This is a genomic window from Flavobacterium zepuense, from assembly GCF_007097145.1.
GTDB lineage: Bacteria > Bacteroidota > Bacteroidia > Flavobacteriales > Flavobacteriaceae > Flavobacterium > Flavobacterium zepuense.
The window spans coordinates 1-202,606 of sequence record NZ_VJVZ01000011.1 but is presented as its reverse complement, the minus strand read 5'-3'; the positions used below and the strand labels follow the sequence as shown (position 1 = coordinate 202,606).

General features: G+C 42.3%; 177 protein-coding genes, 2 tRNA genes and 1 pseudogene. 95 read left to right on the top strand and 85 right to left on the bottom strand.

Annotated features, from left to right (window positions below):
* From FMM05_RS16610 to FMM05_RS16580, 7 genes are all read left to right on the top strand, one after another.
* The coding region (locus tag FMM05_RS16610; protein WP_143374537.1) for a type IX secretion system membrane protein PorP/SprF at positions 1-270 on the top strand (270 nt) is incomplete at its 5' end.
* A 27-nt stretch (positions 271-297) separates the two neighbouring features.
* Positions 298-2,166, top strand: a complete 1,869-nt coding sequence (locus FMM05_RS16605) for an OmpA family protein (RefSeq protein ID WP_143374536.1) — start codon at positions 298-300, stop codon at positions 2,164-2,166.
* Between the two features lie 141 nt (positions 2,167-2,307).
* Positions 2,308-3,183 (top strand): cupin-like domain-containing protein, encoded by an 876-nt coding sequence (locus FMM05_RS16600; protein WP_143374535.1) that lies wholly within the window; start codon positions 2,308-2,310, stop codon positions 3,181-3,183.
* A 118-nt stretch (positions 3,184-3,301) separates the two neighbouring features.
* Entirely contained in the window at positions 3,302-3,784 is a 483-nt protein-coding gene (locus FMM05_RS16595; RefSeq protein ID WP_143374534.1) for a regulatory protein RecX, read from the top strand.
* A 71-nt stretch (positions 3,785-3,855) separates the two neighbouring features.
* Positions 3,856-5,691 (top strand): tetratricopeptide repeat protein, encoded by a 1,836-nt coding sequence (locus FMM05_RS16590; RefSeq protein ID WP_143374533.1) that lies wholly within the window; start codon positions 3,856-3,858, stop codon positions 5,689-5,691.
* An 8-nt stretch (positions 5,692-5,699) separates the two neighbouring features.
* Positions 5,700-7,508 (top strand): tetratricopeptide repeat protein, encoded by a 1,809-nt coding sequence (locus FMM05_RS16585; RefSeq protein ID WP_143374532.1) that lies wholly within the window; start codon positions 5,700-5,702, stop codon positions 7,506-7,508.
* Between the two features lie 521 nt (positions 7,509-8,029).
* Positions 8,030-12,826 (top strand): Ig-like domain-containing protein, encoded by a 4,797-nt coding sequence (locus FMM05_RS16580; RefSeq protein WP_143374531.1) that lies wholly within the window; start codon positions 8,030-8,032, stop codon positions 12,824-12,826.
* Between the two features lie 364 nt (positions 12,827-13,190).
* On the opposite strand, the gene FMM05_RS16575 is transcribed toward FMM05_RS16580, so the two are convergent.
* The 3 genes from FMM05_RS16575 to bioD form a co-directional block, all read right to left on the bottom strand.
* The gene (locus FMM05_RS16575) at positions 13,191-14,348 is read right to left on the bottom strand and encodes a beta-ketoacyl synthase N-terminal-like domain-containing protein (protein ID WP_143374530.1); all 1,158 of its coding nucleotides are present in this window, start codon (positions 14,346-14,348) and stop codon (positions 13,191-13,193) included.
* A gap of 95 nt (positions 14,349-14,443) precedes the next feature.
* Positions 14,444-15,763, bottom strand: coding sequence for an adenosylmethionine--8-amino-7-oxononanoate transaminase (bioA, locus tag FMM05_RS16570; protein WP_394345155.1), 1,320 nt, complete (start codon positions 15,761-15,763; stop codon positions 14,444-14,446).
* A 2-nt stretch (positions 15,764-15,765) separates the two neighbouring features.
* A complete protein-coding gene (bioD, locus tag FMM05_RS16565; RefSeq protein ID WP_143374529.1) occupies positions 15,766-16,398 on the bottom strand; it encodes a dethiobiotin synthase in 633 nt (210 codons plus the stop codon).
* A 251-nt stretch (positions 16,399-16,649) separates the two neighbouring features.
* Between bioD and FMM05_RS16560 the strand changes: the two genes are divergently transcribed.
* Positions 16,650-17,807, top strand: a complete 1,158-nt coding sequence (locus tag FMM05_RS16560) for an AI-2E family transporter (protein ID WP_143374528.1) — start codon at positions 16,650-16,652, stop codon at positions 17,805-17,807.
* On the opposite strand, the gene FMM05_RS16555 is transcribed toward FMM05_RS16560, so the two are convergent.
* Positions 17,788-18,942 carry an aminotransferase class I/II-fold pyridoxal phosphate-dependent enzyme gene (locus FMM05_RS16555; protein WP_143374527.1) on the bottom strand — a complete coding sequence of 385 codons (1,155 nt, stop codon included), beginning with the start codon at positions 18,940-18,942 and terminating at the stop codon, positions 17,788-17,790. The genes FMM05_RS16560 and FMM05_RS16555 overlap by 20 nt on opposite strands.
* A gap of 117 nt (positions 18,943-19,059) precedes the next feature.
* Here FMM05_RS16555 and FMM05_RS16550 point away from each other — a divergent pair, with 117 nt between their 5' ends.
* The 5 genes from FMM05_RS16550 to FMM05_RS16530 are packed head-to-tail and all read left to right on the top strand — an operon-like array spanning position 19,060 to position 21,233.
* Positions 19,060-19,518, top strand: a complete 459-nt coding sequence (locus FMM05_RS16550; RefSeq protein WP_143374526.1) for a DUF2975 domain-containing protein — start codon at positions 19,060-19,062, stop codon at positions 19,516-19,518.
* 3 nt (positions 19,519-19,521) lie between these two features.
* On the top strand, positions 19,522-19,971 hold the full coding sequence (locus FMM05_RS16545) for a DUF2975 domain-containing protein (RefSeq protein ID WP_143374525.1): 450 nt from the start codon (positions 19,522-19,524) through the stop codon (positions 19,969-19,971).
* A gap of 2 nt (positions 19,972-19,973) precedes the next feature.
* Entirely contained in the window at positions 19,974-20,477 is a 504-nt protein-coding gene (locus FMM05_RS16540; protein WP_143374524.1) for a DUF2975 domain-containing protein, read from the top strand.
* Between the two features lie 3 nt (positions 20,478-20,480).
* Positions 20,481-21,014 carry a DUF2975 domain-containing protein gene (locus FMM05_RS16535; protein ID WP_143374523.1) on the top strand — a complete coding sequence of 178 codons (534 nt, stop codon included), beginning with the start codon at positions 20,481-20,483 and terminating at the stop codon, positions 21,012-21,014.
* A 3-nt stretch (positions 21,015-21,017) separates the two neighbouring features.
* Entirely contained in the window at positions 21,018-21,233 is a 216-nt protein-coding gene (locus tag FMM05_RS16530; protein ID WP_143374522.1) for a helix-turn-helix domain-containing protein, read from the top strand.
* Here FMM05_RS16530 and FMM05_RS16525 read toward each other — a convergent pair.
* Entirely contained in the window at positions 21,202-21,780 is a 579-nt protein-coding gene (locus FMM05_RS16525; protein ID WP_143374521.1) for a hypothetical protein, read from the bottom strand. The genes FMM05_RS16530 and FMM05_RS16525 overlap by 32 nt on opposite strands.
* A 318-nt stretch (positions 21,781-22,098) precedes the next feature.
* Between FMM05_RS16525 and FMM05_RS16520 the strand changes: the two genes are divergently transcribed.
* A complete protein-coding gene (locus FMM05_RS16520) occupies positions 22,099-22,512 on the top strand; it encodes a hypothetical protein (protein WP_143374520.1) in 414 nt (137 codons plus the stop codon).
* Positions 22,513-22,517: 5 nt separating this feature from the next.
* On the opposite strand, the gene FMM05_RS16515 is transcribed toward FMM05_RS16520, so the two are convergent.
* The 10 genes from FMM05_RS16515 to FMM05_RS16470 form a co-directional block, all read right to left on the bottom strand.
* Positions 22,518-23,117: a hypothetical protein gene (locus tag FMM05_RS16515; protein WP_143374519.1), complete on the bottom strand. Its 600-nt coding sequence runs from the start codon at positions 23,115-23,117 to the stop codon at positions 22,518-22,520.
* A 145-nt stretch (positions 23,118-23,262) separates the two neighbouring features.
* Positions 23,263-23,550: a F0F1 ATP synthase subunit epsilon gene (locus FMM05_RS16510; protein WP_143374518.1), complete on the bottom strand. Its 288-nt coding sequence runs from the start codon at positions 23,548-23,550 to the stop codon at positions 23,263-23,265.
* An 80-nt stretch (positions 23,551-23,630) separates the two neighbouring features.
* Positions 23,631-25,142 (bottom strand): F0F1 ATP synthase subunit beta, encoded by a 1,512-nt coding sequence (atpD, locus tag FMM05_RS16505; protein WP_143374517.1) that lies wholly within the window; start codon positions 25,140-25,142, stop codon positions 23,631-23,633.
* 222 nt (positions 25,143-25,364) lie between these two features.
* On the bottom strand, positions 25,365-25,826 hold the full coding sequence (locus FMM05_RS16500; RefSeq protein WP_143374516.1) for a hypothetical protein: 462 nt from the start codon (positions 25,824-25,826) through the stop codon (positions 25,365-25,367).
* Positions 25,827-25,875: 49 nt separating this feature from the next.
* A complete protein-coding gene (locus FMM05_RS16495; protein ID WP_143374515.1) occupies positions 25,876-26,175 on the bottom strand; it encodes a helix-turn-helix domain-containing protein in 300 nt (99 codons plus the stop codon).
* 2 nt (positions 26,176-26,177) lie between these two features.
* Complete coding sequence (locus FMM05_RS16490; RefSeq protein WP_143374514.1) at positions 26,178-26,510, bottom strand: type II toxin-antitoxin system RelE/ParE family toxin; 333 nt, start codon at positions 26,508-26,510, stop codon at positions 26,178-26,180.
* 94 nt (positions 26,511-26,604) lie between these two features.
* Positions 26,605-27,381: a M90 family metallopeptidase gene (locus FMM05_RS16485; protein WP_143374512.1), complete on the bottom strand. Its 777-nt coding sequence runs from the start codon at positions 27,379-27,381 to the stop codon at positions 26,605-26,607.
* A 136-nt stretch (positions 27,382-27,517) separates the two neighbouring features.
* Positions 27,518-29,365, bottom strand: coding sequence for a glutamine--fructose-6-phosphate transaminase (isomerizing) (gene glmS / locus FMM05_RS16480; protein ID WP_143374510.1), 1,848 nt, complete (start codon positions 29,363-29,365; stop codon positions 27,518-27,520).
* A 9-nt stretch (positions 29,366-29,374) separates the two neighbouring features.
* Complete coding sequence (locus tag FMM05_RS16475; RefSeq protein ID WP_185965614.1) at positions 29,375-30,973, bottom strand: DUF4270 domain-containing protein; 1,599 nt, start codon at positions 30,971-30,973, stop codon at positions 29,375-29,377.
* A 78-nt stretch (positions 30,974-31,051) separates the two neighbouring features.
* Entirely contained in the window at positions 31,052-31,858 is an 807-nt protein-coding gene (locus tag FMM05_RS16470; protein WP_143374506.1) for a glycogen/starch synthase, read from the bottom strand.
* A gap of 105 nt (positions 31,859-31,963) precedes the next feature.
* Here FMM05_RS16470 and panC point away from each other — a divergent pair, with 105 nt between their 5' ends.
* The 8 genes from panC to FMM05_RS16430 all read left to right on the top strand — a co-directional run bounded on the left by panC (position 31,964) and on the right by FMM05_RS16430 (position 42,272).
* Complete coding sequence (gene panC / locus FMM05_RS16465) at positions 31,964-32,809, top strand: pantoate--beta-alanine ligase (RefSeq protein ID WP_143374504.1); 846 nt, start codon at positions 31,964-31,966, stop codon at positions 32,807-32,809.
* 13 nt (positions 32,810-32,822) lie between these two features.
* The gene (panD, locus tag FMM05_RS16460) at positions 32,823-33,173 is read left to right on the top strand and encodes an aspartate 1-decarboxylase (protein ID WP_143374502.1); all 351 of its coding nucleotides are present in this window, start codon (positions 32,823-32,825) and stop codon (positions 33,171-33,173) included.
* A gap of 3 nt (positions 33,174-33,176) precedes the next feature.
* Positions 33,177-34,136 (top strand): lysylphosphatidylglycerol synthase transmembrane domain-containing protein, encoded by a 960-nt coding sequence (locus FMM05_RS16455; protein ID WP_143374501.1) that lies wholly within the window; start codon positions 33,177-33,179, stop codon positions 34,134-34,136.
* Between the two features lie 43 nt (positions 34,137-34,179).
* Entirely contained in the window at positions 34,180-35,322 is a 1,143-nt protein-coding gene (locus FMM05_RS16450) for an alpha/beta hydrolase (RefSeq protein WP_143374499.1), read from the top strand.
* Positions 35,323-35,328: 6 nt separating this feature from the next.
* Positions 35,329-36,690: a DNA repair protein RadA gene (gene radA / locus FMM05_RS16445; protein WP_143374497.1), complete on the top strand. Its 1,362-nt coding sequence runs from the start codon at positions 35,329-35,331 to the stop codon at positions 36,688-36,690.
* A 6-nt stretch (positions 36,691-36,696) separates the two neighbouring features.
* Positions 36,697-38,688: a biosynthetic peptidoglycan transglycosylase gene (locus tag FMM05_RS16440; protein ID WP_143374495.1), complete on the top strand. Its 1,992-nt coding sequence runs from the start codon at positions 36,697-36,699 to the stop codon at positions 38,686-38,688.
* Positions 38,689-39,086: 398 nt separating this feature from the next.
* Positions 39,087-40,775, top strand: coding sequence for a DUF4139 domain-containing protein (locus tag FMM05_RS16435; RefSeq protein WP_143374493.1), 1,689 nt, complete (start codon positions 39,087-39,089; stop codon positions 40,773-40,775).
* Between the two features lie 135 nt (positions 40,776-40,910).
* Complete coding sequence (locus tag FMM05_RS16430; protein ID WP_143374491.1) at positions 40,911-42,272, top strand: PQQ-dependent sugar dehydrogenase; 1,362 nt, start codon at positions 40,911-40,913, stop codon at positions 42,270-42,272.
* Between the two features lie 74 nt (positions 42,273-42,346).
* Here the strand turns inward: FMM05_RS16430 and FMM05_RS16425 are convergent, their stop codons facing one another.
* From FMM05_RS16425 to FMM05_RS16415, 3 genes are all read right to left on the bottom strand, one after another.
* The gene (locus FMM05_RS16425) at positions 42,347-43,309 is read right to left on the bottom strand and encodes an OmpA/MotB family protein (protein WP_143374489.1); all 963 of its coding nucleotides are present in this window, start codon (positions 43,307-43,309) and stop codon (positions 42,347-42,349) included.
* A gap of 77 nt (positions 43,310-43,386) precedes the next feature.
* The gene (locus tag FMM05_RS16420) at positions 43,387-44,148 is read right to left on the bottom strand and encodes an exodeoxyribonuclease III (RefSeq protein ID WP_143374487.1); all 762 of its coding nucleotides are present in this window, start codon (positions 44,146-44,148) and stop codon (positions 43,387-43,389) included.
* Between the two features lie 135 nt (positions 44,149-44,283).
* Positions 44,284-45,885 (bottom strand): ELWxxDGT repeat protein, encoded by a 1,602-nt coding sequence (locus FMM05_RS16415; RefSeq protein ID WP_185965613.1) that lies wholly within the window; start codon positions 45,883-45,885, stop codon positions 44,284-44,286.
* A 376-nt stretch (positions 45,886-46,261) separates the two neighbouring features.
* Between FMM05_RS16415 and FMM05_RS16410 the strand changes: the two genes are divergently transcribed.
* A complete protein-coding gene (locus tag FMM05_RS16410) occupies positions 46,262-48,085 on the top strand; it encodes a GNAT family N-acyltransferase (RefSeq protein WP_143374483.1) in 1,824 nt (607 codons plus the stop codon).
* Between the two features lie 34 nt (positions 48,086-48,119).
* On the opposite strand, the gene FMM05_RS16405 is transcribed toward FMM05_RS16410, so the two are convergent.
* The 3 genes and pseudogenes from FMM05_RS16405 to FMM05_RS16400 form a co-directional block, all read right to left on the bottom strand.
* On the bottom strand, positions 48,120-48,512 hold the full coding sequence (locus tag FMM05_RS16405; protein WP_185965612.1) for a DUF805 domain-containing protein: 393 nt from the start codon (positions 48,510-48,512) through the stop codon (positions 48,120-48,122).
* Positions 48,513-48,652: 140 nt separating this feature from the next.
* A complete protein-coding gene (locus tag FMM05_RS21195; protein ID WP_262711237.1) occupies positions 48,653-49,066 on the bottom strand; it encodes a VOC family protein in 414 nt (137 codons plus the stop codon).
* A pseudogene (locus FMM05_RS16400) lies at positions 49,046-49,996 on the bottom strand (2-hydroxyacid dehydrogenase); the annotation flags it as partial. The pseudogene FMM05_RS16400 and the gene FMM05_RS21195, both read right to left, overlap by 21 nt.
* A gap of 148 nt (positions 49,997-50,144) precedes the next feature.
* Here FMM05_RS16400 and FMM05_RS16395 point away from each other — a divergent pair.
* Positions 50,145-51,128, top strand: a complete 984-nt coding sequence (locus FMM05_RS16395) for a hypothetical protein (RefSeq protein ID WP_143374482.1) — start codon at positions 50,145-50,147, stop codon at positions 51,126-51,128.
* A gap of 17 nt (positions 51,129-51,145) precedes the next feature.
* Here the strand turns inward: FMM05_RS16395 and mgtE are convergent, their stop codons facing one another.
* The 5 genes from mgtE to serS form a co-directional block, all read right to left on the bottom strand.
* Positions 51,146-52,498 (bottom strand): magnesium transporter, encoded by a 1,353-nt coding sequence (gene mgtE / locus FMM05_RS16390; protein ID WP_143374481.1) that lies wholly within the window; start codon positions 52,496-52,498, stop codon positions 51,146-51,148.
* Positions 52,488-53,267, bottom strand: coding sequence for a 16S rRNA (adenine(1518)-N(6)/adenine(1519)-N(6))-dimethyltransferase RsmA (rsmA, locus tag FMM05_RS16385; RefSeq protein WP_143374480.1), 780 nt, complete (start codon positions 53,265-53,267; stop codon positions 52,488-52,490). Before rsmA ends, mgtE begins: the two co-directional genes overlap by 11 nt.
* A gap of 48 nt (positions 53,268-53,315) precedes the next feature.
* Positions 53,316-53,636: a DUF4286 family protein gene (locus FMM05_RS16380; RefSeq protein ID WP_143374479.1), complete on the bottom strand. Its 321-nt coding sequence runs from the start codon at positions 53,634-53,636 to the stop codon at positions 53,316-53,318.
* 127 nt (positions 53,637-53,763) lie between these two features.
* Entirely contained in the window at positions 53,764-55,545 is a 1,782-nt protein-coding gene (locus FMM05_RS16375) for a tetratricopeptide repeat protein (protein ID WP_143374478.1), read from the bottom strand.
* Between the two features lie 169 nt (positions 55,546-55,714).
* Positions 55,715-56,986: a serine--tRNA ligase gene (gene serS / locus FMM05_RS16370; RefSeq protein WP_143374477.1), complete on the bottom strand. Its 1,272-nt coding sequence runs from the start codon at positions 56,984-56,986 to the stop codon at positions 55,715-55,717.
* 207 nt (positions 56,987-57,193) lie between these two features.
* On the opposite strand from serS, the gene FMM05_RS16365 reads away from it, so the two are divergent.
* Complete coding sequence (locus FMM05_RS16365; protein ID WP_143374476.1) at positions 57,194-59,119, top strand: M1 family aminopeptidase; 1,926 nt, start codon at positions 57,194-57,196, stop codon at positions 59,117-59,119.
* An 8-nt stretch (positions 59,120-59,127) separates the two neighbouring features.
* Here the strand turns inward: FMM05_RS16365 and FMM05_RS16360 are convergent, their stop codons facing one another.
* A complete protein-coding gene (locus FMM05_RS16360) occupies positions 59,128-59,598 on the bottom strand; it encodes an OsmC family protein (RefSeq protein ID WP_143374475.1) in 471 nt (156 codons plus the stop codon).
* Positions 59,599-59,685: 87 nt separating this feature from the next.
* Positions 59,686-60,669: an aldo/keto reductase gene (locus FMM05_RS16355; protein WP_143374474.1), complete on the bottom strand. Its 984-nt coding sequence runs from the start codon at positions 60,667-60,669 to the stop codon at positions 59,686-59,688.
* Positions 60,670-60,932: 263 nt separating this feature from the next.
* Between FMM05_RS16355 and FMM05_RS16350 the strand changes: the two genes are divergently transcribed.
* The 6 genes from FMM05_RS16350 to FMM05_RS16325 all read left to right on the top strand — a co-directional run bounded on the left by FMM05_RS16350 (position 60,933) and on the right by FMM05_RS16325 (position 64,505).
* Positions 60,933-61,994 (top strand): glycosyltransferase family 9 protein, encoded by a 1,062-nt coding sequence (locus FMM05_RS16350; protein ID WP_235894421.1) that lies wholly within the window; start codon positions 60,933-60,935, stop codon positions 61,992-61,994.
* An 11-nt stretch (positions 61,995-62,005) separates the two neighbouring features.
* Entirely contained in the window at positions 62,006-62,464 is a 459-nt protein-coding gene (locus FMM05_RS16345; RefSeq protein WP_143374472.1) for a GNAT family N-acetyltransferase, read from the top strand.
* Between the two features lie 132 nt (positions 62,465-62,596).
* Positions 62,597-62,830, top strand: coding sequence for a thioredoxin domain-containing protein (locus tag FMM05_RS16340; protein ID WP_143374471.1), 234 nt, complete (start codon positions 62,597-62,599; stop codon positions 62,828-62,830).
* Between the two features lie 68 nt (positions 62,831-62,898).
* Complete coding sequence (locus tag FMM05_RS16335; RefSeq protein WP_143374470.1) at positions 62,899-63,159, top strand: DUF2024 family protein; 261 nt, start codon at positions 62,899-62,901, stop codon at positions 63,157-63,159.
* A gap of 43 nt (positions 63,160-63,202) precedes the next feature.
* Complete coding sequence (locus FMM05_RS16330; RefSeq protein WP_143374469.1) at positions 63,203-63,901, top strand: type 1 glutamine amidotransferase; 699 nt, start codon at positions 63,203-63,205, stop codon at positions 63,899-63,901.
* A 4-nt stretch (positions 63,902-63,905) separates the two neighbouring features.
* On the top strand, positions 63,906-64,505 hold the full coding sequence (locus FMM05_RS16325) for a MarR family winged helix-turn-helix transcriptional regulator (RefSeq protein ID WP_143374468.1): 600 nt from the start codon (positions 63,906-63,908) through the stop codon (positions 64,503-64,505).
* A gap of 85 nt (positions 64,506-64,590) precedes the next feature.
* Here FMM05_RS16325 and FMM05_RS16320 read toward each other — a convergent pair whose 3' ends face one another.
* From FMM05_RS16320 to rseP, 7 genes are all read right to left on the bottom strand, one after another.
* Positions 64,591-65,418 carry an SDR family oxidoreductase gene (locus FMM05_RS16320; protein WP_143374467.1) on the bottom strand — a complete coding sequence of 276 codons (828 nt, stop codon included), beginning with the start codon at positions 65,416-65,418 and terminating at the stop codon, positions 64,591-64,593.
* 90 nt (positions 65,419-65,508) lie between these two features.
* Entirely contained in the window at positions 65,509-66,414 is a 906-nt protein-coding gene (locus FMM05_RS16315) for a helix-turn-helix domain-containing protein (RefSeq protein ID WP_143374466.1), read from the bottom strand.
* Between the two features lie 44 nt (positions 66,415-66,458).
* A complete protein-coding gene (locus FMM05_RS16310) occupies positions 66,459-67,019 on the bottom strand; it encodes a hypothetical protein (protein ID WP_143374465.1) in 561 nt (186 codons plus the stop codon).
* A gap of 135 nt (positions 67,020-67,154) precedes the next feature.
* On the bottom strand, positions 67,155-67,460 hold the full coding sequence (locus tag FMM05_RS16305) for a hypothetical protein (RefSeq protein ID WP_143374464.1): 306 nt from the start codon (positions 67,458-67,460) through the stop codon (positions 67,155-67,157).
* Between the two features lie 631 nt (positions 67,461-68,091).
* A tRNA-Arg gene (locus tag FMM05_RS16300) sits at positions 68,092-68,163 on the bottom strand.
* A gap of 38 nt (positions 68,164-68,201) precedes the next feature.
* Positions 68,202-68,275: transfer RNA gene (locus FMM05_RS16295), tRNA-Asn, on the bottom strand.
* Between the two features lie 146 nt (positions 68,276-68,421).
* Positions 68,422-69,756, bottom strand: a complete 1,335-nt coding sequence (gene rseP / locus FMM05_RS16290) for an RIP metalloprotease RseP (RefSeq protein ID WP_143374463.1) — start codon at positions 69,754-69,756, stop codon at positions 68,422-68,424.
* Between the two features lie 249 nt (positions 69,757-70,005).
* Between rseP and FMM05_RS16285 the strand changes: the two genes are divergently transcribed.
* The 10 genes from FMM05_RS16285 to FMM05_RS16240 all read left to right on the top strand — a co-directional run bounded on the left by FMM05_RS16285 (position 70,006) and on the right by FMM05_RS16240 (position 80,300).
* The gene (locus FMM05_RS16285) at positions 70,006-71,082 is read left to right on the top strand and encodes an NADH:flavin oxidoreductase/NADH oxidase (RefSeq protein WP_143374462.1); all 1,077 of its coding nucleotides are present in this window, start codon (positions 70,006-70,008) and stop codon (positions 71,080-71,082) included.
* A gap of 281 nt (positions 71,083-71,363) precedes the next feature.
* Positions 71,364-72,404: a Gfo/Idh/MocA family oxidoreductase gene (locus FMM05_RS16280; RefSeq protein ID WP_143374461.1), complete on the top strand. Its 1,041-nt coding sequence runs from the start codon at positions 71,364-71,366 to the stop codon at positions 72,402-72,404.
* A gap of 38 nt (positions 72,405-72,442) precedes the next feature.
* Positions 72,443-72,814: a DUF1304 domain-containing protein gene (locus FMM05_RS16275; protein ID WP_143374542.1), complete on the top strand. Its 372-nt coding sequence runs from the start codon at positions 72,443-72,445 to the stop codon at positions 72,812-72,814.
* A 5-nt stretch (positions 72,815-72,819) separates the two neighbouring features.
* Positions 72,820-73,770, top strand: coding sequence for an aldo/keto reductase (locus FMM05_RS16270; RefSeq protein ID WP_143374460.1), 951 nt, complete (start codon positions 72,820-72,822; stop codon positions 73,768-73,770).
* A gap of 159 nt (positions 73,771-73,929) precedes the next feature.
* Positions 73,930-74,904: a 2-hydroxyacid dehydrogenase gene (locus FMM05_RS16265; RefSeq protein ID WP_143374459.1), complete on the top strand. Its 975-nt coding sequence runs from the start codon at positions 73,930-73,932 to the stop codon at positions 74,902-74,904.
* Positions 74,905-75,069: 165 nt separating this feature from the next.
* Complete coding sequence (locus FMM05_RS16260) at positions 75,070-75,855, top strand: SDR family NAD(P)-dependent oxidoreductase (protein WP_185965610.1); 786 nt, start codon at positions 75,070-75,072, stop codon at positions 75,853-75,855.
* 6 nt (positions 75,856-75,861) lie between these two features.
* Positions 75,862-76,857 carry an alpha/beta fold hydrolase gene (locus FMM05_RS16255; protein WP_143374457.1) on the top strand — a complete coding sequence of 332 codons (996 nt, stop codon included), beginning with the start codon at positions 75,862-75,864 and terminating at the stop codon, positions 76,855-76,857.
* 20 nt (positions 76,858-76,877) lie between these two features.
* Positions 76,878-78,140, top strand: a complete 1,263-nt coding sequence (locus tag FMM05_RS16250) for an MFS transporter (RefSeq protein WP_143374456.1) — start codon at positions 76,878-76,880, stop codon at positions 78,138-78,140.
* 115 nt (positions 78,141-78,255) lie between these two features.
* The gene (locus tag FMM05_RS16245; RefSeq protein ID WP_143374455.1) at positions 78,256-79,251 is read left to right on the top strand and encodes an aldo/keto reductase; all 996 of its coding nucleotides are present in this window, start codon (positions 78,256-78,258) and stop codon (positions 79,249-79,251) included.
* Positions 79,252-79,487: 236 nt separating this feature from the next.
* The gene (locus tag FMM05_RS16240; protein ID WP_143374454.1) at positions 79,488-80,300 is read left to right on the top strand and encodes an HAEPLYID family protein; all 813 of its coding nucleotides are present in this window, start codon (positions 79,488-79,490) and stop codon (positions 80,298-80,300) included.
* A 72-nt stretch (positions 80,301-80,372) separates the two neighbouring features.
* Here FMM05_RS16240 and FMM05_RS16235 read toward each other — a convergent pair whose 3' ends face one another.
* The 8 genes from FMM05_RS16235 to FMM05_RS16200 all read right to left on the bottom strand — a co-directional run bounded on the left by FMM05_RS16235 (position 80,373) and on the right by FMM05_RS16200 (position 90,241).
* Positions 80,373-81,455: a serine hydrolase domain-containing protein gene (locus tag FMM05_RS16235; protein WP_185965609.1), complete on the bottom strand. Its 1,083-nt coding sequence runs from the start codon at positions 81,453-81,455 to the stop codon at positions 80,373-80,375.
* Positions 81,456-81,485: 30 nt separating this feature from the next.
* Positions 81,486-82,091: a DUF1349 domain-containing protein gene (locus FMM05_RS16230; RefSeq protein ID WP_143374452.1), complete on the bottom strand. Its 606-nt coding sequence runs from the start codon at positions 82,089-82,091 to the stop codon at positions 81,486-81,488.
* 105 nt (positions 82,092-82,196) lie between these two features.
* Positions 82,197-82,694 carry a DinB family protein gene (locus FMM05_RS16225; RefSeq protein WP_143374451.1) on the bottom strand — a complete coding sequence of 166 codons (498 nt, stop codon included), beginning with the start codon at positions 82,692-82,694 and terminating at the stop codon, positions 82,197-82,199.
* A gap of 93 nt (positions 82,695-82,787) precedes the next feature.
* Entirely contained in the window at positions 82,788-83,867 is a 1,080-nt protein-coding gene (locus FMM05_RS16220) for a fatty acid desaturase family protein (protein ID WP_143374450.1), read from the bottom strand.
* Between the two features lie 166 nt (positions 83,868-84,033).
* Positions 84,034-84,681 carry a ligase-associated DNA damage response endonuclease PdeM gene (pdeM, locus tag FMM05_RS16215; protein ID WP_143374449.1) on the bottom strand — a complete coding sequence of 216 codons (648 nt, stop codon included), beginning with the start codon at positions 84,679-84,681 and terminating at the stop codon, positions 84,034-84,036.
* 202 nt (positions 84,682-84,883) lie between these two features.
* The gene (locus tag FMM05_RS16210; protein ID WP_143374448.1) at positions 84,884-87,343 is read right to left on the bottom strand and encodes a ligase-associated DNA damage response DEXH box helicase; all 2,460 of its coding nucleotides are present in this window, start codon (positions 87,341-87,343) and stop codon (positions 84,884-84,886) included.
* A 265-nt stretch (positions 87,344-87,608) separates the two neighbouring features.
* Positions 87,609-89,213 (bottom strand): ATP-dependent DNA ligase, encoded by a 1,605-nt coding sequence (locus tag FMM05_RS16205; protein WP_143374447.1) that lies wholly within the window; start codon positions 89,211-89,213, stop codon positions 87,609-87,611.
* Positions 89,210-90,241 carry a ligase-associated DNA damage response exonuclease gene (locus tag FMM05_RS16200; RefSeq protein WP_143374446.1) on the bottom strand — a complete coding sequence of 344 codons (1,032 nt, stop codon included), beginning with the start codon at positions 90,239-90,241 and terminating at the stop codon, positions 89,210-89,212. The genes FMM05_RS16205 and FMM05_RS16200 overlap by 4 nt, the downstream gene beginning before the upstream one ends.
* Positions 90,242-90,543: 302 nt before the next feature.
* Between FMM05_RS16200 and FMM05_RS16195 the strand changes: the two genes are divergently transcribed.
* From FMM05_RS16195 to FMM05_RS16180, 4 genes are all read left to right on the top strand, one after another.
* Positions 90,544-91,002: a hypothetical protein gene (locus FMM05_RS16195; protein ID WP_143374445.1), complete on the top strand. Its 459-nt coding sequence runs from the start codon at positions 90,544-90,546 to the stop codon at positions 91,000-91,002.
* A gap of 128 nt (positions 91,003-91,130) precedes the next feature.
* The gene (locus tag FMM05_RS16190) at positions 91,131-91,649 is read left to right on the top strand and encodes a hypothetical protein (RefSeq protein WP_143374444.1); all 519 of its coding nucleotides are present in this window, start codon (positions 91,131-91,133) and stop codon (positions 91,647-91,649) included.
* Between the two features lie 117 nt (positions 91,650-91,766).
* Positions 91,767-91,997 carry a hypothetical protein gene (locus FMM05_RS16185; protein WP_143374443.1) on the top strand — a complete coding sequence of 77 codons (231 nt, stop codon included), beginning with the start codon at positions 91,767-91,769 and terminating at the stop codon, positions 91,995-91,997.
* Positions 91,994-92,500 carry a hypothetical protein gene (locus tag FMM05_RS16180; RefSeq protein WP_143374442.1) on the top strand — a complete coding sequence of 169 codons (507 nt, stop codon included), beginning with the start codon at positions 91,994-91,996 and terminating at the stop codon, positions 92,498-92,500. The genes FMM05_RS16185 and FMM05_RS16180 overlap by 4 nt, the downstream gene beginning before the upstream one ends.
* Before the next feature lie 11 nt (positions 92,501-92,511).
* Here FMM05_RS16180 and FMM05_RS16175 read toward each other — a convergent pair whose 3' ends face one another.
* Entirely contained in the window at positions 92,512-92,751 is a 240-nt protein-coding gene (locus FMM05_RS16175) for a hypothetical protein (protein ID WP_143374441.1), read from the bottom strand.
* A 747-nt stretch (positions 92,752-93,498) separates the two neighbouring features.
* On the opposite strand from FMM05_RS16175, the gene FMM05_RS16170 reads away from it, so the two are divergent.
* Positions 93,499-94,848, top strand: a complete 1,350-nt coding sequence (locus FMM05_RS16170) for an ammonium transporter (protein WP_143374440.1) — start codon at positions 93,499-93,501, stop codon at positions 94,846-94,848.
* A 102-nt stretch (positions 94,849-94,950) separates the two neighbouring features.
* Here the strand turns inward: FMM05_RS16170 and mfd are convergent, their stop codons facing one another.
* Both mfd and FMM05_RS16160 read right to left on the bottom strand, forming a co-directional pair.
* A complete protein-coding gene (mfd, locus tag FMM05_RS16165; protein WP_143374439.1) occupies positions 94,951-98,316 on the bottom strand; it encodes a transcription-repair coupling factor in 3,366 nt (1,121 codons plus the stop codon).
* Positions 98,313-98,972, bottom strand: coding sequence for a hypothetical protein (locus FMM05_RS16160; RefSeq protein WP_143374438.1), 660 nt, complete (start codon positions 98,970-98,972; stop codon positions 98,313-98,315). Before FMM05_RS16160 ends, mfd begins: the two co-directional genes overlap by 4 nt.
* A gap of 322 nt (positions 98,973-99,294) precedes the next feature.
* On the opposite strand from FMM05_RS16160, the gene FMM05_RS16155 reads away from it, so the two are divergent.
* Positions 99,295-100,242, top strand: coding sequence for an L-threonine 3-dehydrogenase (locus FMM05_RS16155; protein WP_143374437.1), 948 nt, complete (start codon positions 99,295-99,297; stop codon positions 100,240-100,242).
* Positions 100,243-100,277: 35 nt separating this feature from the next.
* Here the strand turns inward: FMM05_RS16155 and FMM05_RS16150 are convergent, their stop codons facing one another.
* Positions 100,278-102,158, bottom strand: a complete 1,881-nt coding sequence (locus tag FMM05_RS16150) for an Nramp family divalent metal transporter (protein WP_143374436.1) — start codon at positions 102,156-102,158, stop codon at positions 100,278-100,280.
* The gene (locus tag FMM05_RS16145) at positions 102,159-102,812 is read right to left on the bottom strand and encodes a metal-dependent transcriptional regulator (RefSeq protein ID WP_143374435.1); all 654 of its coding nucleotides are present in this window, start codon (positions 102,810-102,812) and stop codon (positions 102,159-102,161) included. It lies immediately after the preceding gene.
* Positions 102,813-102,959: 147 nt separating this feature from the next.
* Here FMM05_RS16145 and FMM05_RS16140 point away from each other — a divergent pair, with 147 nt between their 5' ends.
* The 4 genes from FMM05_RS16140 to FMM05_RS16125 all read left to right on the top strand — a co-directional run bounded on the left by FMM05_RS16140 (position 102,960) and on the right by FMM05_RS16125 (position 106,457).
* Positions 102,960-104,105: a lycopene cyclase family protein gene (locus tag FMM05_RS16140; RefSeq protein WP_143374434.1), complete on the top strand. Its 1,146-nt coding sequence runs from the start codon at positions 102,960-102,962 to the stop codon at positions 104,103-104,105.
* 73 nt (positions 104,106-104,178) lie between these two features.
* On the top strand, positions 104,179-104,589 hold the full coding sequence (locus FMM05_RS16135) for a BrxA/BrxB family bacilliredoxin (RefSeq protein ID WP_143374433.1): 411 nt from the start codon (positions 104,179-104,181) through the stop codon (positions 104,587-104,589).
* Between the two features lie 131 nt (positions 104,590-104,720).
* Positions 104,721-105,455, top strand: a complete 735-nt coding sequence (locus FMM05_RS16130; protein WP_143374432.1) for a lysophospholipid acyltransferase family protein — start codon at positions 104,721-104,723, stop codon at positions 105,453-105,455.
* A gap of 6 nt (positions 105,456-105,461) precedes the next feature.
* Entirely contained in the window at positions 105,462-106,457 is a 996-nt protein-coding gene (locus FMM05_RS16125) for an acyl-ACP desaturase (protein ID WP_143374431.1), read from the top strand.
* Between the two features lie 43 nt (positions 106,458-106,500).
* Here FMM05_RS16125 and FMM05_RS16120 read toward each other — a convergent pair whose 3' ends face one another.
* The gene (locus tag FMM05_RS16120; protein ID WP_143374430.1) at positions 106,501-107,190 is read right to left on the bottom strand and encodes a GLPGLI family protein; all 690 of its coding nucleotides are present in this window, start codon (positions 107,188-107,190) and stop codon (positions 106,501-106,503) included.
* A 168-nt stretch (positions 107,191-107,358) separates the two neighbouring features.
* Between FMM05_RS16120 and bla the strand changes: the two genes are divergently transcribed.
* The 3 genes from bla to FMM05_RS16105 all read left to right on the top strand — a co-directional run bounded on the left by bla (position 107,359) and on the right by FMM05_RS16105 (position 111,009).
* Positions 107,359-108,246 carry a class A beta-lactamase, subclass A2 gene (gene bla / locus FMM05_RS16115; protein WP_143374429.1) on the top strand — a complete coding sequence of 296 codons (888 nt, stop codon included), beginning with the start codon at positions 107,359-107,361 and terminating at the stop codon, positions 108,244-108,246.
* 99 nt (positions 108,247-108,345) lie between these two features.
* Positions 108,346-110,106 (top strand): bifunctional GNAT family N-acetyltransferase/carbon-nitrogen hydrolase family protein, encoded by a 1,761-nt coding sequence (locus tag FMM05_RS16110; protein WP_143374428.1) that lies wholly within the window; start codon positions 108,346-108,348, stop codon positions 110,104-110,106.
* A 102-nt stretch (positions 110,107-110,208) separates the two neighbouring features.
* Positions 110,209-111,009, top strand: a complete 801-nt coding sequence (locus tag FMM05_RS16105) for an SDR family oxidoreductase (RefSeq protein WP_143374427.1) — start codon at positions 110,209-110,211, stop codon at positions 111,007-111,009.
* Between the two features lie 14 nt (positions 111,010-111,023).
* Here FMM05_RS16105 and FMM05_RS16100 read toward each other — a convergent pair whose 3' ends face one another.
* Positions 111,024-111,683 (bottom strand): response regulator, encoded by a 660-nt coding sequence (locus FMM05_RS16100; protein WP_143374426.1) that lies wholly within the window; start codon positions 111,681-111,683, stop codon positions 111,024-111,026.
* 159 nt (positions 111,684-111,842) lie between these two features.
* Positions 111,843-113,903, bottom strand: a complete 2,061-nt coding sequence (locus FMM05_RS16095) for a M13 family metallopeptidase (RefSeq protein WP_143374425.1) — start codon at positions 113,901-113,903, stop codon at positions 111,843-111,845.
* A 161-nt stretch (positions 113,904-114,064) separates the two neighbouring features.
* Here FMM05_RS16095 and FMM05_RS16090 point away from each other — a divergent pair, with 161 nt between their 5' ends.
* Genes FMM05_RS16090 through FMM05_RS16075 form a run of 4 tightly spaced genes read left to right on the top strand, consistent with a single transcriptional unit; the run spans position 114,065 to position 117,295 of the window.
* A complete protein-coding gene (locus FMM05_RS16090) occupies positions 114,065-114,757 on the top strand; it encodes an SCO family protein (protein WP_143374424.1) in 693 nt (230 codons plus the stop codon).
* Positions 114,758-114,812: 55 nt separating this feature from the next.
* The gene (locus FMM05_RS16085) at positions 114,813-115,046 is read left to right on the top strand and encodes a FeoA family protein (RefSeq protein WP_143374423.1); all 234 of its coding nucleotides are present in this window, start codon (positions 114,813-114,815) and stop codon (positions 115,044-115,046) included.
* 1 nt (position 115,047) lies between these two features.
* Positions 115,048-117,162 carry a ferrous iron transport protein B gene (feoB, locus tag FMM05_RS16080; RefSeq protein ID WP_143374422.1) on the top strand — a complete coding sequence of 705 codons (2,115 nt, stop codon included), beginning with the start codon at positions 115,048-115,050 and terminating at the stop codon, positions 117,160-117,162.
* A 7-nt stretch (positions 117,163-117,169) separates the two neighbouring features.
* The gene (locus tag FMM05_RS16075) at positions 117,170-117,295 is read left to right on the top strand and encodes a FeoB-associated Cys-rich membrane protein (RefSeq protein ID WP_143374421.1); all 126 of its coding nucleotides are present in this window, start codon (positions 117,170-117,172) and stop codon (positions 117,293-117,295) included.
* An 84-nt stretch (positions 117,296-117,379) separates the two neighbouring features.
* On the opposite strand, the gene FMM05_RS16070 is transcribed toward FMM05_RS16075, so the two are convergent.
* From FMM05_RS16070 to kaiC, 12 genes are all read right to left on the bottom strand, one after another.
* Positions 117,380-118,477 carry an MBL fold metallo-hydrolase gene (locus FMM05_RS16070; protein ID WP_317129577.1) on the bottom strand — a complete coding sequence of 366 codons (1,098 nt, stop codon included), beginning with the start codon at positions 118,475-118,477 and terminating at the stop codon, positions 117,380-117,382.
* A 70-nt stretch (positions 118,478-118,547) separates the two neighbouring features.
* A complete protein-coding gene (locus FMM05_RS16065) occupies positions 118,548-119,126 on the bottom strand; it encodes a TetR/AcrR family transcriptional regulator (protein WP_143374420.1) in 579 nt (192 codons plus the stop codon).
* Positions 119,127-119,221: 95 nt separating this feature from the next.
* Entirely contained in the window at positions 119,222-121,381 is a 2,160-nt protein-coding gene (locus FMM05_RS16060) for a M12 family metallo-peptidase (protein ID WP_143374419.1), read from the bottom strand.
* Positions 121,382-121,483: 102 nt separating this feature from the next.
* Positions 121,484-123,649: a M12 family metallo-peptidase gene (locus tag FMM05_RS16055; RefSeq protein ID WP_143374418.1), complete on the bottom strand. Its 2,166-nt coding sequence runs from the start codon at positions 123,647-123,649 to the stop codon at positions 121,484-121,486.
* A 182-nt stretch (positions 123,650-123,831) separates the two neighbouring features.
* Positions 123,832-124,491, bottom strand: a complete 660-nt coding sequence (locus FMM05_RS16050; RefSeq protein WP_143374417.1) for an aspartate kinase — start codon at positions 124,489-124,491, stop codon at positions 123,832-123,834.
* 78 nt (positions 124,492-124,569) lie between these two features.
* A complete protein-coding gene (locus tag FMM05_RS16045; protein ID WP_143374416.1) occupies positions 124,570-124,929 on the bottom strand; it encodes a YraN family protein in 360 nt (119 codons plus the stop codon).
* On the bottom strand, positions 124,929-125,909 hold the full coding sequence (locus FMM05_RS16040) for a S66 peptidase family protein (RefSeq protein ID WP_394345154.1): 981 nt from the start codon (positions 125,907-125,909) through the stop codon (positions 124,929-124,931). The genes FMM05_RS16045 and FMM05_RS16040 overlap by 1 nt, the downstream gene beginning before the upstream one ends.
* 221 nt (positions 125,910-126,130) lie before the next feature.
* A complete protein-coding gene (locus FMM05_RS16035) occupies positions 126,131-126,535 on the bottom strand; it encodes a response regulator (RefSeq protein ID WP_143374414.1) in 405 nt (134 codons plus the stop codon).
* Complete coding sequence (locus FMM05_RS16030) at positions 126,535-127,773, bottom strand: sensor histidine kinase (protein WP_143374413.1); 1,239 nt, start codon at positions 127,771-127,773, stop codon at positions 126,535-126,537. The genes FMM05_RS16035 and FMM05_RS16030 overlap by 1 nt, the downstream gene beginning before the upstream one ends.
* Positions 127,774-127,779: 6 nt before the next feature.
* Positions 127,780-128,079: a circadian clock KaiB family protein gene (locus FMM05_RS16025; RefSeq protein ID WP_143374412.1), complete on the bottom strand. Its 300-nt coding sequence runs from the start codon at positions 128,077-128,079 to the stop codon at positions 127,780-127,782.
* Positions 128,080-128,085: 6 nt separating this feature from the next.
* Complete coding sequence (locus tag FMM05_RS16020; protein WP_143374411.1) at positions 128,086-128,409, bottom strand: circadian clock KaiB family protein; 324 nt, start codon at positions 128,407-128,409, stop codon at positions 128,086-128,088.
* The gene (gene kaiC / locus FMM05_RS16015) at positions 128,399-130,099 is read right to left on the bottom strand and encodes a circadian clock protein KaiC (RefSeq protein WP_143374410.1); all 1,701 of its coding nucleotides are present in this window, start codon (positions 130,097-130,099) and stop codon (positions 128,399-128,401) included. Before kaiC ends, FMM05_RS16020 begins: the two co-directional genes overlap by 11 nt.
* Before the next feature lie 245 nt (positions 130,100-130,344).
* Between kaiC and metG the strand changes: the two genes are divergently transcribed.
* Together metG and FMM05_RS16005 are read left to right on the top strand one after the other, a co-directional pair.
* On the top strand, positions 130,345-132,480 hold the full coding sequence (metG, locus tag FMM05_RS16010) for a methionine--tRNA ligase (protein ID WP_143374409.1): 2,136 nt from the start codon (positions 130,345-130,347) through the stop codon (positions 132,478-132,480).
* Positions 132,481-132,744: 264 nt separating this feature from the next.
* Positions 132,745-134,187 carry a hypothetical protein gene (locus FMM05_RS16005; RefSeq protein WP_143374408.1) on the top strand — a complete coding sequence of 481 codons (1,443 nt, stop codon included), beginning with the start codon at positions 132,745-132,747 and terminating at the stop codon, positions 134,185-134,187.
* 2 nt (positions 134,188-134,189) lie between these two features.
* On the opposite strand, the gene FMM05_RS16000 is transcribed toward FMM05_RS16005, so the two are convergent.
* A complete protein-coding gene (locus FMM05_RS16000; protein ID WP_143374407.1) occupies positions 134,190-134,873 on the bottom strand; it encodes a response regulator transcription factor in 684 nt (227 codons plus the stop codon).
* The gene (locus tag FMM05_RS15995; RefSeq protein WP_143374406.1) at positions 134,870-136,156 is read right to left on the bottom strand and encodes a sensor histidine kinase; all 1,287 of its coding nucleotides are present in this window, start codon (positions 136,154-136,156) and stop codon (positions 134,870-134,872) included. The genes FMM05_RS16000 and FMM05_RS15995 overlap by 4 nt, the downstream gene beginning before the upstream one ends.
* 200 nt (positions 136,157-136,356) lie before the next feature.
* Here FMM05_RS15995 and FMM05_RS15990 point away from each other — a divergent pair, with 200 nt between their 5' ends.
* From FMM05_RS15990 to FMM05_RS15980, 3 genes are all read left to right on the top strand, one after another.
* Positions 136,357-136,851 (top strand): DUF1573 domain-containing protein, encoded by a 495-nt coding sequence (locus FMM05_RS15990; RefSeq protein WP_143374405.1) that lies wholly within the window; start codon positions 136,357-136,359, stop codon positions 136,849-136,851.
* Between the two features lie 121 nt (positions 136,852-136,972).
* A complete protein-coding gene (locus FMM05_RS15985; protein WP_143374404.1) occupies positions 136,973-137,473 on the top strand; it encodes a hypothetical protein in 501 nt (166 codons plus the stop codon).
* Positions 137,463-137,663: a helix-turn-helix transcriptional regulator gene (locus FMM05_RS15980; RefSeq protein WP_143374403.1), complete on the top strand. Its 201-nt coding sequence runs from the start codon at positions 137,463-137,465 to the stop codon at positions 137,661-137,663. The genes FMM05_RS15985 and FMM05_RS15980 overlap by 11 nt, the downstream gene beginning before the upstream one ends.
* A gap of 317 nt (positions 137,664-137,980) precedes the next feature.
* Here FMM05_RS15980 and FMM05_RS15975 read toward each other — a convergent pair whose 3' ends face one another.
* A complete protein-coding gene (locus tag FMM05_RS15975; protein ID WP_143374402.1) occupies positions 137,981-140,293 on the bottom strand; it encodes a glycoside hydrolase family 3 N-terminal domain-containing protein in 2,313 nt (770 codons plus the stop codon).
* Between the two features lie 2 nt (positions 140,294-140,295).
* Positions 140,296-141,711 (bottom strand): glycoside hydrolase family 30 protein, encoded by a 1,416-nt coding sequence (locus tag FMM05_RS15970; protein ID WP_143374401.1) that lies wholly within the window; start codon positions 141,709-141,711, stop codon positions 140,296-140,298.
* Between the two features lie 283 nt (positions 141,712-141,994).
* Between FMM05_RS15970 and FMM05_RS15965 the strand changes: the two genes are divergently transcribed.
* Positions 141,995-144,895: a triple tyrosine motif-containing protein gene (locus tag FMM05_RS15965; RefSeq protein ID WP_143374400.1), complete on the top strand. Its 2,901-nt coding sequence runs from the start codon at positions 141,995-141,997 to the stop codon at positions 144,893-144,895.
* Positions 144,896-145,192: 297 nt separating this feature from the next.
* Here FMM05_RS15965 and FMM05_RS15960 read toward each other — a convergent pair whose 3' ends face one another.
* Positions 145,193-146,554, bottom strand: a complete 1,362-nt coding sequence (locus tag FMM05_RS15960) for a hydroxymethylglutaryl-CoA synthase family protein (RefSeq protein WP_143374399.1) — start codon at positions 146,552-146,554, stop codon at positions 145,193-145,195.
* A gap of 319 nt (positions 146,555-146,873) precedes the next feature.
* On the opposite strand from FMM05_RS15960, the gene FMM05_RS15955 reads away from it, so the two are divergent.
* Complete coding sequence (locus tag FMM05_RS15955; RefSeq protein WP_143374398.1) at positions 146,874-147,725, top strand: ChaN family lipoprotein; 852 nt, start codon at positions 146,874-146,876, stop codon at positions 147,723-147,725.
* A gap of 34 nt (positions 147,726-147,759) precedes the next feature.
* Here the strand turns inward: FMM05_RS15955 and FMM05_RS15950 are convergent, their stop codons facing one another.
* Entirely contained in the window at positions 147,760-148,542 is a 783-nt protein-coding gene (locus tag FMM05_RS15950) for an alpha/beta fold hydrolase (protein ID WP_143374397.1), read from the bottom strand.
* Positions 148,543-148,663: 121 nt separating this feature from the next.
* On the opposite strand from FMM05_RS15950, the gene FMM05_RS15945 reads away from it, so the two are divergent.
* Positions 148,664-149,905, top strand: coding sequence for an AbiH family protein (locus tag FMM05_RS15945; protein WP_143374396.1), 1,242 nt, complete (start codon positions 148,664-148,666; stop codon positions 149,903-149,905).
* A 93-nt stretch (positions 149,906-149,998) separates the two neighbouring features.
* On the opposite strand, the gene pheS is transcribed toward FMM05_RS15945, so the two are convergent.
* Positions 149,999-151,018, bottom strand: coding sequence for a phenylalanine--tRNA ligase subunit alpha (gene pheS / locus FMM05_RS15940; RefSeq protein ID WP_143374540.1), 1,020 nt, complete (start codon positions 151,016-151,018; stop codon positions 149,999-150,001).
* Positions 151,019-151,237: 219 nt separating this feature from the next.
* Positions 151,238-151,594, bottom strand: a complete 357-nt coding sequence (locus FMM05_RS15935) for a hypothetical protein (protein WP_143374395.1) — start codon at positions 151,592-151,594, stop codon at positions 151,238-151,240.
* Positions 151,595-151,691: 97 nt separating this feature from the next.
* Here FMM05_RS15935 and FMM05_RS15930 point away from each other — a divergent pair, with 97 nt between their 5' ends.
* Complete coding sequence (locus FMM05_RS15930; protein ID WP_143374394.1) at positions 151,692-152,198, top strand: CvpA family protein; 507 nt, start codon at positions 151,692-151,694, stop codon at positions 152,196-152,198.
* Positions 152,199-152,305: 107 nt separating this feature from the next.
* Here the strand turns inward: FMM05_RS15930 and FMM05_RS15925 are convergent, their stop codons facing one another.
* Positions 152,306-153,034, bottom strand: a complete 729-nt coding sequence (locus FMM05_RS15925) for a metallophosphoesterase family protein (RefSeq protein ID WP_143374393.1) — start codon at positions 153,032-153,034, stop codon at positions 152,306-152,308.
* A gap of 123 nt (positions 153,035-153,157) precedes the next feature.
* Between FMM05_RS15925 and FMM05_RS15920 the strand changes: the two genes are divergently transcribed.
* Complete coding sequence (locus FMM05_RS15920; protein WP_143374392.1) at positions 153,158-154,672, top strand: T9SS type A sorting domain-containing protein; 1,515 nt, start codon at positions 153,158-153,160, stop codon at positions 154,670-154,672.
* 213 nt (positions 154,673-154,885) lie between these two features.
* Here the strand turns inward: FMM05_RS15920 and FMM05_RS15915 are convergent, their stop codons facing one another.
* From FMM05_RS15915 to FMM05_RS15900, 4 genes are all read right to left on the bottom strand, one after another.
* Positions 154,886-156,034 carry an ATP-binding protein gene (locus FMM05_RS15915; RefSeq protein WP_143374391.1) on the bottom strand — a complete coding sequence of 383 codons (1,149 nt, stop codon included), beginning with the start codon at positions 156,032-156,034 and terminating at the stop codon, positions 154,886-154,888.
* 368 nt (positions 156,035-156,402) lie between these two features.
* On the bottom strand, positions 156,403-157,155 hold the full coding sequence (locus FMM05_RS15910) for an SDR family NAD(P)-dependent oxidoreductase (protein ID WP_143374390.1): 753 nt from the start codon (positions 157,153-157,155) through the stop codon (positions 156,403-156,405).
* 106 nt (positions 157,156-157,261) lie between these two features.
* Positions 157,262-158,131, bottom strand: coding sequence for an aldo/keto reductase (locus FMM05_RS15905; protein WP_143374389.1), 870 nt, complete (start codon positions 158,129-158,131; stop codon positions 157,262-157,264).
* 147 nt (positions 158,132-158,278) lie between these two features.
* Positions 158,279-160,303 carry a zinc-dependent metalloprotease gene (locus FMM05_RS15900; protein WP_143374388.1) on the bottom strand — a complete coding sequence of 675 codons (2,025 nt, stop codon included), beginning with the start codon at positions 160,301-160,303 and terminating at the stop codon, positions 158,279-158,281.
* Positions 160,304-160,636: 333 nt separating this feature from the next.
* Between FMM05_RS15900 and FMM05_RS15895 the strand changes: the two genes are divergently transcribed.
* From FMM05_RS15895 to FMM05_RS15830, 14 genes are all read left to right on the top strand, one after another.
* Positions 160,637-161,641: an AAA family ATPase gene (locus FMM05_RS15895; protein WP_143374387.1), complete on the top strand. Its 1,005-nt coding sequence runs from the start codon at positions 160,637-160,639 to the stop codon at positions 161,639-161,641.
* A gap of 152 nt (positions 161,642-161,793) precedes the next feature.
* Complete coding sequence (locus FMM05_RS15890) at positions 161,794-162,660, top strand: DUF58 domain-containing protein (protein ID WP_143374386.1); 867 nt, start codon at positions 161,794-161,796, stop codon at positions 162,658-162,660.
* A 22-nt stretch (positions 162,661-162,682) separates the two neighbouring features.
* Complete coding sequence (locus FMM05_RS15885; protein WP_143374385.1) at positions 162,683-164,299, top strand: flagellar basal body-associated FliL family protein; 1,617 nt, start codon at positions 162,683-162,685, stop codon at positions 164,297-164,299.
* Between the two features lies 1 nt (position 164,300).
* On the top strand, positions 164,301-165,305 hold the full coding sequence (locus FMM05_RS15880; RefSeq protein ID WP_143374384.1) for a vWA domain-containing protein: 1,005 nt from the start codon (positions 164,301-164,303) through the stop codon (positions 165,303-165,305).
* A gap of 2 nt (positions 165,306-165,307) precedes the next feature.
* Positions 165,308-166,342 (top strand): vWA domain-containing protein, encoded by a 1,035-nt coding sequence (locus FMM05_RS15875; protein WP_143374383.1) that lies wholly within the window; start codon positions 165,308-165,310, stop codon positions 166,340-166,342.
* Complete coding sequence (locus tag FMM05_RS15870) at positions 166,342-167,181, top strand: tetratricopeptide repeat protein (protein ID WP_143374382.1); 840 nt, start codon at positions 166,342-166,344, stop codon at positions 167,179-167,181. Before FMM05_RS15875 ends, FMM05_RS15870 begins: the two co-directional genes overlap by 1 nt.
* A gap of 66 nt (positions 167,182-167,247) precedes the next feature.
* On the top strand, positions 167,248-169,059 hold the full coding sequence (locus FMM05_RS15865; protein ID WP_143374381.1) for a BatD family protein: 1,812 nt from the start codon (positions 167,248-167,250) through the stop codon (positions 169,057-169,059).
* Between the two features lie 88 nt (positions 169,060-169,147).
* A complete protein-coding gene (locus tag FMM05_RS15860; protein ID WP_143374380.1) occupies positions 169,148-169,327 on the top strand; it encodes a hypothetical protein in 180 nt (59 codons plus the stop codon).
* A gap of 233 nt (positions 169,328-169,560) precedes the next feature.
* Complete coding sequence (locus tag FMM05_RS15855; protein WP_143374379.1) at positions 169,561-169,944, top strand: GxxExxY protein; 384 nt, start codon at positions 169,561-169,563, stop codon at positions 169,942-169,944.
* Entirely contained in the window at positions 169,941-170,681 is a 741-nt protein-coding gene (locus FMM05_RS15850; RefSeq protein ID WP_143374378.1) for a tetratricopeptide repeat protein, read from the top strand. Before FMM05_RS15855 ends, FMM05_RS15850 begins: the two co-directional genes overlap by 4 nt.
* 92 nt (positions 170,682-170,773) lie before the next feature.
* Entirely contained in the window at positions 170,774-171,229 is a 456-nt protein-coding gene (locus FMM05_RS15845; RefSeq protein ID WP_143374377.1) for a DinB family protein, read from the top strand.
* 404 nt (positions 171,230-171,633) lie between these two features.
* Complete coding sequence (locus FMM05_RS15840; RefSeq protein WP_143374376.1) at positions 171,634-172,629, top strand: NAD(P)H-dependent glycerol-3-phosphate dehydrogenase; 996 nt, start codon at positions 171,634-171,636, stop codon at positions 172,627-172,629.
* Positions 172,630-172,641: 12 nt separating this feature from the next.
* On the top strand, positions 172,642-173,631 hold the full coding sequence (locus FMM05_RS15835; protein WP_143374375.1) for a TerC/Alx family metal homeostasis membrane protein: 990 nt from the start codon (positions 172,642-172,644) through the stop codon (positions 173,629-173,631).
* A gap of 98 nt (positions 173,632-173,729) precedes the next feature.
* A complete protein-coding gene (locus tag FMM05_RS15830; RefSeq protein WP_143374374.1) occupies positions 173,730-174,506 on the top strand; it encodes a peptidase MA family metallohydrolase in 777 nt (258 codons plus the stop codon).
* A 38-nt stretch (positions 174,507-174,544) separates the two neighbouring features.
* Here FMM05_RS15830 and FMM05_RS15825 read toward each other — a convergent pair whose 3' ends face one another.
* From FMM05_RS15825 to FMM05_RS21040, 3 genes are all read right to left on the bottom strand, one after another.
* Positions 174,545-176,599: a site-specific recombinase gene (locus tag FMM05_RS15825; protein WP_143374373.1), complete on the bottom strand. Its 2,055-nt coding sequence runs from the start codon at positions 176,597-176,599 to the stop codon at positions 174,545-174,547.
* Between the two features lie 145 nt (positions 176,600-176,744).
* Entirely contained in the window at positions 176,745-177,023 is a 279-nt protein-coding gene (locus tag FMM05_RS21300; protein WP_143374539.1) for a copper resistance protein NlpE, read from the bottom strand.
* A 21-nt stretch (positions 177,024-177,044) separates the two neighbouring features.
* A complete protein-coding gene (locus FMM05_RS21040) occupies positions 177,045-177,221 on the bottom strand; it encodes a hypothetical protein (protein ID WP_185965608.1) in 177 nt (58 codons plus the stop codon).
* Positions 177,222-177,338: 117 nt separating this feature from the next.
* On the opposite strand from FMM05_RS21040, the gene FMM05_RS15815 reads away from it, so the two are divergent.
* The 5 genes from FMM05_RS15815 (at position 177,339) to nadD (ending at position 180,531) form a co-directional block, all read left to right on the top strand.
* Positions 177,339-177,746 carry a hypothetical protein gene (locus FMM05_RS15815; protein ID WP_143374372.1) on the top strand — a complete coding sequence of 136 codons (408 nt, stop codon included), beginning with the start codon at positions 177,339-177,341 and terminating at the stop codon, positions 177,744-177,746.
* Positions 177,747-177,764: 18 nt separating this feature from the next.
* On the top strand, positions 177,765-178,118 hold the full coding sequence (locus FMM05_RS15810; protein WP_143374371.1) for an arsenate reductase family protein: 354 nt from the start codon (positions 177,765-177,767) through the stop codon (positions 178,116-178,118).
* Between the two features lie 94 nt (positions 178,119-178,212).
* Entirely contained in the window at positions 178,213-179,070 is an 858-nt protein-coding gene (locus FMM05_RS15805; RefSeq protein WP_143374370.1) for a YicC/YloC family endoribonuclease, read from the top strand.
* Between the two features lie 98 nt (positions 179,071-179,168).
* On the top strand, positions 179,169-179,741 hold the full coding sequence (gene gmk / locus FMM05_RS15800; RefSeq protein WP_143374369.1) for a guanylate kinase: 573 nt from the start codon (positions 179,169-179,171) through the stop codon (positions 179,739-179,741).
* Between the two features lie 205 nt (positions 179,742-179,946).
* On the top strand, positions 179,947-180,531 hold the full coding sequence (nadD, locus tag FMM05_RS15795) for a nicotinate (nicotinamide) nucleotide adenylyltransferase (protein WP_143374368.1): 585 nt from the start codon (positions 179,947-179,949) through the stop codon (positions 180,529-180,531).
* Positions 180,532-180,566: 35 nt separating this feature from the next.
* Here the strand turns inward: nadD and FMM05_RS15790 are convergent, their stop codons facing one another.
* Complete coding sequence (locus tag FMM05_RS15790; RefSeq protein ID WP_143374367.1) at positions 180,567-181,361, bottom strand: DUF3298 and DUF4163 domain-containing protein; 795 nt, start codon at positions 181,359-181,361, stop codon at positions 180,567-180,569.
* A 105-nt stretch (positions 181,362-181,466) separates the two neighbouring features.
* On the opposite strand from FMM05_RS15790, the gene FMM05_RS15785 reads away from it, so the two are divergent.
* A complete protein-coding gene (locus FMM05_RS15785) occupies positions 181,467-182,609 on the top strand; it encodes a cystathionine gamma-synthase (RefSeq protein WP_143374366.1) in 1,143 nt (380 codons plus the stop codon).
* A gap of 264 nt (positions 182,610-182,873) precedes the next feature.
* On the opposite strand, the gene FMM05_RS15780 is transcribed toward FMM05_RS15785, so the two are convergent.
* The 3 genes from FMM05_RS15780 to FMM05_RS15770 form a co-directional block, all read right to left on the bottom strand.
* Positions 182,874-183,800, bottom strand: coding sequence for a magnesium transporter CorA family protein (locus tag FMM05_RS15780; protein ID WP_143374365.1), 927 nt, complete (start codon positions 183,798-183,800; stop codon positions 182,874-182,876).
* A 164-nt stretch (positions 183,801-183,964) separates the two neighbouring features.
* A complete protein-coding gene (locus FMM05_RS15775) occupies positions 183,965-184,504 on the bottom strand; it encodes a 3-hydroxyanthranilate 3,4-dioxygenase (protein ID WP_143374364.1) in 540 nt (179 codons plus the stop codon).
* A 273-nt stretch (positions 184,505-184,777) separates the two neighbouring features.
* Complete coding sequence (locus FMM05_RS15770) at positions 184,778-185,875, bottom strand: endonuclease/exonuclease/phosphatase family protein (protein ID WP_221932284.1); 1,098 nt, start codon at positions 185,873-185,875, stop codon at positions 184,778-184,780.
* A gap of 95 nt (positions 185,876-185,970) precedes the next feature.
* Between FMM05_RS15770 and FMM05_RS15765 the strand changes: the two genes are divergently transcribed.
* From FMM05_RS15765 to FMM05_RS15740, 6 genes are all read left to right on the top strand, one after another.
* Positions 185,971-188,871, top strand: coding sequence for a carboxypeptidase-like regulatory domain-containing protein (locus FMM05_RS15765; protein ID WP_143374363.1), 2,901 nt, complete (start codon positions 185,971-185,973; stop codon positions 188,869-188,871).
* Between the two features lie 3 nt (positions 188,872-188,874).
* Positions 188,875-189,708, top strand: a complete 834-nt coding sequence (locus tag FMM05_RS15760) for a DUF5689 domain-containing protein (protein WP_143374362.1) — start codon at positions 188,875-188,877, stop codon at positions 189,706-189,708.
* Between the two features lie 150 nt (positions 189,709-189,858).
* Positions 189,859-190,752: a heme/hemin ABC transporter substrate-binding protein gene (locus FMM05_RS15755; protein WP_143374361.1), complete on the top strand. Its 894-nt coding sequence runs from the start codon at positions 189,859-189,861 to the stop codon at positions 190,750-190,752.
* Positions 190,742-191,776 carry a FecCD family ABC transporter permease gene (locus FMM05_RS15750; protein ID WP_143374360.1) on the top strand — a complete coding sequence of 345 codons (1,035 nt, stop codon included), beginning with the start codon at positions 190,742-190,744 and terminating at the stop codon, positions 191,774-191,776. Before FMM05_RS15755 ends, FMM05_RS15750 begins: the two co-directional genes overlap by 11 nt.
* A 3-nt stretch (positions 191,777-191,779) precedes the next feature.
* Complete coding sequence (locus FMM05_RS15745) at positions 191,780-192,556, top strand: heme ABC transporter ATP-binding protein (protein WP_143374359.1); 777 nt, start codon at positions 191,780-191,782, stop codon at positions 192,554-192,556.
* An 11-nt stretch (positions 192,557-192,567) separates the two neighbouring features.
* Entirely contained in the window at positions 192,568-193,605 is a 1,038-nt protein-coding gene (locus FMM05_RS15740; RefSeq protein WP_143374358.1) for a hemin-degrading factor, read from the top strand.
* Positions 193,606-193,657: 52 nt separating this feature from the next.
* Here FMM05_RS15740 and FMM05_RS15735 read toward each other — a convergent pair whose 3' ends face one another.
* Complete coding sequence (locus FMM05_RS15735) at positions 193,658-194,038, bottom strand: hypothetical protein (protein WP_143374357.1); 381 nt, start codon at positions 194,036-194,038, stop codon at positions 193,658-193,660.
* Positions 194,038-195,267, bottom strand: coding sequence for a GTPase HflX (gene hflX / locus FMM05_RS15730; RefSeq protein ID WP_143374356.1), 1,230 nt, complete (start codon positions 195,265-195,267; stop codon positions 194,038-194,040). Before hflX ends, FMM05_RS15735 begins: the two co-directional genes overlap by 1 nt.
* Before the next feature lie 169 nt (positions 195,268-195,436).
* On the opposite strand from hflX, the gene FMM05_RS15725 reads away from it, so the two are divergent.
* On the top strand, positions 195,437-202,351 hold the full coding sequence (locus tag FMM05_RS15725; RefSeq protein ID WP_143374355.1) for a fibronectin type III domain-containing protein: 6,915 nt from the start codon (positions 195,437-195,439) through the stop codon (positions 202,349-202,351).
* The last annotated feature ends 255 nt before the right edge of the window (positions 202,352-202,606 follow it).

Sequence of the window (202,606 nt, the reverse complement as noted above, 5' to 3'; positions counted from 1 at the left end):
GTAAAATCGGCCCTTGGTGTAGACCCTTCTATCGACGGATCGTTAAACGCGATGTTCTTCGACAAGTTCGAGATCGGTGCTACGTACAGGCTTGATGACTCTTTTGGCGGAATGGTAAACTATGCCATTACTCCAAACATCAGGATAGGCTATGCATACGACCATATCGTATCAGACCTGAAGGTAACCACCCCTGCATCGCACGAGTTCATGCTGTTGTTCGATTTGAACTTCCCGAGAAAAGTATCCCGTTCACCACGTTATTTCTAACCTATAGCGACACCCAAAGAAAAATAGATGAAAAATTTATACATTACCCTTAGTTTTATGCTGGCCACTACGGCATTAATGGCACAGAACAAAGACACTGAAACTGCTGATAAACTTTTTAGCCGTTTTGAGTATGTAGATGCTGCACAGGAGTATCTTAAACTGGCTAAAAAAGGCAAAGACCCATACGTATACAAGCAACTTGCAGAGAGTTACTACAATGTTTACAACAGTAAAGAGGCTATAAAATGGTATGCAAAAGCGGCAGAAAGTAAACAGGATGCCGAGACATACTACAAATATGCCCAGATGCTAAAGGCAGAAGGCAAGTACGAGGAGGCCAACAAGCAAATGGCAAAATTTGCAGAACTTGCACCAAAAGACCAAAGGGCAGTTTCGTTTAACGAAGACCCTAACTATCTGCCCAAATTAAAAAGCCAGACTAAGTTATTCGACGAAAAGATACTGGACATTAACGATAAAAAGTATGCCGATTTTGGTGGCGTATTAGGCAACGATGGTACACTGTATTTTGCCAGTTCACGTAATACATCGCGCAAAACCTATGGCAGGGATGAGCAGCCATACCTTGATATTTACCAGGCTACTTATAACAGCAATGGTACAATAAGCGAACCAACTACACTATCAGAACTTAATACAAAATACCATGATGGCCCGGTGGCAGTTACTGCCGATGGCAGCACCATGTATTTTGCCAGCGAAAGTTTTAGGGAAGGCGATTCAGAAAAAGAAAAAGGCCAGTCTAAAAGCCTTATCTATCTTTACAAAGCCACAAAAACCAATGATAAGTGGGGCAATGTAGTGGCGCTTCCTTTCAACGATAAAAAATGGAACACGGGTAACCCCGCTATAAGTAAAGACGGTAAAACGCTTTATTTCTCTTCAGACAGGAAAGGATCTGTTGGAGCTTCAGATATCTGGAAAGTAGAAGTTAAAGGCGGCAACAGTTATGGCGAGCCGGTTAACCTTGGCAAAAAAATAAATACAGAAGGCCGTGAGGGTTTCCCTTATATAACGGATGATAACAAACTATACTTTGCTTCAGAAGGCCACAAGGGCTTTGGCGCAATGGATATCTTTTTTGTAGACCTTAACCGCGATGGCGAGGTAGTAAACGTTGGTTTGCCTGTAAACTCTAAAGACGATGATTTTGCCTTTAGCTTTAACGTTCAAAAAAATGTTGGGTTCTTTTCCAGCAGCAAGGCCGGTAAAGACAACCTGTATATGGCACTGCCAATTTGTGGTGTAGAGGCTATTGTGTTAGTAAAAGACAGCAACACCGGCAAACCGCTTGCCAATGCCAGCGTTGCCATTTTAGACAGCAGGCAAAATATTATTGAAACCAAAACTACCGATGCTAACGGTAACCTAACCTATAATGTAGACTGTAATACTGCCTATACCCTGCAAACGGGTGCCGATGGCTACGAGAGCAGCAGCGTTAACCTGCCTAAAAACAGTGGTGGTACGGTAGACATTACAGCGAACCTTAAGCCTATAGAAAATATTATTGTAGATGGTAAAGTGGTGCTTAACAGCATTTACTTTGAGTTTGACAAAAGCAATATAACCAAGGAGGCTGCCTATGAGCTTGACAAGCTGGTACAGGCCATGAAAACCAAAAAGGATATTGTTATTATGGGTAAAGCCCATACCGATACCCGTGGTAGTGCAGAGTATAACCTTAAACTATCTGACCAAAGGGCTAAGGCCGTGGTGCAGTACGTTATCTCTAAAGGTATTGCTAAAGAAAGGATCAGCGGGCAGGGTTATGGCGAAAGCGAACCTAAGGTAAACTGTGGAGATAACTGTACAGATGAACAGCACGCTCAAAACCGCCGTAATGAGTTTATTATTGTAAAAGGCTCATAGTAAAATAATTACAACAAGAGTTATATAACAGCCCCTTATTGTAAGGGGCTGTTTGCGTTTAATTGGGTAAAATTTAAGATTTTGTTATTTTACATTTTGCTAACGCTTTATTAATTTTGTGTTAGTAAAATAGGTAAAACTATGCCCATAAATCTGACTGAGATTGACCGCGTTAAAACCATTACCAAAGAAGATTTCTATAACAATTACGTAAAAAAACAAAAACCTGTTGTTATAGAGCGCCTTACCGAAGACTGGCCGGCTTATGAGAAATGGAAACTTGAGTATATAAAAAACATTGCCGGAGACAAAACCGTACCCCTTTATGATGACCGTCCCGTGTCGCATAAAGATGGTTTTAACGAGGCCCATGCCAAAATGAAAATGGCCGAGTATATAGACCTCCTTCAGTCTAAGCCCACCAATTACAGGATATTTCTTTATAATTTAATGAAGGAAGTACCGTCGTTAAAAAACGATTTCCGTTGGCCGGATATTGGCCTAAAGCTGGTAAAACAACTACCCATGCTGTTTTTTGGCGGGGAAAATTCTAAGGTATTCATTCATTACGATATAGATTTCAGCAATATCCTGCACTTCCACTTTAACGGCAAAAAACGCTGCATCCTCTTCGCCCCAGATCAAACGCCGTACCTGTACAAAGTGCCGCACGCACTCATCTCCCGTGAGGACATTGACTTTGATAACCCTGATTTCGAAAAATGGCCTGCCCTTAAATATGCCCATGGCCTGGTGGCCGACCTAAGCCATGGCGAAATGCTTTACATGCCTGAGGGGTACTGGCACTACATGAAGTACCTTACACCTGGGTTTTCTATGAGCTTAAGGGCTTTTCCAAGAAAGCCGGCCAATCTTATGAAAGCCGTGTACAACATTACCGTAATGCGCTACTTTGATAATTTTATGAGGCGCTATAAAGGCCAGGATTGGATAGATTATAAAAATAAAATGGCAGTTGTTAATACCCACAAGAATTTGAATATACCGGTTAATTAGATAGCCAGATTTTTGGATGATTGGATTTTTAGACTACAACTACCAATTTGTAGAGACGTAGTTGTAAACGTTTGATATTACTTCACGATTGCCGTTTATTTTTTACATTTACACCGCAATGAACGAACCCTACAAATCATATTCGGTAGATGAGGCTAAGCGTAAACTGGAGTACTATTGCAGTTACCAGGACCGCTGCCATGAAGAGGTACACCAAAAATTAAGGAGCCTAAATATGATTCCGCAGGCCATAGATGTTATTATGGCACACCTTATTGAGCATAATTTTTTGAATGAAGAACGTTTTGCATGCAGTTTTGCACGGGGTAAATTCAGGATTAAAAATTATGGCAGGCGCCGCATTGTAATGGAGCTTAAGGCAAAGGGTATCTCAAAATATAATATAGATACCGCTCTTAAGGAAATAAACGACAACGATTATATCGATAGCTTTAATGCCCTTGCAGAGAAACAATGGCAAAGCATTGCCGAAAGAAATGTATTGAAAAAGAAAAAAAAGTTGGCCGATTACCTTCTGCGTAAAGGTTTTGAGAGTCATTTGGTATACGATAAAATGTCAGTTATCGATATAGAAGGCTAAACTATTTGTTTTTCATAAAATTTAGTTAAATTGGTGCATAGATACTAACCCTCATCTGCCCAAAAAAAGTTATGATTAAGAGCCTCTGCCTCATTTTCTTACTATTTACTACTTTATCATTTGCCCAGCGGCCCGACTATGATTTTGCGAAAGCCGAAAAGGAAACCCGCAGGCTCATTTACTCCTACCCGGATAGTGCATTACTGATTATTAAGCGCACTCTTGCTCAAAAAGGCAGTTTTCACGACACTATTTACGGTAATACCTACAATCTTTACGGTATGTATTTTGGCATGAAGGGCCAACCCGATTCTACTATTTACTACATTAAAAAATCGCTTACTTACCTTGATGGTTATCCTAAAAATAAGGTGCGCAGCTTAATGAATCTTGCTATTGGCTACAGGAATAAGAGCGATTACAAAACATCTATAGAATACCTTAGTAAAAGTATCGAACTCAACAAAAAGCAAAAAAATGAGGTGGGCGTTGCCATGGCCTATGGCGAACTGGCCAGTAATTATAATTATATGCTGGACTATAATAAATCTGTTGATTATCTGGTAAAGTCTATTGCCATTTTAAAAGCAGAGAAAAATACACGCCAGCTGCCTGCCGTTAAGCAAAAACTTGCCAATACCTACATGGCAATGGGCAACCTTAAATTTGCTATAGATCTCTACAAAGAATGCCTGCCGGAGTTTAAAGCTATTGGCATGCTTAAAAACTATTATCTTACACAGGTAAATCTGGGCGATGCATTACTAACATCAAAACAATATAGCGAAGCCGAAAAGGTACTCAACGAGGCGTTGAGTGGTTTAGCTAATTATGGCGATAAGGAAATGTTAGGTATTTGCTATTCTAAAATTGGCGCATTAAACTTTAGGCAGGGCCACACAACCAAAGCTGCAGCCACCTTTAAAAAAGCTTTTGATAATTTACAATACACAAAGTCCTATTGGCTAACAGGTATTGCAGGTATGTATATAGAGGCGTTAAATAAGCTTCAAAATTATCCTGAAGCCATGGCTGTTATCAAAAAAATCGACGCTATGAAGATCTTTAACCGCGCCAATAAAGAAGATCAGGTTAAATATAAAAATGCCGTTGCCGATACCTATAATGCAACTAACAACGATAAGGAAGCCATAAAGGCGTATCAGCACACTATAGATATTATGGATTCTATCGCTACCGATAAACAACAGGAGGCTATTAGAGAGGTGCAGGCTAAATTTCAGACAGAATTGCAACGCGAAAAAAATCTTGCGCTTGAAGCCAATAATAATGCACTCCAAAAAAATATAGAGATAGAAAAAAAGCTTAATGCTTTTTATATTTTTGGGGTTGTGGCACTTACTATTCTTATAATAGTGGTATCAAGAAGTTACTGGCTGCATGACAAACTGCAAAAAGAACAACTTAAAACGGCGGAAGCTGATAAGGTGTTGTTACAGCAGCAGCACCGCCATGAAGAGGAACTTATTAATGCTCAAAAAGAAATTATAGAAGAAAAACAACGCGAACTTACTTCTACAGCATTGCGTATGGCAAGTTACCAGGATAATATTAATAATATTATTGAGAGCAAAATTACTGATGCTGATGAGCTTAAAAAAGAACTTATACAACTGTCGCGCCAGCAGGATTACTGGAAACAGTTTGAAACCCGCTTTAACAGCCTGCATCCTGATTTTGCCCACTCGCTAACGCTGCAATTTCCTAAGCTTACTAAAAATGATATTGAGTTTTGCTCGCTTTTAAAACTTAACCTCTCAAACAAAGAAATTGCTGCGCTACTGCAAATATCGCACGAAAGTGCTATTACCAAAAAGTACCGCATTAAAAAGAAAATGGAATTTAACGACGATTCGGAATTTGAAAAACTGCTCATGGCAATTTAATCCTGCAAATGAAACTATTCCTGTTCCTGCTTTTTACCCTGCCCTGCCTCGCACAAAACAATGCACACGCATGCAGCGATTATTGGCTTAAAGCCGATTATACCGGCCTGCAACAGGCTAAAGATAAAGGCATAGCCGCGCAAACTATTATAAGCGAGGCCACAGCCCATGATACCGTAATTGCAAAGGCATTAACAACAGTAGGCATATTAAGGGATTTTGCAGGCAACCGCGAAGACGCTCTTAAACACTACAATAAAGCATTAAACCTGCTTAGCGATTATTCTGCACTGCAAATTTATGTACATATTAATGCCGCAATTGCATACGAGCAGTTAACTGATTATAAGCAAATGCTGCAAAGTGCCAATAAAGCACTGGCATTAAATAAAAAGAATGATAACCCGGTAAAACAGGCGCTTATTTACCAAACCATTGCTACGTATTACTTCCGTACCGATGATATGGGGCAATCGGCCAGCTATTTATTAAAAGGTATCAGCCTGTTAGAAAAGGCAAAGAACCCATGCTATATTCCGCTATTAAAGCTTAACCTTGCCAATACCTATATACAAACCAATAACTACGCCTTTGCTATAGATCTTTTTAAAGATTATCTTGAGAATAACAAAAGAGCAAAAGGCACCAAGGTATACACTATAGCTGTAGTTAATTATACCGAGTGCCTCATAGAGGTTAACCGGCTTGATGAAGCTTTTAGCCTCCTTGAAAATTCATTGCCCGATGTTGTAAAAGGTGGCGACAAAGAACTTGAAGCTGTTTTATACTACCGCCTTGCCAATTTAGAGAACCGCAGGGGAAAACTGGAAAGCTCATTAGGCTATTATAAAAAAGCCTATGCCATTTTAGGAGGTACCACATCGCGGTTTTCGGCCAATATATTTGGTGACTACCTTGATGTGCTTGATAAAGCCAAACGCTACAAGGATGCCACGGCACTTATGGCATCGTTTAAAAATTCTGAAGCCTACCGCAAGAGCACCACGCAGGACAGGTTTGAATATGAAAAGTCGGCTGCAGCCATTTATACCAAGACCGGCAACCTTAAAGAGGGCAACCGCGCGCTCACCGAGGCACTAAGGCTTTGCGACTCCTTGAGGCAGGTGGGCAATGGCCTGCAGGAGCAAAAAGTACAGGCTCAGTATCAAACAAAAGTGTTGGGAGATAAAAACCAAATGCTTAAAAAACGCCTTGACAGGGAAAACCTGCTTATTATACTGTATATAATACTAAGCCTTGCGGTAATTATAATAGGCTTTATGTACATACGAGGGTACAGGCTTAGGCACCGCCTTAATAAGGAAAGGTATAAAAATACGCTGGCAGATAAACTCCTCGCACAACAGCAACGCGATTATGAGCAGGAAATAAGCAACAATCAAAAAGCTATTATAGATGAAAAACAACGTGAAGCTACTTCTATGGCATTGCGGATAGCCAGTTTTTATGAAAATATAAATACCCTTTTAGATAAATTCAACAATTACGGCAGTGTTTCAGAAGTTAAAAAAGAACTGCAACAGCTAATAAAGGAAAAAGATTATTGGAAACAATTTGAAACACGTTTTAATAATCTTAACCCCGATTTTGCCACCGAGCTTAAAAATCGTTTCCCAAAGCTGACTAAAAACGATATTGAGTTTTGCTCGCTTGTAAAGCTTAAACTTTCAAATAAAGAAATTGCATCGCTCCTACAAATTTCTCACGAAAGTGTAATTACAAAAAAATATCGCATCAGAAAAAAAATGGAACTGGAAGAAGATGCCGATTTCGAAAAACTCCTTTCCGAAATTTAATTTAAGATTTCCTTAACAAGAATTTAAGAAAATGACCCAAATCTGATGTCCATTTTTGACCCTGTCTATGCATTTTGTCTATAAAATTTTCCGTTAATCTGTAACTTACTGATTATCAATTAATATCTATAAATAAAATTTATAGTTGTCTATATTTTATCTATTAACATTTCTTTAAGATTTAAAAAAATCGATGTTACTTTGTACCGTTGAGCAGCAATAATATGCATTTCATCGATAAAACATCCTTTTACTAATTACTAAATCTTAACACAAATGAAAATTAAAGTACGCACACTACAATATTAAGGCAGCCCCGCCCTAATGCTATTTTAATATAACATGCCCCCATTTATATTGACCGACGGAAAATTTTCTTACTAAAATAAGAAGATTATTAAAGGAGATAGAGTGGCAATTTAAACACCACAATATCATTCTTAAATATAAAATCTAATAGGGTTAACCCTGCGTTCACAAAAAAATTAGTTATGCCCCCATAACTACCAAATTTTACTAAAATGAAAAAATTATTTACCTTACTATTCTTAGTTTCCTTTGTTGGTTTTGCACAAAACCTTGCCACATGGAATACTACAACGCCCACAGTTTATGGAAGTAACATTACAGTAGGCACAATGACACCTGTTGGTGGAGTTTCGATTGAAAACAACAACTACGGACAAACTAACAGCGGCTCCGGTTACAGGGTTAACGGCTTCCAGACAGGAACAGCAAACAATCCTATTAGCTATGCAAAATATATAGAATTTACTATATCACCTGCAAGTGGCTACAATGCAACTCTTTCACAATTTAACTTTACCTATCTATCTCCAACCGGCAATAACGGCGCACAGAAATTGCAGGTAAGGTATTCTACAAGTTCTGCCTTTACCGGCAATGGTACACTATTAGGTACAGAGCAAACCCTTACACAGGGAGCAAACACTGCATTGAGCCTAAACTTTGGCAATATGCTGGTAATGCAAAATACTACACTATACATAAGGCTTTACATTTATGGACAAGGCAATACAGGTTATGGCGATTTTTATATTAGAAATACAAATTACCAAAACACAGCGGGTCCATCTTTAACTGGCACCGTCGCAAGCTCAACAGGTTTAATTGCTACTGCCGATGCTATTAGCACAACAGAAACTGTTGCTGTAAGCAACTTCAACATTTTATCTAATGATGTTGCTACCGGCACTACAATAAACACCGTAACTGTTACACAGCCTGCTACAGGCCAGGGTACGGTAACTTTAAATGCTAACAATACTGTAAACTACAATCCCGGTACCTTTAGCGGTACTACATCTTTTACTTATACAATTAAAAGTCCGGGTAATACCTATACATCTACCGCTACGGTAAGCGTAACTGTAACACCATTTGCAAGCCCTACAGCTAATGCAGATACTGCTACAACCGGCAAAAACATAGCTACTACAATAGATGTTCTTGCTAACGATACTGCCGGCAGCGGCACGTTAAATGGTGTAACTATTGTAAGTGTAACCAACGGTACTGCTACTGTAGATAGCTACAACAGGATTATTTTTACCCCTACAAATAATAGTACTGCAACCGGCGTTATTACTTATAAGGCTACTAATACAAATGGCAAATCATCGGCTAATACAACGGCTACAATAACTGTTGTAAATCCTACAGCACCAACCGTTGCTAATGACCCTGCTACAACACCAAAAAATACCGCTATCACACTTAACGTACTTGCAAACGATACATCGGGCAACAGCGCATTAGCATACCTTATCGTAAGTGTTGTTCCTCAGCATGGTACAGCGGTTATTAACGAAGATAACACCATTACCTATACCCCAACAAACGGTTACTTAGGTACCGATAGTTTTAATTACAGGCTTTATAATGCTTACGGGCTTTATGCTACTGGTGTTGTAAATATGACCGTGATAAACCAAACTACAACAGGAGCATTATGCGGTACTTACACTGTAGGTACAGGAGGTAACTTTACAACCATTACCCAGGCCATTAACTACCTTAACAATAACGGTGTACAGTGCCCGGTAACATTTTTACTTTCAAATGCACTTTATAATGAGGCAAGCGGCGAAAGCTTCCCTTTAACTATAAACCAATTTACAGGTACGTCATCTGTTAATACGGTTACTTTTAAGCCTGCTACCGGTAAGAACGTTACAATAAAAGCAAACGACATTACAATTAACAACAACAACTATCAGGCAGCTGCCATATTTAAATTAAACGGTGCCGATAACATAATATTTGATGGTAGTAATACAACAGGGGGTACATCATTAAACCTTACCGTATTTAATAACAACTCATTAAACTACCTTAACAGAACTGTATTTTGGGTAGCATCTAACAGCACGAACGGCAGTACAAACGTTACTATAAAATATACAAAAATAAGGCAGGGTGTTAAAAACCAGGGCGGTAAGTTTTGTATAGGTATCTATTCCGGTAATAATACCGAATCTATTGCAAATAACAATGTTGGCAACCATGACATTACTATGGGTAATGCGCTTGCAAACAACAGCGGGCTTACAGTACTGGCAAACGATTTTACTAATGTTAAACAGGGTATCTACATTCTTGGTGGTGCTTCAACAGGCTTATTTGCAACAAACCAGGTAATCCAGAAGAACGACCTTGGTTCTGAAACTAATGCAGAAACTATTATCCTGCCGGCCTACCTAAGTAACGTAAATGGCTTTGAGTATTCTGAAAACCAGATATATAACCTTTTAAGGGATACATCGGATGGTGGTTTAGCTTCTACAGGTATATATGTAGCTAACAACTCTCAAAACGGATCTATCGTTAAGAATAACATTAAAGAACTTACTAAAACAGCATCAGAAAATGGTGTATTTGCAGGTATCGCAATGGCTTCAACAAACGCAGCCTCAAACATTGTAATAGCTAACAACTTTATATACAATGTATCGGGTAATGCAAGCGGAAGCCTTGTACAAAACGGCTTTGGTATTTACCTGGCTTCGGGTGGCGGTTATAAAATTTACCATAACACGGTGGTACTTAACAAAAACCAAAACGGTAATGGTTATAGCGCTGCGCTACTAATAAACGATGGTATTACTGCAACAGATGTAAGAAATAATATTTTTGTTAATACACAAACAGCCGGTACAAGAAGGTGTGCCATCATACTTCTTAAAGCTACTAACGTAGCAACAAGTAGTGTGGTAACTAACCTTGATTACAACGATTATTATTCATCTGACAGGATAGGTTTCTTTGGCACAGGCCAAAACGATGCTAACAGCGCTAACTATATTACAACGCTAAGTGCCTGGAAAACGGCTACCGGCCTTGATACTAACACAACAGATATTAACCCTGTATTTGCCGATGCATCAGATCTTCACATAGATACTGCTAACACACAAAACACAGGTATCAACAACACAGGTACTCCGATTACTGTAGTTACTAAAGATATAGACGGACAAAAAAGAAGCGCTGCAACGCCAGATATGGGTGCAGATGAGTGGGGCCCGCTGGTTATACCGGCACCGGGATCTAACGCAGGTATTTACTGTGATTCATCTACAACATACAGCACTACACTTTGGCCTAACGGCACAAACTGGAGTAATGGTTTACCTTCAAGCGTTAAAGATGTTATTTTTAACAGCGACTTTACCCAAACAGGTGGTACATTTAACGCATGTTCTATTTACGTACTTGCAGGTGCAGATGTAATTTTTACAGGAAATTCTAATGCTATCGTTCAGCACAGTGTTAACGTGGCAACAGGCGCAACTCTTACTTTTAATAGCGGTTCTAACCTTCAACAGGTAGAGAACGATAAAAATGCTGGTACGGTTACCATTAAAAGAAAAGGTGGTTTCCTTAAAAGGCTTGATTACACTATGTGGTCTTCACCGGTTGTAGATTCAAGGACTTCAGGTTTCCAAACCATTGGCACGTTCTCTCCGTTTACTGCTGTAAACCGTTTTTATGAGTTTATGACTGAGTTAAACCAATACGCCTCTATAGCTACCCCGGCAACTACTAAATTTGCCTTAGGTAAAGGTTACCTTATACGTATGCCTAATGCTATAAACGGTACAACAAACAACGGTTACTACCAGGGTACTGCACGTTATACTTTTGAAGGTTCTTTTGAAGGTACTCCAAACAACGGGGTTATAAAATTACCTCTAAAATATTTTGCAGGTACAGATAAGAGCTTTAACGCCATAGGTAACCCTTACCCGTCGCCAATAAGCATAAGAGATTTCATCTCTCAAAACATAGATGTGATAGATGGTACGCTGTATTTCTGGAGAAAAACCAACGACCATACACAAACTACCTACTCTGCATGTAACTTAGAGGCCTATACTGCAAATGCAGCTCCGGGCGGGACAAGTGCTGATGGTAACACTGCAATTACAGATCCTTATACTATAGATGCCGATAAAGGTGTACTTAATACAGGCCAGGGCTTTATTGTAAAAGCTCTTACAACTGGTAAAGAAGTGGTTTTCAGGAACAATATGCGTGTTAAGAACAATTCAACTTTCTTCTTTAAAATGGGTCAGGATACACAGGAGGATGAAACAACTTCTACCGAAGCACCGGGCCGTATGTGGATCAACATTACCAATACATCGGGCGACTTTACACAGGCCGTTGTAGCATACAACCCTGCAACATCTTTAGATTATGATAATGGTTATGACGGAAAAGTATTGACAGCCGGAAATATTAGCTTATATTCGCTATTACAATCAGAATCAGAGCCTTTACAGTTAATTATACAGTCTCGTGGTAACTTTGTTGCTACCGATAAAGTAGCTCTTGGCTTTAAAGCAGACCTTGCAGGTAACTTTGAAATTGCATTAGACCACGTAGATGGTGTATTTGCCGCAGGACAGGAAGTTTATGTTGTAGACAGGCTTACCGGTACAACAAATAACATTACTAACAGCAGCTATGCATTTACAACTGAAATTGGCACGTTTGATAACCGTTTCGAGCTTGTATATGCTCCGCAAGCACAGTTAGGTACAGATACACCGGTATTAAATGCTAAAGAACTGGTTGTATACCGCAATGGTAAACAAATAAACATACAAGCACCTGCTAACATGAAAGCGGTTACAGTATATGATATTCTTGGCAAAACCCTTTTCACTAAAGGAAATGTAGATGCCACAGACTTTGCTACTACCGATATTAATGTAGCCCAGCAGGTATTAATAGTACAGATAACCATGGAGAGTGGCCAGGTTATTTCAAAGAAAATTATGGTTAACTAATCATAATGTTTTAGTAATTTTTTAGTTGGATGTAGCCCCGGGACGTAGTAAACCCCGGGGTAAACTAAAAATTAAAAATTTTACTATACTAACAATAAAGCCATTAACGTTAGGTAATTATGCCTTACCTTTGGCTAACAGTAACTTTATAATGTTTATCATTATAATGTTTTAGTAATTTTTTAGTTGGATGTAGCCCCGGGACGTAGTAAACCCCGGGGTAAACTAAAATAAAAATCTAAATAACACTGCAACAGCAGTATATATAAACAAAGCCCCGCTAAGATTTAGTGGGGCTTTTTATTTTAAAAAGTAACTTAGTAACTTTGCAACTCTGCCACTTTAAACTTTAAGACTTTCGACTTTACGACTTTGAAACCACCACACTAACTGCATTACCGCCAAAGCCTACTGCATTAACCAGTATCTTTTTAAGCGGCTTACCTGCCTGTTGTGGCATAAATGGCGAAGGTATAAAGTGGTTGTGCTGTAGCATTAATACAGCAAATTCAAGGCTTAGCAAGCCCGAAGCGCCAAAGGTATGGCCTATCTTCCACTTGTTGGTGGTAAGTAGCGGCAGGTTAGCACCGAAAACCTTTTGCAGCGCAGCATATTCAGATGTATCGCCTTTAACCGTGCCGGGGGCATGCATTACAACAGCATCAATTTCAGCAAGATCGACACCTTCCAATGCCATGCGCATCGATTTTTGCATGCAATCTGCTTCCGCAGAGATGGATACGCTGTGCTGTAAAACCTCGGTAGCATAGCCTATACCTTCTATATATGCCAGTGCACCAGGCACATGCCCAACCTCCAGGCATGCCATACCGGCGCCTTCGCCCAGCACCATGCTGCTTTGGGTTTTAGCAAGGTCTAAAGCACGGCAGGGGTAATCGCCATCAATGTCGTTAGAATATATCTTCATGGCCTGCATCTGGGCAATGGTAAAGGGCGTTAGCGGTGCCTCACTGCCTCCTACAAGGAACTTAGTGGCCATACCGGCACGCAGCCATGCCACACCGTTTAAAAGCGCGTGCAGCGCCGTAGAACATGTAATAGAATGCGATATTTCAGGGCCGGTGCTCTTAAGATCGTGCGCCACCCAACTGGAAATATTGCCCAGCGTAGTAGCCGGCGATGCCTGTACCGCTGCCTTACCTGTGCTCAAAAATTCTTCTAAATGATTCTCAAACAGCTCTGTAGCACCACGGGAAGAGCCTACGTTAATACCAAAAATATCATCCTCATTCCAACCGGCCTTTGCAACAGCCGCCCTTGCGGCAAGCAGCGCATATAAAACCGATTTGTCTACATTTTTATAGTGTTGATTACTGTTTTTTAGTTCGTTAACCTGTGCGGCAAGCTCTTGAGATAGTGCCGCCGCAGGTACATTTTTACCGCCTATCAACGTACTTTTTATTAGCGATTTGGAAGTTAAATAGCTCTCCCAAACACTGTTAGGATTGTCACCCAACGGCGAAAAAGATGCTATAGATGTAATGGAAACAGGTGTTGCCAAAGTAGTATTATTTTCTGCAAAAGTACGCCAAACATAAAAACAGGGCGGTTATGCAACCCGTAAAATTATGTGTATCACAAAATTACAGTATGTTGTTAGTATATAGTTTCAACTGCTTCTGTTACATTTTCATAAATGGCAGTTAAATGCTCATCGCTAATAATATAAGGTGGCAAAATGTACACAATATTGCCTACCGGCCTTATAATGATACCTTTGCCTATAAAAAAATCGTACAGTTTATTACGGAAATTACCATAATAATCTTCATTGCCCTCCCGTGTAATTTCCAGCGCCAGAATAACGCCCAGCACCCGTACCGTTTTAACCCTTGGGTGCTTTTCAATCGCCGACTTAAACGCTAAATGCCTGCTGTTTACGCGTACAATATTAGTTTGCATCTCACTGGTATTCAGCAATTCAAGGCTTGCCAATGCGGCCGCACAGCCCGTAGGGTTAGCGGTAAAGGTATGCCCGTGGAATAACGCCTTATTAACATCATCATCATAAAAACCATCAAAGATTTGCTGCGTAAAAGTAGTGATAGCCATAGGGATAGTGCCGCCGGTAAGGGCTTTACTAAGGCACATCATGTCCGGCTGGGTGGTAAGGTAGTCGCAGGCAAAGGTTTTACCCGTTTTACCGAAGCCTGTCATTACTTCATCCGCAATGGTAAATACCTGATTGTCATTACATATAGTAATCAAAGTATCTAAAGCCTCAGGCTCATACATAACCATACCGGCCGCCCCCTGAACCAAAGGCTCAAAGATAAAAGCTGCATATTCACCGGTGGTAACTAACTGTTTCAGAGCATCTAAACTCGCCTGCTCGTTACCTTTGGTCGGTACAGGAATGCGCGCTACCTCAATCAGCGAACCGCGGAATGCCTCTGTAAAGAACGAGATACCACTGGCAGCCATCGCCGCAAAGGTGTCGCCGTGAAAACCGTTCTCAAAAGCGATAATCTTTGTGCGTTTAACTCCCTGATTGTAAAAGTATTGTAATGATGCTTTAATAGCTATCTCTACAGCAGTCGACCCGTTATCGGAAAAAAACAGCTTCTTTTGATTGCTTGGAAGCAAAGCCATTAGCCTCTGCGCCAGCGTGGTAGCAGGCTGGTGTGTAAAGCCGCCAAACAGTACATGCTCTAATGTAGTGAGCTGTTTATAAATGGCATCAGCTATATATATATTGCTGTGCCCAAATGGGTTAACCCACCATGAAGCTATGGCATCTATATACTGTTTGCCGTTCTCGTCCCACAACAGGGCACCTTCGCCATGGGTAATGGCAATGGGCGTTGCGGCCGTTTTATGCTGGGTATACGGGTGCCAAAGGTACTGATTATCAATCTCTAACAGCCCCCTGATCCCCAAAGGGGGAATTTCCTCTGTATGTTCTAAATCTTTCAATCTTAAATATTTAAATTGCTTAAATTCAATAAATTACCCCTAAATTCATCCGCATATTGTGCTATTACATTAGCATCAAAGTAGGGTTCATTCTCAATCCTGCCTATCAGGGTTAAACCTGTCTTGTTCAGGATGATATCCTCGGTAGATGGCATAGCATCGCCGTTAAAAATAATCCCGGCAATGGCAATATTGCGTTGCTGTAAAGCATTTATAGTCAGCAATGTATGATTGATGCTACCCAAATAATGGCGCGACACCACAATAACTTTATAGTCCGGGCGTATCAAATCTATAATGGTATCCTCCGCATTAAGCGGAACAAATACACCCCCCGCCCCTTCTATAACCAGGTGGTTATTAGTCTCAGGTTCAGTAATTTGACTAATATTTATAGTAACACCATCAAGTTCTGCGGCCAAATGCGGGCTTGCGGGCGTGTTTAGCGCATAGCTATTCGGGTGGAAAACCGTCTTATTATTACTTACGTATTTCTTAACCTTATGACTGTCAGAATCTTGAAGGCCGCCCGCCTGTATTGGTTTCCAGTAGTCGGCTTCCAGGGCCTGGGTAACAATGGCTGCGGCAATGGTCTTACCAACATCGGTACCAATGCCGGTTATAAATAATTTCATGTAGTATTTTTATTATATTTCTTGCTGCAAAAAGGCTTAATATTTCACTTTCGGACTCTGAGTTACGCTATTTTACACATTTTTATAAAGTCCAAAAATACAAAATAGTTTGGCGCGTATTTTTAAAGAAAGTATGCCTGCATAGTTTTATCATAACATGAACTTTATTTTAATATAATATTATAATTACCCCACTACAGATTTACTAATTTTGAATGGAAACATTTAAAATTTAACATGTTTTTACTGATATGGAACTAAAAGTACCTAATTACATCAAAACGGTTTTTATAGCGCTGCTCATTATCATAATTGTGTTCTTTATGATCGTAGCAAAAGCTATACTCGTGCCGCTGCTCATATCGGGCTACATTGCCATGCTACTCACATCGTCATGCAATGCTCTGGAACGCAGAAAGATACCGCGCTCGTTAAGCGCAGCCATTTGCCTCCTCATCTTTGTAGCATTTATTGGTGGCATTTGTTTGCTAATTTACCTGCAGGTGCGTGGTTTTATGAACGACCTGGGCGATGGCCTGGCGACAAAACTCAACGAGTTTGTTATAATGGCCAACAAATGGGCGATGGACAACTTTGGGTTCGACTTTGGGATGCCCCACGGCTTCGAAATGAAAAAAGCGGTAGAGATAGTACAGCCGGAAGAAGGCGGTACCACACAGCTGGTCTTCAGTACGCTTAACACACTCTCTAACATTATATTACTACCCGTTTTTATTTTCTTTTTGCTTATATACCGCGACCACCTTGCCATATTTGTAACCAAAGTGTTCAGCAAACAGGATAATACATTCCTGTTAGACAAATTAACTTCCATACGCAAAATTGTACACTCTTATATAATGGGCGCCGGTAAGGTAATGCTCATCCTTGCAGTAGTTAATACATTAGTCCTGTTTGCGTTAGGTATAAAACACGCCATATTTTTTGGGGTATTGGCAGGCATGCTCAACATCATTCCATACCTGGGGCCATCGCTGGGGGCTATACTACCCTTTTTGTTTGCACTTATAACTAAAGATAGCCTGTTTTACCCCGTAGCCGTTGTTGTGGCTTTCACCTTTATTCAGCTGTTAGAAGGTGCCGTATTAACCCCTAAAATAACGGGTGGTAACGTTAGCCTAAATGCATTGGTTACCTTTTTAGGGCTGCTTATAGGTGGTGCTATATGGGGTATACTGGGCATGATATTAATAATACCTACCATTGCCATACTTAAAAAACTCTTTGAGTTAAGCCCTGATACCCAGCCTTATGCCTATCTTTTTGGCGAGGAAGACAGCCACTGGTTTAAAAAACGGGAACGAAAGACCCAAAGGGCTAAAGCACAAAAAGAAAAAAATAAGGAAAGCGATACCAAGGTTGAGAAGATCATGAAGAAGGGAGAGTAGCCGCCAACAGCTCTAACACCTGTGTTATATGCTCTTTTGTAGTATACGAGTGCAGGCAAAACCTTAATCGCTCCTGTCCTAAAGGCACCGTAGGCGATAATATGGCCTTTACCCCAAAGCAGTTTTGTTGTAAAACTGACGATATATTACGTGCATTTTCGTTACCCGGCACTATAGCACAATGTATTGCCGATGTACTATTTATGAAGCTTTTCAGTTCCAGCCGTTTTACTTCCTGCTTAAAAAAACTGATGATATCTTTCAGCGTATTCCGCTCGCTATGTGACTGCTCTAAATAGTTGTAGGATGTGAGTATAGTGGCCAACGAATGCGGCGGCAGGCCGGTAGTGTAAATAAAGCTACGGGCAAAATTTACCAGGTACTCTTTTAAACAGCAGGAGCCAAGCACGGCAGCACCGTGGCAGCCCAACCCTTTACCAAATGTAACAATACGGGCAAATACTTTGTCCTGTACCTGCAGGCTTTGCACCAGCCCCTCGCCTTTTATGCCAAAAACTCCCAAGGCATGGGCTTCGTCTACCACCAGCAGGCAGTTGTACTTTTGGCACATATCGGTTAGAACTATCAAATCGGGGCTATCGCCATCCATAGAAAAAACCGACTCGGTAACTACATAGATCTCGCCCTCCATACCTTTCTCCCTAAAGCGCTTTATAGCCTCTGTAAGCTTCTCAATATCATTATGGGCAAACTTGTAGGCCGCGGCATTGCTAAGGCGCAGGCCGTCGCGTATAGAGGCGTGTATGTACTCATCATACAATACGATGTCGCCTTTTTGCGGCACGCTCGAAAAGAATCCCACGTTAGCATCATAGCCCGAATTGAAGATCAGAGCGCTCTCTACGTTATGAAATGCCGCCAGGTACCGCTCGGTTATGGTATACAAGCCGTGGTTGCCCGATATAAGCCGGGATCCTGTAGCGCCGTTATGGGTAATGTTGTTTTTAAGGAGGTAGTTGTGAGCACCCTCAAAGATTTGCCGGGATGCAGAAAACCCCAGGTAATCATTACTGCTAAAATCTACAAGGGTGGTACCGCAACCTAACTGGCGCAATGCACCGGCCTGGTTACGCTCCTGCAATTTTGCGGTTAACACCTGCGGAAAAACTTTCATATATCAAAAATACACAATTTTTAGAACTGGCAATTTTGCAATAAATATTATTTTTCAACTATTTTTTATTGTTTTTCGATAATTTATATATATTTGCTGAATCTAAAATCAACCACCATGAAAAATATCAGGTTTCTTAATTGGGCTCTCATTGTATTTATGGGCATCTATATTTTAGGCATATTTCTCAGTTTTTATTTAATCTGGGATTCTGCCATAATCCGCAACTCATACAAAATGTACGGGTATATCGGTTATGTAAATATACTAATGGGCTTTCTTTTTCTCTACGGCTTGTACCAAATACAGCGATCGATAGCAGCATCAATTGAAAGCAACTTTTTTAGCTTTAAAAGTGCCATATACTTAAAGCGGGGCGGGTATGTTCTTTTAGCTTACACCATAATAGCAACAATTAAAACCATTCTCCTGATGGATGTAATGAAAACGGAGATCTTAATCAGTAACTCTTCAGAACATGGCGTGCTTTTTATAGTAAGCATTGGGCTATTAGCTGTAGCGGACATCATTAAAAACGGTACCCGAATTAAACAGGAAAACGACTTAACCATATAAATCATGCTAAAAATTAAACTACTCAATGCACTGCTCATAGTGCTTATAGCAATAACGCTCTTGTTTACCATTACAATGGTAGTGATATATATTTCCTCACCAACAATGAGAGCAACCTTTTCAGATTCTATTTATACACACATTGCATTGTGCATTATCTTTTTCTATGCGCTACTGTTTATAAAGCAGTCGCTTACCTACTTTATAAAGCACAATTATTTTAATGATAAAAGCACACTTTACCTACAATGGGGCGGTTACACGCTATTGATTTTTACTGTAATGGCAGCTGTGGAAAACTTTTTACAAATAGAATCAATTGAAACCGAAGACCTTTTTATTGATGCAATATTCTTAATAACCTTTTTTAGTATTAGCATTGGCATTTTGGCTGTAGCCGATATTGTAAAGAACGGCACACAAATTAAACAGGAAAATGATTTAACTATATAACTATGAGAAATTTATCAATACTCAAAACCCTTGCCTCTATATTGTTTGTATTATGTATGATAGGGATATTTTTTGGGGTACCCTGCATTTTAATGGTAATCTTTTTACCGGGCAGCATCCCCTTTAAAATTAATGGCGAACCCGCCGGTGCCGCAGGTGTAGAAACCATTATATTGTTATTTGCTGTAGCTGCCGGCTTTGGCTTTTTTACTTATGCGCTATACCTCTTTAAAAAAGTATTGGAACTTTTTGAAAAGAAAAAGATATTTCATGATGATGTTATTAAGAACCTGAACCAGATAGGCAAGGCTATTATAATAGGTTATTTTATAATTTCGGTAGCTTATATTTTTCATCAACTACTAATTGGAAAATCTATAGAAATATCTACTAACGCCATTACCGACACCCTACTAACCCTTGGCTTGGGGCTCTTTTTCATGGTACTTAGCGAGGTGTTCCTCATAGCAAAAGGCTTAAAGGAAGAAAACGACTTAACTGTATAGGATATGAAACATAATCTCAATGTTATACTAATTGCACTGCGTTTGGTAATTGTGGTTGCAGCATGTATGGCCGGCTACAATTTTATTTGCTGCGGCTTTGCCTTTGTTTATCCGGATAATGCCCTGCTGTTTTTAAATCATAATTTTACACCTTATCATGCTGCTTTAAAATACGACAATTCTGAGGCGTTTTTCATGCCTTACTATTTAGCTTGCTACGGTTTGCTGCTCACCTATTTTACCCGTGTTTTGATAAGCTTACGAAAGTGCTTTGTAAAGCTTAAGAAAGGTGAGATCTTTTATGAGGAACAAGCACGCGAATTTAAGCGTGCGGCAGAAGGTACACTTATATTTGCCAAATGCAGGTATGTGCTTGTGTGTGCTTTTGGAGCCATTTTTTTTAGGGCATTACAGCTTTTTGTAACAGAGATACCTGTGTTTTTACTAATTTACCTTATAGGCAAGCTGGTATTGGTGTTGCACCACATGGCAGAAAAAGGTGCCTTTTTGCGCGAAGAAAACGACTTAACCATTTAGCCTATGCCCATAATTATAAACCTTGATGTTATGCTGGCAAAACGCAAAATGCGCAGTAACGAGCTGGCCGAAAAAGTGGGCATAACCACAGCCAACCTTTCCATATTAAAAACGGGTAAGGCAAAAGCCATCAGGTTTAGCACCCTTGAGGCTATTTGTGAGATACTGGACTGCCAGCCCGGCGATATTATGGAGTATATAGATGAGAATAAGCTGTAGCCACCACCGGGCAGTGTATAAGCCATACAGCATCTGCTTTGGTCGCATCTAAAAGGCCGGTATTAAGTGCCACGGCAATTTGTCGGGCTACGTCCAGGGCTTCGCGTTTAGAGGAGTACTGCGCTATAGTTAGCGGGGCACCGGCAGCTGGCCACAGGTTAACATCATAAAAAAGCTTGTTACCCGTGCTTCTAATGTTTTCGCTCTCATAACGCTGGTAAAAAACCGATACATATTCGGTTTCAGGCAGTTGCTTCCATTTGCCTGTATGTAGCGGCCCTAACTTAACTACCGCCTTATAGCGATTGGTTACCGCATTAAGGTATATAAGGTTTTCTACAGCCAGCAACACGCTAAGATAAAGTACAACAGGTAACATACAAACTGCGGCCTGCACATAAATAAGCTTGTTTAACAAAAGCTCATTGTAATAAAAATACCTATAAATTATAACGAGGCATACCGCACCCGCCAGCAAGCACAACACGCTTAAAAGCCTGTCGCGCAACACAAAGTGCGATTTACCTATTATAACAGTACTCCCCATAATATGTTTGTTATGTTAAAAGTAGCAATAAAACGTGAATGAAGGTTTATGTACAGATATTTTATATCCGCACCCACTATTTAACTCCAAATTCAGTCTTCACTTCACATTCGGCTCAAGCCGAAAATTATTACTATCCTACCACCCCTGACTAAAGTTTTGAGCATCATACCCTACAGTATCACGGGTATATGTTGCCCATGGCCAAGCCACGGAATTCAATTGCTTAAATCGGCTTTAGACAAATATAATGTTTTGCTGCTATTCTATTACTGGTAAGGTATTTGTAAGGTTTTCAACACAACAAATTTCCTTACCATGAAAAAACTAATACTATTCTTGCTATTACTTGCAACGCAAGCCATAAATGCCCAGGTAAATCTTACTTTATTTAACAATACAAGTAGTGACTTAGATGGGCTTATATTAAACAAAAGCATCATTATAGATCCTATAAAAAGAGGCTCATCTATTACAGTACAGGTTGATAACATCAATGTGCTTGAGGGGCAAGCCTACCTTAACTTATCTATGGGCTACGACAAACCCATCCCGAGCCACCATAAAAATGCGAATGTTACGTATACTAAAATAGCCACACAGGGTAACTACACTGTAACCATAAATGCAATAGCCGACCTTTGGGGTAAACGCAGTTTGATACTTAGCCCGCAAAGCAACAGTGCTCCATGTGGTAATGAATTACCTAAGAGCGTAAACAACAGGCAATAATCCCTCTAAAAGCCCAGCCCTTTATTGTTTATGTTTGCAGGGGGTAATGCAAAACTATCGGTTTCGGCATAAGGCATTATCCATATTTTATTTTGGGGGTCGGTGGCATCTAACATATCTACTTTTAGGCGTGTGGCAATAAATAATGCCATATCGTAGGCAGGCTTACCGTCGGCCTTAGTGTAAATAGTAAAGTGTTGGTTGTGCCCGTACCATACGTTTACGGTATACATATGGGCATTGTCTTCTCCGGGCAATACAATTGCCTGTTTAAAAACCGACACATATTCAATTTCGGGCAGCTGTTTCCAGCGGCCAAATTTTACGCGGCCAACCCTGTATTCCTTTTTATAACGGCGGGTAGCCATATCAAAACAAATACTGGTAACCACAGAGAACCGCAACCCAAACACCAGCATAAAAACGGCACAGTTAAAACAACTTACAAACGCCTTAAAGCCCTGCCTGCCGGGCAGCTCATATACCCCATAGATCATTAGCCCAATAAAAATTACCATGAGCACATAAGATACCGTGGCCAAAACGCTTTGCCAAACCGGGCGCTCCCTTTCGCTTATAATAATATCATTTGTAGTTTTAACCATATTGCTGTGCTATACTGTCTCTAAAATACTAAAGATTATGTTATATAAACGCAGCAGGCAGACATTTTATTAGTGATGAGTGCCTTGCATAAAAAAACCCTTTCCACACTAATGGAAAGGGTTTTTTAGTAAGTATAGATGAATTTTAATCAACCAAAATAATGATTCTGTTGTCTTTAAGTTCAAGTGTGCCTGATTTTATTGGCAATAAGAACTTTTGGTCTTTATCTGATCGTACAAACTTATCCGAAAACGAAGTGTTTGCCTTAAAATCAGGGACCGCGATCTTGATGCTACCCTCTGCCAATATCGAAACGATGTTAGCGTGGTGGTTAAGCATCTGGAACTCGCCATCTACACCCGGTACAGTAACCGATGTTACCGCGCCTTTAAACAAATGGCCTTCCGGCGATACTATTTCTAATGATAACATATTCTTTTAGTTAAAAGTTTTAAGTTAACGGTTAACAGTTCAGCTACTGTAAACTGTAAGCTGTAAACTGAAAACTATTTTTACGCTTCAGCTAACATTTTTTGTCCGGCCTCTATAACATCTTCAATGGTACCTTTAAGGTTAAAGGCAGCCTCCGGAAGGTGGTCTAACTCGCCATCAATAATCATGTTAAAGCCTTTAATGGTATCTTTAATATCTACAAGTACACCCGGTATACCTGTAAACTGCTCTGCTACGTGGAACGGCTGAGAAAGGAAACGCTGTACACGGCGTGCGCGGCTTACAGATAGTTTATCTTCCTCACTAAGCTCTTCCAAACCAAGGATAGCAATAATATCCTGTAGCTGCTTGTATTTTTGTAGTATCTCTTTTACCCTTTGGGCAGTGTTATAATGCTCATCGCCAAGAATAAGCGGGGTAAGTATCCTTGATGTAGAATCCAGTGGATCTACCGCAGGGTATATACCAAGCTCGGCAATTTTACGGCTAAGTACAGTTGTAGCATCTAAGTGGGCAAAGGTTGTAGCCGGTGCCGGGTCGGTTAAGTCATCCGCAGGTACGTATACCGCCTGAACCGATGTAATAGACCCTTTTTTGGTAGATGTAATACGCTCCTGCATAGCACCCATCTCTGTAGCAAGTGTAGGCTGGTAACCTACCGCAGATGGCATACGGCCCAATAGTGCCGATACCTCAGATCCTGCCTGTGTAAAACGGAAAATGTTATCTACGAAGAAAAGTACGTCTTTACCTTGTCCTTCGCCGGCACCATCACGAAAATATTCTGCAATAGTAAGGCCGGAAAGGGCAACACGTGCACGGGCTCCTGGCGGCTCATTCATCTGTCCGAAAACAAATGTAGCCTTAGATTGCCTCATGCCTGCTTTGTCAACTTTGGATAGGTCCCATCCGCCGTTTTCCATAGAGTGCATAAAGTCGTCGCCATATTTAATAATACCCGACTCAAGCATCTCTCTAAGTAGGTCATTCCCCTCACGGGTTCTTTCACCAACTCCTGCAAATACCGAAAGACCACCGTGGCCTTTGGCTATATTATTGATCAACTCCTGGATAAGTACCGTTTTACCAACACCTGCACCACCAAATAATCCAATCTTACCACCTTTTGCATAAGGTTCAATAAGGTCGATTACTTTAATACCGGTAAATAAAACTTCCGATGAAGTTGAAAGGTCTTCAAATCTTGGGGCTGAGCGGTGGATAGGTAATCCACTGTCACCTGCTTTAGGCAGGTCGCCAAGGCCATCTATAGCGTCGCCAATTACATTAAACAAACGTCCGTAGATATCGCTACCAACAGGCATCTGGATGGGAGCGCCGGTACCAATAACTTCCTGGCCCCTGCTTAAACCATCTGTAGAGTCCATAGATATGGTACGAACGGTATTTTCGCCCACGTGCGATTGTACCTCAAGTATCAGTAATGTACCGTCTTTTTTGGTGATTTCTAACGAATCATAAATTTTTGGAAGCGCGGCATTTTCGGTGTTAAACACCACATCTACCACCGGCCCGATAATCTGTGCAACTTTTCCTATTACTTTAGACATTGCTTATGTATTTATTAAACAGCTATTTATCGTTTGCGAGAAATCTTATTTTTCTCGGGTGCAAAGATAGTTTTTTATTACTGAATTATGCAAATTAAACTATTGCGTTTTTTGTAATAAAAAAGCCCTTTTTGGTAAATACACTATCAAATGTTATTGCAGCACGGGTTGTTTTGAGAAATTGTTGCGATAAGAAGTAAAAAAGCCAGTCAGTTAGTAGAATTATGATGACTCTATCAACTTTACCATTTTTTCTTTTTTTTCATTTTCGATGTTGAAAATTACATCTGCTGGTTTAAAAACAGGACTGTTTATAGCTTTGATTATCTTGCCATCAAATGAATGCAAATCAAGAACTTTAAATGTTTTTGAAAATATAGTTAATTCCAAAGTGTTCAAATCTAAAACTCCCATCTTCTGTATCGTTCCTCTAAAGGCAACTTTCATCCATACAGGGATTGCCAAATAGTGCCCACTAACATCCCAAACCGGTGGACCTGCACACCAATCATTAATTTTAAATTTTTGGTTTTCTCCAATTTCAAGAAAACATTTACCCCCTAAGGGCGCACCCATTGCAATTTCATTTAGGTTGTGATAAATGACTTTGTACAAGCCGTTCGGCGATATAAGACCTTTATCCGAATTATGAAAATTCCATGGGTCTGAAAAATTTTTCATCATAGCTATTTTAAGTATTTAGCTCTCGGGAAATTGTACGGGAATTTAATCTTCACAGAAAAGTTAAACCAATCCTCTTGTTAAGCCCTACTTCAAAGATCCGGATTAGTGTAGACAGCTGGATATTGCCTTTACCATTTTCAATTTTTGAAATATAGCTTTTCTTTGTCCCGGTTTTTTCCGCCAGTTGTTCCTGCGTAAGGTTAGCATCCTTACGAGCCTCTTTAAGCATTTCGCTTATTATGAACATTTGCGAACTTTCTTCATATTTATTCCTGCTCTCTGTACCGATTATTCCATGTTCTAAATTAATCAGTTCGTCAAACGACTGTATGTTGTTGTATTTGTCCATAGCTATTTCTTTTGAAAATATTCGTTCATTAACTCTGTCGCCTTCTCCAGCTCATTTTTGGGTGTCTTTTGGCTTTTCTTCTGAAAGCCATTAAAAAGCACAACCAATTTACCTTCATCAAAGCAGCAAAATATTCTGTAAATATTCGATTGATATTCTACCCTTATCTCATATAATCCATCCGTGCCTGATAGATGCTTTAAAAATTTCTCAGGTACACGGTCTACCTGCTTGATCAATTCAAGAACATATTGAATTTTACTTTTTATCTTTTCATCCTGCTCTTGGTAGAACCTGATAAAATGATTTTCGTAAAATATAATTGTTCTTGCCATAGACGCAAAGTTATCTTAAAAGAGAACAAAAACAAAATTTAGTTTTATAGTGTGTGAAAACTATTTGGAAGTAACGGGCAGCTTTCAACAATCCTTAAACAGCTTGCTCCCCCGGATTAAAACACATCTGCAACATCTTAAAAAGTTCAGGGTGTTTGGATTCCAGCAAATCAGGGCGTTCAAAGAAATACTCCGATACGACTGCAAAAAACTCCGCCTGGTTGGTACCCCCATATTCGCGGATATCTGACTTATCATCATTAATCTCCTCCATGGTTTTGTGCATTAGATCGATCCACGGTATTGTGTACTGTTTGGCCAGTAACTGCTCCGGGATACCATCGGTAGCGCCATCCATTTTGTCTATTAAATGCACAAATTCATGAATGCCGGTATTGCTTTTGTCGGTAGTATTTTCAAAGCCATGGTAAAGTGCCCTCCTGCTCAAAATCATTTGCTTTTCGAACCTGCCCGAACCTACCAGCCCACCAATGTTGCGCGATGCGGCGGTATCGGCAAACTCCAGTTCGTTATTAAAATAATCGGGGTAAAGCAACACACCGCTTAAGTTATAGTAATGCCACTCTTTAAACCCAAAAACCGGGATAACCGCGCTACATGCAACGAGTATTTTATCAAGGTCGGTAATTTCAAGCTCTACGCCCTCAATATACACCTCGCTTAAAAACTGCATCGTGCGCTGCCTAAATTCAGGTTGCCTGTCGGCAGGCAATTCCCTGTAAAAATGCACATTTTCCTGCAACAGTTCCTCCCACCCCTGAGGAAAAACCTCCACCACACCTTTCTTGGGTTTTTTATATAAAAAGAAGCCTGCAAGCGCTGCCAGCACTAAAACAATAGCATAAACCATATTGTAGGTATTTGAAACTAAAAATTTTGGTCCGGTATAACATTGCCGACCCAAACTTCCTCAAACATACAAAATTTTCAATCAAAAAACCCCTTAAGAAATTCCTAAGGGGTTAGTATATAATTGTACAGAGAACCTACTCCACCGTAACCGATTTTGCTAAATTTCTTGGCTGGTCTACATTACAGTTACGCATAACCGCAATATGGTAGCTTAATAACTGAAGCGGAATAGTAGTTAACAACGGCGATAAAGCGTCGCTGGTTTCCGGGATCTCAATAACATGGTCGGCCAGGGCTTTAACCTGCGTATCGCCTTTAGTTACAATGGCAATAATTTTACCGCTACGTGATTTAATTTCCTGTATGTTGCTTACTATCTTATCATAATGCTCCTGTTTAGGCGCAATAACTACAACAGGCATACGCTCATCTATAAGTGCAATAGGGCCGTGCTTCATCTCTGCCGCAGGGTAACCCTCGGCGTGAATGTACGATATCTCTTTTAGCTTAAGCGCACCCTCTAAGGCTACCGGGAAATTATATCCCCTGCCCAGGTAAAGGCAGTTAGGCGCATCTTTATATATAGATGCAATGGTTTGCACTTCTAAATTAGTTTGTAAAGCCTGTTCTACTTTCTCAGGGATCATTTCCAGCTCCTGTAAGTAGCGGAAGTAATCTGCCCTTGGCATAGCACCCTTAGCACGCGATATACGCAACGCCATTAGTGTTAACAAGGTAATTTGGGTTGTGAATGCTTTTGTAGAAGCCACCCCAATTTCCGGGCCGGCGTGTGTGTAAGCACCGCTGTGTGTTTCGCGTGATATGCTTGATCCTACCACGTTACAAACACCAAACACAAACGCACCGCGCTCTTTTGCCAGTTTAATGGCAGCAAGGGTGTCGGCCGTTTCGCCCGATTGTGATATGGCAATAACCACATCGTTAGGGCGGATAACCGGGTTACGGTACCTAAATTCTGATGCATATTCTACCTCTACAGGTATGCGTGCAAACTCCTCAAAAATATATTCTGCCACAAGGCCGGCATGCCAGCTTGTACCACAGGCAATAATAATAATCCTGTCGGCATTCATAAACTTCTGAAGGTTATCCTCTACACCTGCCAGCTTAACAATACCTTCGGATACGCGGATCCTACCCCTAAAAGTATCTTTAATAGCATTAGGCTGCTCATAGATCTCTTTAAGCATAAAGTGGTCAAAACCGCCTTTTTCTATCTGCTCAAGGTTCATTTGCAGCTCCTGTATGTAAGGGTCAACTAACGAGTCGTCTTTAATTTTGCGAATTTTAAGCGGTTTTTTAAGGCTGATGATAGCCATTTCCTCATCATCAAGATACACCGCGTTAGGAGTATACTCAATAAACGGTGAAGCGTCAGACGCTACAAAGAATTCGCCTTCGCCCACACCAATTGCAAGTGGGCTACCCAAACGGGCGGCCACAATTTCATCGGGGTTTTGCTTATCAAAAACAGCAATGGCATAAGCACCCACAACCTGGTTTAAGGCAATTTGCACTGCTTTGCCCAGTTTAATGTGTTCCTGTTTTTTTACTTCTTCTATAAGGTTTACTAAAACTTCGGTATCGGTATCCGAATGAAATACGTAACCCCTTTTTATAAGCTCTTTTTTAAGAGGCTCATAATTTTCTATAATTCCGTTGTGTACAATAACTAAGTTGCCTGAGTTAGAAAGGTGCGGGTGCGAATTTACATCATTCGGCACACCGTGCGTAGCCCAGCGTGTGTGACCTATGCCTATGTTACCTGTGGTAGTAATTTCTTTTTCGGCCCTTTCTTCAAGGTCGCTTACCTTACCCTTAGTTTTGCTAAGTTTAAGGCCTGTTTCGTCATATAATACAACTCCTGCACTATCATAACCCCTGTATTCCAGCCTTTTTAAGCCTTTAATAATAATGGGGTATGCCTGCCTGTGCCCTATATAACCTACAATTCCGCACATACTATTTAATTAATCAGGTTTTGTGTAATAAACTTCAAGCTTAAGGCGCTTGTCATAATTAGGATCACCCACCGGTATATTGTTCCCAAAAAGAACAGTACCAAAAGGGTGCATAACAGATGCGGCCGGCACAGCCTGAACCTGCTGTGTGCCTGCATTAAATGGGGTTTTAACAGCACTATTACCCGTAATGGTAATACTCTCTGTTACTACCAACCCCAGTTTTACATTGGTAGAATCTTTATTTACCAGGTTATTTATATGGTCTGTAATTCGTATTTTATAACGTGCCACCCTGGCATTATCTGTAGCATCATATTCTGCAATACCGCCATAAACATATTTTTGATATTTAGGAAAACCATTAACACTGGTTACATCGGTATAATAGTCGTATACCGGCCTTTTGTTGTTTACATCGTATAAAAACACACGCAATGGATCTGTAATATCATCATTAACGCCACCCGCCATTGCCGCTTTATCTACATAAAACACAAGGTTAGCCTCATTAATAAGTATGCCGTTACCGGTACTGTTTAATGCTTTAAGCGACTCAATATCGTTTGGATTGATATCTATATACGCCGCCGATCCTTCTCCTCCTTTAACATAAAGCCTTGAGTCGCCCGTAATGGGTGTAGATGTATTTATGGCCGCAAGATATGCCGGTTGCACAGCAGTATTCTCTAAAAAGTTTATGGTATTACCTTTAAGGTTTAGCAACAATGTTTTGTAGGTATATTTTATAGTACCATCATCGTTAAGCACTATGGTACCGTTGGTACGGGTTACATCCCTGTAACGCATGGTAATAACACCGCTGGCAAATTTAAGAGCCGCCATAGTAGAATTATCGCCTATTTGTTCTGCCTTAAAATAAATACCCCTAAAATAGTTTTTAAACACGTTGTTATTAGCAAGGTTCCCGCTATTTTGGGCATCTATAATAAGCGTCTGGAAAATACTCTTATTTAAATTTAAGAACATACCCGGCGCAAGGTTCTCTACCGTTTTTAGCGTACCACCCGGAGGTGTTGCTTTACGGTGTACTTCGGCAGCACTGTATCTAAAATCTACTCCCTCTATAGCTGTACCTGCATCATCGGCTAAAAGGCTTTCGCCTCCCGCGCCTTCAATCAAAGCCCTGTCACTGGTATAATATTTCTGGGCAACAGTACTATTGTTACTTGCATCAGCATCACGCAAAAAGAAGTTGTTCTTTTTAACACTTAACCTAAAGGTGGGTGCATTAGTTGTATCGCCATAAATAGAATCTAACGTGTAAGTGCTCGATCCATCAGCTGCTGTAACAGCTAATGTGCTGTGGTAAGGCACGTAAAGGTATACAGAGTCTAAAACAGGCTGATCGAACGTTGGGGCTGTTGTACCAAGCTCTAATTGTGATACAAAGCTGGCTACGGTAGTGCCAAATATAGGGTGATTGTATGCCCCAAGGGTGTTAACCTCCATATTATTACTTTGTACACTGCCTGTTGGCATATCATAAGCCGCAATACCCGGCTCAAATTTTATAATATTGTTGTGAATGTCGCCGTCTACCACGTCAGACCCTAATTGGTCGTAATCCGTATCGCACGACATCATGAAAACAAAACTTAAAGAAAAAAGAAAAATCTTTATAAAAAGAGAACGCTTATTCATACATTTTTTTTAGGAGGTTTACTATAAAACCTGATTTCTATAGAAATTAGTATATGCCGATGCAAAATTATCTTTAGGCACAAACTCCAGGAATGGTTTTCCTGACTTTTCTATAAAGGAAACAAGATCGCCCGAAAGGTCGTCTGACGCTATGATAACAGCATCAGAATGGGCAATGGAAGCTTTCATTATGTTTTCATAATTAGGCACAGCAAGCACATTAACATCGCTCTCCGGCACGGCATCAAACAATACTTTTTTAAGCATATCATTGTCCAGCGTACCGTCAAACCCCTGGCTGTACACAGATGTTACTATTTTAGTATCGGCAAAAAGAGCCTCATCCTTATAGTAATGTTTCATGTAAACCGGCAGCATTGCAGCCATCCAGCCATGCACATGTATAATATCCGGTACCCAGTTAAGTTTTTTAACGGTTTCTACCACCCCTTTTGCAAAAAAGATGGCTCTTTCATCATTATCAGGGTACAGCACACCATCCTCATCACTAAATGTTGCTTTCCTTTTAAAGTATTCGTCGTTATCAATAAAATAAACCTGTATCCTTTCTTTAGGGATTGAGGCTACTTTAATAATAAGTGGCATATCCATGTCGTTTACTACAAGGTTCATGCCCGAGAGGCGAATTACCTCGTGCAGCTGGTGCCTTCGCTCGTTTATGTTGCCATAACGCGGCATAAAAATTCTTATCTGGCCGCCCTGATCATTTATCATTTTCGGCACATCATACGACATTAGCGAAACTTCATTCTCAGCCAAATAAGGCACAACTTCAGATGATACGTACAATATCCTCTTATCCTCCATCTTCAATACTTAATTTATTTGGGTGTAAAAATTCATGCAAAATTAAACATTTTTGCCCAGTTTATAACTATATATTAATTTTGCATGGTTAATAATACACATTCAATGCTGATTTTCAATAAAAAAGCCGACTTACAAAACCACTTAATGCCCTATATACAGGCTAATAGCCCAATAGGGCTCGTACCTACAATGGGTGCACTCCACCAGGGCCATTTAGCGCTTATGGAGCGGTCTTTAGCACAAAACACCATCACGGTGGTAAGTATTTTTGTAAATCCTACCCAGTTTAACAACCCGGAAGACTTAGAAAAATATCCCCGAACGTTAGAAACAGATGCCGAAAAAATAAAAACGCTTAGCGCGGATATTATAATTTTTGCGCCCGGGGTAGATGAAATGTACCACGGCAACACCGTATCGCAGCATTACAGTTTTGACGGGCTTGAAAACCAGATGGAAGGCGCACACCGCCCCGGCCATTTTGATGGCGTAGGTACCATAGTTAAAAAACTGTTTGATATTGTGCAGCCCACTAACGCTTACTTTGGCGAAAAAGACTTTCAGCAATTGCAGATCGTAAGGAAATTAGTAGAAAAAAACCACATACCTATAAACATTGTAGGCTGCCCAATAACCCGCGAACCCAGCGGCTTGGCAATGAGCTCGCGCAATGAAAGGCTTTCGCCCGATGAAAAAACAGGTGCCGCCTTTATATATAAAACGCTTTTAGAGGCACAGGATAAGTTTAAAAACGAGAGCATTAGCACTGTAAAACAATATGTTACAGAAGCTTTTGCAGCCCACCCGGAATTTAAGCCTGATTATTTTGAAATTGCACGAGAGGACAGTCTTGAACCCGCCACATTAAAGGAAAACACAAAATACAGGGCATTTGTTGCCGTTTTTTTAGGAAATGTTAGGCTAATAGATAATATTTCATTAAATTAATTACCTTTGCGCCATGCAAATTCAAGTTGTAAAATCCAAGATTCACCGCGTTACGGTGACGGGAGCCGATTTAAACTACATAGGCAGCATTACTATAGACGAGGCACTTATGGAGGCTGCGAATATGATTGAAGGTGAGAAAGTTTCTATCGTGAACATTAACAATGGCGAACGACTGGAAACTTATATAATTAAAGGAAACAGGAACAGCGGCGATATTACCCTTAACGGGCCTGCTGCCAGGAAAGTGCAAAAAGGCGATATTATTATAATTATCTCTTACGGCACACTGGATTTTGAGGAAGCCAAAAGCTTTAAGCCTGCTATAGTGTTCCCTAACGAAAAAGACAACTCTCTTACGTAAGCTTTGAAGAAAAAAATAATCCGTTTATTAAGTATACTACTCCCACTTGCGTTGGGAGTTTTTTTAATTATATACAGCTACAGGCAGCTAACGGCAGAGCAATTAGACTCGCTTAAGGTTAGCTTTAAAAACGCTGATTACCTGTATGTATACCTGGGCCTGTTTGTGGGCATTACCGGCTTTTTAGCCCGTGCCTACCGCTGGAAGTACACCCTGGCACACATGGGCTACACCGCGCCGTTCCCTGTAAAATTTGGTGCCGTGTGCATTACTTACTTAATGAACATGACCATTCCACGATCGGGCGAGGTAAGCCGCGCACTGGTGCTTAAGCGCTATGCCGGTGTACCGTTTGATAAGGGTTTGGGTACCATAATATCCGAAAGGGTTGTTGACCTTTTTATACTCCTTTTTTGTATGGGCGGCACTGTACTGCTGCAATTTAACAGCCTTAAAGATTACCTTGCCACTATACCCTTCCAAAAACTGCTGGTATACGGCTTCGTTGCCGGATTGCTTTTCATCTGTTCGGTACTTTTTTACATGTACTCAAGGGCAGAATGGCTTAAAAAACTCAAATTAAAAATTGCAGGACTGGTAGAAGGTGTGCTAAGTGTGTTTAAAATGCCTAATAAATGGCCTTTTTTATTGCTTTCCCTTTACATTTGGTTTACATACATACTTGTTTTCTACATAACCATTTACTGTTTGCCTGAAACCAGCGGATTAGATTTTAGCGCCGTGGCCACAGCCTTTGTTGTGGGCAGTATTGCCATTACATTCAGCAATGGCGGGCTTGGGGTGTTTCCCGTTGCTGTTGCCAATATTTATGCCATGTACGGTATTCCTTACACAGCCGGTACGGCTTTTGGCTGGATCGTTTGGGCATCGCAGGTAACTGTCATTATTTTTCTGGGCGGGCTGTCTTTTTTATTACTGCCGCTACTGTATAGAAAAAAATAATCACTAAATTGCCTTGCTATTTTACCCCCAAAATTGTAAGACAATGAAAAAGAATACTTTACTACTCCTACTCCTTTTTGCCCTGCCCCTGTTTGCACAGGTTAGGACAGAAGAGGTTGTATCCCAAAAATTAAATACCACGAGGGATATCACCATCGTTTTTCCACAATATTATGAGGAGGATAAGGATAAAGTGTATCCGCTCTTACTGGTTTTAGATGGCGAATATATGGTAGAGCCTTTTAGGGGCTCACTTCAATATGCCAACTACTGGGATGATCTGCCAGAGGCTATCATAGTAGGCATCAACATGAACGAAGATAAACAGCGGGAAGAGGATACCCGTGTAGGCGAAACTACAGGACTGCCCGAAGGTAGCGGTAACCAGTTTTACGAGTTTATAAGCTCAGAACTTATGCCTTACCTTCAAAAAAAATACCGCATCTCGCCTTTTAAAGTTATTGCCGGGCACGATACTACTGCCGGCTTCCTGAATTTTTTTCTGTACAAACAGGATCCTATTTTTAACGGCTTTATTTGCTTTAGCCCGGAACTGGCCCCCGATATGGAAACCCAGGTGCCTAAAATGCTGGAACAGGCTAAAAAACCTTTATTCTTTTATATGGCAACATCTGACGGTGACGTAGAAAAAATGCAAAAAAAAATATTAGAGTACGACAAAAATCTTAAAGAAGTTAAGAACACAAATTTCAGGTACTTTTTTGATAAGTATGGCGATGTATCGCACTACTCGCTTGTACCCTACGGTGTACCATCGGCATTGTATAGTATGTTCTCATCGTACAAGCCAATATCATCTATAGAATACCGCGATAAGATCGCTAAACTGCCTTCGGGCTATGTTGATTACCTTAAGCAAAAATACCAGATCATAGAAAAAGACCTTGGCGTTAAAATGACCGTGCGTATTAACGACATGAAAGCTATTGAGGCCGCCATTATGAAAAGCACCATGTATGATGAGCTTAAAGACCTGGCCGACCTGGCGCGCAAAAACTACCCTAAAATGATCATCGGCGAATATTATGAGGGCCTTTACTATGAAATGACGGGTAACCTTAAAAAGGCTAAAAAAACGTATTTAAACAGTTATACCTACAAGAGTATAGGCGAATACACTAAAGATTATATGATAACTAAGGCCGAAAGCCTTAACGTGGATTAATGTTGAATGGCAAAAGTTAAAACGGCGTTTTATTGCCAAAACTGCGGCGCGCAGTATGCCCGCTGGCAGGGACAGTGCAACTCCTGCAAGCAATGGAATACCATTGTAGAGGAGATAATTCAGAAAGAAGAAAAAACAGCCTGGAAACCTACTTCCGGCGATAGCAAGAGGGTATCAAAACCCCTGCGCATTACTGAGATAGACAGTACACACGAGGTACGCCTTGATACTACAGATGGCGAACTTAACCGTGTTCTGGGCGGTGGCCTGGTACCGGGATCGCTCACACTGTTGGGCGGTGAGCCGGGCATTGGCAAGAGTACACTTATGCTGCAAATATCGCTTAAGCTGCCGTACCGCACCCTCTATGTAAGCGGCGAGGAAAGCCAGAAGCAGATTAAAATGCGCGCCGAAAGGATTACTCCCTCGGCAGATAACTGCTATATCCTTACCGAAACCAAAACCCAAAATATATTCAGGCAGATAGAGGAAATTGAGCCTGAAGTGGTTATAATCGACTCGATACAAACCCTGCATACCGATTACATTGAGTCGTCTCCCGGCAGTATCTCGCAAATTCGGGAAACTACCGCCGAGCTTATAAAATTTGCCAAAGAGAGTAATGTACCCGTTATACTTATAGGCCACATTACTAAAGATGGCAGCATTGCAGGGCCTAAGATTTTGGAGCACATGGTAGATACCGTACTGCAGTTTGAGGGCGACCGCAACCACGTGTACCGCATACTCCGCTCGCTTAAAAACCGTTTTGGTTCTACTGCCGAACTGGGCATTTATGAAATGCTGGGCACCGGCCTGCGAGAGGTGGCTAACCCGTCAGAAATACTAATATCGCACAAAGAAGAAGAATTGAGCGGTACAGCCATAGCCACTACGTTAGAGGGTATGCGCCCATTAATGATAGAAATTCAGGCGTTGGTATCTTCAGCCGTATATGGTACACCACAACGCAGCACCACGGGCTATAATGCCAAAAGGCTTAATATGATACTGGCCGTATTGGAAAAAAGGGCAGGCTTTCGCCTTGGCGCTAAAGACGTTTTCCTTAACGTAACCGGGGGTATCAACGTAGATGACCCCGCGATAGACCTTGCTGTTGTGGCGGCAATATTATCCAGTAATGAGGACATTCCCGTTAATAAAGATTACTGTTTTGCAGGCGAAATTGGCCTCTCCGGAGAGATTCGACCCGTAAATAGAGCAGAACAACGCATACTGGAAGCAGAAAAGTTAGGATTTTCTACTATTTTTGTATCTAAGTACAACAAGATCTCATTAAAAAATACTTTAATAGAAATTAAACTGGTGGCAAGGATAGAGGATGTAGCAGCCCACCTTTTTGGTTAAACTTACATGCGTAAACTAAATAAAAAGAAAATAGCCGTTAAGGCACTTATTATATTGGGCGTACTTATTGTTGCCGCAATAGCCTCGTTTTTTGCATTCCGAAATATGGCATTGCAAAAAGCGGTAGAAAAGGCAAGCAATAAAATGAGCCGTGATTATAATTCAGCGTTTACCATAAAATCGGCAAAATTTAAAGGGCTTTCAGGCATCGAAATGAAAGGCATAACCATAGTACCTAAAAATGCCGATACCCTTTTGCAGGTACAGGAAATTACCACCAGTATTAACCTGTCCCGCATGCTAACGGGCGATGTGCAACTGGGCACTTTAGAAATGAAAACCGGCTATATCCAGCTTGTAAAAAACAACGCCGGGTGGAATTTCAGGTCGTTTTTACATGCTAAAAAAGAAGACAAGGAAGAAGCATCAGACTCCGGCGATGGCTATGCCGACCGCGCTTACCGACTGCTAACAAAAGTGCTTAACCTTGTACCTACCGATATGCAGGTGCAGGACATCGCATTAAGTGTAAACGATATGGGCCGCAGGCTTAACGTAAACCTGCAACAGCTTAAACTGGCGGACGAGCAGCTTGAAAGTACCATTAAAGTTACCGAAGATACGATATCGCAAACCTGGAAGGTTAAAGGTATGGCCGACCCCCGTGGCCGCATTGCCGACCTGAAATTTTTTAATACCGATACCAGCCGCATTGCAGTACCGTACATTAGCAACCGCTTTGGCATAAAATCAGGGTTTGATGCCATTCACGTTAATGTAAAAGGCATAGAGATGGAGGGCGGCGAACTGCATGTAGATGGGTATGCTTCTATCGAAAATTTTATGGTAAACAACAAACGTATTGCACTTAAGGATGTTGTTATAGATAACGCCCGTTTTGATTACCACCTGCTTTTTGGCGACGACTTCATTGCTCTTGATAGTACTTCAACCGTGCAGCTAAATAAGATAAAATTCAACCCTTATGCTAAGTACAGCGTAGCAGGAGATACAATTTACGAACTCAAAGCGCACATACCAAAAATGCCTGCCCAGGATTTTATAACTTCATTACCTAACGGGTTATTTACCAATTTTGAAGGCATGGAGGCCGAAGGCAATTTTAGTTATAACCTCAACTTCCTGTTCAACAAAAACAAACCTAATAAGCTGGTATTTGACAGCAGTATTAAAAGGGACGGACTTAAAATTACCAAATATGGCGAGGCTAACCTTGCCAAGCTAAATGGTGCGTTTACTTACAGAGCTATTGATAACGGCCGTGCCCAACGCCCTGTAATCGTAGGGTCGGCTAATCCATATTACACGCCTTTAGACCAAATATCTCCCTTCCTGCGCAAAGCAGTACTAACCAGCGAAGACCCTTCGTTCTTTAGCCACCGGGGCTTTATTACAGAGGCATTTCGCCAGAGTATCATCAAGAATATTAAGACTAAAAAATTCTCCCGCGGAGGCAGTACTATAAGCATGCAGCTGGTTAAGAACGTGTTCCTTAACCGTAGCAAAACCCTGTCGCGCAAGCTGGAAGAAATTCTGCTCGTTTACATTTTAGAGAACAACCGCATTGCCAGCAAAGAGCGCATGCTTGAGGTATATTTTAATATTATAGAATGGGGGCCTGATGTGTATGGTATTGGTGAGGCATCAAGTTATTATTTTGATAAAGCGCCGTCTCAGCTTACGCTGGATGAGTGCGTTTACCTGGCGAGCATTATCCCAAGCCCTAAATCGTTCATGTACCGTTTTGGCGAAGACGGTAACCTAAAAAGTTATGCTGTAAGGCACAACAAGTACGTGCGCGATATCATGCTTAGGCGCGGGCTTATAACCCCCGAAGATACCATTGCGCAATCCGGGAAGATCACGGTAACGGGCCGTGGCCGTGGCAGGCTGCGCCTTAACGAACGCAGCATTTTTGTTGCCGACTCCGTACAAATAGACGATTTCTTTAAAAACCTCAGCAAGCAGGCGTTTTAATTTTTGACTAATTCGTGGCATTCCCCTCCAAAAGCTACTGTGTGCCCACATCTTTTTAATTTTACCACAAAGGCACAATAGGACAACTTTGTTGTTTACAAAGAACATAAGGCTTTGTGGATATTAATTGCGCCTTTGATAACCACAGCCTTGTGTTCTTCCATCTTTAGATGGTTGTCTTTGCGTAACTTGTGACTATTTAACCTGTATAGCTTTGTGCCTTCGTGGTAAAATTAAAAAAATTGTGTACAGAGTGGTTCTTAAGGAGAGCGATACTCACTCAATCATAATCATGGTGTTAGTGGTAAATTACCAACTAAGGGCAAAAATATTTCACTCCCCTCCCAACCTTTCCTATAAATAAGTGCTCTATATATAAAAGCTAAACTTTATATAAAATGAAAAGAGCCTTATTAATGCTTTTGCTATTTTGCGGCATGGCATACGCCCAAAAACCTGTTTTTACCACGGCAAAAGTAAAAGCCGCCACCGTATATTTTAATGCTGCCGAGATCGCTCAAACCGCAAATGTTACCCTGCCCGCCGGCACCAGCGAGATCGTAATTAAAAACGTAGCCGATTACCTTAACGAAGGCAGCGTGCAGATAGGCGCCCCGGCTACGCTCACGGTACTGTCGGTACAATTTACCACTAATTATATTTCGGAGTTTGAGCCCGATGAAACCTCCCCCGCCATTAAACGTGTGCGTGACAGTATTACCATCGTAAAAAAAGAACTGGAAAAAACCGCTACCCTTAAAACATCTGAATATAAGATACTCGAGCTTTTGGATAAAAACAACCAGGTGTACGGGCAGCAGTCGGGTCTTAGCGTTGCAGAGCTGGTTAAAATGGTAGATTACTACAAAGCCAAGCGCAACGAAACATCCAACACCATTAATAGCCTTACAGAGAAAGAGCAAAAGCTAAACGAGCTGTTTACCAAACTAAGCAGCCGCCTTGACACTAATACCCGCGAAGCCGAAAAAACATCGGCGGGCAAGCTGGTGCTACAGGTAATGAACGAGCAGGCAGGCAATATAGCGTTAGACATTAGCTACCTTACCGGCAATGCATCGTGGACTCCCTTTTACGACCTGCGTGCCGATAATACCACTGCCCCAATTAATATGCTTTACAAAGCACAGGTGGTACAGCAAACAGGCATCGACTGGAAAAAGGTTAAGCTAACCCTATCCAGCGGTGTGCCCACCCAAAACAACCAGGCACCGGATATTAACCCATGGTTTTTGCAGTATGCGCCTAACTTTATACAAAGCTTGCAGGGACAAGTATCGGGACTTGTTATAGGTTATGGAAATAGTGCACCCAGAGCAGATGCAAACATCAGGATAAGGGGTATGGCTTCATCAGATAAAGGCAAATTAGACGAGATTGTAGTAGAAGGCTACCGCAGTACGCAACGATCTAAATCTAACGTTGCCGCTACAACTCTTGAAACAAATATCACAGAAAATCAGCTTAGCGTTTCTTTTGATATTGATATGCCTTATGATATTGCATCTAACGGTAAAAAGCACAGCGTAACATTAAAGGAGATTCAGTTGCCGGCAAGCTTCAGGCATTTTGCCGTGCCTAAAGCCGAAAAAGAAGCCTTTTTAATAGCCCAGATTACCGACTATTCTAAATACAACCTGCTTAAAGGCGAGGCCAATATTATTTTTGAAGGGCTGTATGCGGGTAAAACTTATATAGACCCTATGCAAACCACCGATACCCTTAAACTGGGCATGGGACGCGACAGGAAAATATCTATAGAGCGCGAAAAAGTGGCAGAGAAGTCGGGTACTAAATTCCTTTCATCGCGCAGGGAGCAAACTTTTACGTATGATGTTACCATCCGTAATAATAAAAAAGAAGCCGCCCAAATAGTGGTTAAAGAAAATTACCCTATTGCCACCGATAAAGAAATGGAAATTGAATTGTTAGAAAGCAGCAGCGCCGATGTAAATAAAGAAACAGGTATCATGCAGTGGGAACTTAAGCTGAAGCCGGGCGAAACTAAAAAGCTGCGCATAAGCTATAAAGTTAAATATCCGAAGGACAGGAATATTGTGAATTTATAAAATCATTTTGTAGTGCTATACAGCAAGCCGGAGAATTATCTCCGGCTTTTTGCATTTATAATGTTTTGTTAACCAGTAAATTGCTTTGCTGCTTTGTTGCTAACTTTACTATAACCAACTTATAATGCAATTACTATGAAAACAAAATTATTTTTATCGATGCTATTGTGCGGCGTTGGCGCGTTTGCCCAAACCATAGTGCTGGAAGAATATGCTACAGGCTTTACAGGGCTTACAGAAATTACCCATGCCGGGGATGACCGCTTTTTCGTGGCTGAGCAGGGCGGTATGATTAAGATTGTAAATACCGATGGCACAGTGGGCGATACTCCGTTTTTAAATGTGTCCGCCCTAATCTCTACAGGCGGCGAACGCGGCTTGCTGGGACTTGCATTTCACCCGGATTACGAAACCAATGGCTACTTTTACATTAATTACACCAATATCGATGGTAACACTGTAGTTGCACGATATACACGCAGTGAAGAAAATGAGATATCAGCCGATCCTGAATCGGCATTGATACTGCTTACTGTAACACAGCCCTTCTCAAACCATAATGGTGGCTGCCTTCGTTTTGGGCCTGATGGCTACCTGTACATTGCCATGGGCGATGGCGGTAGCGGCGGCGACCCTAATGATAACGGACAAAACAAAAATACGCTATTAGGCAAAATGCTACGTATAGATGTTGACCTTACCCCGCCCTATGGCATTCCGGCAGATAACCCTTTTGTAGGTATAGATGGCAACGACGAAATTTGGGCAACTGGGTTGCGTAACCCATGGAAATTCTCGTTTAACCGCCTTAACGGCGACCTTTGGATAGCCGATGTAGGCCAGGAAAATATAGAAGAGATAGATAGGTCGGTTGGTAATGTGGCGGGACTTAATTATGGCTGGAGGTGTTTTGAAGGCAGCGAACCGTATAATCCTGACGGTTGTTCGCTTGTAGAAATGTATACCCAGCCGTTTGCCGAATACACCCATGATGATACCGATGGCTGCTCTATCACAGGGGGTTATGTATATACGGGCACCACCTACCCTAACCTATTGGGTAAATATATTTTTGCCGATTACTGCAACAATAAAATAGGCTGGGCAGATGCCGAGGGTAACCTTACCTATACCGAGGCTTTTGAGGGCAATAACTTTACCGTTTTTGGCGAAGATATTAACGGCGAATTGTATATAGGCGGCGCAAGCAGCGGTACTATTTATAAAATTACCGATAGCATGCTAAGTACAGATACGGCAAGCAACCGCGCCTTTAGCATGCACCCTAACCCTGCAAACGGGCAGCTGTTTTTAAACCTTAATAACTCTGGCACTGCTAATGCCACAATTTACGATATTACTGGAAAGATGTTAATGCAGCAACTCCTTACTGCCAACGAAAACACGGTAGACATAGCAGCACTGCAAAGTGGTATTTATATGGTAGAAGTAAATGCCGGCGGAAGTAAAAAAACACAAAAACTTGTGGTACAATAATACTTGGAGACCGCTATAAATAAAACAAGCCCCACGGTAATCGCGGGGCTTGTTTGCTGTTATGCTGTTTGTTGCTAAAGTTCGTTAAGCAATTTAGATATCTCGTCAAGCTTAGGGGTAAGGATAATTTCTATCCTCCTGTTCTTGGCTTTACCATCGGCGGTTTCGTTACCGGCAACCGGGGCAAATTCGCTCCTGCCCGCCGCAGTTAGGTTTTTAGGATCAACCTTTTTGTTTTCGCGCACAATGTTTACAATAGCCGTAGCACGTTTGGTAGAAAGGTCCCAGTTGTTCTGTATCTGTCCGCCGCCTGCGTAAGGCACGTTATCGGTATGGCCTTCAATAAGCACGGCAATATCCGGGTTATCAGCCAGTACTTTCGCAACCTCAACCACCGCTTTTTTACCTTCGGCGCCCACTATCCAGCTGCCTGAGCCAAAAAGCAGTTTGTTTTCCATAGATACATACACCTTACCGTTCTTTTGCTCAACGGTAAGCCCTTTACCCTGAAAACTGTTAAGTGCTTTAGAAAGCCTGTCTTTAAGCGCTGTAAGGTTTGCCTGCTGCGATGCCATAATACCTTCAAGCTCATCTACACGTGCAGAGCGCTCTTTAAGTTCGGCGCTTAGTTTGTTAAGCCTTTCCTGTTCGGCAGCAAGGGCTTTTTCTTTCGCCTCAAGCTGGGCTAAAAGCTCGCGGTTCTTTTTAATGTTGGCGTTAAGCGCAGCACTGCTATCGTTCTCTAACGCCGTGTATGATGTTTTTAAATTATCAAGGGTAGATTTTGTAGCCGCATAATCGGCCGCCAGTTTATCGCGTTCGGCTTTAAGCTTATCCAATTGGCCTTGCAGGTCTTTAGATTTTAAATCCAGTTCATTGCGCTCTTTAGTAAGCTTACTGTTTTCATCGTTAGCCTGGCGATTCTCTTTTTTAAGGGCCGCATATTTACTTTCCAGGTCGTTATATACCTTTTTAGATACGCACGATGTTGTGCTAAGGGCAAGTATAAGTAACCCCAGAGAGACTCTTTTAATCATTATATTTTTGTTTTATTGGTATAAATGCTATCAGCAAGAACCTTGCCTTTTTTCTTAAAAATTTGTTAAAACACAAATTATTCAAATTCTACTAATACGGGGCAATGATCGCTGTGCTTGGCTTCGGGCAAAATAACAGCACGGGTAAGGCGCTCTTTCATAGGCTCTGTAACCAGTGCATAATCTATACGCCAGCCTTTGTTATTGCCACGGGCACCGGCGCGGTAGCTCCACCAGCTGTAATGGTGCGGGTCTTTATTAAAATGGCGGAAGCTGTCTACAAAACCGTTGTTTATAAACGCATCCAGCCAGGCGCGCTCTTCAGGTAAAAAGCCCGACACTTTTGCGTTACGTATTGGGTCATGAATATCTATAGCCTGGTGGCAAATATTATAATCGCCACAAATAACAAGGTTAGGGTGCTCCTGCTTAAGGTTATTAATGTATTCCGCAAAATCATCCATATACTTAAACTTATGGCCCAGCCTGTCTATGTTAGTGCCCGATGGCAGGTACAGACTCATAACACTAAAGGTATCAAAGTCCAGGCGCAGGTTGCGCCCCTCAAAATCCATGTGCTGAATACCGGTTCCGTACACCACATTATTGGGCTTGTGCTTGCTAAAAACTGCCACGCCGCTATACCCTTTTTTTTGTGCCGAAAACCAGTAATGGTAAGGGTAGCCTGCGTCTTCAATTTCCTGTATGGCAACCTGGTCATGCGTGGCCTTAATTTCCTGAAGGCAAATAACATCGGGGTTGGCCTGTTTAAGCCAGTCTATAAATCCTTTTGTAAATGCAGCACGTATGCCGTTTACATTGTATGATATAACTCTCATTGTTAAAATTTGATTTCCAAAATTAACAAAAATCAATCGCTTGCGGGCATTTACCGCTAAACATTTTAGCTAAATGCAAAAGGCTGCCTTTTAGGGCAGCCTCTGTTTATAAAACCCGGTAATTAAAAATAAAGCCTATTGTTTTACGATCTTATTAAAAAGTACACGGTTGTTATCATCCTGTACTTTTACAATGTAAAGCCCGGCGCTAAGTCCAGAAACATCAACACTTTCAGTAGCACTCTCCAGTACTTTTTTACCGGTTACAGAAAACACAGTTACATTTTGCACCGTACCGTTTGCCAAAGCAATAGTTAATTTATCAGATGCCGGGTTAGGGTATACTGTAACATTTTTGCTAAAGCCTGCTTCGTCAAGTCCGGCTACCTGCTCGCCCAGTTTCCATAATTCGGCACCGGTAGTACCATATTCTGCTTTAAAGTACAGTTCATCATTGTAAATAGTAGAGAACGGTATAAAGTATAAAGGGCTCACGGCCTCGTCCTGACCCGCGATAGGTTTGTAAGTACCCTCTTCAGTACCGTCGGTTACCCAAAGTTCACTGCCGTTAGTACTGTCATCGGCTACAAAATACAGTAGGTTGTTAAACACGATAAATTCATTTGGTGCACTATAATTAGTTGGGTGAATATCCTTAAGCATATATGTACCGGCATCGGTGCCATCGCTTACCCAAAGCTCGGTGTTGTGTACGCCATCTGTTGCCTGAAAGTATACCTTGCCATCATATTCGGTTAATGCCCCGGGGAAAGAATCTTCAACACCCGGAAAAATATCTTTTACCAAAGCTGTGCCTGCGGCTGTACCATCGGTGCTCCATAACTCCATACCATTATCGGCAGTCCTTGCCCTAAAGTACAACTTGCCATTAACCAGTGTAAACTCATTAATGCTGCTGCCTTCGCCTTCTGCGGTGTTAATATCTATAAGAAACGTTGTGCCTGCCTCAGTACCGTCGGTTACCCAAAGTTCATCGCCATGCTCGGCATCATCAGCCCTGAATAAAAGAAGGTCATTAAGGATACCAAAACTCCTTGGGTACGAGTCGCCTCCCACAAAAACATCTTTTACCATAGTAGTACCGGCCGTTGTGCCATCAGTGCTCCAAAGTTCGCTACCGTTAGTGCCATTATCGGCCTGAAAATACAGCTTACCATTATATTCAATAAATCCATATGGGTACGAGTCGCCGTTAGGGTTAATATCTTTTAGCAGTACCGTGCCATCGGCAGTGCCGTCGGTTACCCAAAGTTCATTTCCTGTAGTGCCATCATTGGCTACAAAAATTACTTTATCTTCCAATTTTGTAAAATCAGATGGCACTGAGCTACTTGTTGGATTAATGTTTTTCAGCAATACTGTACCTTCTTCGGTACCATCGGTAACATACAATTCAATGTCTCCGGAAGTTCCATTAGCCGAAAACACCAGCTTATTATTTACCTCTGTAAGGAATGTAATAGATGATTCGCCTGCAGCGCTAATGTCCTTTACAAGATGGGTGCCTTCTTCGGTGCCATCGCTTACCCATAGCTCTCGGCCGTGCTCGCCGTCATCGGCCGGGAAATAAAGTTTGCCATTAAACTCTACAGGCTGCATTATGCCTGCGCCCTCGCTGCCGGGATTAATGTCCTTAATAAGTTCTACGGTTTGTTGGTTTTGCGCATAGGCGCCGCTTAAACTAAAAAACAGTAATGTAGTAATGATCTTTTTCATGTATAGAAATTTAATTGTAATAACCATAAATGTAAATAACACACCCTAAACAGTAAAGTTAATTCTCACAATTAACATCTTTACATACTAAAGGCAAAACGCGCCGATAGTTTTAGAAGAACAGGAAATCAATGTGTTATAAATAACAATTTAATAATGCTTCGTTTTGAGTTTACAATGTTTAAATGCGCTATGTAAATGCACATATGGCTTTACCGTTATAAATGACGCATCGGCTTTAACACAAATCGCAATACAATTGCTTTAATTGCAACTAAATAGACAATATTTTAACAAATCAATTTAAAAAGCGTATACCCTTTAGCGTTTCGCTATAATTGCTATCTTTGCTTTTCGCCTGAAACACAAAATGTAGATGAGTTTAGTTACTGCTAAAGAAGTTGCGAAAGCAATTAAAGCTGATAAATATGGGTTTTTAGGGACTTTTACAGGCTGGCTGTTAATGAAGGTACTGAAGATTTCTACCATGAATAAAATTTATGACAGAAATAAACAACTAAGCGACTTAGAATTCCTGAATGCCATACTTGACGAGTTCCAGATAAAGTTTGAAATACCCGAAGAAGACCTAAAACGCCTGCCTAAAACAGGTGCTTATATTACTGTATCTAACCACCCGCTGGGAGGTATAGATGGCATACTGCTTTTAAAACTTATGGTAGAACGTGAGCCTAATTTTAAAATTATAGCTAACTTTTTACTGCACCGCATAGAGCCGCTTAAACCTTACGTAATGCCCGTTAACCCTTTTGAGAACCATAAGGATGCGAAAAGCAGCGTTACAGGTATTAAAGATGCATTGCGACATTTAAAGGAAAATAAACCGCTGGGTATATTTCCTGCCGGGGAAGTTTCTACCTATAAAGATGACAAGCTTGTTGTAGATAAACCCTGGGAAGAAGGAGCCATTAAGCTTATTAAAAAAGCTAACGTACCTGTAGTACCTATTTACTTTCATGCCAAGAACAGCCGCCTGTTTTACTGGCTTTCGCAAATTAGCGATACGTTGCGAACTGCAAAGCTGCCAAGTGAGCTGCTTACCCAAAAAAACAGGGTTATTAAAGTACGTATAGGTAAGCCAATAAGCGTTGCCGAACAGGCTGAACATGAAACCATTGAGGCCTACTCTGAATTTTTACGTAAAAAAACCTATATGCTGGCCAATCCTTACGAAAAGGAAACCAACCTTATAGATACCTATACATCCAACCTTAACCTGAAGCTTAATAAAGGCCCTAAGCAAATTGCCGGGCCGGCACACCAGGATAAGATTGTGGCCGAAATTGAGCAACTGCGTAAAGTAGATGCCCGTTTGCTGCAAAGCAAAAACTACGAGGTGTTCTTTACATCGGCTGATAAGATACCTGCTATATTACATGAACTGGGCCGACTGCGCGAAATTACCTTCCGCGCTGTGGGTGAGGGCACTAATGAGTCGTTAGACTTAGACCAGTACGATAAGTATTACCACCATATGTTTTTATGGGATGATGACACAAAGCAGGTTGCAGGCGCATACCGTATGGGGCTTGGCGCACAGATATATAAAAAATACGGTATAGACGGTTTTTACCTGCACGACCTGTTTAGGTTTGAGCCCGAGCTGTATGACATGATGAGCAAATCGATAGAAATGGGCCGTGCCTTTATTATTAAAGAGTACCAGCAAAAGCCCATGCCGCTTTTCTTATTATGGAAAGGCGTTGTGCATTTAACGCTTCATTACCCTGAACATAAATTCCTTATAGGCGGTGTGAGTATTAGCAACCAGTTCTCTGATTTCTCTAAGTCGCTTATGATAGAGTTCATGAAATCACATTATTACGACCCTTATATAGCGCAATACGTTCACCCTAAAAAGGAGTACAAGGTTAAGCTTAAAGATGGCGATAAAGATTTTGTATTTAATGAGGCTGAAGCCGACCTTAATAAGTTTGATAAGATAATTGAGGAGGTAGAGCCGGGCAACCTGCGCCTGCCGGTACTAATTAAAAAGTACATTAAGCAAAATGCCAGGGTTATTGCCTTTAATGTAGACCCGCTGTTTAATAACTCTGTAGACGGTTTAATGTACATTAGGATAGCCGACCTGCCCGAGAGCACCGTACGACCCGTAATGGAAGAATTTTTAGCCGAACTGGAACGTAAAGTTGCCGAAAAAGGCGAAGAGCATATATAAACAAAAAGCCCAGTAGTAACTGGGCTTTTTGTTATTAAAAAGTATCGGGCCTGCCGATATCGTTAAATTCTGTACCAATTGGGTTTTTAGGATCAGGGCCAAATTCGTTAGGGCCGGTTGTACCTTCCGTAAGGAACAATACTAATATGTAAATATTAACTAACGGTACAAAGGCTAAAAGATAAAACCATCCGCTTTTGTTTACATCATGAAGCCTTCTTACTGCTACCCCAATACTTGGCACAAGCACTGCCAAAGCATATAGCCCATAAACAAAGGTAAAAATACTCGAAACATAAACCAGTGCTGCAAGTATAGCTATAACTATAAAGTTACAAAGGGTAAAATACCAGTATTCGCTTCTTCTGGCCCTGCCTTCAAAATTTGCGTAGTTATCCCTAACTACTTTTAAGTACCATTCTATCATAATTTAATTGTTGTGGTTGGCCTACTCGTAAGGATTTTCGGTTACTCCCTGCTTTTATCGTGATTCAGCTAACACGTTATAGCTAAGTAACAATAATTTTTTTAAACCGCAAAAGCTTATTTATAAACATTATAAAAAGCTTAACCAATAGCTTCCCACAATTCTATCTTGTTTCCTTCGGGGTCCAGTATCCATCCAAACTTACCATAGTCGTAACTTTCAGGTTCGCCCACAAGAGTAACCCCAGCAGCTTTAAGCCGCGTAATTAACGCATCAAAGTTCTGCACCCTGAAGTTTTGCATGAATTGCTTTTGCGAAGGTTCAAAATATTTGGTGTCTTCCCCAAAAGGCGACCATTGTGTGGCGGCATCATTCCCGTTATCGTCTTTCCAGGTAAAAGTGCAGCCGTAATCGTTAATATCCATCCCCAAGTGTTGTTTATACCATTCCCTTAAAGCTTTAGGGTCTTCCGACTTAAAGAAAAAACCGCCAACACCCGTAACCTTCGCTTCTGTTTGGGCCTGTGCAGCTTCGCCAAAATATACTGCTTTAATTTTATCTACTATTACCTGTGCCAAGCGCTCGTGGCTTTCAAACGTCCACCCTGCTATGTGGGGGGTAAGCAATACGTTATCGGCGTTAAGCAGGTATTCAAAAGCCTGTGGCATGGCTTCATCTGTAAATAAATGCTCAAATGAAAGTTTTTCATACTCCAGTACATCAAGCGCTGCACCTAATATTTTACCCGATTTAAGGGCATCTGTTAGGTCCTGAGTAACTACACTATTACCCCTTGCCGTATTAATAAACCATAACGGCTTTGCAAACCCGCTAATGAGGTTGGCATTTACCATTTTATCGGTTTCGGGAGTCCACGGGGTGTGCAGGCTCACTATATCCACTTTCTGCTGAAATTCATCCAGCTCCACCTGTCGCGCATTGGCATCGCCTACGTACGGCTTTATATCATAACACAGTACCTCAACGTCAAAACCGCGCAGCTTTTTAGCGAATGACTGCCCCATGTTACCGTAACCAATAATACCTACCGTTTTACCATCCAGCTCATGCCCGCGGTTACCCTCGCGTATCCAGTGGCCGCTACGGATTTCGCGGTCGGCTTTATTAAGGTTATTAAATAAAGATAACAGCATGCCCAGCGCCTGCTCACCCACCGCGTTGCGGTTACCCTCGGGCGCGGCAATAAGCGCTATGCCTTTGCTTTCGGCATAAGCGGTGTCTATACTCTCCAGCCCTGCTCCCACCCTTGCGATAAACTGCAGGTTAGTAGCGGCATCTAAAAAGGTTTTATCGATCTTAAAACGGCTGCGGATAACAATACCGTTATACCCGGCAATTTTAGCCTCAATTTCCTGCTTGGAAGATTTATAATCGGCTTCGTTAGCAAAGCCGGCCTGTTCCAGCTGCTCCCAAAGCAGTGGATGATTGCTGTCTATATGGAGTATTTTTATGTTTTGCGACATAGTATATGGTTTTTATTCTTACACAAAGTTACACAAAGAAGGCACAAAGATTCGCAAAGATTTTGGGGGCATGTATTAAAACTAAATCAATTCTACATTTGTAGAATATAATTGTTTTTCATACGTTTACATTTCTAAACCTTACGTTATGAAATACGTTGCCCTGTTGCTCTTAATAGGATATAGCTGCTTTGCCCAGCAAAATTATGACAATACCCGTGTAACGGCCTACCGCCTTATTAACACATTTAAAAACGGCCCCTGCACCATAAAAGGCTACATGAAACAGGAGCAACGACTGGGGTATTACATACAGGCTGCACAAAGCAGTGATAATAAACTGGCTTATAACCTGCTACGATTAAAAAAAGAAGCTAAAGATAGCTGGGAGAAAGTACCATCGCCCTGCGAAAAGAAAACCGGCCAAAAACAAATTGCCCCTAATGTATTTATGAATATAGATAACCCGGAAGGCACGGTTATACCCAACATGTATGTGGTAGAAGTTAACCGCTTTCGCGATACTATTTATACCACTGCCAACAATCTTTCTATCTTTTTTGATGGTGAAGAAAATGAGTACATGGATGCCAAAAAGCAACTGGATTCGGCACTGACAGATGATTTCAGGAAGTTTTTTGCGCGTGATTTTTCAGGAGAGCTTGCAGCTAACAAATCTGACTCTATACCCTATAGCAGGATTTTAATAAATGATAAAAGGCTTTACAAACACACCCGGAAGAGTTTTGAGAAGGACATTACGCGGTTTCAGGTGGCGCGAACCGATACGGTTTTTGGGCAGATGGTTACCATAGAAAAAGAATACTGGCTTAATAACCTCCAAATAAAATTTGACGGAAAAAGCAACCAGATATCAGAATTGAAGGCTTCTAAAATGCCTTATACGTTCCCTAATGCTGTAGTATTTGAAGTTGACGGTATAAAAATAGGCGACCTTGAAGAAAAGCTGTATGAGTGCTACCCTAACTCTACAAAATTTAAGAACTGGGGCGCATCATTAAATGATATTACCAATAATTACTATTATGATGTGCAGCTTATTGGTACTGATGGCTACATAATGTTTTATATAAAAGACAAGATAATCAATCTGATCGAAGTGATGTTTTAACGGACTTATCTAAAACTTTAAAACCCAAGTATCAGCTTGGCGATAGAAAAGTAAATAAGGATACCGCAAATATCGTTACTGGTGGTAATAAATGGACCGGTGGCAAGTGCCGGGTCGATACCCATTTTGTTTAAGAGGATTGGTATAAACGTACCTATAAGTGAGGCAATTATAATTACCGAGATTAACGATATGCTTACCGTTAGGCCAACTTCATAGCTAACTCCCAGCAGCAAATGGCTGCCGGCAATTAATATAAGGGCAAGTAACGAGCCGTTTAAAAGGCTTAGCAAGACTTCTTTTATTAAACGGTTAAACAACGAACCAGATATACTGTTATTCGCCAAACCCTGCACAATAATAGCGCTACTCTGCACACCTACGTTACCCGCCATCGCGGCAATAAGCGGCGTAAAGAAAAACAACTCCTTATGGTACTGCATGGCACCGCTAAAACTATTAAGCAGCTTTACACTAATAAAGCCACCCAATAGCGCCAATACCAGCCACGGCAGGCGTGCTTTGGTAAGGTCTATAATGCTGTCATCGGCCTCAACGTCCTGGGAGATACCCGCTGCTAACTGGTAATCCTTGTCGGCTTCATCCTTAATAACGTCTACAATGTCATCAATGGTAATACGGCCTACAAGGCGGCCCAGTTCATCTATAACAGGTATGGCCTCAAGGTCATACTTTTGCATGATACGGGCTACCTCAACATCGGGGGTTGTAACCTTAACCGAGTCTACTTTAGGAATATAAACCTCACTAATTGGGGTTTTGGTGCTTGTGGTAAGTAAGTCTTTTAACGAAAGGCGGCCTTTAAGGCGGTTCTCATCATCTACCACATATATTGAGTGTACCCGCTGAACGTTCTCTGCCTGTATGCGCATTTCTTTAACGCAGGTAAGTACTGTCCAGTTTTCATTAACTTTTACAAGCTCTTTACCCATAAGGCCACCGGCCGTATCTTCGTCATAACGAAGCAGGTCTACGATGTCTTTGGCGTGCTCTACGTCTAAAAGTTCAGAGATTACCTCTCCCTGGCGGCCTTCGGGTAATTCGGCAATAATATCTGCCGCATCATCCGTGCTAAGCTCATCCAGCTCTTCGGCAATTTCTTTAGGCGAAAGGCCTTTTAAGATCTTTTCCCTAACCTCTTCGTCAAGCTCAAGCAGTATTTCTGCCGTCTTTTCGCTGTCGAGTATGTGGAAAATGTAAATAGAATCAGCGTCATCCAGCTCACCCATTATTTCGGCAATATCGGCGTAGTGTATGTCAGCAAGAAGGGCCTGTAGCTCATTCTCACGGTTTTCACTAACATATTGCTCTATCTGGGTGATGAAATCCCTGCTGATCTTAAATTCCATTGGCCGCTATTTTTTGGGTAAGGTCTATAAATTGCTCCACGGAAAGTTGTTCCGGACGGAGGTCAAAGATAGTATCTTCCTTTAAATTTTCCGAGAGGTTGTATGTTTTTAAACTGTTACGAAGTGTTTTCCTGCGCTGGTTAAAAGCCATTTTTACCACAGCAAAAAACAGCTTTTCGTCTACCGGCAGGTGGTAGTTTTCTTTACGGGTTAAACGCAGTACCCCGCTCTTAACTTTAGGCGGCGGGTTAAACACATGTTCATCTACGGTAAAGAGGTATTCGGCCTCATAAAAAGCCTGTACAAGTACCGATAATATACCATAGGCCTTAGTGCCTTTTTTTTCGCAAATGCGCTGTGCCACTTCTTTTTGAAACATGCCCGAAAACTCCGGAATGCGGTAACGCAACTCCAGTGCCCTGAAAACGATCTGAGTAGAAATATTGTATGGAAAGTTACCGATAATAGCAAACTGGTCGTCTCCAAAATCTTCACTCAGGTTGTAGCGCAAAAAGTCTTTAGAGATAATGTGCCCTTCCAGTTTTGGGTAATGCGCATTAAGATATTCAACCGATTCAGTATCTATCTCGATAACAAAAGTTTCTGTTGGTTTGTCTAACAGGTATTTTGTAAGTACGCCCATACCGGGGCCTATTTCCAGTATTTTAGAATAGCCCTGCAGGGTAAGGGTATCGGCAATATCTTTTGCTATGCCCTCGTCTTTTAAAAAATGCTGCCCAAGGTGCTTTTTGGCTTTAACTTTATCCATGTGTATGTGTAACAGCCCGCACCATAACAGGCCAGGGCAGGTATATTGCTATACCGATTTAAATTCTTTTATAATTTCCAGCTCTGTACGGAACTGTAATATTTTATCGCCAAAAAGTCCTGCGCTTTCGGCACGCAACTTAGGCGAATGGTCGTTGTAATATTCGTTTAGTTTTTCGCGGCTATCGGCAAAATATTGTACCGAATAGGTAGTACCACCGTGTTGCTCGTCTCCCAATACCTTTACAATCTTTACTTTGTAAAATTTATCGGTAGCCATTATTTTAGGTATGTGATCTTCCATCATCCATGCCATCCATTTTTCATGAATGCTGTCGTCTACATTACTGGTTACGTTATAAATTATCATGGCAATATAGTTTGGTTGTTTGTGTAAGTAACAAAGATACTGCTAACTCCCGTTATGGCTTTATAAATTTATTGTAATTTTTATTGAAAGATTACAATAGCAGCTACAAATCCTGATAATCGCAATATTAACTGTTAGTATCACCCCTAAGCAGCCTGAACTGTTTGCGCGCCTCTATAAAGTAAATGCTGTCCTGGTGCTCAAACAATACCTTTTCATACAGGGGTTTAGCCTTTTCCGGCTGTTGCAGTTTTTTGTTATATATCTCTGCTGAGAAAAACAGCGCCTCATCTACATAAATACCTTCTTTATAGTTCTCTATAATTTTTTGGTACTGCTCCAGCGCAAGGTCGTTTTGCCCCTGGCTTTCGTATATTTTCCCAATGCGCAGCAGGGTAACATCCTGTATGCTCTTCGTCTGGTCGCTGGCCAATAGTTCTTTAAAACCGGCAAGCGCCTCGGCCTTTTTATTTTGATACAGCTTAAAATCGGCTTTTGCGAATTTTTTAAGTGCGGTTTGGGTGCTGTCTTCGGCGGTGTTGTCTATAATGAGCAGATAGATCTCCAGCGCATCATTGGCAATAAGCTGCGATGCATTACTTTTAAGCACTTTAAGTTGCTTTTCAGCCCATTTAAAATCGCCTTTAAAGTAACTGCTGCGTGCTACTTTTAAGCTCGCCATATGGCCCACAGCATCGTTTTTAAGGTCTTCTTCTATTTGCGCGTAGTATATAATAGCCTGGTTAAATTTTTCATCCAGCAACAAAACATCCGACAGTTTCATTTTAACCTCAGCCTGCTGGTATTTGCTCAGCTGTAGCTGAAGTGCTTTTTCTAACGTTGCAACCGCCAATTTGGTATCTTTTAAATGGAAAGCTTCAAAGTCGGCTTTTAGTATTTGCAGATCGAGCGAATACGGCGTAACACCATACTCGGCCATAAGGGTATCAATACGTTGCTTAAGGGCAGGGTAGTCTTTTTCCTGGGCTACTTCAATATCCATAGTGAGTAGATCAAATTGCGCCTGCATAAGCAGTTCCGGCTCTTTTGTATTTTGAAGGATGAACGCCAGTATTTCGCGTGCCGTGGCATCTTCATTTTCCTCCATCGCCATTTTAGAAAGGTTAACGATGTTGAAGAACATATCCGGGTCGCGCTTAAAAATCGCTTTCTCCTGGATAAACGCTTTGCCATATTCTTTTTGCTGCACAAAGAACCAGCTAAGGAACCGATTCCAGAATATATCCTGTGTTTTTTGGGTATTAAGTAAAAGCGCTTTGCGCAATGATGCGTTAAAGGTTTCATTACCGCCCTCCTCATTCATAAAACGCGAAAGCTGGTTTTGTACCACAACAAGGTTTTGCTGGTTGCTATAGCTGTACGCCAGCAGCTTTTCTATCATCAGGTCCATATTGCCAAGCTGACCTTGTAAGAGTGCCACCTGGTAATCAAAGTTCATACTTTTGTTTACGGCAGTGGCAGCATCGTAGGTTTTAATGGCTTGCTGAACCAGTACTTTTTGCTCGAACGTGTTGGCAACCGAATATACGTTAGACGGATTTTGGGCAACCGCATCAATGGCCTGTTTGTAAAATTTATCGGCTTTGGCCTGGTCTTTTTGGCGCTGGTAGTTGTAGCCGATCTCTACTAACAATAGTGGCTGACCCGTTTTATCGTACATATCGGCAAGGAGTTTACCTGCTTTATCAAACTGGTTAAGCTGTTGCTGTGATGCCGCTATCTTTTGAATGTAAAAAGTATTGCCCGGCTGGCTTTTTGCAAGCGCCTCATAAATTACAAGAGCTTTCTCAAACTCGCCTTTTTCAAAGTAGTTATAGGCAAGCTGTTCATTTTGGGCGAACGCCGAAAATGAGCAAACAAAGGCAATATATAGAAATAGTTTTTTCATCCCTCAGCACCATTTTTAGAACGCGGATGACGCTGATTAAGCGGATCTACGCAGATTTTATATAGAAACGTGTGTAATGGAATTTTAGCTTTCATGATATTAAAATCCGTGAAAATTTGTAAAATCCGCGTCATCCGCGTTACATCACACACGCTTAGTAACAAATATACTAATTTATTATATCAAATCCGGTATATGGCCTAAGTACCTCCGGTATAACAATACCTTCCGGCGTTTGGTAATTTTCTAATATACCGGCAAGTACGCGCGGTAATGCAAGCGAGCTTCCGTTAAGGGTATGCGCCAGGTGGTTTTTGCCTTCTTTATCTCTAAAACGCAGTTTAAGGCGGTTGGCCTGGAAGGTTTCAAAGTTAGAAACAGAACTTATCTCCAGCCAGCGGTCCTGCGCGGTTGAAAAGACTTCAAAATCGTACGTAAGGGCCGATGTAAAGCCCATATCGCCACCACAAAGGCGTAGTATGCGGTACGGTAATTTAAGCTCCTGCAACAGGTTTTTAACGTGCTCTACCATGCCATCTAAGGCTGCGTATGAGTTGTCAGGGTGCTCTATACGCACTATCTCTACCTTATCAAACTGGTGCAGGCGGTTAAGCCCCCTTACACTGGCTCCCCATGAACCTGCCTCCCTACGGAAACACGGCGTGTAGGCCGTTGCCATAACAGGCAGTTCGTTCTCGGCGAGTATAACATCCCTAAAAATGTTGGTTACCGGCACTTCAGATGTTGGTATAAGGTAAAGGTCATCAGCAGCATCGTGGTACATCTGGCCTTCTTTATCGGGCAACTGCCCAGTACCATAGCCTGACGCCTCGTTAACAAGGTGCGGCACCTGGTACTCGTTATAACCTGCATCTGTATTTTTGTCTAAAAAGTAAGCTATAAGCGCACGTTGCAGTTTGGCACCCTTACCCTTGTAAACCGGGAAACCGGGGCCGCTTATCTTAACGCCAAGCTCAAAATCTATAATATCGTATTTTTTAATCAGGTCCCAATGTGGTAATGCACCTTCAAAAAGTGTTGGTATGTCGCCTTCGCGGTGTATCTCAACATTCTCCTCCGGGGTTTTGCCTACCGGTACAATATCGGCAGGGGTATTAGGCAGTTTATAAAGCACTTGCGTTAATGCCTCGGTAGTAGTAGCAAGAATTTCAGAAAGCTCTTTGCTCTTTTCCTTAAACTGGCCGGTACGTTCTTTAAGCAGTGTAGCCTTGGCTTTTTCGCCTGCCTTCATCAATTCGCCAATATCTTTAGACAGCTTGTTGGATTCAGATAATATGGTATCCAGTTCTACCTGGGTGTGCCTCCTTTTTTCATCGAGTGCAATTACCTCGTCTACCAGCGGGGTTGCATCAAAATTGCGTTTACCCAGCGCCTGTATTACTTTGTCTCTGTTTTCCCTAATAAATGCTGTCTGTAACATGGTTGTCTTTTTTTATAAAGTGAGCAAATTTAATGATTTGTTTTAATTTTAGGGGTACTATTTTAAGCCTCGTTTACAACTTTAATATGCTAAAATACGTTAGTATGTAACATAGGCGTCTTTTTGTTGCTGTTTGGTTAAGCATTGCATAATTTACAACACAATTTCAGCCTTTTATATTTATATTTGATAAATTTTTTTTTGCTTATGAAAAACTTTACGCTTTTAATAGCAGGCCTTTTTAGTTTAGGATGCCTTGCACAGAATAATGATACCGACCTGAATACTATTGTTGAGGCCGAAATGAAATCAGGGCTTAACCTTATTAATTTTACAGCAAATATTAATACCGGTAATTATGATGTAACCCACCATACCCTTGAATTTACTGTAGACCCTGCCGAACAGTTTGTTACCGGTATTGTTACTACTACATTTACGGCCTTAGAAAACATGGAAACCATTACGTTTGATCTGGATGACAACCTTACCGTAAGTACTGTGACTAAAAACGGCACTGTGCTATCATTCGACCAAAATAATAATGATGAGCTTGTTATAACTTTCCCTACTATACAACAAGAAGGCACAGAGGGCACAGTGGTTATTCACTACTCTGGCGCACCATCATGGGAGCAGGAAGCTTTTGTAGCAGGATTCCACGGTGATTCGCCCGTTTTATGGACGTTATCTGAACCCTATGGGGCTAAAGACTGGTGGCCTTGCAAACAGGACCTTAACGATAAGGTTGATGACGGCATAGATGTTTACATAACTGCACCATCTCAATACGTTAGCGTTAGTAATGGCGTTGAGCAGTCCCAACAGGTAAATGGAAACGGCACTAAAACCACTTATTTTAAACATAACTATCCTATACCGGCCTATCTTATTGCCATAGCGGTTAGTAACTATTCGGTTTATACCATCCAGGCGGGTACGGCACCAAATACCTTTCCCATTGTAAATTATATTTACCCTGAGTTTTTGCCAAGTGTACAATCGCAATTAGACAGCACCGTGCCTATAATGGATTTTTATGAAGCTACGTTTGAAACCTACCCTTTTCACGAAGAAAAATACGGCCATGCACAATGCGGCTTTGGCGGCGGTATGGAGCACACAACCGTTTCTTTTATGGGCGGGTTTAGCCGTGAGCTTATTGCACACGAACTGGCACACCAGTGGTTTGGCGATAAAATAACCTGCGGCTCATGGAAGGACATCTGGCTTAACGAAGGTTTTGCCACCTACCTTTCCGGCCTTGTGGTTGAGGAGCAGGATGGCGATTTTGAATTCAGGAGCTGGCGCTTTAACAGAATATCCAGCATTACGGCCGCACCCGATGGCAGCGTTTACCTTACCGATAATGATACTCTAGACAGTGGCCGTATATTTAGCAGCAGGCTAACCTATAATAAAGGTGCTATGGTTGCCCACATGCTGCGCTTTAAACTGGGCGACACCGCTTTTTACCAGGCACTTAAAAATTACCTTGCTGATGCTAACCTTGCCTACGGTTATGCAAAAACTCCTGATTTACAGGCGCACTTGGAAGAGACATCGGGCGTTGAACTTGATGAGTTTTTTAACGACTGGGTGTACAATCAGGGATACCCATCCTATAATGCCGATGTGCTTAATACCCCCGGAACAGCATTACTAACGCTCAGCCAGGTACAATCGCACCCTTCGGTTGATTTTTTTGAAGGGCCTGTGCCTATACGATTTTACGGAGTGCAGGGTGAAGTGTTAGATTATGTGGCTAATCATACCGAAAATAACCAGCAATTTACTATCTCCGTACCTTTTACGATATCAAGCGTAGAAGTTAACGCCGATTATGATATTATTTCTGCTGCTAATACTGTTAGCTTAACCCTGGGTACAGATAAAGTTAGCCTGCTAAATAGTATTAAGCTGTATCCTAACCCAACATCTGGCCAGTTAAATTTACAATTACCTGCGGGTATAACTATAGAAGAAGCTGTTTTTTACAACACTCTGGGGCAGGAAGTTCTTAAAGGCGGCGGCGAAACAAGCTGGAATGTAAACAGACTTGCAAGCGGTATACACTTTATTAAACTGGTAACCAACCAGGGTAGTACGCAACTAAAATTTATAAAAGAATAAAGGAGTAATTAAGTAGCCACTGTACAAACAGGGTTATGATAAACCGGGAAATTGCAGGAATTAGCTATAAAACACATTTCGTGTGCCTGGGTATGCAGCTCTATGGCTTTATCTATCATAGCTGCATCCGGTAAGCCAACAACAGGATGAAGATCTACACGCGAAAAGCGGCCACCACCATTCTCAGTTTCCTCCATCAGGCCTTCAGCTTTATCGGTATAGCTTAGCACAATCACACCGGATACTGAACATAAGTGAAGGTACCAAAGCATATGGCAGGAGGATAATGATGCTACAAGAAGTTCTTCTGGATTATAGCGCGCACTGTCACCCCTAAAATTAGGGTCAGACGATCCTTTAATTTTAGGCTTGCCTTTTACCCACGCCTCAAACGCACGCTCATAAGCCGTGTATGTTTCGGTACCCTGGCCGGTATTACCCGTCCAGGTCGTAAGGATGTTATAATAATGCTTTACCATATATTAAATGTAGTAATTAAAACAATACTAAAAATGCAAAAGTCGCCTAAAAAGCGACTTTTGATATTTGAAAATGAACTATATACACTAATACACCCCGCGTATCTTCGCTTTTATCTTCGCATCATAAAGGTTGCGAAGCTCCAGCATTGTGACTTCATCAAACGGTTCAAGAGGGGATGCAGCGATGTTAGATGCTACCTGGCTTACCTTACTGGCACCCGGAATCACAGTAGTAATAGCCGGATGGTCTAATATCCATCTAATGGCCTGTTGTGGCAGGCTGTCATCGGGCAATAATCCCTTAATCGCCTCGGCAAACGCAACACCATCTTTAAACGGAACCCCGCTAAAAGTTTCACCTACATTAAAGGCGCCGCCATCGGCATTATAATTACGATGATCGCTTTCGGCAAAAGTAGTATCGTTGGTAAATTTACCGCTAAGCAATCCGCTTGCTAAAGGAACCCGCGCTATGAGGGCAACATTTTGCTCCTGAGCTTTAGCAAAAAAATCATCGGCAAGGTGCTGCCTAAAAAGGTTAAATATAATTTGCAGCGATGCCACATCTTTGTGCTCCAGGCAAATTAGTGCCTCTTCAGATGTTTCTACACTAACCCCAAAGTGCTTTATAAGCCCCTCCTGTTGTATTTTACGCAAATGGTCAAACACTTCGCCACGGCGCAGCTCATCAGTAGGTATGCAATGCAATTGCTCTAAGAATAACTGGTCTAAACCCAAATGGGTAAGCGAATCTTCTACATGGCGCTTAATGGCATCGTATGTAAAATTTTGAGGCCAGCCGTTGGTACCGTCGTGCCTGCGGCCAAGTTTAGTAGCTACAAAGAGAGGCTTATCTGTAGTTTTTAAAAATTCGCCTATGTATTTTTCGCTCACGCCCATACCATATACATCGGCGGTATCTATAAAATTACCACCTGCATTAGTATATGCTTGTAAAATTTCAAATGCCTGTCTATTATCCAGCACGCCCCAGTCGGCACTGCCCAGTTGCCATGTACCTAAACCAACCTCGGCAATAGCCTCTCCTTTAAAATCTCTATATTTCATTTTTTATGTCTTTTCATTTTTTGAAGCCCGAAGTTAATTAAATAAGCAATGAGGGTAAATAAATTTACCATTTATATAAAATACTTAATTATTGCTTAAATTTCAATCAATGAATTGTTAAGAGCATTATAAAATTTATGACATATCTTAATTTTGTTATATTTTGTGAGCAATTTTTAAAATACAAACACAATCCGCATAAAAATTTAGCATTGTAAGGCATGAAAGTACCTAAAAGATTAAACAACATACGAAAGAGATTAATGATACGCCTAACCAAAAATGTAGGCAGTGCATCGTATATTAAAAATCCAAATGCCGGTGTTAATAAAGATATTAAAAGAGTGCTTATAAGCAGGCCTAACGGCAGGCTGGGCAACATACTGCTTATTACACCCCTAATACAGGATGTTGTGGCAACCTTCCCTAATTGTAAGATAGACCTGTTTGTAAAGGGGGGACTGGCTGAAGTTGTTTTTAAAAATTACCCAAATGTAGATCGTATTATACAACTGCCCCGAAAGCCTTTTAATGAGTTGCTTAAGTATATAAACACCTGGATTAAAATTAAAAAGAAACGCTATGATCTGGTAATAAACGTGGTTCCGCACTCTTCATCTGGGAGATTATCGGCGCAATTTGCAAGGGCAGGCTTAAAGATATTTGGCGGTGCCGAAGGCCTTAGTGATAAATACCCTGATTACAACCATATAGCCAAGCACCCGGTTTACGACTTTAGGAACTTTTTAACGCAAATAGGGTTTGAAGAGAACACTGCACCCATACCACCGCTGGACTTAAAATTATCGGCCCAGGAGCTTGAGCATGGCAATGAGGTACTTAAAAACCTGGTAGATACAAATAAAAAAACACTCAGCATATTTACGTTTGCCACGGGTGCCAAATGTTACTCTGAGGATGCCTGGGAGTTGTTTTACAACCAGCTTTTAGAGCAATTCCCCAATCATAATATTGTAGAGATACTGCCTAAAGAAAACGTATCGCAAATAGACTTTAAAGCTCCTACATTTTATAGTAATGATGTTCGCGAAATTGCAGCTGTTATTGCCAGCACCGAAGCCTTTATTGGTGCCGATAGCGGCATTATGCACCTTGCAAGCGCATCATTAACCCCTACCATTGGCCTGTTTGGCTTTACCAACCCCGAAACCTTTGGGCCCTATGCTAACTACAGCACAGCTGTAGATACCCGCACTACAAGTGTAGAGCAATGGCTGGCCACTACCCGAAACATACTGGATAAAGCCAGGCAAACTGCGTATGCCCTTGGGCTGATCCCTCAAATAAAATCGGTTAAGAATTAATACCTGCTGCTATGCTTCGACTTGAAAGGACAGATTCTGATAATAAAGATTTTAGGTATCTGGTAAGTTTTCTGGATGAAGACCTTGCGGAGCGCGATGGCGAAGACCATAGTTTTTATGCGCAATTTAATAAAGTAGACCTGATTAAAAATGTGGTAGTAGCCTTTAATGATAACATTCCCGTGGGCTGCGGTGCTTTTAAGCTGTACAATGGCAGTGTCGCCGAGGTTAAACGAATGTATGTACTGCCCGACTATCGTAACAAAGGCATTGCCGGTAAAGTCTTAACTGAGTTGGAACAATGGGCTGCCGGACTCGGCTTTAATTCCTGCATTCTGGAAACCGGAAAAAAACAACCCGAAGCTATAGCACTCTACAAAAAAAGTGGTTACAATGCTATACCTAATTACGGTCAGTATGAAGGTATTGAGAACAGTGTTTGTATGCAAAAAGCTATAATCAATATTTAAAAAACTAATTTTCCTACCTATAAGTAAGTGCTATACTGCGATAGAAAAATATTATGATAATAATTATTTTAGTTAGGATTCCTTACTAAATTTGCAATGACAAATAAGTCAAACAACGTAAAAAAATTTATCATGGCAAAATCAGTTTTTTATCACGCAGGCTGCCCGGTTTGCATTAGTGCAGAGCAAGACATTATTGCACTTATTGGAGAAGATAATGTAGAAGTTGTTCACTTAGGCGATGCAAAAGACAGGATTGCTGATGCAGAAAATGCAGGAGTTAAATCGGTTCCGGCACTAATTACGCCTACGGGCAATGTACTACACATTAACTACGGCGCTTCTATAGATGAGGTTAAAGCCTAAATTAAATCTGGCGGCAGGCAGGGCCTGCCGCTTATTTCTTAAGATCAAATCATTAAAAAATAAACATTATGAAAGTAGCAGTTTGGGATACCTATATAACTAAAAAAGATGGTAGCGAGATGCATTTTGATATTCTTGCACCGGACGAAATAACCGACCTTGAAACCATTTACAGTTTTGGTAAAGATTACCTTGCCACAAAACAACAAGAAAGCAGTACATTAAGCGCACAGGAGTGCAATTTTTGCCACATGGAGCGCGCCACGCCGGCCATTGAAGAAGCTATAGTGGCAAAAGGTTATTACATTATAGAAATGGAAGGCTGTTAATATTTTTTACTTTAGCATTAAATTCATCTTACCAAAATCTGTTATGAAAAGCCTACGCATACATTACCTGCAACACGTATCTTTTGAAGGCCCCGGCTGTATTAGCGAGTGGGCACTAAGTAACAATCACGAGCTTACAAATACCCGATTATATAACGATGAGGCATTTCCCGCTATTGATGCTATAGACTGGCTTATTATTATGGGCGGCCCCATGAGCGCTAACGATGGCGATACCATTAACTGGATAAACAGTGAAAAAGAGTTTATTAGCAGTGCCATACAAGCTGGTAAAACAGTAATTGGTGTGTGTTTAGGCTCTCAGCTAATAGCATCGGTACTTGGCGCAGAAGTTTACCAAAATAAGCATAGGGAAATAGGCTGGTTTCCCATTTACGGCCCGGATAATGAAATCAATTTACTTTTTGATGAAACAGTACCTAAGGAAGTTTTTCATTGGCATGGCGAAACCTTTAGCCTTCCTGAGGGCACACAACTTTTAGCATTTAGTGAAGCATGCAAAAACCAGGCGTATTTGTATGGTGATCGTGTGCTGGGGCTGCAATTTCATTTAGAAGTTACCAAAGAATCTTTAGCGCAAATGATTACTTTTGGCAAAGAAGAATTAGATGGTGCAAAATATACCCAGCCGGCTGATTTTATATTGGCACAGGAGAACCTCATAGCCGGCAATAATGCGCTTATGTACCGCATCCTCAATCATTTTGCATCGAAACAATAAATTTATGTCGGTATTTAATCTTAACATACAAAACGAAAGCACCGGCAACAAGATAGTTGCAGGCCTGGAGCGGCTTTCGCATGTATTTAAGACCCTGCTGTGGGAAAAAGCAAAAGAATATGGCCTTAGCCCGGTACAAATCCAAATTATGATATTTGTGCACTACCATTCCCCCGAAAAAAATACGGTAAGCTACCTGGCAAAAGAGTTTAGTATTACCAAGCCTACCGTAAGTGATGCCGTAAAAATACTGGAGCAAAAAAAGCTGCTCCAAAAAATAAATGATGCGGCAGATTCACGGAGTTTTTATCTGCACCTTACCGATAGCGGCAAAAAAATAGTTCATGAAACCGAGGATTTCACCAACCCCATAAGCCACCTGTTATCAGGCATAAGCGGCGCAGAACAGGAGTTGCTTTGGGGCACTATTTCGGGGATTATAGTTAAGCTAAACCGTCAGGGTGTTATAAAGGTACAGCGCGCCTGCAAAAACTGCAGGCATTTTAGCATTGATGACAATACCTACTTTTGCGGATTGCTAAAACAGCCTTTAGCTATAGCCGATTTAAGGATAGACTGCCACGAGTTTAGCGAAGCCGTTTGAAAGTTATTAAAACCAACCGCAGTTCTAACCAAATAACAAAAGCAGCATAAAATATGCTGCTTTTGTTATTTGGTTAGAACAGTATTTAATCTTCAATTTCAGATGAAAGAGCCAGTTCTTTTTGGGCATCCAATGCCTCTAACCTGGCAACAAGAGATGCACGTACATCGGTATATGCATCACGGCCCATGGTAAGTCGCCTTGGTGCGGGAGTTACCTCAACCACATCTATCATAGCCTGAACGGTTACATTTACATCGCCTTTAATAGGGAAAGTACCCGCTGCAATAGCCCTGCGCACATCGCCGGCAGGTGTGGCATCATATGCCTCCATAACCGGAGCTGTAACCATGCCCGAAGCAAAAGCTGTTTTGTGGGCGCCGGGTTCAACAATGGTTACTCCAATATTAAAGGGCGCTACCTCCTGGGCAATCGTCTCACAAAAGCCTTCTACAGCCCATTTAGTGGTGTGGTAATAACTAAAGTTAGGATAGGTTGTTTGCCCTCCGGCTGAGGACAACTGCAGTATGTTTCCCCCACCCTGTGCACGCAAGTGCGGCAGTACAGCACGTATTACCTGTACAGAGCCTGTAATGTTAGTGGCTATCTGATGATCTATCTGTTCATCAGCGGCTTCTTCTACCGAGCAAAACAGGGCATAACCTGCATTGTTAACCACAACATCAATACGTCCAAGATCGGCGAAAGCCTTATTTACCACCTTTTTAATAGCGGTGGTATCGGTAACATCAAGAATGGCAACCCAAAGACGGTCGCCATATTGCGACTGAAGGTCGGCCAGTGCATCTTCTTTACGAACGGTGGCCGCCACGCGGTGGCCCTGTTGTAATAATTTTTCGGTAAGTATACGTCCTAATCCGGTTGAAGTACCGGTAATAAACCATGTTTTCATAAGAGGTGTTTTTAGTATTAAACAACACTACAAAATTACAGGAGGATGCAGGGCGAAGACGAACGTATTTCAAACCAAAGCAGGCGTAAATCAAACCGCATTGCGCAATGCTGAGGGTATTTGCCCGGTGTGTTTTTTAAAAGCCTTTGCAAAGTGTGTGGGTTCATCAAAACCTAAACAATAGCTTATCTGGCTGATGCTCCAGTTAGAATGTAGCAACAGGGCACGCGCCTCCTGCATGATGCGCTCGGTTATCAGTTGGCTTGTGGTTTTGCCCGTTACCGTTTTTAAAGCACGGTTTAAATAATTGGTATGTACCAATAGTTTATTGGCAAATGCCTGTGGGGTGTGTAGCATTATTTGTTGCATGGGCGTAGCCAGCGGAAACTGCCCTGCAAGCAGCATTTTAAACGAATCGGTTAATCGGGTAGCGGCAGTATGGGTACGCGATTGTATTTCGGGCTGAAGTTTTAAAGCACCGTGTATGCACTCCAGCACGTATAAAAACAACAGGTCGTATTTATTTTGGTAAGCTGAATCCTGCTCTTCTATCATTTTTAAGAACAGGGTTTCAAAACGTTCCTTTTCCTCGTTAGTCAGCATAAAAACCGACTGTGACTCGGCACCAAACACTGCCCAGTCCGATGGCCTCAGGTAGGTATGAATAGGTAAAAAGTCTTCGGTAAACATGCAGGCATAACCGTCGCAGCCACCGCTGTGTATTTCCCAGCGGTAGGGTATCTCGCTATTGGTAAAAATAAGCGCAAACTCTCCCGGTGCTATGGTATATTTCTTATCGTTATAAAAATAAGAAGCGTCGCCGGTAAGCAGCGATATTTTATAAAAATCTTTACGGCTGTATATGGTAGTGGCTTTTACATTTTCCTCGGTAAAATCGTTAAGCCGTAGCGCCACAAAGTGCCCGCCACCATGTGCCGACTGGGTTTGGTATGGGTATGCCGCAGCATAGTCGGCAAGCGTTTGCTGTTTGATCATACAGTAAAATTACGGAAAAAGCAGCACATTGCTGTAACTGGTTTTTATACAGTTACTGTTTTTTCCTTATTATAAAGAAGCAAAAACAATCCCGCTACAAATAGTGCACAGCTTAACACCATGTAAGTACCGTTTTTTAATATAAAAAATGAGTATCCTATTGCAGGCGCTCCCACAATAACCATTAAAGCGCTTATAGTATTGCTTTTAATAAAGTTAAATGCGTGCAGCGCTAACCCTACAAAAAGTAGCGATGGCCCAACAATGATAAAGGGAAATAAAATTGCAGGCGTATTACTTATATGTTCACTTAGTGCTTCCCTGGCTACATCGTCATCACCAAAGCTCCACATTATAAAGTCGATAGTGCAAAGGCCCACATGGGCAATGATACCTAATGTGGTTAAAAAAGATGCTACAGTGCAAAGTTTGTTTTTTGGAAATATCCTATTGAAAGAAAAAAGCAATACTGCCCCTATTAAATTGAACCAGTGTGCAAAATCTATCGGTTCCTGAAAATAGGCTAATTTAGAACCCTGCGAGAACATGATATAACTCACAAAGAAGAATGATAATCCGATTGTGCAAACAGCTTTTTGGCTCATATTTTATTGGTTAAATGTATTGTTCTGGGCCCACTGCCAATCTTGGTATCTGTTGTGGCAAGCGTATCATGATTGTTTTAGCAAACGAATATAAACAAAAAAAAGCAGCGCATTACTGTACTGCTCATATTACCATTATAGAATCTTTTGAATTTCCAGTATCGTTCCGATAGCAATTGCTGTAGGATAGGTCTCTATTTTAAAATTTACACCTACATTTATTTTACCTTCTAAAAAATCACGTGGTACTATCGATATACTAACTACATCCTTATTTTCAAATTCAATTTGAATATTGCCTGTTTCAATCTGGCATGGGGTTGTTTTTGTATCACCGGCAATCCAAAAAGATGTACGCACTTTATTCAATATAGGAAAGCCGAATGCTTTTTTGGCACTCTCTAAAAATTGTAGTTCTGATAAGATAGATAGTGCTTTCATAGGTCAAATTATATAAGGCCAATATATTCGTAATCTATTATTAAGGAATAAGCAGGATAAAAACAAAAAGCCACTCCATTAAGAGTGGTTCATACCGCAATTACATAATGTTTTTAATAAATAAAAGCAATAAACATAAGAGGGGTAATCCCATACAACATAAAAGGAAATTTAGAATATACCTGCCATTCTTAAATTCATATTTTTAAGTAATACATCATATGTTTTTTTATAAAAAATTAAAAAATAATTGATTAAAATAAACGGCATAGAAAAAAGTGAAATACTTTCGAATAAATCACACCATGGCTTTGCAATGTAATTATCTAAATTTAATGTATGAAAACTAAAGCCTAAAACATCATGTTCAAATATTGCCATAAACACCATAAAAACGACTCCCATCCAAAAAGATATTGTGATTAACGTTTTGGACTTCCACATATAATCGTCAAAGTTCCTTATCTTAGTTATGGCATCGACCCCAATTTTATAATACAGTTGCATAATAGTTAACGATCCTGAGAATATAGGTGTAGGTTACGTCCGAATGTATAAATACCTTAAATGGCAATAGGTTAAAATAAAAAAAACCGGAAAAAAGATGATTTCTCACTCCTTTCCGGTTTTGTAGCCTCGCCAAGAATCGAACTTGGATCAAAAGTTTAGGAAACTCCCATTCTATCCGTTGAACTACGAAGCCTAATAAAAAAGGCCATCATTTCTGATAGCCTTTAAAAGCTCCCCCTCTTGGGCTCGAACCAAGGACCCTCTGATTAACAGTCAGATGCTCTAACCAACTGAGCTAAGGAGGAAACTGTATATGTTATGGCATTTTGTGGCTATTGCCAGTATACATACCTTTTGTTTTAAAGAACTTTCGCAAGGCATAATATGTTGCCTTTATTGCGGTGCAAATATATAACGATTTTTAATTATCGCAAACAAAAAATGCAAAAATTTAAAAGAATTTTCGCTCTATGATTTGGTAGATGTCTTTACCAAAAACTAACGCCATGAGCGTAAGCAATATAACCATACCAACGGTTTGCACAACACCGGCTGCTTTATCGCTTAATTTTCGGCCTGTAACCATCTCTGCAATGGTAAATATAGCATGGCCGCCATCTAAACCCGGTATTGGCAGGATGTTCATAAAGGCAAGGCCTACAGAAAACAGGGCTGTAAACGTCCAGAAGAACTCCCAGTTCCACGTTGTGGGTAATTTTGACGCTATTCCCACTACGCTTGTTACCTGCTTGTACGCGCCTGTAGAGGGGCGCAGGATAAGCTTAAATTGTTTTACATTGTATACAATTTGGTTATACGACTCTTCCATAGCCTTTGGCATGGCACTAAAAAAGTTGTAATGTTCTGTTACCACATAGTTGGTAGTATCGGTAGAGCGCTGTACAAGCCCAATAATACCTTCTTTATTAACATTAACCGGTACATCAACAGCTTTATTACCCCTTATAAGGTTAAGGGTTATGTGCTTTTCTTTGTTTTTAAAGGCAGCCTCGCTAAGTTGCGACAGGTATTTAAGCTTAGCACCGTTAACACCTACAATGGTATCGCCCTTTTTAAGTCCGGCTTTTAGCGCGTTAGATTCCGGTGCTATAGAGTCTATAACCGACTTATCTACTTTAGCATGAATAAAATCTCGGCCTTCTTTTTCCAGTATTTCTTTTTTATCGGCATCACTAAGGTGGATATCCACTTTCTGGCCACCACGTTCTACCACAATATCATCGCCTAAAAGTATATCAAGCAGCATCCTGTCAAAACGCGGCTGGTATTTACCGTCTACGCTCAACACTTTGTCGCCGTCCTTAAAGCCTACCTTCTGGCCTACCTCGCCAAAGGTAAGTCCGTCCTTTTGCATCATCTCTGTCGAGATGTATTTTTTACCGTAGGTGCTGTACATAGTAGTATAAATAAGCCATGCAAGCAGTATGTTTACAATAATACCACCTAACATTATTATAAGCCTTTGCCATGCCGGCTTAGAGCGGAACTCCCACGGCTGTGGGTCGGTTTTCATCTGGTCGGTATCCATGCTTTCGTCTATCATCCCTGATAGTTTTACATAGCCCCCCAGCGGAAGCCATCCCAGTCCCCACTCAGTTTCGCCTATTTTCTTTTTAAATAACGAGAAGCCCGCATCCATAAAAAGGTAAAACTTTTCTACCCTTACCTTAAACATCTTAGCGGTTATGTAGTGTCCAAATTCGTGCAGTATTACCAGTATAGAAAGCATTAATAATAACTGGGCAATCTGTATGAGTGTATCCATTTTTAAATTTTAGTATGGTATAAATAAACGCACAAAAATAGTGTTTTCTGATTTACCACTGTATTTTAATTTGTTGCACCTGTTTAAATGTTTGTTAATAATTAAAATTGGGTTTCGTATTTAAGCATTGTAAGGTAACTTTACAATTAGTAACTTTATTTCGTAAGATAATTCAGTACTAATTTTTCCACCAAAATACTATACGGCGGCAAGCCAAACGTTTGGCCCATCCTTAACCACTATCAAACTATGTCACACTTATTTTCTATACTACAGCTTAAGAGCCTTATTTTAAAGAACCGCATTGTGGTATCGCCCATGTGCCAGTACTCTGCCGAAGACGGCTTTGCTAACGACTGGCATCTGGTACACCTTGGGGCACGCGCCATAGGCGGGGCATCGCTTATTATACAGGAAGCCACGGCTGTATCGCCCGAGGGCCGTATATCGCCTTGCGACCTGGGTATCTGGAGCGATGCCCATATTGAAAAATTTAAACAGATAACCCATTTTATACTGCAGCACAATGCGTTTCCCGGCATACAGCTGGCACATGCAGGCCGTAAGGCAAGTACCACCCCGCCGTGGCAGGAGGGCCGCAAGCTTACACTCGAAGAAAATGGCTGGCACACCTATGCGCCAAGCCCCATCCGTTACCAGGACGATGAGGAATTTGCCCCTATAGAACTGGATAAAGCCGGTATTGAAAAAGTAGTAGCCGACTTTAAAGCTGCCGCCAAACGTGCCTTAGATGCGGGTTATAAAGTGGTAGAGCTGCATGCCGCACACGGCTACCTTATCCACCAGTTCCTGTCGCCACTTACCAATGAGCGTACCGATGAGTACGGCGGCAGTTTTGAGAACCGCATCCGCCTGCTGCTTGAAATATTAGAGGCCGTGCAAACCGAATGGCCTGCAGACCTGCCTTTGTTCGTGCGCATTTCGGGTACCGACTGGGCCGAGGGCGGCTGGAACGAAGATGAATCGGTTGAACTGGCAAAGATACTTAAACATAAAGGTGTAGATATTATAGATTGCTCATCGGGCGGGAACGTATACTGGCAAAAAATTCCGGTTGGCCCCGGATATCAGCTACCCATTGCCGAACGCGTTAAAAAAGAAGCCGGCGTTTGTACCGGTGCCGTTGGGCTTATTACGGATGCACAACAGGCCGAAGACATTATTAAGAACGGCCAGGCCGATTTAGTGCTTTTTGCCCGAGAATCGTTACGCGACCCTAACCTTGCCCTAACATTTGCCAATGAACTTAATGCTAAAATAATATGGCCTAAGCAATACGAAAGGGCAATCCCGAGGAAGGGGTAAAACAGTTTTCAGTCGCAGTCACAGTTTTCAGGGCACAGTGTGTCATTTTGAAAGGAAAAATCTTGTATAATCAGGCCTCACCCCCAACCCTTCTACACCCGAGCGCAGCGAACTGGCGAAGCACAGGAGAGGGGATCCGTAAACGGGTACAGTTTGGTAATCCAATATTGATGTATTCAAAACAATCGAGTGTAGCTCCTCCCTCTCCTTTGGAGAGGGCTGGGGTGAGGACAAAAACCTCTACTAATTAGTTTTGATCCAAATAATAAATTAATACAATAATGCAACAAATTAAAACAGCGCTGCTTTCTTACGGTATGTCGGGCAAAGTGTTTCATGCCCCATTTTTAACCCTGCACCCGGGCTTTGAGCTTTTGGGCGCGTGGGAACGCAGCAAACACCTTATTCAACATGATTATCCAACTGTAAAAAGCTACACCAGCTTAGAAGAGATTTTAGCCGGCGATGCTGATTTGGTAGTAGTAAACACTCCCGTAGACACCCATTTTGAATATGCCAAAAAAGTGCTGGAGGCAGGTAAGCACGCCCTTGTAGAAAAAGCGTTTACCACCACCGCTGCCGAAGCGCAGGAACTCCGCGACCTGGCTAAAGCCAAAAACCTAAAGCTAACCGTTTACCAAAACCGCCGTTGGGATAGCGACCTTCAAACCGTTAAGATCGTGCTGGACCAAAATCTGTTAGGCGATATTGTAGAGGCCGAGATCAGGTTCGACCGCTATAATCCTAACCTTAGCCCTAAAGCGTGGAAAGAAGGCGCCAACGCCGGTGCCGGAGTGCTAAAAGACCTTGGCCCACACATAATAGACCAGGCATTGTACCTTTTTGGCTACCCCGAAGCGGTTTGGGCAGATATCCGTACACTGCGCGAAAATTCGCAGGTAGATGATAACATTGATATATTGCTGTACTACCCTGATAAAAGGGTACGCCTGCATGGCGGGTTCTTTAACCGCGAGATGCTGCCTGCCTATGTGTTACAGGGCCGCAAAGGCAGTTTCTTTAAAATGCGTGGTGATGTGCAGGAAGACACCCTTAAAACCGGAGCCAAACCTAACACGGACGACTGGGGTACGGAAGCCGCAGGCATGGAAGGCATCCTGAATACCGAGATTAATGGCCAAGTGGTAAGGAAAACCATCCCAACCCTTAAAGGTAATTACTACGATCTTTTCGATGGAATTTATAAGTCGGTTACAGAAGGCACGGTTGAACCCGTTACCGCCGAGGATGGCCTGCGTACCATGAAAATTATTGATGCGGCAATAGCCAGCAGCGAGCAAAAACAAGTTATACAACTATAACACCTCCCCGCATGGAAATAGAATTTACCTTCAGCATTATAGAAATTTTAATAAGCATTTTAATAACCCTTATAGGGCTAACCCACTTATACATTATGTGGTTTGAAATGTTTGCCTGGGAAACCCGCGGCCCTAAGGTTTTCAGGAACTTTCCGCGTGAGTTGTTCCCTAAAACCAAGGCGCTTGCCGCCAACCAGGGTTTGTACAACGGATTTTTAGCCGCAGGGCTTTTCTGGACATTTTTTATTAATGATGAAAAGTGGCATAATAACATTGCGCTCTTCTTTTTAGGGTGCATTGCCATAGCGGGAATCTATGGGGCGCTAACTGCCTCTAAAAAAATATTTTTTGTGCAGGCGCTGCCTGCCCTACTAACCATTGCCCTGATCTTATCGGGGTTGAAATTTTAATTTTTATGGAAAAAAGACAATTAGGATCTACCGATTTACACGTGTACCCCATAGCCTTTGGCGGTAATGTTTTTGGATGGACAATAGATGAGAAACAATCTTTTGAGATACTGGATGCCTTTACCGGCACCGGTTTTAACTTTATAGATACGGCCGATGTTTACTCCCGCTGGAAACCCGGTAACGAGGGTGGCGAGAGCGAAACCATTATTGGCAACTGGCTTAAAAAGAACAACAACCGCGAGAGCGTTATCATTGCCACTAAAGTGGGCAGCGATCTTGGCAACGGTAAAAAAGGCCTTAAAAAAGAGTACATACTTAAAGCGGCTGAAGATTCGCTTAAGCGTTTAAAAACAGATTATATAGACCTGTACCAAACACATTTTGATGACGAAAACACCCCTATTGAGGAAACCCTTGAAGCCTACCAGCAATTAATTAAAGAGGGTAAGGTGCGCCACATTGGGGCATCGAATCTTTCGCCGGAGAGGCTAAAAGCTTCGTTAGAGATTTCAGCTGAAAACAGTTTGCCGGCTTACCAAACCTTTCAGCCGGAATATAATTTATACGAAAGGGAAAAGTTTGAGAACGGGCTGGAGCCTCTTTGCCTGGGCAATAACCTTGGCGTGATCACTTATTTTTCGCTTGCCAGCGGATTCCTTACCGGTAAATACCGCACTAAGGATGATTTGGGCAAAAGTGCCCGTGGCGGCGATATGGACAAGCATTTTAACGACCGTGGCTTTAAGATACTTGCCGCGTTAGACGAGGTTTCCAAGTCGCTAAACACCACACCGGCAACTGTGGCACTGGCATGGTTAATTCACCGTCCGTCGGTTACAGCGCCCATTGTAAGCGCTACCAGCATCAAACAATTGGATGCCATTATAAAAGCACCTGACCTTGCCATAACTGCCCACGAAATTGAATTGCTAACGCAGGAGAGTGCGTGGTAGGCCGCGCATTTTAGAGTTGCGGGTTTAGAGTTTAGGGTTGCCTCTCCTGCTTAACATAATAATGTACAACAGTGGCATTCCCCTCCTTTGGAGGGGTGGCTGAAAGCCGGGGTGGTTAAATTTATAAGACCTTAAAAACCTCCAAGAACACATAATAAAATGAAAGTATTTACAACACGTAAAATACCCCAGGCAGGGATCGACCTGTTAGAAGCCGAGGGCATAACCGTTACCCAATGGCAGGAAAGCCGCGAGCTTACCCAGGAAGAACTTATTGCCTACAGCAAAGAAGCTGATGGCCTTTTACTCTCCGGCCGCAGAAAGGTAGACACCGCTTTTTTAGAAGCGTGCAGCCATTTAAAGGTAATATCATTATTTTCGGTTGGCTATGATAATGTAGACATAAAAGCCGCTACAAAATTTAAGATCCCCATTGGGCATACGCCCGATGTATTGAGCAAAGCCACTGCCGAAACTGCTTTTTTACTCATGATAGCTACAGCGCGCAAGGCGTTTTACCATCATAAAAGGATAGCCAAAGGCGACTGGGATTTCTTTGAACCTACTGTCGGGCTCGGTCAGGACTTACAAGGCAAGACGTTAGGCATACTGGGCTTGGGTAACATAGGTTTTGAGATGGCTAAATACTGCAAAGGTGCTTATGGCATGGATGTTATTTACCACAACCGCGGCAATAACGAACAGGCCGAAAAAGAACTGGGCACCAAAAAGGTCAGTTTCGAGGAGCTGCTGGCACAAAGCGATGTACTATCGGTTCATGCTAATTTAACCGATGAGCTTAAAGGCATTTTTAATGCAGAGGCCTTTGGTAAAATGAAGCCTAATGCAATATTTGTAAACACTGCCCGTGGCGGCGTACACGATGAGGATGATTTAAAGCAGGCGCTTGAAAGCGGCACCATTTGGGGTGCGGGGCTTGATGTTACCAACCCGGAGCCTATGGATAAAAACAATGCATTGCTGGATATGCCCAATGTATCGGTACTGCCGCATATTGGGTCGGCCACTAAGGAAACAAGGGATGCTATGGCGGTACTGGCTGCAAAGAACCTCATCGCGGGTTTAAAGGGCGAGAAGCTGCCGGCGTGTGTTAATCCTGAGGTATATGGGTAGTTATATTCGGCTAAAGCCAACAATACACAGCATAATTTATCCCCTGGCTGAAGCCAGGGGCAACACATACAGCAGAACCTTACAGATAGGATAAGTTGCCTCTGACTTCATGGGGAGTGATAAGGCAGCATTGCAGAATATTGGAACTAATAAAAACATATACTTATGAACTTACAACTTAATGATAAAACAGCCCTGGTTACCGGGTCTACCGCCGGTATTGGCTATGCAATTGCTAAATTATTATTGCAGGAAGGCGCAACGGTTTACATTAACGGCCGTAAACCGCAGATTATAGACGAGGTACTCGAACAACTTAAAAAAGAGGTTCCCAGCGCCAAGGTTCAGGGTATTGCTGCCGATTTTAGCAAAACCGAAGACATAGATAACTTATTGAAGGCTTTGCCTGAAGTTGACATCTTAATTAATAATGTGGGTATTTTTGGCCCAAAACCCTTTGCCGAGATTACTGATGCCGACTGGTTTAATTTCTTCGATGTAAACGTTATGAGCGGTGTGCGATTATCGCGCCACTACTTTCCAAAAATGCTGGCAAAAAATGAGGGCCGTATTATTTTTATATCAAGCGAAAGCGCCATCAATATTCCGGAGGACATGATACACTATGGCTTTACCAAAACGGCGATGCTATCCGTTAGCCGTGGCCTGGCCGAGCTTACCAAAGGCACTAACGTTACGGTAAACTGCGTACTGCCGGGCCCTACGCTTTCGGCAGGTGTTGAGGAAATGACAGGATTAAACAAGGGCGGATCTAAAGAAGAAACAGAAAAGGATTTCTTTACCAACATAAGGCCTACCTCTATCCTGCAACGCTTTACATCGCCCGATGAAATTGCAAATACTGTGGTGTACATTGCGAGTTCGCTTGCATCGGCAACCAATGGTGCTGCGATCCGCGCCGATGGCGGGGTTGTAAAAACCATAATTTAAATTACCATGAAAAAATTATCAGTACTTCTACTATTGCTTTCAACCATTACGTTAATGGCACAGGATAAAAAATTAGAAGTCTCAGGCCTTATGCTCGAGAACGTTACCTACCCTTTTCCTGTAAAGCAAATTGCCATTAAGATTCAGGGTCAGGATCTCACAATGGCCTATATGGATGTACAGTCAGCAAAACCTAACGGCACTACCGTTGTGCTGCTGCACGGCAAAAATTTTAATGCGGCTTATTGGGAGCAAACCGCAAAAGACCTTTCTAAAGATGGTTACCGTGTTATTATGCCCGACCAGATAGGCTTTGGCAAATCGTCTAAACCTACTAATATCCAATACAGTTTTCAGCTGTTGGCACAAAATACCAAAGCGATTTTGGATGAGCTTAAGGTAACTAAAATAAACCTGCTGGGACATTCTATGGGTGGCATGCTGGCTACGCGCTTTGCGCTGATGTACCCGGATATGGTTGAGAAACTCATCCTTTCTAACCCAATTGGGCTTGAGGACTGGAAAACCGTTGTGCCCTACCAAAGTGTAGACGAATGGTATCAGGCCGAACTAAAGCAGGATTATGCCAAAATGAAAGACTACCAGCTTAAATTTTACTATGACAACAAATGGAAACCGGAATACGACCGCTGGCTTAACATTAATGCCGGGTGGACGCTGAATAAAGATTATGAGGTTATTGCCAAGAACGCTGCTCTTACTTATGATATGATCTTTACGCAGCCCGTGGTGTATGAATTTCAGAACCTTAAAATGCCGACGCTGCTTATTATAGGGCAGCGCGACCGTACGGCATTGGGCAAAGCCAAAGCGCCAAAAGAAGCGCAGGAAAAACTGGGTAACTATCCGCAGTTGGGTAAAGACACGGCTAAGAAAATCCCGAATGCATCGTTAGTTGAAATTGATAATGTAGGCCACCTGCCACACATTGAGGCGTATGATAAATTTATTGCGCCGCTTAAGGAGTTTCTTAAAAAGTAAGTCTTTGTATATTTGTACGTATGGATACCGAAATAAACCTCTCCCGAAAGGTACGCAAGCCCCTCAAGCTTTATAAGGAGGCTAAACAAAGCTACCTTAACCGCATGCGCCTGGCCGTATCGCTGTTTTATTTTTCTATGGGGCTAACGTTTGCCACATGGGCCAGCAGGATACCAGATATTAAGTCGGCACTGAACCTCAGCGAAGCCGACCTGGGTACCGTGCTGTTCTCTATACCCTGCGGGCAGCTGCTCATGATGCCGTTTTCGGCGCGCATCGTGGTAAAATATGGCAGTAGCAAAACCGTGGTTGTGGGTATTATTATGTACATCGCGGCCATGGTATCTTTGGGGCTGGGCAGCGAGCGTTGGCACTTAATGCTCTCGCTGTTCTTTTTTGGAATATTCAGTAATTTTACCAATATATCGGTCAACACTCAGGGACTCTTAACAGAGGGTATATTCCGTAAGCCTATTATGTCATCGTTTCATGGCGCGTGGAGCCTTGCCGGATTTACCGGTGCGCTTATTGGTTTACTGATGATGAACATAAGCTCGGTAATGGAATACTTTGGCTTTGCATCGACACCCTTTAAAGTTGAACCACTTACTCATTTTGCTATAATAGCCGTGTTGCTGTATGTAGTTATTGCTTTTAACTACCGTAAGCTCGTAAAAACCAGGCCTGCCAAACCCCAGGCCGTTGAGGACGACAAAAAACGCAGCCTGCTTCCCAAACTTAACCCTGCCCTTGTTTGGCTGGGTGTTATTGGCTTTTGCAGTATGGTAAGCGAGGGTATAATGTTCGACTGGAGCGGCGTATATTTTAAAGACGTGGTAAAAGCGCCGGAATCGTTAGTGGTACTGGGTTACACCTCTTTTATGATCATGATGGCATCGGGCCGCTTTATAGGCGATAAGGTTACGGCGCGCTTTGGCCGCAAGCGTGTACTACAGGTTAGCGGTGTGCTGATATCGGGCGGTATGTACCTTGCGGTATTTTTACCGTATGTAATCCCTGCCGCTATTGGCTTTATGTTTGTGGGCCTGGGTGTTAGCACCGTAGTGCCGGGCGTGTACAGCATTGCGGGGAAAACTCCGGGTATTGAGCCAAGCAAAGCACTTACTGCGGTGTCCAGCGTTAGCTTTTTAGGCTTTTTAATTGGCCCGCCTGTTATTGGGTACATTGCCCATGCGGTAGGGCTTAAAATGTCGTTCGCCCTGATAGGGATATTTGGCGTAGGGATAGCGTTGCTGGTGAATAAGGTTAAGGCGATTGAGTAAGGCCCCCTAACCCCCAAAGGGGGAATTAGAAGAGCAACCCTGGATTCCTCCCCTCCTATGAAGGTTGTGCATCCAAATAAACAAATTACCGCATTAACGAATAAACATTAAAAAAATGCAATACAGAAAAATAGGAAATACCGATCTTGAATTATCAGTAATAACGTTTGGCGCATGGGCGGCAGGCGGATGGATGTGGGGCGGCACCGAGCGTAAAGACTCGGTAGATGCCATACGAAAATCGTATGATGAGGGCGTTACATCCATAGATACTGCGCCTATTTACGGGCAGGGCGACAGCGAAGAAATTGTTGCCGAAGCCGTAAGTGTTTACAGCCGCGATAAGGTGCAGCTGATAACCAAATACGGCATGCGCTGGGATTTGGCTAAGGGCACCCTTGCCATGAAAAGTAAAGACAACAATGGCAACGATATAGATGTGTACAAGTATGCCGGCAAAGAAAGCATCATAAAAGAATGCGAGGACAGCCTGCGCCGCCTTAAAACGGATTATATAGACCTGTACCAAATTCACTGGCCCGATGTTACCACACCCATACAGGAAACTATGGAGGCCGTAGCCCAGCTTATTAAAGACGGCAAAGTGCGCCATGCCGGGGTTTGCAATTACGACGCAGCCCAGGTTAAAGAAGCAAGCCAGTATGTAGATATTATTAGCGACCAGGTGCCGTACAGTATGGTTAAGCGCGATATTGAAGCCGAACTTGTGCCATATGTTTTAGATGCAGGAAAATCGATACTGGCATATAGCCCACTTGAGCGTGGCTTGTTATCGGGTAAAATGAAACCCGGCTATACCTTTGAAGAAGGCGACCACCGTGCGAATGTGTACTTTTTTAACGATGAGAACCTCGCCCGCACAAATCAATTTTTAAACAAGCTAAGGCCCATGGCTGCGGAGAAAAATTCAACACTATCGCAACTTGTACTCCGCTGGACGATAGAGCAGCCTGCTATTACCATTGCCCTTGCCGGTGCGCGTAATGCAGAGCAGTCGGTACAAAACGCAAAGGCGGTAAACCTGTCTTTAAGTAAAGAAGAAAATGCTTTTATAACTGCCCTGCTTAACGATTTGGTGCTGGTTAAGTAAATTGATTATCCTCATTAGATAGCAATCGTGAGATTCCCCTCCCTTGGAGGGGTGGCTAAAAGCCGGGGTGGTTCATATAATAAATAAACCACCCCGCCCTACGGGCACCCCTCCAAAGGAGGGGAATGCCACTCATACCATTAAACGGAATTTAAACCCAAAGTTTTCTTAAAGCCCCGTTTTTCCTAATTCTTTCCTATTTGCGCTGATAGTTTTGACAGCAAAGGAATAGAATTATGAAGAATGTATTTGCCACTTTACTGCTTATTACCGCATCAATAAATACCTATGCGCAGTTAACCGATGCTACCCCAAAACAACCGCTGAAACTGCACCATGCCGAACCCTTGTATACCGACCTTATCCGCGACTTGGGTGCACGCAAAGGCGAGCGCGAACTTAACGTGGGTTTTGGCGTTAGCGATGAGAAAGATTACATAAGTTATTCAGGCTTTGCCGAATATGAATTTGCGGTTGCCAACCGGTTGGGCCTGGAAATTGAAGTTCCGTTTGAGGTTTATGCACATTCTACTGGCCATCAGGATTACAGCTTGCCCGGCAATCGTATCGAAGGTATTAAACTGGCTACACAGTATACTTTTATGGTATCTAAAAAATACCAAACCTCTATGGCAGTGGGTTACATACAGGAAATGATATTTAGTCCGCTACCGGCTTTAGATCATAATGCCCCTTTGTTTGAGGGTACCCGCTACAACCCAATCTTTATTGCCGCAACACGTATAACTCCTAATATCCATGCGCTACTGTATACCGGCCCCAGTATAGAACAAACTTTTGAAAGCAAAGAATGGGACACCGTTATGGATGTTAATGCTAACCTGCACTACGTGTTTAAAAACGGTAACTTTGTGGGGCTGGAAACCAATATGGAATTTGCCGGCAGCACCAAACCCCAGTTTGTGCTTCGCCCACAATTTAAAGTGGCGTTTTCTAAAGATGTAAGCATTGGCGTGCTGGCAGGCATACCTGCATCGGGCCACGGACACGGGTTAAGCGCCATGACGCGCATGATTTGGGTACCGTGATTATTGGGGATTGTTGATGCGGGGATTTGGTTATTTGGTTATTTGAAGCGCATCAGTATTTATAAGGTTAGCTTACAACTCATCCATAATGCCCATTAAAAGTGGCCCCAGCTTAGCCTCAGAATTTATAAAGATAATAACTGCATTTTTACTTATAACATCCATAAGTACAACCGTTTTTACACCCGTATTAGCACCTTCGTGGGCATAGTACAAAGTATTCCCAATCGCAACCTTATTCCAGGTATACCAGCCCTCACGGCTGTAACCGGGTTCGGGGGTTATCTTATCCACTAAATTTGAGCTAAATATAAACTTACTATCATTACTATTTAAGTACTGGAGAATAAGGTTTGAATAGTCTTTAATGGATGTACGCAACTGCCCCGAAGGATAAATGGGAAAACCATTAAAGCCCAAAAACACCTGTTTCCCGTTTTTATCTGATGTATATGTTTTGGCAACTGTTTCAAGATTAAGCCCGTTTAGAAACCAACTTGTATTGGCCATTTTTAAGGGCTTAAAAATATTATTTTGGCTAAAGTCTTCTAAAGTAGTACCGCTTACCTTTTCTATAATTACACCTAACAGGGCATAGGCAACATTGCAGTATTTATAACCTTTATTATCCTGAAAATTTTCCTGACTGTATAATTTGCCTTTTGGAGAAAAATAAGATTTGAGATAGGCAGAAAGTTGTATGTCAGAATCTCCGTTTGTACCGTTATTATCTGCATCTAAAACGGCATAATTATCAACTATACCGGAGTGGTGGTTAAGCAGGCTGGCAACCGTAATTTTTTCTTTGAGCAAATGCGGGTTCTTTACCTTAAAGGGTAAATAGTCGTTAATATCATTATCAAGTTTAATTTTACCGGATTCTACCAGGTTAAAAATAGCCAGGTTAACAACCGTTTTAGAGATTGAAGCTACTTCAAAAGGCGTATTAACCGTTGCTTTTACACGGTTTTCAAGATCACTGTAGCCGTAGGTTTTCAAGTGGGTTAATTTTCCATCCTGTATCACCGCAATACCAATCGCCGGGATATTTTTTGCGCTCATTTCAGCGGCTGCAAGAGCATCTATTTTTGGCAGCTCCTGACTGATTGAAGCCATGCTCATTAGTACAAAAGCAACTGTTAGCGAAATTTTCATCCTGTAAAACGGGTATAAATTCATGGTGGATTACTCTACTTTCTTAACCTGAAAATTCTCGAAAGTTACCGGAAAACTCAGCTTGCCCGGTGCGGCGGCTACCATGCCCACCTGAACTTTTACATTGGGTGGAAAATAAGCCAGGCGCAGCATCTCAAAATTTTTACCGTCAAACGAATATTTTATTTCGGCATAATCGCCTTTACGGAGCAGTTTTAGCCAAACCGATTTTGGACTGTCGTTACGGGTAATAACCGACCAGTCGGACACCTCCCTTGTAACCACGGCGCTTACATTTTGTTTACCGTCTACAAATTCTATCCCGGTTTTAATCCAGTTCTTCTCGTCAATGCGTATCATTAGCCCTGCCTGGTGAAACAGTTCGGTATAGGCACCGGTTACTTTAACGCTAACCTCAAAGTCACCTTCGGCTTCAACATAGGTAAAAGGGCCGTTGTCGCGCTTAAACCCGTAATGGGTAACCTGCCAAAAATCGGTCCCCGGCTCTACGGTAAAGGTTAGCTTTTTGGCATCGCCGCTAAATTTTTTAGGTTGGTTGAGCCATTGCATGTCCTTATTTTGGGCAAAGCTCAAGGCTGAAATAAGAAAAAGTGTAGAGAGTAAGATGTTTTTCATAATAGTATAAATGTTTTGGATACCCAAATGTAAACAGAAATACAATGCCACACACAACCGCATAAAAAAAGCCATTCCTTAAACAGAATGGCTTTGGTGTTACGGCTATGGCCTGTCCCAAAAAAATGGCGGCTCTATACCCAACCCACGCAGGTACACATAGCCCTGCCCGCGGTGGTGAATTTCGTTATCTATAAAATACAAGGCCATACTTAGCGCAGTTCCCGGATATTGACCAAAAGCAATAATACTTTTCTCAAAATCATCTATTTGTGGCCAATAGGTTTCCAGTTCTGTCGTGGTGTCATCCCATCGTTCTAAAAGTTCGGCTTTGGTTACCGGCATATTGTTACCGGTTATATGCGGCATATCTTTAGGGCCCCAATCGTCGGTGGCAAGGCCTTTGGCGCCCGGGCCGGTAAGGTCTATAATTTCCATAACCAGCTGGGCAAAGGTGCGCATGCCGCCTATGGTATATTCAAACAATTCTTTTTCGGGAAAAGCCTCAATTACACGGCGCGTTAAGCCGCGGTGGCCCTGCCAGTGCTTTAAAAGATCCTGTGGCGATAATAGCGTTGTTGTGGTTGCATTTTCTGTTGACATGATACTGATGATTTACTTGGTTTATACCCCAAAATTACAAACGGGTAATGACAAGGGTATGTCAGCAGGGATTAGAAAGTTGTAAAAAATGCATTAAGCCTGCAAACTAAATTTCTTTAATATCCTGTAATGCGAGCGTAGTGCCGTAAGGAATGTAGGGTTTTCTATATACGGAATATTAAACTCCAGCGCCGTTTGCTTAACGATCTTGCTGATTTTACCGTAATGGATGTGGCAAATTTTAGGGAACAGGTGATGCTCTATCTGCCTGTTAAGTCCGCCCAGGAAAAAAGCGGCAAAAGGGCAGGATGTGGCAAAGTTTGCGGTAGTGCGCATTTGGTGTTCGGCCCAGGCTTCTTCTATATTTCCGCTGGTATTTGGCATGGGGAAATCAGTGCCCTCTACCACGTGCGCCAGCTGAAACACCAGCCCCATGGTAAAGCCCTGTGCTATTTGCAAGGCCAAAAAGCCTATTATAAACTGCCACCACGTTATGCTGAGCACCATCAGCGGAAGCGCTATGAACAAAAAGTAGTAAATAGCCTTATAAAAAAACAGGTTAAAATATTCTTTTTTGGGATGTTTGGTGGCAGTTTGCCCTACTTTGGGCTGAAAGAACTTTTTATAATCTTTACGGAATGCCCATGAGATAGACGCCAGCCCGTACAGGGGGAAAGCATACCAGTGCTGGTAGCGCTGTATACGGTTTACGGGTTCTTCGGGCGAAAGGCGTATGAGCCCCGGGGCAACATCAATGTCTTCGTCATGCCCGGGAATGTTGGTATACGTATGGTGTACAATATTATGCGTAATGCTCCACACGTAAGGACTCGCGCCCAGCAGGTTGAATATGGCACTAAGCACTTTGTTTACTATTTTGTTTGATGAAAACGACCCATGTATGGCATCGTGGCACACATTAAACCCCACAAAGGCGCTGCAAACGCCCAGCAGTATTGCGAGCGGCAGCATAACCCAGGTACTAAAGGCGTTAGAGATTATAAGTGCATATACTCCAAAAAACACGGTTAAGAAAATTGCGGTTTTTACCCACATACCGGCATTAGCGTTGCGCGACTCATCCGCATCTAAAAAATACTGGTCTACACGCTGCCTTGTCGTGGCAAGGAATTGCGTCTTTGCCGCGTTGTTAAATTTTAACTTGGTAATCATATAAATGGATAGCTGCAACGGTTAATTCACTTCCATTTGTAAGATAAAATTAGTAGTGAGAAGGATTTTGTATAGTATCGGAATTCCGTACTTTTTTCTGAAAATGCCTTTCTGTCGGAGTATTGTATAATGATAACGCAAATAGGGTGCCAGTATTGCTTAACCCCTATCTTTCCTTGTTCGGCACCTCTAAAACATCATCCTTGGTTATCACATAAATAACATCGCCTTCCTGCGGTTCCATAACGTAGGTACCGGTAAATTCGCCAAAGGCAGGGAGTATCATTTGTTGGGCCGACTTAAAAAAGCATGGCAGTTTTAAAAATTGCCTGCCCTTGCCCGCCAAAAGCACTGCCGGGTGTATGTGCCCGCATAGGGTAAACAGGCCATCGCGTTCTTCGGGGTAGTGGGTTAGCAAAAAGCCATCCAGTGCCCATTCGCTTACTATGGTAATGTTGATGTCGTGGTATTTTTTAGGTGCTATAATATCGTGGTTACCCGCTACAAGTATTATAGGCACAGGCGTGCGCGCCACCCAGTCGTGAAATAACTGCCACTCATTATTTAAGGAGCTGTGAAAAAGGTCGCCTAAAAAGCAGATGCTTTCGGGCTCAAAATAGTTAACAGCGCTATCCAGCTTATCAAAATTTTTATGCATGAGCACCCCCGGTATAGCAGCCCCATGCTTGCGAAAGTGCGATACCTTGCCCAAATGCGCGTCGGATATCAGCAGCATGCGTTTTTCTACCCAAAACAATGCGCCGGAGCAATGCAGTATAAAGTCGCGGCTGTTAATTTGTATGTTTAATGTCATTTAATCCCTCTCATTTTTCTTTCGCAAAGACACGCAAAGAAGGCACAAAGATACGCAAAGGCACATAATTATAAAGTATCGTTAGATGTGCGACTGTGTTAAATAAGAGGTAGTGATTTATGTGAGATCGCCGCGCTGGGTTGCACTCCGCTCGCGATGACAGTGCGAAGTCTAAAAATCCAACCATTCAAAATTTAATAATCTATTTCATATAACTTGCCGTCATCCTTTTAATCCTGTCGGAGAGGGTTTCGCTGGATAGTTTTTCACGAAGGCGGTCGGTTATAATGGGGAAGCTGAAAGGCGTAGGCTTTTCTGTAGCTTTCCAAACGATTTGCTGGCGGTGTATGCGCTCTAAGGCTAATAGCAAACGGCCTTCTTCAAGCTGGTGCTCAAAGGTTTCGCGGTACGCCTGCTGAAACAAAAGGTTGTTAGGCTCATAATCCCTGAAAACTTCAAATATCAGCTGCGAGCTGCTTTGCAGGTGTTTGGTTTTAACCACCTTGCCGGGATAACCCGTAAATACCAGCCCTGCAATAACGGCAATATCGCGAAATTTTCGGCGTGCCATTTCGGTAGCATTAAGGCTGTGCTGCAAATCAAGGTGCAGGTGCTGCGGGGTAAAGAGGTCGTTATCCAATACCTGCTGCATGTCAATCTCCTGGTCGGATAGTAATTCAAAACCATAATCATTATACGCCAGCGAAAAGGTTATGGGAGTAAGCAGGCTAATGCGGTAGGCCATTAAACTGGCAAGCGCCTCGTGTACAAAACGCCCCTCGAACGGGTAAAATATGGCGTGGTAGCCCTCGCGGGTTTTAAACGTTTCTATCAAAAATTCGTCATCGCCCGGCACAATGCTTTCTTTGCGCTGGCGGGTAAACATGGGCTTGAGGGCGCGTAATTCGCGCGTCATGGTATCGGTATTGGCGGCATAAAGCTCTTCGCGCAGCAGTTCGCTCATCTGTGCCGAAAGCGTAAGCCTGCCCCCCATCCAGCTGGCATGCATGGCCTTGGCGCCGGGGCTTGCCATGCGCACCATAACCTCCATATTGCGCACGCGGATAAGCTCCAGCTTACGGCCTGCGAAAATAAAGGTATCGCCGGGGTTAAGCTTGGATATAAACCACTCTTCGATACTGCCCAGGTAGCCACCACCCAAAAATTTTACGTTCATAACCGAATCTCCCACAATGGTACCCATTTGCATGCGGTGGCGCATGGCAATGGTTTTACTGTTTACCTTAAACTTACCGTCGGCCTCAATCTCTACTTTTTTATATTCGTCATACGCCTGCAGGCTCTGGCTGCCCTTGGTAATAAAGTTAAGGCAAAACTGAAAGTCGTCTTCCGTCATGCCCTGATAGCAAAAACTGCCTTTAACCTCTTTAAATATAACATCGGGGTAAAAACCGTCTGACACTGCCAGTGTAACAAGGTACTGCACCAGTACGTCCCAACTGTTTAGGTAGGGCACGCGATCTTCTACCACGGTTTCCTGAACGGCGCGGCGCAATGCCGAAGCCTCCACCAGCTCTATGGCGTGGGTGGCTAAAAAGTAAATGTTGCTTTCCTCGCCGGGGCGGTGGCCACTACGCCCGGCACGCTGTAAAAAACGCGCCACGCCTTTAGGGCCGCCTATTTGTACCACGGTTTCTACAGGGGCAAAGTCCACACCCAGGTCTAAGCTCGATGTACATACTACAGCGCGCAATTGTTCATCCCTGATGGCCTGCTCTACCCACTGCCTGTTCTCGCGGCTTATACTGCCGTGGTGCATGGCAAGGTCGCCCGCAAACTCCGGAAACTTATCTAACAGCGCCTGAAACCACAACTCACACTGCGCGCGCGTATTGCAAAATAGCAGTGTGGTGCGGCTGCCTTTTATAATTTTTGCGGCTTCGTCTATAAGGTGCAGCCCCATGTGACCGCGCCACGGGTAGGCATCCATCTTATCCGGGATAACCGAAACCACATTTATTTTTTTATTGATGTGCGCCCGTATCATAACCGAATTTTCCAGCGCAGGCGACTGCGGACCCAACAGTACTTCCATAGCTTGTTGCAGGTTGCCTATGGTGGCACTAATACCCCAAATACGCATTTTAGGCGCAACGTTTTTAAGGCGGGTAAGGGCAAGCTCAGTCTGCACGCCACGCTTGGTACCCAGGAGTTCGTGCCACTCATCTATAATTATTGCGCCGCAGGTTTTAAACACGTTGGCATAATCTTTAGAAGCCAGCATGAGCTGCATGCTTTCGGGCGTAGTGATGAGCAGGTCGGGTATTTTGGTTTTTTGCTTTGAACGTTCAGATGCCGAGGTATCGCCAGTTCGGATGCCTACAGTAAGCCCCGTGCCCAAATCGTCATTTACCCTGTCTGCAGCCTGCTTTATCTCTACCGAAAGGGCACGCAGCGGGGTGATCCAGATGGCTTTAAGGCCGGGCTTGTGTTTGGTTTTATAGTCGGGGTTATTTTTAATATAGTCTAACACTACAGGCAGCCACAGGGCGTAGGTCTTGCCGCTGCCGGTTGGGGCATTAAGCAGGCCGTTCTTACCCTGTAAAAAGGCAGTCCACGTTTGGGTTTGGAACGGGAAGGGTTTCCACCCCCTGCTCTCAAACCAGCCTGTTGCTATATCAAAAAGTTGTTCCCTGTTCATTTTTTTGGTTTCGGGTTTTCAGTTTCAAGTTGTCCTCTCCCCCAACCCCTCTCCAAAGGAGAGGGGAGCGAGCTTCATAGTTGCATTTGTCATTGCGAGGGAGGCACGACCGCGGCAATCTCACTCGTAGCAAAATACTTACGTATTTTAATAAAGGAGCATCTCTATTAATGAGCTATATTTGGGATTGCCGCGGTCGTGCCTCCCTCGCAATGACAGACTCCGCCTAACTGTTTGGAATTTGGAATTTGCTTTTTGGAATTTGTCATTTCGGAATCATGTCCTTTAAATCTTCTATACTATTGGCATCTTCTATTTTTTTGTCGTGGCGCCAGCGTAATATCCGCGGAAAGCGTGTTGCAACGCCGCTTTTGTGCCGCCCGGAAAAGGCGATACCCTCAAACCCTATCTCAAAGACCAGTTTTGGGGTTACACTGCGCACGGGTCCGAACCTATCAAGCGTATTTTTCTTGATGTAATCGTCAACCATGCGGAATTCGGCATCGGTTAAACCGGAATACGCCTTGGCGAACGTTACCAGCTCCTTGGTACCGTCTTCGTTGGTTTGCCACAAGGCGAAGGTATAATCGGTAAACAGGGTGGCGCGGCGGCCACTACCCCGCATGGCGTAGGTAAGTACGGCATCAATGGCAAAGGGCTCGAGTTTCCACTTCCACCAGTCGCCTTTTTTACGGCCCACGAGGTAAGGTGAATCTATACGCTTAAACATCAGGCCTTCGCTGCGCAGTTCGCGCGACCGGGCTTTTTCGAGCATGGCTTCATCCCAACTATCAAAAGTCATCCTTTCGGATAATTGCAGCGGCAGTTCGTACTCCTTAATGCTGTCGTATAGCTGTTCTAACAGTTGGCGGCGTTCTATATAGGGCAGCTGCCTTATGTCCTGCCCCTGCCACTCCAGTAAATCGTATGCCTTTATAATAACCGGTGTTTTTTTGAGCAGTGCAGGCGAAACGGTTTTACGCCCTATGCGGGTTTGTAAATCGTTAAAGCTGCCGATAGCGCCATCTACCCAGGGTAGGATCTCCCCATCTATCACGGTACCATCGGGGATAACGCCTAACAGTTTTTCGAATTCAGGGTATTTATCTGTAACCAGTTCTTCGCCACGGCTCCACACATACATGTGCCCGTTGCGGATGAGCGTCTGGCTGCGAATACCATCCCATTTATGCTCGGCACTCCACTGGCTTACATCGCCCAGTCCTTCGGGTTCGCCTTCTATCGCATACGCTAAATAGAACGGAAAAGGCTTGCTGTAGGCATCCTGCGCTTTTTCATCTAACACTAAATTCTGGAAGCTAACCTTTACCGGATCCCACTCGCCCATAAGTTTGTAAGCCAGTACATCTTCATCTACACCCGTGGCTTTAGAGAGGGCACGCGTCATTAATTTCTGACTCACACCGATACGGAAACTGCCCGTTATGAGTTTTGTAAACACAAAACGCTCGTAATAATTAAGCGCCAGCCAGTTGCTATGCAGGTATTCCCGCTTTTGGTCATCGGGCTTTTTTTTAAGGGCTATCATTTCTTCCACAAACTCCGTCAGACTTTTATCACTCTGGTTTTTAGTGGTGGGAATAACCAGCGCAATGGTCTCCGCCAGGTCGCCCACAATATGGTAGGATTCCTCAAACAACCATAGCGGGATGTTAGCCAGCTCGGTGGCCCACATGCGCAGCAATGTAGTATTAACCGGACGTGGCGGGCGGCGGTGCGAGAGTATCGCAATCGTCCATACGCGGTCTTTATCGTTGGCGTTCTTAAAATACTCGGTTAACGCATCTACCTTAACCGATGTTTTATTAGAACTATCCAGTGCCTTTATAAGTTCAGAGAAATTTTTCATGGCTGCTCGTCGGTTTCGGCATCCGCCTTGTTTTCCACTTCGCCTTCATCGCCCTCATACTGGGTATGCTCAGTACGGGCATCATAGCCCTGTTCGCGCAGGTAGGCGCTAAAAATGTCGCTGTAGCCGTGGGTGCAGATGATCTTTTCGGCACCTGTGGCGGTAATGCTTTCCAGCAGTCCCTGCCAGTCGCAATGGTCGGAAAGCACAAAACCTTTGTCGATAGCCCGGCGGCGGCGTGCACCGCGAAAAGCCATCCACCCGCTTGCCGAACCCGTTACAAAAGGTGTCATTTTACGTATCCAGATGCTGCCGTGGGCGCTTGGCGGTGCCAATACAATACTGCCCAGCAAATCTTCTTTTTTGGTTTCGCGCGTAACGCGTATAGTTTCCGGGAAACTTACCATAGGCCTAAGCACCTCGGTCATGTTCTCTACCGCGCCGTGGGTGTAAATGCGTCCAATGTTAGGGTCTAAGTATTTAAGCAGCCGTTGCGCCTTGCCAAGTGTGTACCCAAAAAGTATGGAGGTTTTACCTTCGGCACGGTTTTGTGCCCACCAGTTGTTAACATCGGTCATTACCTCGGCCTGCGGAAGCCATTTAAACGCTGGCAGCCCAAAGGTGTTCTCGGTTATAAAGGTATGGCATTTAACCACCTCGTAGGGAGTGGAAATTCCGTCGTCTTCGGTCTTATAATCGCCGGTAAACACCCAAACCTCGCCTTTGTGCTCTACCCTTATCTGCGCGCTGCCTATTATGTGCCCGGCAGGATGAAACGAAAATGTTACCCCGTTTATGGTAAAGGTTTCGCCCCAGTCTTTGCCCGTAACCACGATATCGCCCAGGCGGTGCTTTATTATAGGCACATTCATGTGGTGCGTTATATAGTGCTTGTGGCCCCAGCGGGAGTGATCGCTGTGGCCGTGGGTTATAATGGCGTTGTCTACCGGGCGCCACGGATCCAGGTATACGTTGGCCTGCGCACAGTAAATGCCTTTATCGTTAAATGCCAACAGGGGCTGCCTCATGAGTTTAGGGTATATACTTATAAAGTTACGAACTACCGCTTTTTGTTAGATGCGGATTGAGGGAAGTTTAACGTTTGTGGAAGGAGGCTACTATTACACAAGTCTCGCAAAGAAACCGCATAGTTTCGCAAAGATTAAAACTGTGTGTCTCCTTTGTGCATCTCTGTGGAATAGCCTGATCCGAAATACTAAAATTATCCTAAAAGAAATCGTTTTAGAAAAAACTGGCACACCTTTAGGTAAGGTGTAAGAAAGCCTTACAATATAGTTTAACCAATTAGTAATCTTTAATTCTCGCTATCATGAAAACAATCAAAAAACTACTGTTAGGGTTATTATTATGCACTGGTGCACTCACGCAGGCGCAGGTATCGGTAAGTGTTAACATTGGTACACCGCCCGTTTGGGCTCCCGCTCCTGTTGAAGCGCGCTACTACTACCTGCCCGATATTGCTACTTATTACGACATTAACACGGCCCAGTACGTATACATTAGCAACAACCGCTGGGTGCGCACCCGTGCCCTGCCTGTTGCTTATAGAAATTACGACCTGTACCACGGCCCACACGTAGTGGTAAGCAACTATTATGGTAATGCACCTTATGTGTATCATACCAACTATGTAAAACGATACCCATCGCACTACAGGGCCAACCACTATTCTTATGCTGCCCGCCCACATGCCCACCATTATAAAGCCGTTAAGCATCATGGTAACGGGCACGGCCGCGGACACAACAAACACCACGGCAGACATTAAGGTATCGCCAATATTATCTTAAAATATAAAACATTACCTAAAATACATCTTAAATTTGTTTTAATATTTCAACTTTCCTACTAATACTGCACGAAAGATTTTGGGTATAATTTAAAACAACAGAAAACATGAAACACTTACTATTAGGATTACTGTTCTTTACCTGCGCGTTTAGCCAGGCACAGGTATCGGTTAACGTAAACATTGGTTCGCCACCTGCATGGGGGCCTGCCGGATACACCGAAGTTAGGTATTACTACCTGCCGGATATTGAGGTTTATTATGATGTTAATACGGCCCAGTATATTTATATAAACAACGGCAACTGGATTCGTGCCTCGGCACTGCCGCCCGTTTACCGAACTTATAATTTATACAGCGGCTATAAGGTGGTTGTAAACGATTATCGCGGTACCACGCCCTATATTTATTACAAAACGCACAAGGTTAAATATCCTAAAGGGTATAAGGGCAAACCACAAAAAACCATTGGCGTACCACCGGGACATGCTAAAAAAAGCGTGGCTGTAAAATCAGGCAATAACGTTGTGGTAAAATCTAACGGAAACGGAAACAATGGCAGCGGTAAAAAATCCGGCGGCGGCGGAAACGGTAAAGGAAATGGAAATGGCAAGGGTAAACACTAAACCTATTGGCTTATTATAATATTGAGAACCGGCAAGTGCCGGTTTTTTTTGTGAATATCAGTTTTTAAATATGCAAAATGAATTGTTACATTTGTTGATAACCACACTTATATAGTTATGATACAATTTCAAAATAAAGAATTTCTTACACGTATATTAAACTTACCGGAATTTGGTGAAGTTTTAATCTCTACAACTTCATTAAATGATTTGTTATTAGGAGATGATGATTATACATCAGATAAAGCTTTAGCAATAGATGAAGAAGTCTTTTATTTTGTAGAAGATGAACAGATAGAACTGCCTTACAACGAATTGAGAGATTTAGTAATATTAGAAGTAAGATGATCAAATATCAATTCTTTCCACGTTCGCAAGGCATAACTCCAGAAATTAAATCTGTCGTTGATTGTTTTGAATTAGAATCAAATAAGATTAAATCGCCTGAGAATAACCTTTCTTCTAATCAAGTTTTAGAAATTATCCGTCCACATTTAGAAGCTATTAACTTTACAGTTGAGAGCGGTAAATCTAAAATTCAAAAAATAAGCGTACCGGTATTATTTGGTTACAATAATAATATTGATAAATCATTTAATGCAGACGCGGTTAGTGTCGACGGCAAAATCGTATTAGAAGTTGAAGCCGGACGAGCCTTGACTAATAACCAATTTCTAAAAGATATCTTTCAGGCATGTATGATGTTCGAAGTAGAATATCTAATAATCGCCGTACGAAACGACTACAGAGGTGGCGATGATTTTCAGAGAATATTTTCGTTTATAGAAACATTGTATATTTCCAATAGACTTAAACTTCCTCTTAAGGGAATTCTATTAATCGGGTATTAAATACCTAACCCCTAATGCAAATCGATCCTAAGCTTGTTTTCGGTAAAGGCCTCAATGGCGGTTAAGTAATCAACCTCATCCCAGTTGGTGTCTTCGTGAACGGCTTCAAACTCTTTGGCCCAAATAATAAATTCGTTGATATCGTTGCGGGAATCGCCCGAGAAAAACCCTTTTTGCCCGGCAAGATATGCGATGTCGGCAAGTGCTTCCAAAAGTTTGTTATCTTCTATGGTGTAAGGTAAATCGTTCATACACAAATTTTATTAGTTAGTAGTAATTTTTAACGCAAGTTTATAAAAATTTCGACTCAAAATGTAACTTCAACGTTAACTTATGAACTATTTTATGCACGCAGAATAATCTTACAGTGTTAGAAATTTCAAAAAACAAAACCCAAATTACAAATTGGCAACATGCAATAAATAATAGGCAGATTCCAAAAAACAAATTCCAAATTACAAATTGGCAACAGGCAATGGACAATAAGCAAAGTCCAAAAAACAAATATCAAATTACAAACCAGCTTCACTCGAACCGACAACCGACAACCGACAACCGAGAACCATTTTCCCCGTTGCAAAATTACAACACGTTTTGCGGTGTTGTACTGAAGTGGCTCTTGCAGTAAGTGAAATTGAAGCCGAAAGTCGTAAAGTTGGCAAGTCGAAACGTCCAGTTAAACTTTCAACTTTTCGACTTTATAAACTTTCGACTATAAGAAGCCAATCTCAATGTCCAAAAGTGAAATATCAGTGTTAAAATTGGATTGGTTTTGACTAACTTTGAAATGGTTGAAATTTGTGTTTTATAAGTGATTGATTATCAGCAATAGCATTTTTTGAAATTGACCCGATTTTGAGGTGTTTTTGTAATTTAAAATCCAAAAGTGAAATATTAAGTCCTAATTATTTAACAGCTACCACCCCTATAATTTTTGCCGCACCTACCTACATTTAACATAATTTTTATATTTTTGACCCCATAAATTTTAGGGTATAATGGAAAAGAAATTAGAAAAACGCTGGATTGCCGCATTTGTAATAACCGCAGCCGTTGCGATAACGGGTCTGTTTTGGGACCATGACACTGTAAGCGCACCAAACGATCAGTTTAACAGCACCGACGCCATTGTTCCCGCCGACGTTGCTTGGCTGCTCACAGCTTCGTGCCTGGTACTACTAATGACTCCGGGTCTGTCGTTTTTTTATGGTGGTATGGTGGGCCGAAAAAATGTTATAAGCACCATGCTTAAAAGTTTTATATGCCTGGGTGTCATAAGCTTACTTTGGGTTTCGGTTGGTTTTAGCCTTTCATTTGGTGCTCCGCTGGGCATTACTATAGATGGCGTTCATTACGGCCTTATAGGCAACCCTACCGACTTTGCTTTTTTTGATTTTGTAGACGAACACCCTCATTCTAAGATGGCTACGACCATTCCGTTCGTGCTTTTTGCCCTGTTCCAAATGAAATTTGCCGTTATTACCCCGGCTATCATCACGGGTGCCCTTGCCGAGCGTATTAGGTTCATCTCGTTCCTGATGTTCATATGCCTGTTCTGTATCTTTATATATGCACCGCTTTGCCACATGGTTTGGCACCCTAACGGACTGTTAGGCAGCTACTTTGGCGTTAAAGATTTTGCCGGCGGTACCGTAGTTCACATGAGTGCCGGGTTTGCCGCAATTGCCGGTGTGCTGGTTATTGGCAAGCGTAAACACCTGGAATACATACCTACTAACATTCCGTTTGTGCTTTTGGGCACGGGTATGCTTTGGTTTGGCTGGTTTGGCTTTAATGCGGGGTCGGCCCTGGCGGCTAACCATACTGCGGCTATGGCGTTCGCTACCACCACTATAGCTTCGGCTTCGGCTATGTTAACGTGGGTGTTCTTCGACAGGCTTAACGGCAGAAAGGTCTCAGCCTTAGGCGCTTGCATTGGCGCGGTGGTTGGCCTTGTTGCCATTACCCCTGCTGCGGGCTTTGTGTCGATACCTAAGAGTATTTTCTTTGGTTTTATTGCTGCAATAGTGTCTAACTGCATGGTTAACTGGAAGAGCCTCAAGCGTTTTGATGACACCTTAGATGTGTTTGCCTGCCACGGCGTAGGCGGTATTATGGGTATGATCTTAACCGCTATTTTTGCCGAGGGCGAAAACGCAAGCCTGCTTCACGGTGGATGGCACATCTTTGGCCACCACATGATGGCGTTGCTGCTGGTTGCTGCCTTCTCATTCTTTGGAGCTATGGCACTTTATAAGGTAACCAACTTTTTTATACCACTGCGAGTATCGGAAGAAGCTGAAGAACAAGGCCTTGACCTCTCCCAGCACAACGAAATGCATGGTTAATTATTGATTACAAATAGTTACATACAAAACAGCCGCACTAAATAGTGCGGCTGTTTTTGCATTAGTATGCTGTTAACTACCAGTTTAAGTGAAGACTAACCCTTACTCCAGCACCATCATAAGCATATCCAATGCTTTTTGTACGGTCTTTACATTCTCAAAGGTAAGCAGCAGGCGCAGGCCGTTCTTGGTTTGCTTTTCCTTCATTTTAGATACTGTAGGGAACTGCTGTACAAACTTAAGCACATTACGGAATGATGCCGACTGGTAATACTGACTTTGCTGATCGCCAACAAAGTAACCCACCATTTTGCCCTGTTTAAGTACCAGTTTTTCTATACCCAATTTAATGGCTATCCATTTAATACGCATACTGGTAAGCAGTGCCTGGGCAGGTTTAGGCAGTGGCCCAAAACGGTCTATCAGCTTGTTTTCAAAGGCTATAAGCTCTTCTTCGTTCTTTATGGCACCAAGCTCGTTATACAAGTTAAGGCGCTCGGTAATGTTATTTACATATTCATCAGGGAACAGCAATTCAAAGTCAGAGTCTATTTGTAAGTCTTTAACGTACTCTTTTTCAACCTTATCTTCACCCTCTACATCATCATACAGGTCTTTAAACTCGTTTTCCTTAAGCTCATCAATGGCCTCGTTCATGATCTTTTGGTAGGTATCAAAGCCAATTTCATTAATAAAGCCGCTTTGGTCGCCCCCTAAAAGGTCGCCGGCCCCACGGATCTCCAAATCTTTCATGGCAATGTTAAAGCCGCTGCCAAGCTCGCTAAACTGCTCCAGTGCCTGGATACGCTTGCGGGCATCCTCGGTCATAGCGCTATACGGCGGGGCGATAAAGTAGCAAAATGCCTTCTTGTTGCTTCGCCCTACACGGCCTCGCATCTGGTGCAGGTCGGATAGCCCGAAGTTATTGGCATTGTTAATGAAAATCGTATTGGCATTAGGCACATCCAGTCCGCTTTCTATGATTGTGGTAGCAACCAGCACATCAAAGTCGCCCTCCATAAAGGCAAGCATCAGTTCCTCAAGCTTTTTGCCGTCCATCTGGCCGTGGCCCACACCCACTTTGGCATTGGGCACCAGGCGCTGGATCATCCCGGCAACCTCTTTAATATTCTCAATGCGGTTGTGAATAAAGAACACCTGCCCCCCGCGCTGAATTTCATACGAAATTGCATCTCGAATAACTTCTTCATTAAACCCAACTACCTGGCTTTCTATAGGATAACGGTTAGGCGGTGGAGTGGTTATAACTGATAAGTCTCTCGCAGCCATAAGCGAGAACTGTAGCGTTCTTGGTATGGGGGTTGCGGTAAGGGTAAGGGTATCAATATTATGGGCTATAGTTTTAAGCTTGTCTTTTACGTTCACGCCAAATTTTTGCTCCTCATCTACAATCAACAAGCCTAAGTCTTTAAACTGTACGCTCTTATTAACCAGTTGGTGGGTACCTATAAGAATGTCTACCTTACCGTCGGCAAGGCCTTTAAGGGTCTCCGCTTTTTGTTTGGCGGTCCTGAAACGGTTAACGTAACTAACCGTAACCGGCATATCTTTTAAACGCTCGCTAAAGGTGCGGTAATGCTGGTATGCCAAAATGGTTGTGGGCACGAGAATGGCCACCTGCTTGCCGTTATCAACGGCTTTGAAGGCAGCGCGAATGGCTACCTCGGTCTTGCCAAAGCCCACATCGCCACACACCAGGCGGTCCATAGGGCGGTCGCTCTCCATGTCGGCTTTTACATCGCGCGTAGCGGTAATCTGGTCGGGTGTATCTTCGTATATAAACGACGATTCTAACTCCGCCTGCAAATAACTGTCAGGGGCATATTTATAGCCCTTCTCCAGCCTGCGCTTGGCATACAGCTGAATCAGGTTAAACGCAATGTGCTTAACACGCGCTTTGGTCTTATTTTTAAGGGCTTTCCACGCCCCGCTGCCCAACTTGTAAATTTTAGGCGGGGCACCGTCTTTGCCGTTATATTTAGATATTTTATGCAGTGAGTGTATGCTAACGTACACTATATCATTATCGGCATACACTAATTTAATGGCTTCCTGTGTTTTACCATCTACCTGAATTTTTTGCAACCCGCCAAACTTACCTATACCGTGGTCTATATGGGTAACATAATCGCCTACCGATAGCGAGTTAAGTTCCTTTAATGTAATGGTTTGCTTTTTAGAATAGCCGTTCTTGATGCTGAACTTATGGTAACGCTCAAAGATCTGGTGATCTGTATAGCAAACCAGTTGGTTCTCTTCATCTATAAACCCTTCATAAATAGGGAAAACAATGGTTTTGTACTGCTTACGGATGTTCTCGTTGCCGGCATCGTCCAGGCTTTCAAAAATATCATGAAAGCGCACGGCCTGTGCCTCATTGGCGCAAAAAATATAATTCTTATAACCGTTAGCATGGTTGTCGCTCAGGTTGTTAAGCAGCAGGTCGAACTGTTTGTTGAATGACGGCTGTGGCTGAATGTAAAACTCAAACTCCTTACCGGTTTTAAAAATGGGCTTTGCGCCGAGCTCTACAATAGTAAAATCCAACGCTTTTTTGATGAAGGTCTTCTGGTTAAGGAACAACTCATCGGGTGCGGCATGCTTAAGGTCTTTAGACAGTTTTTCAAAAGCCTCATTAGCCTTACCAAACAGCACATCAAGCTGCGCCAAAAGGGCATCGGTATTTTGTATGAAGAGCACCGTGCGCTCACTGATGTATTCCAGAAAACTCTCGCGTTTCTCAGCAAGGGCCTTGTTCTCTAAATTCGGTATAACTGTAATCTTCTTCTTTTTATCTAAGGATAGCTGCGAAGCCACATCAAACGTTCGGATGCTATCTACTTCGTTACCAAAGAATTCTATACGGTACGGGTTATCGTTAGAAAATGAAAACACGTCTACTATACCCCCACGCACGCTGAACTCGCCGGGCTCAGTTACAAAGTCCACACGGCGAAACTCGTATTCAAAGAGCACTTCATTAATAAAATCGATAGACACCTGGTCGGCTACAGCGATCTTAAGGGTATTCTTATCCAGCTCTTTACGGGTAACTACTTTTTCAAAAAGTGCCTCGGTATAGGATACAATAATGGCCGGCTTTTTACGCGAGTTGATGCGGTTAAGCACCTCGGCACGCAGTAATACACTGGCATTGTCGGTATCTTCTATCTGGTACGGGCGGCGGAACGAGCCCGGATAAAAAAGCACATCTTCCTGGCCCACAAGCTGCTCCAGATCGTTTAAGTAGTAAGCAGCCTCTTCCTTATCCTTAAAAATAAGCAGGAAAGGGAGTTCGCTTTCGCGAAATATTGGGTCGATAACAAAAGATAATGACGAGCCAAGCAAGCCCTTAACGTGTAGCTTGCCTTCGCGTTGCTGCAGGGCTGCGGCCAATTGTTTAACCTTAGTTAGTTCCCCGTATTTATGTAGTATTTCGTTTTTCAATTTGTGGGTTTGGTATATCCGGCGCCGTGGCCCGGTGGCGGTAATTGCCTTGCCTGCGGCAGGGTTGATTGTAATGGGATAGTGCCGGGATTGGCAAGACGAACGGTATCGAGCGCGCGAAGCATCTGCTCCTCGCCTTCCTCTTTCCTTATTTCGCTAAAGCGTACAATCTCATCAAGCTGGTTTTGCAGCGCCCTTATTTCATGGTTAATATCAGCTATAATGCTTATAACCTTTTTATCAGGAATAGTCTCAATACTAATGTACGTGTACAGCGATTTTATCTTAGTAACCAGCACATCCATACGGGCCTGCACCTGTGGCTTATTAAAAAATGGCGGCAGGTTGTTTTTAATTTGGTCGGCCTTGTTAACCAATACCTTGGTTTTTTGCCTAAAGGCGCTAAGCGTTCCCGTAGGCTTTTGCTTAAGCTCGCTGTTAAACTGCTGCCACTCGTTCCAGTTACCTATCTTTTCAGACACCTTTAACGTTGGCGGCGGCACATCAAATATCCAGTTGCGACTTATAACTTTAAGTATCGAGTCGTTTTGCTTTATGGTACGCTGGGTTTCGGCAATGCGTTTCTTTTCATCGTCTTCACACGAAAATAAAGCAAGCGTTAAGCCAAAAAGGAGTATAAACCGTAGGTATTTCATTTTTTTGTAATTGCATAGCAAATTTACAAATGTTAGGCCAAAGTTTATCATAAAAAGATTATAGAAGAATTATATGGCACACGGATGATGCAGATGCTTTGCAATCGCCGATTTTCAAGGATTTAGAACTAAGAATGTTGCTGGAAAGAATCTGTGTCCATTCGCTCAATTTGAGTTATTCGCGTACCCATCTTTACCACATTATCGCAATTGTTATAGTTTGCATCACAATCTTCTAATACATTGTTACAAACACGGTATAAAAAAATGAAATTCATAATTGTAAACTCATATCTTTGCACTACTAATCATACACAACTACATGGCTAAAATACTCATTATAGGCGCCTGCGGGCAGATAGGAACCGAGCTTACAAAAAAACTGCGCAGCATTTATGGCACCGATGCCGTTGTGGCATCAGACGTTCGTAAAGGCGATCCGGCATTTGTGGCTTCGGGGCCGTTTGAGGTTGTTAACGCGCTTGATTTTAACCAGGTTGAAGATGTTATAGAAAAACATGGTGTTGAGGATGTATACCTAATGGCAGCTTTACTTAGTGCTACTGCCGAAAAAAACCCTGCTTTTGCCTGGGATTTAAATATGAATTCGCTTTTTCATGTGCTTAATATCGCTAAGGCAGGCAAGATTAAAAAGATATTCTGGCCAAGTAGTATCGCGGTTTTTGGGCCTACAACGCCTAAGCAAAATACCCCGCAATTTACCGTCATGGAGCCAAGTACGGTGTACGGAATCTCTAAACAAAGCGGTGAGCGCTGGTGCGAATACTACCACAACATTTATGGTGTAGATGTGCGCAGCATCCGTTACCCGGGCCTTATTAGCTGGAGTACGCCTCCGGGCGGTGGTACAACTGATTATGCTGTTGATATTTACCACAAGGCTTTAGCCGATGGCAGATACACCTGCTTTTTAAGCGAAGATACCCGCCTGCCAATGATGTACATGGATGATGCCATACGTGCAACCGTAGAAATTATGCAGGCTCCTGCAGAGAATGTGAAGATACGTTCGGCATACAACCTTTCGGCGATGGACTTTACCCCTACCGAAATTGCCGAAGCGATAAAGAAAGAAATCCCTGATTTTACTATAGATTACGAGCCAGACTTCCGACAAAAAATTGCCGACAGCTGGCCTCAAAGCATTAACGATGACAGCGCCCGCCAGGACTGGGGCTGGAAACACGACTTTGACCTTACTGCCATGACAACCGATATGCTGGAGCATTTGAGTGAGAAAGCAAAATAGTTGTCGGTTGACAGTTATTGGTTGACAGCTAAAGCCTAATCCTTAATAATAAGCACCGGTATTTTTACTTTATGCCTTACGGCATCTACGGTTGTACCAAATATCAGGTCTTTAAAGAAGTTGTGCCCGTGTGCGCCTAATATCAGGATATCAAAAGTATCATCAGTAGTAATAATTTTAGGTATCTCTTTTTTAGGGCTGCCAAAGCTTAGTCTTGTAGAGACGGTATAACCCAATTCTTCAAGGCTTTTTTTGTACTGGTCTAAGTATTCCTTATCGCTGTTGGTTTCATAGTCGGATGCCTGGTCGCCATGCAGCATTGCCCCAACGGTTTCTACAATATGTATCAGCGTGTAGCGGGCATCGGTACCGCCAAGCTGCAATGCGCTGCTTATGGTTTTGCCATCGGTGCGGCTAAAATCAAGCGCTACTACTATATTTTTGTACACCTGTTTAACAGGCAGGCTTTTAATAGCGGCCGGGCTAAGGTGGGGCACAAGATTTTTTGTAGCCCTGCTTTTCATAACAAAAGGCTCAATAGTTATATAAAGCAATACGCCCACCGCAAGCGCTGTAACCGGCACTACAAATATCCAGATGTATATAGGGTCTTTAGAGTTTGTTATCCATCCATGGATTTCATCGTATACCAAATTGGCATTTAACGCTACGATAGTCAGCGCAATGGCCCATGCTCCTATTTTAGTGTAGGTACCAATGGTAAACTCATTCATCTTGCTTTTATCGCTCACAAAATGAATAAGCGGTATTATGGCAAACCCAAGCTGGAGGCTTAGTATTACCTGGCTTAGTACCAGCAGTTCCCCCGTGGAATCTTCACCAAAATATAGTATGGTTAAAAATGCCGGTAAGATGGCAATAAGGCGGGTAACAATGCGGCGTACCCATGGCTGTATGCGCAGGTTAAGGTAGCCTTCCATAACAATTTGCCCTGCAAGAGTACCTGTAATGGTACTGCTTTGCCCTGCCGCAATAAGCGCCAGCGCAAATAGTATAGCGGCCCAGTTGCCCAGCATAGGCTCCAGGAGTTTGTGCGCATCCTGAATATCGGCTACTTCGTGCAAGCCGTTAGTAAAAAAGGTAGCAGCGGCGAGTATTAATATGGCAGCATTTACAAAAAATGCAAGGTTAAGGGCTATGACAGAATCGATTAAGTTGTACCTAATGGCCTGTTTGATACCGCTAAACGTACGGTCGAATTTACGGGTTTGCACCAAAGATGAATGCAGGTACAAGTTATGCGGCATAACCGTGGCACCAATAATACCAATGGCAATATAAAGCGCCGCACTGCTGGGAATGGTAGGTACGAGCCCTTTTACAATTTCAGCGCCATCCGGCTGTGCAAAAAACATTTCAGCTAAAAACGAAAGGCCTATAATGGCTATCAGGCCAATAATAAAGGCTTCCATTTTCTTGATGCCCTTATTCATAAGGAATAACAGCAAAAAGGTATCAAACATGGTAATGCTTACCCCCCAAAGCATAGGCAGGTCAAACAACAATTTTAAACCTATCGCCATACCCAGTACCTCGGCAAGGTCGCACGCGGCAATGGCAACCTCTGCCAACGCATATAAAAATATATTGATGTATTTAGGGTACGTTTCGCGCGATGCCTGTGCCAGGTCGCGGCGGGTTACAATACCCAGGCGGGCGCTAAGGCTTTGCAGCAGCAGTGCCATAAGGTTGCTCATAAGCAGCACCCACAGCAGGCTGTAGCCAAACTGGCTACCACCTGCAAGATCGGTAGCCCAGTTACCAGGATCCATGTAGCCAACACTTATCATGTAGGCCGGACCAAAAAAGGCCAGTATTTTTTTCCAGCCGGTACTGTTTCCGCCTGCGGCTACCGACTCATGTACATCTTCCAGCGAATGATTATTGTGGGCCATTTATACGGGTTTTACAAACAGGTTAGAGGCAATTTTATTAGATACGCTTACATCTTTATCGTCTACACGAAGGCTAAGCGACTGGTCAAAATCTTCTTTAGCAAGCACCTCAATGGCAGAGCCAAGTGCTATTTGCTGCTTATCAAGGTATTGCAGAAAGGGTGGCGAACTGTCTTTTACACCTACGCAAATTACTTTTTTGCCTACCCCAATTTCAGACAGCAGCTTTTTATCTATTTTGGCAATTTTGCCGTTACGGTCGGGTATTGGGTCGCCGTGCGGGTCTTCCGTAGGGAAACCGAGAAATTCTTCCAGCTTGTTAATCAGCTTTTCGCTTTTAATGTGCTCCAGCTGTTCTGCAACATCGTGTACCTCATCCCACGAAAAATCTAAGGTTTCCACTAAAAAAACTTCCCACATGCGGTGCTTGCGCACGATCATAAGTGCTGTAAATTTGCCTTTTTCGGTAAGCGATACACCTTGGTATTTTTTATAGATAACCAGGTCTTTTTCGGCAAGCTTCTGCACCATATCGGTAACCGACGACGGCTTACTTTCCATTACATTAGCAATAGAATTAGTATTTACACCCTTACTGTTGTTAAGGGATAAGTGGTAGATAACTTTAAGGTAATTTTCTTCAGAGTAGGTCATTACGAACAATGCATTATCTACAAAGATAGTGATAATTTGGACTAATGAAAGATATTTTTAGGCAAGGCTAAATATTTATAGTTAATTTAACTTGTGATAGACTTTGCAAAAATCTAAAAAGGGCAAAAATTCCCTACTTTTGAAATAATGAAGCATTACAATTACATTTTTGCAGGCGCAGGGCTATCGAGCCTGATGACGGTGTACCGTATGGCTGTTTCAGGGCGTTTTAGCGATAAATCGATCCTATTGCTGGATACCGACACCAAACAGGCCAACGATCGTACCTGGTGCTTTTGGCAGCGCGGTGTAACCATTTGGGATGATATTATCTTCAGGAGATGGGAAACCGCACTTTTTGCCAGTAAAGACTTTAGCGCCGACCTGGATTTTGAAGGTTACGAGTACAACATGATACGTGGTATCGACTTTTATGATTTTGTATTTACTGAAATTAAAAAGCACAAGAATATAGAGTTCATTCATCAGAAAGTTGTTGATTTTGTTGATTTAGATATAAACGTCATCGTAAAAACAGAAACGGAGAGTTATACCTGTAATAAGCTGTTCAACAGTATCTATAACCCTGCGTTAGCCGCATCGCAAAAACAATATCCGGTACTGCAACAGCACTTTATTGGCTGGCATGTTAAGACCAGTACTTCTGACTTTACATCTGATAAACCCACGTTCATGGATTTCAGCATCCCGCAAAGAGGCAATACCCGCTTTATGTATGTGCTACCCTTTAACGATACCGAAGCTATTGTAGAATACACCCTTTTTTCTAAAGACCTTTTGCCTATAGCTGAATATGAGGAGGTTATCAAGCAGTATTTGTCAGATAAAGGCGTTACCGAATATGAGATCGTGGATAAAGAACGCGGCAGCATACCCATGACGAGCTACAAATTTTGGAAGAACAATACCAAAAATATACTCAATATTGGCTCGGCTGGAGGATGGACAAAGGCCAGCACTGGCTACACCTTTAAAAATGCCGATAAAAGATCGAGGGAGCTGGTGCATTTCCTGCAATCGCAAAACGATTTTACAAAGCTGTGTAAACAGAATAAATTCTGGTTTTACGATTTGCTACTGCTGGATATCCTTGCGCGTAAAAACCACAAGGGGTCGGCTATGTTCTCAGCTATGTTTAAAGGCGGCAATGCTGCCCCAATCTTTAAATTTTTAGATGAGGAGACTACGTTAGCCGAAGACCTTGCAGTAATATTAAAATGCCCTAAGGGTTTGTTTATTAAGGCGCTGGTGCGCAGAATGCTAAATCTGTAACAAAATTATTTACGGTTATACAATTGGCTAAAAAATTATTTATCTTTGCAGTATAATTTTAAATATTATAATTATGTATCCTGAAGAACTGGTAAAACCAATGCGTGCCGAACTATCGGAAGCTGGTTTTCAAGAATTATATACAGCCGATGCGGTTAAAGACGCTATAAGTAAAGAAGGTACTACGCTTGTAGTAGTAAACTCTGTATGTGGCTGTGCAGCACGTAACGCGAGGCCGGGCGCTAAAATGAGCCTTGCTAATGCTAAAACGCCCGGTAACCTTATTACGGTTTTTGCCGGTGTAGATAAAGAAGCGGTAGATGAGGCAAGGAGCCTTATGTTCCCTTTCCCTCCATCATCGCCAAGCATGGCTTTGTTTAAAGACGGTGAGCTTGTACATATGTTAGAGCGTCACCACATTGAAGGCCGCCCTGCAGAAATGATAGCAGAAAACCTTAAAGACGCTTACGACGAATACTGTTAGTTAGCACCTCTTAAAATACTTGTAAACCACGCAATAGCGTGGTTTTTTTATTAGTAATTATGCCTGCATACTAATTGTTTTTAATATTAACGAAAAAGGTACTACTTTTACGCGAATTTTTTAAGAGTTATATGCAAAAGATACTATCGTATCCCTTATCTATAATTTTTTACCTGGTGTTCCTGTTGTTGTTGGTTATTTTTCATCCAATACAGTGGCTATGCCTTAATGTGTTTGGCTACCAGACACATAAAAAAAGTGTCGATATACTAAATGCCGGCCTTACAAGGTGCCTGCACATTCTTGGCACTACTATTGCATTTAATGGTTTAGAAAAGGTGCCTGCGGGTGTACCGCTTATTATAGTGGCTAACCACCAGAGCATGTATGATATACCGCCCATTATATGGTTTATGCGCAAATTTCACCCTAAGTTCATCAGTAAAAAAGAGCTGGGCAAAGGCATACCAAGTGTTTCATACAATTTAAGGCACGGCGGCAGCGTTTTAATAGACCGGAAAGATCCTAAACAGGCATTGCCGGCAATAAAAGGCCTTGCCGAGTATATAGAAAAGTACAAACGATCTGCCGTTATCTTCCCGGAAGGGACCCGAAGTAAGGATGGAATACCGAAGAAGTTTTCTGAAAACGGTCTTAAAATACTATGTAAATACGCTCCTTCTGCGTATATTGTACCTATTAGTATTAACAATTCCTGGAAAATAGTACGCTACGGGCAGTACCCCCTGGGATTGGGCAGCAGGCTAACTTTTACAATACAGGAACCTTTTGCTATTAAGAATATTCCTTTTGAAGAAGTGATTGAGAGGACAGAGAATGCAGTTATACAAGGAATAAAAAATTAAAATATCATGTCTACACATAACGTTCGGCTGGAAGTAATGCAGTTCCTGGAAAAGAACATCGACTCTTTTGTTGAGAACTTTCTTATCCCGGTCGAAAAAATATGGCAGCCTACGGACCTGCTGCCAGACTCGCAAAACGAAATATTTTTTGATGAGGTTAAAGAACTAAGGGAACTTGCCAAAGACCTGCCTTATGATTTTTGGGTAGTGCTTGTGGGCGATACCATTACCGAGGAAGCCCTGCCTACGTATGAGTCGTGGCTTATGGATGTTGAAGGCGTTAACCAAACAGAAGACAAAGGCAACGGATGGAGCAAATGGGTGCGTAACTGGACGGGCGAAGAAAACCGCCACGGCGACCTGCTTAATAAATACCTTTACCTATCTGGCCGTGTTGATATGCGCGAGATAGAGATGACTACCCAGCACCTTATTAATGATGGTTTTGATATTGGTACCGGCCGCGACCCGTATAAAAACTTTGTGTATACCAGTTTTCAGGAGCTGGCTACCTATATTTCGCACAACCGTGTATCGCAACTGGCTAAAAAGTACGGTGATAACAAACTTTCTAAAATGTGCCGCCTTATTGCGGGTGACGAAATGCGCCACCACATGGCCTATAGCGAGTTTGTAGACCAAATATTTAAGGTAGACCCAAGCGAAATGATGCTGGCTTTCCAGTATATGATGAAGCAAAAAATCGTGATGCCTGCCCACTTTTTAAGGGAGTCAGGCCAAAAGATAAGCTCTGCTTTTGAGCAATTTTCAGACTCTGCTCAGCGTATTGGTGTTTACACCGCTAACGACTATGTTGATATTCTTAGGAAGCTTGTAGAAAAATGGCAGATAGATAAAATAGATGGGCTTACCGCCGAAGCAGAAAAAGCAAGGGATTACCTTATGAAACTGCCGGACAGGATGGCACGAATATCGGATAGATTAGTAATACCACAAGAATCGCACATTTTTAAATGGGTAAAACCTGCACTGGTTAAATAATATAGCAAAGGCTCACAATCATGTGAGTCTTTTTTTATACTTATTAATCGCCTATTTCACGGTCAAAATCTTTCTGAGATTGTATTTTACTTGTGGAAAGGAACTTAATATCAAAATCTTTTGCGGTTGATTCCTCAATTTTAGCAAGGTTGTAGGTAACATTCCTCACAGTTAACTCTGTAATAAGCCCCGGTAGGTTACCATAGCCTATAGGACCATAGCTGTAATTAAGCACCGTGCAATACCATGCGGTTACAGGATGGTTAAATACACCTAACTTATTTTTAACCACATAATCAGTAGTGGCCTTTTGGCACAGCCTGCCGTTAATCACTTTAGTTTCTTTACTAATTACCCAGTTGTTAAGTACGGGCGCTTTTGTGTAAACACTTTTATTACCCTGTAAGTGCTGCTCATAGACAGATTTATCAAGTGTGTACACATCGCCACTATACTGTGCAAACAATAATAAGCTTAAGCGTATCATTTCTTCATCGCCCATCAACGTTGGGCTGTTGTACTCTTCGTTATAAAATTTGGCACCTTCTTTATTAATAATAAGTCCAAAACTCATAGTGCTGGCAAGGGCATTATCTAACGTTTGCCTTAAAAAGTCCTGGTCGCCATACAGTCCGGTCTCATCATGTATTTTGGCCGTATATTGTATGTAGGTATTTTGGCTGAAAGCATTAATAGCGAACAGTAGCAGTAATGTATACAGTATCTTTTTCATGGGTAAGGTTTTAAATTGCAATAGTATCTAATATCTTTTCATGCACGTTGCGAATATTTCTCACTTAACATTTTTTTAACAATCGTCTTATATTCTCAAGTTATACTCTATCTTACAATATGCCGTTTACTACCTTTGCTCTTATTGGTTTTAATATATAATAGAACAATGAATAAACAACTTATCTGCCTCATACTCTTATTATCGCTAACCAAATCATTTGCCCAGGTTAGCACACTACAAAAAGAAATAGAGGACATCATTAAAAATAAGAAAGCAACGGTTGGAGTTTCTATCATTGGCAATAATTTAAAAGATACAGTAAGCATAAATGCCACCAATCATTTACCGTTGCAAAGCGTTTATAAGTTTCACATTGCAATAGCTGTATTATCTGAAGTTGATGAAGGAAAATTTCAATTAAACCAAAAAATAAAATTAACACATACCGATCTGCTAAAAGATACCTGGAGCCCTATGCGGGATGATTATCCTAATGGTGCAACACTTAGCCTTGCCAAAATTTTAGAATATACGCTAGTACAAAGTGATAACAACGGCTGTGATATTTTACTGCGCCTTTTAGGAGGGCCAAAGTTTGTTGACAATTACTTCATAAAAAACAACTTTAAGAATATATCGATTAAAGCTACCGAGGAGGATATGCACAAAGACTGGGAAACCCAGTTTAAAAACTGGACAACACCTAAGTCGGCTACTGAAGTGCTAATCGCTTATTACAATAACAAAAAACTATTATCTCAGGACAGTTATAACTTTTTATGGACTACCCTGAAAGCAACCACTGTGGGGGCTAAGCGCATAAAAGGTCAACTGCCTAAAGGCACCATAGTGGCGCATAGAACCGGGACATCGGGTACTAACAGCGAAGGTATTTCGGCAGCAACGAACGATATTGGCGTTGTTTTCCTTCCAAATGGCAAGTATTTTTTCATAAGTGTATTTGTATCAAATTCAAAAGAAGATAATGCAACCAATGAGAAAATAATTGCTGACATAGCTAAAGCTGCTTATGATTATTTTATAAAACAGTAAATTTTACTGCTAATTGCTTTAACACCCCCTTAACCATTTGTATACGCTCATAAAAGGAATGCTTTTTGTATATTTAACAAGTAAAGAAGAACGAATTTTATGCAGACAGAGATTAACAAAGTAGAGTTACGAAATTTAAGGATAGAAGATTATAAAGAACTTCGCCTAACCATGCAGCATGCCTACAAGGATGTGGATATGGATATGGACGAACCCTACTGGGGCGAAAAAGATATTAAGCGCCTGCTTAAAATTTTCCCCGAAGGGCAGTTGGTAGTATTGGTAGATGATAAAGTGGTGGGCTCTGCCCTTTCGCTTATTGTAGACCATAAAAAAGCTACCACTAATCACACCTACGAAAAAATTACGGGTAACTATAGCTTTGATACCCACGATTATGACGGCGAGGTGCTGTATGGTATAGATGTTTTTATAGACCCAGAGTACCGTGGCCTTCGCCTTGGGCGCCGTTTATATGAGGCCCGTAAAGAATTGTGCGAGCAATTAAACCTGCGCTCAATAATTTTTGCAGGCCGTATGCCTAATTTTAACGAATATTCAGACGAGCTTACGCCTAAAGAATATATTGAGAAGGTACGCTTGAAAGAAATTCACGACCCCGTGCTTGCGTTTCAGTTAAGTAACGATTTTCACGTAATTAAAGTAATGCGCAATTATTTGGAGGGCGATAACGACTCTCAGGATTATGCCGTGCTTATGGAGTGGAATAACATTTACTACGATAAAAGCCCTGTGCTTATTAATACCCGTAAAAGTATAATTCGCCTTGGCTTGGTACAGTGGCAAATGCGTCCGCTTGCAAACGTAGAGGCACTTTTTGAACAGGCTGAGTTCTTTATAGATGCTGTTTCCGGCTATGGTAGCGATTTTGCGCTGTTCCCTGAGCTATTTGTAGCGCCGCTAATGGCAGATTTTAACCACCTTAGCGAAGCCGATGCCATTAGGGAAATTGCCCGTTACAGCGAGCCCATACGCAAGCGTTTCCAGGAAATGGCTATATCGTATAACATTAATATCATTACCGGCAGTATGCCAATGGTAGAAGATGGTAACCTGTACAACGTGGGCTTTTTATGCAAACGCGACGGTACTTTTGAGACCTACACTAAGATACACATTACCCCTAACGAAGTTAGTTACTGGGGTATGGTTGGGGGATCTGAAATTAAAACCTTTGATACCGACTGTGGTAAGATTGGCATCATGATATGTTATGATGTGGAGTTCCCTGAGCTGGCACGCCTTATGGCCGATGAAGGTATGGATATATTATTCGTTCCATTCTTAACCGATACCCAAAACGGCTACACCCGCGTTAAGCACTGCGCACAGGCACGTGCTATAGAGAATGAGTGCTACGTAGCCATTGCAGGCTGTGTAGGCAATCTTCCGGGGGTTAATAATATGGATATACAGTATGCGCAAACCGCCGTGTTTACACCGTCGGATTTCTCATTTCCTTCTAACGGGATCAAAGCGGAAGCTACCCCAAATACAGAGATGACTATTATAGTAGACGTTGACCTGGATTTGCTTAAGGAGCTGCATGAGTTTGGCAGTGTGCGTATCTTAAAAGACCGCCGCCAGGACTTATACCGTATAAAAAAACAGCCCGTTAGCCGTAAAAATGAACCTAAACTGGACGACGTACCCGATTTAACTATAGAAGATGCCACAGCAGAACCAAAACCGGTTAAAGTACCTGCAAGAACAACGAGGGCAGCCACAGCACGGGTTACGCCACCTCGGGCAGCAACCACCCCTAAACCTAAAGTGATAGTGGCAAAACCTGTAGGCGGTACTGAGATTAAAACTACCCGCAGGCCTGCTAAAGGCTAACAATAAAATCATATTAAGATCCCGGCTTATGTAAATCTAAGTCGGGATTTTATTTTAAGGCATGCCTGCTAATGGCTATATTTGTTAAAACAAAATACTTTAATGACACAAATTAGCATCTTGGGCTGCGGCTGGCTGGGGCTTCCGCTGGCAAAGGCATTACTTAACATAGGTTTCAGCGTAAAGGGCTCTACTACATCGCCCGAAAAACTGCAAATCCTTTCAACAGCAAACATACAGCCCTACCAAATTACCTTAGGCGAAAATCCCGAAGAAGAAACCATCTATAACTTTTTAAGCGGCAGCGAAGTGCTTATCATAAACATACCGCCAAGCATTATGGCCACCGGCAGCGATAATTATCCCGGCAAAATGCAGCAGCTTATTCCGCATATAGTAAAAGCAGGCATACAAAAAGTGCTGTTTGTAAGTGCAACATCGGTTTACGCCGATGAAGATAAAGAAGTAACTGAAGAAACACCGGCTAAGCCCGATACCGAAAGCGGCAGGCAGATACTACAAGCAGAGGAGGTACTGCAAAATAGCCCTGATTTTAAAACTACAATACTAAGACTGGGCGGTTTATTTGGAGAAGAACGCCATCCTATAAAATACCTTGCAGGCCGTGAAAATATTGCCAACCCTAACGCTCCCATCAACCTTATACATTTGTATGATTGTATTGGCATTAGCCTTGCAATACTGGATAAAGAAGCATGGGGCGATACATTTAATGGTGTGATGCCCCAACATCCTACCCGCGAAGATTATTATTGCGGCCAGGCAAAAGCCATGGACTTGCCTTTGCCAAAGTTTAACCACAGCGTCCCATCTATAGGTAAAACTATACTATCCAATAAGGTAACAGATGTTTTGGGCTACAACTTCATTACCCAAAATTAGCAGTATAGAATAAACTAAATATAGCCCTTATCGCGGGCTTTATCTATAAGCTCTTCGTCGTCTTTAACTTCGAGGAGCCTTTTTATTTTATACTTCCTTTTCTCAATAGCACTGTCGCTAAGCGGTATATAGTTACCAAGGTTTTTATTCTTTACACCCTTTGCAAGTAATAAAATTATGCGAACATCTATATCCTCTAACACAACGCCTTTACTGCGGCGGGCAATATAGTCGGATACGGTTTTAGAATAAAATGTGCCGCCACTCAGTACTTCTTCAAAGCCATGTATAAGCTCGTCCGTAGTGCAGTCGCTTTTATTAATAAAACCTTCTGGTTTAACTTTTTGCAGGATACTGCCAATAACGTCAATCTCCTTATGCATTGTCATTAATATGATCTTGCATTTGGGCATTGTTTCCCTTACTTGCATAGCAAGATCTTCTCCCGTAAATAATTTATTTTCAGGAAATGGGGGTATACTGTAATCTATTAGGGCAATATCAAAAGGCTTGCCCTTAAAACCCTGTATTGCTTCGTAGCCTGTTTTACAGTCGTGGGCTTTTACAAAGTTTAGTTCATTAAAGTTGTACTTGAGGTTTTTAAACATGAAATGGTAACCTTCAAGAACTACAACATGGTCATCTATTGCAAGTGCATGTAATCTTTTCTTCAAACCGTGGCATTTAATTTTCCCTTAACAAAGTTAAATTTTAAATATATATCTAAATTACGGATTTTCCGCAATTAACATTTTACGGATATCCGTATTTAAGCAGAAAAAACCTATGCAAAACTCACTTCGCATAGGTTTTTTTTATAGCTTAACTGCACACTACCAAATATTTACCCTTTTTTCGGGGGCTATATACATGGCATCGCCCGGTTTTATTCCAAATGCCTTATAAAACGCCTCAACGTTTTGCAACGGCACATAGGCCCGATACATACCGGGTGAATGTGGATCTGTCTTAACCTGGTTCTTTATAGCTTCGTCCCTCATTTTGGTACGCCAAATGGTGCCCCAGGATATAAAAAAGCGCTGCTCCGGCGTAAAGCCATCTATAAGCCCGGGATTGCCTTTTTCTTTAAGATAAAGCTGTAAACCATCATAAGCGGCATTAACGCCACCAAGGTCGCCAATGTTCTCACCAAGTGTAAACTTACCATCTACATAAATGCCCGGTAGCGGCTGTAGCTGGCTGTATTGCGTAGCAAGATTATCGGCAAGGCCGGTAAATTGGGTAAGATCGGCATCACCCCACCAGTTAACAAGATTACCATCGGCATTGTAGCGCGAACCACTATCATCAAAACCATGCGATATTTCGTGGCCTATAACAGCACCTATACCTCCGTAATTTACAGCCTCATCGGCTTTATAATCATAAAAAGGCGGCTGTAATATAGCCGCAGGGAACACAATTTCATTATACGACGGATTGTAATATGCATTAACAACCTGTGGTGCCATGCCCCATTCTGTTTTATCAACAGGTTTATTTAGGTCGGCAATATTTTCCTTATGCCTCCAGGCTGATAAACTTTTCATGTTACTGAAAAACGTACCACCATTATCAGGTGCAGTAATAGTTAGTGCACTGTAATCTTTCCATTTATCCGGGTAACCCACTTTAATAGTAAGCCTGTGCAGTTTTTCTATAGCAGCCTGGCGTGTAGCCTTTGCCATCCACGGCAGGTTATTAATACGGTTTTCGTATGCTTTAATCACATTAGCTATCATGCTTTCGGCTTTAGCCTTAGCTTCCGGTGGGAATTTTTGTGCCACATACAGTTTACCCAACGCTTCACCTAAACTGCCGTTAACCGTTTGCAGTGCACGTTTATCGCGCGCTTCCTGTTTAATGGCACCCCTAAGGGTTTTACTGTAAAACTCCCAGTTGGCAGTTTCAACATCGTTAGAAAGCATCCCTGCCGATCTGCGCAGCAGTGTCCAGCGAAGGTATGATTTCCATTCTTCTATTTTATTTTGTGTAAGTATTGTTTGCAGCGCAGCCATATATTTAGGCTGGCTCACTACAATAGTATTAAGTTTAGCTATGCCAATACCTTTAAAATAAGCATCCCAGTTAATGGCAGGCACAATTTTTTGAAGCTCGGCAACCGTCATTGGGTTATAGCTCTTACGGTCGTCACGGCTTTCAACCCTATCAAACATTGGCTGAGCAAAGGCAGTTTCTAAATCCAGGATATTTTTAGCCTCTTTAGCAGGGTCTTTAGAGCCTAAAAAGCCCAGCATTTTTGCTACATGCTTAACATATAGCTCACGCTTTTCTTTAGAGTCGGCCTCCTGGCTTACATAATATTCCCTGTCCGGCAGGCCAAGGCTTGCTATACCAAGATATGCAGTATTTTTATTACTGTCTTTAGCATCTGCGCCTACATACACACCAAAAAAGCCAAGCCCGCCTTCGGGCTCCATTTCGGTAAGCAGTGCCTGCAAATCTTTTACATTTTTAACCTTATCTATTTTAGCCAGATAGGGCTTTAGCGGAGCAATACCGGCCTTGTTACGGGCCACGGTATCCATAATAGATTTGTAAAGATTTGCCGCTTTACCCTGGTCGCTCGTGGCGCTAAGCTTTTTATCGGCCGCTGCTGCCTTTAGTATGGTAAGCGCATCTTTATTGGTGTTTTCCCTAAGCTCGTCAAAGCTTCCCCATCGGGTCTTATCGGCAGGTATTTCGGTTTTGTCTACCCAAAGCCCGTTTACATACCTAAAAAAATCGTCGCCCGGTTTTACAGTTTTATCCATGTACTGGAGGTCTAAGCCCGGATTTTGCTGCTTAACATCCTGTGGGGCCTGTGCGGTGCAAACAGTGCTGCCCAATGCCATAATGGCTACGGCACACTGTGTTGTGATGTTTAATTTCATGAAATAATATTAATAACGTAATACAAATATATAAGGCATATATTCAAAAATGAGTCCAATTATTGTTAAAAACTGATGTAATGCTATTTTTACTGGATAAACTTCAAACTAAAGCTCTTTTAATGTGCCGTTGTTTTGTAATTTTGCAAAAAAATTACCCAATGGCTTCTTTTTTTAAAAAATACAAACTGCTCATTATTGCCTTTGCCATAATATCTGTTACCTTTTTATCGTTGTCTTATAATTTGCTTAAAGGTGACCCCGCGCTTAAAATTTACAGCCCCGCCGATGTTAACCCGGAACTGGTAGACAGCACCATGCGGCATGTAGGCCGCCATCATAAAATTGCGCCGTTTGCCTTCACCAATCAAAACGGTAAGACTATTACCCAAAACGATTACAAAGGCAAAATTTATGTAGCCGATTTCTTTTTTACCACCTGCCAAACCATATGCCCTATAATGACTACCAATATGGTATGGCTACAGGATAAAATTAAAGATATGCCCGATGTTATGCTGCTATCACATAGTGTTACTCCGGATATTGATACTGTGCCCGTACTTAAGGCATACGCCGACGAAAAAGGCGCTATAGATGGTAAATGGAACCTGGTTACCGGAGATAAAAAAGACATTTATTACATTGCCCGCAAAAGCTACCTGGCGGTTAAAACATCCGATTCATCTGAGCTTTACGATATGGTGCATACTGAGAATTTTATACTGGTAGACCAAAAAGGCAGGATACGCGGTTTTTATAATGGTACTAACCTTGATAAAAAGGTAGAGGGCGAAAAAAACATGCAGGATTTGCTGGCTGATATTAAATGGTTATCTGAACACGAAAACTAATTAGGTTTAGGTATTTATTAGTACTTTTGTAATCTGAATTTATTCTAAATAACAATTGAAAACCAATCTTGCCGCTCTTAAAAAAGGCCAGAAAGCCATTATAACCGATTTTAATGTGGATGCAATACCGCTTAAACTATTGGAGATGGGCTGCCTGCCGGGCAACGAGGTAGAACTTTTACAAATTGCGCCCCTGGGCGACCCAATTTACATTAACGTTAACGACAGCCATGTGGCTATTCGCCTTGAAACTGCTGCCGAAATAGACGTTGTAATTATAACGGACTAAAATGGCTGGCACTACTTTAAAAATAGCTTTAATAGGCAACCCCAATACAGGAAAAACATCGGTCTTTAACCTTCTTACCGGCCTTAACCAGCAGGTAGGTAATTACCCAGGTATTACTGTAGAACGTAAAAGCGGTACCTGCCGCCTTCCCGGCGATGCCAAAGGCCTTATATTAGACCTTCCCGGAACGTACAGCCTTAATGCCAGCTCTATGGATGAAAACGTAGTTATTGAGCTGTTATTAAATAAAACCGATAAAGATTACCCTGATGTAGCCGTTGTGGTTACCGATGTAGAAAACCTTAAACGTAACCTGCTACTTTTTACCCAGATTAAAGATCTTGAGATACCTACCATATTGGTTATTAACATGAGCGACCGTATGGAACGTAAGGGTATATCGCTTGATGTTCCTTATTTAGAGCAGCATCTTAAAACACATATTGCCTTGGTAAGTTCGCGCAAAGGTACCGGTATAGACCACCTAAAGCAACTTATTGTAAATTACAAAGGGCTAAGCCATGAGCCGTGCCTTAATGCATCGGGCATAGACCCGGAGTATTTTAACCGCCTTCGCCATGCTTTTCCTAACCAGCTGCTGTATAAACTCTGGCTGGTAATTACCCAGGATGCAAACTTTGGTATTATTGATATGAAGGAGCTTCAGGGCACATCGTTTACCAAAACAAAGTCCGATCTTAAGCGCCTTCAGCAAAAAGAAACCATTAAGCGCTACCAGTTTATTAACGATGTGCTTAAGGTAGGCCAAACCATAGACACCAGCAATGCTAAAGACCTCCGCGCCAAGCTGGACAGGGTGCTTACCCACCAGGTATTTGGCTATGCTATTTTCTTTGCTATACTAATGCTTATCTTCCAGTCGATCTTTTCATGGTCGAGTGTACCGATGGACCTGATAGATGAAAGTTTTGCATGGCTATCCTCTTTTACTGCCGAAAATATGCCTGCCGGCAAACTAACCGATCTTATAACTCAGGGTATTATTCCCGGCATAGGGGGGGTGGTTATATTTATACCTCAAATTGCATTTTTATTCCTCTTTATATCTGTACTGGAAGAAACCGGCTACATGAGCCGTGTGGTTTTTTTAATGGATAAGATAATGAAACGCTTTGGGCTTAGCGGCAAGAGCGTGGTGCCGCTTATATCGGGTACGGCCTGTGCCATACCGGCTATTATGGCAGCCCGAAATATAGAGAACTGGCGCGAACGCCTTATCACCATACTGGTTACCCCATTTACCACTTGTTCTGCAAGGCTGCCGGTATATACCATACTTATTTCGCTCATTATACCTAACCGTTATGTACTGGGCATCTTTAACCTGCAAGGGCTAACACTAATGCTGCTGTACCTGCTTGGTTTTAGCGGGGCTATACTATCGGCATGGATACTAAACAAGATATTAGCGGTCAAGCATAAAAGCTTCTTTGTGGCCGAAATGCCCAATTATAAACTTCCGCTTCTTAAAAACATAGGCTTAACAGTATTAGAAAAGACCAAAGCCTTTGTTTACGGGGCCGGTAAAATAATATTGGCGCTATCTATTATCATATGGTTTTTAGGCTCACACGGGCCGGGTAAAGCCTTTAGCAATGCGCAAGCCATAGTTACCCAACAACCCGAAAGCAAATCGCTTACAGAAAGTGAACTTAGCGATAAGGTAGCGGCTTACCAGTTAGAGAATTCTTATATCGGGATAATGGGTAAAGGCATCGAACCGGTTATTCGCCCGCTGGGTTATGACTGGAAGATTGGTATTGCCATAGTATCATCTTTTGCGGCACGAGAGGTGTTTGTGGGTACACTCGCAACGATTTACAACATAGGCAGCAGTGCTGATTCTGATAATGGCGAAGTTACCATCAAACAACGCATGGAAGCTGAAATTGACCCTATTACCGGCGAAAAGGTGTTTACCTTTGCCACCGGGGCATCATTATTGCTGTTTTACGCTTTTGCAATGCAATGTATAAGTACACTTGCTATTACCAAAAAAGAAACTAATTCATGGAAATGGCCTTTAATACAATTAGTAGGCATGAGCGGATTTGCCTACATTGTATCGTTTATTACCTACCAACTGCTTAAATGAAAATGATATGGATGTGCAGGAAATTATAGTATACGTTTTGGTAGCGGCTTCAGCTGCTTTTTTGATTAAGAAGTTCTTCTTTAAAAGGAAAAAAGCGGGCAATTGCGGTACCGACGATTGTGGATGCCATTAAAAACAGTTCGCAGTTTTCGGTCGCAGTAAACAGTTTAACTATCTGACCAATTTAGACACTGATTACTGCGACTGAAACTGTTTACTACTCCAGCCCTTCCCACCACTTAGTAAATACCTGTGTGGTATCGTTAAGGTTTACCTTCTCTCCTATTAACGGTGTTACAAGCGGCAAGTGCTGCTTTTCGGCAGCGGTAGTTACACGGATAATGGGTTCATCCCAACTGTGCAGCCCTAACGAAAATTTAGCCCAGTGTACCGGCATAAGCCTTTTTGCCCCCAGTTCCTGTGCGGCTGTAACTACTTCTTCGGGCATCATGTGTATGTATTTCCAAGCTTCGTTATACTGGCCGCATTCTAACAGTGCAAGGTCAAACGGGCCGTATTTTTCTCCAATGGTTTTAAAGTGGTTATCATAACCGGAATCGCCACCTAAAAATAATTTAAGCGTAGGTGTTTGCAACACAAAACCTACCCACATAGCCCCATTTCTTTTAAAAGCACGGCCACTAAAATGCCTGCCCGGTACTGCCGATGTGGTAAAACCATCACCCAGGTCGGCTGATTGATACCAGTCAAGCTCGATAATACTGCCAGTATTATAGCCCCAGTATTCAAAATGCTCGCCTGTGCCAAGCCCAGTAATTACTCTCTTTACTTTTGACTTTAATTTAAGTACCGTATCATAATCCAGGTGATCCCAATGGTCGTGTGATATAAACAGGTAATCAATCTCAGGAAAATCATCTACACTATATGCATCGGCACCTTCAAAAGCTCGTGTGGTAGCTGCAATAGGAGATGCAGCCCCACTAAAAACCGGGTCTACCAATATAGTCTTGCCATCAGCCTTAATAAAGTAAGACGAATGTCCAAACCATACCACCACATTTTCATCAGCTCCAAGCGATTTCAGGTCGGTTTTTTTTGATGGAAGCGGCAAAGCAGGTTTGCTCCTTTTGCTTTTTTCAAAAATAAACTGGTACAGCACTTTGCTCATGCTTGCACCTTCAGCAAGATCTGGCGTAAAACTCTGATTTTGGAAGGCCCCATCTTTATAATTAGGCGAAGCCTGTACCATCTCCAGCCTTTTGCCCGATGGCCTCCTGCCAAATTTAGGATGTTGTAAAAAAAGCGCTACGGCCACAACCAGCACTATGAGCACCACAAGTATTGTCATCATTATTCGTTTTAAGATTTTTTTCATTTATTATTTTATAGATTGACTAATCACTCCATATAGATTAAAAAAATTATTCGATCATTTTCCACAGCATATCAAAACTGTCTTTAATGATCTTTTTTTGTTTATCATCATCAAATTTAGCTTTGGTAAGGTATTGGGTTAAACCATAAGTATGGCTGGTAATTAAGGAAAGTATAAAATCGGTATCTCTATTTTTAATGGCCTTTAGTTTAATAGCATCCTCTATCTGGCCGCAAAACTTATTAAGCTGCATTTGTATTTCTTCCGGAGGAACAAGCGCCGCAAAAGGCGAGTTATGAAACTGCTGTATAAAATAAAAATCATCTTTATTTTCCAGTGACCATAATACAATTTCTATAAACTGGTTCCTAAAGTTTTTCTTTGGGTTTTTGTGCGGCTCGGCTTTAGCTTCTATGTACTGGCCCATACGCAGCTTTATATCTATATAAAGCGATACGATAAGGTCTTCCTTAGTTTTGTAGTAATGAAAGAGTGTACCATTTGCCACGCCGGCCTGCTTTGCTATCTGGCTTGTTGGGGTACCATGAAAGCCGTATTGCACAAACAGTTTTAAGGCTGCTGCAAGAAGATCGGTTCGCTTATCATTTACAGATTGACTAATCACTCTACAAATGTATATATAAAAATAATAGCTATTACAAATGAGCCAAAATAAAAAAGTCCCTCAAATTGAGGGACTTTGATTTAACTTAAATTTTATTAATGTTTTACGATCCTAAAGTGAGATTCTTTAGTGCCGTTTATTACTTTAAATATATATATACCGTTAGCAAATGCTACAATATCAGCTTCGGCCGTAGTGGCATTTACTGCTTTATCAAGCAACAACTGGCCTGCAATATTATATACGGTAATTCCTGTTATACCTTCCGGAGATGTTATAGTTACGCTGCTGTGCGCCGGGTTAGGATAATACTCTAAGTTAGTAAATGTGTTTTCGTTAAGGCCAAGTGTACAGCTTACAGTGGCACCCCAGCCTGCACCTGTTAGGTTTGTATCGGAAGTAAACTCAAAAGTAAGTGCACCGTCGGCAGCAGTAGATGTAAACGGCCCCGGGATAATATCACCGCTGTACGCACCAATTAACGGCGCATCAACACCTGTACCATCATACACATAAAGGAAATCATAATCCTCTTCTGTTTCAAAAGAGTTAAAAGTAACGATGATATCCTGTTGCGGATTTACTGGCTTAATAACCCTTATAAGATGCTCATTAGTTGAATAATTATAATCAGCACCAGTATCTGTAAATTGCGCGCCGGAACACCAGTCGGCACCGGTAGCAAATATCAGGTTTTGTATTTGCGGTTCCATACCGACATCGCAAAACGGACGTATGCCAAAAGTATAATATGTATTAGGTAAAAGATTATTTATAGTAAAGCTATTGGTGTTCACTTCCTGCCAATTGGTAATAGCATTATCAGGTAGAGCATAACCAATTTGCCACGGGCCGGAAGTCTCATCATCCCATGTTAGCGTGGCCGATGTGGTGGTGGTATTGGTAATATTAAAACCTGTTACTGTGTTGATACAGGTATTTATACAGTCGGTACTAAGGCATAAAGACGACTCTACATGATTGAGTATACGCGCAGCGGGCTGCGGGCCAAAACCATTGGCAAAATTAATGCCTATCCCACTTACAAGGTGGCAGTAACTCATTATAGTACCTTGTACTTCAGGCGAAGGTATAGGGCCTATATCGCATCCTCCTTCTACATATCCGGCCTGTGTGCCGCAGCCATCTATAGCTGTACCGTTGCCATTCCAGTAGCAGCCGTGCGTATGTGGCGATCCCATAAGATGCCCTAACTCGTGCGTTATAACCTCAACCGTCCATGAAAAAACAGGTACGGTTTGATATTCAAAATTTACATCAGAATAGCTCACGTTAGTATCCGAGCATAAACCGCCAATATCTATAGCTACACCACCAAGGCCGCCTTCATCTATACTGATAAGCTGGCCCAGGTCGCCATCAAAAACCGGCCTTGCATAAAAAAATTGTTCAAGGTAATCGGCCGATGATGACCCAAAATAAGGATCCTGCTCTGTCCAGATATAAACCGATTTTATAGCCGTAGTAATACCATCATTAGCATATAAGGTTTGCACGTTATTAAAAACCGAAGTGATCCAGTTACTCGCTGTAGTTGTATCGGCATTATTTTGAAGGAACAGATCGTAATCCATTTCAAAATAAATAGTAACACAATGGTCGCTAAGGGTTCCTGCTCCATTTTTATGGGCGTTGCCGTTTACATCCGGTAGTTGTTTTGTATCGGTTACACCACAGGTAAAATCGTTTAAAATATTAAGCTGTGCATCACTATAGATAATATAGTCTGAAACATTACCCTGTTTTTGCAGTTTGCCTATTACAAGATTATTTAGGGTACCTCCGGAGATAATACCGTTTACTTCATTATCAAAAAAACTAAAAGATACCAGCGAGCTGCTGTTGCCTTTTATAATACCACGGTAATAAGCGCCGCCGGTATAGGCTATATTTTTTTGTTTATCAGTATCTACATGAAAGCCTTTTGCCTGCACTTCTAACCTATACAATTGTACCGTAACCGCGCTGTTGTTGTAGGGTACTTCAAGCTCTATGTTGGTATATTTATTTGTGGCAATATCTTTAGTAACGCTTGCATTAAGTGTTGCAAAAGTAGCTTTATCTACCACTTTAGTAAGTGTGGCAGCATCCGGGTTATTGGCAACAGTAAATGGTGTAAACTTTCTAAAAACAGTTTTGGCCTTAACCAATGCCTCTACTCTAGCGGCTACTTTTTGCTGCCCAAACGAGCTTATAATGCTTAGTAAGGCTACAAGTAATGTAAAATTTTTCATTCGTATAATTTATTGTATGTACGCTGTAAATTTGCGGCTGGTTTTATGGACATTACTTTAAACATCCATAAAAAAAGCTGCAAAAAATTGCAGCTTTTTTTATTATTGTTTTATAATCCTGAAATTGGCTTCTTTAGAATTACCAACTACTTTAAAGAAATATACCCCATTAGAAAATGATGATATATCTGCGGTAGCGGTAGACGTATTAACTTTTTTATGAAGCAATAATTGTCCTGCCACATTATAAACCATTATTTCCTGGAACTCTTCGCCCGATGTAATGGTAACTGAATTTTTTGCCGGGTTAGGATAATAGGCAAAGTTAGCAAAAGTATTATCCTGTAATGAGGCTGTACCTGATACGCATGAAACATTTGATATCCATCCCGGAGAAGTAATCTCTTCATCCGACTCAAATACAAAGGTTAACGAGCCATCTGCCGCAGTAGACTGTATTGCAGGAGGTATAGAGCCACCAGTTAATGAAGCAATTAATGGGGCATTAGTATCAGCACCATTATATACATATAGATAATCAAAGTTTGTCTCCAGCTTAAATGAAGTAAAATCTGCTATAATTTTAAGGTTTGCATCATCGGGTGTAAATGTCCTTTCAATATGCTGGCTATTGTCATACATGCCTGTAGGGCCACCTACATCAGTAAATACCTGCCCCGCACACCAGTCTGCATCAGTAGCAAATACAGTTTGAACTGTCTCAGATGTACCATCCTCGCAAACTTGCTTTACCCCTACTACGTAATAGGTATTTGGCTCTAAATTGTTTAAGTTAATACTACTGGATGAGGTATCGTTCCAGTTTGACAGTCCGGCCGAATAAGTTGCAACAGATGTTTCCCAATCGTTACCTAAACCATCCCAACTTACAGTAGCGCCGGATGCATTTACATTGTTTACCAAAAGCTGCGATATACTGTTCTCGCAAACAGAGATACATTCTAAATCAAGGCATGATGAAGAGTTTACAAAAGCAAGTATCCTGGCAGCAGGCTGAGGTCCAAAACCATTTGCAAAATTAATACCCACATTATTAAGAAGGTGGCAGTAACTCATTATAGTACCTCCTGAAAAAGATGGTATAGGGCCCATGGCACAATCGCCTTCGCCGGCACCCGCTTGTGTACCACAGCCATCTATAGCGGTATTATTGCCATTCCACGCACATGCGTGAGTATGCGGAGAACCTAACTGGTGGCCTATTTCGTGTGTCATAGCCTCAATAGTCCATGAAAAAACAGGTACCTCTTCAAATTCATAATCAATATCAACGTAGCTAACGTTATATGGACCGCTGCAAACACCACCCACATAAGCAAGGCCGCCAAGACCACCATCTATACCAAGCAACTGACCAATATCGCCATCAAAATTGCTAAACTGGTATTCATCAAAAAACTGGTCAAGGTAGTCGTTACTTGTGTCCCCAAAATAAGGGTCAAACTCCGTCCATACCATAAAGCTTTTAAGTGCTACATCTATACCATCATTAGCATATAGGGTTTGTATGTTATTAAAGATAGACGTTAACCAGTTACCTGTATTAGTGGTGCTTAAATCATTCGCCTGGAAAAGCACATTATCAATTTCAAAATAAATCTTAGTACATTTAGAACTTTGTGTATCATTTATATCAAGCCCTGATTTTTGAAATGCCCTGTCTGAAACAGATGCCTCTGATGCCAAACAATTAAAATCATTTAGCAGGTTAAGCTTACTATCTGAATAAATAATATAATCTGTAGTATTTTTTTTTCTTTTAAGCTTCCCTACAACGAGGTTGTTAAGAGCCGATGAGGATACTACCCCATTCATTTCTCCGTTAAAGAAGTTAAATGAAGCCAAAGAGCTGCTATCACCTTTTATAATACCCCTGTAATAAACTCCCGGATCGTAAGATATTGCAATGCCGCGATTAGTTTCGGCATGAAAATCTTTAGCCAGAACATAAGAGCGGTACAATTGCATGGTTACAACTGTATTATTATAAGGTATAGAGAGTTCTATAGTTTGTGGTTTTGATGCAAGAATATTGGCAAGAGCCGCTTTATCTATAACGGCATAGGTTGCATTGGTTACAATTTTATTTGTTGCACTACTGCCAAGGTTTGCACTTTGTTGTAACGGCGCAAAAGCAGTAAATTTTGTGTTTTGAGCGATAAGTTCGCTTACTTTTTCAGCAACCTTATGCTGTGCGTAAAATACTGTTGTGCTTAGTAACGTAACAAGCAATGCAAGTTTTTTCATTTTGAGTATTGATGTATTATAGTGTATGTATTAAAATATGTAAGTCTTTGTTTAATCTACAATCTTTTTTTGTGCAAAATACTGATTTACAACTTTTCCCAAAAACATTATTTAGCATAATAGCCATATCAATTAGAATTATACGGCGGCCATTTAGTATTTAAAATAACAACCTGTATATTTTATAAATTTTTAAGGTCTTTTATTACCTTAAATGCAAGGTCTACCTCCTGCTCGCTTACCAGTATGGTAAACTCATATGATGTAGATATAACCTCATTTATAATGATACCCTCCCATGCCAGCCTCTGGAAAATGTAGTAATATACACCGGGAGTAGTAATGTTATCTTTAGGCAGCTTTACAGTAATGGATGCAAGACTATCAGTACGTTCTATTTGTTTTTCATCAGCAAACAGGCGGTCTACCACATGGTTCATAGATGAGCTTACTACAATGTTAGTTTCATTTACCCCGCGCGATGATGTATAAAATACCTCCGGGTTCATATTAATGTTCGTAATAAGTTCGGCCTGCTTGTTAAGTATAGTGTCAGATACGGCAAAAGTATAATCAGTAAGCGATGAACGCACTGTTATCTCACCTATGCCCTTAAGGACTTTTACAATTTTATGGTTAACCCTAAAGTCAAGATCTTCAGATAATCGTTTAAGTGACATTACAACGGCGCCCTGCTTAACGTCTTTACCTAATTCCTGCTCCAGTTCAGGCATCATGTTCCGCGCGAGCGATGTTAGGTTAATTATACCCTGCGAGAGCGCGCTGAGTAAAAACGGTTTTGTTTTAATGTAGTGCTCCACTACAGACGAAATGGTTTTCATAGCTAATTGGTTGTGTGTGTGTAGTTGATTAGCCAACAAATATAAGGAAACAAAACAAATTGTTAAATATTTAACAATTTAAAAATGGTAAAAAGCATCTATAAGATGCTCAATTTCGTATTTATCCCTGTTTTTATGAACGGCAATTATATCAAACCGTGTTTCTACGTCAAGATCGTTTTGTATAATGTATTCATTAATTGCTTTTACAAGCAGTTGTATTTTTTTGGGCTTCACAAAGTCCTGCGGCAGCCCAAACTCTATACTCGACCTTGTTTTTACCTCAACTACCGCCAGTATATCGCCCTTTTGAGCAATAATATCTATCTCTGCCTTTAGGTATACCCAGTTGGTTTGCAAAATGGTATAACCTTCTTTTTGCAGAAACTCTACAGCCCTTTTTTCGCCCTCCTTACCCAGCTCATTATGTTCTGCCATTACTCAAAAGTAATTTTTGTGCCTGTGGCAGTAACATCAAGCGTAATTTCTTTACCAAAAATAAGGGCGCGGTTATCCTGTATATGCCCTGCCGGAAAGTTAAAGCAAATGGGTATGTTGTATTCTTTGGTTATATCCTGAATAATCTCCAACGCATCATGGCCCCAAGGAATATCATTATCGCGCATCTTGGTCATGCCGCCTATAATAATGCCCTTTACATTTTTAAAGTAACCGTTACGCTCCAGGTTCATCATCATACGGTCTATGTGGTACAGGTATTCGTCCAGATCTTCAATAAATAGTATCTTGCCTTTATAATCAACTTCAGACCGTGACCCTACAATGCTGTAAAGTACCGAGAGGTTACCCCCTACGAGTTCTCCGGTGGCTTTGCCCGGCTTGTTGAACTTATGTGCAGGTATGTTGTACGCCAGTTTTTCGCCAAATAACGATTTGCGGAATGTCTCAACAGCGTCGGGCGTGGCATGTGCAGCACTAATGGCCATAATGCCGTGCAGGGTTGCAATATCCATATTGTTTATGTGGCTGTGCAATACGGTGGCATCGCTAAAGCCTATAAACCACTTGGGCTTCTTTTTAAATTTTGTAAAGTCTATACGGTCTATCATGCGCACGGTACCGTAACCACCTTTAGCACACCAAATGGCGCTTATGGCAGGATTATCCAGCATTTCCTGAAAATCGGTAGCGCGCTGCCAGTCCTGCCCGGCAAGCTGGTTATTGTCCAGCCCAACAGTTTTGCCAACTACTACATTTAGCCCCCAGCTTTTAAGGAGTTTTATAGCAGGGTCTATAGTTTCTTTATCTATTTTACGGGCGGTGGCAAGTATGCCAACAGTATCTCCTTTAGTAAGGTACGGCGGAATTTTCATTATGTTTTGTGCTTGCAGTAAGGTTGTAAAATGTATAGCTATTAATAAGAAAAGTATATTTTTAACGGTAGTTGTCCTTTGCATTTAATCCGGGTTTCTTGATAAACAAATCTAATAAATTTAGCGCATGTGTTTAGCCGTGCAATGCACAAATTTATAAATTAACTTAGTTATATTCTGGCTGGCTAAAGTTACACCTACAAGGTCTTTAAGACCTTGTAGGAGCCTAAAGAAACGTTTAGTATGTTAACCTGCAAGGTTTTTAAAACCTTGTAGGTTTATAAATAAACTTATACGAGTTGATGTTATAGGGCGCTTAACACCTCTACAATTATGCTGGGGATCTTATCAAACTCTTCAAACGAGTAGGGTTTTATAAGAAAGCCCTTAACGCCAAGCTCTTTAAATTGCGCCTCATACGTAGGATTAATGCTGGTTGAGTATACAAAACAGGGAATTAATTTAAGTGCCGGATCGGTATAAATTTCTTTTAGCGCCTCTATGCCGCTCATAATGGGCATATTAATATCGGTTAAAATAACATCGGGGCAACTGGTACAGCTTCGCAACAAATTAAGTAGTTCCTGCCCGTTTTTAACGAGTTCTATTTTTGTAAAATTGCCATTGCTTTCAAAACTTTGCTGCACAATATCGGCATCATCAAAATCATCTTCGGCAATAACAATGTGTAAGGTTTTTACTTCTGTCATTATAAATTATTGATGGGAAAAAACAGGCTAAAAACGCTGCCATTGCCCGGTATGCTTTGTACTTCAATTCGGCCAGAATGGTTTTCCATTATTTTTTTGCAAATGGCAAGCCCTATACCGTTGCCGGAATATTCGTTACGCGTATGCAACCGCTGAAAGATAGTAAATATTTTATTAAGATGCGCTTTATCCATCCCTATACCATTATCCTGAATATTTATTTTGTAATAAAATTTATCTAATTCATTTGCAATCTCATAGCTAATGGTAATTTGCGGGGCAATATCTTTTTTGCTGTATTTTATTGCATTAGATATAAGATTGCTAAACACCTGCCGCATTTGTACCTTAGTACCTGTTACAACAGGTAGCTCTTCAATAATAACCGTTGCATTGTTTTCGGATATAATAATTTCCAGGTCGTCTTTAACCTCTTTTAACACCTTGTCAAGATCTATCGGAGTCATATCGTCTTTAACAGAGCTAAAAGCATACTTAACCAAATCATCTACAAGGGAGTTTAGCCTTAAAGCAGAAGAACGTATAACCCCAACCGGGTTATTTTCGGGCGCATAGGCAGCAACATCCAAACGCGATATGTACATTAGTATTTTTCGTAACGGCTCCTTAAGATCGTGCGATATTACATGTATAAACTGCTCCAGGCTGGTGTTTGTAGCATGGAGTTCGTTAACTTTAAGTTCCAGCTCCTGCTGATTTTTAAGCAGGGTTTCTTCGTGCTGCTTTTTTTCGGTCAGGTCGGTTATTACAACGCCAATAGCCTCTACCGTGGGTGCTAAGTTGGTAAGCGATATGTTTACAGGAAACTGCCTGCCCTGTATATTAAGCAATAATTCACGCTTGGTGGCACCATTAGCAACATCTTTTATTAGCTCATCAAATATTTCCTGGTCATCAAAATAAGATTTAAGGTAGGAGCCTGTAATACTCTCGCTGGATATATTTGCCAGTTGAGAAAAATAATCATTGCAGTATAAAATGAGGCCATCTGTAGTGATGCTCAGGGCACCCTCGCCAAATTTTTCTATAAGAATACGATACGTATAATCAGCGCTTTCCAGCGTATATATTTGAGGAGTACCCTCTTTATTAAGTACAAGTGCATCTACAGCACCGTCCCTAATAGCATCTATAATGCTATTAGACTCATAAAGCTGGCCTTTTAAAGCCTCTACTTCTTGCAGGAGTTGGGTAATATGTGCGTCCTTATTTTCCAAATTTTACTAATTGAGGTCTAAGATACGCAATACTTTGGCGGTGTCAGAAAGGTCGCCCAAAATAGTTTTTTGCGGGCCGGGCTGTAATCTGATAAGTGTGGGTATGGCAATTATCTGGTAGTGTACAGCCTGCTCTTTATGGCGGCTAATGTCTATAATCTCCAAATTAAATTTACCGGCAAGGTGCTCCTCGCAAATTTTGCGAAAGTTTTCTATAGCGTGGCCTGATTTTACAGACATGCCCGAAACAAAAAGTAAAAATTTATGTTCCGCGTCCAGATCAGTATGATTGTCGGTATTTTGCACTTATAATTATTTTAAGGGCCTTATGTTAAGGCCTACCAGGACTCTTTCTTCGTTAGAAAGGTCGCCTATAATTTTACGTATAGGCTCAGGAAACCGTCGCACAAGTGTGGGCACGGCCAGTATTTGGTCGCCCTCTGCCAATTGCGGGGTTTTAAGCAAGTCAATGATCTCTATGCTGTATTTACCCTTAAGGTGCTCCTCTGCATATTTTTTAATGTTGCTAAGTGCCTTTATAGACTTTGGTGTTTGCCCGGCTATATACAGTAGCAATTGCCATTCGGCAGCATCATTTTCGTTTAGCGTTAACGCTGTTTCTTCGCTATTTATCATCCTGTTGCTTTTTGTTTAAAGCTGCCTGCTCCTGCATGGCCTCGGTTGCTTTTAAAAGGCTGAGTTCTTCCTCAACCGATTCAAATTCATTTTTAAGCGCCTCTATATTAGCCTCAAGCACCTTGCGCTTACGGGCAATTTCGCGATCCTTGCGGTCGAGTTCGCTTTGCAGCTTAATTTCAGATAATTTTTTGTTCATCTCGTTAGACTGCCTTGCAGCACCTGTTAAAATACCCTGTGGCCCCAATTCTATATCCAGCAATTCTATACCTTTTTTGGTAATCACAAATTCGCGTACCTGGTTAGAGTGGCCCATACCTCGTGCTTTTATAATAAAGATACCGCGGTTGCGCTCGCCCATACCTTCCATGTCCCTTACGGTAATCCAGGTATCTACTAAAGACGATACCGATTCTTCGGCAAGATCTGGCCTAAAGCTGTCAGTTTGTTTGTTTAACGATGTAAACAGTGCTGTAATATTATTATACTTAAGCATATCTATAAGGCGCACCAGCATAGAGCGCACTTCGTGCTCACTGCCCACACTTATAAGGTTGCTTATAGGGTCTATAACTATAGTTGTAGGCTTAAACTCTTTTATAAGTTTACGAAGTGTTAGCAAATGCAGCTCCAGCCCGTTTAACGATGGGCGGGATGAATGTATTATCAAACAGCCATCATTTATATGTTTTTGTAAATCAATACCTATAGATTTCATGTTGCGCACCAGCTGGTGTGGCGATTCTTCAAAAGCAAAGTAGATGGTTTTTTCTCCTTTTTTACATTGCTCATCGGCAAAATAACAGGCAATAGTAGTTTTAGCAGTACCTGCGGTACCGCTTACCAGTATGTTGCTGCCACGGTAAAAACCGCCCCTGTCAAACATTTCATCAAGGCCGGGAACGCCGGTTGAGACAATATCAGATGATACCTCATTATCCAACTTTAGGGATGTTATAGGCAATACAGAAATACCATCTTCATCTATAAGAAACGGGTACTCGTTAGTGCCGTGGGTAGAACCCCTGTATTTCACAATACGCAGCCTTCGGGTACTAACCTGTTCTATAACACGGTGGTCTAATAATATAACACAGTCAGACACGTACTCTTCCAGGCCCTGGCGGGTAAGGGTAGTTTCGCCACGTTCTCCGGTAATAACCGCCGTAACCCCTTTTTCTTTAAGCCAATGAAAAAGCCTGCGCAGCTCAGCACGCAGTATAGCCTGGTTATCAAGACCGGAAAATAATGCTTCGAGCGTATCTAACACAACTCTTGTAGCTTTAACTGTATCAATTGCATAGCCTAATCGAATAAAAAGCCCATCGAGGTCGTACTCACCGGCTTCCTCAATCTCAGATCGTTCTACACGCACGTGGTCTATCACCAGTTTTTTATCGGCTTTAAGCTGTTCAAGATCAAAACCAAGCGACTTAACGTTTAGTGAAAGATCTGCCGTTGGTTCTTCAAACGACATAAACACGCCCGGTTCATTAAAGTCGGTAATGCCTTTTATTAAAAACTGCATAGATAGCAGCGTCTTACCGCACCCCGGGCCACCACAAATAAGCGTGGGGCGCCCTTTAGGAAAACCACCTTCGGTAATTTCATCCAGCCCTTCTACGCCTGTAGGTGCTTTAGGAAATATAAAATTGTTGGGGATATTGTGTGTTTTAGAGGTCTCTTGCACGTTTCATCTCATTTAAATAGGGTCAAAAATACTTAATAATAAATGGATGCTGTTATGTTTTAACGCAACTTAAACATAGTTTTTGTAATCCTTTTAAAATTTTTATGGCAAAGAAGGCTTTGCCGCGAATTACGCAAATTCTCATAAATTAAATTGGTGCACATTTGTGTAATACGTAGCAACATCAATACACCACACTTTACGCAATAATTTCGTATTTTTGCAGGTAAAACCAAAAAGAGAAGATGTTACAAGATCCAAAAAGATATACTGTTACTGCTGCATTGCCTTATACTAACGGCCCCATACACATAGGCCATCTTGCCGGTGTTTATGTTCCCGGAGATATTTACTCACGCTACCTTAGGCTTCAAGGCCGCGATGTAGCGTTCATCTGCGGAAGCGACGAGCACGGCGTTGCTATATCTATGAAAGCCAAAAAAGAAGGCATTACACCCCAGCACGTTATAGATAAATACCACGCTATTATTAAGCAAAGCTTTGAAGATTTTGGTATTTCTTTCGATAACTATTCGCGTACATCGGCTAAAGTACATCATGATACGGCATCAGAATTTTTTAAGAAATTATATGATGCAGGCCAATTTATAGAGGAGGTTACAGAGCAGCTGTATGATGAAAAAGCCGACCAGTTCCTGGCCGACCGTTTTGTTATTGGTACCTGCCCTAAATGCGGTAACGAAGAAGCGTATGGCGACCAGTGCGAGCGCTGTGGGTCATCGCTTAACGCTACCGACCTGATTAATCCTAAAAGTACTATTACAGGCACTACGCCCATATTAAGGTCTACAAAACACTGGTTTTTACCTTTAGACCAGTACGATACTTTCCTTAGGGAATGGATCTTGGAAGGCCATAAAAACGATTGGAAGCCTAACGTTTTCGGCCAGGTTAAATCGTGGCTGGATGACGGGCTTAAACCCCGCGCCGTTACCCGCGACCTTGACTGGGGTATACCCGTACCTGTAGAAGGTGCCGAGGGTAAAGTGCTTTACGTTTGGTTTGATGCGCCTATTGGGTATATATCGTCTACCAAAGAGTGGGCTGCCCGCGAGGGTAAAGACTGGGAGCCATACTGGAAAAGCGAAGACACTAAACTGGTACACTTTATTGGTAAAGACAATATTGTGTTCCATTGTATTATATTCCCCGCCATGCTTAAGGCTGAAGGCAGCTACATTATGCCCGATAACGTTCCGGCAAACGAGTTCCTTAACCTGGAGGGCAACAAACTGTCTACGTCTAAAAACTGGGCGGTCTGGCTGCACGAGTACCTGTTAGATTTCCCCGGCCAGCAGGATGTATTGCGTTATGCGCTTACCAGCAATGCCCCCGAAACTAAGGACAACGATTTTACTTGGAAAGATTTCCAGGCACGCAACAATAACGAACTGGTTGCCATTTTTGGCAACTTTATTAACCGTGTTGTGGTGCTTACCAATAAATATTACGAAGGTGTAGTACCCCAGCCTAATGAGTTTAGCGATATTGATGAGGCTACCCTTACCGAAATGCGCGCCTACCCTGCTGTTATTGCAAGCTCTATAGAGCGCTACCGCTTTAGGGAGGCTCTTGTAGAGCTTATGAACCTTGCCCGCCTTGGTAATAAATACCTTGCTGATGAAGAGCCGTGGAAGGTTATAAAAGACAATCCGGAGAGGGTTAAAACCCAAATGTATGTGGCATTGCAAATTGCTGCGGCACTGGCGGTATTATCTGAACCGTTCCTGCCTTTTACAGCGGCCAAACTTAAAGGCATGCTCAAGATGGATGAAGTGCCGGAACCGGTTGCTGTATTGGGCGTTGTGGATGAAACATTAAGCTATAACGATGCACGCGACAGTAAACGCAAATTAGGCTGGAACGATATTACGCTGAAATCTGACCTTATAGCAGCTAACCACCATATAGGCCATGCCGAACTGCTTTTTGCTAAGATAGAAGACGAAGAAATAATTAAACAGGTAGAAAAATTGGAAGCTACTAAACTGGCCAATAAGGCCGATAACAAAACTGTAGAAGCACAAAAGAACTTAATAACGTATGAGGATTTCTCTAAAATGGATATTCGTACAGGTACTATTTTAGAAGCTTCTAAAATGCCGAAAGCTAACAAGCTTTTAGTACTTAAAGTTGATACCGGTATTGATGTGCGCACCATTGTGAGCGGTATTGCCGAGAGCTTTACCCCCGAAGAAATTGTGGGCAAACGCGTTACCGTATTGGTTAACCTTGCACCCCGCAACCTGCGCGGTGTAGAAAGCCAGGGCATGATACTTATGACACAAAACCCGGAAGGTAAACTGGTTTTCTTAAACCCGGATGCCGATGGTGTTGATAATGGCGAGGTTATTAGTTAGTTAAAAGTAAAGTCATAAAGTCGAAAGTCTTGGATTCCATTTTGACCGCAGGGAGAAATCTCTTATGTAGTATTTACAGCCTCCGGAAACGGAGGCTTTTTTATGGCTGTATATCAAAAAATAGTTGTTATTGATAAATTAGAAATAGTTAAAAGCATCTTTAAATATCCGGCTCCTCTTTATGGTAGCCGTTTTTGTTTGTACCTTCACTATACAAACTGGCTCAAAAATTGATGTTATTAGTTTGCAGCTAATTGCCCCGCTATGAAAAAGATATTTACTGTTGCACTTATTGCCCTGCTTATCCATACTGCCAATGCCCAAGCGCCTGTTGCCATGCAGCACCTTGAGCTTAAAAAAGCAACCAGCAGTCACGAGATATTTGCCGCTAAAGAGACACAAAATAAAGGCTTAACTATTTTTGCTGCCGATAAGAACAGGCTAACTGCCCTACATTACAACGCAGCCGTATTTTTTAAGGACAGCCTTAGCACCACCCGCCCCGATAAAGAATACGCTTTTATGGCCGGGTACAGTTATAATGCTTCGGGGCAGCCGCAGGTGTATTGGGTTAACGACGATTTTACCAAAATACAATCGCTTGGTTTTGATTTTAGCAACAATGCAGTAAGTGGGTCGGTACTGCAACTACCTTTAAAAGATGAAACCGTGCTGAGCACGTTTAGCGAGAACAACTCGTTTTTTATACTGGCGTTGCAGGACGAACAGGAAAATAAAAAAGAACGCGATGATTTTTTAAAGCTGTACGTTTTTAACGATGGGAAGTACATGCAGAAGGTTCTGGATTTTGCCGACTTTACATTTAAAGATTCTGATAATAAAGAAACCACGCTGGTTGAATTGATTGAAGAATACGGCATCCAAAAAATTGATGTCCCTGATTTTACTGCTCTGCCGGTTACAGCCTCTAAAATTAAGATGTATGTTTTAAACGACAGGATTGTTATAACGCTCGATCATTTACCGGCCTTTACGCAGGTTATTACTATCGCCACACCTACTTATGCCATTACCGAAAGGATAGTCCCGCAACCGGCGCTGGATAAGGCAGGAAAGTCGGTTTCTTTTTATAGTGCCGACAGGCTGTACCAGCTTAAGCTGAATGAGGAGGCCTTAGAACTTACCGCTACCGATCTTGCCACGGGCAAACTCATTAAAAGCCACACCGCTACCGATAAGGATAGTATTACCTTTAAAAACTCGCCATTGCTTGTACAAACCGGCGAAAAAGGGGGAGGCACTTTAAAAAACACTTCTAAATTTCTTACCCGTGCCAGTTGGGGCGAAGCAGCGTTATCCGTTTATAAAACCCCTGACGATATTATGGTTGTAGCGGGTGGGGTGCGCAGTATTTTGAGCACAGGCGATATACTTATGGGCGTTGCCCTAACGAGTGCATCAGTAGTCAGTGGCGGTTATGGTGCGGGAGGCATAGGCAGCTTTATGGACCCGAGCAGAACACAGTCGGTTTACTTTGAGGGGTTGTTTGATGAAAATTTTGAACACCGCCCTTATAATGAAGAGCAGCTTGCCATTGATAAGATATCACGCTTTATAAGCAACAACAGCCGCAGTGTATCGCTGCAAACCGTAATACGCTTTAACGATTATTACCTGCTTGGCTTTTATGATGAAAAAGCAAAACTGTATGTTTTGCTACAGTTTGAAGACGATTCGGCGTACTAAAACTATTCTTTTACCACCAGTTTAAAGCCTATACGCGGAATGTTCTCTATGCGTATAGCATCATCATCCTTGAATATCTTGCGCAGGCGCGAAATAAAAACATCCATGCTGCGGCCCATAAAATAATCATCGGTACCCCAAAGGGCTGTGAGTATCTTTTCCCGCTTAAGTATGGTATTCTTATTATCAATAAAAAGCTTTAACAATGCCGACTCCCGCTCGGTGAGCTGGGTAGTCTCGCCATATTTAATAAGGGCATAATTATCCGGGTCGAACGTAAAAGAGCCTATGGTGCAGCTGGTATCTTTAACGACAGGCGTTTTTTGGCTGCGCTGCAAAAACACTTCAATTTTAAGTATCAGCTCTTCAATACTGTAGGGTTTAACCAGGTAATCATCTGCACCAAGCTTAAGGCCTTTAATACGGTCTTCTTTCAGCGTTTTTGCCGAAAGGAATATTATAGGCACGGCCACATTACGCTCACGTATGGCAGCAGCAAGCTCAAAACCATCCATTTCGGGCAGCATAACATCCAGCACGCATAAATCAAAATCCTCTGATTTAAAAGCTTCAAACGCATCTTTACCATTTGTAAAATGCACCACCTCGTAGTATTGCTCCAGGTTATCGGCCGTAAGGAATGCCAGGGTGTTATCGTCTTCTACATAGAGTAATCGTTTCTTCATGCCATGCTGCTTTTAGGTACGTAAATACTAATAGTTAAGCCGGGTTCATCAATATTATTTTTAATGGATATCTTCCAGCCGTGAAGTTCACAAATCTTTTTTACATAAAAAAGCCCAATGCCAAAACCCTCCACCTCTTTCTTATTTTCGCGGGGCACACGGTAAAAACGGTCGAACACAAAATCAAGATGTTCTGATGCTATACCGGGGCCGTTATCTTTAAACTGAAGCTGGACCCCACGGCCCACCTCGCTTGTTACACTAATGAGCACCTCCGGGTTCGCTGTACCGTATTTAATGGCATTCTCTACAATATTATAGGTAATGTTATAAAAGTGAAACTCATCGGCCATTACCTGGTAATCAGGTTTATCTGACGTAAGTGTAACAGCGGCATTTTCAAATTTAACCGATGCATTATCCTTAACCAGCTCCAGCGTTTCTACTACATTAAAAGCTTTCTTTTCTAACGATACAAGTCCGCTCTCCGTTTTGGCAACCGAAAGGATGCGCTCTATATGATGGTTAAGCTTGTTGCTTTGCTCGATTATAATTTTAAGGTACTTGCTAAGCTTGGGGCTATTTTCTATAGCATCCTGCTTAACGGCATAGTTAGAGGCTATTAGTATAGACGATAGCGGCGTTTTAAATTCGTGCGTCATGTTATTGATAAAGTCTTTTTGCAACTCGGTATACTTCTTTTGCTTAAGCAGCAGAAAAACCGAATACACATAAATAACCAGTACAAGCAGCAATACACCCGTGTAGATCCAGTACTGTTGTAACGATGTTATGTAGCTGTGGCGCAGGCTGGGAAAACGCACTGCAAAATAATATACTAGCCCGGGGCGTTTGGTAAAGCAGTTTTCGCACTTTTGCTTATCGGCGGTAGCAGCTTTATCGCCGGCGGCAATATATTCGCCATACACCATCTCGTCGCTGCTGCAATCGTACATGGCATACTCATAATCCATATCCAGCTTAACCTTTTGAAACTCACTTTTAAGATAAAACTCCAGTATGCCGGCCTCAAAAACATCCTGAACGTTAACAATGTAATAGTCTTCGCTAACTTTTTTAATGGGAGTTTCGGCGGGCAGCTCGCTGTCGTTATCCCTGTAAATTTTGGTAACCACATCCTGCAGGGCAAAGTGTATTTTTTCGCCAAGTTCCTTTTTTTCAAACATATAGGCCTGGTTAAGCATAACCAGCTGCATGGTTAGTACACCCACTATGGCAATGAGGCCTATAAAAACAATTATATTTAATTTATTGAATTTCAAACTTTGGAACGCAATTTGTTATGTAGTGCCATAACGCACTTTGATACACCGATATTACACTAAAAAATGCTTAGCCACAAGCCGTTAACATGTCGTTAACAATAGTTTGAAAGCGATTAACAAATATGTGGTAATAAGTAAATATATTTGTGATATTAAAATTGAAAACAATTATCAACTAATAGAAAATTTATTAAATTATGAAATCATTAAAACTTTCTCTTTTTGCAGTTGCAGGAGCTTTATTTCTTTCTTTTTCTGCTAACGCACAACAGGTAACACCTAAAAAAGACATTAAGCCAACAGGAACTGCTGTTAAACCGGCTGCTGCCGCTGTAAATCCTGATGCTAAGCCTACAGGCCTTACTTTTAAAGAAGATACTTTTAGCTTTGGCGATATAGAAAAAGGTAAACCGGTATCTCATGAGTTTACTTTTAAAAATACATCTAAGCAAACTATCCTTATTACTAACGTAAAAGCTTCTTGCGGCTGTACTGCAACAAACTACACTAAAACCCCTATTAAACCGGGTGAGTCTGGTAATGTAACGGCTACTTACAACGCTGCTAACCCAGGTTCTTTTAACAAAAGTATTACTGTAACTGCTAACGATACAGAACTTAACAAAGTACTTACTATTAAAGGTAAAGTAATTGCTCCAGAGACTGCTCCGGTACCGGCTACTCAAAACTAATTAATAGTTTACATATATTAAAGCCATCTTAACCGATGGCTTTTTTATTATACAAAATGTAAAGTTTGTTTTACTTATTGGAAATTTTGTTTTACATTAGCTAAAATTTAAATCATCAATCATGAAAACAAGTTATTTATTTCCGCACAGGTTTAAAGCAGTTAGCGGCGTTGTGTTTGTAACGGCATTCGTGCTACTGCTTGGCTATTTTATTTTTAATTTAGAAAACAGACTTAACCTCACAACAAAGGTATTTGCCCTTATTGGCGATACGGGTTTTGGAGGGGGTGGGTCGTTACTGGGCAATCAGGTTTATTTTAAATGGATTGAAAACGACATTGCCGATGAAATTTTAATAGCACTTATAATAGCATCGGGTATTGTATTTGGCTTTGCTAAAGAAAAGCATGAGGATGAAATGGTGGCATCCATACGCCTGCACAGCCTTGCATGGGCTACTATTGCCAATTACGGTATATTGCTGTTTTGCTACCTGTTTATTTATGGATTTACTTTTTTTAATGTACTAATGGCAGCCATGTTCTCACAGCTAATTATCTTTATAGTGCTGTTCCGATTTAAAATGTACCGTTTTTATAATACCCTGCAACATGAAGAATAACATAAAGGTACAGCGCGCCATACACAACCTTACCCAGCAGGACCTGGCCGACCGTATTAGCGTAAGCCGCCAAACTATTAATGCCCTGGAAGCCGGTAAATATGTGCCCAGTACCGTTCTTGCCCTTAAACTGGCAAAGCTGTTTGATAAGACCGTTAACGAGATCTTTGAGCTTGAAGCGGAGGATTAACTTGCGGATGACGGAACACGGATGACGCAGATGAAAGCAATCGCGGGTTTAACGGATTTTTTAACGCACAATACCCGTAACCGTCTTTGGGAACGGAGTGCAACGTAGCGCGGCATCCGAGGCAATGCCAGAACTGACGAAGTAATCTCACTCGTAATAAGTAATTGGGCTGCCGAGGTCGCACCTCCCTCGCAGCAACAGTGTGTATCGCACCTCCGTAAATTTAAATGCATAGATACTGCACAAAAAAAGCCCCGCAAACAACTACGGGGCTTTAGAGTACTAACCTAAACTCTAATTTATGTTACGAACAAAAATTATTCAGATAATGTAAAGGTGGCTTTTAGTTTATCTACAGAGATTTCAAAGTCGCCTGCCTCAAGTACGTCTTTGCCATCGCGGCCCACGTAGGTAAGGTCTTTAGGGTTAAGCTCAAACGTTACGGTTTTGCTTTCGCCCGGTTTAAGGTCTATTTTTTCAAAACGGCGCAGGCGCTTAACATCGGGGGTAACGCTGGTGGCGTAAAGGTCGGTAGTAAATAAATGTACCACCTCTTTACCGGCCACTTTGCCCGTGTTTGTAACCACTACGGTAACTTGCAGGTTCTCGCCTTTTTTAATAGAGGCCTTATTAACCTTTAAGTCTTTATAGCTAAAGATGGTATAACTTAACCCGAAACCAAACGGGTATTGCGGGTTGTAATCGGCCTCATAGTTGTATACACCTTCGGCCTTTTTTTGCTCCTCACTTGGCTTGTGTATGTAACCAATGGTAGCGTTAGGATAGCGCGGGTACGTGTAAGGCAGTTTACCGCTTGGGTTAACATCGCCAAATAATACATCGGCAATGGCATCGCCGCCAAAGTTACCCGGCAGGTAGCTTTGTAACACCGCCTTAACATTAGGCTCAAATTTGCTTATCAGCCTCGGGCGGCCTTCGTTTAATATTAGTATAACTGTTTTGCCGGCAGCCGTAATTTTTTGGGCAAGCTCGGTTTGCAGGTCGCTCATGTACAGGTCGTTCATGTCGCCCGGTTTCTCGGTATAGCTGTTCTCGCCAAGGCAAAGTAAAATAACATCGGCGTCTTTAGCGGCAGCAACAGCTTCGTCCATTTTATCGGCAAGCTCATCATAATAATGGCCGCCTTCTTTATAGCTCACACCCGGAATGTAGGTAACATTAGCCTTACCTACCTCGTTAGTAACGGCCTCAACAATAGTGTTGTATTGTTGGGCATGAAGCTCGGTACGGTCGCCTTGCCAGCTGTACGTCCACGCACCGTTAAGGGTACGCATATTGTTGGCATTAGGGCCTGTAATTAAAACCTTGGCAGTCTTTTTAAGCGGAAGCACATTGCTTTCGTTCTTAAGCAGGGTAATAGCCTCGGCAGCCATATCATACGATGCTTTTTCGTGCTCCTTACTGCCAAATTTAGGGTAATCCTTAGGGTTGGTGTTCGGTTTATCAAACAGGTTCAGTGCATACTTTACTTTGAGTATCCTGCGAACGGCATCGTCTATCCTGTCCTGCTTTACCTTGCCTTCCTTAACCAGTTCTATTAAATTATCACAAAAAACCTCGTACTGGTAAGGTATCATGCTCATGTCTATACCGGCATTAATGCCCAGCATAATGGCCTCTTTAGGCGAAGCGGCAAGCCTGTCTCTCCTGTGCAGGTTTTCAATATCTGCCCAGTCGGTAACAATAAGGCCTTTAAAGCCCAGTTCTTCTTTTAAAAGTTTGGTAAGGATGTTATAATTAGCATGCACCGGAACCCCGTTGATAATGCCCGAATTAACCATTATAGTGTGCGCGCCTGCATCTACCGCTGCCTTAAACGATGGCAGGTGGTATTCGCGCAAAGCTTCCTCGCTTATGTAGGCCGGTGTACGGTCTTTGCCCGATACGGTTGCATGGTAGCCTAAAAAGTGTTTCAGGCTGCTGGCAACCTTCTCAGGGTTGGCAATGTTGTTGTCTTTGCCCTCGTAACCGTCTATCATGGCAACGCCAAGAACAGAGCACAGGTACGGGTCTTCGCCGAAAGACTCCCACATACGGCTGAAGCGCGGGTCGCCACCAAGGTCTAACACCGGAGAAAAGTTCCACGGAATGTTGCTTGCGCGGGTTTCGTAAGCGGTAATGGCTGCCCCACGCTCGGTCATAACCGGGTTGCGTGCTGCTGCCTGGGCAATTTGCTGAGGAAACATGGTAGCACCATCGGTATACGTGGCACCGTGAATTTCATCTACACCGTACAGTACCGGTATTTTGTTGGTATCTTCTTTAAGTGCAGTTTTTTGAATCTCGCTTATTATCTCGTACCATTTTTGCGGAGTTAGCGCATGGCCACTGGCCGTATTTAATACCGACCCAATATGGTACTTGCCAAACACCTTTTTCATTTCGGCCTGGTCTAACGCAAGCGGATAAGTACTGCTAAAGCGGTTTTCGCCTTTGCCAATAACATCAAGTGTTATTTGAGCCATTTGGCCTACTTTTTCCTCAAGGGTCATTTTTGCAATAAGGGCCTCCACTTTTTTGTCGATGTCCTGTTGTTTTTGCTGGGCATTTGCCAGCGCTCCTGCCATAAGCAGGGTAAAAAGTGCTAAATTTTTAAAACGTATCTTCATTTTTATAGTACAAGGGTTGCCACGGCACCCGCTTTTAATGTAATTGTTTTTGTTTTGCTGCCCTCAGCAACATCTATGGTTTTTTCTTCTGTAGAGGTGTTTTGAATAATAGCCACCACGTTGCCGCCCGGTGTTGTATATGCCACATTAGGCAGGCCTTCCGGCAGATTAGATTCTACACGTACAGATCCCGGCCTTACAAATTTAGAGGCGTGCGCAATAATATAATAAGCAGGTTCTCTTATAACATTGTCGCCGGTAATAGTCACAGCGCCAAGGCAACGGTCGCAGCCACCCCTGTCGGTATGCGGGTCCTGGTTCTCATCGGCGGCAAGGTTCCACTCCAGTACGGTTTTACACCAGTTGCGGGGCGCGCCAATAATAAGGTTTTCTATATGCCAGTCCAGCTCTTTTTTAAAGTTGCCCGGTGCGCCAACCCACTGCTCTGTAAAATACAGGTTCTTGGTGGGGTGTGCCTCGTGTACTTTACTAATAGCATCTACGGTACCGCCATACAGGTGAAACGCCGACCCATCAATATACTTCGCTGCCTTAGGGTCGTCTAAAATAGAGATGGGATACTCGGGCTTATCGGCATTATGATCGTAAATAATAATTTTGGTTTTGATGCTGTTCTTCTCGAACGCAGGCCCTAAATGGTCACGTACAAAAACCTTTTGGTCATCGGCTACCATTAAAAGGCTTGGGGTATTGCCCGGGTGCAGCGGTTCGTTTTGTACGGTAAGTGCATCTATCGTAATGCCATTCTTTTTCATTTCCTGTATGTACTTAACCAGGTAATTGGCATACACACCGTAATATTCTGGTTTAAGGCTGCCCCCACGGCTGTCTCCGTTGGTTTTCATCCACACGGGTGGCGACCACGGCGACCCCAGTATCTTTATATCAGGGTTAATGGCCAGTACTTGCTTTAGTACCGGGATAAGGTATTTTTTATCGTAACCAAGATCGAATTTAGTAAGGTTCAGGTCGGTTTCACCTTCGGAAAGGTCATCATAAGAAAATACTTTCTCATCAAGGTCACTCGCGCCTACGCTTATGCGTATGTAGCTGCTGCCGATGTCGTTCTTTCCGGTGCCGAAAATTTCCTGTAAGAGTTTAGCGCGTGCCGGGGCAGACATTTTGCTGATGTGCAGCACGCTGCCCCCGGTTAGCGTAAAGCCAAAACCATCCATTGTCTGGTAGGTTGTGGCGGTGTTAATGTTTAACTTAACATTGTTTGTGGATGGGTTATTGGAAAAGGGCTGCTCTTGTAGCAGTAACGTTTTGTCTGGCATGGTAACCCACAGCTGTGCGCCTGCGGATTTTTTAGAAGCTGAGCTGCAACCTGTAAGCAATGCTATCCCCGTAAGGGCAACAGCCAGGCCAAAGCTTTTTGTAATAGTGCGTGTGTGCATGTATTATTGTAGTTTTATAACAGTAGTGCGGCAACCCTACACCGGGTTTTTAGCAATGCTAAATTAGTGTTATATAATTTGCATTTAAAAAATAGCGGTACACTTTGTTTACGCCAATACTCAACACCCCTACTCAAAATACTACCTTTTTTTTATAAGATATTGAAGTACAAAAAAGTATAACAACTATTTTTATACACTTTTTTATAAATTTACCGTAAAAATTACGGTAAAATCCGCTAATTTTACATCGTTTTCGGGCGCAGCACAAGCCTTATAATCTATGAGTAAAACCATTTTTATATTCCTATCGGTATTATTTTGTAACCTTACAGTATGGGCACAGAGCAATAATGTAAAGATACGCCAGTACACCCGCGCCGACTTTAATGCAGATACCCAGTTTTGGACTGCCTGCGAAGATGCATCGGGTACGCTGTTTTTTGGCAATAACGATGGTGTGGTAATTTTTGATGGCGAGCACTGGCAAAAGGTGATATTGCCCAATAACTCATCGGTACGCAGCCTTGCCGCCGGTAAGAACAGAAAGATATATGCCGGTGGCTACAACGAGGCTGGCACCATTACCAAAGATAAAAGCGGACGGTACAGTTACACTTCCATAGTGGCCGACCTACAGCTTGAGGGCCGTAACATAGAGAACATCTGGGACATACAAAGCCTGGACAATATGCTACTGTACCGTGCTTTTAATGAGGTTATCATTACCCAGGGCAAAACCGCCACACATATACCCACAAGCAGTTCTTTTACTTACAGCGCACTTGTAGGCGGCGATTACCTTGTGCAGGAAACTAACCACGGGCTGCTTAAGCTCGACACTGCCAAAAGGCAGCTTACCGTAGCCTTTAACCCATCCGAATATAATAACGAAGATATTGTGTCGCTGCTTCCCGGCAATGCCCACGGCCAGCTTATAGCGGTTACGGTGCAGGGGTCGGTTTATAAAGGGGTTGTGGCTACCGGGAAAATGGAGTTGCTTACCAATGTATTTGCGCAGGGCGAGCGCGATGAGGTTTCGGGCGCTGTAACCTACAGCAACGGCACGCTGTTTATTGGCACCGTAGGTTCCAAGATCATTTTAGTGATGCAAAACGGAGAGGTTATACACAAACCTACTATATTCCGTTCGTTGCAGGAGAGTGCCATACACGGCCTTTACCGCGCTAAAGACAATAATATCTGGGTGCTGCAAAATAACGGCCTTGCGTACATCGACTTTAAGTCGCCTTATACATCACTTTTTAATAAAGCATCTGTTTATGATGCGCTTTCTGCTAACGGCACCCTGTACCTCGCCACAACAGAGGGTGTGTATTATGCCCCTTTTAATGAGGAAGCACCGGCATCACCGTCAGACTTTAAAAAAATAGCAGGCCTGCAGGGCCAAACGTGGTCGGTACAATTGCTGGACGGCGATGTTATAGCATCCCATGACAATGGCCTTTTTAAAATTGATAACGGCACAGCAGCCCGCATAGGCACCAATGCCGATTTATGGAAGGTTACCCCCATTGCCGAAAAGCCCGGCTTCTACCTGGCATCGCACTATAACGGATTGTATCTTTTAGAAAAAAAAGGCAATGAATGGGTAATGCACCCCAAGATCGCAGGCTTTAATGTTTCGGCGCGCGATATTATGCCTACCAGCGAACCAGGCACCTACTGGGTGTGCCACGGCTACCAGGGGGTATTCCGCATTCGTATCGACCCGTCGTATTCGCGTGTAAATTCAGTTGACCATTTTACCACTAAGAACGGGTTAAAGAATTCGTTTAACGTTAATGTATTCCGTTGGCAAAACGATATTGTTTTTACTACCAATACCGGTATTTATACCTTTAACCAGCAACAAAACCGATTTGTACCGCACGCACGGCTTAATGCCATATTAGACCCTGCAAAAAATACCCGCAAGCTGGTGCAATCGGGCAACCGCACCTGGTTTGTACAGGATGACGAGGCCGGTTACTTTTACACTGCCGAAAAGAGCCCCGAACTGCACAAAGACCTGTTCCTTAACCTTAAAGGCAGCTTTAACAGGGGGATGGAATGCCTTGTGTCGCTGGCTAACGGCAGGATGCTTTTTGGCACCACCAATGGCTTATTTTTGTATACTGTTGATAACCCCAATGCAAACCCCGGTATCGCTACGGTAATTACCCAGGTGTCGTATTCTAAAAACCAAAAGCAGGAACTCCTGCCCCTTTTTAGCCGCAACGGTGAGCCACAGGTATTGCCCAATCAGACCGACATCCTCCGCTTTGATTTTGCTGCCCCAAAAATGACACACGGCACGCAAATACAATATAGCTATATATTAGATAATGTAGATCAGGTTTGGAGCGCTTGGCAAAACATTGCGTATAAAGAATATACCCACCTGCGCCCCGGCACCTACACCTTTAAGGTAAAGAGCCGTAACACTGCGGGGCTGCCTGGCTCCGAAACCCAGTACACTTTTACCATTGTGCCTAAATGGTACCAAACGATACTGGCATATTTGCTGTATGCCGTAGTAGGTATCTTAATTGTACTGGGCATACGTGCACTGGTTAAAAAACGCATCCGCCACGAGCGCAACAAAACCCGCCGTGAAGCCGAGCAAAGCAAAAAACTCCTGGAGCTGGAAGTAGAGCAGCTAAAACTGCAACGCGATAAGGAGGCAATCAGGAAAGATAAGCTTACGCTGGAAGAAGATGTTATAAACAAGAGCAAGGAACTGGCCAACTACACACTGCTCTTGGTACAGAAGAAAGATATTTTTAGCGAGCTGACATCTGACCTTAAAGAACTTAAGGACTATGTTAAAAATGAAGAGTCGCGCAAGAAGCTGCTGCAAATTTTCCAGAAATTGAATCAGCACAAAATTGGCGAAGAATACATGGAGGTATTCGACGTGAATTTCGAAAAAGTGCACCACAATTTTTTTGAGCGCCTGAAAGAGTTAAATCCCACGCTTACCAAGCGCGAGCTGCGCCTGTGTGCCTTTGTAAAAATGAACCTGAGCAATAAAGAGATATCCCCGCTGCTGGGTATTTCCCTTAGGGGTATTGAGAATGCCCGTTACCGCATCCGTAAAAAGCTCAATGTAGCGGGTGAAGATAATTTTGCCGCGTTCTTAGAAGCTGTTGCCAGGGATGCTGATGTTGAGGCGCATTAATATTGTTGATACCCATGCTTCTTTTTTTATCTGAGCACTCATCTTAATAAAGATAGCGCCACACTACGGCAAGCCCGTGCGACACTATTTTTACTTATATCAGTAACCAAACGAGCGTATGAGTGTAGCTAAGGCCTTAAACTTCGTTGCGTAAACAAAATAAAAGTTGAGGCGTTAAGAATCATTTGCTGTCTGAGCGTAGCGAGTTCAAATGATTTAGCCGAAACTTATATTTTGTAGCATAAGAAGTTAGAGCTTGAATTTTTGATTCTTTTATTTCAAGACAAAAGAATACAACTACTCTACCCATTTATAATAGCGTGCGCCAATAAGGTTAGGCAGCGTATCTTCTATGGTATCTAAAACCCATTCGTTTACCGGGGCTAGGATGCTGAAGTCCTGCTCTTTTTTGTGCAGTTTTTGGTAGGCTTCAAAATCTATGGCGTAGCTTTGCGCAAGGTTTTCAAACAGGCGGGCATTTTGTGCTGCGGCCTTCCAGCCTTGTTGTAACGTACCCTGAAATACCTTGCTTTTAGAGCCGCTGCCATACGCCAAAAAGCCTATGGTTTTGCCGGTAGCATCTCTCCCCGTTTCCGCATATCGGGCTATAGCCGAAAGGAACCCCATAAAAACCGACCCGGTATACAGGTTGCCTATTAACGATGAAGCCTCTTCGGCAGGTTGCAGCTTTTGGGCAACAAACGCCTTATAATCATCACTTTTGCTAATTTCCCTCACACGGTTTTGGTAATCAGCAGGGTCTTCGTTGCCCGTTAACAGCGGGGTATCCGCGTCGAGCGCAAAAAGCTCGGCGAACATGCGGCGGCCCTGGTAGGCATACGGCAAGTGCATCATAATGCCCTCCCACGTATTGTATAACGATCCTGTTGTATTGGTAAGTTTTTTAAAGCTGTTGTAGGCCTCGCGGGTACGGTCGGTATAGCAAACGTTGCTGTACTGGCCGTCGAACACCGGCTGGTCTTTATGAATTTCTATAACGCGCTCCAAGTTGTCAAACCACGGCTCGTTAGCCTCAATATTTGTAATTTGCTGTTTGGTCAGCGCTCGGTACGGTTTAAAAAAGTCGAACACCCCTTTAGTACTTACCGCCCAGTTATTGTCGAAAGCAATAATGCGGGGGCTCTCGGTTACCAACATAGCTATGGCGCCTGCACCCTGGGTATATTCGCCGGTACTTTCAAGGTCGTATTTGGCAATGTCGGTAGCCACCACAATAGCTTTTTTACCGGGGTTAAGCCTTATAAAATCGAGGCAGTTGTGCAGGGCATCTACTGCGCCTATGCAGGCAAAGGTAAAATCTACCGTATCGCATCCGGCAAACGTGTTATGCCCAAATTTCTGCTCCATGAGGCTTACTAAAAAGGATCCTATGGGCTTAGAGCTGTCAATCCCGCTCTCGGTACCCACATAAATACGGGCAATTTCGGCGGGGTTAATAGTATTATCAGTAATAAGGCGGGTAAGGGCATTGGCACCAAACACCACCGCATCCTGGTGTGCATCGGGCAACGTCATTTTTATAAGGCCAAGCCCTTTTTCGAGCTTATCAGGGTCTATGTTACGCGCCCCGGCAAGGGTTTTTACAGGGAGGTGTATTTTAGCAATATCAAAGGCAATAGCGTCTATTCCGGTGGTCATTGTTTTAGTTTTGAAGAAACACAAATTTACGGATTAATATACCACAGCCTGCCAATGTTTGCCCGCCACGTGCTGCTTTTTGCCTCGAATTACACAAATGGCACTAATTTTTAAAAGATTGATATTTTATACAAACCTACACTGAATATTTTTTTAAACATCCTTTTTTTATTGGTGAAAATTTGTGGAATTCGTGTCAGATCTTTTTAGACACGAATTAGCACTAATTTCTTAAATTCAGCTAAATCGTTTTTATTTAGTGTATTTCAGCCCAAACATGTACTTTAGCAGCATTATTCATACTCTTTATAAATAAAGCATGAAATTATACGCTATACTTATTGTATTGGTCATTGGGTTTACCGCTACAGCGCAGGACAAACAGGGTTACCAATTATACACTAAAGACGGCAAGCAAACTACCTATAAAAAGTTGCTAAAGGCCGCCGCTGATGCGCAGGTGGTGCTTTTTGGCGAAGAGCATGACAATGCTATGGTGCACTGGCTTCAGCTTGAATTCACAAAAGACCTTGCTTCCACCAAGCCCCTTGTGCTCGGCGCAGAAATGATAGAGGCCGACAACCAGCAACAGCTTAACCAATACCTTGCAGGCGCAATAGACCAACAGGTGTTTGACAGCTTGGCCCGCCTTTGGAAAAACCACAAAACCGACTATAAACCATTGGTTGACTTGGCTAAAGAAAAGCGCTTCCCTTTTATTGCAACCAACATACCGCGCCGCTATGCCAGCCAGGTGTACAAGAAAGGGTTGGAATCTTTAAACTCCCTTACCCCAGAAGAAAAAGCCTGGATTGCGCCCCTGCCTATTGCCTATGATGCTACCCTGCGCGGTTATGTAAAAATGCTGGAAATGAGCGGCGGTCACGGTGGTGATAACCTGCCTAAAGCACAGGCGGTAAAAGATGCTACCATGGGGCACAACATAGCGCAAAACCTAAAAGAGGGAACTATTTTTGTACACTACAACGGCAGCTACCACAGCGATAATTTTGAGGGTATTAACTGGTATTTAAAGAAAGAAAAATCATCGGTTAAAATACTAACCATTGCAGCCGTATCTCAAAAAGATATCAATAAACTGGAAGCTGAGCACCTTAAGCAGGCCGACTTTATCATTGTGGTTGATGAGGATATGACCAAGACATATTAGGCTGATTACTGAAAACTGCGACTTAAAACTGTTTTTAGCAGCCCTTAAAAAACTCCAGTGTTTCTTTTAGCAAGGCATCACGGCTTTCTATATGGCTCATGTGCCCGTGCGGGTAGGTAATTAGCTTTACAGCGGTGCCTTCTACCTGTGGGGCGTGTTCGGTATATACAAGGCTTTGGTCTTTTTCGCCCAATACAAGCAGTATAGGGTAGGGAGAAAAATGCAGCAGTACTTCGCGGTCTTTGCGTACTTTCATGCCTTCAAGCGCCGCTATAATGCCCTGTAGCGGCGTTTTTACAGCCTGGTCGCGCAGGTCTTCAATCTCAGGAGCAAATTTTTCGCGGTTGTCCTCGCTAAAAAGGTTGGCAATGCTCATGCGCACAAAAGCAGTATAGTTTTGCTTTACGGCTTTAATAGCACGGTCGCGGTTGGCTTTACGCTCATCGCTATCGGCAAGGGCGCTACTGTTTTGCAATACAATGCCCTTAACCATATCGGGGTATAATTCGGCAAAAGCCAAAGCCACATACCCACCCATAGAGTGCCCCATTAGTATAGCCTTGCGAATGCGGAGTTCGCCCAGTACGGCATTAACTGCATCGGCCATATCTTCCATACTGTGTACGTAGCCCAGGCAGCCGGTATCGCCATGTCCTAAAAGATCTACCGTAATTACACGATACTTTTTAGAATACTCCTGCACAAAAAAGTCCCACATGGTACTGTTCTCTAAAAAACCATGCAGCAGTACAAGGGCCGTGCCTTTGCCGGTTTCGGTGTAGTTGATGTCGATATTTTTGTACTGTAGTTTCAAAATGAGCCGAAAGTCTTAAAGTCGAAAAGTTTGTAACGCGAGCTACAAAAATATACTATCCTTACAAATACAGCAACGTAATGTTTCGTTAAATAATCTATATTTGACTTTCAAGGAGATAGAAATGAACAGACTGGTTATTATTGGAAATGGTTTTGATTTGGCGCATGGGCTGCCGACGAGTTATGGGCACTTTATTGATTGGTATTGGGAAAAGGTTTTTAAAAAATTGCATTCACAAAACACAAACGATAGTATATATTATGAAGATAATTTATTACGGTTTGATTTGAATTTATTTGGGATTTACTCTTTAAGCATTGTTAATAGCTTTAAAGCTATTAATTCTTATACAGCTTTCGAAAAATTCCTAGTAACCATTCAAGAAAACAATTATTACAATGATGAAAACCATTCTTTCACCTACTATAATAGTTTTTTTCAAATAATTAACAACAGAAAGTCAGTTCAAAATTGGGTTGATATTGAAAATGAATATTACAAACTTTTGAGGGATTGTCTAAAGGAAAACAACAGCAATCATCAGGTAAAAAAATTGCATGAGGAATTTGAACAAGTAAAAAGTTTACTTGAAAAATATTTACATGAAAATGTGGCTAACCTCTACGATTTTGAGAGACATACTGAATATCAAAACACAATTGATATTTTTAATTTGAATTATAGAAAACAACGTAAAAAGTATTTAGCAGAATTTGGAGACAAGGATTATGCTTTTGTAAATGATTGGATTGATGAATATAAAAAAATAGAGCGAACCGGACTAAAAACCAGCGATAATTATAAAGTTAGGAATTTGTTTTTAAATTTTAATTACACACCTACGGTAGACAACTATGCTCTGATAATGAATGATCCAGATAGTAATATTTATGGTGAAAATGAAGTAATTCAAATTCATGGAAAGTTGAATGATAAAGACAATCCCATTAATTTTGGATTTGGTGATGAAATGGATGATGATTATAAAACAATTGAAAAGAAGGACGATAACGAGTATTTGAGAAATATAAAATCATTCCTATACTTGCAAAATTCCAACTATAAGAAAATGCTGAGCTTTATTGAGACCGAAGAATTTCAAGTTTACATAATGGGACATTCATGTGGATTATCAGACAGAATATTGTTAAACAAGATTTTCGAGCACAACAATTGCTTATCAATCAAGGTATTTTATCATCAATTTACAAAACCAAAAGCAGACGGAAGGACTGATAACTATACTGACATAGTACAAAACATCTCTCGGCATTTCAATAAAAAGGAAATGATGCGTGAAAAAATCGTAAACAAATCACTCTGTGAGCCTTTATCGCAGAATGTCAGGTTTGAAAGTAAATAATAAATGAGATAATTTCGCTCGACACAAAATCCACTAATTAACTACCTCCCATGGGAATGCATAAAAAATCCCGCCAGTGGCGGGATCTTATATTTATATGCTTGCCTTAAATTGCTCAAGGAAGCGCACATCGTTTTCGTAAAACATACGTATATCGCCTATACCGTATAAAAGCATAGCAATACGCTCTACACCCATACCAAAGGCAAAACCGTTATACTTAACCGGGTCTATGCCGCAGTTTTTAAGTACATTAGGGTCTACCATACCGCAGCCGCCAATTTCCAGCCATCCGGTACCTTTAGTAATACGGTAATCGGTTTCTGTTTTAAGGCCCCAGTAAATGTCTATCTCGGCACTTGGCTCGGTAAACGGAAAGTACGACGGGCGAAGTCGTATCTTACTCTTGCCGAACATCTCTTTTGTAAAATACAAAAGCGTTTGTTTCAGGTCGGCAAACGATACATCCTTATCAATATACAAGCCCTCAATCTGGTGGAAAATACAGTGCGAACGCGCCGAAATGGCCTCATTACGAAAAACCCTTCCCGGAGAAATGGTACGTATAGGCGGCTTGTTCTCTTCCATATAGCGCACCTGTACCGATGAAGTGTGTGTTCTTAGCAGCACATCGGGGTTGGTTTGTATAAAAAAGGTATCCTGCATATCGCGTGCCGGGTGGTATTCCGGCAGGTTAAGCGCGGTAAAGTTATGCCAGTCGTCTTCAATTTCCGGACCCTCGCTTACGTTAAAGCCAATGGTAGAAAAAATATCAATTATCTGGTTCTTTACAATAGATATTGGGTGGCGCGAACCCACGGTAAAGGGTTCTCCGGGGCGCGTAAGGTCGCCGTAGGCACCACTGGTGTCTTCTTTGCTCTCTAACGCATCCTGAATTTCTGCAACTTTACCTTCTGCAGCTTTTTTAAGGTTATTAATAACCTGTCCAAACTCCTTTTTGTGCTCTACGGCAACGTTCTTAAACTCGGCAAAAAAGTCGTTTAAAACACCTTTCTTACCTAAAAATTTAATCCTGAAAGCCTCAAGCTCTTCTTTAGTATGCGCCTTAAAAGCTTCCGCTTCGGCTATGTAATCCTTTATCTTATCTATCATCTTTCTGCCATAAAAGTGTGCAAATTTAGGCATTTTAAATTTGCTATACCACCTATTGCCCTTGTATAATTTTGCATTTTAACTTATAAGCTGTCTTAAATGATGAGCCAAAGACGATGTTTAAGTAACACGACCGAAGTATGCCGGCTACCTAAACAAAAACTCCGGAAAAGCGGTTGTAACCACCCATCCGGAGCTTTAAATTTTACGTAAACCAACTTATTTAATAAGCCCTTTTTCTAAAAAGTAATCTACAATAGCACCCTTCATAAGTATGCTTTGCTCACCGGCCTTAAGGGGCGGCAGTATCTCTTTTACGGTGTAGTGCGGCCAGCCATCTTCATCAAAGCGCTCAAACTCATAGTAGCCGTAAGGCTCTAAAAGGCGGCAAATGGCAATGTGCATAAGGTTTACCTTTTCGTCTTTTTTAAATTTTTTATTAAACTGCCCCAGTTCCTGCACTCCTATTAAATAAATAATAGCATCAAGGTCTAAGGTATCGCCGTCGGCAAAACGGTCAGATAGTATGGTTACAAGCTGTTGCCAGCGTTCTTTTAATTGTTCGTCTCTGGACATTTTTATTTTTATATTGCGCAAAGATAGTAACTCTAAATTTAATGTGGTTTTAACACCACTATTTGCATTATAACCCCATAATGCTAACTTTGCACTAATGGAACTTACAGACATAATACTGGGCACTATATTAGTAATAGGCATTGTAAATGGCTATCGCGCCGGGCTTTTTGTAGAGCTGGCATCGTTAGTATCGTTAGTGCTGGGCATTTACCTGGCAACCAAATTCTCCGGCTATGTAGGCACTTTTTTTGATGGCCACCTGCCCGATAACCCAAAACACGCAGCTATTGTAGCTTTTATAATAACCTTTATTGCCGTAGTAGTGGGCATTACGCTATTGGCAAAAGTATTTACAAAGGTGGCCGACTTTACCGGCCTTGGTATACTTAACCGCCTACTGGGCGCTTTGTTCGGGCTAATACGTACTATACTTATACTTAGCGTGCTGCTTAATTTCTTCACCAAAATTAACAGCAATCATACTTTTGCCAAACAGGAAACCTTAGAAAAATCAACTTTCTTTTACCCCATAATGAGCGTTTCTAAAATTATCTTCCCGGTATTTGAAGACTGGTTTAAAGAATACAGGGATAAGGTTTAGGTTTTATGGAACACAGATGACGCGGATGCAGGCAATCGCGGATATGCACAGATTTTTTAACATGTTTACATAAGGTTAAACATGCAGTCACTGCTAAAATATAACCCTTAATTCCTCCCAATCTCTTCAGGGTACAACTCATGTGCGGGTTCGCTTTGCCAGTATTCCTTAGTATCAGCATCCATAATGGTAAGCGGGCCTTTAAAGGCAGCGCCGGTATCTACATTCCAGATGTTTGCTTTTTGCACAGGCACGGTTAGCCCAATTCGGGTAACAGGTGTATGGCCTATAAACACTTCTTTATAATGTGTAAAACGCTTGGGGTACAAAGGGTCTTCTACAGATAATTCGGGGTTAAGCGACAGTGCCGTTTCCCAAAGGGTGCGGTCCCAGTAAAACATACGGCTAAAATACTCATGCCTTACCCCGTTAAGGTTAGTAAAGCCTGCGTGTACAAAAAGGCGGTTATCATCATCAAGGTAATAATCGGCCAGGCTCTCTAAAAACAGTATGTGTATTTGCTTTTTATCGTCGTCCATAGCATTGTAACGGTCCATTGTGCTGCGCCCGCCGTGGTTAAACCACTCCTCGCTGTACTGGCCTGTTTTTAACCAGCCCAATAGCAAATCATCGTGGTTACCCCTTATAAAAACACAATTGTGGGTGCTTTTAAGTCTTATAAGATGGTCTATAACTTCGGGGCTTTGCCCCCACCCGTCTACAAAATCGCCAAGAAATATCAGGCGGTCGTTTGGGGTTATGTTTGCGCGTTCAAGTATTTGCAGGAGTGCTTTGTATGCACCATGTATATCGCCAATAACAAGGGTTTTGCTCATTCTAAATAAATTAACTCAAAAATAAAAATGTAAGTGTAAATTTACTATTTTGCAGTAAGTTACGGTTTACATTTTTTTAAATTAATTAAACATTAACTACTAACATTTAAAAACCACCTTGCTATGAAAAAAAAATTACCCTTTTTATTATTGTTTTTAACTATTTTGAGCTACCAGACTACGGTAGCTTTTCAGGATCCCTGCGAACCTACAGCCAACCTTGCTGTTACTAACATAACAACAACATCGGCAACGCTGAGCTGGACAAATCCTTCGGGCGCAACATCCTGGGAGGTAGAACTTTTACCTGCAACCGCAGTACCAACCGGGATTGGTATAGTAACAACCACAAATCCTTATGTTGTGAGCGACTTATTGGTATGCACTGAATATAAATACTATGTAAGATCAATTTGCAGTGAAGGCGTTAGCAGTACTTGGACAGGACCTATGTATTTTACTACAGGTTGCACTGGGAACACTACCTGCCCTGTTGAAGAACAATGCAATTACAGTTTTATGTTAACCGATAGCGGTAGCAACGGCTGGAATGGCAGTACCATGAGCGTGGTGCAAAATGGAGTTAACGTAGCTTTATTGCAACTTGCCGCCGGTGGCGCGCAAACGGTAACAGTTTCGTTGTGCGATAACGTTCCGTTTCAGTTACTATGGAATAACGGTGGCACGGCACCCACAGAAATTGGAGTATCCATACAAAACGCTATGAGCCAAACCTTATTTACCAAACCTGCAGGTACTGGTTCGCCAAATAGTTTATTATTTGATGGCCTTGCACAATGTGTAGCCGATGGATGCTATGCTCCGTATAACGTTACAGCCACTACAAGCGGCACTACAACCACGGTTAGCTGGGCAGACGTTGCAACGGGCAGTTGGGTTTATTATTTAGCATCGCCAACAGATCCTGAACCTACATCGGCCACAACACCTACAGGCACGGTTACCACAAATCCTTTTAACATAACTACCGCACCTAACACCGAATATGTTATTTACGTGAAACAAAACTGCTTCGGGATGTTTTTTAGTGACTGGTCGGAAGGTTTTAGCTTTGACACCTACACAGGGTATAGTGTAAGCGCTATAGTTATGGCAGATACTAACGGCGACGGCGTTTGTAATGATCTTGATACCATTATAACAGGTATAGAGGTCTTAGCTACTTTAAACGGGACTGCAATACCATCTTTATTTACCGGCGAAAATGCATCAGTTTCTTTTGACAATTTACCGGAAGGCGAGGGTACCTTTACACTGCAGCCCATAGCACCGGAAGGTTATGAGACCGCTGAAGCTGAAACTATTACGTTAGATTTTACCGAGGAAAATATGGTTTACGTACTTAGCTTTTGCCTCGAGCCAATCCCTACGACCGGACTTAAGGATACTGTATTAAATAATGTAACATTGTACCCTAACCCGGTTAAAAATGTACTTACCGTACAAACGCAAAATGTTGCCGTAGAAAACATAATCGTGTTTGATGTTAACGGCAGGCAGTGCTTATCAGTTGGCAACACTAATAGTATTGATATGCATGCTCTTACCACAGGTATTTACTTTGTAAGGGTTACTACCGCCAATGGCGTAGAAGTAAAGAAAGTTATTAAGGAATAAGGATTTACACCGCAAATTTTTCTGACACGAATTTCACTAATCTACCCGAATTTAATTTGTGGAAATTAGTGAAATTCGTGTCTTTTTTATGGGATATGTTTGGCATTCCCTTCCTTTGGAGGGGTGGCTAAAAGCCGGGGTGGTTATTGAATGTTATAATGACTTCACAATATGGGCATTTTCCAAATCAAAGAAATACGCTCTGTGGTACAACTACTCCGCATATTTCATTTTACGCAATACACGCATGGCTTCTTTAAAAGATATATATACTGATGGGTTGCTATACGCTTTTAGCAACGATTTGGCATCAGCCAGTTTTTGCTTGGCATCGTCAAAGCCGTTGAGATAGCATATCATAAGGGTACTGGGCAGGTTTTCCAGGTCTTTTTGTTCCCTGTTTAATAAGGGCACTCCCTTTTGCAGCTTGCCTAATAACGATAGGTTGGCATTATAAATATGGTACATCATCTTGCGGTTGTACTGCGGTGGGTCGAACAATAAATCCGACTCAATTTTATAATTACCGTTTTCCTGAAAACGTATGCTTACCTGTTCCAGCGGATAGTAACTGGTCTTATCATTTAATCCTAACGCCACATATTCGGTTATCCAAAAGGTGTCGTTGTCAAACTCGATGCTAACTTCATCCAACGCCGAATAAAACAGTTTTACCTGCTCGTTTATCAGCTCAATATCCACCCGCGAAAAATAGGTTTTTCCCTTAACCACCTTTTTATTACCGGCCCAGCATACCACAAACAGCTCTTTAAACACCTTGTATTTAGCAGGCATGTCGCGGTGGCGGTTGTTTATAAAATCGATTACCCCTTCCAGCGTATGCTCAATGCTGTTGCGCGACCCGTTCTCTATATCGGCAACCGCCTGAATATTTTGTGTATTGCCAAGGTTAACCTGGCTTACCTCTACAGGGGTAGAGTTGCTGCCCCGGCGCAAAAAAGCCATGCCCGCAGGTATGGTGTAAATGTTCTTTTTAAAGTAGGATGTGCGTCCGTTAGGGCTTATGGTTACCAGTCCCACTACCCTGTCTTTACCCAGGTGCGGAAAAGGCACATTTTCATACTGAATGCGCGGCGGGTGGATTAGGAATGCGTTAACGAGGTTCTGGATGCGGCTGTCATCATAAAAGTCGGTTCCCGTAATCTCGTTGTCACCGTCTTCTACCCCAACCACTATGTAAGAGTTGTTGGCGGGATTAGAATTAGATAGCGCACAAATATGCTTAACAAACTTGGCTTTACCCTCTTTAGTATGCAGGTTTAACTGGCGCTTTTTATCATAAAAACTGCTCTCATCGTTGTGAGCAAGCAGGTTTTTTATAAGGAGGCGCTTGTTAATCATCTCTTTAGATTGTTAGATTTTTAGATGGCCTATTTTTTACCACAAAGACACAAAGCTTTCACTAAGAACACAAAGCTTTACGGCATAACTAAGATGCAGCTTTGTGCTCTTCAGGTTGCAAAGCAGCCTGTAATCTCTTGTGCTATGCCTTGTGTTTCTTTGCGAAAAATACTTGTGGCGCAAAGCGCTTGTGGTTAATTTATACGTGTTTTTTCGTTAGGAGTAAGCATTCCCCTCCTTTGGAGGGGTGGCTGAAAGCCGGGGTGGTTAATTTTGGTTCAGTTAACCACCCCGCCCTATGGGCACCCCTCCAAAGGAGGGGAATGCCACGATTGTTCTCACTCGCAACCCGCAACTCTAAACCTCAGCTACAATTTCTTATTCACAATAGTTGCACTCGCCTGGGCAGTTGGCAATACGGTTAAGTCGGCAATATTTACGTGGTACGGACGCGTAACTACAAAGTGGATGATATCGGCAATGTCTTCCGCTAAAAGCGGGTCAAGGCCTTTGTACACCTGTGCAGCGCGTTCAGTATCGCCTTTAAAGCGCACCTCGCTAAATTCGGTGTCAACCATACCAGGGTTAATAGCCCCTACACGAATGCCATATTGGTTAAGGTCCATACGCATACCAATGTTAAGCGCGTCAACCGCATGTTTGGTGGCGCAGTATACGTTACCGTTAGTATACACCTCTTTTCCGGCTATAGACCCTATGTTGATGATATGCCCACTGCGGCGCTCTACCATGCCGGGTATTATTTCTTTGCTAACATATAGCAAGCCCTTGATGTTGATATCTATCATGGCATCCCAGTCTTCCTCATCGCCGTTTTCAATCGGGTCCAGTCCGTGGGCGTTGCCCGCATTATTAATCAGCACATCAATATTCATAAAATCAGCCGGGATAGAGGCAATAGCCTTGGCTACATCCTTTTTTTTACGAACGTCGAAATTTAGGGTATGCACATCGGTTAGGGCGCTAAACTCGTCCTGCAGCTCGGCAAGGCGGTCTTCGCGGCGGCCGCATATTATTAACCTGAACTTATTTTTTGCCAGAAAGCGCGCCGTAGCCCTGCCTATACCGCTTGTTGCCCCTGTTATTAATGCTGTCTTCATAGTATTGTTGAAAGTTAAAATGTTGTAATGTTTAATGTTCCGGTTTGAATGTTATACGTTAGAATGTAACAACTTTACAACATTCTAACTTTTAACTTTAAAACAATTATGGCACTTTATGCCCCATACTCTCCGTCCATATAGCAAACCAGTCTTCAAGTTCCAGCTTTACATTAGCGGCCTTAACCTGGTTTTTAAGCCTGTCCGTATCACACGAGCCCGATACAGGTACAATACCTGCCGGGTGCTGCATTATCCATGCAAGCAATATAACATCCTCCGTAACCTCATATTTTTCTACAAACTCTAAAAGAAGGGTTTGCAGGCGCTGGCTTTGCTCGCTTTCGTTTTTAAATACGGAGCCTATAGGGCTCCACGCCATTGGCTTTATATTATGCAGCTGCATATAATCAAGGCTGCCATCTAACATGGGCTGAAAAGCCGTTGCCGAAAACTCTATTTGGTTGCAGTATACATGCAATAGCGATTTTATAAGGTCGGTCTGGCTGTTTGTAAAATTAGAAAGCCCAAACTCCCGTATCTTGCCCTGTCCTTTAAGCTGGTGTATGGCCTCGGCAATTTCGCCGGGGTGCATAAGCGGGCTTGGGCGGTGCAGCAGGAGTACATCAAGATAATCGGTCTTTAAAAATTTAAGCGAGTTCTCGGCACTCCAAATTATATAGTCTTTGCTGTAATCGTAGTGTTTTACTTTTGTAGGGCGGTTGCCTACGGTGTGCTGTATACCACACTTAGTTATAAACTGAACATCCTCGCGCCTCACGCCGCTTTGCGCAAAGCCCAGGCCAAAATCAGCCTCGGTAGTATAGCCGCCGTAAATATCGGCATGGTCAAAAGTAGTTATTCCGTAGCTAATGCAATCGTTTATAATAGAAGCCATTTGCGTAGGGTTAAACTTAGCCCGCCACTCGCCCCAGTTCATAGTGCCCGCGATTACGGGCGAAAGGTGTACACTCATTCTTAATCTTGTAGTTATGTATTTGTGCATAAAAATAATCAAATGATTTTTTCTTACAGCTACATAGCAGTTTAAAAAAACAACAAAAGCCTGTTTACTGCAAAATGAGCAGCAAACAGGCCTTTAAATTGTTCCTGTAAAGGTATATTATTGCTTAACCAGCTTTAAGGTTGCCGTTTTGCCTTGTGATGTTGCATGTACTATATACGTACCTGCGCTTAAGTTAGCAACATCTAATACCGATTGTGCTGCATTAAGGTCTTTTTGCAATACCACCTGTCCCAGCATATTATAAAACACAACATATTCTATATCGCTTTGCGCGGATAAAGTAACTGTACTGTTAGCTGGGTTAGGTACCATAGTAATGGTTTTAGCAGCAAAATCCGGCGTGCTTAGTGGCGCTGTAATGTACACACCATAATCTTCTATATCGCCTACAAAAAAACTATTTGTACATGATACGTGCGCATCGGTTACTACACCAGCATTACCAACAACCCTCATGGTTAAAAGCTGCCCTTGTACTGCATCCTGAGGTATTGTTACACTTGTAGTAAAAACATCATTAGTTAAGTCTACTATCATGCCATCTGCAACCATCTCATCACTTTCAAAAAGGCCATTGCCATTATAATCTATATAAACCCTGTAATGCTCTATGTACTGATTCATGCTGTTTATAGCAATAGATAAGGGATAACTATTTCCCGGATACACTATCGTAGATGTAGTACATTTATAGTCATTATACCCACCTGTATATGTAGATGTACTGTTATTTATAGTATTAAATCCAACATTATAAATAGTATAACCAAAATTACCTACCTGCCCGGGCGAAGGCGTGCATGACTCTGCAATTTCAGAAGGATCTGTTACCACAATAGCTCCCGTAGCAGTATTAGAAACATTAAAATTACCTTGTGTTATATTCAGGGTAACATCATAAGTTCCTGTTTCAGTTGGAGTAAAATTTACATTTTGTGTATTGTAATTGTAAGTATCAGTACCATTGGTAAGTGTCCAGTTAAAAGTAAGCCCATCCCAGTCTGATTCGTCAAGATACGTTTTAGGTACGCAGGTGCTTGCATCTGTAAGTTTAATGGTGCTGCCGGCGCAAACAACATTTCCCGATATATCAAATGCCACAGATGATAATGCCGGCGGTACAAGGCTCATATTGCCATTGGCCGCAAGCAAAGATGCTCTTATAGTTGTTAAAGCATCTATCATTCTGTCTTTTTGCCCTTGTGTAAACATATTTTTACAACTGGTATAATTCATGTAATTATACCTGTAATCAAGGTTTGTGTCAGTAGGGAAACAGCCATTAGTAGTAGTAAGGCAGTTATCTGTCCTTTTATGCGCTGCTATATCAGTTATGCAGTCTCCCTGTCCGCTGCCACATCCGTTAGCAGCAGGGGGACAGGCTGTACCGGCGCTGTCACCTTCAAAAGTGTGGTAAAGGTTAAGGGCGTGGCCAAGCTCGTGCGTTGTTGTACTGTTGCCTGTACCAAAATATTCTGCCAGTATTACCGCACCGTCATAAGCCTGCCCATGCGCAGCGGAAAAATAGGCATAGCCTGACCAAGGAGATTCATCGTTATCGAATTCAGATACAATCCAAATGTTGTAGTATTGATTTGAATTCCAATAATCAAGAGCTTTAAGAGCTGTGTCAGATAAACCGTTTTGTGTATCATAAGCAACGCCACTATTCATATAAAGCGCTACTCCTGTCATGTCGGTCCTGGTGATGCCGTTAGTACAGTTACCTTGCGGGTCGCGTACGGCCAACGCAAATTCAATCCCGGTATCTATGCCAATTCCACTACCTGCCTCGCCAGATAGTTTACGGTAATCTTCGTTTAACGCTTTAATTTGCGCCTTAATTTGTTCGTCGGTAATATTGGTTCCTGTGCCAAGAGCTTCGCCTTTGTGCATAACGTGTACTACTACCGGTATAACATAATTACCTACAGTTTGAGGGCCTTTTTTAACGCTGCCATTGGAATAGCGTGCGTCAAAATCGTGCATGCGTTTTGCATAACCGGCATCGGTTGCCATCTTGTGGTTGTGCAGTCCGTCAGCACCACATTGATGCGTTTCCTGTGCCTGTGCTACCATAAGGCTGCCTAAAAAAGAAAGGGAGAGTAAAAATTGTTTCATTAAATTATCTATTTGCGCGCAAAAGTATAGCAAAAACAACCTTATTGTTAGTAGTTTACTTTAAATAATTGCAACCAACAGCATAAAAAATTTAACATTTGCATACTTTTACGCAAATATTTTCGTTGTACAAGCTGCCGTTGCCGGGCAACGCTTTTTTAGTTTTAAATTGCAGGGAAATAATTAAAACCCAACTATGTAGTTTTTTACAAGCCTTACATACCGTTAACAACGCGTTAACACTCTGTTTAAGGTAAAGGCAATAAATTCGGCAATGAATTTGCAATGTAAAAAAAGCTTATTAAATTCACACTCCAAAACAATACTAAGATTATGGAAGAAAACACTGCCACTGTAGACATTAGGGCAATTAACGAAAAAATAGAGAGGGAAAGCGCCTTTATAGACCTTTTGGTCATGGAAATGAACAAAGTTATTGTAGGCCAAAAATACATGATAGAGCGTTTGCTTATAGGCCTTTTGGGCCAGGGGCACATACTGCTGGAGGGTGTACCGGGGCTTGCAAAAACGCTTGCCATTAATACCTTATCGCAAGCGGTTCACGGTAGCTTTAGCCGTATACAGTTTACACCCGACCTGTTACCTGCCGATGTTGTTGGTACGATGATTTACAACATTAAACAAAACGAGTTTACCATAAAAAAAGGGCCCATCTTTGCTAACTTTGTATTAGCCGATGAGATTAACAGGGCTCCTGCAAAGGTGCAATCTGCCCTGCTTGAGGCCATGCAGGAAAAGCAGGTTACCATAGGCGAAGAAACCTTTAAACTGCAAAAACCTTTCCTGGTAATGGCTACCATGAACCCTGTAGAACAGGAAGGTACGTATCCGTTACCGGAAGCCCAGGTAGACCGTTTTATGCTTAAAGCGGTTATAGATTACCCTAAGATGGAAGATGAGCGCCTTGTAGTGCGTGCCAACCTTAAAGGTGCTTTTGAGAAAGTTAACCAGGTAGTGTCGGTAGAGCAGATATTACGTGCCCAGGAGGCGGTTCGTGAAGTGTATATGGATGAGAAGATAGAAAAATATATTCTTGATATCATCTTTGCTACCCGTTACCCCGAAAAATATAAATTAGAAAAGCTTAAGCCACTTATAAGCTTTGGTTCATCGCCAAGGGGTAGTATTAACCTTGCCACTGCTGCAAAATGCTACGCATTCATCAAGCGCAGGGGTTATGTAATACCGGAAGACGTTCGCGCCGTAGTGCATGATGTATTACGCCACCGTATAGGCATTACCTATGAGGCCGAAGCCGAGAACGTTACCTCTATGGATATCATCAACAAAATAGTAAACGAGATTGAAGTTCCTTAATCGTCGTAAAGTCGAATGCCATAAAGTCGAAAGTCCCGTACCTATTCCCTTTATGGCCTTAAATTAAATTTGGTAGTAAGTAACAAGCATAGCCATTGTAACACCCTGGCTGCTTTATAACTTTAAGACCTTTGACTTTAGACTATAATAAAATGGATACAAAAGATATATTAAAGAAGGTTCGTAAAATAGAGATAAAGACCAAGCGGCTTAGCAACCACATCTTTTCGGGAGAATACCACTCGTCTTTTAAAGGGCGTGGTATGACCTTTAGCGAGGTGCGCCAGTACCAGTTTGGCGATGATGTGCGTGCCATAGACTGGAATGTTACCGCCCGCTACAACGAGCCTTATATTAAGGTTTTTGAAGAGGAGCGCGAACTTACCATGATGCTTTTGGTAGATGTTTCGGGTTCTGAAAGCTTTGGTACGCAAAATTCTTTTAAAAAGGATATTGTTACAGAGATAGCCGCTACCATGGCTTTTTCGGCAACGCAAAACAACGATAAGATAGGGCTGATATTATTTTCGGACCAGGTAGAGCTTTTCATTCCGCCTAAAAAAGGCAAGAGCCACGTGCTGCGCATCATCCGCGAGCTTATAGAGTTTACCCCTAAAAGCAAAAAGACCGATGTTTCGCAGGCGCTTAAGTTCCTGTCGGGTGTGCTTAAAAAAAGGGCTATCGTGTTTTTGATATCCGATTTTATGAGCGGCGACTTTGAGCATACGCTTAAAATAGCGGCCAAAAGGCACGATATTACCGGGGTACGCGTATATGATGTGCGTGAGGAACAAATGCCTAATATAGGGCTGGTTAATATGGCCGATGCCGAAACCGGCGAAACGCTGCTGGTAAATACGGGGTCTAAATCGGTACGCCTACAATATGAAAAGTATTACCAGGAGCGCGTTAAGTATTTTAAAGAAACCTTTAGCCGCTGTGGCGCCGGTGCTGTAAACACCAGGACCGACGAATCTTACGTAACCAAGCTGCTGGGCTATTTTAAGGCCCGTGCCTAAGTGGGTTTATAACATGAAAACAATGAGTATTAAAAAGATATTTGCTATACTTTTTTTCTTTTTGGCCGTTGCCGCATTTGCGCAGCAAAAGCCGCTGCAAACCAGTATAGATTCTGCTAAAATAAAAATAGGCTCGCAGGCTAACCTTACCCTTAAAGCCACGGTAGATACCGGCGCTACGGTAAGCTTTCCGGAAGGCAAGACCTTTGGCCAGTTGGAGGTTATAGAGTCGTATCCGATAGATACCCTGCGCAAAGGTGCTATTTATGAGTTGGTTAAAAAATATGGCCTTACCCAATTTGACAGCGGCCGTTTTGTTATCCCGCGCCTGCCGGTGGTTATCAACAACAAAACCGTCCAGTCCGATTCACTCGTGCTGGAAATAGCCAACATTAAGGTAGACACCCTTCAACAAAAAATGTTTGACATTAAACCTATTGCTAAGGCAGATTCTACCGTTGGTATTTGGGTATATATCTTAATTGGTATTTTAGTGGCTGCCGCCATTGCCTTTGGCGTTTGGTACTACCTCAAAAACAGGAAAAAGCCAATCAAAAAAGAAAAAGCGGTTATTAAAACCCCTATAGAGAAAGCAACATCGCAATTGCAGGATCTTGAAAAGAAAGAACTACTGCAAAGAGGCGAGGTTAAAGAATACTACAGCGAACTGGCAGATATTGCCCGTACGTATATAGAAGAGGCTATTCACATTCCGGCAATGGAAAGCACCACCGGCGAACTTATAGAGGCCATGCGGCGCGCTACACAGCGCCGTAAAATGAGCCTTCGCCCCGAAACTTTTGAGCAATTAGAGCAGGTATTGCGCAACGCCGACCTTGTAAAATTTGCCAAGAGCCGGCCTATGGAATTTGAAATTGCCGAAGACCGCAGCCGTATAGAAAAAACCATTGTGGTGATAGACCGCAGCATTCCTGTTGAAAAGGAAGACGACGAAATTCACACCAAAATGTGGGAAGAGGCGCAGCGCAAAAAGAAAGAGAAAAAACGCAGGAACCAGATAATTGGTGCAGTAGCCTTTGTCATTAGTTTTATAGTGGGTTGGCTGGTTGTAGATGCCATTATGAACGATAGCGGTATTTTTGGCACCCCTACTAAAGAACTTTTAGAAGGCGAATGGGTTAAGAGCGAATACGGCAACCCGGGTATTATTATAGAAACGCCTAAAGTACTTAAACGTGCCGATGCCGAAAAGACTACCCCAAAAGATGCTATGGCCTTTATAAAAGACATTAATTCTTTTGTATATGGAGAGCTGTTTGGCGATATATATATTACAGTAGGTACAACAATATTTAAAGAGCCAAAAGATATAGATCTTAATCTTATAGTAGAAGGTTTATCTAAAACTTGGGAAACCCAGGGCGCACGAAACATCCTGCTTAAAACCGAGGAGTTCTCTACCCATGGCGGTATACAGGGCATACGCTCGTTTGGCACCATGACTATGCAGCATGCTATAACTAAAAAACCGGTAAGGGCATATTATGAAATGTACTTGTTTAAACAGCAGCAAGGCCTGCAGCAGGTACTTGTATTGTATAAGGATGGCGACGAATATGCACCACAAATTTTGGAGCGTATTAAAAATTCTATCGAACTGAGAAACCAGAACCAATAATATGAAAGACGTAACTTTTTTAAATCCCGGTTTCTTCTGGCTGTTTGCACTGCTTCCGCTGGCTATTGGCTGGTACATCTGGAAACGCAGGCAGCAAACGCCAACATTAAGCATAAGCTCGCTTAACGGGTTTAAGGCAGCGCCTTCTATCCTTGCTAAGCTAAAACCGGTATTGTTTGCCTTCAGGCTATTGGCACTAAGCTTTGTCATTGTAGGCCTTGCCAGGCCCAGGAGTGTAGATATCAACAACAAAATACGCACCACACGCGGTATAGATATTGTAATGGCTATGGACGTATCGGGCTCTATGCTTGCAAAAGACCTTAAGCCCAACCGCCTGGAAGCCCTTAAAGACGTAGCCGAAGACTTTGTAGACGCCCGCCCTAACGACAGGATAGGCCTTGTGGTATATGCCGGCGAAAGCTATACTAAAACGCCTGTAACCAGCGATAAGGCTCTTATTAAAGAGGCTATAAAATCGGTTAAGTATGATGATATGGTGCTGCAGGACGGTACGGGTATTGGCGTAGGCCTTGCCACTGCCATTAACCGCCTTAAAGAAAGCAAGGCCAAAAGCCGGGTTATTATTTTACTTACCGATGGTGTAAACAACTCGGGCTTTATAGACCCGCGTATGGCGGCAGATATGGCTAAAGAATATGGTATTAAGGTGTATACCATTGGTATTGGTACTAACGGTAATGCCATGTTTCCGTATGCTAAAAGGCCCGATGGCAGCTTTGTATACCAGATGATGCCCGTGCAGATAGATGAGGCACTTATGAAAGAAATTGCCAAAAAAACCGATGGTACGTATTTTAGGGCTACCAGCAACAGCAAGCTGAAAGCCATTTACGACGAGATAAATAAATTGGAAACCACCGAGATAGAGGAACAAAAGTTTTATAATTACGACGAAAAATTCCGACCATGGGTATGGGCGGCCTTTGGGCTGCTGATGGCTGAGGCGGTTGCACGTAAAACCCTTTACAGAAGCTTTATATAGGTATGTACGAGTTAGACGAATCAAAATATTTGTATTTATTGGGCATCATCCCCGTGCTGGTGCTTATTTTCCTGTATAATTTATACTGGAAACGCAAAAAGCAGCGCGAGTTTGGTAACCCGGAACTGGTAAAAAAACTGAGTCCGCAACGGTCGGTGTTTAAATCCGCCCTAAAGCTAACCGTGGTATTGCTGGCGCTTACCACCATTGTTATCGCATTGGTTAACCCTAAAATAGGCACCCGTACAGAGACGGTTAAACGCGAGGGCATTGATATTGTTTTTGCCATAGACGTTTCTAAAAGTATGCTTGCCGAAGACGTTGCCCCAAGCAGGCTCGAAAAAAGCAAGCAAATCGTATCTCAGATTATCAATAGCCTGGGATCCGACAGGATAGGCATCATCGGCTATGCCGGCAGCGCTTACCCCGTGCTACCTATTACTACCGATTATAGTGTTGCCAAGATGTTCCTCCAGAACATGAATACCGATATGGTATCATCGCAGGGCACGGCCATTAGCGACGCCATTAACCTGGCAGGTACATTTTTTGATGATGCGCAAACCAGTAAATTGGTTATCTTGCTATCGGATGGTGAGGACCACGGCGAAGGCAGCGAAGAGGCAGCCGCCGAGGCGCAAAAAAAAGGCATAAAGCTTATTACCATAGGTATGGGTACCGAGAAAGGCGGGCCTATTCCGCTAAAGGTAAACGGGCGCATTGAGGGTTATAAAAAAGACGGCCAGGGCGAAACGGTTATTACAAAACTGTATCCCGATGCCCTTAAAACCATTGCAGAGCGCACTAAAGGCGGTTACATTTATGGCGGCAGCAGCCGCGAAGTGACTGATTATGTTAAGAATGCATTGCAGAATATCGAAAAATCAGAGTTTGAAAGTAAAGAAGTGGCTTTGTATGAGTCGCAATACCAGTGGTTTTTAGCCGCGGCGTTCTTATTGCTGTTCCTGGATATTTTCTTCCTGGAGCGCAAAACAAACTGGATAACCAAACTTAACCTGTTTAACGAAAAAGAATAATGAAAAAAGTACTTACATATAGCTTCCTGCTGTGTGCCCTACTGGCTTTTTCGCAGGAAAAGAAAAAAGAGGCCGCGGTTAAAGAACCGGTGGACAACAATCTGCCGAAAGGCAATGAGGATTTTGAGAACAAAGATTACGTTGATGCTGAGGCAGAGTACCGTATGTCGAACTCAAAAGCACCTACAAAGGCCATAGCATCGTATAACCTTGGCAACGCCATTTACAAGCAAAAAAAGCCCGGAGAAGCGCTGTATGCTTACGCCAAAGCCGCAGAGAACGCTAAAGACAAAAAGCAAAAGCACATGGCCTACCATAACATGGGTAACGTGCTTATGGAACAAAAAAATTACCAGGCTGCGGTAGAGGCTTATAAAAATGCGCTGCGCAATAACCCCAACGATAACGAAACCCGTTATAATTTTGCGTTGGCAAAGGACATGCTTAAAAAGAACCCACCGCCTAAAGATGATAAGAAAGACCCGCCTAAGGGCAAGGATGATAATAAGAGCCAAAAACCTGAGGACAACAAAAAGGATAAAAATAAAGGCGACGATAAGGACAAGGGCGACAAAGGCAAGGATAAAGACCAGGATAATAAAGATAAGGGCGACCAGAAAGATAAGAACAAGGACAAAGGCGATCAAAAGGATAAAGACAACGGCAATGGCAAAGACCAGGATAAAAAAGCCGATGCTAACCCAAGCGATGCCAGCCCAAGCAAAGAGCAAATGAAAAATATGCTTGATGCCATGAACAACGAAGAGAAAAAAGTACAGGATAAGCTTAACGCCAAGCGTGTTAAAGGGCAGCCTAAACGACAGGAAAAAGACTGGTAACATAAACACCGGTACAACTACTAATTTGAAAAATGTAATTATTTTCCAGATTAAGGAAACGATACAATGAGAAAGTACATCTTACTATTATTACTATCGCTGCAGGGCCTTTATGCCCAGGTAGAATTTAAGGCAACGCCCAGCCGCACCAAGGTGGGCATTAATGAGAGGCTGCGCGTAGAATTTAGCATGAATGAAGACGGGGATAATTTTAGTCCGCCCACTTTTGCAGGCTTTGCAGCATCGGGCCCCGGCCAGATGATAAGCAACTCCTGGGTTAACGGCAAGCGCAGCTTTAGCAAAAGCTATACGTATGTGCTTCAGCCAAAAGCTAAGGGTACGTTTACCGTGGGCCAGGCCACAATAGAAATTGGTGGTGTTACCTATAAAACATCGCCGTTTAAAATAACGGTAGGCGATGCCGTGGCAAACCCTAACCCGCAGCCGCAAACACGGCCTTACAATCCGTACAGCCCATATGGCCAGCAACAACAGCAGGAGCCCGAACCGGAAACCGATCCGCAGGACGGTATACACATTGTTGCTGAGGTTAGCAACAACAACCCCTATGTTAACCAGCCGGTTAATGTGGTGTATAAGTTGTATGTAAGTAATACCACCAGTGTTTCCAGCTTTTTTGAAAAAGAAAGCCCCAAGTACAACGACTTTTGGAGCCAGATAGAAATTGTAGACGGCAAGCAAATGAAGGTACAACAAGGCACCTATAAAGGTCAGCCCTATCGTTATGTATTATTGCGCAAAGCAGTGCTGTACCCGCAAAAAGACGGCAGGCTGGAACTTGAGCCTTTAGTGATAGAACTGAATGTTGAGGTGCCTACCGGCCGCAGGGACATCTTTGGCCGATCGTTTACCACTACAAAGAAAATGTCGGTTACAACCGGTAAAAAATATATTAATGTAAAAGCATTGCCGGAAGCCGGTAAACCGGAAAGCTTTAGAGGTGCCGTGGGTAATTTTGATTTTAAAGTTACACCGGGCAAAACCACGCTTAAAGGTGGCGAGAGCACACAGCTAACGGTTAGTGTATCGGGCAAAGGTAACCTTAAGCTGTTTACACTGCCTAAACCGGTTGTACCTGCTGCATTAGAGATGTACGACCCGGAGCATAAAGAAGACGTAAAAACACCGCTTACCGGCATGAACGGCAGCATAAGCGATGTGTACACCATAGTGCCCAACAACAAGGGCAAGTACCCTATTAAGGCCATGGAATTCTCGTGGTTTGACCCTATTGCCAAAAAATATAAAACCGCCGTCAGCGACGAGGTAATGATAAACGTTACCACCATGCCGGAAGGCTCTGTAGCTGCTAACCAGCCGCAGTCGGCTAAGAAAAAACCGGAGCCGGGTGAAACCTTCAGGTTCATAAACCTGGGAACTTCGCTTAAAGCTACGGGCAGGGACGATTTCTTTGGGTCAACGTTGTTTTATGCACTGTTGTTCATTCCGTTCCTTTTAATCCCTGTTATCGTGCTTCTTAAAAAGAAGAAAGAGGCCTACGACAGCGATGTTACAGGTAACAAGATCCGCCAGAATAACAAACTGGCGCGTAAGTTCTTAGGCGAAGCCAAAAAACAACTGGGCAGCAAAGAGCCGTTTTACCTGGCACTGGAAAAAGCGCTGCACAATTTCCTTAAGGCCAAACTGAATATTGAAACATCTGAACTGAGCCGTGAGAACATCCGCGAGCTATTGTTATCTCGTAAGGCCGATCCGGATACTGTAAATAACTTTAGCCTTATTATGGATAATTGCGAGTTTGCACGATATGCGCCTTCGAGCGGCACGGCCATGCAACAGGATTATGACAGTGCTGTGAGTGTTATTACTGCTTTAGAAAAGCAGATTAGATTGTAAACAACCTGAAGAACACAAGGCTTTGCCGAACAGCTTTGTGTTCTTTGTAGACAACAAAGTTGTCCGTTGTGTGCTCAAAAATAACTTTGTGATCTTAGTGAAAAACCTTTGTGTCTTTGTGGTAAAATTCAACCACAAGCGCTACGCGATACAAGGTTTAAATGAAGAAGCACAAGGCTGTGTAGACACTAAAGAAGACAGGCTGTTTTACAACCTGAAGAAAACTAAGCTGTTCGTAAAAGCTTTGTGCCTTTGTGGTAAAATTTAACCACAAGCGCTACGCGACACAATGTTTACACAAAGAAGTACAAAGCTGTATAGGCACTAAGATTACAGGTTGTAAACAACCTGAAGAACACAAGGCTTTGCCGGACAGCTTTGTGTTCTTTGTAGACAACAAGGTTGTCCGTTGTGTGTTCAAAAATAACTTTGTGATCTTAGTGAAAAACCTTTGTGTCTTTGTGGTAAAAAATCACACTGTGGTAAAAAAATTATAGAAAAGTGACAGAAAACGAAATTGCAAAAATAGTGTTTGAAAGCGCTTTAAAGGTACATCAAAAGTTAGGTCCGGGATTATTAGAAAGTGCCTATTGCGAATGTTTATGTTACGAATTACATAATAAAGGACTCTTTGTAGAAAAAGAAAAAGCAATGCCACTATATTATGACGAAGTTAAATTAGAACTTGGCTATCGTATAGATATAATGGTTGAACATAAATTTATAATTGAGATCAAAACAGTAGAAGAGCTGAAAGATATCCATTTGGCCCAGCTTCTTACCTACCTTAAATTATCAGATTGTAAATTGGGTTATTTAATAAATTTTAATGTCCGCCTCATTAAGGATGGAATAAAAAGGGTTATAAACGGAACATTACAATGAAAAATTTAGCATACATACTATTATTTTTAACGCAGCTGCTTGCCGCGCAGTCTTTTGATAAAGGCAACGCCCTGTACCGCAAAGCCGATTACAACGGTGCATCACAGGAGTATGAGGGTATCTTGAAACAGGGTAAAGAATCGGCTGAGGTATATTTTAACCTCGGCAACGCTTATTATAAACTGGATAAAGTAGCCCCTTCCATTTATAATTTTGAAAAAGCACTGCTGCTTAACCCCGGTTATAAAGATGCCGAGGTTAACCTTACTTTTGCCAATAAAATGGTGATAGATGATATTAAAGCCACGCCTAAAGTGGGCTTCGGTAAAATAGTGCATAACCTTACGGGCAGCTATCATTACGACACCTGGGCGTGGATAGCGGTGTCGTTCTCTGCATTTTTCCTTGCGCTGTTTTTAGGGTACTATCTTGCAGGTACTACATTGCTTAAGCGTATTTTTTTTGTGGGGATGTTTGTTGTATTGTTGGGCATTGTGCTAAACATTATCGCGGCAGTATATGTAAAATCGCATGACAGCCGCCAAAACCCCGCTATTGTGTTTGCCGAGGTGGTTTCGGTTAAGGGCGAACCCAATGCTAAATCGCAGGATGCTTTTATTCTGCACGAAGGCACTAAAGTAAATGTGACCGAAACTGTAGATAACTGGAAAAAGATCGTACTGGCCGATGACAGTGTAGGCTGGATTGATGCCGGCGCTATTAAAGAGCTTAAATAAGTTACCGGTTACGGGTTTTGAGTTGCGGGTTTCGAGTTCAACCCGCAACTCAAAACCCGTAATCCATAATCTAAACTACCATAAACCGATCAATGGAAACCGAATTTAAAATTACACGCAAGAGCCGCGAAATATTTAACCAGTATTTTGAAAATTATACGCTGGAACAGCTCAACAAAATTCCGCAAGGGCATAATAATAACCTGATATGGCATATTGGGCATATTATTGTGTCGCAGCAGGCATTAGTATATAAAGGCGCCAATCAGCAGCCAAATGTGAGCGAAGAACTTATTGCACGCTACATGCGCGGCACTAAACCAGAACGCGATGCTACCCAAGCCGAAGCAGAGGAGATAAGAAGCCTGCTATTCGCTCCGCTGGAAAAAACTGAGCAAGATTACCGCAGCGGACTTTTTACGTCTTATAACGCGCGTAAAAGCGAACTGGGATTTGATCTTTTAACTATAGAAGATGCTATTGCATTTAACAACTACCACGAAGCAATACATTTAGGGATTATGTTGCAGTTGAGGAAATTGGTTTAGTAAAATCTCTTTATTTTGAGACAAAAGAAAATGTTTTAGCTTTTTAAGCATATTTTACAGGCAAATACATTTTTGTTATTCTGCACATAAATCACACTTAACATTACTTTATACAACCACTACATCGTTTTTAGTAACTTTATTAAACTATAAAAGGCATCCACGTAAAACATGAATGCCTTTTAAAACACCAAAAACAAAAAATTTAACTAACCTTGTAATAATCCTGAGAATTATAAACAAAATTCAATAGAATAACGGCAGGAGGCATACATCATTGTATAAACTATCATAAAAAAATGTTAATGTTATTTAAGGCGTTAACTTACAATTAGATAGGTTTATTAGAAAGTATGTCAATTTTAAGTACTTTTGGCAATGGAAAACAAACTACTAAACTAAAGATGAGTAATACACCTAAGTTCGCAGTTATAGGCGGCGGAAGCTGGGCAACGGCAATAGCTAAAATGCTCTGCGTAAACGTAAACCAAATAGCCTGGTACATGCGCAACACGTATGCTATAGAACATTTAAAACTCCAGAAACACAACCCCAACTACCTTAGCTCTGTTGAGTTTGATACTAAAAAACTTATCTTAACTAACGATATTAACGAGGCTGTAGCTTATGCCGATTACGTTATTTTTGCCATACCATCGGCGTTTTTAAGCACCGAGCTGGAAAAACTAACGGTAAGCCTAGAGGATAAAGTTATCTTTTCGGCCATTAAAGGCATCGTGCCCGAAACGAGCCTTATTGTAGGCGAACACTTTCATGAAAAGTATAACGTAGATTATGATAATATAGGCGTTATTACAGGCCCATGCCACGCCGAAGAGGTTGCCCTAGAACGCCTTTCATACCTTACCATTGCCTGCGGCAGTGAAAAGAAAGCGGGCATTATGGCTAAAAACCTCAACAGCCATTACATAAAAACCAAAATATCCGACGATATTATTGGTACCGAGTATGCCGCGATGCTTAAAAACATTTACGCTATTGCTGCGGGTATGGCGCATGGCCTGGGTTATGGCGACAACTTTCAGGCGCTACTTATGAGTAACGCCGTACGCGAAATGAAAAAATTCATCCGCAAGGTGCATAAAATGAAGCGTAACATAAACGATTCGGCCTACCTGGGCGACCTGCTGGTTACGGGATATTCTATATTTTCGCGTAATCGTATGTTTGGCAACATGATAGGCAAGGGCTACACCGTTAAAAGCGCCATGATGGAAATGAGCATGGTGGCCGAAGGGTATTATGCCGCTAAAAGCGCTTGGGAACTCAACCAGGAGTACGGTGCCAAAACCCCAATTATTAATGCCGTACACAATATTTTATACGAAGGTGGCGACGCCAAGCAGGTATTTAAAAAACTGACCGAAAAACTGGATTAACAAGCTATACTTATGCATGACCATCTTATAAACCATCCCGCTGTACTGGCCATATTTGGTGTAACGGTGGTAATAATGCTTTTGCTGGACCTTGGGGTGTTTAATAAAAACAGCCATGTGGTTAGCAATAAAGAAGCCTTAACATGGTCGGTTGTATGGATAAGTTTGTCCATGATATTTAGTGGCGTTATTTATTTTGTGATGGATTTTGATGCCTTTGCAAAATTCCAAAGCGCCTACTGGATAGAAAAAGCCCTATCGGTAGATAACCTTTTTGTATTCATTATGGTCTTTGGGTTTTTTAATGTACCCAAACACCTGCACCATAAGGTATTGTTTTGGGGTATTATTGGGGCACTGGTTTTTAGGGCCATCTTTATATTTACCGGCGTAGAGCTTATAAACCTTACGTATCTGCCCGAAATAAACATCTTGGGGCAAAACGTACGCATCAACGTAATACTCTCCTTATTTGGCTTCTTTTTAATTTTTGCAGGGATTAAGTCATGGTCATCTCACGAAGATGAAGACGAGAACAAAGACTTTTCTAAAAGCCCCGGCGCAAAGATCATTTACCGCTTTTTTAAAGTGACCAAAAACTTTGAAGGCGATCGCTTTTTTATCAAGGAAAACGGCATACGCCTTGCCACTCCCCTATTAGTTGTGGTTGCCGTTATAGAATTTACCGACCTTATTTTTGCGGTAGATTCTATCCCCGCTATTTTTGCCATTGCACCAAACGATCCGTTTATTCTTTACACCTCAAACATTTTTGCCATACTTGGGCTTAGGGCGCTGTACTTTTTGCTTGCCAACTTTATGTACATGTTCAGCAAGCTGCATTACGGGCTGGCGCTAATACTGGCATTTATAGGCATTAAGATGCTTATAAGTCCGTTTGTGCATATCTCGTCGCCAATGTCTTTAGCAGTGGTAGGCGGTATCTTATTAGGCGCGGTTGTGGTATCGTTTATGTTTCCTGCTAAGGATGGTGGAAAGTAATTAGTGATCAGTCGCAGTTTGCGGTAACGTAAAATTATCCGTGCAGCAAATACTAATTGTTTATAATATGTAGTTATAGTATAAACCACAATTATACCATGAAAAAAACTACGCTCCTTGTTTTTACATCGCTGTTATTTTGCCTAAACCTTTATGCCCAGGGATGGAGCCAAAACATCCGCAACGTTACTACTATAGATAACATTACCTATTATTTCCCGGAGAGTATATCGTTAACCGAAAGGGAAGCCTACATAAAATTATGCCGCGATTCGGTTAAAGAAAACCTTGAACTTATACGCGAAAAGGATTTTGAATATAAGATGGATATCGAATTTTTAAGCTCGCGCGATGAGATGCTTAAACTTACCGGTATGGCAGCACAGGGAATGGCTATGTACCCGTTGCCTAAATTTTACTCGGTGCTAAAGTTAAAAAACTCGCCTGTAAAGCATGAAATGATGCACATGATTGCCATGCAAAAGTGGGGACATAATGCCGAACCGTGGCTCAATGAAGGCCTTGCCACCTATGCCGGCGGCACGTGCAGCCCTTACAGTTTAGAGCAAATTTACCGTTATTACATGCAAAGCGGTAAATTGATACCTGCTGCCGACTTAGCCAACAATTTTTGGAGCGGTGGCTATAACGATATGATTACGTATACCCAAAGCGCCTACCTTGTTAGCTACCTCATGGAAACCTATGGTATGGAAAAATTTAAGCATTTATGGATAGGTGGCTACGCTAAATTTAGGGAGATTTACGGCTTTGATTTTAAAGTAGTGGAAGATAGCATAGCAACCCGCCTTAAAAAGAAATATCCTGAAGGTGTAGCATTTGACTGGGATACTTTTAATAAAGGATGTGAATGATAGATGGTAAAGGCTACGTTTTAGTATTGCCAGCCCTCCTACTCTTCCACAGCACTTGATGCCTTCCTAAAACTGGGAAAGAAAAACGAGCCCGGCTTGCGCTTAAAGTGTTTCCATATTGCTTTTGCAATCGGCCCAAGCTCATAAAACGGAATGTTACGCGAACGGAACGCCAGCCCCATGGACAGCCCAAAACTTACCAAAAAGTTTACCAGCCCAATTACACCTATACCCACAACACCCCAAACCAAAAGCTCGGTAGAAATATTGTAGTTGGCACCGTAAAGGGCAAGGGCAAGGTTACCACTGGCAAAGGTGATGTGGCGGATATCGATATCCAGGCCTAAAAAGATACCTATAGAGGCTGTACTGCCCATAAATACCCCAAACCAAAAGTTAGAGATAATACCCGCCCACTTTTTTTCGTAGAGTTTGGCCAACTTTTGGGCACGTATGCGCCCGAAGCTCTTTTTAATCAGCGGATGTTCCTGAATGCGGTAATATACATGGCGGTATTTGTCGCGGTTGGCAACGCTACCGGCAATAATACCGGATAGAAACAGGAAAACACCCGCAATAGCCGCGTGCAATATGGCAGGCGAATGTATAGGGCTTAAATCGGTCACTAAATGGTACCACTTGGTAAGCGCCAGGTTGTATTTAAAAATAATGTCTATAAGCCAGATTCCCAGCCACGCCACGGGAAACGCCACTATAACATTACCCACAAAGGCAATAAACTGCGACCTGAAAACCCTCGCAAAAAATTCGGCGAAAGCCATATGTTTTTCGGCAGCCTGTACATCCTGTTTTTTACGGTCGGCTTCCAGGGCGCGTACCAATGCGGCGGCGGTCATGGCGGGCTGTTTGGTAGCCAGCGTAAAACCCATAACATAAATAGCAATAAAGCCCAGCGAATAGTTCATGCTGTAAAAAAAGGCATGCCCAAAGGCGCTGGTATCAATCCTACCTAAAAACACCTTTATAATACACAATATGCCCACTATAATTCCGCCGCCACTGGCATTCCAAAACATCCGGAAATACTCCCAGCGGTCTTTGGTAATATAATGCTCGCCGGTATTGGCGGTGTGCTGGGTAACCTCATACGATAGTAGCTGCGTGCTCTCGTTAATAAGCTTGCGCACATTATTTTTATCGCAATTGTAGGTAATAAGGCTAAGCGACAGGCGAATGGTGTCGCGGTGTGCTTCGCCGGTATCGGCAACGGCAAGCAGGGGCAGCAAAACCCCAAGGCGCTCTAACTGTTGCTGTATGCGCAGCAGGTTTTGGTTAACCCTAAGCGATATCCCAAACTTCTCACTGTTCTTAAAAGCAGCCTTTACGTAGTCGATACACTGGTGCTGTAGTACCAAAAGCTGGCGGTAGCCAAGATCATCGGGCGAAACATAGTTAAGGCGCTCCTCCATAAGCCTTTCTGTAAGCAGGGCGAATTCCTTTTGTATCGCCAGGAACGGGCTTTCACGGTTTTCATACTCAGGTACCATTTGTATCACATCAGTCTCAAGGGCGCGGCCTGCAAAACGGTGAATAAGCACTTCCATAGCAAAGATCAGTTCGGCAAGAGGGCTGTTATTCTCCCCTGAATCATATAGCGACCGAAACTGTAATGCCACAAAAAGCTCTTCCAGTTGGTACATTGGTATGGTGTTAAGCCATATGGGGTCTGATTTTTTAAAGAACACCTGGTTGAGCACATATTCCAGCGTGTCTTGCAGCGGCTGGTCGGGTAATATTTTGGCAAGCATGCGTTTGCGCACCTCAAAAAAGAAATCGGCATCGGCAAGTATACCGGCATCGGTTAGTATTTTACTGAATTTTTTATTGCTTAAAAGGCCTTTTATATAGAACGACAGCCCGTTACGGTAGCGTTCGTTGTTTTTTAGCAGTGATAATAATTCTTCTAAATTGGTAGGCAGGGCGGTTTCGGGGTGTTTGGGCCGAATGATATCTACCAGCTCTGCCAAAAGATCTACCTCATTGGCCTTATATTCCCATAGGTTGTTATCATCAAAATTAATTTTGAAGAATTCCGGCAGGGTAATTAAGGCTTTCGTTTTCCTGAACTTCATAGATTTTGTAACGTGTTAATCTGTAAAAATACAAATCAGAAGCTACAATGCGTTACAGTAAAGCAATTTTAGTATTTGATTAAGAGGTTTAAATATGGGAAGGCATATTTGTTTAAATAGTTACATCCCGAAAACCGTAACACGGTTAGTCCACCTTTTTAAGGATATACTGCTCTGCAGGCGCTCCCTGCTCATCATCCCCAAACTTATCGAGTTTTTTAAGGCTGCCGTCCTGTAGCTTAAACTTCAGGTGGTCGCCCTCGGCATCAAGGGTAATAATCCCAGTGACCTCATCATGGTAAAAGGTACCCTTATACGCATGGGGTTTTGCCTCCCTACCCAGGTATTGGGAGGAAAGCGAGTAGGATTTATCGGCATTAATAGCCAGTTCGGTTTTAATTCCGCTACAGTCGCCGCAGGGCAGTGTACCGGAATACCTACCAGTTCAAGGCGTTTGAGAGCTATTAAGGGTATCGGTAACAGGTGGCGCAACGGTATCTACGGGAGAATCAGGCAATGTGCCCTGTTCCTGTTGTTGTACAGAGGGAGTTTCCGCTTCTTTTTTGCAGCTTGTACCAAAACCTATCAGCACAAACAAGCATATAATTTGTAATGTTTTCATAATACTATAACTTTGTATTTTTAAAGGTACTTAAAAATTAAAGCGCAGGTTCATAAAGAAGTCTTAAGGTTGGCAGTAAAAAACTTTAAAACAAAATCCAAAAGTGAAAAATTAAACATGAAAAAAGATATTATAATACCTAAAGTAGAGAATGTATACGTAGCCGCCGTGCAGGAATGGAACGACGATTTTATGGCCAAAACCTGGTATGCCTACCTGGTAAACGACAGCGATTTTGCCCTGGAGAATGTTATTGTTGTAAGCACCGCCACCGGCATTATTGAAGGTGAGGAGCGTAAAACATCGATGCTGCGCCATGCCTTTGTTGAGGTGCCGCCCGTTAGTGCCGTAAAAATTGAAATGATTGAAGACAGCGTACTGGTACTGGATAACTCGTTTATGCTGTCGTACTTTATAGGTAATACGCTGTATGACAAGAATTTTGTGTTTAAATCAGGTGCCATAAACGAAGCCGATGTTGCCGAAATTCCCGTTATATGGAAAGATGGGATAATGATTGAGTAACCTTACAGATGGTTGATAATGAACAAAATATACCACCTAGGCACCTGCGATACCTGCCGCAAAATTATAAAAGCATTGCCCAATACCGAACGTTTTGAACTACACGATATTAAAAAACAACCCATGACCGAGGCCGAGGTAGACCACCTTAAAAGCCTGGCGGGCAGTTATGAGGCGCTCTTTAGTCGCAAGGCTACGCTTTATAAAGAGCGCGGCCTTAAAGACAAACAACTTACCGAAGACGATTACAAGAACCTCATCATGGAGCATTACACGTTCCTGAGCCGTCCGGTTATTGTAGCCGGCGACCACGTGTTTGTGGGTAATAGCCCTAAAAACGTACAGGCCGCTACAGAGCATCTTTCTAAGTGATGATGACCGCTGCAAACTGAGACTGCGACTGAAAACTTAACTCTTTAAAGCCACTCGCTTATTTTTATTATCTTTGTTTAATATAACATTCTGAATGATACAATCGATGACCGGCTTTGGGAAAGCATCCCTGCAAATGCCCAACAAAAAAATTACTGTAGAAATTAAATCGCTTAACAGCAAGGGCCTCGACCTTAACGTTAGGATGCCTTCGGTTTTTCGCGAAATGGAGCTTGGCCTTCGTAACAAGATAGCCCAAAAGCTGGAGCGCGGTAAGATAGATTTCTCCCTTTTTGTTGAGGTTACCGGTGAGGAGACATCGTCTAAAATTAATGTGCCCATTGTTAAGGCCTACATTAAGCAAATGAAGGAAGTGGTAGATGGCGATGAGACCGAACTGCTTAAAATGGCAGTGCGCATGCCTGATGCCCTTAAAACCGAGCGTGAAGAGATAGACGAGAACGACTGGGCTACTATTGATGGTGTAATTACCGAGGCATTAGAGAATATCGGCAACTTCAGGATATCGGAAGGAACATCGTTAGAAAAAGAATTTTTGATAAGGATAGGCAACATCTTAAGCCTGATGAACGAAACGGTTGCCCTGGATGGTGAGCGCCTTCAAACGGTTAAAGACAGGCTTCGCACCTCTATAGATGAGCTTAAGGTAACGGTAGACGAGAACCGCTTTGAACAGGAGCTTATTTTCTACCTTGAGAAAATGGACATAACAGAAGAGAAAGTGCGCTTGGAAAACCACCTTAATTATTTTATAGAAACCATTGCGGGCAGCGAAGCAAACGGGCGCAAGCTTGGCTTTATAACCCAGGAAATGGGTCGTGAAATAAATACCATGGGCTCTAAATCTAACCATGCAAAAATGCAAAAACTGGTAGTGCAGATGAAAGACGAACTGGAAAAAATTAAAGAACAGGTACTTAACGTATTATAAGTTTTATTGTTTCGGGTTTAGAGTTTGTAGTTTTGAGTGCCTGCGTGGCGTTAACTCTGAACTCTAAACCCTAAACGATAAACTCCAAACTATTTTTAATGAAGAACGGAAAATTACTGGTATTCTCGGCGCCTTCCGGGTCGGGTAAAACCACTATAGTTAAACATTTACTGGCACACCCCGAGCTTAACCTTGCATTCTCGGTATCGGCTGCCACACGCGATGCCAGGGCAGATGAGGTACACGGCGAGCATTACCATTTTATAAGCTTGGAGGACTTTAAAAAACACATTAAAGCCGACGATTTTATTGAGTGGGAAGAGGTATACCGTGATAACTTTTACGGCACGCTTAAAAGCGAGGTGGAACGCCTTTGGGCAGAAGGCAAAAACGTTATTTTTGATATTGATGTGGCCGGTGGCCTGCGCATTAAAAGTAAATTCCCTAACGAAACCCTTGCCGTTTTTGTTAAGCCGCCAAGCATCGATGAGCTTAAAATACGCCTTAAAAAGCGCAGCACAGAGAGCGAAGACAAGATAAACATGCGCATAGCCAAGGCATCGGTAGAGTTAGCAACGGCCCCGCAGTTTGATACCATAATAAAAAATTACGACCTTGATACGGCTAAGGCTGAAGCTTATGAGCTGGTAAAACAGTTTTTGGCTGATTAAGAAGAAAGTTTTCAGTCGAGGTTGCAGTTTTTTCAGCAGGCATTGTCATTGCGGATGCACGAACGCGGCAATCTGAAACATAATGAATGAGATTACTTCGTCAGTTCGGGCGAAGCCCTCGGGTGCCGCGCTTCATTGCATTACGCTCGCAATGAACATGAGTATGTTATAATTTCTACCAACGACCTCGGTAAAACAACAAAAAATGAAAGTAGGCCTTTACTTTGGTACATTTAACCCCATACATGCAGGGCATCTTATAATTGCCAACCATATGGCCGAATATACCGGGCTCGATCAGGTATGGTTAGTGGTAACGCCGCATAACCCGCTTAAAAAGAAAAGTACCCTGCTAGACGACCATCACAGGCTGCAAATGGTTTTTCTTGCTACCGAAGATTACCCTAAACTAAAGCCAAGTGATATAGAGTTCCGCCTGCCACAGCCTAATTATACCGTGCATACGCTGGCGCATTTGCGGGAGAAGTTCCCTACACATGAGTTTTCCCTTTTAATGGGGGAAGACAACCTCAATTCGCTCCACAAGTGGAAAAATTATGAAGTTATCCTTCAAAACCACGACATTTATGTATATCCGCGCATTAACAACCCGGATGAAATTCACCCAAATGTTGCCACTAACGCACGCATAAACTGTGTAGATGCACCGGTAATAGAAATTTCCTCTACTTTTATTCGTAACAGCATAAAGCAAAGTAAAAATGTGCGCCCGCTCCTGCCCGCAAAAGTGTGGGACTATGTAGAGCATAATTTGTTTTACAGGCGATAATAGTCAGATATAATAGCGCATTTTAAAGCCATTTACTATTTCATTTTCAAAAAGGCATCCGCTTCGCTATACGGTATCATTACCTCTTTTTGCTGTTCGGCATAGGCAGCAACTTCATAAGCGTTGTAGTACAGCAGGATGCCGTTTTCTTTAAAGAAAATATTCTGCGGAAGCGCAAACTTTTCGCCTTCAAACATTAGTCCGGTTGCGTTAATGGGCTTGCCTGCCGGAATTTTATACTTGGCCCTGAATTTCTTTTCGGCAAAAGCGGTAAAGGCTTTCTCATCTTTAAAAATATCCGAGTATACTAACGACCTCCCGGTACGTGCGTTAAATAAAAGCGACCTGTCGCCTTCATAACCATGCGCGCCGCCTGTAAACATATAGTTATGCAGTTTTATATTGATAATGCTATCGGTTTTGTAATCAACCGTTGCTTTGATCTTGGCTTCCCAACTCATGGGATCATCCGGGTATTTTTTAGCAAGCTCATCATACGACCCTATAAAAGATGCCATTAATTCCTTGTAGCTTTTAGCATCGGTTGGCTTTTCGCCAAAATATACAATACTGCGTACTACATGAAATATTTTGTTGTTAATGGTATCGGCCACAACGGAAGATCCACCAACCGCATCCGGCACACTTATGCTTACATAGGTTTTAGGGTCTTTGCCCGGCAACGTAGTTTTTTGCTCGTACTCTTTATTCTCAAAAGACAGTGCAACAGGCTTTTCAACAGTGGTTTCTTCGGTTACGGTTTCTTCTTTTTCATTTTTGCAGCTCGCCAATAATAGCACGGCAGCAAAAAACGATACATAATATTTCATACAGTAAGTGTGTTATTGTTTTGCAAAAGGTTAATAAGGGTGTTACAGGTGTAACCAAATTACAGTAAATTTGCCTAATTTTTATAGACATTGAACCTTCTTTATATGAAATTTAACACAAAAACCATACACGGGGGTCAGCATCACGACCCTTCAACCGGAGCCGTAATGGTGCCGGTTTACCAAACAAGTACCTTTGCACAAAAGAGCCCGGGCGTACACGGCGGGTACGAATACAGCCGTGCGGCTAACCCAACACGTACTGCGCTGGAAGATTCGCTTGCGAGCATTGAGAACGGCGAGCGCGGACTCGCATTTTCATCGGGCCTTGCAGCAACCGACTGCGTTATGAAACTGCTTAAGCCTGGCGACGAGGTAATTGCTATGGATGACCTTTATGGCGGCACCTACCGTATGTTTACCCGCATTTACCAGGATTACGGCATTGTTTTCCATTTTGTGGATATGAACGATGTAGAAAAATTTAAGTCGCTTATTAACGATAAAACAAAACTGGTTTGGGTAGAAACCCCTACCAACCCTTTAATGAAGTTGGCCGATATTGAAGCTATCGCTAAAATCACCAAAGAAAAAAATGTGCTGTTTGCGGTAGATAATACTTTTGCAACGCCTTATTTACAGCGTCCATTAGACCTGGGAGCTGATATTGTAATGCACAGTGCTACCAAATACCTGGGCGGCCACAGCGATGTTATTGCCGGTGCACTTATTGTAAAAGACAAGGAACTTGGCGAAAAACTTCACTTTGCACAATTTGCAACGGGTGGTACATTGGGTCCGCAGGATTCGTATTTAGTGCTTAGAGGAATTAAAACCCTGCACCTGCGCATGCAGCGCCATTGCGAAAACGGAGCTAAAGTGGCCGAATATTTAGAGAGCCACCCTAAAATTAAAACAGTATACTACCCCGGCTTGGAGAAACATCCGCAGTACAATATTGCCAAAAAACAAATGATAGGCGGCTTTGGCGGAATGGTGTCGTTTACCTTCACATCGGGAGATAAGGCAGAAGCTATAAAATTCCTTGAAAACCTAAAGGTGTTTACACTGGCCGAATCGCTTGGCGGTGTAGAGTCGCTGGCCAACCACCCGGCACTTATGACACACGCCAGCATACCTGAACCTAAACGTAAAGAAATTGGCATTACCGATGATCTTGTGCGCCTTAGCGTAGGTGTAGAAGATGCTGAAGACCTTATTGCGGATATTGAGCAGGCGCTGGCGTAAGCCGTTGAGAGTTTCGGGTTGAGAGTTTCGAGTACGAGGTTTTAGCTGATAACCCGATACATATATTTGTATATTAAAAGCCGTGATTTACAATGTGTAAATCACGGCTTTTAAATTTATCGTTATCATAGTAGCAATCGTGGTTTTCCCCCTCCCTTGAAGGGGTGGCTGAAAGCCGGGGTGGTTCTTTAAAATGAATAAACCACCCCACCCTACGGGCACCCCTCCAAAGGAGGGGAATGCTTATCTATATACAAAGTTGACTTAAAACAAATTCTTTTTCTTAAACATTACCACACCTACTATACTAATCAGGAAAGACACCAACGCCACGATATAAAACCCGTAATGGTTATCCTGCAGGCTGTTGGGTACGTTCATACCATAAAAGCTGGCTACCAATGTAGGTATCATAAGTATAATGGAAATTGAGGTTAACCGTTTCATAATAACGTTAAGGTTGTTGGATATTACCGATGCATAGGCATCCATAGTGCCGGTAAGGATATCGCTGTAAATATTAGTGGTATCCTGTGCCTGGCGGAGTTCTATCTCTACGTCTTCAATAAGTTCCGGGTCAAAGGTCTCTTTGTGGGTTTTTAGGTTACGCAGCCTGTAAAACAGCATTTCGTTGCCTTTAAGCGAGGTAATAAAGAACACCAGGCATTTTTCTATCTGCAAAAGTTCCTGCAAGTCTTCGTTGCGGATGGATTTCTCCAGATTGTTCTCAGCTACCTTAATACGCTGGTTAACCTGCTTGAGGTATTTTTGGAACCAGATACTGCTCGAAACTAAAATGCGCAGCACCAGTGTAAAATTATCCTGAGGCGTAATGTTTTTGCGCTGTGTGTAGGCAATAAAATCGTCTATAACCTCATTTTGGGTAAAGCAGATGCTTATGCAAATGTCATCCTTAAAAATAAAGCCCAATGGTGTGGTAGTGTACGGCAGGCGTTCGCTGTCATTCTTAAGCGGAATGCGCACAATAACCAGCTGCCATCCGTTTTCGCGTTCCATACGGGGGCGCTCATCTACGTCTTCAATATCGTTATAAAAGGCTTCGGGTATTTTTAGCTCGTTGAGTAAAAATGCAGTCTCCGCAGGTGTAGGGTTTACCAAGCTAATCCACGCGGCATCTGTAATGCTTTGGGCTATAGCCAGCCCATTGCTTTTTTTGTAAAAGGTTACCATAATTGCAATTTCCCATAGTTAGGCAACAGGAAAAAGCAATGGCTTTTCCTGCTACGTGATTAGTTTCTTCTGATGATCGTCTTCGTCCATTTTTGAAATAAAATAGAATTTTTGCAAAGGTAACCAAAAACGGTGCCAGAAGAAATTATATGGATACTTAAATGCTAATCATAATCTACATAACGGGCATCGGCAGGTAAAACCGTGCCGCATTTATCACACGTGCGCAACTCTTCACTATTATAAAAATGCTTAAAGTGGGGTAAAAAATCTTTTTCTATGTTATGGAGCTCAAAGAAAACCTCATATAGTTTATGGTTGCAATTTTCGCAAAACCATAGCAGCCCATCGGTAAAACCGCGGCCTGCCCTAACACGTTCTACCACAAGCCCAATAGAATTTTCTCCCCTAACGGGTGAGTGCGGCACTTTACCCGGATGCAGGTACATATCGCCGGCATTAAGCTCCATCTCCTTACGCTCGCCTTCGTCCTGAACAACAACCTTAATACTGCCTTCCAACTGGTAAAATAGTTCTTCGGTCTCGTTATAATGGTAATCTTTACGGGCATTAGGGCCCGCAACCACCATTACAATATAATCGTCAGACAGTGGATAGATATTTTTATTACCAACAGGAGGTTTAAGTAAATGACGGTTTTCTTCGATCCATTTATTAAGGTTAAAAGGCTTTTGAAGTGCCATGGTGTGTAGTTTTTAAGTTCAATTAAAGATAAGGATTGTTTTCTTTTGTCTTGAAACAAAAGAAACAAAAATTCAAGGCTCTAACTTCTTTTGCTACAAAATATAAGCTTCGGCTAAATCATTTGAACTCGCTTACGCTCAAACAGCAAATGATTCTTAACGCCTCAACTTTTATTTTGCTTAACGCAACGAAGTTCAAGGCCTTAGCTTCACTCAGATGCTCTTACTCTTGCTCATCACGCAACCCGAAACCCGCAACTCTTAACCTAAAAACTACTTCTTCCCCTCTTTAATTAAATAAATATACACCGGGAAATGATCGCTAAAACCCACTTCACCGTTAGCGGTACGCAACGGGTACTCACTGTATTTGCCACTGCCTTGCTTTATAAAAACAGGGTTATAAATACCCGCTTTCCAGTAATGGTACGAACTGTAATCTTTACCCAACAACGGTTGCGAAATTATTATCTGATCAAAAATATCCCAGGAATCGTAATAGGCAAGTGTGCCATCGCCCTCTTTGCTCATTTTTTCCATAGGGTTAAAGAGCCCGCCGGGCTTAACATCGTCTTTATAGCCTTTTGTACCAAGTGTTTTTTTTAGGGTATTGTTGTAAGGGCCATCATTAAAATCGCCCATGTTTACAATCTTGGCCAGCGGGTTAATGTAGTATAGTGAGTCGATTATCTTTCTGTTAAGTACTGCCGCAGCTTCACGGCCGGGACTGCTCTTTTTCTCCCCACCCGACCGCGACGGCCAGTGGTTTACAATAAAGCTTACCTCCTCCCCATCCAGCATACCGGTAACCAGTAGTTGGTCGCGGGTAAAAAGGCGGCCTTTGTAAGTGTCGGGTTTGTCTTCGGTAGTTTCGTCAGTTTCCTCTTCCGCAACAGCGGTAGTGGTTTTATACAGGCCAACATTTTTGTAGCTTATGGGTTTAAACAATTTTTTTTGATACAGCAACGCAACATCACTACCCCTGCGATCGGGCGAGTCAAAATGCACAATACCGTAGTCTTTCTCAATCAGTAATTGCTGTTTTATAAGATCTTCCAATACACCACGGTTCTCTACCTCGGCAAGGCCAATAATTACCGGCGAATTATTGGGGTTGTCGCCCGATCCGATACCGGCAATAACGTGGGCAAGGTTAGCAAGTTTTTTTTGATATTTAGCAGCCGTCCAATACTGTTTGCCATTGGGTGTAAACTCTTCATCGTTAACCTTAGTGTCGTTAATAGTATCGTATAAGTTCTCAACATTATAAAAAGCAATAGTTTGCACCTTATACTTTTTATCCTGCGCGCAAACATTTACCCCAAAAATGAGGATTACCATAAACACGGCAAAGTAAAATTGTTTTATCATTGTACAAACAAAAGTAAACTGTATATGGCATTCAATGTACTCATAATGTACATTTGCGCCCTGATACAAAGAAATGAAATAATTTAAACGTATTGATGAAAAAACTACTCCCCGGTTTTTTATTACTCTTTTTTTCGACACAGGTCTGGGCGCAAAAAACAACAGCGGTACAGGGCCGGGTGCTGGATGCCAAAACGCAACAACCGCTGGAAAACGTGGTGGCTGCCATACAGGCAACAGGCCAGGCGGTGTTAACCAATGCCAACGGAGCGTTTATGTTTAACCCCATTGCCGCCGGCAGCCATGTTATCAGCGTGGGCAGCAGCGGCTACGTTACCCAGCTGTTTAGTATTGAGGCATCTGCCGCAAGGCCGTTAGACCTGGGTGTAATACTCCTTGAAGAAAACACCTATACAGAGCAGCAGCAAAGCCTGATTGCCATTACCGATGCCGATTTGGGCGATGACAATAGCGGGTCTGAAAACACGGCAGGACTTTTACAGGCTTCACGTGATGTATTTCAGCAGGCGGCTGCGTTTAACTGGGGGCAGGCGCGGTTTAAAATTCGTGGGCTTGATAACCCGTACGGCACCACCATGATAAATGGTGTAAGCATGAACAAGCTATACGACGGCAGGCCACAATGGAGCAACTGGGGCGGCCTTAATGATGCTACCCGCAACCAGGAATTTACTATGGGCTCTGCCCCGTCTGACTATACTTTTGGCAACATTCTGGGCACGCAGGAAATTAATACAAGGGCATCGCTCTTCAGGCCGGGAACGCGTCTATCGTATGCAGCAGCTAATACCAATTACAGCTGGCGCGCTATGGCAACCTATGCGTCGGGCATGAACCGCAAGGGCTGGGGGTATGTAGTTTCTGCTTCGCGCAGATGGGCGCAAGAAGGCCATTTTGATGGGACGGATTATGATGCCAACTCGGCTTTTATAAGCGTAGAGAAAAAGCTTAACGATGTGCACAGCCTTAACTTTACCGGTATTTATGCGCAAAACAGCCGTGGTAAAAGTTCGCCCAATACTACAGAAGTTACCCAGCTTATGGGTAAGGAATATAATTCCTATTGGGGCTGGCAGGATGGCAAAAAGCGCAACAGCCGCGATAAAGATGTGGAAGAGCCAATACTGATGCTAAGCCACTTTTGGAAACTAAGCAACAATACATCTTTAAATACCAATATTGCCTACCAGTTTGGTAAGATCGGCAACAGCCGTATCGATTTCCAGAACGTTACCAACCCCGACCCTACTTTTTACCAAAACCTGCCCAGTTATTATACCTCACAGTACGAAAATTCGGTTGGCGTAGCGCCTCAGGCTTACCAGCCTGGCGGCTTGGGCGGAACATTTACCGGGAACAGCGCTCAAAACATAGCACTTGCCCAACAGGCACAGAGCAATTTTACGGCTAACCCACAGCTTAACTGGAACAATATGTATTTTGCCAATACAACAGCAGTTACTGATGGCAATGGCACCGAAATTAACCGTGCACCATCGCAAAGTCGTTACGTTTTATACGAAGACCGTACTGATGACAAAACCCTTACCGCCACTACCCTTTTGCGCTCTCAGGTTACTAATCACATAGTCCTAAATGCAGGGGCTACGTTTACCAAATTAAAATCGCACAATTACCAAAATTTGCTCGACCTGCTTGGCGGGACTTATTATAGCGATATCGACCCATTTTACCGCGGCAGCCAGGGACAGGCTGATTTAAATAATCCTAACCGGCAGGTAGGCGTTGGCGATACTTTCGGCTATAATTACAATCTTACTGCAAACAGCTACAACGCTTTTACACAGTTTAAATTTACCTATAAGATCTTTGATTTTTATTTGGCGCAAACCTATTCACGATCCGACTATCAGCGCGATGGCTTGTACCGCAATGGTATTTATGCCGATAATTCTTTCGGCAAAAGCCAAAAAATAAGCTTTGATAATTTTGGGTTTAAAGGTGGCGTGACTTACAAGCTAAATGGCCGTAACCTGTTTATTTTTAACGGGGTTTACATGACCAAAGCACCCTCTTTAAGAAATACCTTTCCTAATGCACGCTTAAATAACAGCGTGTGGGAAAACCCACAGAGCGAAAACATTGCGGGTGCCGATGTTAGCTACCTGCTGCGTACGCCACTTTTAAAGGCAAGGATAACGGGTTATTTTTCCAAAATAAAAGATGCCGCAGAAACCTCTTTCTTTTTTGCCGAAGGTGTTTTCGAAGGTATTGAGTCGGCCGACTCGAATGCTTTTGTAGCGGAAACCGTAACGAACATCGACAAGAAAATGATGGGGTTAGAAGTTGGCCTTGAATACAAACTTACGGCAACCGTTAAGCTTACAGCATCGGCTTCTTATGGGCAATATACGTATGATAATAACCCTAACGTTTTACTTAATAACGATGCTTTCGCTGCACTGCAACAGGAAACGGGCTTGGTAAACCCTAACGGGGTGGTTACTAATTTTGGCGCTGCCACCATGAAAAACTACAAACTACCCGGTATGCCGCAACAGGCCTACGCCGTAGGGATAGAATACCGCGACCCTGATTATTGGTGGGTAGGCACCAACGTCAATTATTTGGCAAACAATTATTTAGACGTGTCGGCATTGCTGCGCACCACTAACTTTTTAAAGAACCCGGCTGATGTAAACGGTTTCCCGTTCCCGGAAGTAAGCAGCGAGCGAACCCACGAACTTTTAAAACAGGAAAAATTTGATGCTTTTTACCTGGTTAACCTTCAGGGCGGTAAATCGTGGAAGTTTGGTAAATACATCGTGGGCTTTTTTGGAAGCGTAAATAACCTGTTTGATGTTACCTATAAAACGGGTGGTTTTGAGCAGGCTCGCAATGCCAATTATCGCCAGCTCAATCAAGATGTTATCAGCGGCACGCCGGCCTTTGGTGCCAAATATTTTTACGGCTATGGCCGAACTTATTTTTTAAACCTCTATCTCAACTTTTAAGATATGAAAACACTTTATAAATACCTCATCGCCCTAAGCCTGATTATAATTATGGCAGGTTGTGTAAACGATGATGATTACAATACCCCAGTGCTGGATTGTGATGGCACTACGTTGGTTAAGAACATGGAACCACAGGCAATTCCGGCTACATCTCAGGTGCAGCTATATGCAGATAATACAGCCATTTCGGGCGATGATATTATTGAAGCTTACGTTACCAGCAGCGATAAAGGCGGTAATTTTTATAAAACGATTTCATTCCAAACCTTAGATGCATCGTTTGGGTTTAGTGTAGATGTAGATGTTACATCCACCTTTATCAACTTTGAGCCGGGCCGCAAGGTTTTGATCAAACTCAATGGCCTTTACACACAACTGTACAATGGGTCGCTTAATCTGGGCGGCGTTTATTTAATAAACGGTTTTGCAACCATAGGCCGCCTGCCGGAAGCCGATTATCTTACTTACCTTAACCGTTCGTGCACTGTAGTGCCGGAAGAAACATTAGTACAGCATGTAACCCTTACCCAACTTAAAAACGACAGCTACCTTAATAAGTTAGTCGAGATTGACAACGTACAGTTTGCCGATACATCGGTTGGGCATACCTATTACGAAAGCAATAACGATATTGGCGGTGCCACCAATCATTTACTTAAAGATGCTACCGGCGATACTCTGATTTTCAGGACTACTGCCCAGGCTGAGTTTTCAGGCAACGCCGTACCAAACGGTAGCGGACAGATAAGGGGTATCCTTACAAAATATGGTAATGATTATCAATTTATAGCCCGTACCAAAGAAGACATTAAATTAAACGCCCCCCGGTTTTAATAATACATCTGACTATCTATCCATGCGTTATTCCACAGGCGGTTACCATTAATTCACTATTTTTTATTGTCCTATTCTTTTTCATTCTAAATAAAAACAATAGATTTGCGCTAATTTAGATTTAATAAAAATAAATTAACCGTAAACCAAATGAAAAGATTACATACTTTACTGGCATTAACCCTTGTTATGCTGGCTACTGTTTCTTGTAAAAAAGAAGAAAAAACTACCGAGCCAACCACTAATGCTACCGATACGGTTGTTAAAATCGAAACCTTTAAAATCGTTTCGCTTAACGGCGCGGTTACAGAGGTTGTAGCTGCCTTAGGCCATGAAGCTCAAATTGTAGGTGTAGATGTTACCAGCACGTACCCTGAAAGCGTTAAAAAAACAGCTAAAGACCTCGGCCACGTTGCACACGGTGTTTCTATAGAAGCTATTATGGCATTACAGCCAACACTTATACTGGCTACCGATAAAGATCTGACACCGGACCTTTCCGCTAAGATTAAGGCATCAGGTGTTAAGTATGAGATTATCAAACAGGAGTTTACTCCGGAGGGTACCAAAAAACTTATTGCCGATGTGGCAGGTGTTTTAGGCCATAAAGATTTTAAAGCACTACAGGATAAAGTAGATGCCGACCTAAAAGCGGTTAAGCCTCTTGCATCTGCCCCTAAAGTATTATTTATTTATGCCCGTGGCGCTAACATGCTAATGGTTAGCGGTACAGGAACTCCGGTAGACCAGGTTATTGCCCTTGCAGGCGGTAAAAATGCCATTACAGAGTTTGCCGACTTTAAACCGTTAACCCCGGAAGCGCTTATTAAAGGCAACCCGGATGTTATTTTAATGTTCGACAGCGGTGTTGAAAGCCTTAAAGGCGATGCAGGCGTACTTAAAATTCCGGGTGTAGATAAAACTAACGCCGGTAAAAATAAAAAGATCATTACTATGGATGGAGGTTTGCTTAGTGGCTTTGGCCCACGCTTAGGCGAGGCTGCTGCCCAGCTAAACAGCAAGCTTGCCGCAGATGCAAAATAAATTGCCATTATACCTTATTGTAAGCTTACTACTGCTGGTTACACTGGCAGTAGTTTCGCTATATATGGGTGTATATGTTTTTGAGAAGCATTCGTTTTACGAAATTTTTACAGGCCTTATAAATCACGACGGCAGTATAGACCCGGCCGATGAGTTTGTGCTCATGCAGCTGCGCCTACCGCGTATTGTAATGGCCATATTAATTGGTAGTGCACTATCGGTATCGGGTACGTGTTTGCAAGGTATGTTCCGCAACCCGCTTGCCACACCTGATTTGATTGGTATAACCGCAGGAGCATCGCTCTTTGCAGCCGTTACCATTGTGCTGGGCAGTTACATACGCCCGTACATACCGGAGTTCTTGCAGTATTCGCTTTTAAGCATAATGGCATTTGTAGGTTCGCTTATTACTATGGTTATGGTGTACCGCATATCTACCCAAAATGGCCGCACCAATGTGGTTATGATGCTCTTAACAGGTGTTGCCATAACCGCTATGGGCTTTGCCGTAATGGGTTTGCTTATTTATTTTAGTAAAGACGACCAGCTGCGCGACCTTACGTTTTGGAACCTTGGCAGCCTTGCCGGTGCCACTTGGACGAAGAATACCATACTGGCAACGGTTGTTGCGGTGTCATATTACTTTCTTATTAACAAAGGCAAGGCACTTAATGCCATGATGCTGGGCGAAAAAGATGCACAGCACCTTGGCATACCGGTAGAACGTATAAAAAAGCAGATAGTAATTTTAACAGCTTTACTTGTAGGTACAACCGTTGCATTTGCAGGTACCATAGGCTTTGTAGGCTTAATAGTGCCTTACATTTTAAGGCTTGTTTTTAAGAGTAACTATCATATAATATTGCCCTTATCGGCAGTTTTTGGGAGCATGTTGCTACTTTTGGCCGATACCATCAGCCGTACCATAGCCCCGCCAAGCGAAATACCTATTGGTGTGCTTACCGCCTTTATGGGTTCGCCTATTTTTATAATAATATTGATCCGCAACAGGAACACAATGTAAATTATGTTAGAAGCCAGTAATGTATCCTACGCCCACCGCAAGTTTTCGATACTCGAAAACATAAATGTGTCTGTACACCACGGTGAACTTCTTGTAATTGTGGGCCCTAACGGCGCAGGTAAAAGCACCCTGCTTAGCCTACTGTCCAACGAGATGGATAAGCACAAAGATCCTATCTTCTTTAAAAAGAAAACCTTTAAAGAGTGGGATAATAAGGAACTGGCATACAGCAAGGCCAAGTTTTCACAAAGTAACAGCCATGATATTCCGCTATCGGTAAAAGATGTGGTTATGATGGGCCGCTACCCGTATTTCAGCTCCATTCCGCATAAAACCGATGAAGAGGCTGCACAAAAAGCCATGGCAGAGACCGATGTGGTGCACCTTACAAACCGCGAGTACAATTCACTTTCCGGTGGCGAAAAACAACGTGTGCACCTTGCCCGTGTGCTGGCCCAACTGGATAATGATATAGTGCAAAAGCTTGTTTTTTTAGATGAGCCCCTTAATAACCTGGATGTGCTGCACCAGCACCGCATACTGCACACCATTAAAAACTTTACAAAGCGTGGCAATACGGCTGTAATGGTACTGCACGACCTTAACCTGGCTGCCCAGTTTGCCGATAGGGTAATGCTGCTTAAAAAGGGCAAAATAGTAGCGCACGATGTTCCCGATAAGGTATTTACCCGCGAGATCATCAGCAGTGTTTACAATTTTCCGTGCACCATTTGCCCCAACCCTGTTAATCAGAACCCCTTAATAATTTTTGGAACCTAATTTTATAGCATATGAGTACAATCGTTAATTCATTAAAACAACAGTGGGACGCCCTTAAAGCAGAAACCCCGCATTTAAGGATACGTAATGCAGCCGAGAAACTTGGCGTTAGCGAGGCAGAACTTCTTGCCACACAAACAGGAGAAAGCATTACGCGCCTTCGCCCGGAGTTTGCCGCTATTTTATCTGAAGTAGAGACCCTTGGCAAAGTTATGGGCCTTACCCGTAACGATGAGTGCGTGCACGAACGCAAAGGTGTTTACCTTAACCCTGATTTTAGCTCTCCGTTTGCAGGATTGTTTGTAGGCCAGGATATCGATATGCGTATTTTCCTTTCACACTGGGATAAAGCTTATGCAGTATCTGAAGCAGGCGAGCACGGCGACCGTAAAAGCCTTCAGTTTTTTGGTAAAGACGGCCTTGCCATCCATAAAATATACCTTACTGCCGATAGCGATGCTGCTGCATTTGATGTTTTGGTAGCAAAATATACATCAGACAACCAAACTACAGAAGAAACTGTGGTTGAGGTGCCGCTTGTAATTGATGAAAAACCGGACAGCGATATTGATGTTGAAGGTTTTCAGGCTGCATGGAGTACTCTTAAAGATACTCACGCGTTCTTTGGTATGCTAAAAAGGTTTGGTGTAACCCGTACACAGGCGCTTCGCCTTGCTCCAAACGAAAACCTTGCTAAAAAAGTAGATAAAGAAGTGGTTGTAAAAATGCTTGAAGGCGCTGCCGAAAGCAAACTGCCTATTATGTGCTTTGTAGGCAACAGGGGTAACATACAAATACACACCGGCCGCGTGCGCAAAACAATGTGGCACAACGAGTGGTTTAATGTAATGGACCCTGATTTTAACCTTCACCTGGATATGAGCAAAATTGCCCAGGTTTGGATAGTGCGCAAACCAACCGAAGATGGCGAAGTTACCGCTGTTGAGGTGTTTAATGAACTTGGCGAAATTATCGTTCAGTTCTTTGGCAAGCGTAAGCCGGGCATCCCTGAATTGCAGGAGTGGAAAGAACTGGTTGCTTCTTTATAATTTTATCCGTTTTAATAGTAAAAGCCGCATTCTTAATAGGATGCGGCTTTTTTTATGGGCTTAAAAGCTGTACAATCGTGTTGTACCACTTTTTATTTTTACTGAAAAGAAAATTATAATCTATAATAATGTATAGGGTGCTATAATTTGTTTTTATACGCAACGGTTTCCAAAAGAGTCCGAAGTTTTTTGCCAAAAGAGGCGTGTAAATTTCATCAAACCCTAAATACAGCTGTATTATATCGCCTAAAGGCATATCTATATTAACATCGCCCGAAATTGATAGTGCTCCATCTTTCAAAACAATAGTACCGCAATGCGTATAAAAAGGGCCTGTACCGCTAAATTGATACCCAAAATCTGTAGATCTGTTGCGGTTGGCTACCTCAAAATCATAGCTCCAGAATATACTGCCTTGTAACAGGGTCGCCATTATTCTTTCTCTTCGGCGTGGTTGTCTTTATAATCAGGGTATAAAAAGTTGTTGTAAGGAAAGCGGCTAATGTGTATAGCACGCACCGCCTCGTATACCTTTTCCCTAAAGTCTTCAAAATTCTCTTTGTTGGTAGCGCTAATAAACAGTGCTTTATCCTGCCCTACGGTACTCATCCATGTGGCTTTCCATTCATCCAGCGAGTAGTGGCGTGATGTTTTCTCGGTAATCAAATCATCTTCATCAATGGTAAGCGGCTTATAGGCATCTATTTTATTAAAAACCATTATGGTAGGCTTATCATTACTCTTAATATCCTGCAATATCTGGTTCACAGATGCTATGTGGTCTTCAAAATCAGGGTGGCTAATGTCTACCACGTGCAACAGCAAGTCGGCTTCACGAACCTCGTCAAGCGTACTTTTAAACGAGTCGATAAGCTGTGTAGGCAGTTTGCGGATGAACCCAACGGTATCAGATAACAGGAACGGCAGGTTTTTAATAACCACTTTACGCACGGTAGTATCAAGCGTTGCAAAAAGTTTATTCTCTACAAATACCTCGCTTTTACTAATAACATTCATAAGGGTGCTTTTACCCACATTAGTGTAACCTACAAGGGCTACCCTAACCATGGCGCCACGGTTGCCGCGCTGCACACCCATTTGCTTGTCTATGGTTTTAATCTTTTCTTTTAACAAAGCAATACGGTCGCGCACAATACGCCTGTCGGTCTCAATCTCAGTCTCACCGGGGCCACGCATACCTATACCACCACGCTGGCGCTCAAGGTGGGTCCACATACCGCTAAGGCGTGGCAGCAGGTAAATACACTGTGCCAGCTCTACCTGTGTGCGGGCGTATGATGTTTCTGCACGCTGTGCAAAAATATCAAGGATAAGGTTAGTACGGTCTAAAACTTTAATGTCCAATATTTTGGTAATGTTCTTTTGTTGCGCAGGCGAAAGCTCATCATCAAAAATAATAGTCTTAATATCATGTTCTTTAATGTAAAGATGTATTTCCTCAATTTTTCCGGTCCCCAAAAAGGTTTTTGGGTTGGGGCGCTCCATCCTTTGATTAAAACGTTTAACCACCTGCCCGCCTGCGGTATAGGTTAAAAATTCTAATTCATCTAAGTATTCTGTTAATTTTTCTTCGTTCTGCTCTTTTGTAATAATACCCGCAAGTATTGTTTTTTCAAAGCTAATAGTTTCTTTCTCCAGCATATATCACATTATATTGTTTTACAAATTTACAAAAATTAAGCCCATTTAATTTTTACATTATTATAAAAAAGCGCAAAAAGAAATTTTTCTGTTAAAATTCAACATAACGTTAACCATATGTTATATTTTTATAAATTTGAAGATTAAATTTTCTTAAACCTAAAAAACTATGAAAAAAATTACCCTTTTGTTTTTCATGTTTTGTCTTTCACTCTGTGCTTACGCACAACCCGGGTTACCCGAGGAGGGATTTGAAGGCACGTGGACTACACAAACAGGTTCGGGGGCTGGCGGGCCCGCCGGATGGGCTTTAGTAAGCGAGGCCAATGGCCCTACCGTATGGTGGATTCAGGGCAATGGCGGTGCTGCACAGCCTGCATTTGAAGGAACGCACTCGGCGTTTCTTGACCGTGAAAACGTTGCACCTACAACTGTTGCAACAGACTGGCTTATAACGCCACTTATTGAAATGCCAACTAATCCTCAGTTGCATTTTTATTCTCGTTTATTTTTTAATGCCGATCAGGGATCTTCATTTAAAATATACGTATCTAACCCCGTTGCCGAGGCAGACGACAGCGTGGCGAACCAAACCAACACGGCTAACTTTGGCACTCCGCAGGTTACCTGGACAGAACTTCAGATAAACCCTACGCAACAGGCCTGGGCAGAAAAAACGTTAGACCTGCCTGCTACCATGGCCGGCTCATTTAGGTATATTGCCTTTGTAATGGAAGGAGATAACGCAGAGCGATGGGCTATAGATAATGTAAAAGTAACCGCTAAGTGCCAGGATCCAAGTGCACTTACAGCCACTGGCATTACAACTACTACAGCTAACCTTAGCTGGGCTAACCCAAGTGGCGCAACCTCTTGGGAAATTGAGGTTTTACCAGTAACAGCCGTACCTACAGGAGTGGGTGTAACTTATACAGGTACATTGCCTTTCCCTGCAGGAACTGCAGGCAGCGGTGTAACACTTACAGAGAACACTGATTATAAATACTATGTTAAGGCATTGTGTTCTGACGGTGGAGAAAGTATCTGGGTAGGCCCTTTTAACTTTAGTACCACTGCGGTAGGAGAAGCCTGTGGCTCGCCTATTGTTGTAGGTAGCATACCTTACTCTACTACAGATAACACATCTAACTATGGCGATACTGTAGAGAACAGCCCGGGAGCAACCGGCTGTGGTACTACAAGCCCTTACCTAAACGGTAATGATGTATTTTATGCTTATACCCCTACTACTACAGGTGTAATTAGTATAGATGTAACTAATAACGGTGCATGGACAGGTGTGTTTGTATACAACAGTTGTGCAAACGTAGGTGTAAGCTGCGTAGGCGGTGCATCATCATCGGCGGCAGTACCCCTTAATATTCCATCGTTATCAGTAACGGCAAATACAACTTATTATATAGTTATCTCTACATGGGCTACGCCACAAACTACCCCATATACACTAACTATACAGCAGGTAAACTGTGCACCACCGGTAGGGCTTCCTACAACAGGGGCAACAGCAACATCTGCAAACTTATCGTGGTCTAACCCAAGCACCGCCACATCATGGCAGCTTGTGGTACAAAACCCGGGATCTGGCATACCTACAGGTGCAGGTACTACAGTAACTACAAATACTAACTACCCTGTATCTGCTACTACGCCAGGTGGCGTTGCTTTTACAGAAGCTACGGCTTATGAGTACTATGTACGTGCCGATTGCGGCAACGGTACTTTTAGTGCCTGGGCAGGCCCTTATAGTTTTATGACAACGCAGGTTCCTGCAACATTAAACTACACACAGGATTTTGAAACCACTCCTACAGGATGGTCTTTAAGCAATGGTAACCAGCCTAACCAATGGTATGTAGGTACTGCAACATCAAATGGCGGTACACACTCATTGTATATATCTAACACCGCTGGTGTTACAAATGCCTATAACAACACTCAGGCATCTGTGGTTCATGCTTACAGGGATTTCGCAGTTCCTGCAGGGGCTGATCAGACTAACCTTTCTTTCGATTGGAAGAATTTAGGTGAAACAGGATGGGATTATATTAGAGTATGGCAGGTTCCTGCAAGTTTTGCCCCTACAGTAGGCCAGCAAATTACTGCAGCTGCCGATCGTATAATGGTGGCAGGCCCACTTGTTGGCAACAGCAACTGGACAACGGTTAACACACTTCTTACAACTACCCCATACATAAATGGCACAATGAGGCTGGTTTTTGAGTGGAGGGATGATACAAGTGGCGGTAGTAACCCACCGGCCGCTATAGATAACATTAACCTTAGTGTTATTACATGTTCTCAGCCAACAGCTTTAACTATCAGTACACTTACAGATAGTGCTGCTACTTACACATGGACAGGCCCTTCGGGAGGTGCAGAATCGTATGATGTATATTGGTCTACAACCAATACAGCTCCTACTGCAAGCACAACTCCTGTTACAACGGTAACCGCAACCACTTATACACAAACTCCGCTTACACCATCTACAACTTACTATTTCTGGGTAAGAAGTAATTGTGGTACAGACGATGGAGTAAGCTTATGGACAGGCCCTGTTAGCTTTACAACACCGCAAATTCCTGCTGTAACTGATTATGTTCAGGATTTTGAAGGTACAGATAACGGTAACTGGACACTTAACAACGGTACACAAACCAACAAATGGGCAATAGGTACGGCAACAAGCCTTAGCCCTACACACTCGTTATACGTAACGAATGATAATGGTGTAAGTAACGCTTATACAACAAATGCATCATCGGTTGTACAGGCATACAGGGATATAGTTATTCCTGCCGGTACTACAGATGCTAACCTTGCTTTCTCATGGAAAAATGTTGGCGAAAACAACTTTGACTACATTAGGGTATGGCTTGTTCCTACAACATTTACCCCAACTGCGGGTACACAAATTGCTCCAGGCACTAACCGTATACAAATAGGTGGTAACCTTGTGGGCAGTGCTGCCTGGACAAACGTTAGCGTTGTACAAAACGTATCTACTTATGCAAACAGCACAATGCGACTTGTATTTGAGTGGAGAAACGACGGAATTATAGGTACACAGCCACCAGCAGCTATAGATAATGTTAACTTTAGCATTATTACATGTCCGCAGCCAACTGCGTTAACCGTATCCGGTATTACAGAAACTCAGGCAGTTCTTAACTGGACTAACCAGGGTACGGCAACTGCATGGGAAGTTTATGTAGTGCCAAGTACACAACCGGCTCCTACGGCTTCTACAGTAGGTACTACTGTTACTACGGCTCCTCCTTATACTATTACCACACTTACAGCCGCTACACAGTACAATTACTATGTAAGGGCAGTATGTGCCGATGACGATAAGAGTTTATGGTCTGGCCCAATATTATTTAACACTCCTATATGCGACCCGTCAACACAATGTAACTATAGCTTTGTAATGACAGACTCTTGGGGCGATGGCTGGAATGGCAATACCATGACAGTATCTCAAAACGGTATACCTGTTGCAACTATAGGTTCTACATTTACAACAGGCGTTGGCCCTGTAACGGTACAGGTTCCTTTATGTAATGGTGTTCCTTTTGAATTATACTGGAACGCAGGCGGAAATTTTGCCGGCGAGGTAGGTGTATCAATTGTAAACCCATTCACACAAACGCTTTATACAAAACCAGCGGGTACAGGCACACAAAACTCTATGCTCTTTGTAGGCGAAGTAGATTGTCTTTTCCCTGCATGTTTACCTCCGGCAGGTGTTACCATAACGGATGAAACTACAACTACCATTGATGTAGAGTGGACACCATCTGTAATTGTAGGTGCTACTTACGAAGTGTATTATACTGTAGCCGGTGGCGATGCTCCGGGCGAAACTCCAACTACAAACGTAATTGCCACAACTACACCGGAGGCTGTTATAGATGAGCTTACAGCAAGTACAGCATATGATATTTATGTTCGTACAATTTGTAGCACTACAAGCAACAGTACATGGGCCGGCCCTTACCAGCATGAAACAGACCCATTATGCCCGGATCCTTTAGATCTTTCTGTTACATGTTTATCAGGTACGGGTGCTTCATTCTCATGGACTCCTGATGGATCTGAAACTTCATGGGAAGTTGTTGTATTACCTGCAAGTGCCCCGACACCTACATCAGGTACTGTGGTTACTTCTCCGGAATATATACAGGAAGGATTAACAGTATCTACTCAATATACGGTATATGTTAGAGCGGTATGTCCTTCTGTAAATGGTTTTAGCGACTGGGTGCAAACCAACTTTACAACCCCTACAGTAGGCCCTGGTGATGCAGAACCTTTCTGTGCAGGCGATAGCGGTGTACCTGTTGTTAACTCTACAGGAGTTACAGGTTACGGTTCTATTGGCTGTTTAGGCAGTACGCCTAACCCTATATGGTATTACCTCACTGTAGACTCTCCTGGTAATCTTAACTTTACCCTTACACAGGTAAGCAACGCAGGCACGCCTATTGATGTTGACTTTGCAGCCTTTGGGCCGTTTACATCTCAACTTGATGCTTGTAGCCAGATAGAGCTTGTACCGGGTGCTAACCCGCTAATAGTAGCATGTAGCTACTCTGCATCAGCAACTGAGATTTTCTCTTTAGCTAATACACAGGCTGGCCAGGTATATGCGTTACTTTTAACAAACTTTAACGGCCAGGCCGGTAATATAACCCTTACGCAAACTAACATCAACGCTCCGGGCGCTGGTGCTACAAGCTGTGATATTACTGTAGAACTTGGTGCAGACCAGATATTATGTGCTGCCGATGAAGCTGATATAACAGCAACTATTGGCAACCCTACAGATTTCTCAGGCTTTAGCTATCAGTGGTTTATGGATGGTGAGGAAATTACTGATCCTGAAGTAGTGGAATCAGATGACGATTCTGAAACTATTCATGTTACAGAACTTGGTACACACGTATACAGCGTTGTTGTAACATATCCTAACCAGCCTACAACTGAAGTAATTACAGATCAGTTTACCGTTGCGTTAAGCCCAACATTTGTTGCTCCAACACCAGATCCTGTAACACTTTGTGGCTCAAATGGTACTGCATCTTTAACAGTAGATTACGATGTACTTTTAGGTGATCTTGATCCTAATCAATATGAGGTTGTAGGCGTTTACACGTCTCAGGCAGATGCAAACGTAAACGCTAACCCTATCGCAGATGGTTCAGTATTTACAGCATCTACACAAACACTTTATGTAGTTATTGCCGATAGCGATGTAATTTCTTGTACGCAAACAGTACAATGGGTTATTACCGTTGCCCCGGCACCTACTGCTACAATTGCTTATGCAGGCCCTTACTGCTCTAACGGTACAGATGCTACTGTTACACAAACAGGTAATGCAGGTGGTGTTTATACATCAACCGCAGGCTTATCTATAGATGCTGCTACAGGTACAATAAACCTTGCCGATAGCACTGTAGGTACTTACACTGTAACGTATACTCTTGCAGCTACAGCTTCATGTCCTGCATTTGTAACAACTACAACAGTTGAAATTTTAGAAGCGCCACAAGCTGAAATAGGTTATGGTACCACTCCAAGCACTACTTTCTGCTCTAACGCAGGAACTGTTGAGCCACTACCGGTTAACGGTACTTTAGGCGGAACTTATAGTGCAGACAATGGCCTTGCTATAGACCCTGTAACAGGTGAAATTGATGTTACAACAGCAACTCCTGGTACTTATATTATAACCTATACCATAGCCGCTTCTGGCCCATGTGCCGAAGTTACTGCAACTACAGAGGTTGTTATTACAACACAACCGGTTGCTGCAATATCGTATGCTAACTCACCATACTGCTCTAATGCAGGTACAGCTACTGTTACACAAACAGGCGCTTTAGGTGGTGTTTATTCTGCCGATAGTGCTGTTGTTATCAATGCAACTACAGGAGATATAGACCTTGCTGCAAGTACAGCCGGTACTTATACTGTAACATATACAGTTGCAGCAGCAGGCGGATGTGAGGAAGTAATAGCTACTACACAGGTTGTTATAACCACACTACCTGTAGCTGGCTTTACTTATGCATTTGCATCGGTTTGCCAAAATGCAGAAAACGTTCCTGCGGTACTTAATACAGGTGGCGTTGCCGGCATATTTACGGTAGATGTTCCAGGCCTTATTATAGATCCTGCAACAGGAACTATAACTCCGGGCACAAGCGCAGTAGGTACATATATTGTAACTAATACTGTTGCTGCAGCCGCCGGTTGTGGCGAGGTAACAGAAAGTGTTACAGTTAATATACTTCCTGCCCCGGTACCAACATTTAGCTATGCATCAGCTGCATACTGCCAGGATGAAACAACTAACCCATCTCCAATATTAACAGATGTTGCCGGTACATTTACCGCTTCGCCTGCAGGATTGGTAATAGATGGTGCAACAGGTGTTATTAACCTTGCTGCAAGTACACCGGGTACGTATACAGTTTCTAATACTGTTGCAGGTACAACAGATTGTCCTTCGGTAACCGCTACTACTACTGTTACAGTAACTGCACTTCCTGTGGTATCTGTAGTTCAGGGATGTATTGATAACAATTATACCCTAACAGTATCATTTGAGCAGGATTTACTGCACAATGCAGATAATGTATCGTTTGAATGGACAAACAGTGCCGGTACAGTTGTAGGTACAGATGCTTCAACATTAGTTGTTACAAACACTGAGCCTGAAACATACTATGTTAAAGTAACTCCTTTAGCCGGCGATTGCCCTGCAAATGCAGAAGCATTTGTAGACTCAGCAAGCTGCCTGGTACAAAAAGGTATCTCTCCTAACGGCGATGGTAAAAATGACAACTTTGACCTTAGCGGTTTTGATATTAAAAAACTGGAGATCTTTAACCGTTATGGTAAAGAGGTATACAGTAAAAATATGTACAAAGACGAGTGGTTTGGACAAACCAATAGTGGTGACGAACTGCCAACAGGTACATACTTCTTTATGTTTGAGCGTGCCAACGGTGAAACTAAAACCGGATGGATTTACATTAACAGACAAGATTAATTAAATTGGTAAAAATTCTCCCGTTCTATTTAGGGCGGGAGTTTTTTTTACTTTTATAGATAAGGGCAGTATCTCATTTTTATACTGTTTTTTTATTTTTTTGATGTATTTTCCTAAATAAATCATAAAAACGTTATATATTTAGTCCGTATTTTGTTTTTTTGAATGGGATATTACTATTTTGAATATTTTAGAAACTATAACTTTATAATATTAAACATACATTACTCATTTTCAATATCAAACAACTAAATT

What these genes read in the sequence shown, in the direction of transcription:
- FMM05_RS16270 (WP_143374460.1), top strand. Translation starts at nt 72,820, where the DNA reads ATGGAAAAAAGACAATTAGGATCTACCGATTTACACGTGTACCCCATA.
- FMM05_RS16020 (WP_143374411.1), bottom strand. Translation starts at nt 128,409, where the DNA reads ATGATAAATAGCGAAGAAACAGCGTTAACGCTAAACGAAAATGATGCT.
- FMM05_RS16315 (WP_143374466.1), bottom strand. Translation starts at nt 66,414, where the DNA reads ATGATCAAACAGCAAACGCTTGCCGACTATGCTGCGGCATACCCATAC.
- FMM05_RS16430 (WP_143374491.1), top strand. Translation starts at nt 40,911, where the DNA reads ATGAAAACAAAATTATTTTTATCGATGCTATTGTGCGGCGTTGGCGCG.
- FMM05_RS16285 (WP_143374462.1), top strand. Translation starts at nt 70,006, where the DNA reads ATGTCACACTTATTTTCTATACTACAGCTTAAGAGCCTTATTTTAAAG.
- FMM05_RS16105 (WP_143374427.1), top strand. Translation starts at nt 110,209, where the DNA reads ATGACACAAATTAGCATCTTGGGCTGCGGCTGGCTGGGGCTTCCGCTG.
- FMM05_RS16050 (WP_143374417.1), bottom strand. Translation starts at nt 124,491, where the DNA reads ATGAAAACCATTTCGTCTGTAGTGGAGCACTACATTAAAACAAAACCG.
- panC (WP_143374504.1), top strand. Translation starts at nt 31,964, where the DNA reads ATGCTGATTTTCAATAAAAAAGCCGACTTACAAAACCACTTAATGCCC.
- glmS (WP_143374510.1), bottom strand. Translation starts at nt 29,365, where the DNA reads ATGTGCGGAATTGTAGGTTATATAGGGCACAGGCAGGCATACCCCATT.
- FMM05_RS15745 (WP_143374359.1), top strand. Translation starts at nt 191,780, where the DNA reads ATGTTAGAAGCCAGTAATGTATCCTACGCCCACCGCAAGTTTTCGATA.
- FMM05_RS16125 (WP_143374431.1), top strand. Translation starts at nt 105,462, where the DNA reads ATGTCTACACATAACGTTCGGCTGGAAGTAATGCAGTTCCTGGAAAAG.
- FMM05_RS16245 (WP_143374455.1), top strand. Translation starts at nt 78,256, where the DNA reads ATGCAATACAGAAAAATAGGAAATACCGATCTTGAATTATCAGTAATA.
- FMM05_RS16195 (WP_143374445.1), top strand. Translation starts at nt 90,544, where the DNA reads ATGAAAACAATCAAAAAACTACTGTTAGGGTTATTATTATGCACTGGT.
- FMM05_RS16440 (WP_143374495.1), top strand. Translation starts at nt 36,697, where the DNA reads ATGCGTAAACTAAATAAAAAGAAAATAGCCGTTAAGGCACTTATTATA.
- FMM05_RS16345 (WP_143374472.1), top strand. Translation starts at nt 62,006, where the DNA reads ATGCTTCGACTTGAAAGGACAGATTCTGATAATAAAGATTTTAGGTAT.
- FMM05_RS16560 (WP_143374528.1), top strand. Translation starts at nt 16,650, where the DNA reads ATGGAACTAAAAGTACCTAATTACATCAAAACGGTTTTTATAGCGCTG.
- FMM05_RS16190 (WP_143374444.1), top strand. Translation starts at nt 91,131, where the DNA reads ATGAAACACTTACTATTAGGATTACTGTTCTTTACCTGCGCGTTTAGC.
- nadD (WP_143374368.1), top strand. Translation starts at nt 179,947, where the DNA reads ATGAAAGTAGGCCTTTACTTTGGTACATTTAACCCCATACATGCAGGG.
- FMM05_RS15915 (WP_143374391.1), bottom strand. Translation starts at nt 156,034, where the DNA reads ATGATTAACAAGCGCCTCCTTATAAAAAACCTGCTTGCTCACAACGAT.
- FMM05_RS16510 (WP_143374518.1), bottom strand. Translation starts at nt 23,550, where the DNA reads ATGTTATCATTAGAAATAGTATCGCCGGAAGGCCATTTGTTTAAAGGC.
- rsmA (WP_143374480.1), bottom strand. Translation starts at nt 53,267, where the DNA reads ATGGATAAAGTTAAAGCCAAAAAGCACCTTGGGCAGCATTTTTTAAAA.
- FMM05_RS16265 (WP_143374459.1), top strand. Translation starts at nt 73,930, where the DNA reads ATGAAAGTATTTACAACACGTAAAATACCCCAGGCAGGGATCGACCTG.
- FMM05_RS16310 (WP_143374465.1), bottom strand. Translation starts at nt 67,019, where the DNA reads ATGAGCCAAAAAGCTGTTTGCACAATCGGATTATCATTCTTCTTTGTG.
- FMM05_RS16475 (WP_185965614.1), bottom strand. Translation starts at nt 30,973, where the DNA reads ATGATGTCGTGCGATACGGATTACGACCAATTAGGGTCTGACGTGGTA.
- FMM05_RS15980 (WP_143374403.1), top strand. Translation starts at nt 137,463, where the DNA reads ATGAAGAATAACATAAAGGTACAGCGCGCCATACACAACCTTACCCAG.
- FMM05_RS15870 (WP_143374382.1), top strand. Translation starts at nt 166,342, where the DNA reads ATGAAAAAAGTACTTACATATAGCTTCCTGCTGTGTGCCCTACTGGCT.
- FMM05_RS16420 (WP_143374487.1), bottom strand. Translation starts at nt 44,148, where the DNA reads ATGAGAGTTATATCATACAATGTAAACGGCATACGTGCTGCATTTACA.
- feoB (WP_143374422.1), top strand. Translation starts at nt 115,048, where the DNA reads ATGGCTGGCACTACTTTAAAAATAGCTTTAATAGGCAACCCCAATACA.
- rseP (WP_143374463.1), bottom strand. Translation starts at nt 69,756, where the DNA reads ATGGATACACTCATACAGATTGCCCAGTTATTATTAATGCTTTCTATA.
- FMM05_RS15975 (WP_143374402.1), bottom strand. Translation starts at nt 140,293, where the DNA reads ATGAAGATACGTTTTAAAAATTTAGCACTTTTTACCCTGCTTATGGCA.
- FMM05_RS15850 (WP_143374378.1), top strand. Translation starts at nt 169,941, where the DNA reads ATGAAAAATTTAGCATACATACTATTATTTTTAACGCAGCTGCTTGCC.
- FMM05_RS16180 (WP_143374442.1), top strand. Translation starts at nt 91,994, where the DNA reads ATGATCAAATATCAATTCTTTCCACGTTCGCAAGGCATAACTCCAGAA.
- FMM05_RS16260 (WP_185965610.1), top strand. Translation starts at nt 75,070, where the DNA reads ATGAACTTACAACTTAATGATAAAACAGCCCTGGTTACCGGGTCTACC.
- FMM05_RS16600 (WP_143374535.1), top strand. Translation starts at nt 2,308, where the DNA reads ATGCCCATAAATCTGACTGAGATTGACCGCGTTAAAACCATTACCAAA.
- FMM05_RS16055 (WP_143374418.1), bottom strand. Translation starts at nt 123,649, where the DNA reads ATGAAAAAACTTGCATTGCTTGTTACGTTACTAAGCACAACAGTATTT.
- mgtE (WP_143374481.1), bottom strand. Translation starts at nt 52,498, where the DNA reads ATGGAATTTAAGATCAGCAGGGATTTCATCACCCAGATAGAGCAATAT.
- FMM05_RS15735 (WP_143374357.1), bottom strand. Translation starts at nt 194,038, where the DNA reads ATGGCGACCCTGTTACAAGGCAGTATATTCTGGAGCTATGATTTTGAG.
- FMM05_RS16120 (WP_143374430.1), bottom strand. Translation starts at nt 107,190, where the DNA reads ATGAAAAAGATACTGTATACATTACTGCTACTGTTCGCTATTAATGCT.
- FMM05_RS16595 (WP_143374534.1), top strand. Translation starts at nt 3,302, where the DNA reads ATGAACGAACCCTACAAATCATATTCGGTAGATGAGGCTAAGCGTAAA.
- FMM05_RS15815 (WP_143374372.1), top strand. Translation starts at nt 177,339, where the DNA reads ATGAAAAAAGATATTATAATACCTAAAGTAGAGAATGTATACGTAGCC.
- FMM05_RS16040 (WP_394345154.1), bottom strand. Translation starts at nt 125,909, where the DNA reads ATGCAAAGGACAACTACCGTTAAAAATATACTTTTCTTATTAATAGCT.
- FMM05_RS15840 (WP_143374376.1), top strand. Translation starts at nt 171,634, where the DNA reads ATGAGTAATACACCTAAGTTCGCAGTTATAGGCGGCGGAAGCTGGGCA.
- FMM05_RS16225 (WP_143374451.1), bottom strand. Translation starts at nt 82,694, where the DNA reads ATGTCAACAGAAAATGCAACCACAACAACGCTATTATCGCCACAGGAT.
- FMM05_RS16035 (WP_143374414.1), bottom strand. Translation starts at nt 126,535, where the DNA reads ATGACAGAAGTAAAAACCTTACACATTGTTATTGCCGAAGATGATTTT.
- FMM05_RS16250 (WP_143374456.1), top strand. Translation starts at nt 76,878, where the DNA reads ATGGATACCGAAATAAACCTCTCCCGAAAGGTACGCAAGCCCCTCAAG.
- FMM05_RS16485 (WP_143374512.1), bottom strand. Translation starts at nt 27,381, where the DNA reads ATGGTTTATGCTATTGTTTTAGTGCTGGCAGCGCTTGCAGGCTTCTTT.
- FMM05_RS15725 (WP_143374355.1), top strand. Translation starts at nt 195,437, where the DNA reads ATGAAAAAAATTACCCTTTTGTTTTTCATGTTTTGTCTTTCACTCTGT.
- FMM05_RS16090 (WP_143374424.1), top strand. Translation starts at nt 114,065, where the DNA reads ATGGCTTCTTTTTTTAAAAAATACAAACTGCTCATTATTGCCTTTGCC.
- FMM05_RS16005 (WP_143374408.1), top strand. Translation starts at nt 132,745, where the DNA reads ATGAAAAAGATATTTACTGTTGCACTTATTGCCCTGCTTATCCATACT.
- FMM05_RS16240 (WP_143374454.1), top strand. Translation starts at nt 79,488, where the DNA reads ATGAAGAATGTATTTGCCACTTTACTGCTTATTACCGCATCAATAAAT.
- FMM05_RS16070 (WP_317129577.1), bottom strand. Translation starts at nt 118,477, where the DNA reads ATGATGACAATACTTGTGGTGCTCATAGTGCTGGTTGTGGCCGTAGCG.
- FMM05_RS15905 (WP_143374389.1), bottom strand. Translation starts at nt 158,131, where the DNA reads ATGAGTGTACACCTTTCGCCCGTAATCGCGGGCACTATGAACTGGGGC.
- FMM05_RS16555 (WP_143374527.1), bottom strand. Translation starts at nt 18,942, where the DNA reads ATGAAAGTTTTTCCGCAGGTGTTAACCGCAAAATTGCAGGAGCGTAAC.
- FMM05_RS16350 (WP_235894421.1), top strand. Translation starts at nt 60,933, where the DNA reads ATGATACGCCTAACCAAAAATGTAGGCAGTGCATCGTATATTAAAAAT.
- FMM05_RS16515 (WP_143374519.1), bottom strand. Translation starts at nt 23,117, where the DNA reads ATGGTTAAAACTACAAATGATATTATTATAAGCGAAAGGGAGCGCCCG.
- FMM05_RS15920 (WP_143374392.1), top strand. Translation starts at nt 153,158, where the DNA reads ATGAAAAAAAAATTACCCTTTTTATTATTGTTTTTAACTATTTTGAGC.
- FMM05_RS16520 (WP_143374520.1), top strand. Translation starts at nt 22,099, where the DNA reads ATGAAAAAACTAATACTATTCTTGCTATTACTTGCAACGCAAGCCATA.
- FMM05_RS16585 (WP_143374532.1), top strand. Translation starts at nt 5,700, where the DNA reads ATGAAACTATTCCTGTTCCTGCTTTTTACCCTGCCCTGCCTCGCACAA.
- FMM05_RS16450 (WP_143374499.1), top strand. Translation starts at nt 34,180, where the DNA reads ATGAAAAAGAATACTTTACTACTCCTACTCCTTTTTGCCCTGCCCCTG.
- FMM05_RS16075 (WP_143374421.1), top strand. Translation starts at nt 117,170, where the DNA reads ATGGATGTGCAGGAAATTATAGTATACGTTTTGGTAGCGGCTTCAGCT.
- serS (WP_143374477.1), bottom strand. Translation starts at nt 56,986, where the DNA reads ATGTTACAGACAGCATTTATTAGGGAAAACAGAGACAAAGTAATACAG.
- FMM05_RS16470 (WP_143374506.1), bottom strand. Translation starts at nt 31,858, where the DNA reads ATGGAGGATAAGAGGATATTGTACGTATCATCTGAAGTTGTGCCTTAT.
- FMM05_RS15925 (WP_143374393.1), bottom strand. Translation starts at nt 153,034, where the DNA reads ATGAGCAAAACCCTTGTTATTGGCGATATACATGGTGCATACAAAGCA.
- FMM05_RS16095 (WP_143374425.1), bottom strand. Translation starts at nt 113,903, where the DNA reads ATGAAATTAAACATCACAACACAGTGTGCCGTAGCCATTATGGCATTG.
- FMM05_RS16200 (WP_143374446.1), bottom strand. Translation starts at nt 90,241, where the DNA reads ATGAGGCAGCCCCTGTTGGCATTTAACGATAAAGGCATTTACTGTGCG.
- FMM05_RS15775 (WP_143374364.1), bottom strand. Translation starts at nt 184,504, where the DNA reads ATGGCACTTCAAAAGCCTTTTAACCTTAATAAATGGATCGAAGAAAAC.
- FMM05_RS16410 (WP_143374483.1), top strand. Translation starts at nt 46,262, where the DNA reads ATGAGTTTAGTTACTGCTAAAGAAGTTGCGAAAGCAATTAAAGCTGAT.
- FMM05_RS15970 (WP_143374401.1), bottom strand. Translation starts at nt 141,711, where the DNA reads ATGCACACACGCACTATTACAAAAAGCTTTGGCCTGGCTGTTGCCCTT.
- FMM05_RS16490 (WP_143374514.1), bottom strand. Translation starts at nt 26,510, where the DNA reads ATGGCAAGAACAATTATATTTTACGAAAATCATTTTATCAGGTTCTAC.
- FMM05_RS16160 (WP_143374438.1), bottom strand. Translation starts at nt 98,972, where the DNA reads ATGAAATACCTACGGTTTATACTCCTTTTTGGCTTAACGCTTGCTTTA.
- FMM05_RS15910 (WP_143374390.1), bottom strand. Translation starts at nt 157,155, where the DNA reads ATGAAGACAGCATTAATAACAGGGGCAACAAGCGGTATAGGCAGGGCT.
- FMM05_RS16185 (WP_143374443.1), top strand. Translation starts at nt 91,767, where the DNA reads ATGATACAATTTCAAAATAAAGAATTTCTTACACGTATATTAAACTTA.
- FMM05_RS15765 (WP_143374363.1), top strand. Translation starts at nt 185,971, where the DNA reads ATGAAAAAACTACTCCCCGGTTTTTTATTACTCTTTTTTTCGACACAG.
- bla (WP_143374429.1), top strand. Translation starts at nt 107,359, where the DNA reads ATGAATAAACAACTTATCTGCCTCATACTCTTATTATCGCTAACCAAA.
- FMM05_RS16550 (WP_143374526.1), top strand. Translation starts at nt 19,060, where the DNA reads ATGAAAAATATCAGGTTTCTTAATTGGGCTCTCATTGTATTTATGGGC.
- FMM05_RS16355 (WP_143374474.1), bottom strand. Translation starts at nt 60,669, where the DNA reads ATGAAATATAGAGATTTTAAAGGAGAGGCTATTGCCGAGGTTGGTTTA.
- FMM05_RS15875 (WP_143374383.1), top strand. Translation starts at nt 165,308, where the DNA reads ATGTACGAGTTAGACGAATCAAAATATTTGTATTTATTGGGCATCATC.
- FMM05_RS15965 (WP_143374400.1), top strand. Translation starts at nt 141,995, where the DNA reads ATGAGTAAAACCATTTTTATATTCCTATCGGTATTATTTTGTAACCTT.
- FMM05_RS16205 (WP_143374447.1), bottom strand. Translation starts at nt 89,213, where the DNA reads ATGAAAAATTTCTCTGAACTTATAAAGGCACTGGATAGTTCTAATAAA.
- FMM05_RS15755 (WP_143374361.1), top strand. Translation starts at nt 189,859, where the DNA reads ATGAAAAGATTACATACTTTACTGGCATTAACCCTTGTTATGCTGGCT.
- FMM05_RS21040 (WP_185965608.1), bottom strand. Translation starts at nt 177,221, where the DNA reads ATGAAAACATTACAAATTATATGCTTGTTTGTGCTGATAGGTTTTGGT.
- FMM05_RS16545 (WP_143374525.1), top strand. Translation starts at nt 19,522, where the DNA reads ATGCTAAAAATTAAACTACTCAATGCACTGCTCATAGTGCTTATAGCA.
- FMM05_RS15830 (WP_143374374.1), top strand. Translation starts at nt 173,730, where the DNA reads ATGAAAAAAACTACGCTCCTTGTTTTTACATCGCTGTTATTTTGCCTA.
- pheS (WP_143374540.1), bottom strand. Translation starts at nt 151,018, where the DNA reads ATGATAGATAAGATAAAGGATTACATAGCCGAAGCGGAAGCTTTTAAG.
- FMM05_RS15750 (WP_143374360.1), top strand. Translation starts at nt 190,742, where the DNA reads ATGCAAAATAAATTGCCATTATACCTTATTGTAAGCTTACTACTGCTG.
- FMM05_RS16500 (WP_143374516.1), bottom strand. Translation starts at nt 25,826, where the DNA reads ATGATGAAAAATTTTTCAGACCCATGGAATTTTCATAATTCGGATAAA.
- FMM05_RS16395 (WP_143374482.1), top strand. Translation starts at nt 50,145, where the DNA reads ATGAAATACGTTGCCCTGTTGCTCTTAATAGGATATAGCTGCTTTGCC.
- FMM05_RS16590 (WP_143374533.1), top strand. Translation starts at nt 3,856, where the DNA reads ATGATTAAGAGCCTCTGCCTCATTTTCTTACTATTTACTACTTTATCA.
- FMM05_RS16175 (WP_143374441.1), bottom strand. Translation starts at nt 92,751, where the DNA reads ATGAACGATTTACCTTACACCATAGAAGATAACAAACTTTTGGAAGCA.
- FMM05_RS16365 (WP_143374476.1), top strand. Translation starts at nt 57,194, where the DNA reads ATGAAAAACTTTACGCTTTTAATAGCAGGCCTTTTTAGTTTAGGATGC.
- FMM05_RS16320 (WP_143374467.1), bottom strand. Translation starts at nt 65,418, where the DNA reads ATGAAAACATGGTTTATTACCGGTACTTCAACCGGATTAGGACGTATA.
- FMM05_RS16540 (WP_143374524.1), top strand. Translation starts at nt 19,974, where the DNA reads ATGAGAAATTTATCAATACTCAAAACCCTTGCCTCTATATTGTTTGTA.
- FMM05_RS16145 (WP_143374435.1), bottom strand. Translation starts at nt 102,812, where the DNA reads ATGACCTACTCTGAAGAAAATTACCTTAAAGTTATCTACCACTTATCC.
- FMM05_RS16170 (WP_143374440.1), top strand. Translation starts at nt 93,499, where the DNA reads ATGGAAAAGAAATTAGAAAAACGCTGGATTGCCGCATTTGTAATAACC.
- FMM05_RS16495 (WP_143374515.1), bottom strand. Translation starts at nt 26,175, where the DNA reads ATGGACAAATACAACAACATACAGTCGTTTGACGAACTGATTAATTTA.
- panD (WP_143374502.1), top strand. Translation starts at nt 32,823, where the DNA reads ATGCAAATTCAAGTTGTAAAATCCAAGATTCACCGCGTTACGGTGACG.
- FMM05_RS16415 (WP_185965613.1), bottom strand. Translation starts at nt 45,885, where the DNA reads ATGAAAAAGATCATTACTACATTACTGTTTTTTAGTTTAAGCGGCGCC.
- FMM05_RS16335 (WP_143374470.1), top strand. Translation starts at nt 62,899, where the DNA reads ATGAAAGTAGCAGTTTGGGATACCTATATAACTAAAAAAGATGGTAGC.
- FMM05_RS16280 (WP_143374461.1), top strand. Translation starts at nt 71,364, where the DNA reads ATGCAACAAATTAAAACAGCGCTGCTTTCTTACGGTATGTCGGGCAAA.
- FMM05_RS15900 (WP_143374388.1), bottom strand. Translation starts at nt 160,303, where the DNA reads ATGAAACAATTTTTACTCTCCCTTTCTTTTTTAGGCAGCCTTATGGTA.
- FMM05_RS16535 (WP_143374523.1), top strand. Translation starts at nt 20,481, where the DNA reads ATGAAACATAATCTCAATGTTATACTAATTGCACTGCGTTTGGTAATT.
- FMM05_RS15945 (WP_143374396.1), top strand. Translation starts at nt 148,664, where the DNA reads ATGAACAGACTGGTTATTATTGGAAATGGTTTTGATTTGGCGCATGGG.
- FMM05_RS15780 (WP_143374365.1), bottom strand. Translation starts at nt 183,800, where the DNA reads ATGGTAACCTTTTACAAAAAAAGCAATGGGCTGGCTATAGCCCAAAGC.
- FMM05_RS16045 (WP_143374416.1), bottom strand. Translation starts at nt 124,929, where the DNA reads ATGGCAGAACATAATGAGCTGGGTAAGGAGGGCGAAAAAAGGGCTGTA.
- gmk (WP_143374369.1), top strand. Translation starts at nt 179,169, where the DNA reads ATGAAGAACGGAAAATTACTGGTATTCTCGGCGCCTTCCGGGTCGGGT.
- FMM05_RS15835 (WP_143374375.1), top strand. Translation starts at nt 172,642, where the DNA reads ATGCATGACCATCTTATAAACCATCCCGCTGTACTGGCCATATTTGGT.
- FMM05_RS16605 (WP_143374536.1), top strand. Translation starts at nt 298, where the DNA reads ATGAAAAATTTATACATTACCCTTAGTTTTATGCTGGCCACTACGGCA.
- FMM05_RS16530 (WP_143374522.1), top strand. Translation starts at nt 21,018, where the DNA reads ATGCCCATAATTATAAACCTTGATGTTATGCTGGCAAAACGCAAAATG.
- FMM05_RS15890 (WP_143374386.1), top strand. Translation starts at nt 161,794, where the DNA reads ATGGATACAAAAGATATATTAAAGAAGGTTCGTAAAATAGAGATAAAG.
- FMM05_RS16305 (WP_143374464.1), bottom strand. Translation starts at nt 67,460, where the DNA reads ATGAAAGCACTATCTATCTTATCAGAACTACAATTTTTAGAGAGTGCC.
- FMM05_RS15785 (WP_143374366.1), top strand. Translation starts at nt 181,467, where the DNA reads ATGAAATTTAACACAAAAACCATACACGGGGGTCAGCATCACGACCCT.
- FMM05_RS16230 (WP_143374452.1), bottom strand. Translation starts at nt 82,091, where the DNA reads ATGAAAAACATCTTACTCTCTACACTTTTTCTTATTTCAGCCTTGAGC.
- FMM05_RS16110 (WP_143374428.1), top strand. Translation starts at nt 108,346, where the DNA reads ATGCAGACAGAGATTAACAAAGTAGAGTTACGAAATTTAAGGATAGAA.
- FMM05_RS16380 (WP_143374479.1), bottom strand. Translation starts at nt 53,636, where the DNA reads ATGATAATTTATAACGTAACCAGTAATGTAGACGACAGCATTCATGAA.
- FMM05_RS15865 (WP_143374381.1), top strand. Translation starts at nt 167,248, where the DNA reads ATGAGAAAGTACATCTTACTATTATTACTATCGCTGCAGGGCCTTTAT.
- FMM05_RS16255 (WP_143374457.1), top strand. Translation starts at nt 75,862, where the DNA reads ATGAAAAAATTATCAGTACTTCTACTATTGCTTTCAACCATTACGTTA.
- FMM05_RS15960 (WP_143374399.1), bottom strand. Translation starts at nt 146,554, where the DNA reads ATGACCACCGGAATAGACGCTATTGCCTTTGATATTGCTAAAATACAC.
- FMM05_RS16140 (WP_143374434.1), top strand. Translation starts at nt 102,960, where the DNA reads ATGAAGCATTACAATTACATTTTTGCAGGCGCAGGGCTATCGAGCCTG.
- FMM05_RS15895 (WP_143374387.1), top strand. Translation starts at nt 160,637, where the DNA reads ATGGAAGAAAACACTGCCACTGTAGACATTAGGGCAATTAACGAAAAA.
- FMM05_RS16375 (WP_143374478.1), bottom strand. Translation starts at nt 55,545, where the DNA reads ATGAAAAAACTATTTCTATATATTGCCTTTGTTTGCTCATTTTCGGCG.
- FMM05_RS15790 (WP_143374367.1), bottom strand. Translation starts at nt 181,361, where the DNA reads ATGAAATATTATGTATCGTTTTTTGCTGCCGTGCTATTATTGGCGAGC.
- FMM05_RS15885 (WP_143374385.1), top strand. Translation starts at nt 162,683, where the DNA reads ATGAGTATTAAAAAGATATTTGCTATACTTTTTTTCTTTTTGGCCGTT.
- FMM05_RS16060 (WP_143374419.1), bottom strand. Translation starts at nt 121,381, where the DNA reads ATGAAAAATTTTACATTACTTGTAGCCTTACTAAGCATTATAAGCTCG.
- FMM05_RS16210 (WP_143374448.1), bottom strand. Translation starts at nt 87,343, where the DNA reads ATGAACAGGGAACAACTTTTTGATATAGCAACAGGCTGGTTTGAGAGC.
- FMM05_RS15805 (WP_143374370.1), top strand. Translation starts at nt 178,213, where the DNA reads ATGATACAATCGATGACCGGCTTTGGGAAAGCATCCCTGCAAATGCCC.
- FMM05_RS15955 (WP_143374398.1), top strand. Translation starts at nt 146,874, where the DNA reads ATGAAATTATACGCTATACTTATTGTATTGGTCATTGGGTTTACCGCT.
- FMM05_RS16360 (WP_143374475.1), bottom strand. Translation starts at nt 59,598, where the DNA reads ATGGTAAAGCATTATTATAACATCCTTACGACCTGGACGGGTAATACC.
- metG (WP_143374409.1), top strand. Translation starts at nt 130,345, where the DNA reads ATGTTACAAGATCCAAAAAGATATACTGTTACTGCTGCATTGCCTTAT.
- FMM05_RS16580 (WP_143374531.1), top strand. Translation starts at nt 8,030, where the DNA reads ATGAAAAAATTATTTACCTTACTATTCTTAGTTTCCTTTGTTGGTTTT.
- FMM05_RS15880 (WP_143374384.1), top strand. Translation starts at nt 164,301, where the DNA reads ATGAAAGACGTAACTTTTTTAAATCCCGGTTTCTTCTGGCTGTTTGCA.
- FMM05_RS16425 (WP_143374489.1), bottom strand. Translation starts at nt 43,309, where the DNA reads ATGATTAAAAGAGTCTCTCTGGGGTTACTTATACTTGCCCTTAGCACA.
- FMM05_RS15930 (WP_143374394.1), top strand. Translation starts at nt 151,692, where the DNA reads ATGGAACTTACAGACATAATACTGGGCACTATATTAGTAATAGGCATT.
- bioD (WP_143374529.1), bottom strand. Translation starts at nt 16,398, where the DNA reads ATGAAATTATTTATAACCGGCATTGGTACCGATGTTGGTAAGACCATT.
- pdeM (WP_143374449.1), bottom strand. Translation starts at nt 84,681, where the DNA reads ATGACATTAAACATACAAATTAACAGCCGCGACTTTATACTGCATTGC.
- FMM05_RS16220 (WP_143374450.1), bottom strand. Translation starts at nt 83,867, where the DNA reads ATGATTACCAAGTTAAAATTTAACAACGCGGCAAAGACGCAATTCCTT.
- hflX (WP_143374356.1), bottom strand. Translation starts at nt 195,267, where the DNA reads ATGCTGGAGAAAGAAACTATTAGCTTTGAAAAAACAATACTTGCGGGT.
- FMM05_RS15825 (WP_143374373.1), bottom strand. Translation starts at nt 176,599, where the DNA reads ATGAAGTTCAGGAAAACGAAAGCCTTAATTACCCTGCCGGAATTCTTC.
- FMM05_RS16405 (WP_185965612.1), bottom strand. Translation starts at nt 48,512, where the DNA reads ATGATAGAATGGTACTTAAAAGTAGTTAGGGATAACTACGCAAATTTT.
- radA (WP_143374497.1), top strand. Translation starts at nt 35,329, where the DNA reads ATGGCAAAAGTTAAAACGGCGTTTTATTGCCAAAACTGCGGCGCGCAG.
- FMM05_RS16000 (WP_143374407.1), bottom strand. Translation starts at nt 134,873, where the DNA reads ATGAAGAAACGATTACTCTATGTAGAAGACGATAACACCCTGGCATTC.
- FMM05_RS16330 (WP_143374469.1), top strand. Translation starts at nt 63,203, where the DNA reads ATGAAAAGCCTACGCATACATTACCTGCAACACGTATCTTTTGAAGGC.
- FMM05_RS15740 (WP_143374358.1), top strand. Translation starts at nt 192,568, where the DNA reads ATGAGTACAATCGTTAATTCATTAAAACAACAGTGGGACGCCCTTAAA.
- FMM05_RS16340 (WP_143374471.1), top strand. Translation starts at nt 62,597, where the DNA reads ATGGCAAAATCAGTTTTTTATCACGCAGGCTGCCCGGTTTGCATTAGT.
- atpD (WP_143374517.1), bottom strand. Translation starts at nt 25,142, where the DNA reads ATGTCTAAAGTAATAGGAAAAGTTGCACAGATTATCGGGCCGGTGGTA.
- FMM05_RS15990 (WP_143374405.1), top strand. Translation starts at nt 136,357, where the DNA reads ATGAAATCATTAAAACTTTCTCTTTTTGCAGTTGCAGGAGCTTTATTT.
- FMM05_RS16325 (WP_143374468.1), top strand. Translation starts at nt 63,906, where the DNA reads ATGTCGGTATTTAATCTTAACATACAAAACGAAAGCACCGGCAACAAG.
- FMM05_RS16435 (WP_143374493.1), top strand. Translation starts at nt 39,087, where the DNA reads ATGAAAAGAGCCTTATTAATGCTTTTGCTATTTTGCGGCATGGCATAC.
- FMM05_RS15845 (WP_143374377.1), top strand. Translation starts at nt 170,774, where the DNA reads ATGGAAACCGAATTTAAAATTACACGCAAGAGCCGCGAAATATTTAAC.
- FMM05_RS16525 (WP_143374521.1), bottom strand. Translation starts at nt 21,780, where the DNA reads ATGGGGAGTACTGTTATAATAGGTAAATCGCACTTTGTGTTGCGCGAC.
- FMM05_RS16235 (WP_185965609.1), bottom strand. Translation starts at nt 81,455, where the DNA reads ATGAAAATTTCGCTAACAGTTGCTTTTGTACTAATGAGCATGGCTTCA.
- FMM05_RS15935 (WP_143374395.1), bottom strand. Translation starts at nt 151,594, where the DNA reads ATGTCCAGAGACGAACAATTAAAAGAACGCTGGCAACAGCTTGTAACC.
- FMM05_RS15760 (WP_143374362.1), top strand. Translation starts at nt 188,875, where the DNA reads ATGAAAACACTTTATAAATACCTCATCGCCCTAAGCCTGATTATAATT.
- FMM05_RS16150 (WP_143374436.1), bottom strand. Translation starts at nt 102,158, where the DNA reads ATGGCCCACAATAATCATTCGCTGGAAGATGTACATGAGTCGGTAGCC.
- FMM05_RS15985 (WP_143374404.1), top strand. Translation starts at nt 136,973, where the DNA reads ATGAAAACAAGTTATTTATTTCCGCACAGGTTTAAAGCAGTTAGCGGC.
- FMM05_RS16155 (WP_143374437.1), top strand. Translation starts at nt 99,295, where the DNA reads ATGGCTAAAATACTCATTATAGGCGCCTGCGGGCAGATAGGAACCGAG.
- FMM05_RS15770 (WP_221932284.1), bottom strand. Translation starts at nt 185,875, where the DNA reads ATGATAAAACAATTTTACTTTGCCGTGTTTATGGTAATCCTCATTTTT.
- FMM05_RS16135 (WP_143374433.1), top strand. Translation starts at nt 104,179, where the DNA reads ATGTATCCTGAAGAACTGGTAAAACCAATGCGTGCCGAACTATCGGAA.
- FMM05_RS15810 (WP_143374371.1), top strand. Translation starts at nt 177,765, where the DNA reads ATGAACAAAATATACCACCTAGGCACCTGCGATACCTGCCGCAAAATT.
- FMM05_RS16130 (WP_143374432.1), top strand. Translation starts at nt 104,721, where the DNA reads ATGCAAAAGATACTATCGTATCCCTTATCTATAATTTTTTACCTGGTG.